Source organism: Ensifer sp. KUDG1 (assembly GCF_050434285.1).
Classification (GTDB): domain Bacteria; phylum Pseudomonadota; class Alphaproteobacteria; order Rhizobiales; family Rhizobiaceae; genus Ensifer.
The window spans coordinates 229,395-395,758 of the sequence record NZ_JBNDIG010000004.1 but is presented as its reverse complement, the minus strand read 5'-3'; the positions used below and the strand labels follow the sequence as shown (position 1 = coordinate 395,758).

The following is a 166,364-nucleotide window of genomic DNA, read 5'->3' as shown; positions in this document are numbered from 1 at the left end:
CACGCATACGGCGAGCTTCAAGGCGAACGGCAACGGCTATCTCGGCACCTTCTCGCTCGACCCGCTGAACCAGGCAACCGATCAGGTCGGCTGGACCTTCAAGGTCGCCGACGGCGTCATCGACTCGCTGCAGGCCGGCCAGACGCTGACGCAGACCTATGACGTCACCGTCGATGACGGGCATGGCGGCACGGCGACGCAGACGGTGACGATCGTGATCACCGGCACCAACGACGCGCCGATCATCACCTCGGGTGTACAGAGCGGTGCTGTGACGGAGATCGCCGACAAGGCGACGGGTGAGAACACGATCACACACACGCAGGGCGGTGCGGTTGGCTTTAGCGATGTCGATACGCTCGACACGCATACGGCGAGCTTCAAGGCGAACGGCAACGGCTATCTCGGCACCTTCTCGCTCGACCCGCTGAACCAGGCAACCGATCAGGTCGGCTGGAGCTTCAAGGTTGCCGACAGCGTGCTAGACTCTCTGCAGGCGGGCCAGGTCCTGACGCAGACCTATGACGTCACCGTCGACGACGGCAAGGGCGGTACGGCGACCCAGACCGTGACGATCACGATCACCGGTACCAACGACGCCCCGGTGATCACGTCCGGTTGGCAGCTCGGCGGCGTGGTGGAACGCTTCGACGGTTTTCCGGGCGAGAACACGGTTACGCATACGCAGGACGGCACGATCGGTTTCCGCGATGTCGATACGCTCGACACGCACACGGCGAGCTTCACGGCGAACGGCAACGGCTATCTCGGTACCTTCTCGCTCGACCCGCTGAACCAGGCAACCGACAAGGTCGGCTGGAACTTCCAGGTTGCCGACAGCGTGCTCGACTCGCTGCAGGCCGGCCAGATCCTGGTGCAGACCTACGACGTCACCGTCGATGACGGCCACGGCGGCACGGCGACACAGACGGTCACGATCGTGATCGCCGGCACCAACGACGTTCCGGTGATCACCTCGGGTGTGCAGAGCGGTGCGGTGACGGAGATCGCCGACAAGGCGACTGGCGAGAATGCGGTGACGCACACGCAGGACGGCGCGGTGACGTTTACGGACGTCGATACGCTCGACACTCACAGCGCCAGCTTCTTGCCGCAGGGCCGTGGTTATCTCGGGACCTTCTCGCTGGATGCGGTCGATCAGGCAGCTGACAAGATCGGCTGGAACTTCAAGGTGGCTGATGGCGTGCTGGACTCGCTGCAGGCCGGCCAGACGCTGACGCAGAAGTACACCGTGTTCGTCAATGACGGTCATGGCGGCATCGCGGCACAGACCGTTACGATCGTGATCACCGGGACGAACGATGCGCCGGTGATCACCTCCGGCACGCAGAGCGCCGTGGTGACAGAGCGTGGCGACGGTGCGGCCGGCGAGAACGCGGTGGTGCATGTCAACGCCGGCAAGGTGGCTTTTGCCGACGTCGATACGCTGGATGTCCACAGCGCCAGCTTCAAGGCGAACGGCGACGGCTATCTCGGCAAGTTCTCGCTCGACCCTGTGAACCAGACGGCCAACTCGGTCGGCTGGACCTTCAAGGTCGCCGACGGCGTCATCGACTCCCTGCAGTCTGGCCAGACCCTGACGCAGACCTACGACGTCACCGTCGATGACGGTCATGGCGGCAAGGCGACGCAGACGGTCACGATCGTGATCACCGGCACCAACGATGCCCCGATCATCACCTCGGGCGTGCAGAGCGTGACTGTGACCGAGCGTGCTGACGGCGCGGACGGCGAGAATGCGGTGGTGCATGTTCAGGGCGGCACGGTGGCTTTTGCCGACGTCGATACGCTGGATGAGCATAGCGCCAGCTTCAAGGCGAACGGCGACGGCTATCTCGGCAAGTTCGCGCTCGACCCGGTGAACCAGGCGGGTAATTCGGTCGGTTGGACCTTCAAGGTCGCTGACGGTGTCATCGACTCACTGCAAGCTGGTCAGACGCTCACGCAGACCTATGAGGTGACCATCAACGACGGCCATGGCGGCACGGCAAAACAGACCGTGACGGTGGTGATCACCGGCACGAACGATGCCCCGGTCATTACCTCGGGTATTCAGAGCGGTGCGGTGACAGAGATCGCCGACAAGGCGACGGGTGAGAATACGGCCACGCACACGCAGGGCGGCACGATCGGCTTTTCCGACGTCGACACGCTGGATCAGCACAGCGCCAGCTTCAAGGCGAACGGCAACGGCTATCTCGGTACTTTCTCGCTCGGCTCGCTGAACCATGCAACCGACAAGGTCGGCTGGAGCTTCAACGTCGCCGACAGCGTGCTCGACTCGCTGCAGGCGGGCCAGGTGCTGACGCAGACCTATGACGTCACCGTCGATGACGGCAAGGGCGGCAAGGCGACCCAGACGGTGACGATCACGATCACCGGTACCAACGATGCCCCGGTCATTACCTCGGGTATTCAGAGCGGTGCGGTGACGGAGATCGCCGACAAGGCGACGGGCGAGAATACGGCCACGCACACGCAGGGCGGCACGATCGGCTTTTCCGACGTCGATACGCTGGATGAGCACAGCGCCAGCTTCAAGGCGAACGGCAACGGTTACCTCGGCACTTTCGCGCTCGACCCGGTCAACCAGGCGGGCGACAAGATCAACTGGAGTTTTAATGTCGCCGACAGCGTGCTCGACTCGCTGCAGGTCGGTCAGACGCTGACGCAGACCTATGACGTCACCGTCGATGACGGCCAGGGCGGCAAGGCGACCCAGACCGTGACGATCACGATCACCGGCACCAACGACGCTCCGGTAATCACCTCGGTCGCACAAGGCGGTGCGGTGACCGAGATCGCCGACGGGGCGACAGGCGAGAATACGGCCACGCACACGCTGGGCGGCGCGGTAACTTTTGCCGATGTCGATACGCTGGACACGCACAACGCCAGCTTCACGGCGCAGGGCAACGGCTATCTCGGCACTTTCTCGCTCGGTTCGCTGAACCAGTCGAACGATTCGGTCGGCTGGAGTTTCAATGTCGCTGATAGCGTGCTGGACTCGCTGAATGCCGGCGAGACGCTGACGCAGAAGTACGATGTGACGATCGCTGACGGCCATGGTGGCACGGCGATACAGACGGTAACGATCACGATCACTGGCACTGATGATGGCGTCAGCGTCAACGGGCTGTCGTCCAGCGCCGAAGAGACGGTTTACGAGAAAAATCTCTCGGATGGCTCTTCGCCGAATGTGGCTGCACTTACGCAGACCGGCAGCTTCTCCGTGACGACGCCCGACGGGCTCGCCGGCCTGAAGATAAATGGAACTGCGGTCGTGACGGGGGGCGCCTACGCCGTGGGCTCTACGGTAGACACGGCACTCGGACTTCTGACGATCACCGGCTACATGCCGACGACGGTCAATGGCACGGTGACGGGCGCAACCTTCACCTATAGCTATCTGCTGCAGGACAACAGCTTGGGACATACTGCGGCTGGAGCCGACAGCGGGGTCTTCGATAACTTCGTCGTCGCGGTGACCGATGAAGATGGCTCGACGAGCAATGCCACGCTCAACATCCGGATCGTCGACGATGTCCCGACCATCCAATCCATCAGCAGTGCCTACATGGGCAACGGTACCGGCGCGCTGGAAGGTGTCATCAATGCGACGCCAGGCGCCGACGGCATCAAAATCTACAAGATCGACAGCGTCGGTGGGCTGCCGGCCGGCTGGACCACGACAGGAACGGGCACCGGACAGGTGCTGGTCAAGGACAGCCTTGGCGCCAGCATCTTCCGCCTGACGACCAATCCCGACGGCACCTATCAGCTGGAGCAATTGAAGGATCGCCCCGGGGAGGAAAAGACCGTCGACGGCAACAGCGAGATTTCCAATAAACCGCAGGAAGAATATGACTTCGGCTTTGCGGAATTCGAGGCACTCGCAAGGTCCGGAGGCTCCGATCCGAAGTTCAATGCCTATTCCGTCAAAGACGGAAACGAGTTTGGCATCGGCAACACCTCATTCACGGCCAACGAGAAATTCAGCATCACTCTGGAAGCCGACGTCACATCGTTTACACTTCAGCTCGGAAAGGTTCAGAGCGCCGGGACCATTGAGATCAAGGTCAGGGACGGCAACGGTGCGCTGATTGCCCTTCCCGATCCCATAACCGTGGCCAAGGGCCAGGAAAGTATAACGATAACCTCAAGCGTGCTTGGCAAGTTCGACTATATCGAGCTCGTCGGCAAGGGTGACATCGATCTCGCCTTCAAGCCGGTGTTCAGCTACGTCGAGTCGGCCACCAAGTCGGATTTGACACTCACCTTTGGAATTACCGGGCAAGACAAGGATGGGGATCTGTCGAACTCCTCAACGCTCACCTTTGTGTCCGATGGCTCTGGCAGCATCACGGGCAGCGCCGGGAACGATGTCATCCATGGCGGTGCCGGCGATGACAAGCTTTACGGCCTGGCGGGCAACGACATCATCTATGCAAGCGCCGGCGACGACGACATCGATGGCGGTGCAGGCACCGACCTGCTCAATTTCTCCGACGCGACGGGACCCGTCACGTTTACCCTGGTGCAAAGCAGTGGAGAGACCGACGCAGATCTGTCCAGTGTCGGTCTGGGCGAAGAAGACTACCGCAACATGGAAGGTGTCATCGGCTCGGACTTCAACGACAGGCTCTACGGAAGCGCCTATGGCGACATTCTGGCCGGCGGCGCGGGGAACGACACGCTTTCGGACAATGGCGGGAATGACACGCTCTATGGCGATGCCGGCAACGACACGCTGATTGGCGGTTCGGGTGACGATATCCTCTATGGTGGCATGGGCGTCGACAGGCTGACGGGCGGTTCGGGCGACGACACCTTCGTGCTCGATGCAAGAGACCTTCAACTCGACATCGCCGACGTCATCACAGACTACGACAGCAAGGACGATTTCGTCGATCTGTCCGCGCTGCTCGGCAATCTTCCGGCAAACACACAGCTGGATGGCGACTATGCCCAGGTGGTTCAGGACGGAAAGAACGCCAACCTGCAGGTGGATACCGACGGCAATGGCGGCAGCGACGGCTGGCATACGGTTGCCGTGCTGGAGAACTTCAATGTCTCGACGGACGTGGTGAAGGTCCTGTTCAACGATAACGGGACGAAAACGTCTCAAGACGTCCACTAACGCAAGGTCGATCTCGACAGTTCAGCGGTTCTCGGCAATCATCCGGGAACCGCACATTCAGGGGGAGCTTTCATGAGCAGAAGCATGCTGGCGGGGATAATGCTCGCACTGTTGCCCGTATCCAGTTTCGCGGCGGACCTTATCGGCGACTATGCGCCGGTGGCCCGGCAGTGCACCGAGATCAGCCAGTCCGCGCTGACGGTCGATCAGGACGTGGCGACGCTGACCAGGGAAGTCGTGTCGCGCATGGACGAGGCGATCGCTGTTGCTGACGATCCGCGCTGGATCGCCTCGACGCGACCGGCCTTCGTCTGGGCGTCCGAAACCAAGGTCGCCTGCGGCAAGGCCTACGGTTACTTGCAATCCAACTGGCGCGACGAGGACTACATTGCCAAGTGCGATTGCTTCTACGCCAAAATGCGGCACTTCATGAATTGAGACAGCCGGTATGATCGACATGCCCCACGTTGTGGTTTCCCCGGCACGGCGCGTGTCGTCGTGCCGGCAATGGCTGGCACTCGGCGTGCTGGTGCTTGGCGTCCTTTCCGGCTGCCAGGGAGCTCCCACCGCTCCTGAAGTGCTCGACGTCGAATCGCCACAGGCAAGGCATGCCCGGCGCGCGGCCGAGCATGCGGTGAAGCCGCAGGAGAGCTTCGGAAGCGGCGCAACACGCATCGGGCTCATCACGGCACTGATGGCGCCGTCGGGCGAAACGGTGCGCGAACGCGACATTCGCGACGGTGCGTCGCTCGCGGTGGACGAGGTGGGCGGTGGTCAACTTTCGCTGCTGGTCGAAAATACCGACGGCTCGCCGCAGCAAGTCCAGGACGCCGCCAAGCGTCTCGCCGGCCAGAATGCGGCGTTGATTGCGCTAACGGTTGCGGACGTGCCTGTCGGCACCGTCCGCCAGGGGCTTGGCGCTTCGCGCGCGCCGTTGCTGGCGTTGCGCGGCAACGGCGCCGAACGGCCAGCCGGCACCTTCGCTTTCGTTTCCGACCGCATCGACAGTGCTGTCGAGGGCGCGTCCTATGCTTTCGCCTCCGGCCGCAAGCGGCTGGTGGTGCTCTTGCCCAGCGATGTCTCGGCCGCCGAGCGGCAAAGGCTGGACCGCGGCCTGGCGGGCTATGGCATCAAGCCGACGCTCGTCGCCGTAACCGGTACGGCCACATTTTCGAATGACGCCGCCGCCAAGGTGAAACTCAAGGACGTCGATGCCGTTCTCCTGCTCGGGTCGGAAGGCGGCGAGGTCGCTGCGCTGTCGCAGCTCAAGGCCAACGGCTATCTGAAGCCGAACGCGATGGTCGTCGGAACGTCCGGTTGGACGAATGCCGCCTACAAGAAACCGGAGTTTTCCGGAAGCCACCTTTGTCTGTTCGGTCCGGAGAACGGCTCGCGGATGACGTCGCGCTTTCTCGATCGCTACGAGCGCGCGGCAAGTGCGGACGCGGCCTATGGGTTCGACGTCATCGCCCTTGCAGCCGGTCTCGTGCGGTCCCAGGGGGAGGGTGCCATCAACCAGGAAAGTATCCGCGCGCCGAACGGCTTTGTCGGTGCTGCCGCCACGTTCCGGTTCACACGCGACGGCTCGGTGCAGCGAACCTGCGCGATTTATCAGGTGACCGCCGGCAGCGTGAAGCTTTTGGATCCTGCACCCCGCTCGTTCTGACGGGTCTTGCTCACTGAAAAACGAATGCGGCGACGGTCGTGGTTGGCGTGGCGTCCATAGGGTAAGAGGCAGGCGAGAGCGTAGCCCTTAAGCTTCAGGATATTCGCAAGCTGGCACCGCGTAGCCGCAGGCCGAGGCGGGCGGCGACGCGTTGCGATGAGACGTTGTCTCGATCGGTGCTGTAAAACAGGGTGCGGGAGCGAAGTGTCGGCAGCTGTGACCAGCCGGCCGTCGCAGCGGCGCCGAAACCCCGTCCCCGAAACGCCTTGGCGGTCACAAGTCCGAGTTCGGCCCCGGTATCGGCGAGCCGTGCCGCAAATGCCAGCGAGGCGACCTCGCCGTCGACGATGGCAGCGCACCAGGGCGTCCAGAAGTCGGCCACCTCGCGGAAGCCAAGGTCGAACCAGGCCTTGGGAATCCGGTCCGTCGCCCAGCTTCGCATCATCCCTGCGCCTTCTTCGGAGTCGCTGCCAACGAGCCGTGCGTCACCTTGATAAGGGGTGTCGTGCGGCAGCTCGAAGACAAGGCCGAAATTATGTTCGGCAGGTCCGTCGCCACCAAGCAGCGACAGATAGCGCTCAAGGTGCACCGGCGTGTTGGGATGGACGAAGGGCGGTTCGGATGCGGCGAGCCCTTCAAGCTCCGCGACCAGACCGTCTGGCAGGTCCGCGCGTGTTGCGCACAGGTTTGTCTCCGCGCACCCGGCGAGCCAGAAGCGCGGGCCCGGCGTCTGATCCGGATCGTTCTCGCACACGATCCGCCCGTCGGGGCGTGTTCGAAACAATGTGTGGAAGTCTGTTTTCAGCCAATGGCTTGCTGGAATCATGAGGCGATTGTTCAATAGTTTTCCGCATCCGTCGAGTGCGTTCCTGGCTTGCGGGAGAAGGTGCCCACGCCGAATTTGGTCGCGCGCAATCGGCGACAAATGAGCCTTGTGTCTAGGCGGGAGATTTCACGTCTTGCCAAAGCGTGAACGCTCATGGTAACGTTCCCACGAGCTTGAGGCCTGTCTTTCGATGATGGCTTCGGGCCCGGGAGGAAACATGAAGAACGGACCCCGGCAACGGGCCACCATTATCGACGTCGCGGAGCGGGCGGGGGTCTCGAAGAGCACGGTTGCGCGGGTTCTGGCCGGTTCTGCCAGCATTTCCGATGAGGCCCGCGATCGGGTGCTGAAGGCCGTTGCGGCCACCGGCTACGAGCGCAATCATCTCGCCGTCGGCATGCGCTCGGGGCGCAGCGGTCTGCTCGGCCTGGTCATTCCCGATATCACCAACCCCTTCTGGGCAGAAGTCGCTCGCGGCGCCCAGGATCGCGCCGCCAAGGACGACATTTCGCTCCTCGTCTTCTCGTCGGACTGGGATGCCGGCAAGGAAGCGACGCATCTGCGCGCCCTGCGCCGCGCCCGCGTCGATGGCGCGATCATCAACCCGGTCGCCGACAATTTCGATGATCTCGATCGCTTCGGCTTGCCCTTCGTCTTCATCGGGTCGAGCGCCGAGCGTTTCCCCGACACCTTGAGCGTCGGTTCGGACATTGCCCAGGCAGTCCGCCTTGGCATGGATATCCTCGTCGAGCGTGGACACCCGGCTCCGGCCCTGATGCTCGGTCCGCGGTCGCGTCTTGCACGCGCGCGGTTTCTGCGCGCCGTGCACGAGCATTGCGTGGCGCGCGACCTCGATCCCGACATCCTGCAGGTCGAAGAATCCGACTACACGGTCGAAGGCGGACGAAAGGCCATGGGACGCTTGCTTGCTGCGCCGTGGAGAGGCAGCCGCGCCGTTTTCGTCGCCAACGATCTGATGGCGCTCGGCGCCATGATCGCGGTTCGCGAGGCGGGGCTTCGGTGCCCGGAGGATATTTCCATTCTCGGCTTCGATGGCATTCCGGCGGGAGCGTTCTCCTGGCCGGGGCTGACGACGATCGAAAAGCCTGGTCGGCAGATCGGCATTCGCGCGGTCGAATGCCTGCTCGATCAGATTGCCGGTCGCCCGGAGCACGGCCGGATTTTTCTGCCGTGCCGACTGGTCGAGCGCGGTTCGCTTGCCGATGTCTCGGCCTTGGCACCCGTGCGCGCGGCGGCAGGGAGGTAACAATGACCGTAAGCAACGATCTTGTAGCGGATGCAGCCATGCCACAAAGTGGGAACGTTCCCAAAGTCCACCGGCAAAGCTTCACGAAAAGCGTGCGGCAATGGTGGCCCTATTACCTGATGATGGCGCCCGGCCTGATCTTCTTCGTGATCTTCCATTATTTCCCGATCTGGGAAGCCAAGATCGCCTTCGAGCAGCTGCGCATCATCCCACCGAACATCTGGGTCGGGATCAAGCATTTCCAGACGCTGTTCTCCTCGCCGATCTTCTGGCAGGTGCTGGCGAACACGCTGATCATCTCGACGATGAAGATCGTCTTCTTCTTCCCGATCCCGATCATCGTTGCGCTTTTGCTCAACGAGATTCGGGGCGGCGCTTTTCGCAAGTTCATCCAGTCGGCGATCTACCTGCCGCACTTCCTGTCCTGGGTCGTCATCGCCGGCGTGTTCATTGCCGTGCTCTCGCCAAGCGACGGTGCGGTCAACGATGTCATTGGTTTCTTCGGCCTGCAGCCCGTCTCCTTCATGACCGATACCGGTTCGATCCGCTGGGTCCTGGTCTTCTCGGAGATCTGGCGCTCCGCCGGCTGGGACAGCCTACTTTATCTCGCCGCCATCATCGCCATCGACCAGGAACTCTATGACGCGGCCGAGATCGACGGTGCCAACCGCTGGCAGAAGATCCGCTACGTCACCATTCCGGGCATCGTGCCGACCATTGCGACACTCTTCATCCTGAATGCCGGCATGTTCCTGAACGCCGACCTCAATCAGGTGATCAACTTCTCCAACGACGTGGTGCGCGCCAAGATCGATATCATCGACACCTATGTCTACCGCATCGGCCTGCAGACCGGCGAATACTCGCTGGCAACGGCCGCGGGTCTCTTCAAGGCCCTGCTCGGCATGCTGATGATCGTCGCCGCCCACCTTCTCTCGAAACGTCTTACTGGCAAGGGGGTATGGTGATGGCCGCCCACAACGTCCGCAGAACGCCGCTCGAGCGGCTCGAATATGCGATCATCGTCTCGACGCTCATGTTCCTTGTCGTCCTGACGGTCCAGCCGCTCTTGAACCTGCTCGCCATCTCCTTTTCGGATCCGGGCAAGGTTGCCGGCATGAGCGGCTTGACGGTCGTCCCGAATGGTTTCTCGACCGAAGTCTGGAACCTGCTGATCAACAACTCCGCGGTCCAGCGTGGTCTCTTCAACTCGATCTTCATCACGCTGGTCAGCACCTTTCTTGGTGTCGTGCTGACGGCGCTGATGGCCTGGGCGCTTTCGCGTCCCGGTCTGCCCGGCCGGCGCATCATCTTCGTCTTCGTGCTCGTCACGATCGTCTTTGAGCCCGGCATCATCCCGGACTACTTCATCAACAAGCGCCTCGGTCTGCTCGACAGCTACTGGTCGCTGATCCTCTTCAAGGTCGTCAACGCCTGGTACCTGATCATTCTTGTGCGCTTCTTCGAGGAAGTGCCGAAGGAACTGATCGAGGCGTCCGAACTCGATGGCGCCAATCCCTTCCAGATCTTCTGGTACGTGGCGCTGCCGCTCGCCAAGTCGGCGCTCGCGACCATCGCGCTCTTCTACTTCGTCTTCCATTGGAACGAGTTCTTCCGGGCGATGATCTACCTCAACGACCAGTCGAAGTGGCCGCTGCAGGTGGTGCTGCGCCAGTTCGTGGTCGAGGGCGACAAGCTCGCCATGGTCGGGGTCGTCGACAGCAACAACTACACCGGTGCGAGCCAGATCAATATTCGCGCGCTGAAGGCCGGCATGATCCTGCTGACCATCGCGCCGATCCTCGCGATCTACCCACTCATTCTGAAGTTCTTCACCAAGGGCACCATGAGCGGTGCGCTGAAGGGCTGATGATGCAGAACCCAGAGATAAAAGCCAAAGCATATTGGGAGGAACAAACATGCTTGGAAAAGTGATCCTTGGCGCAACCACCGCCATGGCATTGATGGCGAGCGTTGCCATGCCCGCCTTCGCCGATCCGGTGACGATCCGGGTCGTCTCTAAAGACCTGACGACGAGCAATCCGGACGACGTCAAGCTGATGAAGGCCTATGAGGAGGCGCTGAAGGCCAAGGGCACGGACATCCATATCCAGGTCATCGACCTGCCGTCTTCGGGCTATGCCGACAAGCTCAGCGCCATGCTTTTGTCCGGCGATATCCCCGACCTCATCTATTTCCAGGGTGGCGACACCAAGATGGCCGAGCAGGGCGTGCTGGAGGACTGGAACAACTGGCTGCCGAAGACGAGCTATCTGAAGGACGCGCTCTTCCCGCACAATGTCGAGCGGCTGAAGAACTACCCCTATCTGCTCTATGTCTACCCGCCGCGCATGCCACAGCCGGTGATCCGCACCGATTGGCTGGAAAAGTCTGGCGTTGCGGCGCCGAAGACGACCGACGACTACGTCTCGCTCTTCAAGTCGATCAAGGACGGTGACTTCGACGGCAACGGCAAGGCCGACAGCTACGGCGTGACCACCGCCGACAATACCCAGGAACTCGATGCCATCTTCAACCAGGCCTTCGGCGTGACCGGCACCTGGATGAAGAACGAGGCCGGCGAGTGGATCCATGCCCGCGTTTCCTCGGCGGAAAAGGCAAAGATCGGCTTCTACGCGTCGCTGCGTGAACAGGGTCTCTATGATCCGGAATTCATCACCACCAAGTGGGACGTGAAGGAAGACAAGTTCTACTCCGGCCGTGCCGGGGTGATCTTCGGTTCCTCCGCGGAAGTCATCGACATCTATGGCGGCAAGATGCGCCAGGCCCATCCCGGTGTGAACCTGAGCCTGCTTTCGCCACCGAAGGGTCCTGGTGGCCAGGGCCTGATGGCGCTCGACGTCTCCAAGGAAGCGCGCGGTCTCGCGATCGCGACGACCTCCGAACACAAGGAAGAGGTGGTCAAGCTGCTCGACTTCATCGCCAGCCCCGAGGGCCAGGCGATCGAACGGCTCGGCTTCGAGGGTGAGCAGTACACAAAGGACGGCGAAACCATCAAGCCGACCGACAAGCTCGCCACCTGGTATGCCCGTTTCCTCGTTGCCGCCAACTGGCAGCCACCGGTTCAGTGGCTCAGCGAAGCCGCGCAGCAATCGCTGAAGACGATCTCAGCCGACTTCAAGCCGGACAACGCGTTCGTCTGGCCTGCCGAATACGCCACCGACATCGACGCTACGGAAAACGTTTACCGGGCCTGGGTTTACAAGTTCGTCTCCGGCGAAGCCAAGATGGACCAGTGGGACCAGTTCGTTTCCGAGTGGAACGCCGCCGGCGGCGAGAAAATGACCGAATATGCAAGGACGGTTCTCAATGACAAATGATGCTCAAGGGCTCTCCCTCAAGGGACGGGTTCGGGCGCTTCTCTTTGGCGTCGCCTACGGCGACGCCATCGGGGCGCCGGTTGAAAAACTCTCCGCCGCGGAAATCCGCGAGCGCTATGGCCGGGTGGCGTCACTCGATACAGAGTGGCACCGCATGAAGCAGAACGAGGCGGCCCGTAACGGGCGTGTGCGTGGCGGCGGCATCGTCACCGACGATACGCTGATGACCCTTTGCGTGATGTCGATCTACGACGACGTCAAGCGCCACCTCGATGCCTGGGACATGGCGTCGGGCATGGTGCGCGAGATCGCCTGGACGCCGCGCTGGGTGCCGGAACTGCAGCGCGAAACGATGCTGATCGAGCGGCTGTTCTATCCGGAGAAGTGGATCTTCCAGCGCCATCAGCTTTCGGGTTGCGATCCGCGCCAGGGCGGCGTCGGCAACATGGTGAACTGTGGCGCGGCGATGTATATCGCGCCGATCGGCGTCGCCAATTCCTGTGATCCGAAGGCGGCCTATGACGAGGCAATCGCCTTTGCCTCCGGCCACCAGCAGAGTTTCGGCCTGGAGGCTGCCGGCGTACTGGCAGCCGCAGTCGCCGCCGCTTTCGTGCCGGGCACCACGCTCGATGCGGTCATCGAAGAAACGCTGGCCGTGGCGAAGGACGGAACGCGTGACGCGATCGCCGATATCGTCGAGGCTGCGCGCTCATTGAAGGGTGCTGATCACGCCACTGTCGTCGCCGAATTCCACCGCATCATCGCGCGCTATTCGCCGATGGGCGACGACGTGCAGCACACGCCGCAGAAGGCCGGTATTGCCACCGACGCCTACCAGCCGTCGCGTCTGCACGCGATCGAGGAACTGCCGCTGGCGCTCGGCTTTGCCGTCGTCAATGACGGTGATTTCTACAAGTCGATCATCGACGGCATCAACTCCGGCCGCGACACGGACTCGATCGGCGTCATGGCCGGCGCGATCCTCGGCGCCATGTACGGCGAAAGCATTATCGACCGGGCGATGGTCTCCCAGCTCGACCGCGTCAACAAGCTCGATCTCTACCGATCGGCCGATGCCTTTACCGCAACGGTGACCGCAATCCAGGCCGCCGACCACAAACGCGAAACGGCGCGGGCCACGGCGCGCGCAGGCCTCTTTGCCGTACCCGAGCTCACCCAGGTTCCCAGTCTCTAGAATTCGAAAGTATCCGATGCTCAGCACCACAGAAATCTTCGAGCGTATCTATTCCGGCTTTATCGGCAAGGCGATCGGCGTGCGCTTGGGCGCACCCGTCGAGCCGACGATCTGGAGCTATGAACGCATCCGGGACACCTATGGCGAGGTGACGGAATATCTGCGCGATTTCAAGAATTTCGCTGCCGACGACGACACCAACGGCCCGGTCTATTTCATCCGGGCGCTGCGCGACTACGGCCTCGGCGCCACCGCCGAAGAGGTCGGCAAGACCTGGCTGAACTATGCAGCCGAAGAACACGGCATGTACTGGTGGGGCGGCTTCGGCAACTCGACCGAGCATACCGCCTATCAGAACCTGCGTGCCGGCATCCCGGCGCCGCAATCCGGCTCGATCGCCCAGAACGGCACGACGGTTGCCGAACAGATCGGCGGCCAGATCTTCATCGACAGCTGGGGCTGGGTGCATCCGGCCGACCCGAAGAAGGCGGCCGAAGCCTCGGCACTTGCGGCAAGTGTCGCCCATGACGGCGAGGGCCTGCATGGCGCCCGCTTCTGCGCTGCAGCCATCGCCCAGGCTTTTGTTGCCAAGAACATTGAGGACGTCATCGAGACGGGTCTCGCGACCATCCCAGCCGACTCGCTTTATGCCAAGGTTTCGCGCGCGGTGCTTCGCTTCCACGAGGCCAACCGGAACGACTGGCGCGCCTGCCGCGACATGCTGACGGCGGATTGGGGCTATGACCGCTATCCCGGCGTCTGCCACATCATTCCGAATGCCGGCGTTTTGATCATGAGCCTGATCTACGGCCAGGGCGACCTGCCGCGCACCGTCGAGATTGCGACGATGGCCGGCTGGGACACGGACTGCAACGCCGGCAATGCCGGTGCGATCGTCGGCACGCTGCAGCAGGTGCGACCGGGTTGGGACAAGTACCGCAAGCCGATCAACGACTTCGTCGTCGCTTCGGGCGTGACGGGTACAGTCAACGTCGTCGACATTCCCTCCTTTGCCCGCGAGTTGACTGTGCTGGCGTTGCGCCTGCAGGGGCGGGAAGCTCCAGCACTCTGGGTCGAGGATTTCGAGCGCCGCGGCGTTCGCTTCGATTTCAACGCACCCGGCGCCACCCATGGTTTCCGCACCGAGCCGTTCAACCAGATTGCCGTCAAGGCATCGGCGGAGCGTCATACGGACAATGCCAAGGGATCGCTGGAAATCCTGCTCGACCGCCTCGAGCGCGGGCATGGCGGACGCATTTTCTGGAAGCCCTTCTATCGCCGCTCCGACTTCGACGATGAGCGCTACCGCCCGATGTTCACGCCGCTTGCCGATGACGGCCAGACGGTGTCGTTCAAGCTCTGGCTCGACCCGTGGAACGGTGACGGCAACCTGCGCGTGGCGCCCTATGTCCGCCGCGCCATGAGCGGCACCATCCAGGAAACCGGCGCCTGGCACGTGCCGTCTGCGAGCGGCTGGCAGGACTACGCCTTCACCATCCCCGACGGCAATGGTGAGGCGGTCGACGAGGTCGGCATCCTGGTCGAGTATTTCGGCCGACTGAAGTTCCTCGGCCGGCTGTTCCTTGCGGACTTCTCCGTCTCCGGTAAGGGCCGCGCCGTCATCGACCCGGCGAAGGAAGCGCATGAATGGGGCGGCATCACCCGCTTCACCTGGAACCGCGGCCATTGGAGCCTGCAACAGGGTCGCATCCATGCCCATACGGCTACCGACGCGGACGCCTGGACGGGCAACGCCTATCTCCGCGACGTCAGCGTCAAGGCCGAGCTTCAGCCGCACTCAGGCGCTTCGCATCTGCTGGTGGCGCGGGCTCAGGGCACGAGCCGCTTTTATGCCGCCGGTTTTGAGAACGGCGAAGCCGTGATCCTGCTCGAAGACCACGGCACGAAAGTCCTCGCCCACGCCCCGTTCCGTATCGAATACGGCCGGAGCTATGCGATCGATCTCACGGTCGTTGGCGGCAAGCTGACGCTCACCATTGATGGCGAGCGGGTGCTTCAGGCTGATGATGCGACGCTACGCTACGGCATGGCTGGCCTTCGCATGGCGTCTGCCGGGCGCATGTCGATCGGCCGGCTCGAGGTTGCCGAGCGCTAACTGCGGGCGGAAAGAAAGGGAGGAAACATGTCCGAGATAGAGCTTAGAAGCGTCGGCAAGAGCTACGGCAGTGTTGCCGTGCTCAACGACATCTCGCTGGAAATGGGCGACGGTGAATTCGTCGTGCTCGTCGGCCCCTCGGGCTGCGGCAAGTCTACGCTGTTGCGCATGATCGCCGGGCTGGAGGATATTTCAGCCGGCGAGATCACCATCGGCGGCAAGGTCGTCAACGACATGCCGGCCAAGGAGCGCGACATCGCCATGGTCTTCCAGTCCTACGCGCTCTATCCGCACATGAAGGTCGCGGAGAACATGAGCTTCGCCTTGAAGCTCGCCGGCGCGCCGAAAGCGGAGATCGAGAAGCGGGTGACCCAGGCGGCCGAAATCCTCGGCCTGGAAAAGCTGCTCGACCGCCTGCCGCGCGAACTCTCCGGCGGCCAGCGTCAGCGTGTCGCGATGGGTCGCGCCATCGTGCGCGACCCGCGCGCCTTCCTCTTCGACGAACCTCTGTCGAACCTCGATGCCAAGCTGCGCGTGAAGATGCGCAGCGAAATCAAGAAGCTGCACCAGCGGCTGCGTCGGACGATGGTCTACGTCACCCATGACCAGACCGAGGCCATGACCATGGCCGACAAGATCGTGGTCATGAACGGCGGAAAGATCGAGCAGGCGGGCGCCCCGCTCGACCTCTACAACGATCCCGCCAACCTCTTCGTCGCCGGCTTCATCGGCTCGCCGGAGATCAACCTGATCGAGGCGATCTCCGAGGGTGAGACGGCCTTGACCCGGGATGGCGTCTCCTTGCCGCTCGGGCGAAAGGTGGAGGCGGGCAAGCGGGTCGTCTGCGGCATTCGCCCGCAACACATCACGCTTGGAACAACGGGCGTGCCGGGCCGCATCAGCCTGGTCGAGCCGACCGGCGAGGACCAGGAAATCGTCGTCGACATGGGCGGCCAGGATATCACGGTCGTCGTCCACGGCGGCAAGCTGCTTGCAGCCGGTCAGGACGTGACGCTGAAGATCGATGCAGACAAGGTTCTGCTCTTCGACAAGGACACCGGGGAGCGCCTTCGATGAGCGGATTTGCGAAGCGACAGTTCGATCCCGATGCCAAGGGACCGCTTGCAGGTACGAGGGTCCTTGATCTTTCCCGGCTCGTTGCCGGCAACATGCTGTCGTTGCAACTGGCCGATGCCGGCGCCGACGTCATCAAGATCGAGCCGCCGGCAGGCGATCCGCTCCGCGATTGGAAGGACGATGGCCACTCGCTCTATTGGAAGACCTATAGCCGCAACAAGCGCTCCGTCGTTCTGAACCTCCGGCAGGAGGCGGCGATGACGGCGCTCTGGGCGCTGATCGATACGGCCGACGTCTTCATCGAGAACTTCCGGCCGGGAACGCTTGAGCGTATGGGGCTTTCGCCGGAAGCGCTGCACGCGCGCAATCCCAACCTGATCATCGTGCGCATTTCCGGTTTCGGCCAGACCGGGCCTTACGCGCAGTTCCCAGGCTTTGGCACCATCATCGAAGGCATGAGCGGTTTTGCTTACCGCACCGGCTTTCCCGATCGCGAGCCCGTGCTGCCGCCGCTGGCGCTTGCCGACATGATCGCCGGTGTCTATGGCAGCTCGGCCACCGTGACCGCGCTGCTTGCGCGCGATCGCGGCTACGCAAAAGGGCAGGTTATCGACCTGTCGCTGCTGGAACCGATGTTCTCGGTGCTCGGGCCGGAGGCGGCGATCTATCAGACGACCGGCAAGATCAAGGAGCGCGTCGGCAGCGCCTCCAACACGGCCGCCCCACGCAACGTCTACCGCTGCCGCGACGGAAAGTATGTGGCACTGTCCGGATCGACACCCCAGGTCGCACGGCGGATCTTCGAGATCATCGGCCGCGCCGACATGAACCAGGACCCGCGCTTTGCCACCAATTCGGAGCGCGTCAAAAACCGCGACCTGGTCGACGAGGCCGTAGGCGGTTGGTTTGCCCGGCATGACCATGACGAGGCGCTGAAGATCATGCGCGACGCCGGTGCGACGGTCGGGCCGATCTACAATATTGCAGACGCCGCGTCCGACCCCCATTTCGCCGAGCGCGAAATCATCGTCGATGTCGAGGACGCCGAGTTCGGCAGCCTGCCGATGCACAACATCGTTCCGCGGCTTTCCGAGACGCCGGGTGTCTGGCGGAGGCCTGCACCAGCGCTTGGGGAGCACACGGCCGAAGTTCTGGCTGAGGCGGGACTGGATAGCGGCGCGATCGCGACGATTGTCCAAGGGGAGGCCGCGTGAGGCTTCGCTCCCTTCTCTACGTCCCGGCCTCGTCCGAGACGTTCATCGCCAAGGCGCACGAGCGCGGCGCGGATGCGATCATCCTCGACCTGGAGGATTCCGTCGCCCTGGAGCAGAAGCAGGCCGCTAGGGATGGGCTGAAGGACGCCGTGGCGCAGGTGGGACGCGGTGGCGCGACCGTCTTCGTCCGCATCAATTCGGCGCCGGAACTGCGGATGGCGGATGCAGAGGCCGCCTGCCTTGCCGGCGCCTTCGGCCTCTATGTCGCGAAAGCCCGGTCGCCGCAGGAGCTAGAGGATATTGCAGCGCATCTGGAGCCGATTGAGCAGCGGATCGGCCGGCCGCCGGTCGCCTTCGTGCCGCTCCTTGAGGATGCAGGCGCCGTTCTCGATGCGCGCGCGATTGCGCGCGTCAGCCGTGTGACCGGCCTTGCCGCTGGCGGCGAAGACATCGCGACCAGCATGGGCGCAGAACCCCTGCCAGACGTCTTGCGCCTTCCGAAACTGATGGTCCACCTTGCTGCCAAGGCGGAAGGAAAGCTCTCCTTCGGGATGCTTCTGACGGTTGCCGATTACAGGCGGCTAGATGCCTTGAAGGCAGCCGCTCGTGAGGCGAAGGCCCACGGATTTGACGGCGCGAGCTGTGTCCACCCGTCCGTGGTCCCAGTGCTGAACGAGGCCTACTCGCCGAGCCCAGAACGGATCGCCTGGGCAAAGACCGTGATCGACGCAGCGAAGACGGCTCAGGCAGACGGTCGTGGCGCCTTTGCGCTCAACGGCGTCATGGTCGATGCGCCGATCATCGAGCGCGCGCGTCATATTCTGCAACAGGCAGGTGGCTGAGTCCGGCCTGGCGGAAACGCAGCCGCGATCGTGTGGTCTGCTGTCTTGCGGTTGCACCTGTCGCCGAATGTGCAATGATCCTGAAATTGTACGACTTTAACCGGCTGAAAACGCGGGACGCCTTTGTCGTCACGGCCCGTTTTCAGTGGCACTCCGGCATGCAGGGATTTCGAACAGCTTAGACACCCAGAAGGGAATGTGATCATGCGTAGACTTCTTGCGTACCTGACGATCGCTTCGTTCTTCTCAACTTCAGCCTTTGCAGATCCTGCCATCCTGACTGCAATCGTGAACTTCAGGGTGGGGCCGGGAACCGGATTTGACGCGATGCGCGTGATCCCCCAGGGCGAGGAAGTCGACATCAAGGAATGCGATGCGGAAGCCTCCTGGTGCGCCGTGAGTTATGCCGGGGCAAACGGCTTCGTTGCCGGCAAGTATCTTAACCAGTCCGATGCCACCGCGCCGGCCTGGCCAAGGATGTTCACCACCGAAAAGGGCGCGACGATCACGCTCTTCCAGCCGCAGATCACGTCCTGGAAGGATTTCAAGGAGCTCGAAGCCCTTGTCGCCACCGAGCTCAAACCATCCGCCGACGCCAAGCCGATCTATGGCATCATCGGGCTTTCGGCCAAGACCGTGGCCGACGAGGCAACGGAAAACGTCACGCTGACGGATGTGCGCACCACGCGGCTCGATTTTTCCGCCCTGGACCGGCAGCAGCTTGCGGACCTTGCGCTCGACATCGGCAAGCTTGTCCCGACCGATCCGATCGTCGTGTCGCAGCAACGCCTGGCGGCAAGCCTTGCGGACTTCCAGCGCCTCGCCGATATCCCCGATATCAAGGCCGATCCGCCGCCGATCTTTGTCAGTGAAACGCCGGCCATCCTGGTGCAGACGGACGGAAAGCCGGTGACGGCGCCGGTCAAGGGTGTCGAGGGCCTCTCCTTCGTGGTCAACACGAACTGGGATCTCTTCAAGGTGGATCAGTCGGCAGACTACTATCTGCGGAGCGAAAAGAACTGGCTGACGTCGAAGGCCCTGGAGAGCGGCTGGGTTGCGGCGGCATCGGTGCCGGACGTCTTTTCCAAGCTGCCGGAGATCGACAACTGGAAAGGGGTAAAAGCTGCCCTTCCGCCCACGCCCTTCAGCGATAATCAGCTTCCGAAGGTCTTCTATTCGGAGAAGCCTGCGGAGCTTTTGATCTTTGAGGGAAAACCGGCCCTCGAACCGATCGCGGGTACGGGGCTGGATTGGGTATCCAACACGACCAGCTCGGTGTTTTTCCATCGGGCCAGCAAGACGTGGTACACGCTTCTGTCCGGACGGTGGTTTTCATCAACGTCGCTCGAAGGTCCCTGGACCTTTGCCACGCCTGATCTGCCAGATGATTTCGTGAACCTGCCCGACGACGCCTCCTACTCGGCCGTGCGCGCGTCGGTCCCCGGGACGTCGGAAAGCGCAATGGCGCGTCTGCGGGCGAGCATTCCGAAGCTCGCACGGGTTTCGACCGATGGATCGCTGAAGGTGGATGTGCACTACAATGGTGAGCCGAAGTTCGAGCCGATCGAAGGCACGTCGATGTTCTATGCCGTCAACGCCAACGAGCAAGTCATCAAGGTTGCGGACAAGTACTTCGTTCTGAAAGACGGTATCTGGTTCGTCGGTGATACGCCGACCGGGCCCTTTGCCGTTGCCCGCGCCGTTGCCGATGAGATCTACACGATCCCATCGTCGTCTTCGGTCTATAACGCGACCTATGTCCGCATCTACGACACGGAGCCGGATGCCATCTGGTACGGCTACACGCTCGGCTATCTCTATACCTACCTTGCCTGGGACACCGTCGTCTGGGGCTCGGGCTGGTATTATCCGCCCTATTGGGACTATTACGACGACGATTGGCCCTATTATCCGCCGCCGATCAGCTACGGGTTCGGCGCCTCATACAACCCAGCCTACGGTACGTTCGGGCGCTATGGCTACGCCTATGGCCCGGAAAGGGGTCTTGCCTTCGGCGCAGCTTATAACCCTGTCACGGGCACACGGTTCCGCGGCGGCGCGGTGGCGGGTCCCGGCGGCGAGCGCGGTTTCATTTCTGCCTACAATCCACGCACGGGCAACGCGATGGTCGCGCGGGGCGGGCAGAATGTCTACGGCTCGTGGGGCAGTGTAGCCGTCAAGCACGGTGGTGAGTTCGCGCGCATCAGCGGCGGATCGACCGGCAGTGCCGGCGGCCTGCGCTGGCGAAATTCGGAAGGCGACAAGGGCTTCATCGTCGGCAGCAAGGGCGGTGACGTCTATGCCGGCCGCGATGGCAGCGTCTATCGCCGTCAGGACGGCCAATGGCAGAAGCACACGCCGGATGGCTGGCAACCGGTTCAGCGGCCGAACGGGGAAAACCTGCGCAATGCCGCCCAAGGCGCGATATCCAACCGGCCCCAAGCCGCACAGCGTATCCAGAACCGGGCCGAGACGAGAACCACACCGCGCCGCAGTCCGCAGGTTCGCCAACGGGCGCCGGATCATCTGTCCTTCGATCGTGCCGGACGGCAATTCGGCAACCAGAACGAACTCAGCCGCAATTATGGGCGGCTCTATCAGGAGTCCGGCCGGAACTTCCAGAGCTTTGACCGTGGTGGCGGCGGCTACAGCGGTGGCGGTTTCCAGGGTGGCAACCGCGGCAGCTTCCACGGAGGAGGCGGGCGCGGCGGCGGCGCTGCCTTCCGCGGCGGCGGTGGCGGGCGTGGCGGCGGCGGTCGCGGTCGCTGAGGAAACACGGCCGTTCCGGCACGTTTTCCCGAGCGGCCGCGATAGGCGCGGCAATGGCGGGTGCGGGGTCGCGCCTGCTCAGGCGAAGAACAGCGGCGTGATCATCGGATCGTCTGCCGGTGTGGCGCAGGCTTGGTGGTACGGCGGACCCGACCATCGAGCCTTCAGCGCTGACAATCGGTCCGGTATCAGCCGTCCGACCAGAAGCGGTCCTTGTTGAAGCTCTTGTCTTCCTTGCCGGCCGGGGACGCGCGCTTCGGAACGCGCGGCGTATCGTCGGCGCTTGCCACCGAAAGCTCCAGGTTCGCCGGAAGGGCTAGCCGCTCCAGCTCCTTGGCCGGCGCCAGTGCCCATTTGAAGAGCGCGGCGTCGCGAATTGTCCATTCGGCTTTTGCAGACGCCGGGCCGGTGAGGCTGCTTTCGCCTGCAGCCGGATGGCGCATCATGCCCACGCCAAGCGCGACCTTGAACGACGAGGAGGGAACGAAAGCCGAGACGTTCGTGGGAAGCGCGCGCTCAGGCGTGGGGGTGGGCGTAACGGTTGCGGCGGTCGCCGTGGCGCGCAGAGTCGGCAGCGGGACGCTGATCGCCGCAAGGTCGAAGAACGGCGACTTTTCGGCTGCTTCCTTCCGCATGGTCTGAAGCTCGAGGGCTTCTTCTCCGCGGCTCTTGCGCGTCGGAAGCATCGCGGTCAGTAGTGTGTTGTCGGAGGTTTCTCTGCCTTTGACTTTTGCCGGACCGGCGCTGTTTGCAGCGACGATCGAGGTTGCCTTGACCCGTCGCTTGTAGTCGGCCATCGCCTGGTCATAACCTGGCAAAGCCCCGCCGCTGGCGGGAAGATGGAGGGTCTTTCCGTTCGGGAAGACGCGGGCGAGTTCCTGGCGCGACATCCGCGGCCACGCCCGCACGTTTCCGACGTCGAGATGCACGAAGGGAGATCCTGACGTGGGATAGTAGCCCACGCCGCCGACCTGCATCTGCATGGCGATTTCCCGCAGCCGGGTAAGCTTCACGCCCGGGATATAGAAATCCATCGCCTTACCCAGCATGTGCTGGCTGTTCTTGGCGACCCCGGTGCTGCGCGAGCGGCCGCGCAGCATGCTGTTGGTGGCCGGCGAACGGTAGGCCGAGACGACGTTGATGTAGTCCTTGCCGCCGGCGCGCTGATAGACCTCCCAGACGAGATCGAGGAGACGCGGGTCCATGCGGGCAGGCTCGTTCCGGCGCCAGTCGCGCAGGAAACGGTTGATCTGCGCCAGCCCCTTCTGGTCGTATTTGCCGTCCCGTTTGAAGGTGATCGTCGCGCGCTCGCCGGTGTGCGTGAAGAACAGCTTCAGCGAGCGGACTTCTGCCGACGCCGCCGTGCTGGTGAACGCCATGGCGGACGCTGCAAGGGCGGTGACTGCGGCCGCTCGTGCGGCCCACCGGGCGATACGCTTGACGCCTCTGACGACGGCAGGCGAGGCAGGTTCTGGATACGCAGTTACAGGATACTCAGACACAGCGGCTTCCGATTCAAACGAGGTACAATCCACCGGCGGTAACAACCGGCGGCTCGGCTCTTCAACGGAGATTATGGTCAACAAAGGATTAAGAAGCGGTTGATGCGATTGGACGTGTTTCCCGGTGACGCATTTTTGGGACGCCACCGGATTTCAGGGCCTCGGCTTGCCCATACCAGATCGGTCGCGTGAAGGTGTTGGGCCTTGTTTTCCGCAATCTATACATTAGTTACTATGAATGGATGAGTTGGTTGCACCGCGGTACTTGCATCGCCAAGGTGTCTCATGAAAAGCACGAAAGACGTCATTGCCGAACTGACCCGCGCCGCGCGCGATGTTCACATGCTGACGGAGGGCGAAAAACTCCGTCTTGTCTCCCGGGCCTATGTCACGATCAAGGAAGGTTGGGAGCTGCTCGGGCAGCCCAATCGCATCGTGGAGTCAGCCGAAACGATGGACGTCATCCGCGCCGGCGGCATGCCGGTGCATCTCTACGACGACGAGATGCGGGCAATCCTCCAGGAGGCCGTCAAGGTCATCAAGCAGATCGAAGCGGCGATGGAAGCCAAGAATGCTCCGGCACCCGCGTCCGGCGAAGATACCAGCCAAGAGCCGTGAACGAGCCCGAAGCAATTCGAGCGGCGACGTTCTAATTGGCGAGTTCGGTCAAATGGCCGTCGGGGATCTGATCCGTGGCGCGCTACATCGCAATTCGATTGGACGTGAGGATCAGAATAATCGCCGGGCCCGCCAGGAAGGCGGCGAGGAAAAGGGCCGACAGGAACGAGCGCAGGAGGAAGCGCAGCAGGGGTCTCCGGGTCATCGGGCGGCCCGATACGCATTCCGCCGATTGACCGTTTGCAATTCCGTTGCGGAAGCGCACTCCGCTTTTGACGCCGTCATGCTCCCTGTTCCTTTCCGGTTCGTTGAAGGCCGCGCCCCTTGTGCCGATCTTGCGAGGGCGGCTCGACGCGTTTGCTAGGTCCCAACAATTGCAGCAATGTTACGCTCGGCCGCCCCGTGGTTTCCGTAATGCTGCTGTAATTCTTGCCGCAGATTCGGAAGGCCGAAGCCATGGGGTGCCGATGCGGATATTGCTGATCGAAGACGAGAGGGAACTGGCGGCGGCGCTGGCTGTGGCGCTCAGCAAATATGGCATGGTCATCGACCATACGACCCATCTCGCCGACGCAGCCGAGCTTGCCCGTCAGAACGACTACGGCGCTATTCTTCTCGACCGCCGCTTGCCCGACGGCGAAGGGCTCAGCTTCATCCCGCAATTGCGCCGCATTGGCCAGGACGCGCCGATCATCGTCTTGACGGCGCGCAACGAGCCGATGGAGCGGGTTGAAGGCCTCGACATCGGGGCGGACGACTATCTCGGCAAGCCCTTTCTCGTCGAGGAACTGATGGCACGCCTGCGCGCCGTGCTGCGCCGTCCCGCGGCACTCGCTGAACTCGAGATCAAGGTCGGGCGCATGGCGCTCGATCCGCTGAACCTCACCGTGACCGTCGATGACGTGAAGCTCGACGTCCCGAGGCGCGAACTCTTCGTGCTCCAGGCGCTTGCGAGGCGCCGGGAGAAGACCGTTCTTCGCTCGACGCTCGAAGCTGCCGTCTACAACTACGAAGAAGAGATCCAGTCGAACGCGATCGACGCCCACATTTCAAGGCTGCGCAAGCGGCTGGCTGATGCTGGCGCCGGCGTCTCGATCCACAACATCCGTGGGGTCGGCTACCTCCTGAAGGAAGAGTGATGACGGGCCAGGCGGCAAGACGCAATCCATCGCTCTGGTGGCGGCTCAGCTGGCAGTTGAGCCTCGTGATCATCGCCGTCGTCGCCTCGGTGATCATTGGGCTCTGCATCTGGGCAGCCACGATCATGTCGCCGAACACGGCGATGGAAGGGACGGTCGTCTCGGTCGTGTCCGGTGCCGTAGGCCGGGGCAGCGATGGTGCAATGCAGCTTTCCGAGACCGACGATCTGGCGGCGCTCAAGGCACAAAACGGTGCCTTGTGGTTCGTGGTCGCCACCACCAGCGGTGCCTTCACCTCCTATGGGTCTGTTCCGCCCGCCTATGCCTCACTGCCCCAGGTAATCCATCTGTTCGACGAAGCCGATATCAGGGGAGCCGCAACCACCCGCGAGATTGCGACGATCGAAAACGCGAAGACACCGGCCGGCGAAGTGCGGATCCTGTTTGGCGGCGTGGCGGACAAGGGTTGGGGTGCCCTGGCTCTTTTGGCGAAGGCCTACCCGATCTACCTGTCTTTGATCGCCAGTGCGCTTCCGGCGATTTTTCTTGCTGTTCCCCATATCGTCGGTCGCGCGCTGGCGACGGTGAGCGAGGTTGCCGACGAAGCATCGCGGATCGATCCGCGCCGCCACGGGACGCGGCTGCCGCTCGCGGGTATCCCGAACGAGGTCGCCCCGGTTCTGGTCGCCTTTAACGGCGCACTTGAGCGCCTCGAAGACGAGGCCAGGAAGCGACGGCGCTTTCTGGTCGATGCGGCCCACGAACTGCGAACCCCCATTGCCATCATGCAGACGCGCATCGACGGCATGGCGGAGGGCCGGGAGCGAACGCGCCTGATGGACGACGTTGCCCGGCTCGCAGAAACGGCGGAGCAGCTTCTGGATTTCGAGCGCAACGACCAGGCGCTCGCTCTGGACGAGCCGATGGATCTGGTCGACATCGCCCGATCGGCTGTCGCCGATCTCGCCCCGATGGCGATCGCGGGAGGTTATCAGGTGTCATTCCACAGTGACGTGGAGACGCTTGCGCGAAAGGGCAACCCACCTGCCGTCTTGCGCGCGGTCAACAACCTCGTCCGAAACGCCATCGATCACGGCGGCAATGCCGGCCTGATTGCCGTCTCCGTCTCAAGAGATGGGCGCGTCGAGGTTTCCGACGAAGGACCTGGCATACCTGCCGAGCATCAAGAACTCGTTTTCGAGCCGTTTTACAGGGTTTCTCCCAAAGAAACGGGCGCGGGTCTTGGTTTGAGCCTGGTGAAACAGGTGGTTTCCAACCACGGGGGCCGCGTCAGCCTCACGAGTTCAGCGAACGGAACCAAGGTTGCCGTCCACCTCTGATCGGCGACAGGCTTCCACACTGTGTCAGCGTCACCCTTGCGCCCAGGCCTTTCGTCATGACAGCTTTTCCGGTGACAGCTCGAACCAGCTTGTAATTCTGTAGCAATTGTCCATCCCCAAGGTCGCCGTTGCATGTCAACGGAGATCATGGAACGTGCTAAAACAATATTTTATTCAATCTCTTAATAGGGTTTCTTCAGCACTCGTCCCGGCCCGCGCGGTGGGCCTGGCAGGACTACTCTCGGTGGCCCTGGCCGGATGCCAATCGGTTCCATTGAAGGAAGCGGGGACGCTGACCTCCTATAGCAAGCTCGGCCCGTCGAAAGGCATGGTGGCGAAGAAACGCCTCTACGTCGACGGACAACGCCTGGCCGGCGTAAGAACCATCCGCATCGCGCCGACGATGTTTTCCTCTGCCGCCGCCTCCAAGATCAAGTCCGGTGCCGATCGAGATCTGGTCTCGAACGCTCTCGACCGGGCGCTCTGCGTCGCGCTCAGCGACAGATATCAGATGGTTTCCGCCGATCAGCCTGCTGATCTGACGGTTCGCTCCGTGGTCGCCGATATTGTTCCGACAGACAAGGCGCTCGCAGGGGTTTCGACGGCCGTGACCGTTGGCACCGGGTTCGTGCTCCCCGTCAGCGCGCCGCGATTGCCTGTAGGCCTCGGGGGCCTGGCCGTCGAGGCCGAAGCTGTCGATGCCGGTGGCGCGCAAATCGCTGCGATGCTTTGGGCGAGGGGGGCGAATTCGATCCTCGACAAGCCCCGTGTTTCCGAAGTCGGCGACGCCTATAGCTTTGCGACGAAATTCGCCAACGAATTTTCGCAGGTGCTGATTTCCGGCAAGGAACCGAAGGCCTTGGATATCTCGCTGCCAACCCGGCAGCGCGTGCAGTCCTGGTTGGGTGGCAAACCCAAATATGCCGCCTGCGATGCCTTCGGCCGGGCGCCGGGCCTTGTCGGCGCGATCGCAGCCAAATATGGCGCACCGCCTCAATGGACCGACAAGAAGCCGAAAGCCGGGGCGGAACAGGCGCTCAAGCCTCACATTGCCCGGTAGCTTGCCGTCGGCGCTCCCTACTTCACGCCACCATGGGCAAGCCCGCTCACAAGGTAGCGTTGCATGAACAGCGCGACCAGATAGACGGGCGCGATGCCGGCCAGGGAGGCGGCTGCCATCTGGCCGAAGTTCACCAACCGGTCGCCCTGGAAGAGCGAGATGCCGACCGGCAAGGTCCGCGTGGTGTCGGAGAAGGTGAAGGCGGAAGCAAACAGGAACTCGTTGTAGGACAAGACCGTGACGATGATGAAGGTCGCGACGATCCCCGGCGCGATGATCGGCACGACGATCTGCAGCAGCGTGCGCAACGGACCGGCGCCGTCCATCGCCGCTGCCTGCTCGATTTCGATCGGCATGCGACGCAGGAACGGCATCAGCAACCAGAAGGCGACGGGCACGTTGGCGAAGCCGTAGATGAGAACAAGCCCGGCGCGCGTATCGAGCAGTCCGGTTGTCTTCAGCAGGAAAAACAGCGGGATCAGCGCCACGATCGGCGGAGCCATGTAGCTCGAGAGCGTAACGTCCGACAGCCACTTGCCACCGATCTTCAGCCGCAGGACGGCATAGGCCGACGGCAGCGCCAGTGCGATGGTGACCAGGCCCGAGACCAGCGACACGATCACGGAATTCAGGATGAAGCCGAGGATGTTGGCCGCATCGAAGGCTGCCGGCCAGTTCGCGAGCGTCGGCGTCGTCGGCCAGAAGCGGCCGTTGAGCACGTCGTCCTTCGTCTTCAAGGAAACCGCGATGAGATAGAGGAAGGGCAGGGCAAAGAAGCTGACGACGGGCGCCGCCGCAAGTCCGAGCCACAGATGTCGCGCGGCGGGCTTCATAGTTCTCGTCTTTCGAAGTGCTGGTGCAGTCGCACGACGGGCAAGGTCACAAGTCCGATGACCAACGCGTAGATCATCGTCTCGGCTGCGGCGCGGCCGACGTCGAACTGTTCGATTGCCCGCCGATAGATGGCAAAGCCGGCCGATGTCGTCGCAAAGCCGGGCCCGCCGAAGGTCAGGATGTAGACGAGGTCGAAGAGCTTGAACGACAAAATAAGTTTCAGCAGATAGATCGACGAAAGCGGTGCGGCGACCAGCGGCAGGGTGATGTGCCAGAAACGCTGCCAGCCATTGGCCCCGTCCACCATGGCCGCCTCGCGAACGCTCTCAGGCACCGTGGAAAGGGCCGCAAAGCAGAGAATGACGATGAAGGGCGTCCATTGCCAGAGATCCGCTACGCCGATTGCCAGCCAGGCGAGCGTCGGGTGGCCGAGAAAGGAAATCGGCTCGGAGATCACGCCGTAGGTAATCAGGGTGCCGTTCAAGAGCCCGCCTGCCGGCGCGAAGATCAGCTTCCAGGCGATGCCGACCATGACCGGTGGGGTCATCAGCGGCAACAGCACGAGGCTCATCAGGAAGCGGCCGGCCTTCAACAGGGACGTAAAAAGCAGCGCGATCAGGAAGCCAAGCGCAAGCTGCACCAGCGAGGTGGCAAGCGCATAGGCGACGCTTCTGCCGATGGCTGCAAGGAAGATCGGATCCTGAAGCGCCGTTGCAAAGTGCTTGATGCCGACGAAGCCGCGGAACGGCTTTCCGAGCGTGCTCTTGCTGAAGGCGAGCGCCAGCAGAAAGACGGTCGGGTAAAGCGTCGTGACGACCAGCGCGACGAGGACCGGCGCGATCCAGGCGAGCCGACCGAGACGCGCCCGAAGGGCGTGGCTGCGCGCGGCGACACCGGCCGCACCGGCGGGTTCCAGCACCTCGACGGCAAAGGCGGTCATGCGGCCTCGGCCAGATCCGGGCGCGTCGGCCCACTGCCGGCCCGGGTGGCGAGCAACATGTCCTCGATATCGTCGAGGTCGCGGGGGGTGAGCTCAAGGGTTGCAGCATCGATCCAGCCGTCGATCTGCAGCGGTTCGCGCGCGCCGATGATGGCTCCGGTAACGCCGGGCCAGGAAATCGCCCAGGCGGCGGCGACCGCAGCGACGGTCGTTTCGTGTCGCGCGGCAATCGGCCTCAAGCCTTCGGTGAAGGCGAGGTTGCGGTGAAGCGCTTCGCCTGAAAATTCCTCGTCGCGCGATCGCCAGTCGTCCTGCGGAAGGGCCCGAGCGCGCGCCGGCGTAAAGGCGCCGGTGAGCAGGCCCGATTGCAGCGGGCTGTAGGCGATGACGCCGCTGCCATGCGCCTGCACCCAGGGCAGCTCTGCTCTGGCGAACTGGCGCTTGATCGCCGAAAAGGGCGGTTGCACGACATCGACGGGCGCGACCGTTGCCGCGCGCTCGAGAAGCGCCCGATCGTGGTTCGAAAGCCCGATGGCCCTAACCTTGCCCTCTTTCTTCAATTCGGCAAACGTCGCCCAATAGTCCTCGACCGGCGTGCCGTCATTGGCAGGCCAGTGCACCTGGTAGAGGTCGATGACGTCGACGCCGAGCCGCTTCAGGGAAGCCTCCAACTCGCGGCGAATGGACTGGGCATTGCCGATGCGGGCTGGAAGAGCGTTGCGGTTGTCCGGGTCCCAGATCAGCCCGGCCTTGGTGAAGATCAACGGACGTTCGGATCGTGGGATGGTCGAAAGCGCCTCGCGCACGATGTGCTCGGAATGACCGAGGCCATAGACGGGCGCCGTGTCGATCCAGTTGATGCCGCGCTCGACCGCATGGCGGATGGCGGCGATCGACCGGGTATCGTCCTGGCTTCCCCATCCCCATCCCCAATCGGGGCCACCGATGGCCCAGGCGCCAAAGCCAACGGGCGTGATGTCGAAATCGGTTCGGCCGAGCCTGCGCTTCGGCAAGGATCTTGCGCTCATGGTCTTTTGCCTCGTTGAAAGAAAGTGGCGGGGCGGCGCCGGGAGGAAGCGCCACCCCGCAAGCAATCAGCCGTTGGTCTCGATGATTTCGGTCCAGGCCTGGTGGGCGTCGGCGATCGCCTGTTCCGCGCTTTTGGTGCCGGCGAGCGCCAGGGCCAGTTCGTCGGTCAATGCATTTTCGAGTTTCGGCGCGTAGACGGCGGTTGGCCAGGCCAGGCTGTTTTCCAATGCGCCATCATCGAGTAGCGGTTGCACCAGCGGCTGGAAGTCCTTGAACTTCTGCGATTTCAGCCCCGATTGGCGGTCCGGGTCGATGCCCGATCCGGTGAGCGCCAGAAGCTCCTGGTGGTAGTCCTTGCCGGTCGCAAACTTGATCAGATCCCAGGCGACATCCTTGTTCTTCGATCCGCTGGTGATCGCAAAGCCGAAGCCGGCATTGAAGGCGAGGCGGGGTGTCTTGTTGCTGCCGCCGACGGGAATACGCGCAACGCCCCACTTGTCGACAATCTTCGAGCCCTTGGGGTCCTGCGCATAGCCGCCGAGATCAGTCCAGAAGTCGATCTGTGCCGCCTTGCCGTTGAGAAAGGCGGGCAGCCCTTCTTCGAAGCGGGTTTCGAGTGGGGTCGGCAGCGCGTGGGGTGCCGACGCAAGAAGCGACTTCAGGGCCTCGACCGCCTCCGTGCTGTCGAGCGCCGAGGTGCCGTCCGCCTTCAGGAAGTTGCCGCCGAAGCCGGTGAGCCGGTTGGCGTAGGTGGACAGAATGATGACCGGGATCTTCGCGCCCAGAACCGCCGCACCATAGATCCCGTTCTTCTTTTCCGCCTCGGTAATCACCCGGGCGTTCTCGTTGTATTCGTCCCAGGTGGCCGGCGCCTTCAGGCCGTAGCGGTCAAACAGCTCGCGGTTATAGAAAAGCAGATGGCTGTCACCGTCATAGGGCAAGCCATAACGGCGGCCGTCATGCAGCGTGTACTGGTCGTAGATGGTCTGGATGAAGTCTTCCGGCTGGATCTCGGCCTTGTCGCGCTCGATGAGATCGGTGACGTCCTCGATCACGCCATCGTCGGCCAGCTGCCCCTTGTAGGTATAGAAATAGTCGATGACGTCGAACTGGTTGGCGCCCGACTGCACGTCCAGCGTTGCCTTGACGCTGACCTGGTCGTAGGGCACCGCCGTGACGTTGACCTTGGCTCCGGTCAGTTTTTCGAAATCCTCGGCGATCTTCCTGCCCGTCACGACGTGCGGCTGGATGATCAGGAGATTGACCGTGCGGCCGGCATATTTGGTACCGGATGCAAGCGCCGTCGAGGAGGCAAACGGCGCGACGAAGGGCAGGGCGCCGGCAGCGGCGAGCGTTTTCAGCACACTGCGGCGGCGATACGCCTGGCTGAAAATGGAACTGTGCATGGGATCCTCCGTCGAAATCTGGGCTTAGCCAGCGTTGTCATCCGTCGCGGGCGGAGCGGGTCCGGCTCACGTGTTGCCAGCATCATGGGCGAGAAGTCCCGATCATTACACATATAGTCTATGTGTTTTATGTATTATTGTGGAATGATTTTGCTGCTCTCTCCCCGTAGCTCGAGTAGGAATTTCTTCGAGAGATTGTCCGGCCCGCTGGAGCCGGGACGACAGCCGGAAAGTATGCGATCCGCTCGCCAAGCCTCCGATGGTCCATCAGCCTTGGCCAGTGGCTGGACGTTGCGCTTTCAACACAAGCAGAATCCCGAGGGACGGCAGTATGCCCGCCAGGAGCAGGTTGGTGCCGAGATCGAACTGATCGACAATGCGCCCACCGGCAAAGGATCCGACGGCAATGGCGATGTTGAAGATCGCGACGAACAGCGCCGTTGCGACTTCGACGTCGGAGGGTGCCGACTTCATCATCCAGGTTTGCAAGGAGACCGAGACGCCGCCATAGGCGATGCCCCACAAGATGAGGACGATGATACCGCCAAGAGGCGAGTGTCCGAAAAGGGCAAAACCGAAGAGGACGGCGGCAAGAGCTGTGGCAATGCATAGCAAGGTCGCGCCGGTGCGCCTGGCGGCGACGGGGCCGGCAACAAAGTTTCCGCCGATGCCGGCTGCTCCATAGGCAAACAGCATGAGCCCGACCCATTCTGTGCCGATGCCGGAAACAACTTCCAGAAGCGGACGTATGAAGGTGTAGGCCATGAAATGCCCTGCAACGAACAGGAACGTGATGGCCAGACCAAGCTGGATCCGGCGGTTCGAGAGCTGATTGCCGATCTGGCCGAGCCGGATGGCCTGATGGACAGGCAGAGCAGGCAAGGCGCAGAGATTGACCACGAGCACGATCCCGCAAAAGACCGCCATCGCGGCAAACGCGAAGCGCCAGCCCGCCGCATCACCGATCATGGCCCCGACCGGAACGCCAAGAACCGAAGCTGCCGCAACGCCACCAAAAATGATCGCCGTCGCGACGCCAACGGACCGGCCCGGCACCAGCCGTGGCGCAAGGCCGCCGGCAACGGCCCAGATGCCGCCCATGCAAAATCCGACAAGGATGCGCGCCGCCAGAAGCAAGCCGATGGTGTTGGCGAGCGCCGAAACGATGTTCGCAACAACGAGCAGCAGCAGAAGCGTGGTCAGGATGCGCCTTCTGTCGATCCTGCCGGCCACGAGCACGACGGTGGGCGCAAAGAGTGCGGCAAGCAGTGCCGGCAGCGAGATCGTCAGGCCGGCGGTCCCCATCGACGTTTGAAGGTCGTCTGCGATCGACGTCATCAAGCCGACGGGCAGCATCTCGGTCGTCACGACGCAGAAGGTCGCGAGGCCGGCGGCATAGACCGGCAGCCAATTTTCCCTCTTTGTGCCTCCCTTTGATTGCAGACCGTCGGTTTCTTCCTGGAGTTTCATTCGCTTGCCTCGTTCATTCGGGCGCGGGCCGCGATGTGGCGCCGCGCCCATCCCATGCCCCGTTGCCGGGACGTTGCGAGGCATTGTTTACTGTTTCCGAAAGTTGGATAAACTGTCGTTCTATGGAAACAAAAGGGACGAGTCGTCCCCAATAGGATCTTGCGATGCTGGACCATCTCGGCGATGTGCGCGCCTTTGTTCGTGTCGCCGACGACCAGAGCTTCACCTTGGCGGCCGAGCGGCTCGGTCTTTCCCGTTCGGCAGTCGGCAAATGCGTCGCGCGTCTTGAAGACAATATGGCAACGCGGCTCATTCATAGGACGACCCGCAGCGTCAGCCTCACCGAAGAGGGCCGACTCTTCTACGAGCATGCGATCAGGATCCTGTCGGAAGTGGACGACGCGGAGTCCGTCTTGGCACAGCGGCACCAGGCGCCAACAGGGCGCCTTCGCATCGACGTGCCGATCGCCCTCGGCAGGCTGCATATCCTGCCCGTTCTCCAGCGCTTCCTGAACAGCTGGCCCGAGGTGGACGCGGAGGTCTCGTTTTCGGATGAGTATCGCGACATCGTCGGCGACGGCATCGACGTTGCCGTTCGTATCGGCGGGCCGACCGACAGTCGCCTCGTGCGGCGGGTCCTGGCGTCGCACCGGCTCATAACCTGCGCTGCGCCTAACTATTTGCAGCAACGCGGAACGCCGCGCACGATCGACGAGCTGACGCGCCACGACAGGATCGGCTTCAAGCACGCAAGCGGACCAGTGCCGTGGCACTACAAGGTGGGCGGCGAAGACCGGGACGTCGGTGTTCAGGGAAACTTGCGTCTCGGAAACACCGAAGCCATTCGCGATGCTTGCCTCGCCGGAATGGGTGTTGTGCAACTGGGCGCATTCCTGGTGGGCCGCGACATCAGGGAAGGCAGGCTTGTGCCCCTGCTCGAAGAATTCGAACGCGACGAGCCGCCGGTTTGCGTCGTCTATCCGACGCGAAAGCATGTTTCTCCAAAAGTCCGCCTTTTCATCGAGGCCATTCGGGCGGAATGGACGGCCGGTGCGCCCTGGGCATAACTCCGGACGCCGTCCTGCCTTCGGCTTTGCGGCTCGCAACTTGTGAGCCGCAATCGCGCGCACTACCTGTGAGGCGTGAAAAGCGGCCGCCGCAACGGCATGTCCTTGAGGTGATGATGAAACTGCCCCTGCAAGCCGGCGCTCCGTCTGCAAGCAATCCCGACGTGTTCGACGCTTCCTGTTCGGCCCGGCACGCGCTCGAACTGATATCGACGAAATGGGCGATCCTCATCATGTCTGCGCTTGCGGCGGGTCCGATGCGCAATGGTGCGTTGCTGCGCAAGGTCGAAGGCATTTCGCAGAAGATGCTGACCCAGACGCTGAAGGACCTCGAGCGCAACGGGTTGGTGCAGCGTCACGATCAGCAGACGAACCCGCCGCATGTGGAATACAGCCTGAGCGCTGTCGGCCTGTCTCTCAGCGAGACGCTGATCAGCCTCGACCGATGGGCGGAGTGGAACTTTCCGGAGCTGGACCGCTTCAGGGAAAAATACGATACGGCCGCGAGCGAGGCAAAGGCAGCCAGGCGGCGCAAGATTCGCTTGCCGTAGCGGAAGGATATTGCGCGCCGCGCAAGGCGGCTCACGCCCAGACGCGGCCCGATCGGGGCGTGTCGATCTGGTAGTCGGAGGTGTGAGCGCTGAAGAAGGTCCGGCCGAAGTGGCGCGCTCGCGCGACCGGGTCGCTCGGATCGCGGTGTATGTCGCTGCGTGCGTTGCCATGGCCGTGCACCACGCCAACGAAGGTCGAGCGCGTGTAGCGGCTGAATTCCTGGAACTGATGCTGCGGACCGGACGAAACGGTGGGGTAGGTCTCTTCCGAGCTGAGGACGAGACCGATCCGTTTTCCGGTCATCTGCGCGACCACGGACGCCGATTGCGGATGCGACGCAGCGACGTAGCAGAACATTCGATCGAAGAACGCCTTCAACTGCGCAGAGGCGCCATACCAGTAGATCGGGCTTGCGGCGATGAAGCCGTCAGCGGGTAGGTAGGAACCGAAGAACGCCCGCCGGAAACCATCGTCGATCCCGCACTCGCCATCGGGCATGCGACACAGGCGACAGTCTCGAAGCAGCGCCGACAGGATGTCGTCGGCGCGCACCGTCTCGACTTCGTGGCCCGCCTCGCGCAGGCCTTCGGCGACGGCATTCGCCATTGTTGCCGAGTTTCCGTCGCGTCGCGGGCTGGAGCAGAGAACCATTGCCTTCATCGATATCATCCTCAAACAGCGGGTAACCTGGAAAGTGAAACTCCAGGGCTTTGCTGCAGGCGTATCGGGCGCAGGGGTCGCCGTACAAGTACGCACCTTAGGGTGCCTATGTCGCGGGCACTCCCGCTCTTCCGCTATTCGGTTCGTGCCGATGCTAGGCCCGGCCTTCGCGTGAAAGCGGGGCAAAGGCGGTCGCCTTGATTTCCACCAAGCCGCCCTCCGGGTTCAATTCCGCGACGGCCAGTTCGACACATGCCGGGTAGGGCGCCGGGAAAAATTCGTCCCGGACCTCGGCGATCGTGGCGAGCTGCCCGCCCTTGTCGAGCGCCAGCCGATCGCTGCCGAACACATGGAACATCTGCAATTCCACAACATCGCCAAGACCCGCCTGAGACGCTTCCAACAGTTGCTCCATGAGCGTGAACACATGGCGCAGTTCGGTGCGGAACTGCTCGGCATCCATCGGCGCCGGCTGCCGGTTGCAGGCGACAATGCCCGAAAGAAAAACAAAGTCTCCGGCGCGCCGCGCCGGGGCGTAGTGGAATTGATCGACATCGTCCTTGAGCACGGCAGGCACGATGACCTGGCCTGTTGTTGTCGCATGGGTGTGAATGGTGACGATGTTTTGATCCTTCATGGTTTTCTCTTTCAGGATTGTTTGTGGGGTGTGCGCCTTACGGTCGTCCGTTATGAGAGCGCGGCCAGCGATGGGGCGATGAGGGCCTGCAATTCGTCCCTTGTGGCGCCGTCGCGCGCCTGCATCGAGAGGCCCTGCATGATCGTGGCGTAGTACCTGGCCAAAGCCTGGACGTCGGCCGATGGCGGTAGATCACCCTCGGCGACGCCGCGCCGCAGCCGGACAAGAATATGGTTTTCGGTCTCCTTGCGAATCTGTCTGAGAAGGTCGCGCAGCGGCAGGGAGTCGGTCTGGCAATTGACCACGCCGAGGATCAGCAGGCAGCCCCCCGATTGCGGAGCGCCGAGAGCCGCGTCGATGCTGGCCGATAGCATCGCAGCGATCGCCTCGCGGGCCGTCTTACCGGCATCGAGTGCGCGCCGGGTGCCCGAACCGACGGTTTCGACATAAAGATCGACCGCCTCGCGAAAGGCTGCGTCCTTGGAGCCGAACGCGGCATAGAAGCTCGGAGGCGTGATCCCGAGCGCGGCAGTCAGATCGTTGAGCTGGGTCGCCTCATAGCCCTTCGACCAGAACACTTCCATCATCAGGCGAAGCGCGTGATCGCGGTCAAAACTTCGCGGTCGTCCGCGGCTCGCCATGATGTCCGTCCGTCGTGATTTATGTAGTGAGATTTATATAAATAGCCCTGCGCGGGAAACAAGCGGATGCACGGATTTTATGTAGTCAGGATTATAGAATTTAGGCTCGAGCAAATGGCACGAAGGGGCCGCGGATGCGAGCGGGGTCGCCGCGTTCGCCCCATGGGGCTCAATTCAGACCCAGGATCTCGCGCAGGTTCACATTCTCGCCGTCGGACTGGGTGTCCAGCGAGGCTTTCAGTTGGCCTATCCGCTCGCGGACAAGGGCAAGTGCGCCTGCCGCACTTCCATCCGTCAGGTGCGCGAGGATCTGCCTGGAGTAATCCGATTGCCTGCCTGCCGGTTGCACGCTCTGGTGAAGCGAAAGTGCGAGCGCCAGGCAGGAGGCGTTTCGTTCCCATTCTCTGGCAAGCGTCCCGTTGCCATGAACCAGGCAAAGCAGGCTTCCAAACTCGATGTCGAACCGGCGCAGAAGCCGGAAATCATGGGCCGCCTCGGCCTTTTCTTCCGCCTTGGCGTGTTGCGCGATCCGATCGAACTGGGAGGAGGCGATGGATGCGTGGTTCGCCGCGATTTTCTGGGCGACGAATGTCAGCAGCGCCTCGCTCATTTCAAGCATCTCGAAAGCCGATTGCAGCGATGGGGATGCAACGTAAGCGCCCTTATTGGGCGGCAGGAACACCAGCCCGTCCTGTTCCATGATCATCAGAACCTTGCGCATGACCGTGCGGCTGATCCCGTAGATGTCACACATGACGAGCTCTTCCAGCTTGACCCCTGGCTTCAGCTTGCGGTCGATGATGGCGTTCCAAAGGTCAACGTGGATCTTCGCCTCGATGCCACTCAAGGATGCACTTTGCATCAATGCGGCATCTTCGCTCTGCAAGGCGGGAGAGAGGTAGTTGAACTTTGGCATCCGGGACCCGATTTCCGTAAGGCGTTCGATAAGTTTTACATGGATCAGCAGCAGCAAATCAATCGCTGTCGGATGTATTGCGCCAAACTGTATCGATGGATTCCGACTGCGAGATGGGAGGAAGACTATCCCGGTGGCGTGGTTTCGGATCGAGCGAACGGGCCAAACACAGGAAGCCTTGCTGAAAGGTCCACGAAAATATGCCCGCAACCGATACAGATTGCGGGCATATTGTCGTCAGTTAATCTCTTCCGTTAGAAGCTACGCTGCAGGCGGACGAAGCCCGACACGTAGTCGTCGTTCTTGGACTTGCTGCCCTTGAAGGTGTCGTTGTAGTCGACCTTGACGTAATTTACGGTTGTGCGGACATCAAGACCTTCGGTGATCTTGTAGTCTGCCGTGACGCCGACCTTCCAGGCATTGCCGTTGCCAAAGCTTTCGTTGGGCGATGCAGCGCCTCTCCAGGCCGCATTGAAGAGAACGTTCCGGCGCAGATCGCCGAAATACTGAGCGCCGGGCGTGATCGCCAGCCTGTCGGTGACGTTGAGGCGATAGGAGGCCGCAACGCTCCACTTGGACGTGGACCAGTAGGAGTTCGGGTCCGACGACCAGACGGCAAAGCCCTGGAGCACGCCGGGGCCGAGATCCGCCGACACCAGGCCGCGGATGGCGCCCTGCTTCACCTCGGTGTCGTAACCGCCGAGCAGGTCGAAGGATGCGCCGCCGAGCGAGACCGAAACGATGCCTTCGACGCCAACCCCGTTGTTCTTCGAGGTTAGGCCTTCGAGCTCGTCGATGGCGATACCTGCCTGGAACGCGCCGGCGTCATAGGTGTAGGAGATCGAGTTGAAGACGGTCGTGTCGTTGCCGCTGATGTCGGTTTCGCCGTTCAGACCCTTGTCCCACCAGCTGGCGAAGTGGCCAGCACGCAAGCCCGCGAGCTGGATGTAGGCTTCGTCGAGCTTGAAGTTGTTGTGGGCGTCGTTGTCGGTATCGGCCTGAATGGCGATGTAGCTGGTGAGCGCGCCGTATTCCGTATCGTTCTTCGCCTCGAGGATCAGCTGCGCGCGGGCAAAAGCATCCCAGTCTGAAGTCGACTGCTTGCCTTCCCAGCGACCAGCGCTTTCGCGCGGACCGAAGTTCGTCTGGAAGCGTACATAACCGCCGATACGCAGGCAGGTTTCGGTTCCGGGAATGTAGAAGAAGCCGGTGCCGAATGCGTCGCAGACACGGACATATTCCGTCGGCTCCGGTTCGGCCGCGATGATTGCGTCTGCCGCCTGGACGCTGGACGTCGCCGCGATCGCGGCAGCCGATCCCAAAAGTATGCTTTTCATCGTCATGGGAAAATCCCTCTCATTGTTCGATCAGGCAAGACGGCCGCATCACCCGATGTGGATCCGCGACCTACTTGCTTCGCGCTGTGGTTGTTGGCGCCACCCGATCTTCGGCTGGCCAGCGCATGCAATCGGGTATCACGATTTTCCCGAAAGTGAATTCATAAAATTTATAATCTCAATTCAAAATTACAGCATGATCGATCCATATTGCAAAATTGCTACATATTAGCATTTCGCCAAGCTGATTTCCGTTGGCGGGGCATCTGCTTTCATGATGGCTACAATCTCAATTGCGAATCTTATTTGTATGTATTGACTTTGAATCGTGCGGTGTTAGAAAAACGCTGCCTTGAGAAGAAGGCGATCTCCAAGTGGTCAACGCCGCCAGTCCATCCCTGCGACTGGCGGCGTTCGCTTTTGGCTCCGCGGCAACGCGAATCGCCTCGCCTCGGCACGTTGCTGGAGTGGCGCATACGGGCGGCAGGGGACGGGCTCTGGCCATCGCCCGACGCTGCAGATCGACGAGGGCAGGCAGCAAGAGCTGCCGGAAAGATGGCGTCCGGTTTCCGCAACGGTTGTGCCGGTTCTAATCGGAAAGCTTCGGGATCGGGCAGGCGTTGTGCTGGTGGAGCGCGAACGCGCGGACACGACTGCAACCGCAGCCGTGTGGGCAGAAGCCGCCTTTTTCAGCCTAGGCGGGCTACGGCCATTCGGGCATGCTCATAAGGGCTGTAGCACTCGGATCCCTGCAGGCGCGCGACGATGGCTATGGGATCCCAGATCGGCTTCGTTTGCGCCGTGAAAAGATCGGCAGACAGATGATGATCCTGTGCCTTGAAGTGACCGTCGTGGACGCCGTTCTCGATGATACCTCCGACGATGCCTTGAAGCCGTCGGCGATACTTGCGGAAGACCGGCCGATCGATGGCGAGAAGCAGGGCTTCGCGGCGAGGCGATGCGGCCGTCAACACGTGCAGGCTCAGGAAGTGCAGGCTGAGGCGGTGCTGGTCGAGAAGGTGGTCGACGAGCTTGTCCGGCGCTTCGACCGGTCGGCGCGCGTTCGCCGTTGCAACGGCAATCCGTTCTTTCAGCACTCTGAGGATGACGGCATCAAGGTGGTGTCCGGCGGTCAAGGTATTGATGGAGAGCACGCTCGAGATCCCGAATGGTGGCTCTTTACGAGCCTCTGCTGCACATGTCCGGGATCGCAGGGATCCCGACCGTCTGCATGCCATGACCCTACGGCGATGGAGAGATGCCGTGCCGATTGCCAATACTTGGCGAAGCGGCTTGCGGATCGAGTTGCAGTCCGCAACGCAGCTGAAGCTGGAGGTTCATCCTTGACCAATGCATAGCTGGATGGCTATGTGTCGTGCATAGCCATTCGGGTATGGACTCCGTGACCGTGTCGGAGGATCCGACCCGCGACGAACTGACGGAACAGTCGAGGTCCGCGCATGTCTGAGAAGAAAGTCGGAAAGAACGCATCGAAAGCTGCTTCCGCTGCGCCAAGGGCAACGAGCGGACGCAAGACTCCGCCGACAAAGTCGGCCGATGGCGTCGTCCTCCTGACCGGCGGCAACCCGCAGATCGCCAAGGGCTATGGAGACGCCCCGATACAGCAATACATCGCTGCGATGCCGGGATGGAAAAGCGATCTGGGCAAACGTCTTGACCGGCTGATCGTTGAGGCCGTTCCCGGTGTCGAAAAGGCGGTCAAGTGGAACTCTCCCTTTTATGGCATGGAAAAGGATGTCTGGTTCCTCGGCTTTCACTGCATGACGAAATACGTGAAGGTCGCTTTCTTCCGTGGCGCGCAGTTTAGCCCCATGCCGCCCGGCACGTCGAAACAGCCGGATGTGCGCTATCTCGACATCTATGAGGCCGACGAACTCGACGAGGCGCAGTTTCTGGACTGGGTCAAACAAGCCAGCGAGCTACGGGGCGAAAAAATGTAAAGCGTCGCCGCAGCGCGAATCCGCCGCCGACCGGAATGGCCGGGCCGGGCTTGCTTCCAAGCGGCACCTCAATCGGCGTTGCCCACCATGAGGACCTGCATGACTGCGGCCATTGCAGGGTCGGTGCCGGCGGCATAGTCGGCAAAGCTCGTCGAGCGCGGGATGTCCGGCTGAAGCGGGCCTGCCGGAACGTCATAGGCGTAATTCAGGAGGAAACAGGTCCTGATCTCCGACAGGCTGCATCCGTGTTCCCAGTCGTGATAGGCCGTCGAATAGCGGATAGTGATCTTCGAGTTCGGCAAAACCGTGCGGCCGCCTTCACCCCAGAACTGCAGCCGGTCTCCCATCGGCTCGCCGACAAGCACCGTGCGCGTGCCGCCGAAATGCCTCAGGCGCGCCGCCGTGCTGATCGCCGCCGAAAAGGTATTTGCGCTGGTCAGCACAAACAGTCGTCCGTCAGGCGGCAGGATGGCCGGGAGCCTTTGCGAGAAATCGGCGGTCAATTCGTAGTTGCCGCCATTGTTGAACCGCAGATCGACGACTGCATTGCGTATGGGCTTTTTCTCCGCTTCATCCAGCATCTTGGCGAGCCCCTGCGACAGGCCTTCCGGCGTGGCATCCCTGATGCGGTTGATCTGGACATAGAGCAGATCGGGCAAGGGGTAGTGGTGCCAATAATTGGCGTCGGGGCGCGTGAGATAGGCCGGCAGCGTGACGTCGTCGAGCACGTGCCGCCACCCGACGTCGCGACCGGTCTGCGACAGGGGACTGAAATCGCGTCGTGGCCAGACATGGGCGGTTAACGGTTCCGGCGCGCCGGGCGTGGCAAGAAGAGGGATTTGCGCGACGTTTCCATCCTTAAGACGGATGAGATAGGCGCTTTCCTGCGGGCTTTCGGCAAGGCCGGCGGCATGGAGCAGTTCCGGCGAAATTGCGACATTCGGGACGAATTCCCTGCCGAGATTGGCGGGTCCGCCGAAATGGGGCCGCAGCGCATCGACAACGGCCTCCGTCGCCCGTCCATTCACCTCAAGGATCTCTCCGCCCAGAAGGTGCGATTGCTCGCCTGTCGCTGCGATCACGAACAGGCCTTCGGCAAACCAGCCGAGCCGGACGGGAACCGCATTGAAACTGTGACCACCGACAAGCCCGACGACACTGGTGTGCCCATTGTCGGCGAGCGCGACCGCCTTTGCAGCCGCCATCGCCAGGCCAGCGCGGTCGAGATCGCCGGCCCGTTGTTCGATCGCATCAAGGGAGCCCGTAAACGCTGCCTGGGCGGCTGGCGAAAAGCTTCGGTCAACCTCGATCAGGCGCCGCAGATGGGCAAGGTCCTGCCTGTTGCGTTCCAGTTGCGAGGCTGCGGCCGGAAAGTCGCTCCGGGGATAGGTCTTCAGCGTTGGGTAGAGAATGACGGCAAGCGGCGCGACCACCAGGAGAAGCAGGGCGGCCAACATGATCGATGCAATCCGAACGCCGCGTCGCCGCCAAAACTTCTTGCCGCTCGGTGCCGGACCGTCCTTGCGGTCTTGCGTCTCGTTTCCCATCGATTGCCGCCCCCATCGGCGCGCCTCTTAGAAGCGCGATCCATCCCCACGTTCGGCGCTCCCTGCCGGGCCGGCGGCATCCCTTCACCATTGCCGCGATCCCTATTCGGGCGCGCGACAATGACGCAGGTCTGGCGATCGGCCAGACAAGACGTAGGAACGGCGGCTCGACAATTCCATGTTCGCCGCCGCGGAAAATCAAAAAGCCGGTTCGGTCCCGTATTCGTCGTGCCGCCGGTTCCAGACATAGGGTTCTGTCTGCGGCCATCCCGCGGGAGAGGCTTCCCATGTTTCCTGGCGACCGTAGGGCGTCAGATCCAGATAGGTCCACATGCTGCCGAGATACTCGACGCCACGCGCACCGTTGAAATAGGTGCGGTAGATATGATCGCCGTCCCTGAGGAAGATGCTGACGCCATGGCGCTCGCTGGTCCTTGTCGGGTCATCCGGATCGGCGACCGTGGCTCCCATGTCGTGGTTGAAGTCGCTCGCCATGGAAGAGTACCAGACTGGGTGCTGCCACTGCATCCGGGCCTGGTATTTCTGCAGCGTCTCCAGCGGCGCGCGCGAAATCACCACGATGGACGTATCGCGTGCGTTGAGATGCGCCGGATGGGTCATCGCGTCCACGACCCAGGAGCAACCGTCGCAGCCCGCCTTCCATCCGGGCGCGAACATGAAGTGATAGACGATCAGTTGCCGCCGTCCGTCGAAGAGGTCGGCGAGGCTTACCGTGCCTTCGGGCCCCTCGAACGAATAGTCCTTGTCGATCCTGACCATCGGCAAGCGTCGGCGCGCGGCACTCACTTCATCGCGTGCGCGGGTAAGTGCCTTCTCCCTGGCAATCTGTTGTTCGAGTGCGACTTGCCACTCTTCCATTGAAGCGATTTTAGGCAGCATTCTCAATCATCTCCCTTTGGGGCGGTTTGCTTGGAGGTGTCGGCGCAAGGCTGAACTCCGACCGACGGAGTCCTGCCATCAGGCTCGGTTGGAGAGCTCGCGAAAGCTCGCAAACCGGTCTAATCGGCGCCGTCTCCGTTGCGTCCGATTTCAATATGTTGTAAAAACATAACATGTCAAGCAAGCAGGACGAAGATCTGGTTTTCAAGGCATTGGCTCACCCGCGCAGGCGGGCGATGCTCGATCGTCTCAAGGGCGAGGCGCAGACCACGGGCATGCTCTGCGCGGCCTTTTCAGACATGGATCGCTGCACCGTGATGCAGCATCTGAACGTGCTGGAGGACGCCGACTTGATCATCGTCAGGCGGGCAGGACGCGAGCGCTGGAACTATCTCAATGCGCTGCCGATCAAGCACATTCACGACCGCTGGATCAGCGACTATGCCGCCCATGCCGTGGCCATTCTCGACAGGCTGAAGACTGGCCTCGAAGGGTAAATCCCAGGATGGTGTGAATTACGGATCACTTAAACAGTATTCATTTGTGTATAGTTTTCGACAATCGGCAATGTTCTCCCTATTTGCGGGGAGTGATATTTAGTGAAATTACGAGACGCGAGAGAATTTCTACCTTTCTTGGCAAGTGGTTTCGAAAGCGCCGCTTTCATGCTTGCGCTCCACTCGTTCGTTGAGTAGTGAATTCTCGTCGGTTTCCGAAAGGAAATAACAGGGAATTCGCCGCGGCTCGCCGCGAAACGAAACTGCCCCCGCAACTGTAGGCGGCCAGTCCTCTCTCGAAAATGCCACTGGGCGATGGTCCGGGAAGGCCGAGAGGGAGCCAAGACCCGTCAGTCAGGAGACCTACCGACACCTGTAACTGAACAAGCCGGGCGGGGTGTCCGGGGAGGTTGTCGATGTCGTTGGTCGCGCCACAAGTGCCGGCTGTCGATGTTCTCTTGAACATCGGTTCGATCATTGCGTCCTGGCTCGTCCCCTCCGATCCGCGCGATCAACAGATCGGAGACAATGTGCCATGACCGCTTCGCGTTTCCTGCTTGCCGCCTCTGGCTTCGCCTTCTTCGCCACCGCCGCTGCTGCCGAACCCACCGCCTATCCGCTGACCCTGGACAATTGCGGCGAGACGATCACCTTCGACAAGGCGCCGGCGACCTCGGCGACCGTCGGGCAGGCGGCAACCGAGGTTCTCTATTCGCTCGGCCTCGGCGACAAGGTTACGGGTACGTCGGTCTGGTTCAATGACGTGCTGCCGGAATTTGCCGAGGTCAATGCCAAGGTTCCGCGCCTGGCGGACAACGACCCGAGCTTTGAAAGCCTCGTCGCCAAGAAACCGGGGCTCGTCGCCGTGCAGTTCGTCTGGCACGTCGGGCCCGAAGGGATTGTTGCGACCCGAACCCAGTTCCACGAAGTGGGAATTCCGACCTATGTCCTGCCGGCCGACTGCGTCGCCAAGGACAACTCGGTGGGTGTGGACGGCACGCGCAGCGCGCTCTTCTCGACTGCCAGCATCCATCAGGGCGTGCGTGAACTCGCGCAGATCTTCGATGTTCAAGACAAAGGCGAGGCATTCGTCGCAGAACTCGCCAAGCGTGAGGCCAACGCCATCGAGCAGGCCAAGGCGCTAAATTTGAAGGATGTGTCTGCGGCCTTCTGGTTCTCCAGCGCGGAGATGGACATCGATCCCTATGTGGCCGGCCGGAAGGGAGCGCCTGCCTACATGATGGACAAGCTCGGCATCCGCAACGTGGTCGGCTCGGACGAAGAATGGCCGGTCGTCGGTTGGGAAACGATCGCCAAGGCCAACCCCACCATGATCGTCATCGCCAAGATGGATCGCCGGCGCTTTCCGGCCGACGACTACCTGAAGAAGATCGAGTTCCTGAAGACCGATCCGGTTGCCAGCCAGATGGATGCGGTGAAGAACAACCGCATCGTCGTCATGGATGCGCACGCGATGGACGCCACGATCAGAACGGTCGCCGGCATCGAAGTTCTCTCCGCTGCGCTTAAGGATTTCGGGTTGGCGAAGTGAAGACCGGCCTCTCGCGGCGCGCCCCTGCTTCCCGGCTTGGCCGGGCAGCCACGGGGACATTGGCTCTGTTTGCCGCCGTTCTTGCCGGAACCTGCATCGGCGAAACGCCGATACCCGTCTTGACGGTTCTCCAGACCTTGGCGAACAAGATTTTCGGCGCGACCTATGGGCTCGATCCCATCGATGTCGGGATCATCTGGAACTACCGCCTGCCGCGGGCGATCGTTGCCGCCTGCTGCGGGGCGGGCCTCGCGGTTTCGGGCATGGTGCTCCAGTCCCTCCTGCGCAACGCCCTGGCGGATCCCTATCTTCTCGGCATCTCCGCCGGCGCCTCGACCGGCGCCGTGGCCGTCACTGTCGCAGGCCTCGGCGCCGGCGCGGTCTCCATGTCGCTCGGCGCCTTTGTCGGTGCCGTGACAGCTTTCCTCATGGTGGCGATCCTCGCTCGTGCCGCCGGTGGCGGGGTCACCCTGCGCGGAACAGGGCAGATCGTGCTTGCCGGCATCGCCGGATCGCAACTGTTCAACGCACTGACGTCTTTCATCATCACCAAGTCGGCCAACGCGGAGCAGGCGCGGGGCATCATGTTCTGGCTGCTCGGCAACCTCAGCGGTGCGCGATGGCCGGACGTCTGGCTGGCCGTGCCCGTGGCCCTTGTCGGGCTCGGGGCCTGCATCTGGTACGCCCGTGCGCTCGACGCCTTTTCCTTCGGGGCGGAGTCCGCCGCGTCGCTCGGCGTGCCCGTGCGGGTCGTCCAGGTGGTGCTGATCGGCCTTACCGCGCTGGTCACGGCCGTGATGGTCAGCATTGTCGGCTCCATCGGCTTCGTCGGGCTCGTGATACCGCATGCGGCCCGTTTCCTGGTTGGTGTGCGTCATGGCCGGCTCGGCCCGGCAACCGCCCTCATCGGGGCGGTCTTTCTGATCGCGGCGGATATCCTGTCGCGGACGATCGTTCCTGGCCAGGTGCTGCCGATCGGCGTGATCACCGCCCTGGTTGGGGCACCGGCCTTTGCCCTGATCCTTATCCGCGGGAGGCGCCGATCATGATCCTGGAAGCACGCGACCTCGGCTGGTCCGTCCGCGGCAAGGCGATCGTTTCCCACGTCGATCTCGCCGTGCGGCAGGGAGAGACACTCGGCCTTGTCGGCCCCAACGGCTCCGGCAAATCGACCTTGATGCGGCTGCTGGCCGGCATCGTCCGGTCGACGTCGGGCGAGGTGCGGATCAACGGGCAGATGCTGCACGCCATGCCACGCCGCCAGGCTGCCCAGTTGATCGCCTTCCTCGAGCAGCAAGCCGAGACGACGGAAGCGATCTCGGTTCGCGATGCGGTCGAACTTGGCCGCACGCCCTGGCTCACGCCGCTGCAGCCCTGGTCGGCCGAAGACGACCGGATTGTCAGGCAAGCGCTCGACGATACCGATATGGCGGGCTTCGAAAACCGTTCATGGGCAACACTTTCCGGCGGGGAACGCCAGCGGGTTCACCTGGCGCGGGCCTTGGCGCAACAGCCGCAGGTCCTGTTGCTCGACGAGCCGACAAATCACCTGGATATCCAGCACCAGCTTTCGATCCTGAAGCTGGTGGCTGACCTGCCGATAACCTCCGTCGTCGCCTTACACGATCTCAACCAGGCCTTTGGCTGCGACCGCGTCGGCATGATGTCCGCCGGCCGGCTGGTGGCGCTGGGGCCGCCGCGTGAAGTCCTGACCGTCGAACGGATCGCCGCCGTCTTCGGTGTTCGTGCGAGCATCGTCGTCGACCCCGAGGACGGAACCTCCATCTTTCGCTTTCATTCAGCCTAGCAAGGATTTACATGCGCGCGCTTCTCCTCGGATTGTCCCTGTTTCTCACCGCTTTTCAGTTCGCCCAAGCAGAAATGCACGAGGTGAAGATGCTCAACCGAAACGCTTCGGGACCGATGGTCTATGAGCCGGACTTCCTCCAGATCGCCCCCGGCGACACGGTGAAATTCATCGCTGCCACCAGCGGCCACAACGCGGCGACCGTCGACGGCATGGTTCCCGAAGGTACCGCTGGTTTCAAGGGCGGGATCAACGAGGAGATCGAGGTCACGCTCGACGCGGAGGGGTTCTACGGGATCAAGTGCTCGCCCCATTTCGCGATGGGAATGGTGATGGTGATCCGCGTCGGCGATGCGAAGGTCGACACAGGCTTTGCGGCGGCCAAGGTTCCGGCCCGGGCGCGCAAGCGGTTTGACGAGATCCTTGCCAGGAACGGTTTCGGAAAGTGACGAACGACACCGAAGAAGGGGCAGGGCGCGCGAATTTTCATCTGAAGGAAGCGATCCGCAGCTACTGGTCGGAGCGCGCGAGAACCTTCGACCTCGCTTTCGGCCACGGCATCCTTTCCGCAGCCGAGTTTTCCGCCTGGCAGGAACCGATCCGCACCGCCCTTGGCGTGAAGCCGCTGCGCGTGCTTGAACTCGCCTGCGGCACGGGCGAGGTCACAAGGCTCATCCACGATCTCGGTCACGAGGTTACGGCGCTGGACTTCTCCGAAGCGATGCTTTCCGTCGCCAAGGCGAAACACGCCGGGAAACCGCGGCTGCGCTTCATCCTTGCCGATGCCGAAAACACCATGGAGCCGGACGCGGCCTATGACGCGATCGTTTGTCGCCACCTCGTCTGGACGCTTACCGCGCCCGAGGCGACCTTTCGCGAGTGGCACCGGCTGCTGCGACCGTGTGGGAAGCTGGTGATCTATGACGGGGACTGGGCGAAGCCTTCTCCGATCGGACGTCTCGCCGAACGCCTGGTGGCCTTGATCGACAGGTTTTCCGGGCCCGATCCCTATTACGACGGGTCGTTGAGCCAACGCCATGCCGAGATCATGCGTGCCCTGCCTTTCGGTCGCGGGCTGCGGTTCGAGCAGCTTTCCGGTCTGTTGGAGGAGGCGGGCTTCAAAGGGATCGAGAAAATGTCCCATGCGCCGGTCGCTCGTGCCCAGCGCAAGTCGGCCAACCTGCGAAACTGCCTCCGCACCTTCGTCTACAGGCGCTTCATCCTGACCGCACATTCATCGGCTGCGCGCTAGACCCCAGTGCCCTGAACCGCGAGGCGCCGGTTCAATCGGTGACGCCGCACCAACCCGGCAGGAAGCTGGCGGATTTGCCGTGGGCAAGATCGAGCACGTCGTGCACGGCCTTGTTGATGTCATTGGCGATGCGTTTTGCATCGATGCGCGAGCGCAAGAAGTTTGCCCACATGAACTCGCTGTAGGGCGTTGCGTCCTTGGCGTAACCGCCGGCGCGGCGGAGCGCGCCGGCAAGCGACCGGTAGGGATCGTCGACGAGGCCGGCGATCGTGCGCGGCAGGTCCTGGTGCGATCGCCGCAGGCCCTGTGCGTCGAACGGATACATCCAGTGGCGGTGGTCCATGACCGACCAGAACTCGTCCTTGGACAGGTGGCTGAGATCGAACACGATGCTGGTCAGCACATGCGCGACGCCTTCCTCGTGCAGGGCGCGCACGAGATGATGATGGTCGACCAGATACGGTCGCTCCTTCGGGCCGAGCACGACCGGTACCATATGATGTCCCAGGAATTCCGCGCCATGCCGCTTGGCAGTCTTGCGCCATTCCCGTCGTTTTTCAGTGACTTCGAGGAAGCCGACGGTGATCTGGGTCGGGCGAAGTTCGGCGATGTCGATCGGTTGCAGTTGCGGCTCATAGTTTGGGGTCATCGAACGGCTCCGGGCAGGGACGCGGTCGTTTCGGGTTGGGAGGCGGCAGCTACGGCATCATCGACGCTGTAGCTGAGATAAGTGAGAAGCGGGGGAGCGGCCAGGGCGATCATGTCGCGGACCCGGTCATGCACCCGTGCATAATAGAGGTGCTTGCCCTGGGCGCGCACAAGCGTGTCGAATTCGATCAGCGCATCGAGCGCGGTGCTGTCGAGGTCGAAGCTTTCCTCGAGGCTGAGGATGACGGCGCGTGCGGTCTGGTCGTGGCCGATCCGTGCGGCCGTCTCGGTCAGGATGGCATCCGCATTGGCAAAGAACAGAGGTTGCGCCGGACGCCAGATGGCGATGCCCGGCATCGTTTGCGCGTCCGCGTGGCGGGCGATGTCGACGAAGTCATGGCCTTGTCCCAGGCGACCAAGGGAGGCGACATAGGGTGTGGCCAGCCTGTGCAGCAAGACGGCGAGCGAAAGTGCGACAGCAATGGTGATGCCGTTGACGACGCCGAAGGCGATGACCCCGACTGCCGCTGCCAGGGCGATGACAACGTCGTGTTTCAGTTTCCACAGCCGCAAAAGCGGCCGAGGATCGAGCGCATGCGCCAGGGCGGCAATGACGACGGCAGAAAGGACCGGCTCGGGAAGGCTTTGAAGCAGATCGGCGCCAAGGACGACGAGCAGCGCAAGGCCGACTGCGGCGACGAGCGCCGTCATCCGGGTTTGCGCACCAGCAGCCTCGGCCGCGGAGCCCGCCGAAAAACCGGCGCCGACGGGCATGCCCTGCGTGATGGCAGAGGCGGCATTGGCAGCGCCGAGCGCCAGCAGTTCTCGATTGGCCGTCACGCTTTCGCCGTGACGCAATGAAAGCGACCGGATCGTGCCCCAGGATTCGGCAAAGAGGATGAGAACGAGCGGCAAGGTGTAGGGAACAAGCTGCCGGATCTGGCTCCATTCGACGAGCGAGAGCGACGGCAAGGTCATCGAGATCGACAACGGCCCGACCACCGCCACGCCGTGGCCCGCAAAGTCCAGCAGCCTGGAAGCCAGGATGCCGGCGCAAAGCACCAGAAAAGCGCCGGGAAGAAACGGAGCGCGCCGCAGCAACAGGAGGGCGGCAAGGGCCGCGACGCCGACGGCGATGCTCACCATGTTCCACCGGGGCAGCGCCGCAAAAAGCCCGGCGATCTGGCGGATGATGTCGGTTGCCGGCACCTCGATGCCGGTAACGGTGGGCAATTGCCTGACGATGATGGTGACCGCCAGGCCGAAGGCGAAGCCACGAAGAACGGGGCGGGAGATGAAGCTTGCGAGGTTCCCAAGCCGCAGCAGGGAGGCCGCGACGAAGAGCAGACCCGTCAGCGCCACCATCACCGTTACCAGTGCCATCTTGTCCGCCGTCGAACCGGGCAGCGCCGCGATCGTCGCCGCAAGAATGGCGGCGGACGACGATGTCGGGGATACGATGGCAAAACGGCTGCGGCCGAGGATGGAATAGGTCAGGCAACCGACGATAGCCGCGACGACGGCGTGCTGCGGTGGCAGGCCGGCGATACCGGCATAGGCAACAGCTTCGGGCAGCATCAATCCGGCGACGGACAGACCCGCAATCCAGTCCCTGTTGCCCACGCTCGTTGCAACCTTTCTCCTGCTGCCCGCCAGAGAATCTAGCGGATTGCCAGGCGAAATCCATAGCGCGCCCGGGGACGCCGCCCAGCATCAAAACTGCCGGGAGGCCCTGGCGCGTCCGCCCACGGATTTCTCCCCGTCTTCGCCGACGTTGAGGAGCAGGCCGAGATCGAGCAGCCATAAATCGGCGGTTGCCAGCGAGATCCCCGCCGTCAGATTGCCGAACAGGCCGGAGCCGTCGAGCCCGGAATAGCCGGCCGTCGCGCCGAGCTTCGGCGTCAGCGTAGATCCGTTTTCGAGCAGGAAAGACCGTTCGACCTCGGCGCCGAGGCTTACCCGGAACTGCTCTTGGTCGAAGCCGTCGATGGTGATCCTGTCGCCGGCGCTGTTGTGCACGGTGTAGTCGTCGACCGTTTCGGAGAAGTAGACGGCGCGCAGCTTCGGCGTCAGCACGGTCGATGGATCGAGATCCCACTGACCCTCGATCGCCGTGTCGATCATCCATCGCGTCGTGTCGAACGTGCCGTCCCAGAAGGCGGTGTCGATGTCGTTGGCCGAGCCGCCGTAGAGCAGGCTCGTATCCCAGAACACGCCTTTGCCGAGTTCCAGCGATGCATAGGGGCCGGCGAGCCAGCCGTTTCCCGTCAGTTCTGCATCGGCGTCGGTCGGGTCCGTCATCCGGTCGTAGTGGAAGGACAGGCCGACCAGCGCCTTTTCCGACAGCAGGTAGTCGGCGCCGACGTTGAGCATTGCGAAGCTGCCCCACTTGCCGTCGTTCTCGTCGCGGCTATGCGCCAGGAAAGCGAGGTCGACCCAGGCATTGAAGGCCCTTGGCTGAGCGTCGGAGATGCCGTCGGCGGCATCCCGCGCGGCGTCGAGCTGCGCCAGGCTGGTGCTGAGGTTCGCGGTCATGCCATCTTCGGACGGCGACATTCGCGCCGTGATCGTATCGGTCGCCCGCTCCAACTGGCGCCGGTCCAGGAGACCTGGAACAAAGATGCCTGTCGCGATGAGGTCTTGCCGGGTGGCGACAAAGCCCCGCACGAGGGCGTCGATATCTTCCGCCACCTGCTGTGCACCGAAGGAAAGATTGTAGGTGATGGTGCCGGTGTTCGAGACGCCGAGCGCACTGGTCAGGCGGTAACCCACCCTTGCCTTGCCGGAAAAGGCAGGGTTCGGCGTGAACTGCAGGTACCATCCGACTGGTGTGCCGACCGGCCCGGCCTGCGCGAGCTGGCCACGAATGATCGCCGCCGTACCGGCGCTCGCCGGCTCGACGAAGCTCAGCTGCGCTTCGGTGAAAGGCCCGCCGGTTGCGCCGCGGTTGAGGTAGACGTCGGCTGGCGTCGCGCCGGCTGGAACGTCGATCACCTTGTCGCCAACGGTGATCTCAGGCGGTGTGACCGTCAATCTATATGTCTCGGTTCCGGTCGCGCCGTTGCCGTCCTCCGCCCGGATCGAGAAGGCGTATTCGCCTTCGCTCCTGGGGCCAAGCGGTCCGGTCAGTTCACCGGTCGAGACGTTGAGGACCATGCCGTCAGGCAGTGCGCCCGACGCGATCCTGTAGAGCATCGGCGCCCGTCCACCCACGGCGGTGAATTGCTGCCGGTAATCTTCGCCGGCCATGGCATTGGCAAGACTTCCGCCAGCTGGCGTAAAGGTGAAGGCCGGCGCGCTCACGGTGATCGTCACCGTCGCCGCGGTGGATGTGCCGGCGGCGTTGCTTGCGGTGTAGGTGAAGCTGTCCGAACCGGAATAGTCGGCAGCCGGCGTGTAGCTGATCGTCGTTCCCGTGCCGCTTGCGGTGCCATGGGACGGTTGCGAAGCAACCGCAACGCTGTCGGCCGGATCGCCGGTGATGTTGAGCGGGATCGCATTGCCCGAGGATTTGGCCGCAACCGTTACGGAAACGGCATGGACGATCGGTGCACTGAGGGCCGGGACAATGGTCAGCGAATAGGCGGCTCCATCCGTTGCGCCATAGGCGTCAGTCGCGGCGATCGTAAACGCGTTGCTTCCGACCGCCGTCGGCGTGCCGGCCAACACGCCGGTTGCCCGATCGAGCGTCAGGCCGGCGGGAAGCGATCCTCCCGCAAGCGTGTAGCTATAGGGCGCCGACCCGCCGGAGGCGGTGATGGCCTGACTGTAGGCGACGCCGGTGGTGCCTCCGGGCAGCGCACCGGCGGCAGGGGTGAGAGCAACAACCGGAGAAGCTGCGGTCAGCGAATAGCTCGCCGTCGTCGATGCGCCGTAGGCGTCTGTCGCAGCGATTGTAAACGCGTTGCTTCCGGCCGCCGTCGGCGTGCCGGCCAACATGCCGGTTGCCCGATCGAGCGTCAGGCCGGCGGGAAGCGATCCTCCGGCAAGCGTGTAGCTATAGGGCGCCGACCCGCCGGATGCGGAGATGGCTTGGCTGTAGGCGACGCCGGTGGTACCCCCGGGCAGCGCACCGGCGGCAGGGGTGACAACGACAGTCGGAAACGTTGCGGTCAGCGAATAGCTCGCCGTCGTCGATGCGGCGTAGGCATCTGTCGCGGTCACCGTGAAGTTGGAGGTCCCGATGGTCGTCGGGGTGCCGCTGAGCGCGCCGGTTGGACCGTCCAGCGTCAGGCCTGCCGGCAAATGTCCCGCCGAGACGACATAGCTATAGGGAGCCGACCCGCCCGAGGCGGATATGGTCTGGTTGTAGGCAGCGCCGATGGTGGCGCCCGGCAAGGCGCCGGCTGAGGGGCTGAGATCGATGGTCGGAAACGCGACGGCTATCGTATAGGCTGCAGACGCCGAGGCGGAGTAGGCATCCGTTACGGTGACGGTGAAACTGGTGCTTTCTGATGCGGATGGCGTGCCGCTGATGACGCCGGTTAACGGCTCGAGCGTCAGGCCTGCCGGCAGTCTTCCAGCCGTAATGGCGTAGTTATAGGGGCCCGATCCACCGGATGCGGATAGGCTCAGGCTGTAGGCGATCCCGGTCGTGGCGTCGGGCAGGGCGCTTGCTGCCGGCGAAACGACGATCGTCGGATAGGACACGTTCAGTGCGTAGGCCGCGCTGGTCGATGCGCCATAGGCATCGGTCGCGGTAAGGGTGAAACTCGAGTTGCCGATGGTTGTCGGTGTGCCGCTGAGCGTGGCTGTCGCCGCATCGAAGGTGACGCCCGTCGGAAGTGTCCCCGCCGTCAGCGCGTAGGTATAGGGCGCCGACCCACCGGAGGTGGAGATGATCTGGCTGTAGGCAACGCCGGTCTTTCCGCCTGGAAGGGTGCCGGCTGCGGGCGCCATGGCGATCGTCGGATGCGCGACCTCGACGGCGTAGGTTGCATTGTGAGGGCAACCATAGACATCAGTCATGTCGACGGTGAAATCGTATGTGCCTGCCTGTGTCGGTGTCCCGGTGAGAGTGTTGGTTGCATGGTCGAATGTCAGCCCTGGTGGCCAGGAGCTCGAGCTGATGGTGAATGCTCCAATCCCCGATCCCGAAGCGGAAATGTTTTGGCTGTAGAGAACGCCCGTGAGCGCGCCTGACAGAAGGCTCCCGCTTGAGGGGGTGAAGGAGACCGTCTGACAGACGATGGTCAGAGAATAGTTGGCTTCTCCGGTTGCACCGTAGGCGTCGGTGGCCGTGATCCTGCTGTTGAAGGTGCCTGTTGCCGTCGCAACGCCGCTGAGCGTGCCGGTTGCCGGATCCAGGGAGATGCCGGGTGGCGGAGCGCCCGCGGTTATCTGGAACGTGTTAGGGGCCGTTCCGTTCGAGGCCGAAAAGCTCTGGCTGTAGGGCCGCCCGGCCACGCCGCCAGGAATGCGGCCCGGAGAGGGTGTCAGCTCAAGGGTCGGCCGTGTCACGGTGATCGAGACAGTTGCAGCCACCGAGGTTCCCGACAGGTTGGTGGCGGTGTAGGTGAAGCTGTCGGTTCCGGAATAACCTGCTGTTGGGGTATAGGCAATCGTGGCGCCCGAAACGCTTGTCGTTCCATGACTTGGACTGGCGCCGATCGCCACGCTGTCGGGAACACCTCCGGTGATGTTCAGTGTGATCATGTTGGCCGACGAGTTCGCGGCGACGGTTGCCGAAACGGCGTTGGCGGTTGCCGGCGCAATATAGGTGTACTGATCCGCCGCCAGGGTCGCGCTTGTGCCGCTGGGGGTGGTGACCGTAACATCGTATGTACCGGCGGCATTGACGGGCGCCGTCGCGGTAATCGAGGTCGGGCTGGTCACCGTGAAGCTCGCTGCCGACGCTCCGAACCGGACTGCGGTTGCGCCGGTGAAGTCGGTACCGGTCACGGTAACACGTGTGCCGCCGGCCGTCGGACCGCTTGCGGGGCTGACACCCGTCACTGTCGGCGGCGGCACGACAGTCAACGCGGCGTTGTTTGAGGCTGCAGTCGGCGTGCAGGCGCCAACGGCGATGACGCGATACATGTAGCCGCTCATGCCGCTCGTTGCGCCAGAAATGGTCAACGTGGCCGTAGTCGCGCCGGAATAGAGAGCGTTGTTGGAGATGCTGTTGAAGCCGGCTCCCTGGTCCACCTGCCATTGATAGCCCGTGGCACTGCTCGCCGTCGCACTGAAGGTGGTGTTGCCTCCGACCGGGATCGTCGACGCCGACGGCTGCCCGGTGATCCGCGGGCCACTGCGAACCGCGAGCGCTGCGGGATCGGATGTGGCGTCTGGCGAGGCAGAACCGGTTACGATCGCGCGATAGAGATAACCGCTCAAACCAGCCGTCGCAGCGGTGATCGTGAGGGTCGATGTCGTTGCGCCCGCATACTGCCCGCTGTTGCTGATATTCGCGAATCCGGCCCCCTGGTCCACCTGCCACTGAAAGCCGGTGGCGTTGGACGCGCCGACGCTGAAGATGGTGTTGGCGCCGGCACAGATCGTCGAAGCGGTCGGCTGTGCCGTAATTGAGGGGGGCGCCGCCGCTCGGGCGCGATCGGGAAGTGTGACGACCGACGAGACGGCCAGAAGAATGATCGTGGTCGCCGGCAAGAAGCGTCTTAACGCTGCTCTCAAGTGGACGGATGCCTTTTTGGCGTGAACGCAAGGTGCCGCAAAAAGGCTGGACACCCTGGCGCGCAGAAAACCTGCGGCGCATGACGATGCGCCGCTTGCCATGAAATGCATGCCGACCCCACTTACTCCCTCACGGGAGTCCCCTCATTGGACGCCTCGTCCGCGTATCCGCGCATCGAGCCGCCGCCCCGTTGCAAAAAAATCGGTCCGGGCGAGTCCCTCATCGCCCTTCGCCTGTCCGTCGCAGGCCGGAGCCTCGCAAAGGACCGCCCCGCAATACCGCGTGCCGCATCGCCGCGCTTCTCATTGAGCGCAGAGGCGAAACTTTGAGGCCACCCACGACGACAGGTCCGATTCCGGCCGCAATCGGTGGAAATCAAGGGGTGCAAACCCGGGCAACGGCCGGTGAAGGTCGGTCAACGCGGTATCAGCCCGAAAATGGTGCATTCGCACTTGGCTGGCGAGCGGGGGCTTGCGGCCTCCCAAAGGCCTGTGGGGCATACCCTGGAGGTGATTCCGGGCGGCATCCTGCGGGCGCGGCGGGTCTCTTGATCTGGTTGCCGGCATCACGATAACAGTAGGGCCGCAGCCGGTCTGACTGGCGCTATCGGGGTGTGCGCCAGACCAACATGATTCGTTTCTCAACCGACGATATCGGCCCGGAAGACCGGTTCGATCAGTGGCGCGAAGTGCGCGGCAAGAGCCTTTTCGGCGTGACGATCGAGCTTGCTGCCGAGAAGCGTCGTGCCTTCAAGGGCGCGTTCCAGGCGCATCGCGTCGGCAGCGCCGTGACGTCGGAAATGCGCGCCTCGGCCTACCATGTCAGCCGGACCGAGGCAGACATCGCCCGCATCGCCGGCGACAGCCTCTGCATCGCCTTTCAGGTGAAGGGCGGGGGTCTTCTCGATACGGGAGGCGACCGCGTCCAGTCTTTCAAGGACGGTGACATGGCGATCAGCTATTCCGATCTGCCCTATCGCGCGACGCCGGGCGGTCATGACGAATTCCACTTCCGGGTGATCACCGTGCCGTTCGACCATGAGCTGATGCTCGGCGGGCATACGCGCGACCTGCTTGCCACCCGGTTCACCGAGACCGCATACGCGCGGCCGTTTCGGGCGCTTTTCAACGCAATCAGCGAAAGGCATGCTCATCTGGCCGAGCCTGACGCGGAGGTGGCGCATATCGCCAGGCTGGCGATCATGGCGCGCGGTCGGTTGGCGCCCGGCATGCCCGAAGTGCGCGCAGCCCTTCGTTCGGGCCTGCGCTATGCCGCCGAGGAGATCATGGCACGGGATAAACACCAGCAGAAACTGACGCCGGCAAAGGTCGCGCTCGAGCTCGGTATTTCCGTGCGCCAGCTGCATGTCGTGTTCGAACACGCGGAATTGACCTTTGCCCGCACGCTGGCATCGATGCGGATTTCAGAGGCCCGGCGGCTTCTCGTCGAGCGGCCCGCCTTGTCTGTCACCGAGGTCGCCTATGCCTGCGGATTCGATAGTCTTGCAACGTTTTATCGACTTTTCGCGGGCGCTTACGGGATGGCGCCGGGCGAGTTCCGGGCGTCTGGCTCGCTCCATTAGGTCCGGTTAGAAGCTTGCCTTGCCGGGAGGCCGGCGCCGACACCGGATCAATCCGGTTGCCAAAAAGCCATAATTGCTTCACCTAGATCCTCTTCGACACTCGGCATTAAGAATTGGGTCAACGCTGAATGCGCATTTCATACGTCTTCCTTGGTGCATTTCTTGCAGTCGCGCCGGCCGCCTATGCCGACGTTGCCTCGCCTCCTGTTCTGGAGCCGCTGAAGCAGCAGGCACAGGCCGCGCAGTTGAGCGCAAAATTTCTGACGCGTTATAGCTACAAGCCGGTTCCGCTCGACGACGCCCTGTCGGCCAAGATCATGGACAGCTTCGTCGACTCTCTCGATCCGGATCGCGGGCTCTTCCTGCAGGCAGACATCGACAGTTTCAAGCCTGACCGCAACGAGATCGACGATGCCATCAAGCACAAGGACCTGAAGATCCCGTTTGCGATCTTCAACGTCTACGGCAAGCGTGTTGTCGACCGCATGAATTACGCGCGCGAGCTGTTGAAGCAGGACTTCGATTTCACGAAGCAGGAGGATTACTCCGTGCTGCGGGACAAGGCGCCTTGGCCGCAGTCGGAAGCCGAGAGCAACGAACTGTGGCGCAAGCGCGTGAAGAGCGACTGGCTGCGGTTGAAGCTCAGCGGCAAGACCGATGCCGCCATCCGCGAAACGCTCGACAAGCGCTATGCCAATGCGCTCGAGCGCGCTTACAAGTATAAGAGCGACGACGTCTTCCAGTCGTTCATGAACGCCTACACGACCGCGGTCGACCCGCATACGGACTATTTCGGCGCCAGCGCCTCGGCCGATTTCGATATTGCGATGAAGCTTTCGCTGGTCGGCATCGGCGCGGTGCTACAGGAGCGCGACGACTACACGACGATCCGCGAACTCGTGCCCGGGGGGCCGGCGCAGCTGTCCGGCAAGCTTGCGGTCGGAGACCGCATCACCGGCGTTGGGCAGGGCCACGACGGCCCGATAAAGGAAGTGGTCGGCACGCGCATCGATGAAGTCGTGCAACTGATCCGGGGTAAAAAGGGATCGGTCGTGCGTCTGGACGTCCTGCCGGCGGATGCGGGAGCAGATGCCGCCCATCGCATCATCACCCTGGTGCGCGACAAGATCAGCCTCGAAAAGCAGGCGGCGCAGAAGACCGTCCTGTCCGTGAAGACGGGCGATGCCACGCGCAAGATCGGGGTGATCACCCTGCCGGCCTTCTACGAGGATTTCGAGGCCCGACGCAAAAGAGAGAAGGACTATCGCAGTGCAAGCCGCGACGTCGCAAAGCTTCTCGAAGAATTGAAACAGGAACAGGTCGACAGCGTGCTGATCGACGTGCGCAACAATGGCGGCGGTTCGCTGGACGAGGCGATTGCCCTGACCGGCCTGTTCATCGGCTCTGGTCCGGTCGTTCAGCAGCGCAGCAGCGACGGCAAGGTCGTGGTCTCAAGCTCGGAGTTTCCCGCGGCGATCTGGACGGGCCCTGTCGGCGTCCTGATCAACCGCGGCTCGGCGTCTGCCTCCGAAATTTTTGCCGCGGCGATCCAGGATTACGGTCGCGGTGTCGTCATCGGCGAACCCAGCTTCGGCAAGGGCACGGTTCAGACCGTCGTCGATCTCGACCAGATGGTTCGCAACAGCAAACCCGCATTCGGCGAACTCAAGGTGACGATCGCCCAGTTCTTCCGGGTCAATGGCGGCACCACGCAGCTGCACGGCGTAACGCCCGATATCAGCCTGCCGGGGCTTTCCGACCCGACGCGCTTCGGCGAGACGAGCTACGACAATGCCCTGCCGTGGTCGGAGATCAAGCCGGCAGACTATGCGCCCGCCAACACCGTCACTGCGCTGCTGCCCACGCTGCAAGGTCGTCATGATGCCCGTGTCGCAAGCGACCCGGAATTCCAGCGCCTGCTGGAAGACATCGCCGACATCAAGGCGCAGCGTGAAAAGGGCACTGTCTCCCTCAACGAAGCCGAACGTCGCAAGGAGATGAAGGATCGCGAAGCGCGGCTCAAGTCTCGGCAGGGAAGCGACGCGGACGATGCCGGTGACGACGATGGCCTGAACGCCGACGAGCGCAGCCTGAGTGCCGATATCGCCATGGAGAAAGCCCGCAAGAACGTAAAGGATGTCCTGCTGACGGAGGCGACGGCCATTCTTGCCGATGAGGCGGATCTGCAGGAAGGCGAATTGAAGGCGGTCACGCAGCCACCGGCAAGCGCGACCGGAAAATAATCTTCCCGGCCGATGGCCGCGGCGATGCGCAGGCACAAAAGGAAAGGCCGACAAAACATTCGTTTTGTCGGCCTTTTTGTTTCCTGCTTTGTCAGGCGTTCAGCCGTTGTGGTTCCCTGGCATGAGCGCGTCAGTATCTCTGCTGGATGGGCCGACCTGGGAGGCGCTCGAGTGTCTGGGCGAGCCAGGCTTCACCTCTATTGATTTGTACGACCGTCCTGTCTCTAAGTGAGGACATAGCGGCTCAACTCTCAGTATCGTTAGCCGTGTTTCATTTCCGCAGGATTTGCCTGCCCGTGCCGTGCAAGACTTTCTATGATTTCAAGCATGACAAGGGGGCCTTATGCGCAATCAGGAAAGCTACAACAAACGCCTCAACCGGGTCGTCGATTACGTCTATGCCCACCTTGAGGATGATCTTTCCTTCGATCGGCTGGCGGAAGTCGCTTGCCTTTCGCCCTATCACTGGAGCCGCATCTATTCGGCCATGCGCGGAGAAACCATTGTCGCGACGATCCGCAGGCTGAGGCTCCAGCGCGCTGCCGATCGGCTGGCCAATTCTGACCTCGAAATCGAAGCGGTCAGAGCGCGTGCCGGGTATAGCTCGACCGACACATTCGGGCGGGCTTTCAAGGGCGCCTTCGGCGTGAGCCCGGCCGCCTACCGTGAGGCAGGCTCGCACGCTGCCTTTAGGGCGGCGAATGCTGCCAGCGAAGCAGCCGCCTTTCCCGTCGTGGTGGAGCGCTTGCCGGAACGCCGCTGCGCCGGAATCGATCACATCGGTTCCTATATGGAAATCGACCACGCCATGGGTCGGCTCTTTGCCGAGCTTGTCGACCGCCATTCCCTGCCGGCAGAGCCCGCCATGCTCGGAGTGTTTTTCGACGATCCTGATCTTGGACCCGAGGCGGAGTTGCATTCGCGCGCCTGCCTGGCGGTGGCAACGTCCGTCACGATCGATGCGCCACTGGTGGAGACGGTTCTGCGCGGCGGGCCATATGCGAAGCTTCGTTACAAAGGATCCTATGCCGATATGCGCGGCGCCTATCGGTGGCTTCTGGGCGTATGGCTGCCTGCATCTGGTTATGAGCCGGACGATGCGCCGATCTTCGAATCCTATCTCAATGATCCACGCGAAGTGCCGCAAAACGAACTGCGCACCGATATTCACCTGCCCCTCAAGGCCGTGTCATGAAGGCGCCACCTCTCCCCCGACCCGTTGTCGAAGCGCTATCGCGCTACCCCGAACCGGTGCGAGCGCGGCTGTTGGAGATCCGTGAGATTGTATTTTCGGTAGCCGCAGAAACGAACGATATCGGCGCGCTCACCGAAACGCTCAAATGGGGCGAGCCGGCCTATCTCACCGAGGCAAGCAAGAGCGGGAGCACCATCAGGCTGGGCACCGCCAAATCGGCACCGGACAAATGCGCGGTGCTTTTCAACTGTAAAACAACGCTTGTTGAGACGTTCCGGGCCCATTTTGCCGATGACTTCGCATTCGAGGGCAATCGCGCCCTCATCGTGCCCGCTACGGGCGCTCTATCGCGCGAGCCACTGATGCTCTGTTTGCGCGCGGCCTTGACCTATCATCGGTCGAAGGCAGGGTTTCTGTAAGAGGTAGTGTCGGTGGCTTCCTGCTGCCGAAATGGATTCTCGCCGTCCGAGACATCTGACGCCCAGGATGGCGGGACGGTCATCAGTCCTGCCAGATGGGATCTGCTTGTCGTTTTGCGTTCGTGCCGCTGAGTTCCAAGTAAATCGAGCATGCACTCAGAAATAAGATGCTGAATACGATCAGCGTGCTAAAAAACATGAAGAGGTACATGAATATACTCCGGGTAAAAATCACTGTGCATCTTTGTCTTATTGCTCTCTTGCAGGAACATTACGCTGTCCGAGGGCTGATTTTCTGAATGCTGGATATCGAATTCAGGTGGACGTCAGTTTGCTCGATCTGAATTCGTAATGTTTTCACAAGGTGCAAAGCCCCAATCGGCGCTCGTTTTCGACAACGAGGGTTTCGGGCAAATGACGTGTGGTGAGACGAAGAACAGCGGCAAGCTGGCTAGAAAAAGGGCCCATGCGGCGGGCGGTCAGGGGATCGCAATACTGGTGCCGATCATGCTCGTTCTTGGCGGATGTACGACCGTTCCTTTGACGGAAGCCGGGACGCTGACTTCCTACAGCAACCTCAGCGCGCCCAAGGGGAAATTCGAAAAGAAAAGGGTCTACTTCAGCAAGGACGGCCTGAAGGACGTCAAGACCGTGAGCATCGCGCCGACGGCTTTGACCCCGGCTGCGCAAAAGCGTGTCGAGAAGCAGAAGGATCGCCTGCTTTTAACGAACGCGATCGACCGCGCGATTTGCATCACCATGAGCGAGAAGTATGAGATCGTCCCGTTCGGCACGCCCGCGGATCTGACGGTTCGAACGGCCGTTACGGACATCGTCCCGACCGAGCCGTCGGTCGCCGGCGCCGCCAAGGCGATTTCCATCGGCAGTTCGCTGGCTCTGCCGGTCGGCATACCGCGACTGCCCTTCGGGCTTGGCGGGCTCGCGGTCGAAGCGGAGGCCGTGGATCGAGACGGCAAGCAAAGGGCGGCGATCGTTTGGTCGAAGGGCGCCAACTCGTTTACAAGCGAAGCGCGCGTTTCGCCGGTTGGCGACGCCTACGACCTGGCCGGCGCGTTCGGCAAAGATTTCTCAAGAATGGTCGTCGCCGGCAAAGAACCCGGAAATTTCGATCTGCGCCTGCCGTCCGGCTACGACATTCGCACGTCGTTTGGCGGGAAACCGGGTTCTGCGATCTGCGAGAACTTCGGCCGTGCGCCGGGTGTCGTCGGCATGATCGGCGCCTCGATCGGCGCACCTCCGTCCTGGACGGACAAGGGAGGCAAGCTCCCCGTGACTGCGACAAATGTAGCTGTTTCTGCCGAAAAAACAAAGCCTTCCATTGGCAGCCGTTGAGGCGGACTGCACTTGCATCTCGTAACATTGTCACAAGGTGGCAGTGGGATCTAGGCACCCACAAGATGAGAAATAACCGAGGTCACTTTGCGTCTTTTTATTGCAACAGGCCTGCTGATCGTGCTGGCGGGATGCGAAACCGTAGAATACAAAAACCGCTGTGCGGAGTACGGATTCGTGCCGGGAACCGATGCTTACGCCAATTGCGTGCAACGTCTTGATATGTCCGATGAACGCCGCAGAGGACGCGATTACGATCCTCCGGTGTATGCTTACGATTAATACGCAGGGACGCCAGCTGTTTTAGAGAAAACTGTTTCAATTGGGCGACTGCGACATGACCTATGGCACGTTGTTTAGAGCTCTCTTTTGTTTCCTTTAAAAAAGCTTTGCGCCTTCAGAACTCAATTCTAGTCGATATTGGTAGGCAACATGCGAATTCTGATCGTAGAAGATGACCGTGAACTGGCGTCTTCGCTCAAGGCCATGCTGGAAGCCGCGATCGGGGTTGCGGACGTGTTTGAGACGCTTGCGGATGCCGAGGCGGCATTGCTTGCCTTCAAGTTCGATCTCATCGTCATCGACCGCAACCTTCCTGATGGTGACGGCCTTTCGCTGCTGCCGACGCTGCGGCAACTCCGCCCAAGGCCGGCGACGCTCGTTCTGACCGCATTGGACGATCCCATCGATATCGTGTCTGCGCTCGACAAGGGCGCAGACGAATATGTCGGCAAACCCTTCGAGCCGATGGAGCTGATTGCGCGGGCGCGCGCCGTGCTTCGCCGCTACAGCCTGGATGAAACCGGCTCCACGCAGTTCGGCAATCTGTCGTTCGATCTCGTCAACCGCTCCGCCATGATCGGTGAGAATGCACTGAGCGTGCCAAGGCGCGAACTCGCCGTTTTGGAAGCCCTGATCCGGCGAGCAGGCCGCGTCGTGCAGCGCGATAACCTGGAAGCTGCCGTCTACAACATCGATGAGGAGATCGAGTCCAACGTGCTCGATTCCCATGTCTCGCGGCTCCGCAAGCGGCTGCGTGAGGGCAACTGCAACGCAACGATCCGGACCATTCGCGGGATCGGCTATATGCTGGTGCAGGAATGATGAAACGTCAAAATTCGATCGCCTTTCCGGTGGCGACCGTGCTCGTTTTGGGCATGGTGCTGGTGATGGTGATCAGCACCGCACTCACCATCACGGTGTCCATGCTGATGGATGCGCAGAGCAGGAAACAGTTCGCACTCGACATCGTCGTCAAACTTCTCCAGGACGGAGTGAATTACGACCATACGGGGAAATTTGTTCTTGAGGTGGATGGGGTCATCGTCGAGAAGATCCTCGAGCTCTCCGAAGAGCAACCCGAGTTCTGGTATTTTCTCAGTGACGGAAAGCAAACGATCGTACATGGCACCGTGCCGGAGACGGCGCGAAACATCATCGAAACCACCTCTCCTCAGGTCTTTTCCTCTCAGTTTTATTATAAGAAGGGCGATGAGCAGTTTCTGGGTCTGCGAAAACTGAGCGCAGAAGATCCCCCCAAACTGGCTGTTATCGGCGGAGTGACATTTTCGAACGCTGAAACGCTGCTCCTGATCCTGCGCGAAATTTGGCCGCAGGGGCTCTATCACCTTCTGGGTATTGTTCTCGTCGCCACGACCACGATTGCTGTCTTCGCGGTCAAGCGCACCATCGCAATCCCGGTAAAAAGGGTTGTCGATTCCGCCGAGCAGATCGATGGTCTGCCCGGTGGTCGCCGGATATCGGACCGCGACACGCCCGTAGAACTGAAGCCGATGGTGGCCGCGTTCAACAACGCGCTCAGTTGCATCGACAACGCGTTCGAAGCGCAGCGACACTTTCTTGCCAATGCATCCCACGAGCTGCGGACGCCGCTGACCAAGCTGCGATTGAAGCTCGACCTCGTGCAGGACCCGGAGGTGAGGGAGGTCCTCGTTCGCGACACGGCGCGCCTTGGGTCGATCGTCACGACATCCTTGCAGCTGGCGCGTCTGTCCGGCCAGGCATTGACTTTCACCATGATAGATCTCGCAGCCATTGCGCGCGCGGTCATTGCTGAACATGTGCCCTTGGCGATGAAGCAAGGCATGGAGATCGAGCTCAAGGCGGACGGGCGGGTCATGGTCTCCGGTTCCGAGCCGGCTATCCGCGTGGCCCTCGATAATTTGATCATCAATGCAATGCGACACGCACGCGGGACGGAGGTGCTCATGGTCGAGGTTCTCCAAGCGCGAATCGTGCGCGTCACCGACGAAGGACCGGGGATCCCGGCTGCGGAGCGCGAGAAAATGCTGAAGCCGTTTGTGCGCGGGAACACCAACGCCGAGGGAACCGGCATGGGGCTGGCCATTGTTGCCCAGATCATGATGGCGCACGGCGGCTCCGTCGAACTCGCAGAAGCAGCGGCCGGCGGCCTGGTGGTAGATTTGGCGTTTCCGAAAATCGCCAAGGAGACTGCGGCAGCGTGATGTGCCTGGCTTTCCGGAGCTGACAACGCAGCAATCTTACTGAGTGGTCAGCCCGCCAAATATTCTCGTAGTAGCAGGCGTGCGCGGTGCAGCCGCGCCTTCACCGCCTGTCGCGAAAGATGAAGCGTCGTGGCGATCTCGTCGATCGTCATCTCCTGGAGGTCGCGCATCAGAGCGACGTCTCGATACTGCTGGGGCAGAGCCTCGAACGCCGCTGCAAGATCGAGACGCAACACGTGTTCCGGCCGTTGCACCAGGCTTGTTTCAAGCGCGTCTTCATCGATGTCGGCGACCAAACCGCTGCGTCTGGCGAGCCTCAGGCACTCCCGCCGGACCACGCTGAACAACCAGTTCGACAGGGTCGCGAGTGCCCGGATTGCGCCGACATGGCGCGACAGAAGCCAGAGCGCCTCCTGCGTCGCATCATCGACATCGGCGGTGCGGCAGGTTGCCCGGGCGTAGCGGCGAATGTCAGGCTGGGTCCGCTCGAGCAGCCGGACGATCGCATTGCGATCGCCGTGGCGGGCGGCTTCGAACGTTTCGGTCGTCACCGCCTTGGTGTTCATGGCTTGCTCCGATCGTGGAGCCCGGCAACGGCGCAGGCCGGGCAGTAGCCGATGAGGCCGGTGAGGACGAAGGTGAGGGCCGATACGCCCACCAGGAGGGCGATCCAACCACTCAGGAAACTGTATGCCAGTACAGCGGCACCGATCCCAAGGCCAATCCGCACTGTCTGCTGCGCTCTACCGATATTCTTGCGAAAAAATGGCCATGCAACACCTCCGATGCAAAACCGAGACCCGTCGTCTCAGTCATAAGAGGCGCCGAACCGGAAAAAGGATTCGCGGCGGCACGATATTTTTTTCGCGACGGGTCCGGCGGCGACAAATTCAAGCGGTGCCATCCCTGCCGATCCCGTCGGCCAAACGCCACTCGGTTGCTCGCCATCCCTTGACGCCGCCCGACGAGCGTCTGCGTGCCCTCGATCCGGATTGTCTCGCCTGCTGGCGGGCGATCCGGCGTCCCAACGGAGATTCCTGTTCGATGAAACGAATACTGGTGGCCCTGGTTGCAATGATTGCGCCGATTGCCATGGCTGAGGCTCATGCCGAGCCGCTTTCAAGTGCCCTGGCGAAGGCTTACCGCAACAACCCGACTCTCAATGCAGCGCGCGCCGGAGCACGGGCGAGCGCGTACGACATCGACATCGCCCGGTCGGCGATGCATCCGAAAATCACCTGGCGGAGTGGGATCGGCTACGATTCGAGCGCGGCCACCAATCGCGGCACGTTTGGCATCGTCCTCGACCAGACGCTCTTCGACGGACTGCAGACGACCAACAATGTTGAGGTCAACAAGGCGCGGCAGCGCGCCGCCGAGGAGAACACGCGCAACACTGAGCAAAACATCCTGTTCGAGGCGACCGAGGCCTATATGGACGTGGTGCTGGCGCGCCGCATCGTTGTGCTGCGCAAGCAGGACCTCGATTTCCTCAAGGAACTCAAGCGATCCGAGATCGCCCGCCACCAGGCCGGCGAACGCACCCGAACGAACATCGCGCAGGCCGAGGCGCGCCGCGCCGCGGCCGAGGCGGAACTCAGCCTCGCCCATGCCGAAGCCAAGCGCGTCCAGGCGACCTACAGGCAGATCATCGGCGACGAACCGGGCAAGCTCACGGGCGGAAAGGTCCCCGTGAAAATGCTGCCCGCCAACCTCGATAAGGCGCTGGCGATCGCCGCCAAGCAGCATCCCGCCCTTCTGGCGAAACGGCACCTCGCCGAAGGCGCCATGTTCAATGTCGCCGTCAGCGAGGGAAAGCTCCTGCCTACCGTCAAGGGTGCGATCGGGATCGGCAGAGGTGAACGCAACAGCGCGATCGACGCAATGGCGTTCGATGGATCGGCGACCGAGCAAAAGGCGGGCATCGAACTCAAGGTACCCATCTATCAGAGAGGGAAGGTGGAGGCCGAGATACGGCGCTCGAAGGAAGACCTTGGCAAATCGAACTTCACCGTCGACGTTCAGCACGCCGAAGTTCAGGCGAAGGCGGCCTCTGCCTGGGCGCAATACCAGGCAGCGCTTGCGACCGTGTCCGCCAACCGGGCATCCGTCAAGGCGGCAACAATGGCCAAGGACGGCATGATGGCAGAACAAGCAATCGGCCAGCGCACCCTTCTCGACGTGCTCCAAGCCCAAGCTGAATTGATCAAGGTCCAGGTAAAACTCGCCAATGCCGAGCGCGATACGGTGGTCGGAGGTTACCGAATCCTCTCCGCCATCGGCAAACTCGGCGCCAAGGACTTAGGGCTTGTGGCCCGACGGGCGGATACCGAGACGCGCTGAGCGGCTCGCCGATGTTACGCCGCGGCCCCGGCCGCGGCGGACGGGCTGGACGCTTCTTTCTTAACCGGCCGCCTATCCAAATGTCTCGATACCCTCTGTCAGATCATACCAGCTGTGCCGGCGCGAGGCCCAGAAGATGGCGGCCGGTGGCGGGAAGTCCGGATCTGCAAAGCAGCCCGCTGAGATCACCACCGCGTCCGCCAGTGCCTCCGCCTCCATGTAGACGAGCGTTCCGCATGTCGGGCAGAAGGTCTGGTCCACCCAGCGGCCGGCGTCGCTGCCGCGTCGCCACACCCGGCGTTCCCCTTCGATGGCGATGGACGCCCTGGAATATCGGGCGCGGTAAGCGAAGCCCGATCCCGTCGCGCGCTGGCATTCCAGGCACGCGCAGGCGTAGACGCGGGCAGGGGCGCCGCTCACGGTCACCTTCAGGCCACCGCAGGCACAGCTTGCCGTTCTCTTGCCGGCGCGTTCCGTGTCCTGCAGCCGTCCATTGTCTTGCAGGTGATCGCTTGTGGTCATGGGGCATACTTCGCCAAGACCGCGAGTTGCGGATAACTTGCTGCAAATATCCGGGCGCGCGCGGGGCCACCGCCGCCTGCAACACCTATATTGATCATGAACGACAACTCCGATTGAAAGCTGCCGTCTAATAGGAGCGGTTTTCGGAGCCTGTAAATTACGCACTTTAAAGTAAGCGGTAAGCCGGAAGTGGAGCATGGCGCGTGAAACGGTTGCAGCAGGATGAATGTGGCTTTGCATCGGCGTTGAATGCCATCGGCGGCAAATGGAAGACGCTCATATTGTGGGAGGTCAACATTGAGCCGCGCCGGTTCGGCGAATTGCGACGGCTCCTCCCGGGGATCAGTGAAAAGGTGCTGACGCAGCAACTTCGCGAAATGGAAGCCGATTGCCTGGTTCGCCGCGAGGTTTTCCCGGGCGCCGTCCAAAGGGTCGAGTATTCGGTGACGGAGTTTGGCAAGACCCTCAACGACGCGGTCACGGTCCTGTCGACGTGGGGCAAGGAACATGAGGCAAGGCTTGCCGCAAAGGGCGAAGGACGCGGCGACGTCGGGTCGCGGATCCTCGCCGACGATGAGACTGTTATCGTTGCGTAATGAGGAAGGTCGGTTCCCGCGGAGGCCGCGCTGCGGGATGGAGTGTCCTGCCGTATGCGGCGGCCGGGGATGCATTTGACCGCCGCCGCACTCTCTGTGCAACTCCACAGGCTGGAAAGCTCAGGTCTCCCTGCCAGGCCTCTGTGTAAGAACCACGCTACGAGTCGTAATGCTCGGGCATTTCCTTCAGTTGATCCTTGGTCCACGTCGTCACGGCGTGGACGTCGCCGTCTTCGTCACGCATGAAATCGAGATCGGCAAGCGGCACGGCAACGGGTTTTGCGCCGATGCCCAGGAAGCCGCCGACGTCGATGATGACGGTGCTCGCCGTGCCGACGCCGTGGATGTGGTCGACCGTGCCGACCTTATCGTCGTCCGCTCCGTAAACGGTCGCCCCTTCCAAAATCGCCGGCGTCAGTTCGGTTGCTGCGAGGCGTACGTGACCAGTATGATCCATCTTCGTTGCTCCTTTGACTTCACACGGGGAGAACCGATTTGAGCGCAAACGGTTCCATCGCGACGTTACATGCGCGGGGGCAGTGGATCATCGTCGGAAGCCCGGGCAGCCGTTTTCAGAACGGATGGGAATGTCGCGTCATCGCCGTGCCGGCGGCGGGCCGACGGAGTTGCGGATCACCAGGTCGGGTCGCAGCAGGATTTCGGTTTCGGAGGCTGCGCGGTCCGAGAGCAACTCCAGAAGCAGCGCCATCGCGTGCTTGCCGATGGCGGTGCGGGGCTGGCGTATGGTCGTCAGCGAAGGCGTCATGAAACTTGCTTGCGGGACATCATCAAAGCCGGTGACGGAAAAGTCGTCGGGGATGTCGTAGCCGCGGGCGCGCAGGCCAAGCGTCACGCCAAGCGCGGTCTGGTCGTTGACGCACATGAAGGCGGTCGGCAGGTCGTCGCGCATGAACAGCTGCTCGAGCGCCAGCCTGCCGCTTTCCACGGTGCCGTCGCCTTCCATGATCAGGCGCCGATTGATGGCGACATCGGCTGCCGCAAGCCCGGCTTCATATCCCTGCCGCCGCCGACCATAGGCGAGGCGAGTGTTGGAATCGCCGATGAAGGCGATCCGCCGATGCCCTTCGGAGATGAGCAGGTCGACGACCTTACGCGCGCCCTCGACGTCATCGACCCCGACATAGGGGATGCCACCGTTGAAGACCGGCTCGAAGACGCCGACCGTCGGCGGCAGGCGGGCCGTCAGCGTCTGATGGCCAAAGGGAAGGATACCCGTAAACAGGATCATGCCCGCGGCCTGGTTGGAATTGAAGAACTTCAGATATTCGAGGCCACGCTGGGCGTCGTTCTGCGTATGGCCGATCAGCACGCCGTAACCATGGGCGCGCGCTTCGTTTTCGAGACCCACCAGAATGCTGGAGAAGTTCGGATCGCCGATATCGGGCGCGACCACGAGGATCATGTTCGAGCGGCCGAGCCGCAGGCTGCGCGCCATCGCATTGGGCGTGTAGCCGGTGATCGCGATCGCCTGGTTGACCTTGAGGCGCGTCGATTTGGCAACCTTTTCCGGCATGTGGATGGCCCGCGATACGGTCGCGATCGACACCTCGGCGATGCGTGCGACGTCTTCAATGGTTGCGGGCTGGGAATTGGACACGCTTGGCCTCGGGATTTGCTGCGTGGACGTTACACAGGTTCGCCCGACGGTCAAACGAAGAAGCCAAAAAAATTGTCGAGCAAGCATGATGTAAACCTTTACATCGGCGAGTGTAAAGGTTTACATCATTGAAATAGCGGTGGAGGCCGCAGGGAGGGGATAATGAGCACGGAGCATGTCGACGGGGCTCCCGTCGTGCTGTCGGCGCGCCGCATCAGCAAGTCGTTCAGCGGCGTGCAGGTGCTTTTCAGCGTCGATTTCGAGCTTCGCCAGGGCGAGATTCATGCGCTCATGGGCGAGAACGGCGCTGGCAAATCCACGCTGGTGAAGATCCTGTCGGGCTTCGAGCAGCCGACATCGGGAGAGATCCTTCTCGACGGCAAGTCGACGAAGCTGCCGGCCAATGGCGCGGCCGAAGCACTCGGCATCGTCATCATCCACCAGGAATTCAATCTCGCCGAACATCTGACCGTCACCGAGAGCCTGTTTCTCGGCCGCGAGGTAACCCGTTTCGGCGTGCTCGATCGCAAGTTCATGCGCGCCGAGACCCGTCGTGTGCTCGATCTCCTCGGTTCGCATGTCGATGAGAGCGCGATGATCGGGTCGCTGTCGATCGCTGAGAAGCAGATGGTCGAGATCGCCAAGGCCATCAGCCGCGATGCGCGCGTCGTGTTCATGGACGAGCCGACGGCCGTGCTGTCGCGCGAGGAGACGAACTTCCTGTTCCGATTGGTGCGCAAGCTGCGCGACAAGGGAACGAGCTTCGTCTTCGTGTCGCACAAGCTCGACGAGGTGATGGAACTGACCGATCGCGTGACGGTGCTGCGCGACGGCCAGTGGATCAAGACGTCGCCGACATCCATTCTCGATGGCGAGGCGATTGCCCAGCTGATGGTCGGGCGCGAACTGTCGAGCCTCTATCCTGCCAAGAACGAGCCCGACGTCGACGAAGAGGTGGTTCTGCGGGTCGATGCCATTTCGACCGGCTATGTTCGCGACGCAAGCTTCGATGTCCGTCGCGGCGAAGTCCTTGGCTTTTCCGGCATGATCGGCTCGGGCCGGACGGAGCTGATGGAGGCGATTGTCGGCTTGCGTGCGCGCACGGCCGGCGAGGTGCTGGTTCGCGGTGAGCCTGTGCCATCCGGCGACGTGCATGCGGCCAACAAGGCCGGTCTTGCCTATATGACCAAGGACCGCAAGGCCAAGGGTCTGCTGCTCAATGCCGGCATGATGGCGAACCTGACGCTGCAATCGCTCGGCCGTCATAGCCGTCTTGGCTATCTCGACCCCGGCAGCGAAGAGGCGGCCCTGGTCAAGGCGCGCCGTCGATTCGACATTCGCGTGCGGGACGACAGGATCGTTGCCGGGCGCATGTCCGGCGGCAACCAGCAGAAGCTGCTTCTCGCCAAGGTCATGGAAACCGACCCGAGCATCATCATCATCGATGAGCCGACGCGGGGCATCGACGTCGGCACGAAACAGCAGATCTATCATTTCATTTCCGCGCTCGCCCGGGACGGTCGCTCGATCATCGTCGTCTCCTCGGAAATGCCGGAGATCATCGGTCTTTGCAGTCGCGTTGCGGTCATGCGGGAGGGCCATATCGCCGGCATTCTCGAAGGCGACGAGATCTCCGAACAGGAGATCATGCGTTACGCCGCAGGTTTGAAGAAAAAGACGGCGGCTTGAGCCGCGCCAACGGCGCGGCCGCCGGCAACGACAACAACAAGAATCCCGACAGATGGGGGAGGTTCGATTGGACATGAGCGTGAACCAGGAAGGCAGCCAGGAAGCCATCCGCCGCCGCAGCTGGCGTGACATCGATCTGAGGGCCGTGGCGCCGTTCGTTGCGCTGGCGTTGCTTCTCCTGGTCGGCGCGCTGGTCAATCCCAACTTCATCAGCATTACCAACCTTGCCAATGTCGCGACCCGAAGCGCCTTCATAGCCATTATCGCGGTCGGCGCGACCTTCGTGATTTCATCCGGGGATCTCGACCTTTCCGTTGGCGCTATGGTCGCCTTCATCGCCAGCCTGATGATCCTGTTCATGAACTCCGGCGTCATCGCCGATCCGGTGCTCATGCTCCTGGCGGCAATCCTCTTTGCCATCGTCGCCGGTGCACTCTGTGGCCTCACCAACGGTCTGATCACGACCGTCGGCAAGATCGAGCCCTTCATCGCCACACTCGGCACCATGGGCATCTATCGCGGGCTGACGACCTGGCTCTCGCAGGGCGGCGCCATCACGCTCAAGGAACCTGAGCTTCAGGAAATGTATCGGCCGGCCTATTTCGGCACGATCGCCGGCGTGCCGGTTCCGATCGTCGTCATCCTTGCGGTGACTGCTGTTGCCGCCTTTATACTCTACCGTACGCGCTACGGCCGCCACGTCGTTGCCGTCGGCTCCAACCGCGACGTTGCCCGCTATTCGGGCATCTCCGTCAATCGCGTGCGCACCATCGCCTTCGTCATTCAAGGGCTCTGTGTGGCGGTCGCCGTTCTCCTCTACGTGCCGCGCCTCGGCTCGACTTCGGCGACGACAGGCATTTTGTGGGAGCTGCAGGCGATCACCGCCGTCGTTGTCGGCGGCACGGCGCTCAAAGGCGGTGCGGGCCGCGTCTGGGGCACGATCTGCGGCGCGTTCATCCTCGAGTTGGTCGGCAACATCATGCTGCTCTCCAACTTCATCAGCGAATACCTGATCGGTGCCATCCAGGGCGCGATCATCATCATTGCGATGCTCGTCCAGCGCTCGCTGGTGCGGAAGTCGTGAGACGGCCGGGCCTACAGGTCTCCCGGCCTTGAACAGGCTGACCTGAAATTTGGGAGGAACTTAATGAACAAGAAGCTATTCGGCCTGACCATTGCGGCGATGACCGCCTTTGCCGGCGTGTCGCACGCGCAGGAGGAAAAGAAGGTAACCATCGGCGTGTCGATCCCGGCTGCCGACCATGGCTGGACGGCCGGCGTGGTGTTCCATGCCGAACGGGTCGCCAAGATCCTGATGGAGCGCAATCCCGGCCTGAACGTCATCGTCAAGACCTCGCCGGATCCGGCAAGCCAGGCCAACGCCGTGCAGGATCTGGAGACGCAGGGGATCGACGCGCTCGTCATCCTGCCGACCGATCCGGATCCGCTGGTCAACGCCATCAAGGAAGTGAAGGGCAAGGGGACCTTCGTCGCCCTCGTCGACCGTGCGCCGAGCGTCAACGACAACTCGGTGCGTGACCTCTACGTTGCCGGCAACAACCCGGCGCTTGGCCAGGTCGCCGGCGAATACATCAAGGCTACGACGCCGGAAGCTGAAGTCGTCGTCATCCGCGGCCTGCCGATCCCGATCGACCAGCAGCGCCAGGACGGCTTCGACAAGGGCATCGAAGGCTCCAAGGTCAAGGTTCTCGACCGTCAGTACGGCAACTGGAACCGCGACGACGCCTTCAAGGTCATGCAGGATTACCTGACCAAGTACCCGAAGATCGATGTTGTCTGGTGCCAGGACGACGACATGGCCGTCGGCGTGCTGCAGGCGATCGAGCAGGCCAAGCGCACCGACATCCAGTATGTCGTCGCCGGCGCAGGCTCGAAGGAAATGATCAAGAAGGTCATGGACGGCGACAAGATGATCCCGGTCGACGTGCTCTATCCGCCGGCAATGGTCGGTACGGCACTCGAAATGACCGTCGCCAACTTCTACGGCCAGGTTCCGGTTCGCGGCGTCTACACGATCGATGCAACGCTCGTGACCAAGGACAACGCGAAGGACTTCTACTTCCCGGATTCGCCGTTCTGATAAAGCTTCGATGCGAAGGCGGCCCGCGATTTGCGGGCCGTCATCAGCTTCGCAAACCCTGAAAACATTGCCTCGCGGACGGCTGTCTTTCCGGCCGTTTAATTGCATTAGCGTCCTGTTGAATTTCACCCTCACTGGTCATAAAACTGTCACATAGCCGCCTGACCCTCACTTGGCCTCCAGTCAGTTCAATATGTGAACGATGATGCAAACATCCGCTGTGTCACGTCTGTCATCTGACGCGATTACCGTTTCCGACTCAGAGCCGGACGTCGTCGACCAGGCCGGTGCGATCTGCTTTCGCAAGGAAGCGGATGGGGACCGGTTTGAAGTGCTGCTCATTTGCGGCCGCACCACCGGGCTCTGGGGCATTCCCAAAGGGCACCTGGAATATGGCGAAGACACCCTTGGCGCTGCCGTCCGGGAAGCGTTCGAAGAGGCTGGCGTCATCGGGACGGCGTTGAACGACGAAATCGGCGGCTACACCTACAGCAAGGTCGGCAAGGCGGCCGTCTATCACGTCCAGGTTCACCTGATCGCCGTCGCGTCGATGGCGCCCGACTTTCCGGAAAAGGGTGCGCGCACGATGCGGTGGGTGCCGGCATCCCTGGCGGCGTCGCTTGTCGGGCAGCCCGGCCTTAGAACCCTCCTCACCGAGCGGCTGGGCGAGCTTGGAGACGACAACCTCGCGCGTTGCGCCGGCTAGTCACGTCCGGTCCCGCCTGCGGCGCAGTTCGGCGGCGATCATGGCCTCGTCGCGCCGAAGACTGAGGTGCTGCGCGGCCGCCATGCCGTCCTTCCACACGGACATCGCGCCCGTCTCCTTGCCCTCCAGCCAGAGTGATACGCCCGACCAAAGCGCAAGCTGCGGCGCGCCGATCGGGAAAGCTCGGGCATAACGTTTGAGCTCGCGCAGCGCCTGGCCCTCCCAGCGCGGCCATTCCTCGTAAGCATGGGCGAGCCCGGCTTCCCGGCCGCGCAAGAAAACCTCGGCGGCGCCGGAGATGCCGACCAAGGTACTGTGGGACGAGGGCCGGCGCATCAATTTTACCAGTTGCAAGGTTTCGGCGGCCGCCTGGACACTCTCCGCATGCCGCCCCGTGCGCGCGAGCGCGAGCGCCAGCGCGCCCTTCGCCGATATCTGCGCCGCCAGATCGACCGATCCGAGCATCGCCGAGCCGATCAGCCGGAGAATGTCGACGGCCTCGCGCGGCTGATCCGTGTGCAGCACGCACAACGCCTTGCAGCGCAACGCCCAGATTTCCTGCTGGATGTTGCCGGCATTCTGCGCGCGCGAGAGGAGGGCGGTCGTCGTTGGTTCGAGCGCGGCCTGCTCGCCGCGATAATAGAGCGACCAGAAGCGCATGCCCTGGGCATTGCACCACCGCAATTGATCGCCGGCCCTAAGGCAGAACTGCTGGCCCTGCTCCAGCCTTGCGTCCACCCCCGCCCATTCGCCGCACCCGAGCTGCCAGAGCGCGTCGAGATTGCAGACATGCGCATGGATGGCGGTGTCTGCCAGCTCGGTTGCGATCCGCTCGGCCCTTTCCATGAAATAGCGGCACCCCGAGCGCCAGCCCATCATCCCGAAGCCGCAGCCGAGCTGCGAGGCGGCAACCGCCATTTCGATCGTCCGTCCGGTCCGTTCCGCGCGCGCCACCGCGCCGACGAGATTGCACATTCCGCGGGTGAAGCGCAGCTCGAAGTAATCCACCAGCGCTGCCTGATTCAGGCAACGCGCCATTTCCCTCTCCCAGGACAACCGGTCCTCGCGGTGGGCAAGCTTCGCCGTTTCGGGCAGCATCTGCTGCACCGCAAGCCGCAGGCTGCGGGCGGCAAGCCGCATCAGGGTCGCGGACGAAGAGACAGGGACCGGTTGGCCGGCCGCCTTCAGCGCGTTCCTGACGGCAATGCCTTGCGCGTGAATGTCGCCGCGGCTGTAGTGTGCCTCGGCCAGCTTGCGCCGCCAGCGAACCGCCTGCAGCCGCTGTTCCGGCGTCCAGTCCTGCGGCTTCGGCTCGTGCGCCATGCAGATGCCGAGAAAGGACTCGACCTCCCGGAAGGCGCCGACCTGCAGGGCCCTGGCCGCCGCCAGATCCGCATATTTTACGACCTTCTCCTTGTTGTCGGCCGCCTCGAAATGCTGGACGAGAACGGCCAGATCCCCACCCATCGCCTCGATGCGGCTGCGCTCCAGCCAGTGGGCGAGCGATGCGTGGAGACGGCTGCGCAGGTCGCCCGGCATCGATCCGTAGACCACGTCGCGCGTCTGGTCGTGGCGGAACTCGTAGCTTCCGGCTTGACCGAGCCGGCGCACCAGGTGGGCATCGACCAGCCTTTCGACGGCGGAGCCGAGCCCTTCTGCGTTCAGCTCGTCCTTCAGCAACGCCTCCAGCTCAGCGAAAGTGAACGAACGCCCAATGACGGCCGCCGCCTTGATCACGTCCTGCGATATCGAGTCGAGGCGATCGACCCGCTCCCGGATGACGCGCTCGACGCCCTCGAAATACTGCAGGTCCTCAAGCGGGCGGATCGAGCGCCAGAGGCCGTCGCGCACGGCGATCAGGCCCTCGCTCTTTAGCGTCAGCGCGATCTCCTCGGCAAAGAAGGGGTTGCCTCCGGCAAGGGCGGCGACCCTGCGCGCGAGTTCCTGTTGCGGCGGCACCTCGCCAAGGGTGCGCGATACGAGTTCGCAAACGGTACCATCGTCGAGTTCTTCAAGTTCGAGGATGCGGTAGCGCCGGGCCGGCTCCTCGGCCTCGGTCCCGGTCTCGCCTGCCGCCTCGACCCGTCGCCGCAATTGCTTCAGATCCTCGGGCACCTCTTCGGAGCGCACGCAAAGCACCAGCAACAGCGACGGCACGGAGCCGAGAACCCATTCGACCAGTCGCCAGGAGGCGGAATCGAGCCACTGGCTGTCTTCGAGTACGAGGGCGAACGGGCGAGGCGCCAGGACGCCGAGGATATCACCGAGCAGGCGCATGGTCGCATCGGCGCGGTGGGCGCCTTCCAGGTGGCGCGTTCCCTCGTTCTGCTCGATCTCCATCGCCAGCAGGTCGTTGAGGAGGGGCAGGCGGTCGGCGATCCATGACGCCGGGCGGATGCGCGCGGTGATGCTTTCGAGCAGGACGAGGCCATCGCTTTCGGCGGGCAGTCCCAAAAGCGTCTCAAGGACGCGCCGCCAGGCCAGAAGCGAGCTTCGCCGGTCGTCCCGTTCGGCAAGCGTCACGGCGATCGCAACGCCGGCTGCGTGAAGATTGTCGGTAAAGGTGGCCGCCAGCCTGCTCTTGCCGATGCCCGGTTCGCCCAGGATGACGACAAGGCGGCTCGAACCGCCGCGCGTCTCCTCGAAAGCATGCTGCAGGAAGGCAAGTTCCCGCTCGCGGCCGATCAGCGTTGTTGCGGGCAGGGCCCGCGACCGCGGTTCGAGGGGACGAAAGACGGGCGCCACGTCGCCCAGCCCCGCCAATTGGACGGTTCCGCGTTGCTCGAAATCGAAGGACGTCCGGCTTGCCCTTTCGGTCGGCGCATCGCACAGCACATCATTGGAGACGGTCGTGACGAGGCGCGCGGCGCGATTGACCGGCGTGCCGAGAACCATCAGCTGCCGACGGCGCGCGCTGCCGACGACGCGAAACAGGGCCTCGCCTGTCGCCACGCCGACGGAGACGGCAAGCCCCATCTCCGCGATGTGGCGACCGATGGCGCGGGCGGCATCCACGGCGCGGGCGGGGTCGTCGCGGTGAAACGTCCCGCGTGTCCCGAAAACACAGAGATAGACGAGCCCCTTGTCGTCGAAGAGCAGCTCGCCCGGCGGGCCGCCGCAGCGGTGCGAAATCGCCTGAAGCGTGGCGCAGAGGTTCTGGTGCTGGACGAGCGCCTGGGCATCCTGGTGCTGGAGACCGATGATCCGCACGAAAACGACGGACACCGGGCGGATCTCCGCAAGCGTGTCGAGCCGCGCATCGCGATGGAGATTGCCTTCGGCCGATGTTCTGAGGGATGGGGGTTCTATTGCCGGCTTCGTCGGCGAGGGGCCAAGCAGTTCCTGAAGCTGCATCGGAAGGAACGCGACGAGCCATTCGTGCGCGATTAGCGCGTGCGCTGGTGCGACGACGGGCGCACGCGTTTCGTCGTCATCAGTCAGCGTCTTTGCCGCCTCTGGCGACAGAACGACTTCCCAGCGGTGGGCGAGTGTCTGTGCGCTTGCAGCCTGGACGACGGCATCGCCCCCGGCGACAAGGTTCCATACCGGCTGGCCGCCGATGGCCGCTGCCCAGAGTTGCCCGGCGCCGATACCGATATGCAGCGTCGGTCCGATTTCGCCTGCGCCCGGGTCTCGCCGCTCGCGGCTCTCCTTGCAGATAGCCTCGGCGCACTCGGCCGCATTTTTGACCGCGCGGGCCAGACCCGTTTCGTCGGCGGGCCAATAGCCCAGCAGCGAGTCGCCCGCAAAGAGGAGGACTTCGCCGCCGCGGTCGCAGATATGGTCGGCACAGCGCGCATAGGAAAGACCGAGCAGCTTCGGGATCTGCACCAGCCCTTCCTTGCCGCGTCGCGCCAGTTGCTCGACGAGGGCCGTATAGCGCGACACGTCGACAAAGATCACGGCGGCCGGAAACTCGACCGCCGCCGGCCGCTCTCCGTCAGAGCCGTAAAGTCGGCCAAGCAGGTTCAGCGGCAAAAACCCTTCGAGCGATTTTGCGACCGTCTCCATGTTTCCTTCGCGCGGTGATTGATCACGAAATGCGCGAAATAGGGGCTCTCTTCGCGCAGAAGTGCATTTATCCCTCGCCGATTTGCTGACTCTCGCATATTATTTAGCAATCGCTAAGAGGGCTAGCCGACTTCGATAGATCGGCATTGGCGCAAACCGCACACGCTTCGGATTTTTGCATTCTTCCCGGATGTCGACGCCTCCTATTGGGGGCATCGAAAGACATGAGCCATCGCGGCTCGCACACCGAGTTCAGGCGTCAGACGCATCTTATGGAGAGCGTTATGTCCGATTGGAACTACGGATACCCGCCTCGTGCCCGAGACCAACGTCCGGGAGGCGACCATGGCCGGCGCTGATTTCGACAACACCTCTCACACAGCCTGGATTTCCCAGGGTTTCGAGAGGCTGGTCGACCGGGTTCGAAAGGCGCCAGCCGCACTTCACTTCGACGTCCTCATCGTCGGCAGTGGCTATGGCGGCGCGATCGCTGCCGCCACCATGGCCGGCCGCACGAAGGGGGGCGCCCCGGTCAAGGTCGGGGTGCTCGAGCGTGGCAAGGAGTATCTGCCGGGCTCGTTTCCGACGGGCCTTGCCGAGCTGCCCCGCCATATCCGCCGCGATCGCAACAAGGAGGGATTGGTCGACGTACGGATCGGCCCGGAGGTCGTCACGGTGGTCGCAAACGGTGTCGGTGGCGGTTCGCTGATCAATGCCGGGGTCATGGAAGTTCCCGACGGGAACGTGTTTCACACGCGTTGGCCCGATGACCTCAAGGACCTGACGACCTGGCGGCAGTACTATGAGCGTGCAAGCGAGCTTCTGGGTGGCACCGCAAACGGCGTCCCGAACTCCATCTCGAAGCATCCCGACGGCATACCCCAGAAACACAAATCCTTCCGCAACATCGCAACGACAGGTTTTCGCGAGGCGGCGATTACGGTCGCGATGACCGACACGGTGAGCTCAGGAAATGTCAGGCTCAATAAATGCGTGCGCTGCGGCGACTGTGCGACAGGCTGCAATTTCGGCGCAAAGAACTCGCTCGACGTCAACCTGCTCGTCACGGCGCTAAGCAACGAGGCGGAGATCTTCAGTGGCGCGACCGTGCTCAGCGTCAAGCCGGACGGCGGCAACTGGATCGTCGATTGCGTCTACACCGACGCGGCCCTGCGTGCACGCGACCGCGAGGTGCTGCAGGTGCGCGCAGGCAAGGTCGTGCTGGCGGCAGGCACGCTCGGCTCGTTCGAAATCCTGAAGCGCTCACAGGCCAAGGGCCTCAGCCTCTCCGTGCATTTTGGCAATCACTGCTCGACCAATGGCGACATGCTGGTGACCGATTATGCCACATCAAATCCGGTCAATACCGTCTCGGACGAGGCCGTGCAGCCCTCCAAGCGTGCGATCGGCCCCACGATCACCGGCGTGCTCGATCCTCGAAAAACGGCCGGTGTTCTGATCGAGGAGCTCTCTGTTCCAGCCGGCCTGCGCCTCGCCTTTACCGAGATCTTTGCGACGCTCAACACGCTTCACGGCCTCGACCGGATCGACTGGTCGACGCACACGCGGGGCTTCCCCGATGATGACGCCTATGTGGCGCCGACCGGCAGGATAGAACATTCCGCCGTCTATGCCGTCATGGCCGATGACGGCGCCGCCGGGCGTATGGAACTGGATGGTTCGGCTTCCGACGACAACGACGGCACCGCGCGGATGCGCTGGGACGACCTGCCGTCCCAGCCGGTCTTCGACAGCGAGGTCGAGGCGCTGGCGCGGCTGGCGAAGAATACGGGCGGTCGCATCATCGCCAATCCCGTCTGGAAGCTTCTTCCAGCCAGCCTGAACTGGCTGCTGCAGAACAAGCGCGGTCCGCTCACGACCGTGCACCCGCTCGGCGGCTGCGTAATGGGCAACACCGGCGGGACGGGCGTCGTCGACCATCTGGGGCGCGTCTTCAAATCGGAATTGCCGAACGACTTCCACAATGGTCTTGTGGTTCTCGACGGCTCGATCATTCCGACGGCGCTTGGCACCAATCCGGCGCTCACCATTGCGGCAGTGGCCCTGCGCGCCTCCGAAATGCTCGCAGCAGCCTGGGGTTATGTCGCCCCGGCTCCTGCTGCGCCCGGCCTTGCCTTGGTTCGCCCGGTGTTTCGTGAAACCGATGCCGCCGCATCGGCCCCTGATGCCGATGCCGAGATCATCGAGCGCCTTGCCGGCCGGGTCAGGTTTTCAGCGGCCGGGGCAGCCGCTGAAACGAGAGTTGTCGAGCTCACGCTGCGTTTCAAACCGAAAGCATTGGCCGATCTTGCGCCAAGCAATGGCGGCGATGGAACTCTTGAAGTCGCGACCGATGCCACTGCGCCGCTGGCCCGAAGCATGATCCGCATCTTTCCTGCGGACCAGTGGGACAATCTCCACCAGACATGGGCGCCTGCCGGCCTGAAGGAGCAGAAGCTCGAGGCGATCGCCACCTTTACCGCGCCCCTGACCGGCAGCCTGCGGGTCCTCGAGCGCCAGTCGACGTGGGTCGGCGGCAGGATCTGGCGTGCCGGCAAGGCCTGGGTGCTCAATCGCGGCCTGCGCGACAGTTATCAGGCGATCGTCGATGGCGACGGTGGGCCCGGCTTCCTTGAGCGCGTCCGCTCGGGTCTTGCCATCGCCAGCCGGTCCGGCGAAATCCGCGCCTTCGTCTATGATCTGAAGATCGGCACGCCGGACCCGATCACCGGCGGCATCTCCCTTGTGGGCGACCGGATCGTCGGCACCAAGCGCTTCACCTATGATCGGCGCTCCAATCCCTGGCGTCAGCTCATGGAAGTCGCGCTGGAGCAATTTCCGGGGTTGGAGGCCGCGTCCGGCGGCCGCGTGCTGACGCTTGACCTCGACTATCTCGCCCGCATCGGCGTGCCGCTCGTGCGCATCACGGAACAGCGCGACGGCGTCGCCGCGATCGGAGCGCTTCTGACTTTCGTCGGGTATTTTCTCCGGCTGCTTTTGGGCATGCATATCTGGAGTTTCCGTGCGCCCGACAAGGACAAGGACCCGGCGAACGACGTGGTGGATTTCCGCCCGCCGGCGCAGTTGAAGATCAAGGGAGGCGGCACGGTCGCAGCGCAGCGACAGACGCTCGTCGTCGGAACGACCAAGCCTCAACTCGGCGGCCCGCCGGTTCTCGGGAAAGTCCTGCTGACCCGCTATCCCCATCCCGGCACGACGAAGCGGCCGCTGGTGATGATCCACGGATACAGCGCCGGCGGGACAACCTTTGCCCACCACGCCGTCAATCCCAACTTCGCCAGCCATTTCTGGAAGACGGGGCGTGAGGTCTGGATCGCTGACCTCAGAACCAGCCCGGCGCACCCGACCGCAAGTGCTGCCTGGAGCTTCGACGAAATTGGCAAGGAAGACGTGCCCTTGGTCTTGCGGACGATCGCCACACAGACCGGCGCGCCGAAGCTCGACGTCATCGCCCATTGCATGGGCACGATGGTTTTCAGCATCGCCACGCTGGAGGGCAAGATTACCGATCTCGTCGATCGGGTGGCCTTCACACAGGTCGGTCCGCTGGTGGTCTTCACGCCCGCCAACATCTTCCGCGCCTATGCGGTGCGCTACCTTCTCGGCTTCCTGCCTGACAGCTACAGCTTCAATCCGGATAAACCGACGCTCGCCGACGACCTCTGGGACCGCGTGCTGTCGACGCTTCCTTACCCGGTCGAGGAATTCGACGTTGAAAACCCGGTTTGGCCCTGGAAGCGGACGCCGTGGACGAGGACCCGGCACCGGATGGACGCGCTCTATGGACGCGACTTCAACGTCGCCAACATGGAGCCGGAGATGCTGCGCTTCATCAACGAGCATTTCGGCGCGCTCAGCCTCAATACGGTTTCCACGACGGTGCATTTCGTGCGCAACGCCATGCTCACCGACTACAGGGGGCAAAACCGGCTGGTGTCGCGGGAACTCCTGCGGGATAATTGGAAATTCCCCACCTTCAGCGTCCACGGATCGGGCAACGGTCTGACGGATCCCGCGACCGTCGACCGCATGCGCCGCGTCTTCGACGATGCGGGGCGTGTCTACCTGGAACCCTATCTCAACCCGGGTGCCGGCCACCAGGACGCGCTTATCGGAACGACGCGATACGCGACCTTGCAGAAGATCGAAGCATTTCTCGACAAGAACATAACGCAGCAGCCGGTCGCCGCGGCCACCACGATGACGGCCTACCCGCCCTGGATCGGGCCGATCATCACGGAGGAACTCGGCGACCTTGTCATTCGCCTCGGTTCGCTGCCAGCGCTCCGCCAGACCGAGGGCGTGATCATGCTGCGTGTCCAACTAAGTGGGGACGATATTCTTCGCCCCGATGGCCTGCCCTGGGATCTGCCCTATGTCACCAGCCACATGATGGTCTACTGGTCGCCGGAGTTGCGTGACAATCGCTGGGACGCATTCAAGGCGCCGCTTCCAACGTCAATGCCGGGGTATGATCCGAACTATCCGGGAAACGCGTTGCTCGTCCTGCTCGCCTACGCGGAGGAAGATACTCTGGCGCCTCCCGGGGCGGTAAAAGCCCAATACTATGCACTAGCCAAGGACGGTGTCGTCTACCGAGCAGACCTTCGGCATTCGAACGCGAACCCGGAAGAGAAGCTGCAAGATTTGCGCTACGAGCGCTTCGAACAGATATCGAGCGCAATATCGGATGCGATGAAGGCGCCATTGCCCGACATCAATCCGGGCAAGGTGACAAAATTCTCGCCGAACCGCCTTGTCTACAAGGGCATGACACCGACGACGAATTTGACGGTTGACGCGGTTCCGCAGTCAACGGCGTCTGCCAGTACGTCGATGACGCTCAACTTCCTGATGGGCGATGCGGCGCTGGAAAACCTCATCGAGCAGGATCGGGGGCTGATGGACGGCGTGATCCCTTATGATTCTCCGCTCGTTCCTGCGGCGCTCCCTTCGCCCGCCGGTACCAGCTTCGTTCTGGGCTCGTGCCAGTACCCGGCCGGTTTCATCGACGGCAAGGTTGCCTATCGCTCCTACGGTCGCGTTGCCGACAGGATCGGGGCAGGGGCGGGGATCCAGCCGAAGTTCGCTCTCTTCGTCGGCGATCAGGTCTATGTCGATCCGACCGCCGGGCTCTATGATCCGGCGACAAACGACGACCGGTATCGCCTGCCTTACGAGGCGTGGCTGCGCGAACGCAACGTGCGCGAGGTGTTGCGCCGCATCCCGTCGTTCATGCTTCTGGACGACCACGAGATTGACGACAATTGGGAGCCGCTGGCGTCTCCGAAAGACATCGATTCGAATGCAAAGCTGAAGAAGGATGGTTTTGCGGCTTTCGAGAAGTACCAGCGTGGACAGGACACCAAGCTGAACGTTCAGCACAACACCTTCGACTACGACGGCTTTCACTTTTTCCTGCTCGACACCCGGACAGAAAGAACGCACCGCAAGGTCGGCGCCGGGCTTGCCAACGCGACCCTGTTCGATCCGGGGCTGGCCGCCGGCCAGACGATGGGCAAGCTTGTGGCGTGGCTTGCGGGCGCAGGCCCGAAATTCATCGCGTCGCCATCGATGTTCCTGCCGCGTCATCGCCGGGCGATCCAGCGCGATGCCAGCCTCAGTCCGGACAATCTGAGTGCGCTGCGTTCCGATGGCTGGGACGGCTATCCGAACAGTCTGCGCGATGTGCTCGGCGTCATCGCCGCCGGAAAGATCAAGCATGTCGTGCTCCTCTCCGGTGACGAACACCGGGGCTGCATCGCAACGGCCCGACTGACGGAAATGGACGGCACGCCGATCACGACCGTGCATTCGATCCATACGGCCGCGATGTACGCGCCCTATCCTTTCGCAAACGGAATAGACCAGGATATCGTCGAGCAGGAGACGTTCGAGTTCGACTACAAGGCCAAGCGCTATCGCTGCATCGTCGATGCGACCCGGCCGGCTGCCGGTGACGGCGCGACCTTCCTCCAAGTCCGCCAGGTTGGCGCCGATTGGGAGCTCGACTGCGAATATGCGGGGACCGTGCAGACGCTCACGCTCTGATATCATCTCCAGGCGCAAGGGCTCGCGATCGACACCTTCACGCGCCTTTTCGCGGGCCCCGTGTGCTTGCGCGCTTCAGGCTTGAATCCTTAAACGAAAGCTCGATCCGGCACGTTCACGAGGACGTGTCCCGGCGGTCACGTGGCGCGGCCTTGTTGCCCGATGTCGTCGCTTGACAGTCGGTTCAAAATAAACTTAACATGTTAATGGATTGAGGCTTTCCGATGAGGAGCAAAGGGAAGTTTCAAGCGACCGGGGAGATCTGCCCGCCGGATAACCTTCATGTGACGTGAAGGATCAGGCGCAGGCATGCGATGTTCGCCGCGCGTGAATATGGGGTCGACAGGGAGGAACCTATGAAACTGAACAGACGGAATTTGATGAAGTCCGGCGGCGCTATGCTTGCCGCGCCCTTCGTTCTGAAACTGGGTGTGGCGCGCGCCCAGGAAACTATCACGCTGAAACTGCACCATTTCCTGCCGCCGGCATCCAACGTTCATCAGCGGCTGTTGACGCCGTGGGCGAAATCGCTGGCAGACCAAAGCGGTGGCGCGCTGAAGGTTGACATCTTCCCGGCCATGCAGCTCGGCGGAAAGCCGCCGCAGCTCTACGATCAGGCGTCGAACGGCGTCGTCGACATCGTCTGGACCTTGCCCGGCAACACGCCTGGACGCTTCCCATCCACCGAAGTGTTCGAACTGCCGTTCGTCGCCGCCAAGGAGGCGACCGTCAACGCACAGGCCTGCCAGGAATATGGCCAGACGCATGTGCTGAAGGAAACCGGCGACACCCAGCTCCTGTGCTTCTGGGCGCACGACCAGGGCCTGATCCACACCAACAAGGAAGTGAAGTCCAGTGCGGACCTCGCCGGGCTCAAGCTTCGCAATCCCACACGCCTTGCCGGTGAGGCACTGGCGGCACTGGGTGCGACGCCGGTCGGCATGCCCATTCCGCAGGTGCCGGAAGCACTGGCCCAACGGTCGATCGACGGCTGCGTACTCCCGTGGGAAGTGGTTCCCTCGATCAAGGTGAACGAGCTCACCAAGTTCCACACCGAGATCCCGGGCTCGCCGACGCTCTATACCGCGACCTTCTTCCTGGCGATGAACAAGAGCAAGTACGAGGCATTGCCGGCCGACCTCAGGGCCGTGCTGGACGCCAACAGTGGCATGGCCTTCGCCAAGAAGGCCGGCGAGATGTGGGACAGTGTCGGCGCAGAAGTGCGCGCCGCGATCGAGGCATCCGGAGAAGGCACAATCAGCACGATCAGCGAGGACGAAAAAGCGAAGTGGGTGGAGGCGACCAGGCCCGTCCACGACAAGTGGATCGAGGACATGAAGGCTAAGGACCTCGACGGCAAGGCGCTGATCGCCGCAGCACAGGCGCTTGTCCAGAAATATTCGGGCGCCTGAGCGCACTGCCGGCCGCACTCGCCTGAACGTGGCGCCTGAACGCGCCTCTGCAAGAACCAACAGCTCGAGGCCCCAACAATGGAAGACGTAGGATACGAGGACGCGGCGAGGGTGCCGCGCCGCAGGGAAGTCGAACGCCTTGCGGCCGGTTTGGCACTCATCGGCGGCACGCTTCTTTGCCTTGCGGCGGGACTAGTCACTGTCAGCGTGCTGGGCCGCTGGCTGTTCAATCGGCCGGTGCCGGCCGATTACGAACTGGTGGAGGTGGCGGTCGGTGTCGCCGCCTTCTCCTTTCTCGCATACACGCAGGCCCGCAATGGCCACATTGCCGTCGATACCTTCACGCTGGCTCTTCCTGCACGCGTCACCCGGGTCATCGACGGCCTGTGGGACCTGCTTTTGGCCGGCTGCCTGGCGTTTTTTGCCTGGGGGCTGTTTACCGGTGGCCTGGAGGCGAGGGGATACGGGACGACCCTCATCCAGCTGCCCTGGCCGATCTGGCCGGTCTATCTGACCTGTGCCGCGCTGGCGGCGCTCGCGGCCGTCATCGGACTTTCCGTTTCCCTCTTGAAAATTGGAGGCGGCCGATGAGCGGTTTTGCCATTGCCTTCGTCGGCTTTGCGGCCATGCTGCTCTTGATCGCCATCCGGATGCCGATCGCTCTTGCCATGCTTGCGGTCGGTGCTGCCGGCTATGCCTATCTCTCCGGCCCGCATGCGCTGGTCTACTATCTGCAGACCAACACCTATAGCCAGTTTGCCAGCTACACGCTTTCGGTCATCCCGCTCTTCATCCTGATGGGCGCGCTCGCCGAGCAGTCGGGCATTGCCGCAACGCTGTTTCGCGTCGCCGAGCGGGGCTTCGGACGCTTCAAGGGCGGAATGCCGATGGCGGTCATCGCCGCCTGCACCGGGTTCGGCGCGATCTGCGGCTCGTCGGTCGCGACCACGGCGACCTTCGGACGCGCGGCGCTCCCGGAATTGCGCCGAGCCCGGGTCGATGTCGGGCTTGGCACCGGGACGATTGCCGCCGGAGGCACCCTCGGCATCCTCATTCCGCCATCCGTCATCCTGGTGGTCTATGCGATCACCGCCGAGCAGAACATCGCCAAGCTGTTTCAGGCAGCCCTGGTGCCGGGGCTATTGGCGGCCGCCTTCTACCTGATCGCGATTGCGATCGTCGTTCGGCGCAGGCCCGATCTCGCGCCGCCGGTGACGGCGACCGAGACGGTTCGAACGCCTCGTCCGTTTTGGGCGAGGCCGCTGGGGCTGGTCATTCTGGCCGGTGGCGTCATCGGTTGGCTGGTCGGCTTGCTCGGGACGGTCGGCGGGATCTTGCTGGCGATATTCGGCCTGCTGCTGCTGGCTGCGGACTTTGCGATCGTGCCGGCGGCGGCCGTCGCCGTCACGGTGGTCGGCGGCATCTATGGCGAGGTGTTCACGCCGACGGAAGGTGCCGCGGTGGGGGCTGCCGTAACACTGCTGGTCGGCCTGCTGCAAAGGACCTTGAGCCTCGGCGCCCTGAAAAACGCCCTGCTGCAAACGGCCGAAACCAGCGGAATGATCTTCCTGATCCTGCTCGGCGCGGAAGTCTTCGGCGCGTTTCTGGCGCTGACGCAGATGCCGGCGACGCTTGCCGCAATGGTCGGACAGTCGGGCCTGCCGCCCTATGTCGTCATTTGCGGAATGCTCGTCACCTACCTCGTGCTTGGCGCCGTCATGGATGAATTGGCGATGATCCTGCTGACGCTGCCGGTCTTCATTCCGATCATCCTGACGCTGGATCTGGGCATGCCGACCGAGGATGTCGCCATCTGGTTCGGCATTCTCGTCCTCATCGTCGTCGGCATCGGCCTTTCCGCTCCGCCGATCGGCCTCAACGTCTTCATCATCAACAAGCTGGCGACGGATGTCCCGATCGTGCAGACTTACCGCGGCGTCATGCCCTTCGTCATTGCCGACCTCATCCGATTGGCGATCATCACGCTGTCGCCCGGCGTCGCTTTGGCACTGGTCCGGCTTTTGAATTGAGAGGAAGCAGACGGGGGCGCACCCTCCGCCTTGGGCGGTGCGCTTACAGATCCTTCCAGCTGTGGAACATGGCGGCCTGGCCGGCATGTTCGCCGTTGGCGCGCACCAACTGCCAGACGATGGCGTTCTCGATCCAGAAGCGGCGTCCGGATTTCGCGATCCGAAGGCCGCGATAGTTATTGATGAAGCCCTTGGTGGAGACGCTGTCTAAAAGACGCTGCCGTTCCTCGCGGTTCGGCGCCTCGGCCGAGAGGCGCGACGGCATGCCGATGAACTCCTGCCAGGTGTAGCCGAAGCAGGCCTGGGCGGTTTTGTTGGCGTAGAAGAAGCGCGGGTCCTCCGACCGGTCGTGCGCCAAAAGCGCGAAGGGTGCGCTCTCGTAGAGCCAGCGGCCGTCGAACGGATGGTCGACCAGCGCCTTGCCGGTCACCTGGCGAAAGCTTGCAACGATCAGGGCGAAGGCGTCATCGGCATCATAGTCGGTTGTCATCGCCCTTCGTCTCCATGCCCGGGGGTGGGCGTCAGGCATTCAGGGACGGAATGAACTTCCCGTCATAACGCACCCGGAAATTCCGGCGTTGCGCATCTTCCTGGAAACAGACGAACACCAGTTCGAGGTCATTCGCGCTGCTACGCCTTCCAAGCAGGCTGAGGGTGATCACGACCACGCCGCCATAGGTGCGGGTCAGCGCGATCGCTGCCCTTCGAATTTCGTTGGTGCCAGCGTCGTCCCGCTCTTCGCGGCGCTCATAGACCTGCCAGAAGGGCGAAGCTTCCCAGGCCGCGCGCAGCGCTTCGGTGATCTGGTCCTTGAACTCCTCGACAGATCTGCCCTTGCTCCACGAGACGGTCTTTTCGGTGTAGTCGGCAAAAATGTCGAGATAGCCGTCATAATCGTTCGCATCGGAGAAACACCGCTCGATCATCCCGAGCGCCGTTTCATCGGAAATTCCTGCCTTGAAGTATATCGTCATCGAATCGCCAACCCTGCCGTGAACGCCTATCTAGTCAAAGCGCCAGGGATGTATCTAGTCCCCAGAATGCCAGATCGGTGGCGCCGGAATGACTTTCCGTCGCGAGCGCGAGCTTGAGATGGACCACAAAGCCGTCATCCTTGCCAAATTTTGCCATGGTCGCTAATCTTCCCCCATGAGCACGATGAACATATCCCTTCCGCAGCATCTGAAAAGCTTCGTCGATGAGCAGGTCGCCGGGCGAGGCTATGGGACGAGCAGCGAGTATATCCGGGAGTTGATCCGCCGGGATCAGGATCGGCTCAATCTGCGCCGGCTGTTGCTCGACGGCGCCGCCTCCGCGCAGGCCGAGCCTGCCGACGCCGACTATTTTGCCGGCTTGCGTGACCGGGTTGGCGGCCGACGGCCGAAGTGAGCGGCAAGCCGATCATTCCACGCGAATTGGCCCGCAACGATGTCGACGCGGCCATCGATTTTTACGCAACCGAGGCGGGGCCGGACGTCGCTCTCGGATTTATCGACGCGCTTCAGGCCGCGTACGACCTGATCGGCACCCATCCGGAGGCCGGATCGTTGCGATATGCCTACGAATTGACACTCCCCGATCTGCGCAGCATCGGGTTGAGGACATATCCCTACATCGTCTTTTACCGTCCGCAGGCCGACCATATCGACGTGTGGCGCGTGCTGCATGCCAAGCGGGACATCCCGCAATGGATGCAAGGGGCGGACGAGACCTGACGCTTCGGTCCCTGGCTGTAAGCTGTTGGTTGCCTTGAGAAAGCTGAGGCAAAAACTCCGCGATACAGGGTGGAAACGAGACGAAATTTCTAACGCTTGGCACAACCAGGGTTCGCGTTCCCTCGCGTCGCCGCACGCCCGCCGATAGGTTCTCAGGCAGCATCAACACCGGAGAATTGCATGAAACGCCTCCTCATTCTCGGCGCCACCCTTGTCGCGCATTTTGTGACCCCTGCGCTGGCACAGGAGCCGACGAAGCTTCTCAACGCCTCCTACGACGTTTCGCGCGAACTCTTCGTGGCCGAGAACGAGGCCTTCATCAAGCAGCATCCGGGCGTGACGATCGACCAGTCGCATGCCGGTACGTCGAAGCAGGCCCGCTCGATCCTTGAAGGCCTGGAAGCCGACGTCGTCACCTTCAACCAGACCACCGATATCGAGTTCCTGGCCAAGAACGGCTTTGTCTCCAAGGACTGGGCGAAGGCGTTCCCGAACAATGCCTCGCCGTTCTATTCCTTCCCGTCCTTCCTGGTGCGCAAGGGCAACCCGAAGAACATCAAGGACTGGTCCGACCTTGCCCGTGACGACGTTCACGCCGTCTTCCCCAATCCGAAGACCTCGGGCAATGCGCGCTACACCTATCTGGCGGCCTATGCCTGGGCCAAGGAGGCCTATGAGGGCGACGAGGCGAAGATCGAGGCCTACATCACCAAGATCTTCGACAACGTTCCGGTGTTCGACACCGGCGGCCGCGCCTCGACCACGACCTTCGTCGAGCGCGAAACCGGCGACGTCCTGATCACCTTCGAGGCCGAGACCCGCAGCATCGCGAAGCAGTATGGTGCCGACAAGGTTGAAGCCGTGATCCCGTCGGTCAGCCTGCTTGCTGAATTCCCGGTCGCAGTCGTCGACAAGGTTGCCGAGAAACACGGCACGCAAGCGCTCGCCAAGACCTATCTCGACTTCCTCTATACCGAGGAAGGCCAGCGCATCGCTGCTGAATTCGGCCATCGCGTTCGCAACGAGAAGGTTGCCGGCGAATTCAAGGCGCAGTTCCCGGACATTCGCCTCGTCAATGTCGACGACGTCTTTGGCGGATGGAGCAAGATCCAGTCCGAGCACTTCGCGTCCGACGGCATCCTGGACAAGCTCTACGGCAGCCGCTGATCGTTTTTTGACCTCGCAATCAATCAGCCCGGCAGACGAACCGTCTGCCGGGTTTCACCATGACATGACAAGGAAATGAACGCTTGAGACGCAATGTCCTGCCCGGGTTACGCCTGTCGCTGGGGGTGACGCTGCTCTATGTGAGCCTGATCGTCGTTCTGCCGCTGGCAGCCCTCGTGTTCAAGGCGGCGAGCCTCGGCCCTCTCGATTACTGGCAGATCGTCTCGTCGCCGCGGGCGCTCGCAAGCTATCGCGTCACCGTGACGGCCGCGCTTGGCGCGACGCTCTTCAATCTCTTCTTCGGCTTGGCGCTCGCCTGGGTCCTGGTGCGCTACCGCTTCCCGGGGCGCCGCATCGTCGATGCCATGGTCGACTTGCCGTTCGCTTTGCCGACGGCCGTTGCCGGTATTTCGCTGACCGCACTGTTCACGACCAACGGCGTGTTCGGCTCGATCCTCGAGGACTACGGCATCAAGGTCGCCTATACCCCTATCGGCATCATGATCGCCATGTGCTTCACCTCGCTGCCCTTCATCGTGCGCACTGTGCAGCCGGTGCTGGAGGATCTCGATCCGGCGCTGGAGGAGGCGGCCCAGTCGCTTGGCGGCTCGGATATCGCGATCTTCCGCAAGGTTATCCTACCGCTCTTGACACCAGCACTTCTCGCCGGCGTCTCCCTGTCCTTCGCCCGCTCGCTCGGCGAGTTCGGTGCGATCATCTTCATCGCCGGCAATCAGCCGATGTCGACCGAGATCACCGCGCTGCTGATCTTCATTCGGCTGGAGGAATACGACTATCAGGCGGCGGCGGCGATCGCGTCCGTGCTGCTGCTGACGGCCTTCCTCATGCTCGCCGTGACCAACTGGCTGCAGGCGCGGGCGCTGCGCTATACGCGGAGGTCCTGACCATGCGTTTCAAAAAGACCGCACGCACGCTGCCGCGGGTCGGTGACGGCCCCTTGTTCCGCCGCGCCCTGATCGGCATCGTGCTGATCATCGGCGCGTTCCTGATCCTCGCGCCTCTGCTGATCATCGGCGTCGAGGCCTTTGCCAAGGGCTGGCAGGTCTATCGCGACACGATCCTGCATCCCGACACGCGCCATGCGATCATGCTTACCGTGCTTGCGGCGCTGATCGCCGTGCCGGTCAACACCGCCTTCGGCGTGGCCGCTGCCTGGGCGATGACCAAGTTCGATTTCCGCGGCAAGGGTTTCCTGCTGGTGGTGATCGAGATCCCGTTCTCGGTTTCGCCGATCGTCGCGGGCGTTGCCTATCTCTTCGTCTACGGGCTGCAGGGCCTGTTTGGCCCGACGCTCGATGCCTATGGCATCAAGATCCTGTTTGCCATTCCCGGCATCGTGCTCGCCTCGATGTTCGTCACCGCGCCGTTCGTCGCCCGCGAACTCATTCCGCTGATGCAGGCGCAGGGGAGGGACCTCGAAGAGGCGGCCGTTTCCCTCGGCGCTTCCGGCTTTCGCACCTTCTTCTCGGTGACGTTGCCCAACATCAAATGGGCGCTGTTCTACGGCGTCGTCCTTTGCAATGCGCGCGTGATGGGCGAGTTCGGCGCGGTTTCGGTCGTGTCGGGCAACATTCGTGGCCAGACCAACACCCTGCCGCTCCATATCGAACTGCTCTATCACGATTATCAGGCGGCGGGCGCTTTTGCGTCTGCGTCCATTCTGGCGCTCATCGCCGTCTTCACCATCATCGCCAAGGTCGCTCTGGAGCGCCAAGGGGCGGGCCGCGTCCGCCCAGTTGCCAATTCCGCGGAGAATGCATCATGAAGATCCGCCTTGACCACGTCGTCAAGACTTTCCAAACCTTCCGTGCCGTCAAGGACGTGTCCCTGGAGATCGAGAGCGGCGAGCTCGTCGCACTGCTTGGGCCCTCCGGCTCCGGCAAGACGACGATATTGCGCATGGTTGCCGGCCTCGAATTCGCCGATGGCGGCCACATCTATTTCGGCGACCAGGATGCGACCGACATACCGGTGCGCGATCGCGGCGTCGGCTTCGTGTTCCAGCACTACGCGCTTTTCCCGCACATGACCGTGGCGCAGAACATCGCCTTCGGCATGGAGGTCTCGAAGGTCAAGCGCGACAAGGCGACCATCCATGCGCGGGTCGCTGAACTGTTGCGCCTGGTTCGCCTCGAAGGGCTCGGCGAACGGTTTCCGGCGCAGATCTCCGGCGGTCAGCGCCAGCGCGTCGCACTTGCCCGCGCGCTCGCCGTCGATCCAAAGGTATTGCTGCTGGACGAGCCTTTCGGCGCACTTGATGCCAATGTCCGGCGTGAGCTTCGGCGCTGGCTGCGCGAAATCCATAGTGAGCTCGGCATCACCACACTCTTCGTCACTCACGACCAGGAGGAGGCGCTCGACCTCGCCGACCGCGTGGTGATCCTGAAGGATGGCCACATCGTTCAACAGGGAACGCCGGAGGAGGTCTGCCGCGAGCCAAAATCAGCCTTCGTCATGAAGTTCCTCGGCGATGCCAACATGCTGCCCGCCGAAGTGCGCGATGGTCGGGCCTATGCCGATGGCGCGGTCATCGATGCTGCAGGGATCGCCGACGGCAAGGCCGAGCTTTACGCCCGGCCGGTCGATCTCGATTGGGTGATCGGAGGTCCCGGCATCGCTGCCAACATCAGCCGGGTGATGGATCGTCCGGGCGGGCGGCGGGTGGTCGCGACGACCGAGCGCGGGGTGCCGTTGGAACTGGACCTTGAGCCGGAGCGGATCGTGAAGGCCGGCGACACCGGCTACGTGACGCTGCGTCGCGCAACGGTGTTTGCGATATAGGTTGAGCGTGGAAGCCGACGAGGGTGTCCGCAGCTTGTGACGCGGGCGGCGGCCAGGATTCACAGGCAGGAAGCCGCAGCGGGCTCCGGCCGCCGTCAGGCGAAGCGGAGGGCGTTCCGCGCGCGCGCCTTGGCGGCTTCTTCCTCGCGGTTGCGTGGGGGCTGTGGCGTCTCGAGTGCGTCGAGCAGTTCCTGCGCGCATGCAGCAATCGAATTGACGGCATGCTCGAACGCGGCTTCGTTCCGCTTGGACGGCTTGTTGGTTCCGCTCAGCTTGCGCACGAACTGCAGTGCAGCGTCATGCACCTCGGCGTTCGTCGCCGGCGGCTCGAAATTGAATAGGGGTTTGATGTTTCGGCACATGGCGGGCTCCCGGTCCTCTTCGTTCTCGCTCCTGTCGAGGCCCGGATCTTAGTGCCCGTTCCTCGTCAGCGAAAGACCTTTACCGCCGGCTGCCCGCAATCCGACCGTTGGCCGGCTCCGCTCAGGAGTTCCGGCCGTTCTGTGCCAGGCGCATGCCGGCCGCGCGTCCGCCGCTCGGCACCACGACGATCTGCTTGACCTTGCCCTGCTTGAAAGCGGTGAGGAACCGGGGATAGTCGGCGAAGGCGACGCATCCATGGGATTCCGCGCGCTTGCCGCGCAGCAGGTAGCTATGCGTCAGGAAGCCGTCGCGGCCGTGCTTGTTCCGTCCGTCGACCGGCAGCATGCGGATCGCCTCGACCCCGTGGAAACGGGTTTCGCGCATCCTGAGATTATAGGTGTGCGGCGGTGTCGGCCCGGTCATCTTGACGTCGACGTAGCGCGGGTTGTCAGCCATCTTGCCGATACCGGAATGGGCCTCGAGCACGCTGCCGTCAGGCATATAGACCTTGGCAGCGGTGATGTCGTAGACGGCGACGCCGTTGCCGGCTTTCGCTCCGCCGCCAAACATGTTGCGCAGCGCCTGGCCGAAGCCGGTGCCGGCACTGTTTTCGGTCGGATCTTCCGGCCGCGCATAGGCAAGCTTCTGCTTCTTCGGCGCTTCGTCTTCGTCTGCCTTGGCGGTCTCTTCTTCCTTTTTCACCGCCGCGGCTTCCGCCTGCTTGGTGGCAGGTTTTTCGTCTTCGACAGGCGGCTTTTCCGCCTGCGCGGTGCGGGGGCGGAATTGCGGCATAGGACCGACCGAGGGCGTGTCCTCATGGCTCGGCAGGGCGGCCGTGTCTTCAGTCTCGTCTTGGTCCTGGTCCGGCTGTTCGGCGAGATCGTCCTCGGACGGCGCCGTCAACAAAGCGGAGAAGGCGCTGCCTTCCACGTGGCTCTGGGAGGGCGTGGCGTAGGCGAGTTGGACCGGATTCTTGGCCGCGGCAACGCTGGCGATCGGCGCGAAGCGTTCCGGCGCCGGCAGGCCAATCGTTACGGCCTGACGGTGGGCCTCGGTTGGGGGGGTGGAGTTGCTTGCGACTTTCTCGGACGCCAGCACGGCCTTTTTCACCGCAGCTGCGATCCGGGCACTTTTGCCGATCGTTTCCGCGTCCATCGGGAACAGCGGATCGGACGCGAACCTCGCCTCGCTGGGAGCGAGGCTTGCGACCATGACCGGCTGCGCCGCGGCGGCGGCTACGAGCCGCGTCGCCTGGTTGGTTCTGGCGTGCTTGTCCCAGACGCGCTCCTTGGTCTTCTCAGCCAAATGCAGCTGCGGCTTCGGCAGCAGGCGGCCGGAACCATGCGCGTAGGAATTGCCGATCGCGGCCATGCCGACAAGCGACCACGCAGCCGCGCCGACGAGGGCGGTGCCGCAGCAAGTGATCAGCAATGGGCGCAACAGACGGTGCAAAGACTGTGGGCGAATGATCTTACTCAACAACGCAAATCAAGCCAGAAAATCTCACAAAGGCTCTCACCCCGGCGAGCGAACGCCGCTGCGCGATTTCTGGATTGTCCCCTTCTTGACGACTGATGGACAAAAGATGGAGAAGTATGGTTAAATTTTGCTTTCCAACCGCCGAAATAGACCCCAGATCGATTTTCTTTCGTCGAAAAGGCCCATTTTGGCCGCTTTCCGGACGGCTTTCACGCGCACGACGTTCAAACCCATTAGTTGAAATACCGTGGATTGCAGCTCAGATGCGCGCGCCTTGGAAGGCCAGCCGGAAGCAGGCGCCTCCGCTCGGGGCGGTCAGGATGCTCACACGGCCATTGTGTCGCTCGGCGATCTGCAGAACGAGATTGAGGCCAAGACCAGCCCCGCGTTCCCGTGGCTTGAGGCGGTAGAAAGCCTCAAAGACGCGCTCGCGTTCCGCCTCCGGAATGCCAGGCCCGTCGTCGCTGACTTCGATCACGCCGTCCGGCTCGACCCGCACGACGATCACGCCCTGGTTTCCCGCATGCTCGATCGCGTTCTGGACGAGATTGGTAACCGCGCGCTCGAGCGAGACCGCGTCACCCTGCATCATCGACTGCTCCGTGTTCTGCTCGAACGACAGATCGTAGCCCTCGTCGATGGCGAGCGGAGCGAGGTCCGCGGCGACGTTGCGGCAGAGCGCGACGAGGTCGACGGACGTGAACGGCCTGGCACTGGCTTCCAGCCGCTGCAGGTCGAGCAGCTGTTCGGCGAGCGCCGATATCCTCTCGCAGTCGGAGATCAGCCGGTCGCGCTCCGGCCCGGAGGCGAGCAGGTCGAGACGCGCCTGAAGAATGGCCACGGGCGTTCGCAACTCATGGGCGGCGTCGAGGATGAAGCGCTGGTGTTGGCCGTAGGATTGATCGAGCCGGTGGAGCGCGCTGTTGATGCTGCGCACAAGCGGACGGACCTCGCTCGGCACCGCCGTTTCGGCCAGCCGGTGGCTTCGGTGCGTCATGTCGATCTCGTCCGTTTCGCGCGCGAGATCGGAGATGCCCCGGATCGCCCGGTTGACGATGCGGGGCACCGAAAAGATCGTGACGAGCGCAAGCAGCACCAACATCGGCGCGACGAACAGGCGCGAGAAGGAAAAAATGAGCGAAGGTTGGCTCAGCAGCGTTCCCTGTCCGAATACGGTGAAGCTGCCTTCCTCGTTTGTCATGCGCCGGATGACGGCAAGATAATTCGATGGCGGGCCGTCGTCGCGGATGTCCGAATAGGTCATCCGGTCGAGCGCCACCGTCATGCCGCGGTAGATCTCCGGCACGTCGCCGGACTGGACGATTTCACTCCTGTCGCTGCGCGCGATGAACCAGAAATGCGGTTGTTCGCGATGAACGCGCGCCAGGTCCGCGGTGTCAGCAAGTTCGAGCTTGCCGCTAGCGCCCCGCTTGATCGCGCGGAATGCCGTCTCGACCGGGGCAGGACTGACGAGCGCGCCGCCTTCGTCAGCGACCACGAGCAGCGTGACGAAGGACAGGCCGAACGCGAGAAGCACCGCCAGCTGCAGGACCAGCAGGTGCGCGATGAGACGTTGCTTGAGAGACCGTGGCCAGAGCTTCCACACCATCCGCACCATGTTTGTTGGACCGGCTACGCCGTTCGGCTGACGCTTGTTTTGACGCGGCAAAAACCGATGCCAGTAAAACCGTGCGGAGACGATTGTAAACAGGAGGTTGCACGGACATTACGCGGACAGCTTGGGCGACCTCTACCTCAGCGCGTTGACCTGTCCCGGACCCTGGCGAAATCGACGAATGCCCTGAGTGCTGCCGGCATTTGCCGCCGGTTCGGATAATAAAGATAGAAACCGCTATAGTAGGGGCACCAGTCTTCAAGCACGCGAACCAGCTTGCCTTCGTCGATCAGCGCGCGCACCTGGTCCTCGAAGGCAAAGCCTATCCCCGCGCCGAGAAGGGCAGCGTCGACCATCATGTCCTGGTCGTCGACGATCAGGGAACCGGTCACCTCGACCTGAACTTCGACACCGCCCCGCTCGAACTCCCAGGCGTAGAGGCGTCCGCTGCCAAAGCGCAACCCGATGCAAGGCAGCGCCTTCAGATGCTCGGGCGTGGTCGGCCTTGCGTGGCGCTCAAATAAGGACGGTGTTGCCACGATCGCGGTACGCTGGCGCGGACCGATCGGCACGGCGATCATGTCCTGCGCGACTATCTCGCCGAAGCGAACGCCGGCGTCGAAACCCTCCGACACCATGTCGACCAGATCGTTGTCGACCACGATCTCGATGTTGACCTTCGGATGACTTTCGAGAAATCGCGCGACGAGGGGCAGTAGCACCATTTTTGCCGAAGCGCGTGCCGTGTTGAACCTCAGCCGCCCGATCGGCGCCCCCCGAAAATTGTTGAGGTCGTCAAGCGCGTCCTCGATGTCGCGGAAGGCGGGCGCGACACGGGCGAGCAGAAGTTCCCCCGCTTCGGTCAGTGCGACGCTGCGGGTGGTCCGGTTGAAGAGCCGAACGTCCAGGCGCTCCTCCAGTGCCTTCAAGGCATGGCTGAGCGCGGATGGCGTGCAGCCGATCTCGTCTGCCGCACGGCGGAAGCTCTGGTGGCGGGCAAGCGCCAAGAAAGGTGACAGGTCGGACGGCGATATGGTTCGCATTGATGAAAATCTCTCATCAGCTCAACGAGAATCCAGTCGATTATCTCAGTAGATGTCTCGCAGTACAACCTCTTCAGCCGCCGACGATGGAGCGGCGAAACAAACCGGAGGTTCACATGCATACGTGGTTCATCACTGGCGCATCCCGTGGATTTGGTGCTCTTATCGTTGAAAAGGCCCTGGCCAAGGGCGATCAGGTGGTCGCGACGGCGCGCAATCCGAAGGCAATCGCGGACCGCTTCGGGGACCATCCCAATCTCCTGGCCGTTGCGCTGGACGTCACCGACGAGGCACAGGCGCATCAGGCTGTGGGCCAGGCGATCGCGCGCTTCGGGCGTATCGATGTCCTGGTCAACAATGCCGGCTACGGTCTGCTGGGCGCAGTCGAGGAAGCGACCGGCTCCGAGATCGAAGCGCTCTATCGGACCAACGTCTTCGGACTTCTGGCGGTCACCCGCGCGGTCCTGCCGCACATGCGCCGCCAGCGCGATGGGCGGATCCTCAACTTCTCATCCGTCGGCGGCTACCGCAGCGGCCCTGGTTTCGGCGTCTACTGCTCGACGAAGTTTGCCGTCGAGGGACTGACCGAGGCGCTGGCGGCGGAACTCGCGCCGCTCGGGATTTATGCGACGGCGATCGAGCCCGGCTACTTCCGCACGGATTTTCTCGACTCGACGTCGCTGAGCGTCAGCCCGATCGAGATCAGCGATTATGCGGAAACTGCAGGTGCCGTTCGCAGCAAAGCGAAGGAGATCAGCCATAACCAGCCGGGCAACCCCGACAGGCTTGCCGACGTGCTGATCTCGTTCGTCGATACGGAGCAGCCGCCGGTCCGGCTTCCGCTTGGCAGCGACACGGTGGCTGCGATCGAAGCCAAGCACGCTTCGGATCGCGACCTTCTTGCCCGGTGGCGCACGGTTTCCGTTTCGACGGATTTCGAACAGGCGGTTTGAACGAAGAGCGGACACTGAGCTCCTTCGCAACGTCGATGTCCGCAATCGGGACACCCGGGCGCAGTTCCGGGCTTACCATCCGAAGTCGACCTCCCCGGGGCATGCAGGAAACGCCTCGACCAACACGACCACTACCGCCAGGCCAGCCGCCGCACCGTTTGAGGAAAACGGCGCGGCGGCTAGCCGTTCCGCATGGTCCGTGCTGGGCAGGGTGACCGGCTCTGCCGAGGTGCCAAGAGACGATCTGACCCAAGCTGGGCCAGCGCTTAGAAATCCGCGTCGATCCGACTTTAGAATGCATTAGCGCTGTCGAACGGAAGCCGCTCTTCTCCTCTTCGCGAACTAGAGTAAAAGTCGCATCTCTTTCACGTCATGCAACCAAAGGGAGCGGAGTGAGCGAGACAACCACAGAGTTGCCGCGCCAGACGGGTAGACCAGACCCGTACCCCAGTTTCCGTTTTGCAACCTCCGGCAGGGATGCTCCCTTCGAAGCCTGGCGATCCGTTCTCGACATCCTGTTCGAAAGCGCGCCAGCGAAACATCTGCCACCGGCAGCATTTCGGGCGAACCTCGTCGTTCATCATTTCGGGGCCTTTCTGCTTTGCCGCAGCAATGCTGACGGTGGGCGATATCGGCGCACCGATTTGCGTCTCGCCCGCGATGATCTCGACCACATCGTCATTTCGTGCGTGATCGGTGGGCGCATTGGATTGACCGCGCCACGGCTGAGGCGCCTTCGACCGGGCGATGTGGCCGTCTCCGATCTGTCAACGCCCGTGGCCTTTTCCATGCGGGCGGCAGAAACCGTTCACCTGATCGTGCCGCGGGCACTGCTGCCGGCCGCTGTCGCGCCCCCACAGCCGATCTCTGGGCGCATTCTATCCCATGGCAGCGCGATCGCCGTCTTCGTTTCAGGCGTCGTCCAGGCCTTGGCCGACGCGGCACTCCGCTTCGGTGCCAACGAACTCACGTCGCTCGGGTCGATCATCCCGGATCTTCTGGCGTGCCTTGGTCCCGCAGATGGCGGCAAGCCGGGCGGCCGTAGCGGTGATCTTGGTCGCCGCCTGCGCCGCCACATCGAAGACAATCTGCATCATCGCGACCTCACCACCGCCCGGCTCGCGCGCGAGCTCGGCGTTTCCCGCAGCCAGTTGTTCCGGCAATTCGAGATGACGGGCGGCGTTGAAACCTACATCCGCAGGCGCCGGCTGCGCCGATCCCTGTTTGCATTGTGCGATCCCCGCCACGCCGACCGTCGCATCGGCGACATCGCCTTCGACATGGGGTTTGCCGACGAGGCGCATTTCAGCCGCCTGTTCCGGCAGGCCTTCGGCCTTTCTCCACGCGCGGCCCGTGACCAGGCGCGGAACAGAGAAGGCGCAACTCTAGGGGGTATTCTGCTGCCGTTTACGCTCGGAACCTCTTTCTCTGAATGGATAACGGAACTGAGGAGCATATGAGCCCGCTGGGACGGTCGTCCAAGTTTTTGGGATGCTCACCCAAAGACAGCCAATGGGGATGTTGCTATTTTTTGCACCCATAGAGAGTGAATTGCAGAGCCGGATGGCTCGTGAAAAGGGATCTCTGGCATGTCGAAGCAGATCGCAGATCAAGCCTCCACCGCGCCGGGTGATACCCCGCCTCCAGCAACTCCGACCACGTTCACGCTGAGCGCAACGAATGGATCGAGCGTCGCGGGCGTTTCATATTTCAGCGTCTTTCCGCCGCCGCTCAAGAGCCCCGCAGTCAGCGTGCAGGTGCTGACTGCCCTAATCTCCAACGTGACGAGGTCAGGTCAAGAGGAGACGACGCTCACCTGGAACGGCGGGAGCGGCGCCTTGGCCCTCCTGGCGATTGCCGGCAACGGCAAAGGCGACCCCGCAACGGCTGAAAAGACCCCGGTGACACTCGGAGGCAAGGCCACCGTCACCTTTGCGAATGGCACCTATGCCATAGCAGTTTCTACTGGAGGGCCGGCGAATTCGGTCGAGGTCGATTTCGATCTCAGCGTCCCGCCGGCCAGCCTGGTCGGCCTTGTCGTCGGTCCCGCTGCAATCCTACTTGCACCGCCGGCCGGGATGGGCCCGTTGATCCTCGAGCCGGACCTGTCGCGGACGGTCACCGTGGTCTTCGGCACGGCCTGCACCTATCCGCCACCTGCAATTTCCGATGTCGATCAGGGATCGACGGTCATGTTCGCATCGAGTGGCGCCAGCGCCGCCAGCGCGCAGATCAAAGTCGGACCGGACAACCTGATCGTCCAGACGGGCTGACGTTTCCACGAACTTGCCCGGCGATACCTGCCTCGTCGGGCAATCCCCCTCGCTGCCCTTTTGTCCCTTCCCCTTGAGCGGGCAGCGAGGGGCTGGTCGGCGCCGCTTCAGCCCCGGAGGCGGTGCCGGCCACCATGTGATCCCGGGCGCTAATCCAGAAACGAAAGGTAACACCGATGACGTCATACTCTTTGACATGCGTGAACAACTCGCAGCTGACCGGTAGCTTCGCCGTCTTTCAGAAAGCGCCGCCGACGACGACGCCCGGCAACGTGTTCTCACTCGCCTGGTTCGCTCGTCCGACCGCGCCGGGAAGCCGCGTGACCTTTACCTGGGGTCTCGACTACAGCTTCGTCTGGTCGGAGACCGGCGTGCTGCAGCCGGGCATCAACTTCTCGGCAACACAGGTGCGCTCGGCAGATCCCAACGGCCAGAACCTGATCCAGCTGACCCAGGACTCGGCCGGTGCGACGACCTTCGTCAATCCGAGCGTCAACGGCGCTCTCGGCTCGCTGACGATCCAGCAGCTTTCGAACGTCGCGCCCAACCGCACCTCCGTCGGTATCGGCATGGCCGGTTCCGGCACCTTCGCGGTCCAGGCGGCGCCGAACATGACGGCGGTCTTCTCCCCGCATCCCAACTACTGGGTGATCTTCGGCAACTATGAAACCGGCGATGTCATCGACATCGAAGACGTCACCGGCGCGGTCGAAGTCACCTATGGCGGTGCCCTGACGTCGCGCACGGCGCTGCTCGGTCTCGACAACCTGATCTCGGTTTCGTGACGCCGCGGGCGGCGGCTGAAACCAGCCGCCGCCTCTTCCTCTCACCGCTCAGGGAGACCCGATATGTCCGAGTATAGGCTTACCTGCGTCAACAATTCGAGTTTGCATGGCAGCTTCGCGCTCTACCAGGTTCCGCCGTCAGCCCCCGGTCCGACGGGGCCGGCATGCCTGGCGTGGCTTGCGCGTCCGGCGGCACCCGGCACTCAGGTGCGCTTCTCGTGGTCGACCGAAGTCGGCTTCATCTGGGGCGAACGCGGTACCTTTGGCGGACGCACGACCTTTACCGCCTACCAGTATGTCGCTGCGGACCCCGAGCGCGAAAACCTCATCGACTTCGGGTCCGACAGTTTTGGTGCCCCGACCTTCCAGAACCTGAGAACGGGAGGTGCGCAGGGCGCACTCACGATCCGTCAGCTCAATGCGACCTTCGACTTTCCGATCCACCTCGGCATCGCGCTTGGAAAGTCACCCATCTACACCGTGGATTTCAACGTCAATGTCCTCGGTGCCTTCATCCCTCACCGAAACCGCTGCTGGGTGGTGTTCGGCAGCTATACCGCCGGAGAGGCGATCGATGCCGAGGCGCAGACCAATGTTCAGGTCATCGACTTCAACCCGTCTTCGCCGGCGCAACGCGTCGAGTTGAGTCCGGAAAACATCCTGCGATGCACGTCTGCGCCAAGCGCCGATGCGCCTTTCGGCTAACCGCACGCTCAAGCTTCGCATGCCTGTTCCCCTTCCTGACGAAAGGAAGCCAGCATGGAAACGACCAGACCAACCATGGGCCGCCGCGCCCGCATGCTTGCCGCATGCCGAGGGCGCCCACCGCCGCAAACGCCGTGAGCCGTCTGCGAATGCTCTGCTCGACCCAGCGGTTGCGGAATTTTCCGCCCGTGTCAGGTCGAGGCCGCATCTTCATCGCCAAAGTTTTCTAGAAGGAGTTCGAAATGACCACAGTTCTCCATCCGCCGCCACTCGTCCCGCAAGGTTCGGCTGCATGGTGCTTTGCCGCTGCGGAGGCGATGGTTCGCAGTTTTCGCAACCTGCCCGCCGTGTCACAATACGACATTGCCCGGCGGAGCACCTTCGCGCTGGCTTCGCTCGACCCCGCGGTCCAGGAACGCCTGCAAATCGCCCAGGCGCTCGACCTTTCCACAGACCAACTGGAAAATGACGGAGCCAATCGGAATAGCCAGGTCGTGCAATTGGTCAGAACCCAATGGAACGCTTTTGACAACGCGACGACCGGCGGTCATTTCCTCAATGTGCCCCTGACCGCTCAGGCCGTCAAAACCGAAATCGATAACAACCGCATCTTCGTGATCGGCAACGCCTACCACTATTATGTCGTCTACGGCTACGAGAACGACGGCAACACACTGCTGCTGCGCGATCCCTGGCCGGAAGGGGTGGGCGGATTGACACCGCAAATGTCGCTCGCAAACTTCCTGCAACTCCCCGGACGTGTCGCAATCCTGTTCGGATAAGCGCTTGAGCGCCGGCGTCGGATTGCCCGGTTCCTCCGGGCATCCGGTGCCGGCGATCATGAAGGCGACCGTGCTCCCTATTCGCGGACGGTCCGGGTTCGGGCCGTGCCTTGAGCCGGTTTGATCTGCGAAATCTGCAGCCATTTTACCCAAGGCGCTTGCTGGGCGACTAAACATGAGTATAAGAGACAAGTATTAGCCTGCGGCATCAATCAAGCCGCAGGATCCCCCGCGAAGTTGGCGCCATGCCCGTCGAAATCCACTCCCAAGACCGCCGCGTCGCGCTTCGCTAGGAAGGGCAGCATGGTGGCAAGTTCTCTCAATCACTGGCTCGGCCTGCTCTTCAGGCGCCACCACAAGGAGGTGGTGCGCTACGCCTCGCGCCTGATCGGTAACCGGGACGACGGCGAGGAAGTGGTGCAGAACGCCTATCTGCGCATGGTGAGGGTCGACCGCCGCAACGTCGAGCATCCGCGTTCCTACCTGTTCAAGGCAGCCCGAAATGCGGCGATCGACTTTCGCATCAAGCTGGAGCGGGAGTGGTCGCGCCGGGTCGAACTGGACCAGGCAGACCGGCTGTCGTCGTCGGACGACTTTGCGCTGCGGCTGGAATTTCGCGACAAGGTCGCAGCCCTATCCGTACTCTTGAACGAACTGCCGATCGCCTGCCGGACGGCTTTTATCATGAACAAGGTCGAGGGCCATTCGCACCGGGAAATAGCCGAAACACTTGGCATCTCGGTCAGCATGGTCGAAAAGCACATGCTGCGTGCGCTGTGCCATTGCCGCGACGTGCGGCGCGAGATGGACCATGTCTGACAGGGCGATGAAACCCGCATCGGCGGCAACGCATTGTCCTGCGAAAGACATCTCCGACGCGGCGCTCGGCTGGGTCGTCCGGCTCCATTCCGGTGAGGCGACCGTAGACGACCAGCGCGCCTATGAGGCGTGGCGTGGACAAAGCGCAGAGCACGAGGCGGCAGCGGTGGAAGCGGAAGCCTTGTGGGACGATGCGGCACATCTGCGCCGCGATCGCCGGACCGGCCTCATCTATCCCGGCCGCGACACCGCGCTCCTTTCACGTCGCCGCCTTCTGACCGGCGCGGTCGGCATCGCTGTCCTGGGAAGCGGGCTTGCCGCTTCGCGCCCCTGGCTGCGCATCCTCGGCTCCGATTACGCGACAGCCACGGCAGAGACCCGTTCGATCGGCCTGCCTGACGGGTCACGGGTGATCCTCAACGCGCGCACGGCCATGGATGTGGATTTCGACGAGCAGGCCCGCCGGGTGGTTCTGAAGGAAGGCCAGGCATTTTTCGACGTGGCGACGGACGCGCGGCCGTTTCAGGTTGCCTCAGGCGGAACCATCGTCACGGCCCTTGGAACCGCTTTCGACGTGGACGCCAATGCGGCCGATGGTTCGCTCGGCATTGCCGTCACCCGTCATTCCGTTCGCGTATCGCCGATGGCCGGCGACCTCATGGGCGTTACGCTCGCCGAAGGGGAGCGTGTGTCTGTCGGTGGTGATGGCGCCATCGGCAGCCCTGTCGTGCAGGATCCGGCCATCGCGCTTGCATGGCAGTCCGGCATGTATGTCGCCGAAAACCGTAGGCTCGGCGACGTCGTCGCGGCCCTCAGCCGCTATCACGGCGGCTGGATCGTCTTCAGTCACGACCGCTTGAAATCGACGCTGGTCAGCGCCGTTTTGGATTTGAGAACGCCGGACGCCGCGCTTGCAGCGCTTGCGTCCGGCCTGCCGATCCGGGTCACACGCATGACCCGCTTCGTGACACTGATCTCGGCGGTCTAGCCGGTTTCATTTTTTTTCGAACGCCGTTGCGGATTTTTGGGTGCCGCCTCGTCTCGGCTTTTGAGGGATGTGTCCTGCCAGCAGGAATACCGGTCCCTCGCTCAAAGCATGGGAATAGGGATCAGATGTCCAGACAAACGGGGCGAAACAAACTTCTTGGCGCGGTCGTGGTCGCAACCACGGCGGTCGGTTCACTTCAAACGGCAGTGCCGGCTCTGGCACAACAGGAGCGGTCGGCCCGTTCAGGTGCCATCACTTTCGACATTCCGGCGCAATCCCTGACCGCGGCGCTTACGGCATTTGCGCGGCAGTCGGGGCTGAGACTTGCCTATTCGGCATCGCTGACCCAGGGGAAATCCGCGCCTGCCGTGAGCGGGTCGATCCCCCCGGCAGAGGCGCTGTCGCAGCTTTTGTCCGGCACCGGCCTCTCCTATAGCCTGAACGGCGGGACCGTCACGATTACCGAGCGCGTTTCCGGTGCGCACGCGGTCGGTGCTGCCGACGGCGCAACGATGCTTGCGCCGATCGTTGCCGGCGGCGGCATCATCAATCCTGTCGATGCGCCCTATGAAACGGCTGCGCCGACTGCCTACATCTCGGAAGAAAACATCGACCGCTTCCGCGGCTCGAGCCCGGCAGACATTTTCCGCGGTACGCCGGGCGTGCTCTCCGGCGAAGCGCGCAACGGCGCCGGCGCCGTCGACGTCAACATCCGCGGCATGCAGGGTATGGGCCGCGTTGCCGTCACCGTCGACGGGGCCAGCAATTCGGCCACGGTCTACCAGGGCTATCAGGGCATCTCCAACCGGACCTTCGTCGATCCGGATTTTCTGGGCGGCGTCGATATCACCAAGGGCTCCGACGTTGCATCGAGCGGCATCGCTGGTACGGTGGCGATGCGCACGCTGGACGCCGGCGACATCGTGAAGGAGGGGCGGACATTCGGTCTCCGGGTCAAGGGCGGGTTTGGCACCAACACCTCCACCCCACCGCCGGCCGGCACCACCGCCGGCTATGCCTGGCCCGGGGGCACCTGGGCGCCGCCGGTGGCTACGGCAAAGAGCGACGGAATGGACCGCCCCTCGTTCTTCGATCCGACCAGCGGCTCGGGCAGCATCGTCGGCGCGATGCAGGAGGAAAACATCGACCTCGTTGCCGGCTACGCCTATCGCCGCCAGGGCAACTATCATGTCGGCAGCAACGGACCTTCGGCGGTGCCAGTGAGCATGGGGCCGCGGCCGTTCTGCTATGAAAGCGGCGTATGCCTGCCGCCGGCCCGGGGCTGGAAGGACTACATCGAGAACATCGGCATCGCCAACTACCGCGCCGGCGAGGAGGTGCTGAACACCCAGCTCCAGACAAAGTCCTATCTCGCCAAGGGCACTGTCCGTTTCGAGGACGGTCACAGCCTGCAGTTCGGCTACAACGGGTTTCGCAGCGAGGCTGGCGACCTCCTGGCGTCGCGCCTGACTTCGGATCGGGGCCAGGCGATACAGCAGGGCCAGACCGCGGGAACGAAGGTCGATGCCGGCACGCTTCGCTACGGCTGGAAGCCTGACGACAATGACCTGATCGATCTCAAGGCCAATCTCTGGGCCACGCGGCTGGAACTGCGCAACCCCCGGCGGAGCGGCGTGCTCTATCCGCAGCCCGGAGATTTCGGCCTGCCGGCCGATTTCCGCACCGGCTCCGATACCTTCATGTGGGGCGCCGATGTTGCAAACACGTCGGCCTTGACGACCGACTACGGCCCGCTCGACCTGACCTACGGCCTGTCGTTCCTGAGCGAGGATACGCGACCGAGCAAGTTCACGCCGGAACTCGAGACATGGCTCGACCTTCGCGACGGCACGCGGCAGGAGGCGGCCGCCTTCGCCAAGGCCGCCTGGAAAGCCACCGATTGGCTGACGATCAATGGTGGCCTGCGCTACCAGCACTACTGGACAGAGGATCGAAACGCTCCGGAACAGGTCCGCCCCGGCTACACCTACGACACGGCGCTCAGCGACGGCGGCTTCAGCCCGTCGGTGGGCGTGACGCTGGAGCCCTTCGACGGCACACAGTTTTATGTGAACTACTCGAACGCGCTGCGCTCGCCGAGCATCTTCGAGGGTGTTTCGGCCTTCACCATGAACGTCAATTCCAACCTGCGCCCGGAACGGTCGAGCAACTGGGAGGTGGGCACCAATCTCAGGCGTGACGGCGTGTTTTCGGCCGACGACCAGGCGATGATGAAGCTCGGCTTCTTCGACTGGAATGTCGACAACTACATCTCGCGCGAATGGTATACCGATCCGCGCGGTATCTCCGGCATGCGCATCCACAACATCGCCGGCGCGCACTTCCAGGGCATAGAACTGTCCGGTCGCTATGAACGCGGTGGCTTTACCGCCGAACTTGCCGCCAACTACTACACCGATGTCGAGTTTTGCCGGACGGCGACCACCTGCGGAAACAAGTCGCTCTATGCCGACTACGCCACCAATCAGGTGCCGCCGGAATACACGGTCGCGTTGACGCTGTCGCAGACGTTCCTCGACGATGCCCTGACAGTCGGCGGGCGGATTTCGCGCACCGGATCGCGCGCGATCGGCCACGGCGACGTGACGGCCCAGGGCGCTTCGCAGTTCATCTCATTGATCAACTGGAAGCCCTATACCTTGGTGGACGCGTTCGCAGAGTACCGGATCAACGAGAGCCTGACGGCGAGCTTCCGCATCGAGAACCTGACCGACGCCTATTATGTCGATCCATTGAGCCTGGTGCAGCAGCCCGGCCCGGGACGTACCTTCTACGCGTCGCTGAAGGCGGAGTTCTAAGCCCGCAATCCGATTGATGGTCGCGCCGGGACAGGCGCGGCCATCAGCGGTGCTGCTACTCGACCGCAGCGGCCACCACGGTCTCGTCGCGACCGCGCAACGGCTTTTCCGGCATGAGATGAAAAAGCGCGAGCGCTGCCGCCATCGCTGCAGCGCTCGCGATGAAGATATAGGTGAAGGGCACGGCCGACGTGACCGTCGCGCCGAGCGCTTCCACCCCTTCGCCAGCGAGCGGCAGGCCATTGCCAAGGGCGATCGCGCCGAAGGCCGCAACGCCAAGGGCGCCGCCGAGCGATCGCAGGAAGGTCAGGACCCCGGTCGCGACGCCAAGATGCGTCTGGTCGACGGAATTCTGGACCGAAATCGTCGCCACCGGGAAGGTCATGCCCGAGCCGAAACCTGCGGCGAATGTCAGGAGTTCAAGGACGATGAGCGAGGTCCGGCCGGCGAGAGCAGCAAGGGCCGCCAGGCAAAGGAATGCAAGCGCGCCGCCGATCAGAGCCATCCTCTTATAGTGGACGATGCGCGGTATCGTCCGCCCGCTGGTTGTCGCTCCACAGACCGTTCCAAGCAGCAGGCCGAGCATCACCACACCCGAACTGCTGGCCGACAGGCCGTGGAACGTCTGCGCATAGACAGGGATATAGACCGAGAGCCCGACATTGGCGCCCTGCGCCAGGAACATGGCGAGCGTTCCGTAGCGGACGATGGGATTGGCAAGCACTTCCAGCGAGATTAGCGGTTCGCTTGCCCTGCGCAACCGCAGCGCAAACGTGATCCAGAGGACGACGGAAGCGCCGAGCAGGCCGAGTATGACGGCAGAGAGCCATGGATAGCGGCTGCCGCCCCAGTTGAGCGCAAGCAGCAAAAGCGACGTTGCAGCGACGAGCAGTAGGGCTCCGGCCCCGTCGATCCGGTGCGCGCGGGCGACGGTCGGCAGCTTCCTCAGCGGCTTGTTGATGATCGCCATCGCCACCAGCCCCAGCGGAATGTTGATCCAGAAGATCAGCGACCAGTGCAGATGCTCGGCGAAGGTGCCGCCCAGGAGTGGACCTGCGATGCTCGCGACTGCCCAGGTTCCCGATATCCAGGCGGCGTAACGCGCCCGTTCGCGGGGCGGTACGAGGTCGCCGATGACGGTCTGCGCCAGTGCGAACAGGCCGCCGCCACCCAGGCCCTGGACGGCGCGGCCAGCGATCAGCGTCAGCATGTTGGGCGCCAGCGCGCTTATCAGCGATCCCGCAAGGAAAATGATGATGGCCGCAAAGATCGTCGGCCGCCGTCCGTAGATATCGGAGATCTTGCCGTAAAGCGGGGCCATGGCTGTCGCGGTCAGCAGGTAGCCGGTCACCACCCATGGCAGGTAGTCGGCGTGTCCCAACGTCTTGCCGATGGTCGGCATCGCCGGCGCCACGATCGTCTGGTCGAGTGCCGCCAGAAGCATGGAGAGAAGAACGCCGCCGATGATGATGTTCTTTTCCGGTTCGGAAAGGGCGGGGGCCGTCGCGGCCATTCCATTTCGTTGAGACGTCTCGGTCATTCACGCAAGTCCGATGCAATCAGTCGTTTAATGTGTCGTGACGGTATTCAGAGAGGTTGCCACCTCGATAGTCAACCGTCGTGACGATCGGGTGGACCCTGAGAACCGCGTTCGGCCGTCGGTATCGCGGTGTCGGAGTTCCGCGCGGCGTCACGAAGGGCAGGCTCCAGATTTGACAAACTTTGCCAAATTGTGTCATTCTTTCAGCAGCACTGGAGGCCGACATGGCGACGATGAACGTATCCTTGCCTGATCCGATGAAGGACTGGGTGGAAGCGCAGGCACGCACGGGCCGTTATGCCAATGCCAGCGACTATGTGCGCGACCTCATCCGCAGGGACCAGGAACGCAACGACAAGGTTGCGGCAATGCAGCGCTTTGTCGACGACGGCCTTAACAGCGGCGTCGGATCGCGCTCCAAGGACGCGCTTTTTTCTGCGGCGCTGGCGCGCGCTGAAGCGCCGCGCGATCGCAAGTAATGGCATTTCGGCTTTCCGTCGCGGCGGAAGAAGACATCATCGCAATCGCCGCGGATGGCGTGCGCCTTTTTGGCTCCGCCCAGGCGAGGCGGTATCACGATGAGCTATTCGACCTCTTCGCCCTCATCGCGGCCAATCCGCGCATGGCGCGCGAGCGCACGGAACTGTCGCCGCCGATGCGCATTCACCCGTTCAAGGCGCATCTGGTCGTCTACAGGATCGAGGCGGATGGTGACATCCTCGTCGTTCGCGTCCGTCACGGGCACGAAGACTGGATGAGCAACGCGTTGTAGCCTACGCATGATAGGACAAGGGACGGCGCATCGGCGCCGTCCCTTGTTGTTTTCTCGGGCGAGTGGATCTTTCGCCGACCGCGGCGTCAGACGCTCTTTCGCGTGACGAAGCGTGTTTCGAGATAGGCCTCGATCGCCTCCGAGCCGCCCTCTGTGCCGTAGCCGGAATCCTTGATGCCGCCGAAGGGGACTTCGGGGAGCGCCAGGCCCAGATGGTTGATCGAGATCATTCCGCTTTCGACCTCGCTTGCCAGACGATGGGCGCTGCGCTCCGATCCGGTGAAGGCATAGGCGGCAAGACCGAAGGGCAGGCGATTGGCCTCGTTGATCGCCTCATCGAGATCATGGAAGCGATTGATGATCGAGACCGGGCCGAACGGCTCGTCGTTCATGATCCGGGCGGAAAGCGGCACGTCGGCGAGAACCGTCGGCTCGAAGAAGTAGCCGCGGTTGCCGATGCGATGGCCGCCGGTTTCCAGACGAGCACCATGCTCGACGGCGTCGGCGACCAGGCTTTCGATCGCCGGGATGCGCCGCTCGTTGGCAAGCGGTCCCATGTCGATACCGTCTTCGAGACCGTTGCCGACCTTGATCTTTTTCGAGGCGGCGACGAAGCCGTCGAGGAACTGATCCGCCACGCGCTCCTGCACGAGGAAGCGGGTCGGCGACACGCAGACCTGGCCGGCATTGCGGTACTTGCTGCCGGACATGATGGCGACGGCGCGCTCGACATCGGCGTCATCGGTGACGATGACAGGCGCATGCCCGCCAAGTTCCATCGTCGCGCGCTTCATGTGCTGGCCGGCAAGGGCCGCCAGCATCTTGCCGACCGGCGTCGAGCCGGTAAACGACATCTTGCGGATCACCGGATGGGAGATCAGGTATTCCGAGATGACGGCCGGTACGCCGTAGACGAGGTTGACGACACCTGCGGGGAGCCCGGCATCGACGAAGCAGCGGATGAGTTCGGCAGGCGACGCCGGTGTTTCCTCGGGCGCCTTGACGATGATCGAGCAGCCGGTCGTCAGCGCCGCCGAAAGCTTGCGCACCACCTGGTTGATCGGGAAGTTCCAGGGCGTGAAGGCGGCAACCGGACCGACCGGCAGCTTGACAGTCATCTGGGTGACATCGGGCGCGCGCGGCGGAATGATCTGGCCGTAGGCGCGTTTTCCTTCCTCGGCGAACCACTCGATGATGTCGGCGGCGCCAAGGATCTCGCCCTTCGACTGGGCAAGCGGCTTACCTTGCTCGCGGGTCATCAGCCAGGCGATGTCACCGGCCCGTTGGCGCAGGAGGGCAGCTGCCGACCGCATCACCTGGGCACGGTCGAAGGCGGACGTAGCCCGCCATGTCTTGAAGCCCTTCTCGGCGGCCGCAAGCGCCTCATCCAGGTCTTCTACTTCGGCCCAGGCCACCTGGCCGATCGCTTCCTCGCTGGCCGGGTCGATGACGGGAATGGTCTTGCCGGATCGGGCCGGCCGCCAGGCGCCGTCGATATGAAGCAGGATGTCTGGATAGTGAGCCATGGGAAACCCTTTACTGAATGAAGTTCGTCGCTTTGCGCGCGACGCTATAAGATCAGGTCGATGGGGAACAAGCCGCCCGGCCAGGCGACCATGAGATCTGGAGATGGGGACGTGGCTGCCCCGTTGCAAGGCGGCAGCCCTGTTCGGGGGGAACTGAAGACGCTCCACTCGCAGACGTCAACCCCCTGGATGCCTTCTCGCTCTCGCCGGAGTATTGCTGTCCCGATCAGGGGAGCGCCGATGTGGCCTGCCGCTGACCGCGAAAGTGCGCAAGCATGAGCCCGCACAGGCTTTCCATTGCGGGGCCGCAGACCCGATCGATCCGGCGGATCGTGTAGAAGGGGAGGAGCGGACCGGGCAGACCGTTGCGGGCCGCAAGCGGCACCTCGCAGAGCCGCCCTTCGCCAAGATCAGCCGCGATCAGCCACAGGGGCAAATGACCCCACCCGGCACCGGCAAGAATGAGGGCGTGTTTGGTCGCAAGGTCGCTGACCCTCAACGTTTGCTGCGAGAACACCGCGTAGTTCACCGCCTGCCTATCGGTTGCGGGATCGGCAACGACGATCTGCAGGTGGTCGGCAAGGTCGACCGCCGTCAGGCCGGCGGATCCGTCGCGGGGGCCGGAGAGGGGATGACCGCCAGCGCAGACCGGCACCATGCCGGGAAAGGCGGCGACCGCCTCGCTGGCGATATGTGCGTCCGTTTCCTGCGCAGCCGTCAGGCCAAGGTCGCAGTCGCCGTCAAGCACCAGGCTCAACGCCATGGTCATTGGCGCTGTCACGAGTTCCACCCGTACGCCGGGATGGGCGCGGGTAAAGTCGCTGATCACCCGGGCGATATCCGGCAGGGGAAGCAGCGGGTCGAGCGCTACGCGCAGGGCCGATTCCATGCCCTGGTGGAAACCGTTCGCCTTGGCCCGCAGCGCGTCGGCCTTGATCAGCAAGGTCCGGGCCTCTGCAAGCAGCGTCGCTCCGGCCTTCGTCAATTCCGGACGATGCTGGGAACGGTCGAACAGCGGCAGGCGCAGTTCCGTTTCGAGGTTCAGGATGGCGCTGCTGAGGCCGGACTGGGCACGCCCGAGCGCGCGCGCCGCCGCCCGGAACGAGCCGTGGTCGACGACGGCGACGAATATGCGCAATTGGTCGAGCGTCAGCGCATCCAGCATGATCGGCCATCCTGATCAAAGTGATCGATATTCGAGCAATTACATCGATCATCTAAATCGGGCAATGCTCCGCCCACGGGTCAAGGGAGCAGGGAATGAAACGGCCGATCGTCAATCACACCTCCGGCACGCAGGAGGCGCACGACTGTGATTGCATCACCGTCCGTTCCGACACTCCTTCCGTCCCGTGCAACGTCGATGAAGCCTCTATCGCCGGCCGGCCGCCGGACGAGGTTTTCCTGCTGCTAGGGCCTGGCGCGGATCCGGTATTTCGCACCCACGTTTCCGGATCTGTCGCCCAGGCCCTAGCGGTCGGGAACCGCACCATCGGGAGTACGCCGTGATGCCGCGCATGCGCCCCATTCCTGCGATCGAGCAAGCCGGCGGCGTGTCGCCTCCCGATGCCCGCGATGTCAGTGCCGTTCTCGCACTTGTTGCCCGGGTCGAAGAGACCCAATGGCTCCGGGACGTCGACGGTTTTATCTCGTTGCTGGCGCCGGAGGCCGTGTGGACGACCGCGTTCGGACGCCGGATCGTCGGCGCACCGGCAATCCACGCCTTCACCGCCGCCGTACTCCCGAGCCTGTTTCGCGATTTTCAGGCGCTCTACGACGTCGAGCGCATTACCTTCCTGCATGCGGATCTCGCCGCGGTGAACGTGCGGCAAATTCCGGTTAATGCCGACGGCAACCGCCGGGCGGGCGAGGACGAGGGACGGCCGCTCTACATTCTTCGACGCCAGGATGGCGCCTGGAGGATCATCGTCGCGCAGAACACCACGCATCAGGGCGAAAAGATCGCCGCCCAGCAGCGGGCGGGGGATGAAGCAACCAGCAGCGAGACCCAAGCGCATGAATGAAAGATCCGTCCGCCACGCCACCTTCGTCATTCGCCGCAGCTACGCCGCGACCCCGGCGACCGTTTTCCATGCCTTTGCGGATCCCGCCACAAAACGACGCTGGTTCGTCGAAGGGGAGGGGTGGACGGTCGAAGAATTCTCCGCGTCTTTCGAGGTCGGCGGCCGCGAGCACAGCCGCTTCCGTTTCGGAAACGGCCCGGTCATGCGCAACGACACGATCTATCTCGAGATCGTTGCGAATGAGCGCATCGTCTTTTCCTACACGATGACCGTTGCGGGACGGCGGATTTCGGCGTCTCTCGGCACTCTCGAATTTGCCGCTGAAGGCGAGGGAACACGCCTCAACTACACCGAGCAGGCCGCCTTCCTCGATCGTCTCGACGAGCCGGGCGAACGCGAGGCCGGGTTTCGCGAATTGTTTCAGGCGCTTGCCGCCGCAGTTGAGCGCGCGCCGCTCGACGCTTGAGGGAAGAAGCAAGCGTCACCGCTGAAGCCTTGGTCGCCAAGCGAGGTGAAAGGCATCCGAAGATGAACAATTTTTAATTGTTTTTCAGGGTGTTGCGCCATTGAAGCGGCCACATTTGGGCCCAGCTTCCGATGGTCGGCACCACCTATTGCCGCGTGCCGACAGCAAGGTCTGCGGAGGCGCGCTGATGGTCAGCCGATCAAGTCTCACCTGTCGTATTGCCGTCGTTCTTCTCTCGATCGCCGCGATCGGGTTCGTGGTGGCGCGCAAGCCCGTGCCGACTGAGGCGAAACTGCCGGCCAATGCGGCCGCCAGCGCCAGGCGCGGCGGCGCCGTATCCGTTCAGACGGCGACGGTGACGCTCAAAGACGTTCCGGTTGTCGTCCATGCCCTGGGCAACGTACAGGCGCCCGACACCGTGGAAGTGGGCGCGCGCATTGCGAGCCAGATCACGGCCATCCACGTCAAGGACGGGCAGATGGTCAAGGCGGGCGATCTGCTGTTCACGCTCGACGACCGAACGATAAAGGCCGGGCTCGCCCGCGATCAGGCGATCGTCGCCAAGGATACGGCACAGCTTGCCGACGCCAACACGGAACTCGAGCGCGCCAAGACCTTGCGTGACGACAAGACCGGCACGCAGCAAAGCTATGACACCGCTCTCTCGCTGCAACAGGCGGCGCAGGGGAACCTGGACGCTGACCGCGCGACCGTCGATGCCGATCAGGTCGCGCTGAGCCTGACCGAGATCACCGCGCCGATCGGTGGACGCCTGGGTGCCGTGCAGGTCGCGCTTGGCGATCTTGTCGGCCAGTCGGGCGCGACATCGAACAATCTCGTGACGATTACGGCGATCGACCCGATCGACGTTACGTTCCGCCTGCCGGAAGAGCGTCTGCAGACGTTCAAGGACCTGATTGATCGCGGCACGCCCCCGCCGGTTCGCGCGCGGTCAAGCGGCACGCAAACGGTCATCGGCCAAGGCATGCTCGATTTCATCGATTCCGCCGTCGATACCGCCTCCGGCACCATCGCCATGCGCGCGACCTTCCCCAATGCCGCGCAGAAGCTCTGGCCGGGCCAGTTCGTGGATGTCGATATCGACCAGGCACAACTGCATCAGGCGGCTGTTGTCCCGAGCGTTGCGGTCCAGCCGGGACAGGATGGCCCGTTCGTCTTTCAGGTGAAGGACGACAACACGGTCGAAACCCGCGGCGTGTCCGTTCTGGCCGACGACGGCAAGGAGGCTGCGATCGGCACGGGCCTTGCCGCCGGTGACCGGGTCGTCGTCGAAGGGCAGGCGCGGCTGAAGCCGGGGGATCTCGTTGTCGCTGCCAACGCGGCCGCTCAGGCCGCGACGGATTAGGTTTTGTCCATCATTCGGGAGTGCGTGAAATGCCGCTGTCCGAGTTCAGTATCCGCCGACCGATCGCCACGGTCTTGTTGTCGGTCGCGCTCATCCTAGCCGGCGTTTTCAGCTATCTGGTCCTGCCGATCGCCGCGCTCCCGCGAACGGATTTCCCTGTTATCAACGTTTCTGCCTCGTTGCCCGGCGCCTCGCCTGAGACCATGTCGACGTCGGTCGCCATCCCGCTGATCAAGCAGTTCGCCACCATCGCTGGGATCGACACGATTTCGACGACGAATGCACTCGGCTCGACCTCGATTTCGATCGAGTTCGTGCTCGGGCGCAACATCGATGCCGCCGCCGCTGACGTGCAGGCCGCCATCACCCGGACGCTCAGGCTGCTGCCACAGGACATGCCGGCACCGCCAAGCTACCGGAAGGTCAATCCGGCGGACGCGCCGGTTCTGCTCCTGGCGCTGAAGAGCAGCACCGTGCCGCTCACCGACCTCGACGCCATTGCACAGCAGGTGATTTCGCCAACCCTTTCGGTGCTCGACGGGGTGGCGGAAGTTTCCATCTTCGGCAGCCAGCAATATGCCGTACGCATTCAGATGCATCCTGATGCGCTTGCCGCGCGCGGCATTTCCGTCGACCAATTGAAGACGGCGGTTGCGGCGGCAAACGACAATTCGCCTCTCGGCACCGCGCAGACCAGCGACCGTCAGGCGGCGATCGTTGCGGACACCCAGCGCATGAATGCCGCCAGCTTCGCGGATGTCATCGTCAAGAGCGTCGATGGCAAGCCCGTGCGGCTCGGCGACGTCGCGACGGTGATCGATTCCGTTGCCAACAACCAGACGGCAAGCTGGCACGACGGTTCGCGGGCGATCATCCTGGCCATCCAGCGGCAGCCGGACGCAAATACCGTTGAGGTCGTCGACCGGGTGCAGGCGCTGCTGCCGTCGCTCCGCCAGTCGCTTCCAGCCGCCGCCTCGATCGAGACGCTCAGCGACCGGTCCATGTCGATCCGCGGGGCCGTGCACGACGTCCAGTTCACGCTGATCCTCACCGTCGGCCTGGTGATCCTCGTCATCTTCGCCTTCGTTCGCCGCCTCTGGGCGACGCTTATTCCGGCGCTTGCCGTGCCGATCTCGATCATCGCCACCTTCGCGGCGATGTATCCGCTTGGCTTTTCGATCGACAACATCTCCCTGATGGCGCTCACGCTCTCCGTCGGGCTGGTGGTGGACGACGCCATCGTCATGCTGGAAAACATCGTGCGGCACATGGAGGAGGACGGCATCGATGCCTTCTCGGCGGCGTTGATCGGCTCGCGCGAGATCGGCTTTACGATCATCGCGATCTCGCTGTCGCTCGTCGCAGTGTTCATTCCCGTGCTGCTGATGGGCGGGGTGATCGGCCGTATTCTCAACGAATTCGCGATCGTCGTCACCGTTGCCATCCTCGCCTCCGCCTTCGTCTCGCTCACGCTGACGCCGATGCTGGCGGCCCGGCTTCCGGCGAGGACGGATGGACAGGAGAAGGCGCGCTGGCTGCAGCGGCTGGATCTCGCCTTCGAGCGAGGCTTCGAGCGGCTGTTGCGCGCCTATGAGCGGCTGCTGTCGCTATGCATCAATGCGCGCGCGCTGGTGCTTCTGCTCTTCCTGTTGACCGTCGTGATCACGGGATACCAGATCGCGACGATCCCGAAGGGGTTCTTCCCGCAGGAAGACATCGGCCAGTTGCAGGTCACGACCCAGGCGCGCCAGGACATTTCCTTCGCCGCCATGTCGAAGCTCCAGTCCAATGTGGAGGCGGTCTTTGCCAGTTCGCCCTACGTGGCCCATGTGGCAAGCACGATCGGCTCGGGTGGCGCGTCGAGCGCGCTCAACTCAGGCCGGCTTTTCGTCGAGCTGAAGCCGAAGAGCGAGCGCCCGCCGCTTGAAACCGTGCTTGCGGATCTGCGCCGCAAGTTGGCGGCGATCCCCGGCATCCAGGCCTTCATGTCGCCGGTCCAAAATCTCTCGGTTGGATCGCGCGCGTCGGCCAGCCAGTACCAGCTGGTGCTGCAGAGCCTTGATCAGCCGCTGATGAACGAATGGGCACAGAAGCTCCATGACGCCATGAGCGCGGACCGGGCCTTCTTCACCGACGTCAACAGCGACCTCCAGATCAACGCGCCACAAACGCGCCTGGTGGTCGACCTCGACAAGGCGGCAACGCTGGGGGTCGACGCGAGCGAGCTGCGCACCACGCTCTATGGCAGTTTCGGTACCGAGCAGATCTCGACAATCTATACGGCGGGCGACAGCTACGAGGTGATCCTCGAGCTCGATCCCTCGATGCAATGGTCGGCCGACAAGTTCGACGAACTGCGTGTCGGCAGTGCCAATGGCGGCCTTGTTCCGCTCGGGGCCTTCGCCCGTGTCGAGACCGTGTCCGGACCGCTCACCATCAACCAGCTGGGCCAGCTGCCGGCGGTCACGCTTTCCTTCAACCTGCCGGCCAAGGTCGCCCTCGGTGACGCCCTTGCGGAGGTCGATCGGCTCAAGGCAGAAATCGGCATGCCGTCCGAGGTGACAACCCGCAATTACGGCACCACCCAGCTGTTTAAAGATGCTGCCGCCAACCAGGGTCTTCTGGTGCTGGCGGCGATCGTCACCATCTACCTCGTGCTCGGCATTCTCTATGAAAGCCTGATCCATCCGCTGACCGTGCTTTCGGGTTTGCCATCAGCCATATCCGGGGCGCTGCTTGCGATCTATTTCGGCGGCTTCGACCTTTCGATCATCGCCATCGTCGGCGTGCTGATGCTGATCGGCATCGTCAAGAAGAACGCCATCATGATGATCGATGTGGCGCTGACGCTGCAGCGCGCCGGTTCGCCGGCAGCTGACGCCATCCACAAAGCCTGCGTGATGCGCTTCCGCCCGATCATGATGACCTCGGTTGCTGCGATCATGAGTACGCTGCCGATTGCGATCGGCAGCGGTGCCAGCGCGGAGCTGCGCCAGCCGCTCGGCGTCGCCGTCGTCGGCGGCTTGCTGGTGTCGCAGCTTGTGACCCTCTTCGTGACGCCGGTCATCTATCTGTACATGGACGATTTCATGCGGGTCGTTTCCCGCCTGGTTCGCCAGGGGCTGCAGATCACCCGGGGCGAACGACCGACTGCAGTCGACAATCAGCCGCGGCACGGTTAGCCGCCCGTTCCGGGATCACGTTACCCTCAGGCGGATGACGCCGATGTGAAGACCGCAAGCTGCGCATCGAAGGCGCGCTTGTAGGCCGGCCGCGCCTTGCCGCGCGCGACGTAGGCGGAAAGGTTGGGATACTCGTCGAGCAAGCCTGAACTTTCCAACCTGCGGAGCACCGTCACCATCATGAGGTCGCCGGCACTGAAGGCGCCGTCGAGCCAGTCGGCCTCGGCAAGCCGCCGCGACAATTGGGCCAGTCGGACGCGGATGCGATCTTCGAGCATCAGCAGGCGCTCCTGATACCAGTCCTTGTCGCGCTCCACGTAGGTGGTCGCTTCGCGCTCGAGGATCGGCGGCTCCACAGTGTTGAGCGCGGCAAACATCCACGTGATTGCCCGCGCGCGGGCATTGGCGTCATTCGGAAGCAGGCCGGTATGGCGCTCCGCCACATGGAACACGATGGCACCGGTCTCGAACAGGGAAAGGTCGCCTTCCTGATAGGTGGGGATTTGCCCGAACGGCTGAAGCGCGATGTGGGCCGGCTCCTTCATGGTCTTGAAGGCAACGAGGCGAACCTCATAGGGCTGCCCCACTTCTTCGAGCGCCCAGCGAACGCGCATGTCGCGCGCGAGACCTCGGCCGCGATCCGGTGATTTTTCAAAGGCGGTAATGGTGATCGTCATCTTGTCCTCCACAATTTGCCTGTCCTGAAGACGATTGGCCAACGGGGATACCGACATGCGCTGCCGCCTTTCAACGATGGAAGGCGGAATTCACGGCGACAGTGGCAGATAAAGGATCTCCTCTGTGGGTGCGAAACACGTGGCTCCCCGCAAGAAGGCGTACGTCTCGTTGAGATTAGCCCGAATGGACAGCTTGTTTCGGCGATCGCGGAGAAGTATAAATATTTCATAAACGTAATTGTCGAGCGCATTTCAATTTGATGCTGGCAATGACGTATCGCTTTCGACTTTTGACCATGGATGTACTGGCAGAAGCCTTGAGAGCGAAAAAGAAAAGAAGGCCGGGGCCAGTGCGCTCCGGCCTTTTTTACTGTCTGCCAATCGCTGCGATACGCAGGCCGATTGGTGCGCGTATGCGGCCGTTACGGTCACGCATTGTTCCTGCTCCACGAGGGCTAATCCGGGGTAGGTCTCCCCGTTTCGTCCTGTGGATGTTCGCGCCCCGTTCGCGACGTTCAGTTTAAGTGCTGCGATGCCGTGCCATCAGCTTTGCCTGAAGCACGACGACGACAAGCAGGAAGGCGCCGCGGATGACGGACTGCCAATAGGCGGAAAGCGAGATCCAACCGAGGCCGTTTTCGAAGTTCAGGATGTTGAAGACCATGGCAAGCAGCAGCGCGCCGGCAAGCGTCGCGCCGACCGAGCCGGAGCCGCCGGTCAACAGCGTACCGCCGACGACGACTGAGGCGATGGCGAAAAGTTCCCAGCCGACGCCTTCGGTCGGTTGGCCGGCGCCGAACTGCGAGGCGAGGATGACGCCGGCAAGCCCGGCAAGGGTGCCCGAGGCGAGATAGACGCCGGCAAGCGCCCGCTCGACCTTCAGGCCCATCAGTCCGGCCGTCGCCTCGCCGTCACCGATCGCCAGGATATGTCGTCCGACGGGGAGCTTTTGCAGCACGAGCCAGCCGAGCACATAGGCTGCAAGGGCGATCCAGGCGGGAATGGGGAAGCCCAGGAAATCGTCCTGCCCGATCACCGTGAAACCGGTGTCATAGGAGACGGAGACAGACTGGTTGTCGGCCAGCAAAAGGCCGGTGCCGTAGGCTGCGAGCATTGTCGCGAGCGTGGCGATGAAGGGCTGGATGCGCATCTTCGTGATGATGAAGCCGTTGAGCGCGCCGACGGCAAGGCCGGCCGCCATGCCACCAAAGAGCCCGGCCGCCCAATGATAGGGGGAGAACAGAGCCGCCACGACGCTTGCCATGGCCGCCGTGCCGCCGACAGACAGGTCGATGCCGCCCGTCATGATGACGAAGGCCATGCCGAGCGCAATCAGCGCGAACATCGAGTTGTAGCGCAGGAAACTCAGGATGTTGTAGGGCGACAGGAAGTTGTCGTAGCGCAGTGCCCCGAAAAGGATGAGGCCGGCCAGCGCCAGGATGACGCCGAGGCGGGCAAGGTCGCCGGAGTTCTTGACCAGGAAGAGGCGGAGGATCGATTGCATCGGGGTTGCCTCTAATGTTTGCTGGCGCGCTGCTGGATGAAGACCGCGGTGACGATCAGCCCGGCCTTGACGATGAGCGCCGCCGCATCCGGAACGCCATTGGCGAGCAGCGTGTAGCGCACCAGCTGGATGACGAATGCGCCGAGCACCGTGCCGATGATGTTGGCCCGCCCGCCGGTCAGAAGCGTGCCGCCGACGGCGACCGCAGCGATCGCATCGAGTTCCATGCCGAGGCCGACGAGGTTCGCGTCGCTCGCCGAGTTGCGGGCAACGACGATGAGACCGGCGACCCCGGCAAGCGCGCCGCTTATCATGTAGACGAAGAGCTTGACCCGTTTGACCGGGATGCCGGTCAGGCGCGCGGCCTTTTCGTTGCCGCCGACGGCGATGATCTGCCGGCCGATGACGGTGTAGCGGATCATCGCGAACGCGGCCGCGACGATGATCATCATCAGCACCACCTGGGCCGGAATGCCCGCGATGCGGCCGAGTGCGATGAACTGGAAACCCTCGTTCTTGAAAACCTGCAGATTGCCGTTGGTCATCACCTGGGCGATGCCGCGCCCGGCGATGAAAAGCACCAGTGTCGCGATGATCGGCTGGATCGAAAAGCGGGTGACGAGGAACCCGTTGAACAGACCGAACAGGGCCGCGACGGCGATCGGCAGGAGAAAGGCCAGCGTGACCGCGAGCGCCATGTTGTCCACCGGCCAGAACTGCCCCATGAAGATCATCGGCGCCAGTGCGCCGGCGATCGCCATTAGCGACCCCACCGAGAGATCGATGCCGCCGGTGGCAATCACAAGCGTCATTCCGGTCGCGACGATGACGATTGTCGCAACCTGGGTGAGGTTCACGTTCAGCGTCTGCAAGGACAGGAAATTCGGCGTGACGGCAACGTTGAACAGGATCAGCGCCAGGAAGGCGACGAAGGTGCCGTAGCGGCTGGCGAGCGTCAAAAGCCTGTTGCCGGACGAAAGCGTTCCCGACGGCTGCGGGGCGGGGGTCTCGATCGTCGTCATGTCATTCTTCCTGCTGGGCTTCCTGGTGGGCCATGGCGGCAAGCAGCGCGGTCTCGCTCAAATCCTTCCGCGACAGCGTCGCGACGGAAGTGCCGTCGCTCAAGACCGTCACGCGGTCGGCGGCGGCAAGCAGTTCTTCGAGTTCCGACGAGATCATCAGCACGCTCAAGCCCTCGTCGGCGAGACTGCGCAGGAGTTTGAGGATTTCCGATTTGGCGCCGATGTCGATGCCGCGCGTCGGCTCGTCGACGATCAGCACCCGCGGGTCCGTGGCAAGCCATCGGGCGAGCAGCACCTTTTGCTGGTTGCCGCCGGAAAGCTCCTTGATCGGCTGATCGGGGGAGGCGCATTTGACGCCAAGCGCGCGGATGTAGCGGCTGACGATCTCATCCTGGCGTGCGCGGTCGACGATGCCGGCCTTCTTCAGCTTCGGCAGCAAGGCGAGCGTCATGTTCTCGCGGATGCTCATGTCGGGCACGATGCCGTCGATCTTTCGGTCTTCGGACACGAGGCCGATGCCGTCGGCGATCGCGTCGGCCGGTTCGCGGTAGCTGCGGTCTTGTCCCTGCATGCGGATCGTGCCGCGTTCCATCCTGTCGGCGCCGAAGATCAGACGCGCCGTCTCGGTGCGGCCGGAGCCGAGCAGGCCGGCAAGGCCGGAGATTTCGCCCTCCCGCACGGCAAGGCTGACGTCGCGCACCCGCACACCCGCGCCGGCCTTGTCGACTTCGAGGCGAACGGGCCGCACTGGCGCGTCCTTCTCCGGTGCCATGGCCTGAAAGGCGGCAAGTTCCTTGCCGAGCATATGGCGCACTAGTGCCATTTTCGGCATATCCGCCATCGGGCTTTTGGCGACCGTCTGGCCGTCGCGCATGATCGTCACACGGTCGCAGATCTCGTAGAGTTCGTCGAGCCGGTGGCCGATGAAGATGACGGCGACGCCGGAGCGTTTCAGCGTGCGGATCGTTTCGAACAGGATCGCGACCTCGCGCTCGTCGAGCGAGGAGGTCGGCTCGTCCATGATGACGAGGCGGGCGCTCTGCGTCACCGCGCGGGCGATCGCCACCATCTGCCGCGTCGCCGCATCGAAATGCGCAACAGGACGGTCGACGTCGATCGTCAGGTTGAAGGTTTTGAGCACCGCTTCGGCACCGCGCCGCATGGCGGAATGGTCGATCATGCCGAATCGTTTCGGCTCGCGGGAGAGATAGATGTTCTCCGCCACGGAGCGCTGCGGGGCGAGATTGATTTCCTGGTAGATCGTCGCGATCCCGGCGGCCTGCGCCTCGGCCGGCATCGAGAAATCGACATCCCGACCGTCGAAGGCGATGCTGCCTTCGTCCCGCCTGTAGACGCCGGTCAGGATCTTGATGAGCGTCGATTTGCCGGCGCCGTTCTGGCCGACAAGCGCCATGACCTCCGCCGGCTCGACCTCGAGCGAGGCGGATTTTAGGGCCGGCACGCCGGCAAACGCTTTGGAAATGCCCTGCATGGACAGAAGCATGGGTCTCCTCCCTATCTTCGCCATCCGCCGCCCCATCTGGGGGTGGGCGTCATCAGCCTACACTTGAACGGGCCGAAGGTCATGCTGCCGTCAAAAAGACGGCCGAGACGGTTGCGCCGTCCCGGCCGTGGAGGCTCGGGAGATTGGATCAATAGGCGTTGGCGAGTTCTGCAGCCGCGTTGGAGGCGTCGTAGAACTTGTCGTCGTTGATGATCATCGCATCGATTTTCTCGCCCTTGGCGTAGCGCATCATCGTCTCGAAGGCCTTCGGCCCGAAGCGTGGATTGCACTCGACGACTGCTGCGATCTTGCCGTCGACGACCGCCTGCACGGCTTCCTTGCCACCATCGATCGACAGCACCAGCACGTCCTTGCCCGGCACCTTTCCGGCCGCTTCGAGTGCGGCGATCGCACCGATCGCCATTTCGTCGTTGTGGGCGTAGATCACGTCGGCATCCGGATGGGCCTGGAGCAGGGCTTCTGCCACCTGACGGCCCTTGTCACGGGCGAAATCACCGGTCTGCGAGGCGACGATCTCGAAGCCGCCGGCCGCCTTGATCGCCTCGTCAAAACCCTTCTTGCGGTCGTTGGCGGGCGACGACCCGGTCGTGCCTTCGAGTTCGATGATCTTCGACTTGCCGTTGGCGTTCTTTGCCAGCCACTCGGCAACTCGCTTGCCCTCTTCGACGAAGTTCGAACCGATGAAGGTCAGATAGTCTTCGCCGGCCTTGGCCAGCGACGGATCGACCGAGCGGTCGAGCAGGATCACCGGAATGCCGGCCTTCTTCGCGGCCATGACTGCGGGGATCAGCGGCTTTTCTTCGCGCGGTGCGAGAAAGATCACGTCGACGCCTTGAGCGATCATCGAATTGACGTCGGCGACCTGCTTGGCGGCGGAACCGGCGGCATCCGTATAGACGAGTTGGAAGCCGAGCTTTTCGGCTTCGGCCTTCATGCTGTTCGTCTGGGCGATGCGCCAGGGATTGTTGGATTCGGTCTGCGCGAAGCCGACCTTGTATTTGTCCTTCTGCTCAAGCTTCGGCACTTCGGCGATCGCGACACCCGCAAGGGCGAGCGCGCCGACGGCCGTTGCCGCAAGCATGAAGGTGCGACGGGAAATCATGGTCATAATCGGGTTCTCCTCCCAGATTGGCCGGTGCTCCTCTACCGGACGTGAGCGTTTTTGCGCTTCACATCTCCAAATCTTGCGCTAATAATATTAGCAGTCAAGGCCAAAAATTATGAGCACTTGCAAAAGCCTGCGTGCAGTGCAATGCACGCGGGAGGGTAGGGAGCACGCATGGCCAAGGGAAACGGGCGGAATCTGGAGAAAAAGGGCGAAGGGCGCCCGACAATGACGGATGTCGCCAGGATCGCCGGCGTCTCCCAGTCGAGCGTCTCCCTGGTGCTGAACGAGATGTCCGGCTCGCGCATCTCGCCCGAAACGCAGCAGAAAGTGCGCGAGGCTGCTCATAAAATCGGTTATAGACTGCCGGCGACCCGAGGCCCGGTTGCAGCCGCCCCGGCGGTCGAGAAGGACACGATTGCCTTCATCGTCGACGAGATCTCGACCAGCCCGCACCCGGTGGTCAGCCTCGACGGCATCCGCGACTATGCCTTCGAGCAGGGCATGCTGGTCTCGGCGCACGTCACCCGCTCCAATCCGGAACTTGAAGCCGCGGTGCTGCGGTCGGTCTTGCGCGACCCCTCCATCGCCGGCGTCATCTACGCGACGATCTTTACCCGCAAGGTTGCGGTTCCCGAGGCGCTGGCGCCGCTGCCGACCGTGCTTCTCAATTGCTACTGCGAGCCACGCCAGCATGTGGCGATCGTGCCGGGCGAGGTCGCCGGCGGTTTTTCTGCCACGGCGCATCTGACGGCGCTCGGCCACAAGCGCATCGGCTTTATCAACGGCGAAAGCTGGATGGATGCTGCCGCCGACCGTCTCAAAGGCTACAAGCAGGCCCTTGCCTCCGCCGACATCGCCTTCGACGCGACGCTGGTGCGCGACGGCGACTGGCTGCCGCTTCGCGGCTACGAGGCCGGGCTCGACCTGCTCTCCATGCCCAACCCACCGACCGCCATTTTCTGCGGCAACGACCTGATGGCAATCGGCGTCATGGAGGCAGCCCAGGAGAAGGGGTTACGAGTGCCCACCGATCTCTCGGTCATGGGCTATGACGACCAGGAACTGGCGCGCTACACCCACCCGCCGCTCTCCACCCTGGTGCTGCCGAACTATGAAATGGGCCAGAAGGCGGCTGAACTCCTGATCGACATGGCGATCCACGGAAAGCACATGCGGCCGATGACGATCAAGGTCGACGGACCGCTGGTGGTGAGGGATACCACTGCCCTCCTGTCCGCGCCCAGACCTTCCAGGAATGCTGGATAGGACATCGCCGGTGCCATGCTGAGGTGCGCTGGTCTAGACTGGCCGTGAGGCCGTACCAAGAAACCGCGTCATCTGTTTCTGGCAGAAGTCGAGATAGGCGCGCACGATGCTCGACGGATGCCTGTGCGCCGGATAGAGCAGGCTGACGTGTTGCTCAGGCATGGGGTGGTCGACAAGCATCTCCGTCAGGCGGCCATCCCTGATCGGTTCGGCCGCCAAAAAAGGTGGTAACTCGGTAACAAACTCGGCCGCCAGAGTCCGCGTCCTCAAATGCAGGTAGTCGTTCGTCGTCAGCATTGCTTGCGGCTCGAATACGTTCTCGCCGAGGCGCCACGAGGCATGGCTGTTTGCATCCCGCATCCAGGCGGCGAGGGGGAAGTGGTGCAGGTTCTCGTACGTCGTTGGCTTTCCGACACGTTTCAGGAGATCCGGTGCAGCAACCAGGACATGCCGATAGGTCAGCAATCGTTTCGCCACCATCGCTTCATGAACGATCGCGCCCACGCGCAACGCGACATCGATGCCGTCTTGGACCAGATCCACACGACGGTCGGTCGTGTACACGTTGACCTGGATATCCGGGTATTGGCGCTGGAAAGCGCCCAACAGCTCCCACCACGGCTCAAAACCCGTCGGCAGTGAAAGGCGCAGGCGTCCTCTCAAACGCGTCTGGTCGCTGCGAACCGCCTCTTCAGCTTCTGCAAGCGCCTCGATCCCGCGCGAGGCATGCTCGAACAGCCGTGTGCCCGCATCCGTGAGCCTGGTCCCTCGTGCCGACCGCTCGAGGAGCTGTATCTTCAGTTCCCGCTCGAGTTCGCGGATGCGCCGGCTGAGTGTCGGCAGAGGTATGCCCAGACGGGTCGCGGCGGCTGAGAGGCTACCAGCCTGCGCGACGGCGACAAACATTTGCGCTGCGTTCAAGTCCAACTGCAAAGCCTCTCATAATTGATAGGCATCTTACCATCTGTCGATCTACTACACCATAGTTGAGCGGATTAGCTTGGTCTCATCCTCATCTGAGGCCAGTCGCAAACGCTTAAGGAACTTTAGCCATGACAATCGAAACCGCCATAAAAGCCTACGAGGCAGCGCTCAACGGCAACGACATCGACGCCATTCTCGACCTCTACGGAAGCAACCCGGTCTTCATGCCTCAGCATGCCCCGGCGCTGGTCGGCCGTGATGCCGTTCGAGAAGGCTACAGGCAGGTATTTGCCGCCATCAAGCTCGATATTCGCTTCACCATTCATGAAATCGAGATCGCCGAGGATTGGGCCTGGGTGCGCACCAGTTCTTCGGGAACGACACACGTTCTCGCCGCAGATGTCACGATCGAGGAGGGCAACAACGAACTCTTCGTGTTCCGCGCCGAACAGGGCCACTGGAAGATCCACCGCTACCTGTTCTCCACCAACCGTCCACGCCCATAACGCCAAGGAGGCCAACATGAAAGCCTATGTCATCGAACGCGCCGGAGGCCCCGAGGTGCTCGAGTTGCGAGACATTCCCCCGGCTGATGTCAATGCCGACGAGGTGAGGATCCGCGTGCACGCATTCGGCCTCAATCGCGCCGAAGCCTATCTGCGTGCCGGCAAGATGGGCGAGATAAGCGCTCCGCGGGTGCCCGGGATCGAGGCCGTCGGCGAGATCATGCACGATCCGTCCGGAACCTATCGGACAGGTCAGCGTGTCGCCACGGCGATGGGCGGGATGCAGTTCGGCCGCGCCGGCAGCTATGCCGAGGAGGTTGTGGTCCTGCGGAGCAACGTGGTCGATCTCGACGGGGTCAGCCTGCCGTGGGAGGAACTCGCGACTTTACCTGAAGCCTATCTGACGGTCTGGGGTGCGCTCAGGAAAACGCTAGCGATCGAGAAGGGACAGACCCTCCTTGTCCGCGGAGCGACTTCCTCGGTCGGGTTGGCGGCAATTGTGTACGCCAAGGCGCTTGGGCTTATGGTGATCGCCACGACACGTTCCAGCCAAAACACTGAACGACTGCGCGATATGGGCGCCGATCACGTCGTCATCGACACCGGAGAGATTGCCGAGCAGGTTCGCGCCCTTGTCCCGGCGGGCATCGACGCGGCGCTGGAAATCGTCGGGGCGGCCACCGTTCGCGACACGATCAACGCGCTCAAGCCGTTTGGCTCCGTATGCGTGATCGGCCTCCTGGGTGGACCACCCGTACTTGAGAACGTCCACCTGATACAGGACCTTCCCGGCGCAGCGCAGCTTAGCTTCTTTCCGAGCGGGCTTTTCGGCACGGCCTCCCTGCCTTTGTCCGACACACCGCTGCCGTGGCTGGCGTAGGGCATCGCCGAGGGCCGCATTCCATCGTTGCTGGCTCGGACCTTCGACTTCGACAGCATTGCCGAGGCTCATCGCCTGATGGAAAGCGACCGAGCGCTCGGGAAGCTCGTTGTGAAGCTCTGATCGGTTGAACTCTCAAGGAGAAAGTCATGTCCTCGTTTCCTCGCAGAAAAATTGCGCGGTTCGCGCTCGCGATGCTGCCGGTTCTGGTTGCCGCGGGTTCGGCGAAGTCCGACGAAGGCGCTACGGCCGCCATTGCCCGACAACTGCAGAGCTACCAAAACGCCCTGAACGCCTCGGATGTCGACGCCGTCATGAAGCTCTACGCCGATGACGCCGTGTTCATGCCGCAACACAGCCTGCCGGCCGTCGGTCGCGTTGCCGTCGAGAGGGCCTATGAACAGGTTTTCGGAGCGATCAAACTCGATATCCGGTTTGAGATCGACGAGATCCGCGCGCTTTCGGCGGACTGGGCCTACGCCCGCACCCGTTCGAAAGGCACCGTGAAAATCCTCGCGAATGGGGCCGCCCCATCGTCCGAGGCCAACCAGGAACTGTTCCTGCTTCACCGCGAGAAGGATGGGGCATGGCGCTTTGCCCGCTACATCTTTTCGACCACAAACGCAGCCCCGCAGCAGTAGCGGAGAGGAGAACCGAGATGACATCGCAACAGCAAACCTATGCCATCGCTGCGGCGCGGACCGTGATGGTCGTGATCTTCTTCCTGTCCGGCCTGTCCAAGATCGGATCCGCCGAAAGCATGCGCGGCTATATGGAAAGCATGGGTGTACCGGGAACATTGCTGTGGTCTACGATCCTCTTTGAGATCGGCGCGGCTCTGCTGATCGTGGCTGGTTACAAAACCCGCGTTGTCGCGCTTTTTCTGGCCGCCTTCTCAATCGTGACGGCAATGGTGTTTCACAGCAACTTCGCCGACCAAATCCAAATGGTCATGTTCCTCAAGAACCTCTCGATGGCAGGTGGCTTCTTCCTTCTCGCCTGTGTGGGGGCCGGGGATTTCGGCCTCGATGCCCGCTTCGAGAAAGCCGAGCGCAGTCTGCGTATCGCTGCCTGAAGTCCCGTCGACCTTCATCTGCCCGGGCGCTGCAGCGGCCGGGCAGGTTCTCCACCGGCGCATGGCCCAAGCAATCGAACCGGCGCTGAGCATTGACGCGTGCCAGGGTCGCCTGCCGGCTTCACCCAACCTGCGGAAGGACCGCTCGGATATGGTCGGCGAGTGCCGTGACCACGGAGGAGGGGCGTGGCTCCGCAAGCTCGAGCGCAATGCCGATCGTCGGGAGTTCTGGTAGAAGGCCGGCCGAGATGACATGAAGATCGGCAGGGACGGCGGTTTCGGTCAACACGCTGATGGCATGTCCTGAACGCGCGATCGCGATGAGACCCGCCAGACTGTTGCTGGCGAATGCGACGCGGTACCGACGACTGATCCCCTCCATGGCGCTGCAGGCGGCTCGGAAGTCGAGCGTCGTCGGGGCGGACAGCGCCAGGGGAAGGGCGGTGCGGCTCAGGATCTCAGGTTCAGCGCTCCTGCCGACCCAGACGAATTTTTCGCTCCGGATGACCTCGCCACTTGCCGCGTCGGGAACCGAAACGAGTGCGATGTCGATTTGCCTTCGCTGGAGGAGCGGTCGCAGTTCGGTGGTCGGCGCACAGACCATGCGCAATTCGACATCCGGATGACGCTCAAAGAAGCCCTCAAGCACCGCGGGCAGGAAGGCGATGGAGTAATCCTCCGGGCAGCCAAGCGTGACCGAGCCCTTGAGCCCCGAACCACCCATGTCGGCGAGGATCTCATCGTGGCCGGCGAGCAGGTGCTCGGCATGCACCAGCAGTTTTTCACCGGCCGCCGTCAGACGTACGCCCGATCCGGTGCGGTGGAAAAGGGCCTGTTCGAGAAAATCTTCGAGCCGCTGCATCTGCATGCTCAGCGTCGACTGGGTCCGTCCCACCTGGAAGGATGCAACGCTGATCGAACCCGCACGGGCAATGACGGTGAAGTTGCGCAGCAGGGAAAGGTCGAGATTTCGCATGATATCGAAATGTCCAATATCTGATCGGAATACTATCAATTTGCATGAAGTTGCGGCCGGCGCTAGCCATTGAAGATCATCAAATGAGGAGCCACCCGATGTCGCTCAATTCCGATCCTCAATTCTGGGCGTCTGCCAACAAGCACCTGACGCGTTATGGCCCCGACTTCGAAACCATCATCGTGGAGCGAGCCGAGGGAAGTTTCGTTTATGATGCGGATGGTCGGGCGATCCTGGATTTCACCTCGGGGCAGATGAGCGGCGTTCTCGGCCACACACACCCTGATATTGTCGCCACCGTCGACCGGCAGATGCGGACGGTTGCTCATCTTTTCAGCGGCATGCTGTCTCGGCCGGTCGTCGATCTCGCGTCTCGTCTTGCCGCACTGGCGCCCGGGCTGGACCGGGTTCAGCTTCTGACGACGGGGGCTGAATCGAACGAAGCAGCCATTCGCATGGCAAAGCTGGTGACCGGTGGGCACGAGGTCGTCGCCTTCGCGCAGAGCTGGCACGGTATGACGGGTGCTGCGGCCTCGGCGACCTACAGCGCCGGCCGGAGGGGTTATGGCCCGGCCGCTGCCGGTTCGTTCGTGATACCCGCCCCGAACGCCTATCGCCCGCGTTTCACGCACAAGGACGGCAGCAACGACTGGCAGACGGAGCTCGACGACGCTTTCTCGCTGATCGACCGGCAGTCGACGGGCGGGCTTGCCGCCTTCATCGCCGAGCCCATCCTATCGAGCGGCGGTATCCTCGAACTACCGCCCGGCTATCTCGCAGCACTCAAGCGCAAATGCGAGGAACGGGGTATGCTCCTCATCCTCGACGAGGCGCAGACGGGCATCGGCCGCACCGGACATATGTTCGCCTTCCAGCGCGACGGCGTAACGCCCGACATTCTCACCCTGTCGAAGACGCTCGGTGCCGGCCTGCCGCTTGCAGCGGTCATGACGACCGAAGAGATCGAGCGGAAAGCCCATGAACGGGGCTTCCTCTTCTACACCACCCATGTCTCGGATCCTCTGCCCGCTGCGGTTGGCGTCACCGTGCTCGATGTGGTCGAACGCGAAGGGCTCGTCAACCAGGCGGTTGCGCGCGGCGAACGGCTACGAAGCGTTCTTCTCGGGCTTCAGCAGAGGTTCGAATGTGTCGGCGATGTTCGTGGACGCGGGCTTCTCCTCGGGCTCGAGGTTGTCGTCGATCGGCAAACGAAGGCGCCCGGATTCGAGCTCGGCGCCAGGATCATGGAGGAGGCAATGCGGCGCGGCCTCAGCATGAACATCGTCAAGCTTCCCGGCATGGGGGGCGTGTTCCGCATCGCGCCGCCACTGACGGTGTCGGACGAGGAGATCGACCGAGGGCTGGAAATCTTGTCGGACTCGATCGGCGCGGCAACCGGCGCGCGCTGAGCGTGAACTGGCGGCTTGCGCTCGTGACCGCCGCCAGCACTCTGGCAGGAAGTTGGACGCGGCCATCACGTTCCTCGCGCCGGAGGAGGGGTGAGATAACCCCAGATTTGGAGATTTGGGGCCTGAAGACAACTACAGGGGAGCCTGCTAATTATTCTGCACTCTTGAGGAGCAAAACGAGGAGCCGGGGGCAGATCCTATGACGTCATATTCTCTGACATGCGTAAACAACTCACAGCTAGCGGGCAGCTTCGCCGTTTTCCAGAGGGCGCCAGAGACGACGCCGGAAGGCGTGCTTTCGCTCGCCTGGTTTACCCGTCCGACGGCACCAGGAAGCAGTGTGACCTTTCACTGGCGTCCGGACCTCAACTTCGTCTGGTCCGAGACAGGCGCCCTGGATTCGGGCATCACTTTCAGGGCAACGCAAGTGGAGCCGGCCGATCCCAACGGCCAGAACCTGATCCAACTCACCGAGGATGCGAACGGCGCGACGACATTCGTCAACCCGAGCAACAGCGGTGCGCTCGGTTCACTGACGATCGAGCAATTGTCGAATGTCGTTCCCAATCGCACGTCGGTCGGGATTGGCATGGCGGGTGCGGCAACCTTTCTGGTCCAGGCTGCCCCCAACATGACTGCGGTCTTTACTCCCCACCCCAACTACTGGGTGGTCTTCGGCGACTACAGCAGCGGCGACATCATCAACTTCGAGGAGATCACCGGCGCTGTCGAGGTCGCCTATGGTGGGGCCTTGACGGAAAGGACCGCGTCGCTCGGCCTCGACAATCTCATTTCCGTGACGTGAGCATCGCGGGCGGAACAGGTCGAGTGCCGCGTGCGTGAATTGGGTGATGGCGGATCGCGTAGGTCCGCCATCGGTTCCACGCAATTGCTCAGGCCGATTAGCTTGTCTGAGGGGGGAGTTGTCGCACTTGAAAATGGAATCCGCCCAGCTAAGCTCTGAAATCGCATAATCTGAATTATGGAACTGGCGATAAAGGCTCGATCACACCTTCTAACGTATTGATCTAAATTGCGATCACCGCGCCATCCGCGTGAAAGCCAACACTCCTCGCCGACATACGGACATGGGATGGTGGCAGACGAGACGAAACGCGGCCTATAATCTCGGCCTCTCCACCAAGCGAAAATGCCTTCACCGGACGCGCACCGCTGATTCACACTGTCACTCATAGGATTCTCCGCATGAATCATGCAGAAAATCTCCGATCAGCGGGCCAAATGATACGTGGCGGTCTCTACGCGCCTACGATGCTAATGCGGTACTTGGAGCAAGAACGCGCACCACTTGAAGGGTTCGCTATGGCTAGTGACTCAACTAGAAGGAGATATTCTTGTCTTGTCAAACGAATGGACAAAAGAGCAAGGAATTCACGCGCACTGATGTGCCATGGCTCTATCGTTTAGTGGCGATGGTGGAGGCCGGTTGACCGTCCAGAAGAATGCTCTTGTAAACTCGATCGGCTATCAAGGCAGCGGCGTCCATAGACGGATGGTTGCTGTCAAATAGTAGCGGACGCCCGTTCTTACTAAACTTGCACAGTTGCAGGTCGCAGAACACTGAGGAGACATTAACAACTTCCGCGCCACTAATCTTCGAAATTGGATCAAGAACCGGTGATATCGACGTCACCTGTTCGTCCCAATCTGCCCTCTCGATAGCGGGGCCTCGATCAATCCCTCGCCATGCCATGCGGGCTAAAACCAGGGGGACTGAGTCTGAGAATTCAGGAATGGGACCTACTACAAGAACTCGCTTTCCGCCGGATACGAGTCGCAAGACGGTCTTGGTCAAGCCCGACCCATATTGGTCTCCTGCGCGGCGGTAATGAAAGAAGTGATAGGAAGCGAGGACTACGGTATGAACCGAGGGCAGTTCATGCAGAATATGGTCTATGATGCGCTCATTGCCTTCAGCGCACCCGGATCGGTCACCTAATGAATACCCAACGACCGGAGGGCACGCGCTTATCGTTAGAGTTATTAACGAGCGCTTATCGCCCTTGAACCTGTCCGCCAAAGCATCTGATAATTCCACGCCATGGCTGTCGCCCCAAACGATCGTGTCAGGTACGGTTGCCGGATACCCTAGTATGCAGTTCTCGTTGCGCGGCAACTCGGTTAGTCGCCGAAGATGACAAGTCTCTCTGATTGGGCTTCGAAGTTGATCCATGTCGAGTACGACGTCGCTTGGGAGACGACCCGCGAAGCCTCCCGCAGCTATCACGGAGATCGCAGCAATGCCAACTGCGCAAATCGCCGGCGCGCTGATCAACACGAGGCGTCGCCAGGAGACTTTCAGCCTGTCCCGAGCAGTCCGCTCTACAAGTAACCACGTTAGGAACGAGAAAAGAGATGTTGCTCCGATCAATACGAGCGACATTCCCAAGTCGGGATAGTCACCATAATTTTCGTGACGATATAGAACCAGCAAAGGCCAGTGCCATAGATATATCGAGTACGACAACCTGCCGACCCATACCATAGGCGCGCTTGATAGCAGGCGAGCAGTAGATGACCCCTCTAAACGCGGCCATACGATCAGAGCGGCACCAACACACGGCAATAGCGCAAGCGCTCCCGGGAAGAGGTTGTCACTCGTGATTAGTAATGCCGTGGTCACGATGACCACTAACCCGACCAGTGGCGCAACCTCGCTTAGCAAGCGGCCGCGAATGGGAGAGACAAAAACCAACAGGCCTCCTATGGCGAGTTCCCACGCCCTAAATATCGGAACGTAGAAGGCCGTTGCCGGGGAACTGACCACTTTGACGATCGACCACATTAGACTTGTGACGATGATCGTGGAGACCGTGATTTTGATCGCGCGAATAGATGTCGAGTTGCAGGCGCGCCACGCCGCCATCAGAATCAGCGGCCAAGCCAGGTAAAACTGTTCTTCGACTGACAGTGACCAAGTATGCAGAAGCGGACTAAGATTGGAGGTTCGAGCAAAATAGTCTGCTTCTGACCAGAAATAAAAATTAGAAACACCGAACAAAGCGCTGAGTGATTGCTTGCTCAGGGAGACATAGTCAGATGGCAACAGGATGAACCATGCGGCCAGAAGCGTCGCGGCGACTACGAGGATCAGCGGCGGAAAGATACGTCGCGCTCGACGTTCGCAAAAGCGGGCGATGGAAAAATCGCCATCAGAGATTTCTCGCCACAACACATTTGTGATGAGATAACCACTTATCACGAAGAATACGTCTACACCGATATATCCTCCCACCACTGGGCCAAGATGGAAGTGATAAAGAACCACTAACGATACTGCAATCGCTCGCAGTCCGTCCACATCTGCTCGATACTTCATCGGTATAGGTACAACCCCTCTGATCCGAACGGCATTAGCATTCAGCGACGCATTTGACTAGTTTCAAACCGCCGCGAGAAGATGGAGTGGATGAAATGGAAGCGCGTAGGCCTGCCGATCATTTGTAATTCTCCTGCACGAACATCCAGAGGTGGTCCATGGCGTCGCAGACGATCCCGTCAGGCTCATCTCCGACTGTCCTGGAGGCTGCCATGGTGATCGAAACTCGACTTTGGGAAGCCGCAGGCGCCGATCTCGACCTCTGGCTCTACAAGGCAGAATTCGAAATCGTCCCAGTTACAGCCGAACATGCGGATCGCGCGCGGCGCGCCTGGCGGCGCTATGGCAAAGGCCGTCATCCGGCCAGCCTCAATTACGGCGACTGCTTTTCCTATGCTCTTGCCGCGCTTTCCGGAGAACCGCTCCTCTACAAGGGCAACGATTTTTCGCAAACCGATATCGAGGCGGCGTGAAAAGGCCTGCCCAAATGAGCGAAGCATCCGCGCTCAAGCGCGCCGAAGAGCTCATGCGCTCGACGCCATCTTGCCCATCGATCGCCGAGACCAGCTTGCCGTCCTGCTGACGGACGACGACGTCGCGACGCTCAAGCACCTTGCCAGTGAAGGCATGGGCGACAACGCGCTTAGGGCTCTGGCGTCAGATCTCGGCTATCTTGAGGCCTGGTGCCAGCTCGCCACGGCCCCCCCTGCCCTAGCAGGAGCCAGAGAGCCTGCTCTTAAAGTTCGTCGCTCACCATCTCTGGGACACGGCTAAGCGGGCCGAGGATCCATTCCACGGAATGCCGGCAGAGGTTGAAGCTGGCCTGCGCTCGGAGCGCCTCCTGCGCGCCGATGGGCCGCATGCTCCGGAAACTGTGCGGCGCCGGCTACAAGCTGGTAGATCCTGACCCGCTGGCCGCTGCGGCTTGCCGTGCGCGCCAGTGCCCGGCCGCGGCAACGAAAGAAAAGGCGGTGACCGGCGATGTCCTGACCAAGCTGCTGCAGGTCTGCGCCGGCGAGCGCTCGGTCGACCTGCGCGATCGGGCGCTGCTTCTGACGGCTTTCGCTTCCGGTGGCCGCCGCCGCGCGGAAGTTGCCGCGCTGGGTGTCTAAGACCTGGTTGACGAAGAGCCAGTGCGAGCGGATCCGATCGATGCCGCCTCCCCTCCCCCCCTCCCCGGCCTGTCGATCCGTCTCGGCTGCACCAAGACGACGACCAGTAATGATGACAAGCGAGTGGTCCTCATCGGTCTGACGGTCGTGGCGCTGAAAGGGTGGCTCGAACACGCGGGCATCTCTGAAGGTCCGGTCTTCCGTCGCATTGACCAATGGGGGAGCATCGATCGCCGCGCGTTGACGCCGCAGTCGGTCAACCTAATCCTGAAAGGCCGCTGCAAGCAGGCGGGGCTCGAACCGGCACTGTTTTCGGCGCATGGACTGCGATCAGGCTACCTGATCGAGGCGGCGAGGCGCTCACCGAGATCGGATCCGACGGAGACTTGATCAATCAAGTCCCGGAAATCACGGCAGAAGATGACGACACCATCCACTTGCGCCGCCACTTTCTGCCAGCGGACATATGAACGTCCGGGGGCCAGTATCCCTCGGCCGACCACTCGACTGCACGGGCCGCCGCTATGGCTCCTTCCCGGCACTACCGCTCGGTGTAGCGCCCTCCGAGTGGCTCTAAAATTTCCTCGCAGAGCCCATTGTGAGGACCGCTGAGCCACTTCGAGAAGTTGTTCGGCGCCGCATGCGGCTTGAGGAGATGCGACCGGTAGCCGCCTGTTCAAGCGTCGCGAGGCAGGACAGAGAGCACGCGCGCGATGAAGGCTGCAAACTCTTCCATGTAGCTACGGAGAAACTGCTCGGTTGATTGCACCGTCACTTCTCCGTCGTCTGAAATCAGCCCCGGAGTGAATTGAATGTATGCTTCTGGGGCGTTCATCTGCGGTGAATTGCAAAAGCTCAGAACACTGCGCAGTCCTTGTTGCGCTACCGCGGTTCCAATCGAGCCCGGCGATGTCCCGATGACAGCAGAAGGCTTGCGTGTGAACGAGTTCTTTCCGTAGGGACGGCTCGCCCAATCGATGGCGTTTTTTAGGCCACCCGGGATTGAACGGTTGTATTCCGGGGTTACAAAGAGAATGGCGTCGACCCCAGCCAACTCTTCTTTGAAAGCTCTGGCGACCGGCGGAAAATCGGCATCATAGTCATAGCTATAGAGCGGGAGTTCCCTGAACGATATTTCTGTCATTTCCAAGTGTGCAGGAGCCAGCCTCACCAGTGCACGGGCGAGCTTGCGATTTATGGAGTCTTTGGCGAGACTACCAATCAAGTATCCGACCTTATGCGTTTGCATAGTAATCCTCCCGATACCCCTGGCCTATGGCGTGGACGGCACCGATAATGTAGCGCGTCGCGCCTTCACTGTCATGTTTCCAAGTCGCTGCAAACCCGATCTCAGAACTCTCTTGACGCGCCAATATGCCGGCAGAACCGCAGCTTTCACCCAGAGTCGGTCGCCGCCGCGATCGGCATCTTAACCGGCGGCTGCGGAAGGAAGAATGGCTACCTTTGAAAGAAGAACATCGTGCAAACTATGGCAACTGAACGACTGATATTGCGCCGATGGCGCGAGGGCGATTTCGAGGCCTTCGCGCGATTCTGGGGAGACCCCGTCACCACCGCCTTCGTCGGGGGTCCGATCCAGCGTGAAGATGCCTGGAGAAGGATGTTGTCGTTCATCGGTCATTGGCACTTGCGCGACTTTGGCTTTTTCGTTGTCGAGGATAGTAAAACAGGTGAAATGGCAGGCTACTGCGGAGCGCAGCTTCCCTTGGACAAGCTTGAACCTGAATTGGGATGGGGCATTTACCCCGAGTTCCAGGGGCGAGGCTATGCTACCGAGGCGATGCATGCCGTACTCGACTTCGCAGGCAGCAAACTTGGCTGGCGAACGGCAATAAGCCTGATCACTGATGACAATTCGGCTTCCCAGGCGGTCGCGAGAAAACTTGGCGGGGCGCTTGAACGACACGTGGATATCAGTGGCATGCGCTACGGCGTATACCGGCACGTCGTTGGAGATTCGCCGATTTAGCCGCTCAAGGGAGCGCTCATCTGTTCGGACAGCTGTCCGCGGTCTGGGAACCGCCGACTTGCAGTCGTCTCTCAATGACCGTTGTGATCGACGCTGCCTATAGCCTGGATGCGCCGGCGGCCTCGCGTATGGGCTCCGGCATCGCCGGAAGAAGGAGCAGGAGGACCACCGATAGAAGGTGGATGGCCGTGGCGACGAATGCGAGGGCCGCGAGTCCGGCTGCGATAATCGGTGCGGCGATGACGGTTCCAAGCGTCGTGACCATGAAGATGAAAAAGACGATCAGCGCCGATCCGCGCGCATTGTTGGCGCCCGAGGCAAGGATGCCGCGATAGAAGCCGATGGGGCCGCGAAGGCCCAAGCCGATCGCCATGGGCGTAAACAATAGTGGCAACATCAGCGTGTTGGTAGCGCCCGTAAGGCCATAGGCGAGCAGCGCAAGGGCACTCAAGGCTGCCATGACGGTGCCGGTCAGGATGATGTTTTCAGCGCCAAAACGTTCGGCGATCCGGGCGGTGAGATTGGCGACGATGATGAACCCGGAAATATTGATTACCTGCATGATGATGAAGTCGTTGAGCGAGCCGCCCATCGACGCGACGATGACCGTCGGCGCGCCGAAGACGAAGGTGAGAAGCCCGCCGAGCGTCAGGGCCTGGCTGAGCGCGTAGCGCATGAAGATGCGATCGGTGAGCAGTTGCCCATAGCTGCCGCGTACACCGGAGGTCTTTTCCTCCTGGGGCAGCCCGAGCACGAGGATGAGCACCGCGGCGAGCAGTGTCAAAACACCCAGCAGCTCGAACGACGATTGCCATCCGAAATGCGTGAGCAGCAGCACGCCGAAGATGGGCGCAAGCGCCGGCACCAGCGATTCCACGCTGCCAAGGAACCCGATTGCGCGCACCGCCGCCTTGTCGGTGAACAGCTGGCGGATCAGTCCCGGGCCAAAGACCGGAGCCGCCGCAGACGCGACGCCCTGAATGAACCTTAGCGCGATCAGTGCCGTGATGTCTGGCGAGAAGGCACAGGCGAGCGAGGCGGCCGCAAATGCGCCAAGCGAAGACAAGAGCAGCGCCTTGCGCGAAAAATGATCCGCCAGTCGCCCATAAAGAAGCAGGCCGAGACCGCCACCGCCGACATAGGCGGCAAGCACCAGCTGCGCAGTCGCCCTGTCGGTGCCGAAGATTTCAGGCAATTGCGGAACAGCCGGCAAGATGAGGTCCGTCCCTGCCAGCGACAGCGTTGCGCAGAGGATGAGAAGGGAAAACGTGATGGCGCGACGCGAATTTGTCATTGTCTGGGGTGCTCTTGGCCGTCTGATCGTGACCGATGGGTGTGGAGTGCAGGTGCCCTGCCCGCCAGTTTTTGGGGGACGGTGGTTCAGGGCAACTCGGGGTCACGTCAGGCTAACAAGGGCTGCATAGCTTGGACAACGAATGAAATATTCGCGTCTCAGACAGGGTCGACGCTGGTTACGAGGCGACCGACGCGTCCGTCGGAAATCCCTACTCGTTCCCATCGGATGATGCTTGGGGGGATCGGCATGTCGGGATCGTCGCTGCCATCGGTCGTGAACTGGATGGCGCCCGACCAGACGTCTTCAAACCAGCCGAGTTCCTGCAGCTGAAGCTCTCTCTCGATGATTTCCGCCGTCGCGTATCGCCAGAGCGAGACGCCGAAGAAAGACGCGGCGGAGATCCGCCACTGGGCCTGTCTCGCCGGTGACGCGCTCAAAAGCGCGTGGGTGTCGTCGCAAACAAGATGGATCGGAAACGGCGCTGTTTCGATGAGCCGCCGCAAGGTCAGGTCTGTCCCGACGCTCTCGTGCCGCTCCAGCAGCTTTTCGACCCGAGCCCGGGCCTTGGCCGAAGGCTCATGCCGGCCCGCTTCCCATCGCGACAGCAGCCCCTGCGACACGCCAAGATCCGCCGCCAGCGTTTCCTGTTTGATCTGCCTCAGCCTGCGGAAGCGTCGAAGCCGGCATCCGAGCGGCAAGGCGCAAACCTTCAGATCGAGCTCCATATCTTCCTCGCGACAATGGTCCCCTCGCCTCTCGAATAGCAAGGACGCTTGGTCGGATGTCAACAGCGCCCGGAGGCTCTGAAGGACAGAGCGCTGACTTAACGGAAAGGACGGCGTGCCAACGGGGTCTCCAGCGGGTGTTAAGCTGGATCTCGATCGATTTTCTTGGCGGCCCGGAGATGTTCGGCGCCACTACGGCTGAAGATCAGGCGATGCTTCGTGCTAGGCAAATCGCCTGATCGGCCGCCATCTGCTGTCAAAGGTCAGACAGCTGCCCTCAGCGCTGCTTCAGCGCGGTGCAACCGCGCCCGCATAAAAGCCGCCGTCGCCACCGTAGTAATCCTGTCTGACACTGCTCGAACCGCCGCCGGTCTGGGAGCATCCGGCAAGCGCGGAGAGTACGAGCAAGACTGTGGCGATACGCATTGGGTTTGATCCTTTCTTGGTTGTCACACACATAGTCACAGGCAAACGCCCGGACAACCCGGCGACGACACGACTTTCAACCAAACCCTGTATCCGAACGATCACGATATCGAGACAAAGGCGCACATTCTGGCTCTCGGCTCTTCTTGAATACCAACATTTACGAGAGAAGCGGCCGCAGCCGCCACGACGAAGACCGAAGCGCTCGCTAAATTGGATCGGCTGGCACGTAAGACGCTGGTTGCCCCGGACGCCGAGGGTCGCACCAAGGCGCTGGCCAAGCGGCTGCAATCGTCGCGCGCCGGATCAGACGCGCAACCGAATACGACTTAAGAAGACAGACAGTTGGCCGCGCGCTTCGTCGCGCTCAGGCCGCTTCGAGAGCGTCGTTAGCTGACCCTTTGTTCTGGATAAGCGTGCGCGCGACGATGTCGTGGTTGAGCCACAGAACAGGAGCCGATGGCGCCGAGCTCTCACCAAAGATGAGCTGCCCAACAGCTTCGACGACCAAACGGCTCAAGAGATCGGAGATCAGCGTCTTGCCATCCCTGTGCATCGCCGTGATCTCGCTCGACGTCCCGATCGTCAGGTCCGACTGACCCGGGTTGTTTGGCATCGGCCAGGACGAAAAGTCGTAGAACGGCCGCATCACGTCGCTCGTCTGCATATCGGAAATCTTCTGCAAGACGTCCTCGACGGTGAAGCCATCTGCCAGGAGATCCTGGCAGGCCTGCCATTGCTTGGCGACCCATTCGCCCCCGCCCTCTTTTTTCAGCGCGAGCAGAAGCGGAATGAGGGGCAGCTCGATCCCGGCAAACACGTCGGACGAATTGGTGCGGATTTCAGGGCAATTGTAGACCGTCGCCTTGATGCCGTTGTTCCAGGCTTCTTCGGCGATGCGCTCAAGGCGCATCTTGGCGTAGCCTTGGGTGTAGTTGGTATAGGTCTGCCAGCGATATTCGTTGGCGACCAGAATGCCCGTGCCGTGATAGCCAAAGGCCGAGTAGCGAACCTGGCCGCCGGAGGCCTCGATGCGTGCCCGGATGGCTGCACTCAGGTCGATCAGGTGTCGGAATGTGTTGGCCGAGACTTCGTCGAAATTCTGCAGAATGAGCTTGCCCAAATCGCTGTCGAGCAGCGTTTGCGACGACATGTGCCGCGCGCCACGCCCCTTGTAGACGCGATTGGCGATGACCATGAACACCTTGGCCTTCGGGATACCCCCGGCCATGGTGTGTGCGAAGAAGACATTCTTGCCATCAGCGATCATGCCGTCGAGGACACTCATGACCTCAGAAAGGGCGTTCTTGAAGCGCTCGACGCCGGCGTCTCGGCATTTCTCGATGTGCGACCAGTCGAGCTTCTCGTCTTCCCAGGTCTCGAGCGTCATCTTCGCGAGAAGGTCGGTTGGAGTGGGCTCGCCTTCAGGCGCGTCAAGATCGAAGCCGGCCATGATCGGCACGTTGATGATCTTGCCGCCGAGCCGCGCTTCAGCCGCCGCAAGTTCCTCGGCGTTCAGGGGCCGCAGGACATTGGCTTCGTCTCGTCTGCCAACCGTGATCCCGACAATTTCCATGCCGGCCTTCTTGGCTTGGTCGACCAGATGCGTGGCATAGCCCCGATCGAACAGCTCACCAAACAGAACGAAAACATCGCCTGGACGGAAAATGTTCGTCCGCGGGAAGTGCGTCAGAGGGGTCGGTTTCTTCATATTGCCGGTTCTCACAAGGCTGGGTCGCGGAGCAACCAAACAAACTACGTGATGAACCACTGCACTGATTGGCGGCAAGTGGGAAGTGACATTAAGTGTCGTTACAATTCAAACCGTGAGCGGAGCGGAACGGCAGCGGCTTCCATTCCAGCCCCTGAGCAGCCTGGAACGGACGATCCGTCCGCTTGGCTTTTCAGCGTTTTGACGCGATTTCCGCGGGGTGTTGAGCAGGCTTGGCTTTCCTCAAAATGCGGCAAGCGGACCGGGTATTCCACCTCGCTTGGCCGAGGCGGCAGGGGCTCAGAGCCGCTAGCACCACAGATCGTTTTGCCGAACCCCGACCTTGCGGCCGGAGTGATTCTCATCGTGCCGAAGAACTCGACACCCTCGACCCGATCCTGCCCTTGCGCCACCGTGGCCAGCTGCTGTGCGCCGTTCACAGTACGATGGCATTTACGTTCAAGCTGAGATCGAAGGCGGAAGGCCGCCGAAGCGAAGCCGCAACCGGTGAGCAGGTGGTCACACTCAGGTGCGACTCTCACTTTCGTCTGACGTCGAGGCCCAAAGCTTCGGCGATAACGATCGTCTGGTCGATCGTGATGATGGCATCCTTGAGGAGGACGTTTTCGGGATCGAAGGCGGTGAGGTCGCTGCCCCTGAGGTCACAGGTGGTGAAATCGGCCCCATGCAGCCAGGCGCCGGAGAGATCGACGTCCCTGAGCGAGCCGCCTTTGCAGGAGGCGCCGGTCAGGTCCGCTTCCCGCAGGCGCGTTTCCTTAAAGGACGCCCGGCCGAGGGCAGCACCTGGCAAGCCGGTAAAGGACCAGTCGCCGCCGGTCACCTGCATCTGATCGAACTCGCAAGCGTCGAACATGCTGCCGACGAACTTGCACTCCTTAAAGCGGCTGTCGAAGAACTTGCAGGAGACGAACGTGCAATTCACGAAGGCGCTCGCCTGATGTGATGAGGCATTGAACCGGGCGCGCCGGAAGGTGCATTCGTGAAACACCACGCCGACGGTATTCGCCTCTGTCAGGTCGAGGTCGACGAACAGCGTGTTGTCGTACCGCTCGCGCTCGATCTGGCGGCCATACCAGTCGGCGCTCGCGATCGTGCTGTCGGTCTTGGGCGACGCTTCGCCATATCGTCGTTCAGCCATATCCATCCATCCGGGGCCCTGCACGAAGCGAGCCGCCTTTCGTTGCGTCGCCGCCGAGCATTTCGATCTCCGCCATGTTTGGCAATGCGAAAAAAAGCGGGAACGAAGGCACCGTCGCATGCAATTTCGGAGGCTGGTTTTGGTTTCGTTCGCAGAGAAAAGGTGGAACCATGCGCGTTTCCACCCTTTTGCTCATCCGCGCCGATTGCGAGGGCGCCAGCGATCTAACGCATGCGGCCGGGCGACGCTATTCCACCAGCCGCACGCCGCCTCCCCTGCCGAAGCTGTTGGGGACGAAATCCTTGCCATCTTCCGCTGGCTTCTTGAAGAAGGCTGTTCCTGACACGTAGAGGTTCAGAACCCTGGTAATCAGCGCGGTGAATTTCGATTCCGAATTGAGGCTGCCGCTGACGTTCCAGTCGATCACCGCATGGGGCAAGTAGATCGCCCCGTTGTAGAAGCTTCCGGCAGACGTGTTGATGCGGAACTGGACGTTGCTGTCCTTCGCCTGCCGGCCCTGGAACATCAGGATGCCGGCATGCGTGCCGCTGGTCGGTGCCGATACTTGCAGGATCGCCGCGCCGTTCAGAAAGAACGGCGATTGCGCGTCTTCGAAGTAGAACAGCACGTCCCTGCCGATGACCTTGGCCGATGTGTTCAAGGTCAGGGCGCCGCGGCGGAACGTGTAGATGCCGGGTTTCAGCGTTAACTCGTCCGTGGAGTTCACGGTCAACCCACCGCAATAGACGCCAGGTTCGAGCGACGACTTGCTCTGGCTGTTGATCGTCTTCAGGCTTTGGGAGGTACAGGGGGCGTTCGGCGACACCGGTTCGGGCATGCCGGCCAGGGGGTCCGGCACGACGGGAGATCCGTCGACAGGCGGCGGCGAAATCAACCGGCCGGAGAGTTTCGACTGGCCGGTGACGGCGATCAGCGGTGCTGCGAATTTACCCTGGTTTTCGGCGTAGAATGCACGTTGCGAATGGGACGAGTTCACCTGGAAGCCGCACTCGCTGGTGACCGAGTTCGAATTGATGATCTTCAGCGCATCGGCCCTGCTCGGATCGAGGATCAGGATGCAGGCCGAGCTGCCGGACCCCCGGGCAGCTTTTGCGACGACCGAGATCGGAACGGTCCGGAAGCCGAACATATGCATGATGGCGGTTTCGTAGTCCTCATTGACGGCCACCGCCACCGTGTCACGCTCGACGGTGACCTGATGGTCCCAGCTGGCGGGCTCCTTCAGATCCTGCTTTTCGTTGCTGCTTAGATGGGCGCCGAGAAACCCTGCGGCGATCTCCTGTTCCGAACCGACGCTTGCTGCTGCTCCCGCCAGTGCCGCGGCATCGGCAGCGCTTTGCATCGCGGCCTTGCGGTTGACCGCGGCTGCGAAATCGATCGCAACGCCAAGGGCGGCAATGAGGGGAATGGCGACAAGCGCTGCCAACAGGCCGAAGTTCCCGGACCGACATTTCAGCAGGGCCGAGGCGCAACGCCTGATCAGTGGCAGGTTCAGTATGTTCATGGCAGTTTCTTTGCAACTAGATGGAGAGTATCTGCCTCATCGTGCAGGGAGCCTTGCCAATCCTTTAATTTCGAGCCGAGTTAACGGTATGCAGCCTCACAGGCGCTCGTCAGGGCGCTGATACAGGTACGAGGTGAGGGTTTTCGACGAGATTTTGCACTTTGCGCGTCGTGCGCCGGCAAAATCGGCCATCTGCCGCGATCGGCGGTTCAGAGCGACTTGCGTGTGATTGACGGGCAGCGCGCTCGCCAGCTTCACTCACAGGTTGTCGATCTTTTGATATCGGCGCTCAGCACTAACCCCTTTTGCGCATCTGCCTAATCCTTGACTGGACGGTGCGCTGTGCGACGCTTGCGGCTTCATGGTTGTACTGCGTAAGGGGCGAACGATGAAATTCTCAAAAGCAAAGAGGAAACATCCCGGTAAAGCATTCAAAATGGGCGGGGCCGACAGAAGCGTTTATGACGGCTTCGTCGGGGCGGCGCGCGCAGCACCCGGCTTTTCCTATCGGGGACGATGGACCAGCGAAGGGTGTCCCGGCACCTTCGAAACATGGCTCGCAAACAAGGGTGTGATGCCCAAGCAGTAGAGCCTTTCATTCCACGCAATCAAGATCGGCCGGCGTCGGCGATGGCGCCGGCTGCACGCGTCACGGCGCCCGATGACGCAGCTTTGGCTTCGCTTGGGCTTCGATCGCGTCAGCTCGCGCAAGAGTAGATTGGCCGCAACCAGGCACCGCCGAGAATGCAGCGGCGGCCGGTTTGCGTCGACAGGTTGACATCCTTGTCGGCTGTGAGCACCGGTTTCCGTTGGCCTACGTTGCGGATGGTCTCCGAACTACGCGCCAGGCTCAGGCCTTCCCGCTCTCAATCGCACGGGCCCATCCCGCGGCTCGCTCGGCCGAGGCCGCGAGGACCGGCTTCGGCGCCTTGTACCACTCGTCCTTAGGGATCTCGCGTTTCTCGCGGACGAACACGATGGCGCGCTCCAATGTCGGGAACTGGTCAGGCAGCGTCAAATGCAGGAACAGCGAAACGACGACGACGGAGCGCGAGCGGCCGCCGCGGCAGTTGACGAGGACGCCGCCACGCTCGCGCCTGGGATAGGAGGGCTTTTCGGGCAGGATCTGCTCTAGGGCCGCTCGCAGGATGTAGTGCGCGGCCAGCATTTGCGTGTCCGGGTTCCCGTCGCCGTCGATCAGTCCGATCTTGTAGTAGCGGATTTCCCCCGGTCCGTGGATGCTGTTGCGGTGATCCGAGACGAGCTTTGGCTGGTCGACGAAATTGAAGTCCAGATTGACCGCGCAATTGACGACCGTCGTGATCCCACTCTTGCGCAGGAGATCGAGGTCGCTCGCACCTTCCTTCCCGGAAATGAAGATGTCGACGCCATAGGTCGGATGCCTCGGATAGATGAGACTGAGCCTTGGCAATTCGCTGCTGGTCTTGTCGATGGTGGAGGGGGCGCTGAGATTGTCGAGCATGGTTTCCTCGTGTGCTTTCATGGCGACGGCGCTTTTGCGCTGCGGCCGGCCGAGATTTCGGCGGCGACCCGGTTCAAGGTCGGATAATCGCCGCCGCGGCCATAGGCGACATAGCCCGGGCAAAGGTAGTCGGCGGATCCTTCCGGAACTTTTCCAAGCGACAGCGGCGCATAACGCCCGCCGGCGTTCTTCAGGATCAAGGTCGCTGCTGCCACATCCCAGGCGTTGACACCGAAACCGGCGGCGGCATCAACGAAACCGGCCGCCACATGGGCTATGCTCAAAGCCGCACTTCCGGGGCGACGTACGGTCGAGAAGGTCTCGACCAGATCGCCGAGGCGGGCAAGTGCCTCGTGGCGGCCATCGAGGCGAAAGTCGCGCGAAACCGGGTAGCCGGTGATCAGTGTTGCTCGGCTTTCGTCACCGATGGCTTTCGAGGCAATCACCTTTCCATTGAGATAGGCGCGCTCAAGGTCGCTCGAAAACAGCAGATCGGCCACCGGGTCGTAGACGACCCCGGCCACGACCGATGCGCCTTCGACCGCCGCGATCGATATGCACCAGAAAGCAAGTCCTCGCGCGAAGTTGGCGGTCCCGTCGATCGGATCGACATACCATTGGATCTCGCCCTCGCCGACCTGGCCGCCCTCTTCGCCAAGCATGGCCGAGTTCGGCTCTTGCGCGAAGATGTAGTCGCGGATGCATGCCTCGGCTTGCCTGTCGTAGACCGTCACGACGTCGTGGAGATCGCGCTTGTAGTCGACGACCATTTCCGAGCGAAAGGCGGCAAGCAAGGGGCCGGCGGCCGCGCGGGCCGCCCCTTCGGCGATCGTCATCAGTCGCCGCGAGTGCTTGCGCATGGCGTCTCTATCGGAATGGCTGCGGCTCGTGGCGGGATTGGCGTCGGTCATGCTCTCTTCCTGTTCATAGCGAAACGGCCGGCGCGACCTGTCCTCGTGAGGTCGCGCCGGCCGGGCTTTCTACTTGCTGTAGTTCACGCGCCAGAAATCCTGCCACTCCTCGCGCCGGTCGAAATCGTCAAGCCCGGTGGCGGCGTCATAGGGAAAGAGGCGGTCCGCTACCTCCATGATTCCCGACGGTTCGTCGTCAGGCATCTTGATGTCGACATTGGTCGGCAGCTTGCCGTCCTTCATCTGCGGCGCGATGCCCTCTTCCGTCAGCACGTAGTGAATAAAGAGCTTCGCGGCATTCGGGCTCGCCGATTTCGAGGCGATCAGGCCGAGCTTGGTGTAGGTCCAGCCGACCCAGGGGGTAAGCTCCGTGCAGAGCCCGAGCTTGTAGCCCTTGCCTTCGTTGTCGCGGAACTTGGCGGAGCTCAGGAGCCCGAAAAAGGGCTCCTTCTGGCCGGCCGCGCCGACCGCCTCGGCAACCGGATCGTCGCCGTCCGTCACAAGCGGGCCGTTTTGCGCCAGGGCCTTGATCCAGGCGGCCGCCGCACTTTTTTCAGCGGTTTCGAGATCCTTGCCGAAGTGGACCTTGTAGGCCTCCTTCACCGCGCTGTCGGCATGCTTTTCCAGCTGATTGAACCAGTCGGTGTAGGTGCTCTTGGTCAGGGGATCGACGAGCGCGATCTTGCCTTTCCACTTTGCCTCGGTCAGCTCCCAGATGTTGCCGACCGGGCATTTGTCATAGGCCTCGGTGTTGTAGGCCCAGACGTTGGCATTGGTCGAAATCGCCAGCGGGTTCTGGAAGGCCGCCGGTATCTTCGCCTTCATATCGCCGGGCAGATAGCTTTCGACGAAACCCTGCGGCAGAAGCTGGGCGAGTGCCGCCGGCGCGTCGGTGATCAGGGCGACATCGCCCTGGACGTTGCCGGCCTGGGCTTCGCGGATGATCATTTCCAGCTGGCTGTTGGCCGAGACTTTGACGCCGGTTGCTTTCACGCCGTATTTGGCGGTGAAGGCCTCGGCCATCTCGACGATCTTGCCGGTGCTGTCATAGACATTGATCGGCTTTTCTTTCTTGGCCGCCTCCACCAGCGCATTGAGATCGAACGCCTCTTCGGCGCTGGCCTCAACCGTGAATGCGGCCGCAAGGGCGGCAAATGCCGCCCCCATGATCATAACCTTGTTCTTAACGTTGCTCATGGTTTCCCCTCCCAAGGAGACCGTTTCACATGTTCAGGCGATTACTTCTGGTAGCTGAGCCGCCAGAGGTCCTGCCAGGTCTCGCGCGCGTCCCAGTCGTCGAGGCTCGTTGCCATCTGGTAGTGCATGACCTGATCGAGAACGGCGCCGATGCCCGATGGCTCGTCGGCGGGTAGCGAAACGTCCTTGTTCGTCGACATCTTTCCGTCTTCTGCCTGCGGCGCGATGCCTTCGGCGGTCATCACATAGTGGATGAAGAGCTTTGACGCGTTCGGACTGTTGGTGCCCTTGGTGATCAGCCCGACGCCCGGATACATCCAGCCGAGCCAGGGTTTCAGGTCCTTGCAAAGACCGAGCTTCATGCCTTTTTCGGCATTGTCTCGGAACTTCGCTGAGCTCATCAGCCCCATGAAGGGTTGCGACTGTCCCGGCGCGCCAACGGCATCGGCGGCTGCCGCATCGGCGTCCGTCAGCAAGGGAGCGTTGGCGGCGAGCGCCTTGACCCAGGCTGCCGTCGCGCTGCCGTCGTCTGTCTCAAGGTCCTTGCCGTAGAGCTCCTTATAGGCGGCCGCCACCTTGTCGTCGCCGTGCTTGGCCATCTGGTTGAACCAGTCGACATAGGATGGCTTGCCAAGCGGATCCTGCATGGCGACCTTGCCCTTCCACTCAGGGCCCGTCAGCTGCCAGATGTTGCTGACGGGGCACTTGTCGAAGAGCTCGGTGTTGTAGGCCCAGACGTTGGCGCTGGTAACGACGGTCAGCGGATCCTGATACTCGGTGGGGATGTTGGCTGCGAGATCCGGCGGCAGCCAGCTTTCAGCAAAGCCCTGCGGGATGAGCTGCGCCATGGCGGCCGGCGCGTCGCTGATGATCGAGACATCGCCCTGGATGTTGTTGGCGCGGGCTTCGCGAATGATCATCTCGAGCTGGGCCGTCGCCTTAACCTTGGAGCCCTCGGCGCCGACGCCATATTTCTCCGCGAAGGCCTTGGCCATTTCGACGATCTTGCCGGTGCTGTCATAGACGGTGATCGGCGGTTCCTTGCGCGCAGCCTCTATCAGTGCATTCAGGTCGAACGGCTCTTGCGCCAGCGCCGGCCCAGTGAAGGCGACGATAGTCGTTGCCAGCAGCGCGCGCCTGATTGCCCGGTGCGTCCTTTCAGTCCTTAGAAATTCCATCGTCTGTTCCTCCCTCAGATTATGTTTCGGTTTGTCGTGTCGCACTAAAGCGCCTCAGTTCAGCGTGTTCTTGCGCAGCAGCGCGTCCGCTTCGGCGATCCGCTGGCCGTCCTTGTTAAAGACGTGCAGCGCCTCAGGCGGCGCAAAGAACGAAACCCTCGCGCCGGTCTCGACGCGCGGCAGGGCGTTGGTCGTCAAGAACAGCGTGTCGCTCTCGTTCCTGAGCTCCAGGATCCAGCTGCCGCCGGTCGGCAGGACGCCTGTCACCGTCATTTCGCCGGAGAAGCTGCCGGCGGGCACATCGCCCGCCTTGACCGAATAGCCGATCGCTTCCGGCCGGATGCCGATCGAGCCAATGGCGCGCAGCGACGGGTGGCGCGTGCCAAGATAGGCTTCGGCTGCGCGCGACAGGTCGGAGGCCGTGGCCGATCCGAAGGTCAGTATGTTGATCGGCGGGCTGCCGACGAATTCCGCGACGAAGCGATTGGCCGGGCGATCGTAGATATCGTTGGGCGTGCCCATCTGCTGCAGCGTGCCCTCGTTCATGACGGCGATCGTCGTTGCCAGCGTCATTGCCTCCCACTGGTCGTGGGTGACGAAGACGATGGTCGTCTTGAACTCATTGTGGATTCGCTTGAGCTCTGCGCGCATTTCAAGCCGCAGCCGGGCGTCGAGGTTCGACAGTGGTTCGTCGAGCAGAAGCACCCCCGGATTGACCGCCAGCATGCGGGCGAGCGCCACGCGCTGCTGCTGGCCACCCGAGAGCTGCGACGGGTAACGGTCGCGGTACTTGGCGATGTCGAGCGCCTGCATCACCTTCTCGACGCGCTTTTCGCGCTCTTCCTTCGGCAGTTTGCGCAGCCTGAGGCCGAAGTCGGTGTTGCGTTCGATCGTCAGGTGCGGCCAGAGCGCGTAGCTCTGGAACACCAGCCCCATCTCGCGCTTTTCCGGCGGGATGAACACCCCTGCCCTGACCGAGTCGACCACCCGCTCCCCGATCCGGATCTCGCCGTCCGAGAGGTTTTCGAGGCCGGCGATCATGCGCAGCGTCGTCGTCTTGCCGCAGCCGGAGGGTCCGAGAAGGCACATGAACTCGCCGTCGCGGATTTCGAGATCGAGGTTGGAGACGGCATTGGCGGAATTGACGCCGTAGTTCTTCTGGGCGCCGCTGAGATTGATGGTGGGCATCAGCTTCCGAGTCCTTCTGCGAGATTGGTCTTGGTCAGCTTCTGGGCTGCCAAGGTTCCGAGATAGGCGATCGCCGCGATGATCAGCACGACTGCGTTTGCCGCCTGGGTGTAGTGGTAGTCGACGAGCCGAAGCGAATAGGTGGTCAGAACATCGGTGCTCGGCACGGCGAGAATGACGAAGAGGCTCAGGCCCTTGATGCCCGAGATGAAGGGCAGCAGCACGCCTGTCACCAGCGAACCCTTCTGGATCGGAATGACGATCAGCATCATCCGGCGGAACCAGCCAGCGCCGGAGATCTGGGCTGCCTCTTCCGGATCCTTGCCAAGCTGCGTCATGGCCGAGATGCCGGCGCGCGAGGCATAGGGCATCTGGTCGGCGATGAGCGCCAGCACGAGGATGGTGACGGTGCCATAGAGAGCCGGCATCGGTCCGCGCGGCACGGCGAAGAGCGACAGATAGGCGGCGGCAAAGGCGATGCCCGGCACCAGATAGGGGAGGAAGGTGACCTGCCGCAGATAGACCGACAGGGCCTTCACCGGCGTGCGGATGACCACATAGCCGACAAGCAGTCCGAGAATGCCCGAGGTCAAGGACGCAAGGCCGACGATCATCAAGGTGTTTTGCGCAGCCGCCCAGAGATCGGGGCTCAAAAGCACCCCGGTCTGCAGCGCCACCGTGTGGAGGTCACGGCCGATCCAGTAGTCGAGCGTGAAGTTGTCGAGCGTGAACTGCGCCGGCAGCTTCATGATGGTGGAGAGAAACAGGGTCAGCAGCGGCAGGCCGACGCTCAAGAGAAAGATGAGCGCTGCAAAACCGGTCGCCGGCAGACGGTACTTTCCGAGCCGGCTTAGGCGGTTCATCGAACCCTTGGAGCCGACGGTGACAAAGCGCCGGGCTTCGCGCACCAGCCGCGCATCGATCATCAGGGTGATGATACCGATCAGCATGATCGACGCCGCGACGACACCGGCTACGCCGGTCTGGCGCGACGCGATGCTGCGGAAGAGCGAGGTGGACAGCACCTCGAATTTGACCGGCAGGCCGAGCACATAGGGTACGCCGAACTCGCCGAGGCACTTGGCGAAGATCAGCACCATCGAGGACAAGAGTGCCGGACGCATCAGCGGCAGGATGATCTGCATCGCCACCTGGTAGCGCTTGGCCCCAAGGATGCGGGCGGAGTCTTCGAGCTGGCTGTCGAAGCGGCGGAGCGCCGAGCCGAACAGCAGGATCACAAACGGGGTATAGTGCAACGCCAGGATGATAATGATCGGGAAACGCCCATAGGCGACCCAGTCGGGCGGCGTCAGCCCCATGGCCTCGAACCAGCCCGGCTGGCCACCGACCGTACGGTTCTTGAAGAGCGTCGTCCAGGCCAGAGCAAAGGTCCAGGCCGGTAGCATGTAGGGCACGATCAACGCCGTTGCGAACCAGCGCCGTCCGAACATGTCTGTCCGGCTGATCAACCAGGCGAGCACCGTTCCGATCACCAGTGACAGGCTGATTGCTCCGAGCGCGACCGATAGCGTGTTGAAGAGCGGCCGCCAGAAGAGGTCGACCGATACCGGCGACAGGAAGGCACGATCGAGGTAATAGAGCGTTAGCTCGCCGAAGTCCTTGCCGAGCCGCCGCTCGTGGCCGAATTGGACGCGCACGGAATCAAGCACGATCGAGATGATCGGCACGACGATGAGATAGGTAAAGAGAAGCGCCGTCAGGACGCCAATCAGCGTCGTCGGCTCCCGGGAGGCGACCTTCATCCGATAACGCCAGCGTTGCCATGCCGTGGGCGCCATCGCGCTGGCGGGCAATGTTGCCGCCTTGGTTGTTTCACTCAATAAGGCCATGCTCTTCCCCTTGGAACTCAACATGCGCTGCCTGCCCCGGCATCGATGCCGGCCGGAACTTTCAAACTGCCAACGGGGAACAGAAATCAGCCACCAGGGCGTGGCGCTGACATACGCATGAAGCCGCTCGATGACGCGAAAGACAGCGGCGTTCGGGTACTCACTCCTCCCCGTTCGCAGGGCAGGCACAGGCGCCTGCCAGACGTCGGCGCAAGCTCCTCAACCGCGCCGCCATCACCACGAACATAGACAGAACAAATATTCCAATTCAGCTCCATCTATGGAACGTATGATCCAATGATGGGGCGCTGTTGTCAACAAAAAAATGCACACGTGCGCAATGACATAACATATTGTTTTTTATGTGTATTTTGTGACGATAATGCACTATTTTGCGAACGCGTGATCATTGGGGTCAGGCGAATGGTTCCAGCAAGGCTAAAGAGCCGACATGCATGGAGCGAACGCGCCCGTTCGCAGGCCTCGTCGATTGGTTCACTGAGCGTGTAGGCTCGAACTTTTTCGTTGGAATGGGCCCGCTTTTGTGGCCCTGATGGAAACCGTCTGATTCTGCAGGAGAAAGGCATGGCAAGGGGCTTTGTGACGGCCGAAGAGGTTGCAAAACGCGCGGGCGTCTCACGCTCGGCGGTCTCGCGAACCTTTACGCCCGGAGCCAGCGTTTCCCAGGCTGTGCGCCGCAAGGTACTCAAGGCCGCCCGGGAACTCGGCTACCGGGTCAACCGGCTGGCACAGGGGCTGAACAACGATCGCTCCAATCTTATTGGCGTTGTCGGCGCCAACCTCAGTGCGCCCTTTCACGCAAAACAGCTCGATCTCTTGAGCATCGGCCTGTTGCGCCGCGGTCTGCAGTGCCTGTTGCTGAATGCGGCGGATGCGCGAAAGGATATCGCGCCGCTGATTGAACTGCTGTTCGAGTTCCGGGCGCAGGCGATCATCGTCCTTTCCGGAGAGCCCCCGGAATCGATCGTCGACCAGTGCATTGCCAACGGCGTGCGCCTGATCCTGATCAACCAGAAAATTGATCGCACCGATACCAGCATGGTGTTGAGCGACGATTCCCGCGGTGCGGATCTTGCCGCGCTGCGCCTGATCGAGGCGCGCTGCAAGAAGGTCGCGGTGATTTCGAGCGGCAGCCAGACCCCCGCCCAGGTCCGTCGCACCACTGCCTTCCAAAAGAAGATGGCGACCGCCGGCGTCGAAGTGGTCGCCTGGTCGGGCGGCACGACGAGTTATGAAAGCGGCTACCAGGCTGGCTGCGAAGTGCTCGTCGATGAGACCATCGACGGCGCGTTTTGCGTGACCGATCTCCTGGCTCTCGGCTTTCTCGACGCGGCCCGCACCGAAATGCACCGTCGCGTGCCGGCCGACCTTTCCGTCGTCGGCTTCGACGATATTCCGCAGGCCGGGTGGAAGAGTTACGAGCTCACCACGGTTGCGCAGTCCTTTTCCGCCCTGACAGAGCATGTTCTCGAAGCGCTGGAAGCAGACGAGTTGGAAACGCGACTTCAGGTCGTTCCCGTTACGATGGTCGAGCGCAAGACCGCCCGACGCTAGGCCTGATTGCTTACGAGACCGCCTGCCGGATGCGGCTGTCGATCAACAGCCCGCTCTGATCAAGAATGGGGTGCGCGACGGTTGCGATGTGCGCGTTGATGCGTTTGAGGTCGCGCAGCATGTCGAGATGAAGCGAACTGGTTTCGATGCTTTCAGCGCGGCCATCGCGCAGGCGCTGCAGGTGCCGCTCAGCCGACTGCCGCTCCAACCTGCGGACATCTTCCTTGGCTTCCACGAGGCGCCGCGCCATCGCGTTGTCGCGTGTGGCAAACACGGCCTGGGCCATGCGCAGATTGTCGATCGTGACGGCGAAGAGGCGCGACAGCTCCTCATGCCCATCGGAGGAGAAAGCCAGGCCGCGGGCGATCTTCTTTGCAAGTTCGGCAAGAAGTCCCTTCTCGATGATGTCGCCGATATGCTCGAGGTTGATGGCATAGTCGACGATATCCATGGCGCGGCGGCGCTGTTCCTCGGCGATTTCGCACTGGCCGACACGCGAAACATAGACCTTGATCTCGTGTTGCACGCGATCCACGCGTCCTTCGAGCGTGCTGATCGCAGCAAGTCTGGAAGGATCCGTCTGCTGCAGGGCGTCGTTTGCTTCGACCAGCATGCGCTCCACCAGGTCGCCGACGCCCAGCACTTCGCGGCTTGCGCCGGCAAGCGCTGCGACCGGGGTGTCAAGATCGTTCTGTTGCAGGAAAAGCGGGCCGTCCGTCGCCTTCGGCTCGTCCGGCAGCAGGCGCATGGTGAGACGCGATAGTGGCCGAGCAAGTGGAGCGGCCAGAAGCGCCAGTGCGAGATTGAAGGCGAGATGCACATCGACCGGCAGATTGCCGCGTGAGACAGGCAACCGGTCGATAAATGGGGTTACGTATCCGGCGAGCGCCAGAGCAGCCAGGCAGCCGACGGCGCGCACGATCAGGTTGCCGAGCGCAACCCGCCTGGCGCTCACCGCAGCCTTGAAGGTGGCCAGAACCGGAGGCGCAGCACCGCCGAGATTGGCGCCGAGAACGAGCACGATGAGCAAGCCTGTCGAAAGGCTGGCAGAGGTCGCAAGCGACAGGATCAGCACAACGACTGCCAGGCTCGATGACGCAAGGGCGGCGAGGCCTGCCGCAATGACGAGCGCCACCGGCCAGGCATTGTCGAGCATCCCGAAAAAGGCAGAAAGGGCGGCGGAGGTTCGCAACGGCTCGGTCGCGCCGCCAATCAGATGCAGAGACAGCAACATCAGTCCGATGCCGACGAGGGCGGCGCCTGCTCCCTTGCGCGCGTTTGAGCTGCCGCGCCCGACAACGAAGCCGCAAAGCAGCAAGAGCGGCGAAAGCCAGCCGAGCCCCAGGGCCACGATCCAGGCCGTCATCGCCGTGCCGACGTTCGCGCCGAGAAGCACGATCTGCGCCATGCGCGGGACGACGAGATCACGCTCGACGAAGGACGCGACCATGAGAGCGGTAGCGGTGGAGCTCTGGAGAGCGATGGTTGCAATGAGGCCACTTGAAAACGAACGAAGTCCGTCACGCGTCCCGGCCGCCAGTCCAGCTTTCAGACGTGCGCCAAACGCGCGTTGCATGCCGTCGCGAACCTGGCCAAGGCCGAACAGGAGGAGCGCCACGGCGCCGAAGAGGTTGATGCTGACGATTGCAGTGCTCACGGCCCCCTCCCCAATGCTGATTACTGCCGGCCGCGCAGCAACTCCGCTCGAAAGAGCTGCTGAAAGGAAGCATAGGTGTCAAAGCCGAGGTCGCTGACGAGCCGCATGACCGTCGTCGTCGAAACGCCACTGCGCACCGCCACTTTCCGTGCGCTTGAAAAGGCGACGTCGTACGGATGGGCAAGCACGAATTTGGCCACTTCCAGACGGCCACCCTTCAGGTGGCGCCGGCCCAGGCGGCAAGATTCCCGCAACTCGATGAACGTCGCTGGCGGCGCGGAGGAAGTGGCCGTGGAGAGCGACTGGTCCATGGTCAGGCAGCCTCTTCCGTGTCGGAATTGTTTTCGATGCGGATGCGCAGGCCTCCTACTTCGGCACGATCGAGGAAGGCGTCGAAGGCCCCGAAGAAGATCGCGAGAAAGCCCGATGTCGATCCGTCCCATCCGCTCGCGGGCGGACGGCCAAAGTGCTTGGCGAGCAGGCGATAAAGCGCGCGGCGCGGCTGAGGGACCTTGTCGAGCGCAAGCACGCCGGCCTGGCGCAGGCAGTACCAATCGGCGATCACCTCGATCATGTCGAGGCTTGCGGCCTCTTCAGGGATAGCGATCGATCCTTGCCCGGAAGCGCACGTCATTTCACCGGAGGCAATCATCCGCTCGCAGACGGCAGCGAGCGAAAGCCCGGATATTTCTTCGACGACCTCGGTGGGCCATTCCTTCAGAAAATAGCGATGCTGGACCAGGGCGCGCTTGTGCGCCTTCAGGAAGGAGCCGTAGTCCGCCGCGGCAAAGGCTGGATCCGCATCATCGCCGGCGCGCGCCGCCTCGCGACGATAGGCGCGCAGCACGCGTTGGTCGACGGTCATGTCTGACAGTTCAACGGTCTCGATGGACGACGCCGATTGAGACGGTTCGACGATCTTGAAGGATGGTGGAAAGGCCACGAGCGACGGAACGGCGACATTGATGAGCGAGCGGCTGCCGCGCGCGCGACGCGTTACGCCTTCGACATGCAGGTGCCCGCTAAAATGCAGCGTCATGCCGGCGGTGATCAGTGCATCTGCGACCGCCTGCTGCGGCGTCCGGCGGGCGATGTTGGTCTCGCCGAAAAGAACGCTTTCGGCTCCGGTTGCGCCGTCGAAGGGGTCGAGCACCGGATAATGCGAGAACGCGAGCAACGTCTTTCCGAGTTTCGCTGCGCGCGCGGACACGTCGGCAATCCAGTCGATGATGAATGGCTTCAGCCTGATAAGCGCGTTCCAGCCCGCGCCGGTGCTGTCGACGAAAGCGGTTTCATCGCCTTCTTCAAAGTGGCCGTCGCGCGGTTCGAAGATGTTGGCGTCGATCATCAGCAGCCAGAGACCTGGCTCCGGCTCGACCAGATAGGAGGCATCCATCAACCGGTAGCAATTGCGACCGTCCGGAGACGAGACCGGATAGAGCCGATCCTCGGCGCGATCTGAAGCCCCGAACGGGGTTTCCCAATGGATATAGTCCGGCCGTCGGAAGTAGCCATGACCAGCCATGGGGGCGAGGCCCGTCGGGTATCCCTCGCAATACATCCGCGGCGTCGCGTAACTGCCGGGGCCTGCCTTTCCTGCGTCGCTGGTGACGAGGACCCTGGCGTCGTTCCGGTCGAGAAATTGCTTGGTGTGGTGCCGCCCCTTGGGTCCGAAGATGTCGTGGTTGCCCGGAAGCGCATAAAAGCGCGTGCCATAGGTGCTCTCGTGCCCATCGAGAATGGTGCGCAGGCGCGCCGTTGTCTGCCTTTGCCCATCATCCGTGTAGTCGCCCAAAAGGACGACGTGACGGATGCCGCGGCGCGCGACCTCCGCGAGCGCCTCGTCCAGGGCCTTGGCGCTTTCGTTGAAGACGCGGGTGGATTCCCGCGTGTCGGTCCAGCTTCTGACCGCCAGTTTATCGCCGTCGATCTCTATCTCAGGGAATTCGAAGTCGCCTGCAAGATCATGGAAATGCGCGTCGGCGATGATGGCGATCTTCGGCAATTCAGACATTGGCCTTCGCCTCCAGGCGGGAGGCTTCGACGAGGTCGATCCAGGCCGAAGCGCGGCGCGCTGCTTCATAGAGCATCGGCTTCGGCGTCTCGAACCATTCATCCGGCCGCAGTTCTCGATGCTCGCGGATATGGGCGACTGCTGCGTCGAGTGTCGGAAACCGATGCGGCTGCTGCTTGTGCAGGAACAGCGCCACCAGCGATACGGAGCGGCTGCGCCCGCCGCGGCAATTGACGAGGATGTTTCCGCCATCGGCAAAGGGGTAGGTTGCGCGCTTCGGCATCGTCTGGCGTAGCGCACCATCGAGAATGTAGTAGGCGCCGAGCATCATCGTGTCGGGGCTGCCGTCACCATCGATCATGCCGAGCTTGTAATAGCGGATGACCGCGTAGCCGCTTGCGCAAAGGTCATCATTGATGCTGACCTCTTCTTCGCGCACGAGGTTGATGTCCAGGTTGATCGCGCAATTGACGACAATGGAGATCCCGTGACGCTTGAGCAGGTCGAGGTCACGCGCGCCATCACTGCCGCCGATGTAGAGATCGGCGCTGTGCGGTCCAAGCTCGCTGGCGATGAGACTGATAGCGGGCCGGGTATAGACCGGTGCGTCCATTGGATTTCCTCTTTCCTATGCGAACGGGTGGTAGGCGTCGTCAGGCTATCGCCGTTTCAGGCCAGCTGGAGCTCGGCGGCTTGTTCGCTTGCCCGCACCGGGATGCCTGAAGCCACACTCACGCCGCCGGCGATCGACGGTGTCGATGCAAGCACCGGCCCGCCTTCGAGCAGGCTGCCGATCTCCATGAAGGGACACACAGTGCCGCCCGCCTCGGCAACGAGCAACAGTCCGGCAAGGCAATCCCACGAGTTCATGTGCAGTTCGACATAGGCATCCGAGCGACCATCGGCGACATAGGCGAGCGCAAGAGCTCCCGAAGCGCCGCGCCGCACATTAGCGCCCTTCTCCAGCATCTGCCGCATCGTCTCCAGATAGGTCTCGTCCGGTACCCGCCGCGACCAGCCCATTTCGACCGAAGCGGCATCGAAGGTCGCCGTCGACGAGACCGTGATCACTTTATCGTTGAGGGTTGCACCTTCTCCCCGGCGGCAGAAATAGAGTTCGTCGTGGGCCGGATTGTAGATTGCACCGATCTCCGCCCGCCCGTGCTCGACATAGGTTATGGAGATGCAGAAGTGCGGGATCCCGCGCGCAAAATTCGCCGTTCCGTCGACGGGATCGACGACCCAGACGCGATCGGAGACGGTGCCGCCGCCTTCCTCGCCGAGGAAGGCATCGGCCGGAAAATGGGTGGCAATCGCGGCGCGAATATGGGCCTCGGAGGCCGCATCGGTTTCCGTCAGGAAGTCCTGCGGGCCTTTCAGGGAATAGCCACGCTCGGCGCTTGCCCTGAAACCCTCGAGCACCAGAGCGCCGGCGGAACGGATGACATCCCGACACAACAGGGCCCGTCCGGAAAGGTCGTTCGAATAGCGCGGCTTGTGATCGTTCATCGGCGAAGCTCCATTGCACACGCGTGCATATTTGCACGCGTGTGCATGTCGTGCAAGTCGAAATTGCCGGTCCGTGCCAGGCGCCCGTAAGATTGATCGGTCGTCGCGGCCGCACTCAGGTGGGCATCTGCGGCATTTCTGCAATATCCAAGCAGACGCGGCCGACGTAGTGTCCACGCGTCGAATCTCAAGGCAGGGTCGAATGACGACGATCACGATACAGGAAGCGCTCGACCGGGCGGGCACAGGCCCCTATCAGCGGCGCTTGATGGGCATATTCGGCCTGGTCTGGACGGCCGATGCCATGCAGGTGCTCGCCGTCGGGTTCACCGCCGCCTCCATTGCCGCGACATTCGGCCTGACGGTGCCCCAGGCGCTGCAGACGGGCACGCTGTTTTTCCTGGGCATGCTGATCGGCGCCGTCGGCTTCGGCAGGCTTGCCGACCGGATCGGTCGCCGGCGGGTCCTGATCGTAACCGTTGCCTGCGACGCGGTCTTCGGCATTCTGTCGATCTTTGCTCCGAATTTCGCAGTCCTGCTTGTCCTGCGCTTCCTCACTGGCGCTGCTGTCGGCGGCACACTTCCCGTCGATTACGCGATGATGTCGGAGTTCCTTCCCGCGCGCAGCCGCGGGCGATGGCTGGTGATGCTCGAAGGCTTCTGGGCTGTCGGCACGCTGATCGTCGCTTTGGCGGCATGGCTTATCTCTCTTGCCGGCCTTGCGGACGGATGGCGCTATATCTTCGCCGTCACGGCCATTCCGGCAGTCATTGGCGTGGGGCTTCGCTTTCTCGTGCCGGAATCGCCGCTTTACCTGTTGCGCTCGGGCAAGGCGGAGGCGGCCAGGGCGATCGTCGATCGCATGTTGGCAGTCAACGGTCGGCCCCAACTCGAGCCGACCGTTTCGATCGCCCTGCCCGCGGCAACCGCCGCTGTCGGCATCTTTTCCAAGGACCTGCGTCGGCGCAGCCTCCTGATCCTTTCGGTCTGGTTCCTCGTCTCGGTCTCCTACTATGGGGTCTTTACCTGGATGCCGCCGCGGCTTGCCGGCGAAGGCTTCGGCTTCGTGCGCGGCTACGGCTTCCTCGTTCTCATCGCTCTGGCGCAGATCCCGGGCTATGCCCTTGCCGCCTACGGCGTCGAAACGTGGGGACGGCGCCCGACGCTGGTCGGTTTTTGCCTGCTGTCAGCCCTCAGTTGCCTGTTGTTCGTCGTGGCGGATGCGGCCTCGGTCGTTGCTGCCGCATTGCTGATCATGAGCTTTGCGCTGCTCGGCACCTGGGGCGCACTCTATGCCTATACGCCGGAACTCTATCCGACCGCCTCGCGCGCGACCGGCATGGGGGCGGCCGGCGGCATGGCCCGGCTCGGTGGCCTGCTTGCGCCATCGCTCATCGGCTTGCTGGTGGCGAAGGGCTTCGGCCTGGCGATCGGCACCTTTGCGGGCTTGCTGCTTGTGGCGGCGATCGCCGCTTCGATGATCGACGCGGAAACCCGCGAGGCGTCGCTGACCTGATGCGGTGCATTCTTTTCAGGGGCAGTTAGTCACTGTTGGGAAAACGGGACTGCGTTTCAAGGCGTTAGTCCCTCCCTTGCCTGTGAACAACCTGTGGACCGGCTGCGGACAACGCTCGAAGTCCTGCCGTGCGCTGTTCGATCGTAAAAGCGGTCGTAGAATGGCTGTGCGGTCAAGCTCACGACCGTTAGTGTAGCAACTATCTCATCGGGGCCGGCACGTGTGCCGGTCCCGATTGTCTGCCGGGACGGATGTTCTTGGCGGCGTCCCCTCCCCCCACAGAACGCCTTTTTTGGCGCCGTTTGGCAGTTCAGACTGACGACCGCGCTGCACGTCTTCCGTTTATGCATAGCTGCATTGCACAATAAATGTTTTCCAGCTGGTCAAAAATCAGGCATAAAGCACACAGCTGATGCACATGGCGGGTCTCCTCCCAGTCCGCCGCAGCAGCTGTTCCCCTCTGGAGGTTTTTGACCTTCACACCTTTATGGGCCGCGGTCTTCCGCTGGCCCTTTTTTCTTGCCCGAACGACGCCGCACGGCCAGGCACTCCGCGCCCCAAATCTGCTGACACTTCGTGCGCGATCCGACGCAGCAATTGCGTTTCGGCAAAAACCTGCTCTGTAATAAAGCCGATCGTCATATCGCTGGAGGCTACGGCTGGTGGAACCGACACATTTGTTCGAGTTGGTGATCGGCATGTTCGTGGCGATCATCGCGCTGCATTATGTCGCCGACCGCTTGGCGCTGCCGCCCTCGGTGGCACTCTTGACCGGAGGCGCTCTGCTTGCCTTTGTCCCCGGCCTGCCGACGATCGAGGTCGACCCCGAGCTCGTGCTCGTCATCTTCCTGCCGCCCCTGCTCATGGACGGCGCCTGGACGATCGCTCTCGGTCGCCTGCGGCGTCATTCGATCGGCATCGCTTCGCTTGCGGTTGGGGCCGTGTTTTTCACCTGCGCCATCGTGGCAATGACGACGCATCTGCTCTTCCCAGCGCTGCCGCTTGCGGCCTGCGCCGCACTCGGTGCGATCGTCGCGCCACCGGATGCCGTATCGGCCCGTGCCGTCCTTCAACGCGTGCGGCTGCCGCGGCGGCTACAAATCCTGCTTGAAGGCGAAAGCTTGCTCAACGACGCAAGCGGCCTCGTGCTTTTTCGCTTCGCCGTTGCCGCCGGTGTCACCGGGGCGTTCAGCGCGGGCGAGGCCGTGGGTAACTTCTTCCTGCTGGCGATCGGCGGCGCCCTTGTCGGCATCGTGATCGGTACGGGCTGGGTCCAGCTTGCGCGTCGGCTTGGCGACGAATACCTGATCATCGCCGCGACGGTGCTGCTTTCCTGGACCTCCTATCTCGTCGGCGAGTTCCTGCACGTCTCCGGGGTCATCGCGACCGTAACCACGGGCCTCATCGCCAGCTGGCATCAGCACACGGTGCTGTCCGCCGCGACCCGCATGCGGGGAACATCGTTCTGGGAGGTGATTGTCTTTCTGATGGAAGCCGCCGTCTTCATCCTGATCGGTCTGTCGCTTCGCGGCGTCGTCGAGCGCGGCGGCGGTTTCGAGACGGTCGCGGCAACCCTAGCGTGGCCCATCGTCGTCATCCTCGTCGTGCTCACCCTTGCACGTTTCGTCTGGGTGTTCGGGTCAGATCTCGTGATCCGGCTCGGAAATGCGCTCGGGGTCAAGCGTTACAGGCCGGTGGGCGCGCGTGGCGCGACCGTGCTTTCCTGGGCCGGCATTCGCGGCGTGGTGACGCTCGCGCTTGCGCTGAGCGTGCCCGAGGGTTTCCCCGGCCGGGACTTCATCCTGGTGACCTCCTTTGCCGTGATCCTTGGAACGGTGTTGATCCAGGGAACGACGCTCGGGCGGGTGATTGCCTGGGCGAGGCTCGTCGAGCCTTCGTCTGAAAAGGCGCCCCTCACCTTGAGCCAGGCCGAGGCGGCGATGGCCCAGGCGCAGCTCGTCACCATTCAAAGCCGCGCCTATGACACGGCGGGCAATCTCATCCATCCGCAATTGCTGGACCGCTATCAGCGCCGCGCGGTTTCGATCGTCGACTATGCCGCACGCACGGAGCATTACACGCCGATCCTCCACGCCCATTTCGATGTCGTGCTTGAAGCGGTCGCGACCGGGCGGCGCGAACTCATCCGGCTTCATCGCGCCGGCGAAATCGACGATGAGACGCTGCACGAACTGGAGCGGGATCTCGACCTTGAGGAGTTGAGCGCAATATCTGCCAAGGCGTGAGCCTCCGGCCGACCATTTCTTTCCATTTTCTCCTTTGACCTGCGGGGCGGATGTCCTAGATGTCCGCCAATTGGCGCCAAGTATCGAGGAGCTCGAGAGCGATCAAAAAGTCAAAGGCGCCGAAATCACCGAAACCGAAGACGCTGTTGCAGAAGCTGGCTGCCTCGCCCGAGAAACTGTTTTCGGGTTCGTTTCGCCAGCAATGCGCAGCGCTTTGCTATCGCTTCGCGCCTGACGGCGCGATCGAGATCCTTCTGGTGACGTCGCGCGACAGCGGTCGTTGGCTCATTCCAAAGGGCTGGCCGATGAAACAGAAGGAAGCGCACGAGGCCGCAGCGATCGAAGCTCTGCAGGAGGCCGGTGTTCGCGGAAAAGTTCGCAAGAAGCCGATCGGCAGCTACACCTATTTGAAGATGCTCGACGACGGCGACGTGGTGCCCTGTATCGTCGATATCTTCCAGATCGAAGTGACCAAGCTGGCGGAGAAATACAAGGAGAAAGGCGAGCGTTTGCTCGCCTGGGTGAGCCCCGATGAAGCGGCACGGCGCGTCCGCGAAATCGAGCTCAAATCGCTTCTGGTCGACTTCAAGCCGCGGTGAGGTCGTCCTCGGGCCTGATCATGTCCGCGGACGATAGCCGCGCTGCCGCTTGCTGCGCGTCAGATCGAGGAAGAGTTTGACCGCCTCCTCCTCCCGCGCGAAATGGTGCACCATCATCTGTCCGTGACTTCCGATCCGTCCCCAGCGCCGCGTCAGGCAGGCCTCGCCCAGAAGGGACATGGAGATCTGCATGGAGTAGTAGCGCGCCATGTTTCTGGCCGCATCCCTTCGCTCGACATAGATCTGATAGGGTTGAACGATCGTCATGCGCGAAGATTCGGCGATCGGCGCGCAGAGGTCCAACGAGAGTTTTGAATCGATCAGGGGTGACCGATTCATTTTGGTGATCTGTCACGATCCTCGACGCGATGGGTAAGCGGCTGACGGGCGCGCCGCTAAAGACCACCCAGACAAGCAAAGGCCGGAGCGGCAGGTACCGTTCCGGCCTTCGAAAATCTGAAGCCTTGGTTAGCCGGCGAACGTGTAGTCCGCGATCGACTGCGGTTTCATCTCGATCGAGAAACCCGGCCGCTGTGGCGGCATATAGGCGGCGTTCTCGATGACGCAGGGATCGAGGAAGTGTTCGTGCAGATGGTCGACATATTCGATGACGCGACCATCCTTCGTGCCGGAAACCGCCAGATAGTCGATCATCGACAGATGCTGGACATATTCGCATAAGCCCACGCCACCGGCATGCGGCCAGACCGGCAGTTCGTATTTCGCCGCAACAAGCAGCACCGCCAAAACCTCGTTGAGGCCGCCCATGCGGCACGAGTCGATCTGGACGATGTCGATCGCGCCCTCGGCGATGAACTGCTTGAACATGATGCGGTTCTGGCACATCTCGCCGGTCGCAACCTTCACCGGACCGATCGCTTCGCGGATCTTGCGATGACCGGCAACATCGTCGGGGCTCGTCGGTTCCTCGATGAAAAACGGCTTGGCGAATGCGAGCTGCTTGACCCAGTCGATCGCCTCCCCGACCTCCCAGACCTGGTTGGCGTCGATCATCAGGTAGCGGTCCGGCCCGATCACCTCGCGCGCGATCGTCAGTCGCCGGATGTCGTCGGCAAGATCGCGGCCGACCTTCATCTTGATATGGTTGAAGCCTTCGTCGATCGCCTCTTGGGCGAGCCGTCGGAGCTTGTCGTCGTCATAACCGAGCCAGCCGGCCGACGTCGTGTAGCAGGCGTAGCCCTCCTTCTCGAGCGTCGCAATGCGCGCGGCCTTGCCGGGTTCGGCCTTCTTGAGGATCGCGACCGCTTCGTCACGGGTCAAAACATCCGTCATGTAGCGGTAGTCGACGATGTCGGCGATCTCTTCCGGCGACATCTCGGCGACAAGCCGCCAGACGGGTTTTCCCGCTTCCTTGGCAAGCAGGTCCCAAACGGCGTTGACGACGGCGCCGGTCGCCAGGTGCATCGCGCCCTTTTCCGGACCGATCCAGCGCAGCTGGCTGTCGCTGGTCAGGTGCCGCCAGAAACGACCGGGATGGGCGAGAATGTCTGAAGTATCCTGGCCGACGATCAGATGCCGCATGGCTTTGATCGCCATGCAGCAGATGTCGTTGCCGCGGCCGATGGTGAAGGTGAGACCATGGCCCGCAAGTCCCTCCCGATCGGTGTCGAGGATGACATAGGCCGCGGAATAGTCCGGGTCCGGGTTCATCGCGTCGGAACCGTCGAGGCTCTGCGAGGTCGGAAAGCGCAGGTCGAAGACGCGCAGATCGGTAATGCGGGTCATGGTCACTCCAGTCTTATGATCAATCGTCCGCGCGCACGGACTGCTTCTGGCTGCCGAGGCCCTCGATGCCGAGTTCGACGATGTCGCCGGCCTTGAGGTAACGCGGCGGCTTCATGCCCATGCCGACGCCGGGCGGCGTGCCCGTCGAGATGATGTCGCCCGGCTGCAACGACATGAACTGCGACAGGTACGAAACAAGATAGGCAACGCCATAGACCATGGTCTTCGACGAGCCATTCTGCATGGTCTCGCCGTTAACCTTCAGCCACATCGGCAGGTTCTGCGGATCGGCAATCTCGTCCTTGGTCACGAGCCACGGGCCTGTCGGGCCGAAGGTGTCGCAGGACTTGCCCTTGGTCCACTGGCCCTGGCGCTCGATCTGGAAGGCGCGCTCAGAGACATCATGCACGGTGCAATAGCCGGCGACATAGTCGAGGGCTTCCGCTTCGCTGACGTATTTCGCCTTGCGGCCGATGACGACGCCGAGTTCCACTTCCCAGTCGGTCTTTTCCGAGCCGCGCGGGATGATCAGGTCGTCGTTGGGACCGACGATCGC

At 62.5% G+C, this 166,364-nt stretch carries 141 protein-coding genes, 2 pseudogenes and 1 riboswitch (1 of these 144 only partly in view); of the genes and pseudogenes, 79 read left to right on the top strand and 64 right to left on the bottom strand.

Going from position 1 to position 166,364, the window contains the following annotated elements:
- The 3 genes from M2267_RS14305 to M2267_RS14295 form a co-directional block, all read left to right on the top strand.
- Positions 1–5,161: beta strand repeat-containing protein (locus M2267_RS14305; RefSeq protein ID WP_429115098.1), on the top strand; the 5,161-nt coding region annotated here is incomplete at its 5' end.
- A 72-nt stretch (positions 5,162–5,233) separates the two neighbouring features.
- Positions 5,234–5,599, top strand: a complete 366-nt coding sequence (locus tag M2267_RS14300; RefSeq protein ID WP_429115097.1) for a hypothetical protein — start codon at positions 5,234–5,236, stop codon at positions 5,597–5,599.
- 10 nt (positions 5,600–5,609) lie between these two features.
- Positions 5,610–6,827: an ABC transporter substrate-binding protein gene (locus M2267_RS14295; protein ID WP_429115096.1), complete on the top strand. Its 1,218-nt coding sequence runs from the start codon at positions 5,610–5,612 to the stop codon at positions 6,825–6,827.
- Between the two features lie 94 nt (positions 6,828–6,921).
- On the opposite strand, the gene M2267_RS14290 is transcribed toward M2267_RS14295, so the two are convergent.
- A complete protein-coding gene (locus M2267_RS14290) occupies positions 6,922–7,668 on the bottom strand; it encodes a GNAT family N-acetyltransferase (RefSeq protein ID WP_429115095.1) in 747 nt (248 codons plus the stop codon).
- Positions 7,669–7,870: 202 nt separating this feature from the next.
- Here M2267_RS14290 and M2267_RS14285 point away from each other — a divergent pair, with 202 nt between their 5' ends.
- The 10 genes from M2267_RS14285 (at position 7,871) to M2267_RS14240 (ending at position 21,474) form a co-directional block, all read left to right on the top strand.
- Positions 7,871–8,920, top strand: a complete 1,050-nt coding sequence (locus tag M2267_RS14285) for a LacI family DNA-binding transcriptional regulator (RefSeq protein ID WP_429115094.1) — start codon at positions 7,871–7,873, stop codon at positions 8,918–8,920.
- A gap of 2 nt (positions 8,921–8,922) precedes the next feature.
- Positions 8,923–9,888: an ABC transporter permease gene (locus tag M2267_RS14280; protein ID WP_429115093.1), complete on the top strand. Its 966-nt coding sequence runs from the start codon at positions 8,923–8,925 to the stop codon at positions 9,886–9,888.
- Positions 9,888–10,790 (top strand): carbohydrate ABC transporter permease, encoded by a 903-nt coding sequence (locus M2267_RS14275; protein WP_291151043.1) that lies wholly within the window; start codon positions 9,888–9,890, stop codon positions 10,788–10,790. The genes M2267_RS14280 and M2267_RS14275 overlap by 1 nt, the downstream gene beginning before the upstream one ends.
- Before the next feature lie 49 nt (positions 10,791–10,839).
- Positions 10,840–12,261: an extracellular solute-binding protein gene (locus tag M2267_RS14270; protein WP_429115092.1), complete on the top strand. Its 1,422-nt coding sequence runs from the start codon at positions 10,840–10,842 to the stop codon at positions 12,259–12,261.
- Positions 12,251–13,456 carry an ADP-ribosylglycohydrolase family protein gene (locus M2267_RS14265; protein ID WP_429115091.1) on the top strand — a complete coding sequence of 402 codons (1,206 nt, stop codon included), beginning with the start codon at positions 12,251–12,253 and terminating at the stop codon, positions 13,454–13,456. The genes M2267_RS14270 and M2267_RS14265 overlap by 11 nt, the downstream gene beginning before the upstream one ends.
- A gap of 16 nt (positions 13,457–13,472) precedes the next feature.
- Positions 13,473–15,572: an ADP-ribosylglycohydrolase family protein gene (locus M2267_RS14260; protein ID WP_429115090.1), complete on the top strand. Its 2,100-nt coding sequence runs from the start codon at positions 13,473–13,475 to the stop codon at positions 15,570–15,572.
- Between the two features lie 27 nt (positions 15,573–15,599).
- Entirely contained in the window at positions 15,600–16,649 is a 1,050-nt protein-coding gene (locus M2267_RS14255) for an ABC transporter ATP-binding protein (RefSeq protein ID WP_429115089.1), read from the top strand.
- The gene (locus M2267_RS14250; RefSeq protein WP_429115088.1) at positions 16,646–17,863 is read left to right on the top strand and encodes a CaiB/BaiF CoA transferase family protein; all 1,218 of its coding nucleotides are present in this window, start codon (positions 16,646–16,648) and stop codon (positions 17,861–17,863) included. The genes M2267_RS14255 and M2267_RS14250 overlap by 4 nt, the downstream gene beginning before the upstream one ends.
- Complete coding sequence (locus M2267_RS14245) at positions 17,860–18,705, top strand: HpcH/HpaI aldolase/citrate lyase family protein (protein ID WP_429115087.1); 846 nt, start codon at positions 17,860–17,862, stop codon at positions 18,703–18,705. The genes M2267_RS14250 and M2267_RS14245 overlap by 4 nt, the downstream gene beginning before the upstream one ends.
- 204 nt (positions 18,706–18,909) lie before the next feature.
- A complete protein-coding gene (locus M2267_RS14240) occupies positions 18,910–21,474 on the top strand; it encodes an SH3 domain-containing protein (protein ID WP_429115086.1) in 2,565 nt (854 codons plus the stop codon).
- Positions 21,475–21,662: 188 nt separating this feature from the next.
- Here the strand turns inward: M2267_RS14240 and M2267_RS14235 are convergent, their stop codons facing one another.
- Positions 21,663–22,853 carry a DUF882 domain-containing protein gene (locus M2267_RS14235; RefSeq protein ID WP_429115085.1) on the bottom strand — a complete coding sequence of 397 codons (1,191 nt, stop codon included), beginning with the start codon at positions 22,851–22,853 and terminating at the stop codon, positions 21,663–21,665.
- A 408-nt stretch (positions 22,854–23,261) separates the two neighbouring features.
- Here M2267_RS14235 and M2267_RS14230 point away from each other — a divergent pair, with 408 nt between their 5' ends.
- Complete coding sequence (locus M2267_RS14230; protein ID WP_429115084.1) at positions 23,262–23,594, top strand: hypothetical protein; 333 nt, start codon at positions 23,262–23,264, stop codon at positions 23,592–23,594.
- 82 nt (positions 23,595–23,676) lie between these two features.
- On the opposite strand, the gene M2267_RS14225 is transcribed toward M2267_RS14230, so the two are convergent.
- Positions 23,677–23,799, bottom strand: a complete 123-nt coding sequence (locus M2267_RS14225) for a hypothetical protein (protein ID WP_256442717.1) — start codon at positions 23,797–23,799, stop codon at positions 23,677–23,679.
- A gap of 262 nt (positions 23,800–24,061) precedes the next feature.
- Between M2267_RS14225 and M2267_RS14220 the strand changes: the two genes are divergently transcribed.
- The 3 genes from M2267_RS14220 to M2267_RS14210 all read left to right on the top strand — a co-directional run bounded on the left by M2267_RS14220 (position 24,062) and on the right by M2267_RS14210 (position 27,133).
- On the top strand, positions 24,062–24,733 hold the full coding sequence (locus M2267_RS14220) for a response regulator transcription factor (protein WP_429115083.1): 672 nt from the start codon (positions 24,062–24,064) through the stop codon (positions 24,731–24,733).
- Positions 24,733–26,073 (top strand): sensor histidine kinase, encoded by a 1,341-nt coding sequence (locus M2267_RS14215; RefSeq protein ID WP_429115082.1) that lies wholly within the window; start codon positions 24,733–24,735, stop codon positions 26,071–26,073. Before M2267_RS14220 ends, M2267_RS14215 begins: the two co-directional genes overlap by 1 nt.
- Positions 26,074–26,227: 154 nt before the next feature.
- Positions 26,228–27,133, top strand: a complete 906-nt coding sequence (locus M2267_RS14210; RefSeq protein ID WP_429115124.1) for a DUF3313 domain-containing protein — start codon at positions 26,228–26,230, stop codon at positions 27,131–27,133.
- Positions 27,134–27,150: 17 nt separating this feature from the next.
- On the opposite strand, the gene M2267_RS14205 is transcribed toward M2267_RS14210, so the two are convergent.
- From M2267_RS14205 to M2267_RS14185, 5 genes are all read right to left on the bottom strand, one after another.
- Positions 27,151–27,966 carry a carbohydrate ABC transporter permease gene (locus M2267_RS14205; RefSeq protein WP_429115081.1) on the bottom strand — a complete coding sequence of 272 codons (816 nt, stop codon included), beginning with the start codon at positions 27,964–27,966 and terminating at the stop codon, positions 27,151–27,153.
- A complete protein-coding gene (locus M2267_RS14200; RefSeq protein ID WP_429115080.1) occupies positions 27,963–28,907 on the bottom strand; it encodes a carbohydrate ABC transporter permease in 945 nt (314 codons plus the stop codon). Before M2267_RS14200 ends, M2267_RS14205 begins: the two co-directional genes overlap by 4 nt.
- Entirely contained in the window at positions 28,904–29,935 is a 1,032-nt protein-coding gene (locus tag M2267_RS14195) for an aldo/keto reductase (RefSeq protein WP_429115079.1), read from the bottom strand. The genes M2267_RS14200 and M2267_RS14195 overlap by 4 nt, the downstream gene beginning before the upstream one ends.
- A 66-nt stretch (positions 29,936–30,001) precedes the next feature.
- Positions 30,002–31,342, bottom strand: a complete 1,341-nt coding sequence (locus tag M2267_RS14190; protein ID WP_429115078.1) for an ABC transporter substrate-binding protein — start codon at positions 31,340–31,342, stop codon at positions 30,002–30,004.
- 267 nt (positions 31,343–31,609) lie between these two features.
- Positions 31,610–32,812, bottom strand: a complete 1,203-nt coding sequence (locus tag M2267_RS14185; protein ID WP_429115077.1) for an MFS transporter — start codon at positions 32,810–32,812, stop codon at positions 31,610–31,612.
- Positions 32,813–32,976: 164 nt separating this feature from the next.
- On the opposite strand from M2267_RS14185, the gene M2267_RS14180 reads away from it, so the two are divergent.
- Together M2267_RS14180 and M2267_RS14175 are read left to right on the top strand one after the other, a co-directional pair.
- Positions 32,977–33,879 (top strand): LysR family transcriptional regulator, encoded by a 903-nt coding sequence (locus M2267_RS14180; protein WP_429115076.1) that lies wholly within the window; start codon positions 32,977–32,979, stop codon positions 33,877–33,879.
- A 116-nt stretch (positions 33,880–33,995) separates the two neighbouring features.
- On the top strand, positions 33,996–34,430 hold the full coding sequence (locus M2267_RS14175; RefSeq protein WP_429115075.1) for a winged helix-turn-helix transcriptional regulator: 435 nt from the start codon (positions 33,996–33,998) through the stop codon (positions 34,428–34,430).
- A 31-nt stretch (positions 34,431–34,461) separates the two neighbouring features.
- On the opposite strand, the gene M2267_RS14170 is transcribed toward M2267_RS14175, so the two are convergent.
- The 6 genes from M2267_RS14170 to M2267_RS14145 all read right to left on the bottom strand — a co-directional run bounded on the left by M2267_RS14170 (position 34,462) and on the right by M2267_RS14145 (position 39,776).
- A complete protein-coding gene (locus M2267_RS14170) occupies positions 34,462–35,091 on the bottom strand; it encodes a flavodoxin family protein (RefSeq protein ID WP_429115074.1) in 630 nt (209 codons plus the stop codon).
- 154 nt (positions 35,092–35,245) lie between these two features.
- The gene (locus tag M2267_RS14165; RefSeq protein WP_429115073.1) at positions 35,246–35,728 is read right to left on the bottom strand and encodes a Rid family hydrolase; all 483 of its coding nucleotides are present in this window, start codon (positions 35,726–35,728) and stop codon (positions 35,246–35,248) included.
- 50 nt (positions 35,729–35,778) lie between these two features.
- Positions 35,779–36,369, bottom strand: coding sequence for a TetR/AcrR family transcriptional regulator (locus M2267_RS14160; protein WP_429115072.1), 591 nt, complete (start codon positions 36,367–36,369; stop codon positions 35,779–35,781).
- 169 nt (positions 36,370–36,538) lie between these two features.
- Entirely contained in the window at positions 36,539–37,342 is an 804-nt protein-coding gene (locus M2267_RS14155) for a GntR family transcriptional regulator (protein ID WP_429115071.1), read from the bottom strand.
- Positions 37,343–37,539: 197 nt separating this feature from the next.
- Entirely contained in the window at positions 37,540–38,628 is a 1,089-nt protein-coding gene (locus M2267_RS14150) for a porin (RefSeq protein WP_429115070.1), read from the bottom strand.
- A 683-nt stretch (positions 38,629–39,311) separates the two neighbouring features.
- The gene (locus M2267_RS14145) at positions 39,312–39,776 is read right to left on the bottom strand and encodes a hypothetical protein (RefSeq protein ID WP_429115069.1); all 465 of its coding nucleotides are present in this window, start codon (positions 39,774–39,776) and stop codon (positions 39,312–39,314) included.
- A gap of 306 nt (positions 39,777–40,082) precedes the next feature.
- Between M2267_RS14145 and M2267_RS14140 the strand changes: the two genes are divergently transcribed.
- Positions 40,083–40,583: a DUF1801 domain-containing protein gene (locus M2267_RS14140; protein WP_429115068.1), complete on the top strand. Its 501-nt coding sequence runs from the start codon at positions 40,083–40,085 to the stop codon at positions 40,581–40,583.
- Positions 40,584–40,651: 68 nt separating this feature from the next.
- Here M2267_RS14140 and M2267_RS14135 read toward each other — a convergent pair whose 3' ends face one another.
- Together M2267_RS14135 and M2267_RS14130 are read right to left on the bottom strand one after the other, a co-directional pair.
- Positions 40,652–42,040 (bottom strand): hypothetical protein, encoded by a 1,389-nt coding sequence (locus M2267_RS14135; RefSeq protein WP_429115067.1) that lies wholly within the window; start codon positions 42,038–42,040, stop codon positions 40,652–40,654.
- Between the two features lie 288 nt (positions 42,041–42,328).
- Complete coding sequence (locus M2267_RS14130; RefSeq protein WP_429115066.1) at positions 42,329–43,030, bottom strand: DUF899 domain-containing protein; 702 nt, start codon at positions 43,028–43,030, stop codon at positions 42,329–42,331.
- Positions 43,031–43,203: 173 nt separating this feature from the next.
- Here M2267_RS14130 and M2267_RS14125 point away from each other — a divergent pair, with 173 nt between their 5' ends.
- The 6 genes from M2267_RS14125 to M2267_RS14100 all read left to right on the top strand — a co-directional run bounded on the left by M2267_RS14125 (position 43,204) and on the right by M2267_RS14100 (position 48,138).
- Complete coding sequence (locus M2267_RS14125) at positions 43,204–43,527, top strand: ArsR/SmtB family transcription factor (RefSeq protein WP_429115065.1); 324 nt, start codon at positions 43,204–43,206, stop codon at positions 43,525–43,527.
- A gap of 192 nt (positions 43,528–43,719) precedes the next feature.
- Positions 43,720–43,912: riboswitch (cobalamin riboswitch) on the top strand.
- Between the two features lie 150 nt (positions 43,913–44,062).
- The gene (locus M2267_RS14120; RefSeq protein WP_429115064.1) at positions 44,063–45,079 is read left to right on the top strand and encodes an ABC transporter substrate-binding protein; all 1,017 of its coding nucleotides are present in this window, start codon (positions 44,063–44,065) and stop codon (positions 45,077–45,079) included.
- Positions 45,076–46,128 (top strand): FecCD family ABC transporter permease, encoded by a 1,053-nt coding sequence (locus M2267_RS14115; protein ID WP_402326148.1) that lies wholly within the window; start codon positions 45,076–45,078, stop codon positions 46,126–46,128. The genes M2267_RS14120 and M2267_RS14115 overlap by 4 nt, the downstream gene beginning before the upstream one ends.
- On the top strand, positions 46,125–46,886 hold the full coding sequence (locus M2267_RS14110; RefSeq protein ID WP_043612076.1) for an ABC transporter ATP-binding protein: 762 nt from the start codon (positions 46,125–46,127) through the stop codon (positions 46,884–46,886). Before M2267_RS14115 ends, M2267_RS14110 begins: the two co-directional genes overlap by 4 nt.
- An 11-nt stretch (positions 46,887–46,897) precedes the next feature.
- Positions 46,898–47,335 carry a pseudoazurin gene (locus tag M2267_RS14105; RefSeq protein ID WP_429115063.1) on the top strand — a complete coding sequence of 146 codons (438 nt, stop codon included), beginning with the start codon at positions 46,898–46,900 and terminating at the stop codon, positions 47,333–47,335.
- Positions 47,332–48,138 (top strand): class I SAM-dependent methyltransferase, encoded by an 807-nt coding sequence (locus M2267_RS14100; RefSeq protein ID WP_429115062.1) that lies wholly within the window; start codon positions 47,332–47,334, stop codon positions 48,136–48,138. Before M2267_RS14105 ends, M2267_RS14100 begins: the two co-directional genes overlap by 4 nt.
- 31 nt (positions 48,139–48,169) lie before the next feature.
- Here the strand turns inward: M2267_RS14100 and M2267_RS14095 are convergent, their stop codons facing one another.
- The 3 genes from M2267_RS14095 to M2267_RS14085 all read right to left on the bottom strand — a co-directional run bounded on the left by M2267_RS14095 (position 48,170) and on the right by M2267_RS14085 (position 55,395).
- Complete coding sequence (locus M2267_RS14095) at positions 48,170–48,787, bottom strand: ParB-like protein (RefSeq protein WP_429115061.1); 618 nt, start codon at positions 48,785–48,787, stop codon at positions 48,170–48,172.
- Positions 48,784–50,409 carry a SulP family inorganic anion transporter gene (locus M2267_RS14090; protein ID WP_429115060.1) on the bottom strand — a complete coding sequence of 542 codons (1,626 nt, stop codon included), beginning with the start codon at positions 50,407–50,409 and terminating at the stop codon, positions 48,784–48,786. The genes M2267_RS14095 and M2267_RS14090 overlap by 4 nt, the downstream gene beginning before the upstream one ends.
- A 90-nt stretch (positions 50,410–50,499) precedes the next feature.
- Entirely contained in the window at positions 50,500–55,395 is a 4,896-nt protein-coding gene (locus M2267_RS14085) for a putative Ig domain-containing protein (RefSeq protein WP_429115059.1), read from the bottom strand.
- 713 nt (positions 55,396–56,108) lie between these two features.
- Between M2267_RS14085 and M2267_RS14080 the strand changes: the two genes are divergently transcribed.
- The 7 genes from M2267_RS14080 (at position 56,109) to M2267_RS14050 (ending at position 64,698) form a co-directional block, all read left to right on the top strand.
- Positions 56,109–57,002, top strand: coding sequence for a helix-turn-helix transcriptional regulator (locus tag M2267_RS14080; protein WP_429115123.1), 894 nt, complete (start codon positions 56,109–56,111; stop codon positions 57,000–57,002).
- Between the two features lie 128 nt (positions 57,003–57,130).
- Positions 57,131–59,245, top strand: a complete 2,115-nt coding sequence (locus M2267_RS14075; RefSeq protein ID WP_429115058.1) for a carboxy terminal-processing peptidase — start codon at positions 57,131–57,133, stop codon at positions 59,243–59,245.
- Between the two features lie 343 nt (positions 59,246–59,588).
- On the top strand, positions 59,589–60,440 hold the full coding sequence (locus M2267_RS14070; RefSeq protein WP_429115057.1) for an AraC family transcriptional regulator: 852 nt from the start codon (positions 59,589–59,591) through the stop codon (positions 60,438–60,440).
- A complete protein-coding gene (locus M2267_RS14065) occupies positions 60,437–60,859 on the top strand; it encodes a DUF1801 domain-containing protein (protein ID WP_429115056.1) in 423 nt (140 codons plus the stop codon). Before M2267_RS14070 ends, M2267_RS14065 begins: the two co-directional genes overlap by 4 nt.
- 351 nt (positions 60,860–61,210) lie before the next feature.
- The gene (locus M2267_RS14060) at positions 61,211–62,212 is read left to right on the top strand and encodes a DUF3313 domain-containing protein (protein WP_429115055.1); all 1,002 of its coding nucleotides are present in this window, start codon (positions 61,211–61,213) and stop codon (positions 62,210–62,212) included.
- Between the two features lie 432 nt (positions 62,213–62,644).
- Complete coding sequence (locus M2267_RS14055) at positions 62,645–63,316, top strand: response regulator transcription factor (RefSeq protein WP_429115054.1); 672 nt, start codon at positions 62,645–62,647, stop codon at positions 63,314–63,316.
- The gene (locus M2267_RS14050) at positions 63,313–64,698 is read left to right on the top strand and encodes a sensor histidine kinase (protein WP_429115053.1); all 1,386 of its coding nucleotides are present in this window, start codon (positions 63,313–63,315) and stop codon (positions 64,696–64,698) included. Before M2267_RS14055 ends, M2267_RS14050 begins: the two co-directional genes overlap by 4 nt.
- A gap of 47 nt (positions 64,699–64,745) precedes the next feature.
- Here M2267_RS14050 and M2267_RS14045 read toward each other — a convergent pair whose 3' ends face one another.
- A complete protein-coding gene (locus tag M2267_RS14045; RefSeq protein ID WP_429115052.1) occupies positions 64,746–65,264 on the bottom strand; it encodes an RNA polymerase sigma factor in 519 nt (172 codons plus the stop codon).
- Positions 65,261–65,449: a YgaP family membrane protein gene (locus M2267_RS14040; protein WP_429115122.1), complete on the bottom strand. Its 189-nt coding sequence runs from the start codon at positions 65,447–65,449 to the stop codon at positions 65,261–65,263. Before M2267_RS14040 ends, M2267_RS14045 begins: the two co-directional genes overlap by 4 nt.
- A gap of 200 nt (positions 65,450–65,649) precedes the next feature.
- Here M2267_RS14040 and M2267_RS14035 point away from each other — a divergent pair, with 200 nt between their 5' ends.
- Positions 65,650–67,041 carry a TolC family outer membrane protein gene (locus tag M2267_RS14035; RefSeq protein WP_429115051.1) on the top strand — a complete coding sequence of 464 codons (1,392 nt, stop codon included), beginning with the start codon at positions 65,650–65,652 and terminating at the stop codon, positions 67,039–67,041.
- 72 nt (positions 67,042–67,113) lie between these two features.
- Here the strand turns inward: M2267_RS14035 and M2267_RS14030 are convergent, their stop codons facing one another.
- Positions 67,114–67,563 carry a GFA family protein gene (locus M2267_RS14030; RefSeq protein ID WP_429115050.1) on the bottom strand — a complete coding sequence of 150 codons (450 nt, stop codon included), beginning with the start codon at positions 67,561–67,563 and terminating at the stop codon, positions 67,114–67,116.
- 203 nt (positions 67,564–67,766) lie between these two features.
- Here M2267_RS14030 and M2267_RS14025 point away from each other — a divergent pair, with 203 nt between their 5' ends.
- Positions 67,767–68,159, top strand: coding sequence for a winged helix-turn-helix transcriptional regulator (locus M2267_RS14025; RefSeq protein WP_052201579.1), 393 nt, complete (start codon positions 67,767–67,769; stop codon positions 68,157–68,159).
- Between the two features lie 157 nt (positions 68,160–68,316).
- Here M2267_RS14025 and M2267_RS14020 read toward each other — a convergent pair whose 3' ends face one another.
- Both M2267_RS14020 and M2267_RS14015 read right to left on the bottom strand, forming a co-directional pair.
- Positions 68,317–68,616 carry a PRC-barrel domain-containing protein gene (locus tag M2267_RS14020; protein WP_043612058.1) on the bottom strand — a complete coding sequence of 100 codons (300 nt, stop codon included), beginning with the start codon at positions 68,614–68,616 and terminating at the stop codon, positions 68,317–68,319.
- 138 nt (positions 68,617–68,754) lie between these two features.
- On the bottom strand, positions 68,755–69,777 hold the full coding sequence (locus M2267_RS14015) for a LacI family DNA-binding transcriptional regulator (RefSeq protein ID WP_429115049.1): 1,023 nt from the start codon (positions 69,775–69,777) through the stop codon (positions 68,755–68,757).
- A 162-nt stretch (positions 69,778–69,939) separates the two neighbouring features.
- Here M2267_RS14015 and M2267_RS14010 point away from each other — a divergent pair, with 162 nt between their 5' ends.
- The 4 genes from M2267_RS14010 (at position 69,940) to M2267_RS13995 (ending at position 74,273) form a co-directional block, all read left to right on the top strand.
- Positions 69,940–71,466 carry a sugar ABC transporter ATP-binding protein gene (locus M2267_RS14010; RefSeq protein WP_043612053.1) on the top strand — a complete coding sequence of 509 codons (1,527 nt, stop codon included), beginning with the start codon at positions 69,940–69,942 and terminating at the stop codon, positions 71,464–71,466.
- A 73-nt stretch (positions 71,467–71,539) separates the two neighbouring features.
- On the top strand, positions 71,540–72,550 hold the full coding sequence (locus M2267_RS14005) for an ABC transporter permease (protein WP_043612051.1): 1,011 nt from the start codon (positions 71,540–71,542) through the stop codon (positions 72,548–72,550).
- A 63-nt stretch (positions 72,551–72,613) separates the two neighbouring features.
- Positions 72,614–73,567: a substrate-binding domain-containing protein gene (locus tag M2267_RS14000; RefSeq protein WP_429115048.1), complete on the top strand. Its 954-nt coding sequence runs from the start codon at positions 72,614–72,616 to the stop codon at positions 73,565–73,567.
- Between the two features lie 205 nt (positions 73,568–73,772).
- The gene (locus M2267_RS13995; protein ID WP_197067094.1) at positions 73,773–74,273 is read left to right on the top strand and encodes an NUDIX hydrolase; all 501 of its coding nucleotides are present in this window, start codon (positions 73,773–73,775) and stop codon (positions 74,271–74,273) included.
- Here the strand turns inward: M2267_RS13995 and M2267_RS13990 are convergent, their stop codons facing one another.
- On the bottom strand, positions 74,274–78,284 hold the full coding sequence (locus M2267_RS13990; RefSeq protein WP_429115047.1) for an AAA family ATPase: 4,011 nt from the start codon (positions 78,282–78,284) through the stop codon (positions 74,274–74,276). It abuts the gene before it with no gap.
- A 315-nt stretch (positions 78,285–78,599) separates the two neighbouring features.
- Here M2267_RS13990 and M2267_RS13985 point away from each other — a divergent pair, with 315 nt between their 5' ends.
- The 4 genes from M2267_RS13985 (at position 78,600) to M2267_RS13970 (ending at position 87,798) form a co-directional block, all read left to right on the top strand.
- Complete coding sequence (locus tag M2267_RS13985) at positions 78,600–84,356, top strand: alpha/beta fold hydrolase (RefSeq protein ID WP_429115046.1); 5,757 nt, start codon at positions 78,600–78,602, stop codon at positions 84,354–84,356.
- Positions 84,357–84,712: 356 nt separating this feature from the next.
- On the top strand, positions 84,713–85,768 hold the full coding sequence (locus tag M2267_RS13980; protein WP_429115045.1) for a TRAP transporter substrate-binding protein: 1,056 nt from the start codon (positions 84,713–84,715) through the stop codon (positions 85,766–85,768).
- Positions 85,769–85,846: 78 nt separating this feature from the next.
- Entirely contained in the window at positions 85,847–86,359 is a 513-nt protein-coding gene (locus M2267_RS13975; protein WP_429115044.1) for a TRAP transporter small permease, read from the top strand.
- Positions 86,356–87,798, top strand: coding sequence for a TRAP transporter large permease (locus tag M2267_RS13970; RefSeq protein WP_429115043.1), 1,443 nt, complete (start codon positions 86,356–86,358; stop codon positions 87,796–87,798). The genes M2267_RS13975 and M2267_RS13970 overlap by 4 nt, the downstream gene beginning before the upstream one ends.
- Before the next feature lie 43 nt (positions 87,799–87,841).
- On the opposite strand, the gene M2267_RS13965 is transcribed toward M2267_RS13970, so the two are convergent.
- The 3 genes from M2267_RS13965 to M2267_RS13955 are packed head-to-tail and all read right to left on the bottom strand — an operon-like array spanning position 87,842 to position 88,929.
- Positions 87,842–88,288 carry an MEKHLA domain-containing protein gene (locus M2267_RS13965; protein WP_429115042.1) on the bottom strand — a complete coding sequence of 149 codons (447 nt, stop codon included), beginning with the start codon at positions 88,286–88,288 and terminating at the stop codon, positions 87,842–87,844.
- Positions 88,289–88,319: 31 nt separating this feature from the next.
- Complete coding sequence (locus M2267_RS13960; RefSeq protein ID WP_043612036.1) at positions 88,320–88,772, bottom strand: hypothetical protein; 453 nt, start codon at positions 88,770–88,772, stop codon at positions 88,320–88,322.
- A gap of 34 nt (positions 88,773–88,806) precedes the next feature.
- Positions 88,807–88,929, bottom strand: a complete 123-nt coding sequence (locus M2267_RS13955) for a hypothetical protein (RefSeq protein ID WP_429115041.1) — start codon at positions 88,927–88,929, stop codon at positions 88,807–88,809.
- A gap of 18 nt (positions 88,930–88,947) precedes the next feature.
- Here M2267_RS13955 and M2267_RS13950 point away from each other — a divergent pair, with 18 nt between their 5' ends.
- The 6 genes from M2267_RS13950 to M2267_RS13925 all read left to right on the top strand — a co-directional run bounded on the left by M2267_RS13950 (position 88,948) and on the right by M2267_RS13925 (position 93,482).
- Complete coding sequence (locus tag M2267_RS13950) at positions 88,948–89,187, top strand: type II toxin-antitoxin system ParD family antitoxin (RefSeq protein ID WP_429115040.1); 240 nt, start codon at positions 88,948–88,950, stop codon at positions 89,185–89,187.
- Positions 89,184–89,513, top strand: a complete 330-nt coding sequence (locus M2267_RS13945) for a type II toxin-antitoxin system RelE/ParE family toxin (RefSeq protein ID WP_429115039.1) — start codon at positions 89,184–89,186, stop codon at positions 89,511–89,513. Before M2267_RS13950 ends, M2267_RS13945 begins: the two co-directional genes overlap by 4 nt.
- A gap of 180 nt (positions 89,514–89,693) precedes the next feature.
- A complete protein-coding gene (gene cysP / locus M2267_RS13940) occupies positions 89,694–90,680 on the top strand; it encodes a thiosulfate ABC transporter substrate-binding protein CysP (RefSeq protein WP_192448457.1) in 987 nt (328 codons plus the stop codon).
- Between the two features lie 83 nt (positions 90,681–90,763).
- Positions 90,764–91,585, top strand: a complete 822-nt coding sequence (gene cysT, locus M2267_RS13935; RefSeq protein ID WP_043612026.1) for a sulfate ABC transporter permease subunit CysT — start codon at positions 90,764–90,766, stop codon at positions 91,583–91,585.
- Positions 91,586–91,587: 2 nt separating this feature from the next.
- Positions 91,588–92,466 (top strand): sulfate ABC transporter permease subunit CysW, encoded by an 879-nt coding sequence (gene cysW / locus M2267_RS13930; protein WP_429115038.1) that lies wholly within the window; start codon positions 91,588–91,590, stop codon positions 92,464–92,466.
- Entirely contained in the window at positions 92,463–93,482 is a 1,020-nt protein-coding gene (locus M2267_RS13925; RefSeq protein WP_429115037.1) for a sulfate/molybdate ABC transporter ATP-binding protein, read from the top strand. Before cysW ends, M2267_RS13925 begins: the two co-directional genes overlap by 4 nt.
- 95 nt (positions 93,483–93,577) lie before the next feature.
- Here the strand turns inward: M2267_RS13925 and M2267_RS13920 are convergent, their stop codons facing one another.
- The 4 genes from M2267_RS13920 to M2267_RS13905 form a co-directional block, all read right to left on the bottom strand.
- Complete coding sequence (locus M2267_RS13920; protein WP_429115036.1) at positions 93,578–93,844, bottom strand: DUF2277 domain-containing protein; 267 nt, start codon at positions 93,842–93,844, stop codon at positions 93,578–93,580.
- Positions 93,845–93,965: 121 nt separating this feature from the next.
- Positions 93,966–95,276, bottom strand: coding sequence for a tlde1 domain-containing protein (locus tag M2267_RS13915; RefSeq protein WP_429115035.1), 1,311 nt, complete (start codon positions 95,274–95,276; stop codon positions 93,966–93,968).
- A gap of 307 nt (positions 95,277–95,583) precedes the next feature.
- Entirely contained in the window at positions 95,584–96,933 is a 1,350-nt protein-coding gene (locus tag M2267_RS13910; protein ID WP_429115034.1) for a sensor histidine kinase, read from the bottom strand.
- 146 nt (positions 96,934–97,079) lie between these two features.
- Positions 97,080–97,982, bottom strand: a complete 903-nt coding sequence (locus M2267_RS13905; protein WP_429115033.1) for a LysR family transcriptional regulator — start codon at positions 97,980–97,982, stop codon at positions 97,080–97,082.
- 116 nt (positions 97,983–98,098) lie between these two features.
- On the opposite strand from M2267_RS13905, the gene M2267_RS13900 reads away from it, so the two are divergent.
- From M2267_RS13900 to M2267_RS13860, 9 genes are all read left to right on the top strand, one after another.
- Positions 98,099–98,935: an oxidoreductase gene (locus M2267_RS13900; protein ID WP_429115032.1), complete on the top strand. Its 837-nt coding sequence runs from the start codon at positions 98,099–98,101 to the stop codon at positions 98,933–98,935.
- A gap of 392 nt (positions 98,936–99,327) precedes the next feature.
- Positions 99,328–100,395, top strand: coding sequence for a helix-turn-helix domain-containing protein (locus tag M2267_RS13895; protein ID WP_429115031.1), 1,068 nt, complete (start codon positions 99,328–99,330; stop codon positions 100,393–100,395).
- Between the two features lie 129 nt (positions 100,396–100,524).
- Positions 100,525–101,208 carry a hypothetical protein gene (locus M2267_RS13890; protein ID WP_429115030.1) on the top strand — a complete coding sequence of 228 codons (684 nt, stop codon included), beginning with the start codon at positions 100,525–100,527 and terminating at the stop codon, positions 101,206–101,208.
- Between the two features lie 176 nt (positions 101,209–101,384).
- Positions 101,385–101,993, top strand: coding sequence for a hypothetical protein (locus tag M2267_RS13885; protein ID WP_043612005.1), 609 nt, complete (start codon positions 101,385–101,387; stop codon positions 101,991–101,993).
- Positions 101,994–102,056: 63 nt separating this feature from the next.
- Positions 102,057–102,698 carry a hypothetical protein gene (locus M2267_RS13880; protein WP_429115029.1) on the top strand — a complete coding sequence of 214 codons (642 nt, stop codon included), beginning with the start codon at positions 102,057–102,059 and terminating at the stop codon, positions 102,696–102,698.
- 242 nt (positions 102,699–102,940) lie between these two features.
- The gene (locus tag M2267_RS13875) at positions 102,941–103,480 is read left to right on the top strand and encodes a papain-like cysteine protease family protein (RefSeq protein ID WP_043612001.1); all 540 of its coding nucleotides are present in this window, start codon (positions 102,941–102,943) and stop codon (positions 103,478–103,480) included.
- A 303-nt stretch (positions 103,481–103,783) separates the two neighbouring features.
- Positions 103,784–104,299 carry a sigma-70 family RNA polymerase sigma factor gene (locus tag M2267_RS13870; RefSeq protein ID WP_429115028.1) on the top strand — a complete coding sequence of 172 codons (516 nt, stop codon included), beginning with the start codon at positions 103,784–103,786 and terminating at the stop codon, positions 104,297–104,299.
- Complete coding sequence (locus M2267_RS13865; protein ID WP_429115027.1) at positions 104,292–105,287, top strand: FecR family protein; 996 nt, start codon at positions 104,292–104,294, stop codon at positions 105,285–105,287. Before M2267_RS13870 ends, M2267_RS13865 begins: the two co-directional genes overlap by 8 nt.
- Positions 105,288–105,412: 125 nt before the next feature.
- Positions 105,413–108,106, top strand: a complete 2,694-nt coding sequence (locus M2267_RS13860) for a TonB-dependent receptor domain-containing protein (protein ID WP_429115026.1) — start codon at positions 105,413–105,415, stop codon at positions 108,104–108,106.
- A 55-nt stretch (positions 108,107–108,161) separates the two neighbouring features.
- Here the strand turns inward: M2267_RS13860 and M2267_RS13855 are convergent, their stop codons facing one another.
- On the bottom strand, positions 108,162–109,619 hold the full coding sequence (locus M2267_RS13855; RefSeq protein ID WP_429115025.1) for an MDR family MFS transporter: 1,458 nt from the start codon (positions 109,617–109,619) through the stop codon (positions 108,162–108,164).
- A gap of 251 nt (positions 109,620–109,870) precedes the next feature.
- On the opposite strand from M2267_RS13855, the gene M2267_RS13850 reads away from it, so the two are divergent.
- Positions 109,871–110,125, top strand: coding sequence for a type II toxin-antitoxin system ParD family antitoxin (locus M2267_RS13850; RefSeq protein WP_043612157.1), 255 nt, complete (start codon positions 109,871–109,873; stop codon positions 110,123–110,125).
- Positions 110,125–110,418, top strand: coding sequence for a type II toxin-antitoxin system RelE/ParE family toxin (locus M2267_RS13845; protein ID WP_429115024.1), 294 nt, complete (start codon positions 110,125–110,127; stop codon positions 110,416–110,418). The genes M2267_RS13850 and M2267_RS13845 overlap by 1 nt, the downstream gene beginning before the upstream one ends.
- 86 nt (positions 110,419–110,504) lie before the next feature.
- On the opposite strand, the gene M2267_RS13840 is transcribed toward M2267_RS13845, so the two are convergent.
- Positions 110,505–111,944, bottom strand: coding sequence for an NAD-dependent succinate-semialdehyde dehydrogenase (locus M2267_RS13840; RefSeq protein ID WP_429115023.1), 1,440 nt, complete (start codon positions 111,942–111,944; stop codon positions 110,505–110,507).
- Positions 111,945–112,170: 226 nt separating this feature from the next.
- Positions 112,171–113,109, bottom strand: coding sequence for a LysR family transcriptional regulator (locus M2267_RS13835; protein WP_429115022.1), 939 nt, complete (start codon positions 113,107–113,109; stop codon positions 112,171–112,173).
- 343 nt (positions 113,110–113,452) lie between these two features.
- Between M2267_RS13835 and M2267_RS13830 the strand changes: the two genes are divergently transcribed.
- From M2267_RS13830 to M2267_RS13815, 4 genes are all read left to right on the top strand, one after another.
- On the top strand, positions 113,453–113,968 hold the full coding sequence (locus M2267_RS13830; protein WP_429115021.1) for an SgcJ/EcaC family oxidoreductase: 516 nt from the start codon (positions 113,453–113,455) through the stop codon (positions 113,966–113,968).
- Positions 113,961–114,434 (top strand): SRPBCC family protein, encoded by a 474-nt coding sequence (locus M2267_RS13825; protein ID WP_429115020.1) that lies wholly within the window; start codon positions 113,961–113,963, stop codon positions 114,432–114,434. The genes M2267_RS13830 and M2267_RS13825 overlap by 8 nt, the downstream gene beginning before the upstream one ends.
- A 187-nt stretch (positions 114,435–114,621) precedes the next feature.
- Complete coding sequence (locus tag M2267_RS13820) at positions 114,622–115,800, top strand: efflux RND transporter periplasmic adaptor subunit (protein WP_429115019.1); 1,179 nt, start codon at positions 114,622–114,624, stop codon at positions 115,798–115,800.
- 29 nt (positions 115,801–115,829) lie between these two features.
- Positions 115,830–118,982, top strand: coding sequence for an efflux RND transporter permease subunit (locus M2267_RS13815; protein ID WP_429115018.1), 3,153 nt, complete (start codon positions 115,830–115,832; stop codon positions 118,980–118,982).
- 26 nt (positions 118,983–119,008) lie between these two features.
- Here the strand turns inward: M2267_RS13815 and M2267_RS13810 are convergent, their stop codons facing one another.
- The 5 genes from M2267_RS13810 to M2267_RS13790 form a co-directional block, all read right to left on the bottom strand.
- Entirely contained in the window at positions 119,009–119,659 is a 651-nt protein-coding gene (locus M2267_RS13810) for a glutathione S-transferase family protein (protein ID WP_429115017.1), read from the bottom strand.
- A gap of 520 nt (positions 119,660–120,179) precedes the next feature.
- Positions 120,180–121,163, bottom strand: a complete 984-nt coding sequence (locus tag M2267_RS13805) for an ABC transporter permease (RefSeq protein ID WP_043611974.1) — start codon at positions 121,161–121,163, stop codon at positions 120,180–120,182.
- Positions 121,164–121,174: 11 nt separating this feature from the next.
- Positions 121,175–122,185 (bottom strand): ABC transporter permease, encoded by a 1,011-nt coding sequence (locus tag M2267_RS13800; protein WP_429115016.1) that lies wholly within the window; start codon positions 122,183–122,185, stop codon positions 121,175–121,177.
- Between the two features lies 1 nt (position 122,186).
- Positions 122,187–123,689, bottom strand: coding sequence for a sugar ABC transporter ATP-binding protein (locus M2267_RS13795; RefSeq protein WP_429115015.1), 1,503 nt, complete (start codon positions 123,687–123,689; stop codon positions 122,187–122,189).
- Positions 123,690–123,837: 148 nt separating this feature from the next.
- Positions 123,838–124,818, bottom strand: coding sequence for an ABC transporter substrate-binding protein (locus tag M2267_RS13790; RefSeq protein ID WP_043611966.1), 981 nt, complete (start codon positions 124,816–124,818; stop codon positions 123,838–123,840).
- A gap of 171 nt (positions 124,819–124,989) precedes the next feature.
- Here M2267_RS13790 and M2267_RS13785 point away from each other — a divergent pair, with 171 nt between their 5' ends.
- The gene (locus M2267_RS13785; protein WP_429115014.1) at positions 124,990–126,084 is read left to right on the top strand and encodes a LacI family DNA-binding transcriptional regulator; all 1,095 of its coding nucleotides are present in this window, start codon (positions 124,990–124,992) and stop codon (positions 126,082–126,084) included.
- 33 nt (positions 126,085–126,117) lie between these two features.
- Here M2267_RS13785 and M2267_RS13780 read toward each other — a convergent pair whose 3' ends face one another.
- Entirely contained in the window at positions 126,118–127,005 is an 888-nt protein-coding gene (locus tag M2267_RS13780; protein WP_429115121.1) for a LysR substrate-binding domain-containing protein, read from the bottom strand.
- Positions 127,006–127,136: 131 nt separating this feature from the next.
- Here M2267_RS13780 and M2267_RS13775 point away from each other — a divergent pair, with 131 nt between their 5' ends.
- Genes M2267_RS13775 through M2267_RS13755 form a run of 5 tightly spaced genes read left to right on the top strand, consistent with a single transcriptional unit; the run spans position 127,137 to position 129,469 of the window.
- Positions 127,137–127,514: a YybH family protein gene (locus tag M2267_RS13775; RefSeq protein ID WP_429115013.1), complete on the top strand. Its 378-nt coding sequence runs from the start codon at positions 127,137–127,139 to the stop codon at positions 127,512–127,514.
- A gap of 16 nt (positions 127,515–127,530) precedes the next feature.
- Positions 127,531–128,394, top strand: coding sequence for a zinc-binding dehydrogenase (locus M2267_RS13770; protein ID WP_429115012.1), 864 nt, complete (start codon positions 127,531–127,533; stop codon positions 128,392–128,394).
- A 3-nt stretch (positions 128,395–128,397) separates the two neighbouring features.
- Positions 128,398–128,517 (top strand): zinc-binding dehydrogenase, encoded by a 120-nt coding sequence (locus M2267_RS13765; protein ID WP_429115120.1) that lies wholly within the window; start codon positions 128,398–128,400, stop codon positions 128,515–128,517.
- Positions 128,518–128,543: 26 nt separating this feature from the next.
- Positions 128,544–129,035, top strand: a complete 492-nt coding sequence (locus M2267_RS13760; protein ID WP_429115011.1) for a YybH family protein — start codon at positions 128,544–128,546, stop codon at positions 129,033–129,035.
- Positions 129,036–129,052: 17 nt separating this feature from the next.
- Positions 129,053–129,469 (top strand): DoxX family protein, encoded by a 417-nt coding sequence (locus M2267_RS13755; protein ID WP_429115010.1) that lies wholly within the window; start codon positions 129,053–129,055, stop codon positions 129,467–129,469.
- A 121-nt stretch (positions 129,470–129,590) separates the two neighbouring features.
- Here M2267_RS13755 and M2267_RS13750 read toward each other — a convergent pair whose 3' ends face one another.
- Positions 129,591–130,445, bottom strand: coding sequence for a LysR substrate-binding domain-containing protein (locus M2267_RS13750; RefSeq protein ID WP_429115009.1), 855 nt, complete (start codon positions 130,443–130,445; stop codon positions 129,591–129,593).
- Between the two features lie 98 nt (positions 130,446–130,543).
- On the opposite strand from M2267_RS13750, the gene M2267_RS13745 reads away from it, so the two are divergent.
- A complete protein-coding gene (locus M2267_RS13745) occupies positions 130,544–131,854 on the top strand; it encodes an aspartate aminotransferase family protein (protein WP_429115008.1) in 1,311 nt (436 codons plus the stop codon).
- A gap of 340 nt (positions 131,855–132,194) precedes the next feature.
- On the top strand, positions 132,195–132,659 hold the full coding sequence (locus M2267_RS13740) for a hypothetical protein (RefSeq protein WP_402326070.1): 465 nt from the start codon (positions 132,195–132,197) through the stop codon (positions 132,657–132,659).
- Positions 132,660–133,271: 612 nt separating this feature from the next.
- Here the strand turns inward: M2267_RS13740 and M2267_RS13735 are convergent.
- Positions 133,272–135,194, bottom strand: coding sequence for an acyltransferase family protein (locus tag M2267_RS13735; RefSeq protein WP_429115007.1), 1,923 nt, complete (start codon positions 135,192–135,194; stop codon positions 133,272–133,274).
- A gap of 163 nt (positions 135,195–135,357) precedes the next feature.
- Between M2267_RS13735 and M2267_RS13730 the strand changes: the two are divergent.
- Both M2267_RS13730 and M2267_RS13725 read left to right on the top strand, forming a co-directional pair.
- Positions 135,358–135,667, top strand: a pseudogene (locus M2267_RS13730) (type II toxin-antitoxin system VapC family toxin); the annotation flags it as partial.
- Positions 135,668–135,681: 14 nt separating this feature from the next.
- A pseudogene (locus M2267_RS13725) lies at positions 135,682–136,666 on the top strand (integrase); the annotation flags it as partial.
- Positions 136,667–136,982: 316 nt separating this feature from the next.
- Here the strand turns inward: M2267_RS13725 and M2267_RS13720 are convergent.
- Positions 136,983–137,555: an NADPH-dependent FMN reductase gene (locus tag M2267_RS13720; RefSeq protein ID WP_402326250.1), complete on the bottom strand. Its 573-nt coding sequence runs from the start codon at positions 137,553–137,555 to the stop codon at positions 136,983–136,985.
- A gap of 240 nt (positions 137,556–137,795) precedes the next feature.
- Between M2267_RS13720 and M2267_RS13715 the strand changes: the two genes are divergently transcribed.
- Positions 137,796–138,296: a GNAT family N-acetyltransferase gene (locus M2267_RS13715; protein WP_429115119.1), complete on the top strand. Its 501-nt coding sequence runs from the start codon at positions 137,796–137,798 to the stop codon at positions 138,294–138,296.
- A 97-nt stretch (positions 138,297–138,393) separates the two neighbouring features.
- On the opposite strand, the gene M2267_RS13710 is transcribed toward M2267_RS13715, so the two are convergent.
- The 12 genes from M2267_RS13710 to M2267_RS13655 all read right to left on the bottom strand — a co-directional run bounded on the left by M2267_RS13710 (position 138,394) and on the right by M2267_RS13655 (position 152,946).
- Complete coding sequence (locus tag M2267_RS13710) at positions 138,394–139,590, bottom strand: MFS transporter (protein WP_429115006.1); 1,197 nt, start codon at positions 139,588–139,590, stop codon at positions 138,394–138,396.
- Positions 139,591–139,748: 158 nt separating this feature from the next.
- Positions 139,749–140,318 carry a helix-turn-helix domain-containing protein gene (locus tag M2267_RS13705; RefSeq protein WP_429115005.1) on the bottom strand — a complete coding sequence of 190 codons (570 nt, stop codon included), beginning with the start codon at positions 140,316–140,318 and terminating at the stop codon, positions 139,749–139,751.
- A 288-nt stretch (positions 140,319–140,606) separates the two neighbouring features.
- On the bottom strand, positions 140,607–140,744 hold the full coding sequence (locus tag M2267_RS13700) for a hypothetical protein (RefSeq protein WP_429115004.1): 138 nt from the start codon (positions 140,742–140,744) through the stop codon (positions 140,607–140,609).
- A 367-nt stretch (positions 140,745–141,111) separates the two neighbouring features.
- Positions 141,112–142,455, bottom strand: coding sequence for an enoyl ACP reductase FabMG family protein (locus tag M2267_RS13695; RefSeq protein WP_429115003.1), 1,344 nt, complete (start codon positions 142,453–142,455; stop codon positions 141,112–141,114).
- A 538-nt stretch (positions 142,456–142,993) separates the two neighbouring features.
- On the bottom strand, positions 142,994–143,614 hold the full coding sequence (locus tag M2267_RS13690) for a pentapeptide repeat-containing protein (protein ID WP_429115002.1): 621 nt from the start codon (positions 143,612–143,614) through the stop codon (positions 142,994–142,996).
- A gap of 247 nt (positions 143,615–143,861) precedes the next feature.
- The gene (locus M2267_RS13685) at positions 143,862–145,139 is read right to left on the bottom strand and encodes a pilus assembly protein TadG-related protein (RefSeq protein ID WP_429115001.1); all 1,278 of its coding nucleotides are present in this window, start codon (positions 145,137–145,139) and stop codon (positions 143,862–143,864) included.
- 850 nt (positions 145,140–145,989) lie between these two features.
- Complete coding sequence (locus M2267_RS13680) at positions 145,990–146,622, bottom strand: dual specificity protein phosphatase family protein (RefSeq protein ID WP_429115118.1); 633 nt, start codon at positions 146,620–146,622, stop codon at positions 145,990–145,992.
- Positions 146,623–146,639: 17 nt separating this feature from the next.
- On the bottom strand, positions 146,640–147,482 hold the full coding sequence (locus M2267_RS13675; RefSeq protein ID WP_429115117.1) for an inositol monophosphatase family protein: 843 nt from the start codon (positions 147,480–147,482) through the stop codon (positions 146,640–146,642).
- A 120-nt stretch (positions 147,483–147,602) separates the two neighbouring features.
- Entirely contained in the window at positions 147,603–148,700 is a 1,098-nt protein-coding gene (locus M2267_RS13670; RefSeq protein WP_429115116.1) for an ABC transporter substrate-binding protein, read from the bottom strand.
- A gap of 71 nt (positions 148,701–148,771) precedes the next feature.
- On the bottom strand, positions 148,772–149,908 hold the full coding sequence (locus tag M2267_RS13665; protein WP_429115000.1) for an ABC transporter substrate-binding protein: 1,137 nt from the start codon (positions 149,906–149,908) through the stop codon (positions 148,772–148,774).
- A gap of 54 nt (positions 149,909–149,962) precedes the next feature.
- Positions 149,963–151,096, bottom strand: coding sequence for an ABC transporter ATP-binding protein (locus M2267_RS13660; RefSeq protein ID WP_429114999.1), 1,134 nt, complete (start codon positions 151,094–151,096; stop codon positions 149,963–149,965).
- Positions 151,096–152,946 carry an ABC transporter permease gene (locus M2267_RS13655; protein ID WP_429114998.1) on the bottom strand — a complete coding sequence of 617 codons (1,851 nt, stop codon included), beginning with the start codon at positions 152,944–152,946 and terminating at the stop codon, positions 151,096–151,098. The genes M2267_RS13660 and M2267_RS13655 overlap by 1 nt, the downstream gene beginning before the upstream one ends.
- A 585-nt stretch (positions 152,947–153,531) precedes the next feature.
- Here M2267_RS13655 and M2267_RS13650 point away from each other — a divergent pair.
- Positions 153,532–154,521, top strand: coding sequence for a LacI family DNA-binding transcriptional regulator (locus tag M2267_RS13650; protein ID WP_043619339.1), 990 nt, complete (start codon positions 153,532–153,534; stop codon positions 154,519–154,521).
- Positions 154,522–154,531: 10 nt separating this feature from the next.
- On the opposite strand, the gene M2267_RS13645 is transcribed toward M2267_RS13650, so the two are convergent.
- The 5 genes from M2267_RS13645 to M2267_RS13625 are packed head-to-tail and all read right to left on the bottom strand — an operon-like array spanning position 154,532 to position 159,701.
- Positions 154,532–156,178, bottom strand: coding sequence for a Na/Pi cotransporter family protein (locus tag M2267_RS13645; protein WP_429114997.1), 1,647 nt, complete (start codon positions 156,176–156,178; stop codon positions 154,532–154,534).
- Between the two features lie 20 nt (positions 156,179–156,198).
- Entirely contained in the window at positions 156,199–156,489 is a 291-nt protein-coding gene (locus M2267_RS13640; protein ID WP_429114996.1) for a MurR/RpiR family transcriptional regulator, read from the bottom strand.
- A 2-nt stretch (positions 156,490–156,491) separates the two neighbouring features.
- Positions 156,492–158,192: a metallophosphoesterase family protein gene (locus tag M2267_RS13635; RefSeq protein ID WP_429114995.1), complete on the bottom strand. Its 1,701-nt coding sequence runs from the start codon at positions 158,190–158,192 to the stop codon at positions 156,492–156,494.
- Positions 158,185–158,805, bottom strand: coding sequence for a dual specificity protein phosphatase family protein (locus M2267_RS13630; protein ID WP_429114994.1), 621 nt, complete (start codon positions 158,803–158,805; stop codon positions 158,185–158,187). Before M2267_RS13630 ends, M2267_RS13635 begins: the two co-directional genes overlap by 8 nt.
- 56 nt (positions 158,806–158,861) lie before the next feature.
- The gene (locus M2267_RS13625; RefSeq protein ID WP_429114993.1) at positions 158,862–159,701 is read right to left on the bottom strand and encodes an inositol monophosphatase family protein; all 840 of its coding nucleotides are present in this window, start codon (positions 159,699–159,701) and stop codon (positions 158,862–158,864) included.
- Between the two features lie 202 nt (positions 159,702–159,903).
- Between M2267_RS13625 and M2267_RS13620 the strand changes: the two genes are divergently transcribed.
- The 3 genes from M2267_RS13620 to M2267_RS13610 all read left to right on the top strand — a co-directional run bounded on the left by M2267_RS13620 (position 159,904) and on the right by M2267_RS13610 (position 164,062).
- Complete coding sequence (locus M2267_RS13620; protein WP_429114992.1) at positions 159,904–161,217, top strand: MFS transporter; 1,314 nt, start codon at positions 159,904–159,906, stop codon at positions 161,215–161,217.
- Positions 161,218–161,879: 662 nt separating this feature from the next.
- Positions 161,880–163,463 carry a Na+/H+ antiporter gene (locus M2267_RS13615; protein WP_429114991.1) on the top strand — a complete coding sequence of 528 codons (1,584 nt, stop codon included), beginning with the start codon at positions 161,880–161,882 and terminating at the stop codon, positions 163,461–163,463.
- 59 nt (positions 163,464–163,522) lie between these two features.
- Positions 163,523–164,062 (top strand): NUDIX hydrolase, encoded by a 540-nt coding sequence (locus tag M2267_RS13610; protein WP_429114990.1) that lies wholly within the window; start codon positions 163,523–163,525, stop codon positions 164,060–164,062.
- 18 nt (positions 164,063–164,080) lie between these two features.
- Here M2267_RS13610 and M2267_RS13605 read toward each other — a convergent pair whose 3' ends face one another.
- The 3 genes from M2267_RS13605 to M2267_RS13595 form a co-directional block, all read right to left on the bottom strand.
- The gene (locus tag M2267_RS13605) at positions 164,081–164,329 is read right to left on the bottom strand and encodes a WGR domain-containing protein (protein WP_043619473.1); all 249 of its coding nucleotides are present in this window, start codon (positions 164,327–164,329) and stop codon (positions 164,081–164,083) included.
- A gap of 201 nt (positions 164,330–164,530) precedes the next feature.
- A complete protein-coding gene (locus M2267_RS13600) occupies positions 164,531–165,808 on the bottom strand; it encodes an L-fuconate dehydratase (protein ID WP_043619358.1) in 1,278 nt (425 codons plus the stop codon).
- A 19-nt stretch (positions 165,809–165,827) separates the two neighbouring features.
- On the bottom strand, positions 165,828–166,364 hold the 3' portion of the coding sequence (locus tag M2267_RS13595; protein WP_429114989.1) for a fumarylacetoacetate hydrolase family protein. It continues 309 nt past the right edge of the window; 537 of the gene's 846 nt are visible here — the last part of the coding sequence; its start codon lies beyond the right edge, outside the window; the stop codon is at positions 165,828–165,830.

Bases quoted from the DNA above. Each gene is read 5' to 3' on its own strand.
- M2267_RS14300 (WP_429115097.1), top strand. From the start codon at position 5,234: ATGAGCAGAAGCATGCTGGCGGGGATAATGCTCGCACTGTTGCCCGTA.
- M2267_RS14295 (WP_429115096.1), top strand. From the start codon at position 5,610: ATGATCGACATGCCCCACGTTGTGGTTTCCCCGGCACGGCGCGTGTCG.
- M2267_RS14285 (WP_429115094.1), top strand. From the start codon at position 7,871: ATGAAGAACGGACCCCGGCAACGGGCCACCATTATCGACGTCGCGGAG.
- M2267_RS14280 (WP_429115093.1), top strand. From the start codon at position 8,923: ATGACCGTAAGCAACGATCTTGTAGCGGATGCAGCCATGCCACAAAGT.
- M2267_RS14275 (WP_291151043.1), top strand. From the start codon at position 9,888: ATGGCCGCCCACAACGTCCGCAGAACGCCGCTCGAGCGGCTCGAATAT.
- M2267_RS14270 (WP_429115092.1), top strand. From the start codon at position 10,840: ATGCTTGGAAAAGTGATCCTTGGCGCAACCACCGCCATGGCATTGATG.
- M2267_RS14265 (WP_429115091.1), top strand. From the start codon at position 12,251: ATGACAAATGATGCTCAAGGGCTCTCCCTCAAGGGACGGGTTCGGGCG.
- M2267_RS14260 (WP_429115090.1), top strand. From the start codon at position 13,473: ATGCTCAGCACCACAGAAATCTTCGAGCGTATCTATTCCGGCTTTATC.
- M2267_RS14255 (WP_429115089.1), top strand. From the start codon at position 15,600: ATGTCCGAGATAGAGCTTAGAAGCGTCGGCAAGAGCTACGGCAGTGTT.
- M2267_RS14250 (WP_429115088.1), top strand. From the start codon at position 16,646: ATGAGCGGATTTGCGAAGCGACAGTTCGATCCCGATGCCAAGGGACCG.
- M2267_RS14240 (WP_429115086.1), top strand. From the start codon at position 18,910: ATGCGTAGACTTCTTGCGTACCTGACGATCGCTTCGTTCTTCTCAACT.
- M2267_RS14235 (WP_429115085.1), bottom strand. From the start codon at position 22,853: ATGGCGTTCACCAGCACGGCGGCGTCGGCAGAAGTCCGCTCGCTGAAG.
- M2267_RS14230 (WP_429115084.1), top strand. From the start codon at position 23,262: ATGAAAAGCACGAAAGACGTCATTGCCGAACTGACCCGCGCCGCGCGC.
- M2267_RS14225 (WP_256442717.1), bottom strand. From the start codon at position 23,799: ATGACCCGGAGACCCCTGCTGCGCTTCCTCCTGCGCTCGTTCCTGTCG.
- M2267_RS14220 (WP_429115083.1), top strand. From the start codon at position 24,062: ATGCGGATATTGCTGATCGAAGACGAGAGGGAACTGGCGGCGGCGCTG.
- M2267_RS14215 (WP_429115082.1), top strand. From the start codon at position 24,733: ATGACGGGCCAGGCGGCAAGACGCAATCCATCGCTCTGGTGGCGGCTC.
- M2267_RS14205 (WP_429115081.1), bottom strand. From the start codon at position 27,966: ATGAAGCCCGCCGCGCGACATCTGTGGCTCGGACTTGCGGCGGCGCCC.
- M2267_RS14200 (WP_429115080.1), bottom strand. From the start codon at position 28,907: ATGACCGCCTTTGCCGTCGAGGTGCTGGAACCCGCCGGTGCGGCCGGT.
- M2267_RS14195 (WP_429115079.1), bottom strand. From the start codon at position 29,935: ATGAGCGCAAGATCCTTGCCGAAGCGCAGGCTCGGCCGAACCGATTTC.
- M2267_RS14190 (WP_429115078.1), bottom strand. From the start codon at position 31,342: ATGCACAGTTCCATTTTCAGCCAGGCGTATCGCCGCCGCAGTGTGCTG.
- M2267_RS14185 (WP_429115077.1), bottom strand. From the start codon at position 32,812: ATGAAACTCCAGGAAGAAACCGACGGTCTGCAATCAAAGGGAGGCACA.
- M2267_RS14180 (WP_429115076.1), top strand. From the start codon at position 32,977: ATGCTGGACCATCTCGGCGATGTGCGCGCCTTTGTTCGTGTCGCCGAC.
- M2267_RS14175 (WP_429115075.1), top strand. From the start codon at position 33,996: ATGAAACTGCCCCTGCAAGCCGGCGCTCCGTCTGCAAGCAATCCCGAC.
- M2267_RS14170 (WP_429115074.1), bottom strand. From the start codon at position 35,091: ATGAAGGCAATGGTTCTCTGCTCCAGCCCGCGACGCGACGGAAACTCG.
- M2267_RS14165 (WP_429115073.1), bottom strand. From the start codon at position 35,728: ATGAAGGATCAAAACATCGTCACCATTCACACCCATGCGACAACAACA.
- M2267_RS14160 (WP_429115072.1), bottom strand. From the start codon at position 36,369: ATGGCGAGCCGCGGACGACCGCGAAGTTTTGACCGCGATCACGCGCTT.
- M2267_RS14150 (WP_429115070.1), bottom strand. From the start codon at position 38,628: ATGACGATGAAAAGCATACTTTTGGGATCGGCTGCCGCGATCGCGGCG.
- M2267_RS14140 (WP_429115068.1), top strand. From the start codon at position 40,083: ATGTCTGAGAAGAAAGTCGGAAAGAACGCATCGAAAGCTGCTTCCGCT.
- M2267_RS14135 (WP_429115067.1), bottom strand. From the start codon at position 42,040: ATGTTGGCCGCCCTGCTTCTCCTGGTGGTCGCGCCGCTTGCCGTCATT.
- M2267_RS14130 (WP_429115066.1), bottom strand. From the start codon at position 43,030: ATGCTGCCTAAAATCGCTTCAATGGAAGAGTGGCAAGTCGCACTCGAA.
- M2267_RS14125 (WP_429115065.1), top strand. From the start codon at position 43,204: ATGTCAAGCAAGCAGGACGAAGATCTGGTTTTCAAGGCATTGGCTCAC.
- M2267_RS14120 (WP_429115064.1), top strand. From the start codon at position 44,063: ATGACCGCTTCGCGTTTCCTGCTTGCCGCCTCTGGCTTCGCCTTCTTC.
- M2267_RS14110 (WP_043612076.1), top strand. From the start codon at position 46,125: ATGATCCTGGAAGCACGCGACCTCGGCTGGTCCGTCCGCGGCAAGGCG.
- M2267_RS14105 (WP_429115063.1), top strand. From the start codon at position 46,898: ATGCGCGCGCTTCTCCTCGGATTGTCCCTGTTTCTCACCGCTTTTCAG.
- M2267_RS14095 (WP_429115061.1), bottom strand. From the start codon at position 48,787: ATGACCCCAAACTATGAGCCGCAACTGCAACCGATCGACATCGCCGAA.
- M2267_RS14075 (WP_429115058.1), top strand. From the start codon at position 57,131: ATGCGCATTTCATACGTCTTCCTTGGTGCATTTCTTGCAGTCGCGCCG.
- M2267_RS14070 (WP_429115057.1), top strand. From the start codon at position 59,589: ATGCGCAATCAGGAAAGCTACAACAAACGCCTCAACCGGGTCGTCGAT.
- M2267_RS14065 (WP_429115056.1), top strand. From the start codon at position 60,437: ATGAAGGCGCCACCTCTCCCCCGACCCGTTGTCGAAGCGCTATCGCGC.
- M2267_RS14060 (WP_429115055.1), top strand. From the start codon at position 61,211: ATGTTTTCACAAGGTGCAAAGCCCCAATCGGCGCTCGTTTTCGACAAC.
- M2267_RS14055 (WP_429115054.1), top strand. From the start codon at position 62,645: ATGCGAATTCTGATCGTAGAAGATGACCGTGAACTGGCGTCTTCGCTC.
- M2267_RS14050 (WP_429115053.1), top strand. From the start codon at position 63,313: ATGATGAAACGTCAAAATTCGATCGCCTTTCCGGTGGCGACCGTGCTC.
- M2267_RS14045 (WP_429115052.1), bottom strand. From the start codon at position 65,264: ATGAACACCAAGGCGGTGACGACCGAAACGTTCGAAGCCGCCCGCCAC.
- M2267_RS14030 (WP_429115050.1), bottom strand. From the start codon at position 67,563: ATGACCACAAGCGATCACCTGCAAGACAATGGACGGCTGCAGGACACG.
- M2267_RS14020 (WP_043612058.1), bottom strand. From the start codon at position 68,616: ATGGATCATACTGGTCACGTACGCCTCGCAGCAACCGAACTGACGCCG.
- M2267_RS14010 (WP_043612053.1), top strand. From the start codon at position 69,940: ATGAGCACGGAGCATGTCGACGGGGCTCCCGTCGTGCTGTCGGCGCGC.
- M2267_RS14005 (WP_043612051.1), top strand. From the start codon at position 71,540: ATGAGCGTGAACCAGGAAGGCAGCCAGGAAGCCATCCGCCGCCGCAGC.
- M2267_RS14000 (WP_429115048.1), top strand. From the start codon at position 72,614: ATGAACAAGAAGCTATTCGGCCTGACCATTGCGGCGATGACCGCCTTT.
- M2267_RS13995 (WP_197067094.1), top strand. From the start codon at position 73,773: ATGCAAACATCCGCTGTGTCACGTCTGTCATCTGACGCGATTACCGTT.
- M2267_RS13990 (WP_429115047.1), bottom strand. From the start codon at position 78,284: ATGGAGACGGTCGCAAAATCGCTCGAAGGGTTTTTGCCGCTGAACCTG.
- M2267_RS13980 (WP_429115045.1), top strand. From the start codon at position 84,713: ATGAAACTGAACAGACGGAATTTGATGAAGTCCGGCGGCGCTATGCTT.
- M2267_RS13975 (WP_429115044.1), top strand. From the start codon at position 85,847: ATGGAAGACGTAGGATACGAGGACGCGGCGAGGGTGCCGCGCCGCAGG.
- M2267_RS13970 (WP_429115043.1), top strand. From the start codon at position 86,356: ATGAGCGGTTTTGCCATTGCCTTCGTCGGCTTTGCGGCCATGCTGCTC.
- M2267_RS13965 (WP_429115042.1), bottom strand. From the start codon at position 88,288: ATGACAACCGACTATGATGCCGATGACGCCTTCGCCCTGATCGTTGCA.
- M2267_RS13960 (WP_043612036.1), bottom strand. From the start codon at position 88,772: ATGACGATATACTTCAAGGCAGGAATTTCCGATGAAACGGCGCTCGGG.
- M2267_RS13955 (WP_429115041.1), bottom strand. From the start codon at position 88,929: ATGGCAAAATTTGGCAAGGATGACGGCTTTGTGGTCCATCTCAAGCTC.
- M2267_RS13950 (WP_429115040.1), top strand. From the start codon at position 88,948: ATGAGCACGATGAACATATCCCTTCCGCAGCATCTGAAAAGCTTCGTC.
- cysP (WP_192448457.1), top strand. From the start codon at position 89,694: ATGAAACGCCTCCTCATTCTCGGCGCCACCCTTGTCGCGCATTTTGTG.
- cysW (WP_429115038.1), top strand. From the start codon at position 91,588: ATGCGTTTCAAAAAGACCGCACGCACGCTGCCGCGGGTCGGTGACGGC.
- M2267_RS13925 (WP_429115037.1), top strand. From the start codon at position 92,463: ATGAAGATCCGCCTTGACCACGTCGTCAAGACTTTCCAAACCTTCCGT.
- M2267_RS13920 (WP_429115036.1), bottom strand. From the start codon at position 93,844: ATGTGCCGAAACATCAAACCCCTATTCAATTTCGAGCCGCCGGCGACG.
- M2267_RS13910 (WP_429115034.1), bottom strand. From the start codon at position 96,933: ATGGTGTGGAAGCTCTGGCCACGGTCTCTCAAGCAACGTCTCATCGCG.
- M2267_RS13905 (WP_429115033.1), bottom strand. From the start codon at position 97,982: ATGCGAACCATATCGCCGTCCGACCTGTCACCTTTCTTGGCGCTTGCC.
- M2267_RS13900 (WP_429115032.1), top strand. From the start codon at position 98,099: ATGCATACGTGGTTCATCACTGGCGCATCCCGTGGATTTGGTGCTCTT.
- M2267_RS13890 (WP_429115030.1), top strand. From the start codon at position 100,525: ATGTCGAAGCAGATCGCAGATCAAGCCTCCACCGCGCCGGGTGATACC.
- M2267_RS13885 (WP_043612005.1), top strand. From the start codon at position 101,385: ATGACGTCATACTCTTTGACATGCGTGAACAACTCGCAGCTGACCGGT.
- M2267_RS13880 (WP_429115029.1), top strand. From the start codon at position 102,057: ATGTCCGAGTATAGGCTTACCTGCGTCAACAATTCGAGTTTGCATGGC.
- M2267_RS13875 (WP_043612001.1), top strand. From the start codon at position 102,941: ATGACCACAGTTCTCCATCCGCCGCCACTCGTCCCGCAAGGTTCGGCT.
- M2267_RS13870 (WP_429115028.1), top strand. From the start codon at position 103,784: ATGGTGGCAAGTTCTCTCAATCACTGGCTCGGCCTGCTCTTCAGGCGC.
- M2267_RS13865 (WP_429115027.1), top strand. From the start codon at position 104,292: ATGTCTGACAGGGCGATGAAACCCGCATCGGCGGCAACGCATTGTCCT.
- M2267_RS13860 (WP_429115026.1), top strand. From the start codon at position 105,413: ATGTCCAGACAAACGGGGCGAAACAAACTTCTTGGCGCGGTCGTGGTC.
- M2267_RS13855 (WP_429115025.1), bottom strand. From the start codon at position 109,619: ATGGCCGCGACGGCCCCCGCCCTTTCCGAACCGGAAAAGAACATCATC.
- M2267_RS13850 (WP_043612157.1), top strand. From the start codon at position 109,871: ATGGCGACGATGAACGTATCCTTGCCTGATCCGATGAAGGACTGGGTG.
- M2267_RS13845 (WP_429115024.1), top strand. From the start codon at position 110,125: ATGGCATTTCGGCTTTCCGTCGCGGCGGAAGAAGACATCATCGCAATC.
- M2267_RS13840 (WP_429115023.1), bottom strand. From the start codon at position 111,944: ATGGCTCACTATCCAGACATCCTGCTTCATATCGACGGCGCCTGGCGG.
- M2267_RS13835 (WP_429115022.1), bottom strand. From the start codon at position 113,109: ATGCTGGATGCGCTGACGCTCGACCAATTGCGCATATTCGTCGCCGTC.
- M2267_RS13830 (WP_429115021.1), top strand. From the start codon at position 113,453: ATGCCGCGCATGCGCCCCATTCCTGCGATCGAGCAAGCCGGCGGCGTG.
- M2267_RS13825 (WP_429115020.1), top strand. From the start codon at position 113,961: ATGAATGAAAGATCCGTCCGCCACGCCACCTTCGTCATTCGCCGCAGC.
- M2267_RS13820 (WP_429115019.1), top strand. From the start codon at position 114,622: ATGGTCAGCCGATCAAGTCTCACCTGTCGTATTGCCGTCGTTCTTCTC.
- M2267_RS13815 (WP_429115018.1), top strand. From the start codon at position 115,830: ATGCCGCTGTCCGAGTTCAGTATCCGCCGACCGATCGCCACGGTCTTG.
- M2267_RS13810 (WP_429115017.1), bottom strand. From the start codon at position 119,659: ATGACGATCACCATTACCGCCTTTGAAAAATCACCGGATCGCGGCCGA.
- M2267_RS13805 (WP_043611974.1), bottom strand. From the start codon at position 121,163: ATGCAATCGATCCTCCGCCTCTTCCTGGTCAAGAACTCCGGCGACCTT.
- M2267_RS13800 (WP_429115016.1), bottom strand. From the start codon at position 122,185: ATGACGACGATCGAGACCCCCGCCCCGCAGCCGTCGGGAACGCTTTCG.
- M2267_RS13795 (WP_429115015.1), bottom strand. From the start codon at position 123,689: ATGCTTCTGTCCATGCAGGGCATTTCCAAAGCGTTTGCCGGCGTGCCG.
- M2267_RS13790 (WP_043611966.1), bottom strand. From the start codon at position 124,818: ATGACCATGATTTCCCGTCGCACCTTCATGCTTGCGGCAACGGCCGTC.
- M2267_RS13785 (WP_429115014.1), top strand. From the start codon at position 124,990: ATGGCCAAGGGAAACGGGCGGAATCTGGAGAAAAAGGGCGAAGGGCGC.
- M2267_RS13775 (WP_429115013.1), top strand. From the start codon at position 127,137: ATGACAATCGAAACCGCCATAAAAGCCTACGAGGCAGCGCTCAACGGC.
- M2267_RS13770 (WP_429115012.1), top strand. From the start codon at position 127,531: ATGAAAGCCTATGTCATCGAACGCGCCGGAGGCCCCGAGGTGCTCGAG.
- M2267_RS13760 (WP_429115011.1), top strand. From the start codon at position 128,544: ATGTCCTCGTTTCCTCGCAGAAAAATTGCGCGGTTCGCGCTCGCGATG.
- M2267_RS13755 (WP_429115010.1), top strand. From the start codon at position 129,053: ATGACATCGCAACAGCAAACCTATGCCATCGCTGCGGCGCGGACCGTG.
- M2267_RS13750 (WP_429115009.1), bottom strand. From the start codon at position 130,445: ATGCGAAATCTCGACCTTTCCCTGCTGCGCAACTTCACCGTCATTGCC.
- M2267_RS13745 (WP_429115008.1), top strand. From the start codon at position 130,544: ATGTCGCTCAATTCCGATCCTCAATTCTGGGCGTCTGCCAACAAGCAC.
- M2267_RS13735 (WP_429115007.1), bottom strand. From the start codon at position 135,194: ATGAAGTATCGAGCAGATGTGGACGGACTGCGAGCGATTGCAGTATCG.
- M2267_RS13720 (WP_402326250.1), bottom strand. From the start codon at position 137,555: ATGCAAACGCATAAGGTCGGATACTTGATTGGTAGTCTCGCCAAAGAC.
- M2267_RS13715 (WP_429115119.1), top strand. From the start codon at position 137,796: ATGGCAACTGAACGACTGATATTGCGCCGATGGCGCGAGGGCGATTTC.
- M2267_RS13710 (WP_429115006.1), bottom strand. From the start codon at position 139,590: ATGACAAATTCGCGTCGCGCCATCACGTTTTCCCTTCTCATCCTCTGC.
- M2267_RS13705 (WP_429115005.1), bottom strand. From the start codon at position 140,318: ATGGAGCTCGATCTGAAGGTTTGCGCCTTGCCGCTCGGATGCCGGCTT.
- M2267_RS13700 (WP_429115004.1), bottom strand. From the start codon at position 140,744: ATGCGTATCGCCACAGTCTTGCTCGTACTCTCCGCGCTTGCCGGATGC.
- M2267_RS13695 (WP_429115003.1), bottom strand. From the start codon at position 142,455: ATGAAGAAACCGACCCCTCTGACGCACTTCCCGCGGACGAACATTTTC.
- M2267_RS13690 (WP_429115002.1), bottom strand. From the start codon at position 143,614: ATGGCTGAACGACGATATGGCGAAGCGTCGCCCAAGACCGACAGCACG.
- M2267_RS13685 (WP_429115001.1), bottom strand. From the start codon at position 145,139: ATGAACATACTGAACCTGCCACTGATCAGGCGTTGCGCCTCGGCCCTG.
- M2267_RS13680 (WP_429115118.1), bottom strand. From the start codon at position 146,622: ATGCTCGACAATCTCAGCGCCCCCTCCACCATCGACAAGACCAGCAGC.
- M2267_RS13675 (WP_429115117.1), bottom strand. From the start codon at position 147,482: ATGCGCAAGCACTCGCGGCGACTGATGACGATCGCCGAAGGGGCGGCC.
- M2267_RS13670 (WP_429115116.1), bottom strand. From the start codon at position 148,700: ATGGGGGCGGCATTTGCCGCCCTTGCGGCCGCATTCACGGTTGAGGCC.
- M2267_RS13665 (WP_429115000.1), bottom strand. From the start codon at position 149,908: ATGGAATTTCTAAGGACTGAAAGGACGCACCGGGCAATCAGGCGCGCG.
- M2267_RS13660 (WP_429114999.1), bottom strand. From the start codon at position 151,096: ATGCCCACCATCAATCTCAGCGGCGCCCAGAAGAACTACGGCGTCAAT.
- M2267_RS13655 (WP_429114998.1), bottom strand. From the start codon at position 152,946: ATGGCCTTATTGAGTGAAACAACCAAGGCGGCAACATTGCCCGCCAGC.
- M2267_RS13650 (WP_043619339.1), top strand. From the start codon at position 153,532: ATGGCAAGGGGCTTTGTGACGGCCGAAGAGGTTGCAAAACGCGCGGGC.
- M2267_RS13640 (WP_429114996.1), bottom strand. From the start codon at position 156,489: ATGGACCAGTCGCTCTCCACGGCCACTTCCTCCGCGCCGCCAGCGACG.
- M2267_RS13635 (WP_429114995.1), bottom strand. From the start codon at position 158,192: ATGTCTGAATTGCCGAAGATCGCCATCATCGCCGACGCGCATTTCCAT.
- M2267_RS13630 (WP_429114994.1), bottom strand. From the start codon at position 158,805: ATGGACGCACCGGTCTATACCCGGCCCGCTATCAGTCTCATCGCCAGC.
- M2267_RS13625 (WP_429114993.1), bottom strand. From the start codon at position 159,701: ATGAACGATCACAAGCCGCGCTATTCGAACGACCTTTCCGGACGGGCC.
- M2267_RS13620 (WP_429114992.1), top strand. From the start codon at position 159,904: ATGACGACGATCACGATACAGGAAGCGCTCGACCGGGCGGGCACAGGC.
- M2267_RS13610 (WP_429114990.1), top strand. From the start codon at position 163,523: ATGTCCGCCAATTGGCGCCAAGTATCGAGGAGCTCGAGAGCGATCAAA.
- M2267_RS13605 (WP_043619473.1), bottom strand. From the start codon at position 164,329: ATGACGATCGTTCAACCCTATCAGATCTATGTCGAGCGAAGGGATGCG.
- M2267_RS13600 (WP_043619358.1), bottom strand. From the start codon at position 165,808: ATGACCCGCATTACCGATCTGCGCGTCTTCGACCTGCGCTTTCCGACC.